This is a genomic window from Pandoraea sp. 64-18 (assembly GCF_001899225.1).
Taxonomy (GTDB): domain Bacteria; phylum Pseudomonadota; class Gammaproteobacteria; order Burkholderiales; family Burkholderiaceae; genus Pandoraea; species Pandoraea cepalis.
In genome coordinates, this window is the sequence record NZ_MKVU01000013.1 from 1 (window position 1) to 204356 (window position 204356).

The window sequence follows — 204356 nt, forward strand, 5'->3', positions numbered from 1 at the left end:
GCGAGTTGGGTTTATGTTTGAGAGGCGGAAAGGGGCCCCGGTCCGTCTAGGGGAGTGGTGTTGAGTTCAAATCACGGATGTGGTGCAAAAAAATGCATGGGGCGCACGAAAATCGTGCGAAAGGGATAAAAAACGGCACGGGCATGGATATTGCACGATCTCGACACAGCAATTTGCGGAGAAGCAAATGGTCGAGAGCTACAACGAGATGGCGAGCATCACGGGTGCGACGCGTGCGCATTACCGGCGGTTTGACGATTGGCTTAAATGTCAGTCCGAGGATGTCTTGCACCACAAGCGGGCCGAGGCCGACTTGGCGTTCCGGCGAGTGGGGATCACATTTGCTGTGTATGGCAATGAGGCGGGCACAGAGCGCTTGATCCCATTCGATTTGATTCCCAGAATTGTTCCTGCCCAGGAGTGGCAGACCTTGCAGGCGGGTTTGCGCCAGCGCGTGGACGCGTTGAACCGGTTCGTTCATGACGTCTACCATGAGCAGGACATCTTGCGTGCCGGGGTCATTCCGGCGGAGCAGGTATTACAGAACGCGCAGTATCGTCCCGAGATGCAGGGGGTGGACGTACCGGGCGACATTTACGCACATATCGCGGGTGTGGATGTCGTGCGGGCGGGGGCGGGCGACGATGGCGTGTTCTACGTGCTGGAGGACAATCTCAGAGTGCCGTCCGGCGTGTCGTACATGCTGGAAAACCGCAAAATGATGATGCGGTTATTCCCTGAACTGTTCGCGAGAAACCGGATTGCGCCGGTCGAGCATTATCCTGACCTGTTGCTAGACAGTCTGCGCGCCGTGGCGCCGGTGGGGGTCGACGATCCTACCGTCGTCGTCATGACCCCGGGCATCTACAACTCCGCGTACTTCGAGCATGCCTTTCTGGCGCAACAGATGGGTATCGAGTTAGTCGAGGGGCAAGACCTGTTCGTCGAGGACAACCTCGTCTACATGCGAACCACCAATGGTCCGAAGCGCGTCGACGTCATCTATCGCCGAATCGACGACGACTTTCTCGACCCGTTGGCCTTCCGCGCCGACTCCACCTTGGGCGTGCCTGGCTTGCTCAGCGTCTACCGGGCGGGGCGTGTCACCTTGGCCAATGCCATCGGGGCCGGCGTTGCCGACGACAAATCCATCTACCCGTTCGTGCCGGACATGATCGAGTTTTACCTCGGTGAGAAGCCCATTCTCAACAACGTTCCGACCTACCAATGTCGTCGAGCGGACGATCTCGCCTACACCCTCGACAACCTTGGCGAACTCGTCGTCAAAGAAGTGCATGGTGCCGGAGGCTACGGCATGCTCGTGGGCCCGGCGGCCACCCGAGCCGAAATCGAGGCATTCCGCCAACGGCTCATCGCCAAACCCGACGGCTACATCGCCCAACCTACGCTCGCACTGTCCGCGTGCCCCACCTTCGTCGAGGCCGGCATTGCGCCGCGACACATCGACCTGCGTCCCTTCGTGCTCTCCTCCGGCAAAGGCGTCACCATGGTGCCGGGCGGACTCACCCGCGTTGCGCTTACCGAAGGCTCACTCGTCGTCAATTCCTCCCAGGGCGGGGGGACAAAAGACACCTGGGTACTCGAAAAATAAGCCACGTTCGCCGGACACGACAAAAAATCCTATCGGGAAGCCATCATGCTCAGCCGTACCGCCGATCACCTGTTCTGGATGGCTCGCTACATGGAGCGGGCCGAAAACACCGCACGCCTGCTCGACGTCAACTTGCAGAACCTGCTCTTGCCGCAAGATGCCATCGACGACGACGACGATGCCGACGGCGCCCGTGCGCACGCCGGCACCTTCAACGACGAGGCTGGCTGGCGCGCCACCTTGCGCATCTCCGAACTCGAGCCCGCGTTCAATCGCAAACATGGGCGTGCCACGCGTGCCAATGTCCTCGACTTCGTCGTACGTGACCGCGATAACCCGTCGAGCATCGCCTGTTGTCTCGAGGCGGCACGCGAAAACGCGCGCGCCGTGCGGGGCACGCTCACCACCGAACTATGGGAAACCGTCAACAGCACCTGGCTCGAATTTCCGCGCATGCTCGACTTGCTGGAGCGCGACCCGGCCCAACTATTCGAATGGGTCAAAGTGCGCTCGCACCTCTCGCGCGGCGTCAGCTTCGGCACCTTGTTCCAGGATGATGCTTTCTACTTTACTCGGCTTGGCCTATTCCTGGAGCGCGCCGACAACACCGCGCGAATTCTCGACGTCCGCTTCCACGAAGCCGTGCGCACCGACCGCGCAGGCCCCGACGCCTCCCATCCCACCGACTTCTACTACTGGTCCGCCGTGCTGCGCAGCGTGTCCGGCTTCGAGATCTACCGCAAAGTCTACCGAGACGTGATTACCCCAGAGCGCGTCGTCGAACTGCTCATGCTCAACGCGCACATGCCACGCTCCTTGCTCGCCTCGCTCAGCGGCGTATGCGAAAACCTCGCCACCCTGTCCAATGCCCAGTCCGGGGATGTGGAACGCTACGCGGGAAAATTACAAGCCGAACTCAAGTACACCGACATCCAGCAGATCCACCAACAAGGCCTCCACCCCGTCCTGACTGCATTCCTCGAGCGCGTCTCCGTGCTCGGCAACAAGATCAGCCAGACCTTCCTGATCCCGCTCGCCGCCTGATGCCATGCGCCTGACCATCCGTCACGAGACCACCTACCGCTACGACACGCCGGTGCGTTACACCATCCAGCAGCTTCGGCTCACGCCTGCGGCGTCCGAAGTGCAGCGTATCGCGCACTGGCGGCTGAGCGCGCCCGGCAAACTCACGCCCGCGCGCGACGCGTTCGGGAACGACATGCATACCCTGGTACTTCATCAGCCGCACAGCGAAATCCATCTCATGGCCGAAGGCGAGGTCGACACCACACCGCTTATCGATGGACGGCTCGGCGAGACGACCCACGCCGTACCGGTGTTATCCTTCGCGAGCCCGACGCCGCTCACCGCGCGCAACGACGCCATCGACGCGCTTGCCGCCGCCGCCGGCGTGACCACGCCGGGCGAACTGCTGGCGCTCGCGGCCACCCTCTGCGAACAAGTCGACTACGAATCCGGAATCACCGGCGTGACCAGTACCGCCGCACAGGCACTTGCGCTTGGGCGAGGCGTCTGCCAGGATCATGCTCACCTGATGCTCGCCGTTTGCCGTGCGCGTGGCGTGCCGGCGCGATACGTCAGCGGGTATATCGATCCGGGCGACGTGCCGCACGCGGCCAGTCACGCATGGGTCGACGTGTGGCTCGACGGGGCGGGCTGGGTCAGCATCGACGTGACTCATGCCTGCTTCGCCAGCGGCAACTACTGCCGATTGGCCGTCGGACGCGATTATGAGTCTGCCGCGCCCGTCAGAGGCATGCGCAGCGGCGGTGCGACAGAAGCGCTGCACGTATCGGTCACAGTCGATACCGTGCCGCTCGATCAACAACAATAGCTTTCAGCGTGCCTGGGCCGAGGGCCCCGCACGGCAAGACAGGAACGACATGACGTATTGCGTGGCCATGAAGCTCGATGCCGGGCTCGTCTTTCTCTCCGATACCCGGACCAATGCGGGCGTCGATCACGTGAGCACCTTTCGCAAGATGCTCGTGTTCGAGCGCGCGGGCGAGCGCGTGCTCGTCCTGCTCTCGGCGGGTAATCTCGCGCTCACGCAGGCCGTGCGCCAACAACTTGTCGAAGCGCGCGACACCGAAACGCTGTGGAACGCCAAAAGCATGACCGACGTCGCGCGCGTCGTCGGCCAGGCGATTCGAGACGTCCACACACGCGATGCCAAGGCGCTCGAAGCCTTCGGTGTCGACTTCAATTGCAGCTTTCTGCTCGGCGGGCAAATCGCCGGTGCGCCGAGCCGCCTTTATCAACTGTACTCCGCAGGTAACTTTATCGAAGCGTCGTCGGTCAACCCGTACTTCCAGATCGGCGAGTCCAAATACGGCAAGCCCATCATTGATCGGCTCGTCACGCCCGCGACCTCGCTCGACGACGGCGCCAAGTGCGCGCTGATTTCCATGGATTCCACGCTTCGCTCCAACGTCTCCGTGGGGCTGCCGCTCGATCTTCTCGTGTATGAAGAAAACAGCCTGCGCGTGACGCGGTTCGCGTCGCTCGACGACGAAAACGTCTACTACAAGATGATCCACGAATCGTGGGGAGCACGCCTGCGCCAAGTGTTCGACGAACTGCCCGAACCGCAGTGGGCTGCCAGCGAAGTTAGCCGGCCCGCAGCGCTGCCGCCACGCGCCGCGCCGCCCGAAGGCGCGCCGGGCGCGGACGACGCGTCCAGCGTGCAGTCACTCGCGCAAACGTTCTCGCTAAAGATGCCGAGCTGAGCCGTCGCGGCATGACCATAAAAAACGGCGTGACCGCGAAGTCACGCCGTTTTGCCGGGTAGCCAGGGGCCAGAGCCTCAGCGCGACGCTGCGCGCGCCAAGAGCGCGTCGCCTCGGTCACTGCGCCAATATAGCCAGACGCTGATGGCAAGCGTCAGCATTTCAGTGATCAACAGCGTGTACCAGATCGCCGCGCCGCCGAACCCAACATTGAGCAGCCAAAGAATGCCCAGCAGTAACACCCAGCTTCGCAGCATGGCAATGGCCGCCGACGGTCCCGGTGACTCCACGGCCGTCAGAAAGCCCGCCACGATCAAATTGCCGGCTGCGGGCAGAAACGCCAGCGCGTACCAAAGCACCGCGTGCTCGAGAATCGACCACGCCTGAACGCCTGCCGGCAAGAACAGGAACGTCAGCGGGCGAGCCAGTGTAGCCATGGCGACAGCCACCAGCACCGAGAACCCCATCACCGCCATGACGCCGAGCCGGAACGACTCGCGCAACGCGTTCAGATCGCGCGAACCATGGTAGAAGCTGATCATCGGCTGCATGCTTTGCACGAGCGCCACCATCGTCACCGTGGCACCGAGCGTCATGTATTCCAGAATGGCGTAGGCGGCCAGCCCGGGCTCGCCAAAGTTCCACAGAATGACGCGATTGAACGCGAACACGGTCACCGCCGGGGCGATCGCCCCCAGAAACTCCGAGGCGCCGTTGTACATCATGCGCCAGATATGGACTTCGGTGTCTGCGAAAGCCCGCCATGCAGGCACGACCTTCTTGGCCAGCACGAAGTGATAGGCGAGCATCACGCTGCTGGAGACCATCATCGACAAGCCGGTGGCGAGCGACGCCCCGTACATGCCCATCTCCTTCACCACGATGAACCAATAGTCCAGCGCCACATTGGCGAGCGCGCCAAGAAACATCGCGTACAGTCCGAATCGCGCCGCCGGCGCGCCTTCCACGCGCAGGAACAGCTCCATCGCGTAAAGACCGTTCGCGAAAAGCACGAACCAGCCCCAGCCGGACAGAAAGCCCACCACGTGTTGTGTAATTTCGCCGTGTGCGCCGAGCGCGGCGGCGATTTCGTGACGGAAGGACAGCACCCCGGCGCTCATCGCGATACTGAAGGCGAGCATCACCCAGAGCACCTGCGAGAATGCGCGACGCGCCTGTGCGTCGCGTCCCTCTCCCAACAAGCGGGCAATGAGCGTGGCGCCGCCCACACCGATCATGACACTGAACGCATACGGGACATACAGCAACGGGACCACGAGATTGAGCGCTGCCAACGCCTGTTCGCCGACGTATCGACCGATGAAGATCCCGTCGATCAACGTGTAGACCGTGTATACCCAGCCGGAAAGAATGGTTGGAATCGCGAGCGACGTAAATTGTTTGAGCAGCGGCGTCCTTGTGCCCTGCGTGGATTGATGAAGAGTGGAATGAGACATGATCCCCCCGATGACATATCGCCGCGTCGTGTCGGGACGCAGCTCACCGTGGCTTGCACATCGAAACTTCGAGATGGGAGATCGATCGGGCACGCGCAAGCGACGGCGCACCCGTCCCGCCCGCAACATCACGCGCAGCAGTGGCGCGCAGACGTCGTCAGGCAGTCAGATCGGACGGCGGAAACATTGCCTGGTGCAGATGCACCCAGACAACGCCTTGCCGGGAAGCGGAGAAAAGCAGGAAATTCATGATGTCTGATTCGTGATGCGCCTGCCGCTGCCGGCATCGCACCCGTAGTTTGACGTGATGGGAAGGTTGAGCGGATGCCGCCTTCGCAAATACGTCACGCCCGGACTGCCGGACGCGTACTACAGACCTGCGTACCCGTACCGAAGTTCCCAAGCGATTGTTTTGTCGGGGAACAGTCGAAAACGTGCACGTCACTTTCACCGCTTACAACGCCGTGCAGTGCATCAGCGCAACCTAACGCGATGACGTAAAAAAACGGGGCGCCGAAGCGCCCCAACATGGGTCCAGCAAGAAAGACGTTCGTGAAGGTTACTGCTGCGCGCCGCCGTTGAACCACGCGGCGATCTTCTGGCGTTCGTCGTCGGTCATCTGGGTCACGTTGCCCAAAGGCATCGCCTTGAGCGCCACCGCCTGCTGATAGATCCGCTGGGCGTTTTGCGAAATCTCGGCCGGCGTATCGAACATCACCCCTGCCGGTGCGCTGCCCATCATCGTCGGCTTGGCCGAGTGACACGTCGCGCAGCGTTGCGTCAGGATCGGCTGGATTTCCGAGAGCTTCACGTTCGACGCCACCGCTTCGCCATGCGCACCTGCGGCGGGCGTCGGGGCAGGGCGCGGTGCGGCGAACACGGCGACCCCGGCGAGCAGGGCCGCGCCCGCGACCGGCAGCACGTACAGATTCTTCCCCGCGTGACGCAGCACGAAGAACTGACGAATCATCGCGCCCGCAGCCATGATGATCGAAAGAATCACCCAATTGTGCGGATTGCTATACGTGAACGCGTAGTGGTTGCTGATCATGATGAACACGACCGGCAATGTGAAATACGTGTTGTGAACCGAGCGCTGCTTGCCCAGCTTGCCCCAGATCGGGTTCGGCACCTCGCCTTTCGACAGCGCATCGACGCTCTTGCGCTGTCCCGGGATGATCCAGAAGAACACGTTTGCCGACATCGACGTCGCCATCATGGCGCCGACAATCAGGAAGGCCGCGCGCCCGGCAAAAATATGCGTCGTGGCATACGTCGCGGCGACCACGAACAGCGCAACCGCAATGCCCAGCACCCGTTCGTTCTTGCCCAGCATGCGGCACAGGAAATCGTAGACAAACCAGCCGCCAATCAGAAACGCCACCGCAAGACCCACCGCCTGACCCGGCTGCAGATCCATCACGGTCTTGTCGATGAGATACGTCTGCGGCTGCAGCAGATACAGCGCACAGAACAGGCCAAAGCCCGAGAGCCACGTCGTATACGACTTCCACTTCGACCAGTGCAGGTCTTCCGGCATCTGCGGAGGCGAGTTCAGGTACTTTTGCGCGTGGTAGAAACCGCCCCCGTGCACCGACCACATCTCACCGAACACGCCCTTTTGCTTGTCGTCGGCCGCCTTCGGCGGCTTCAGACCATTGTCCAGCATCACGAAATAGAACGACTCGCCAATCCAGGCGATGGCCGCTATCACATGCAGCCAGCGCAACAACAGATTGACCCAGTCGGTAATAAACGCTTCCATCTTATGTTCTCCTCAACTGCCTGACGTTCACGCTCGCGCTTATCAACTACCGCGATACGTGGAAAAGCTCCACGGCGACACCAGAAGGGGCACGTGGTAATGCTGGGAAGGCTCGGCCACGCCGAAACGCAGCACAACGCGATCCACGAAGCGCGGCGACGGGACGTCCACGCCCTGGGCGGCGAAATAGTCACCTGCATGGAACACGAGTTCATATTCGCCCGCGACGAATTCCTCGCCTTCGAGCAGCGGCTTGTCGCAACGGCCGTCGTGATTCGTCTGCACGTCGCGCAGCGAGCGGCGCTCGCCGTCCACACGCCATAGCTCGACACGGATGCCCGCGCCTGGCTTGCCGTGCGATGTATCAAGTACGTGGGTAGTCAGTCGTCCCATGATGTCTCCTGTGATGGATGGATGCATTGTAGGGAGATGGCGGCGTGGCAACGGGCGCAATACCAAAGATAAAAACGCGCACATACCACGCCACGCCGGACAAATACGTGACGGGCATCCCTGCGACATGCCGACGTGCTCAGCGTACCCCGCGTGCCCTGCGATGGGGATTTTTGGGAGCACTATTTGTTTCGTTTATCCGCCGTATAACGCCGTGCATATGATGTGTGTCCGCCACTGGACGCGCATCGCCCGGAAAGCCCAATGGCGACGTACCTGCCTCGGGAAAACCCGAGCGGCAAGATAAGCATTCAGGCATACGTTCCATGAAAAAAACACTATAGCCTCCGACGGTCTTGTCGCAAAAGGCGTCGACCTGCACCATTGAGTCACCCAAAAATAGCAATCAAACAGCCCCCCTTGGGACGGAGACGAAATGAGTGTGACAACCAACACCGTGGATCCGGTCGACGAGCGACTGCCGATCGGAAAACTGTTCATGCTGGGCCTGCAGCACGTGCTCGTGATGTATGCGGGGGCGGTCGCCGTGCCGCTCATCATCGGCGGCGCCCTTGGCTTGCCCAAGGACCAGATCGCTTTTCTCATTTCCGCCGACCTGATGTGCTGTGGCATTGCCACGCTGATCCAGAGCGTGGGCGTGGGTCGTTTCGGCATTCGCATGCCGGTCGTCATGGCCGTCACGTTCGCCGCGGTCGGTCCAATGCTCGCGATCGGCACCAATCCATCGCTCGGGTTGCCCGGCATTTTCGGGGCGACCATCGCCGCCGGTATCATCGGTACGCTGCTCGCGCCGGCCGTTGGCAAGCTGCTGCGCTTCTTTCCGCCCATTGTCACGGGCATTGTCATCACGTCGATCGGCCTGACCATCATCGGCGTGGGGATCAATTGGGCGGCGGGCGGGGTGGGCAATCCCGATTACGGCGACCCGGTCTACCTGGGGGTGTCCTTCGCGGTCCTCATCTTCATCTTGTTGATCACGCGCTTCGTGAAGGGCTTCTTCTCGAACATTGCCGTGCTGCTCGGTATTCTGTTTGGCTTCGCCATTGCGTTGATGCTTCACAAAGTCAATTTCGACGGCCTCGATCAGGTGAAGTGGTTCGACGTCGTGCTGCCGTTCCATTTCGGCATGCCGGTGTTCGATCCGTGGGCGATTGTGACGCTCACCATCGTGATGCTGATCACGTTCATCGAATCGACGGGCATGTTCCTGGCGCTTGGCGAGATCGTGGGCAAGCCGGTCGACGAGAAGGCGCTGGTGGCCGGTCTGCGTGTCGACGGCTTGGCCACCGTGATCGGCGGCCTGTTCAATACGTTCCCACATACCTCCTTTTCGCAGAATATCGGCCTCGTGGGCGTGACGGGGGTGAAAAGTCGTTGGGTGTGCGTGGCGGCGGGCGCCATCCTGCTCGTGTTCGGCTTCATTCCGAAGATGTCGGTGGTGGTGGCCTCGATTCCGCAATTCGTGCTGGGCGGCGCCGGCGTGGTCATGTTTGGCATGGTGCTCGCCACGGGCATCAAGATTCTGTCCAAGGTCGACTACTCGAACAACCGCTATAACCTGTACATTGTGGCCATCAGCATCGGCATGGCGATGATTCCGGTGGCGTCGAATAAGTTCTTCGCGAAGATGCCGGAACAACTCGCGCCGTTGCTCCACAGCGGGATTCTGCTGGCCACGCTCTCGGCAGTGATTCTGAACGCCTACTTCAATGGCTTCAAAGCGCCGGCCGCCAATGGCCACGGCGAGCAGAACGGGTCGGCGATGGGACTGGAGGCGCATTGATGAAAACGCTGCTCGTCACGAATGCCGACGTGCTGGTCACCATGGATGCGGGCCGCCGCGAAATTGCCCGAGGCGGCCTTTACATCGAGGACAACCGAATCGTGGCGGTCGGCACCCGCGATACGCTGCCGGACACGGCTGACGACGTGCTCGATCTGACCGGGCACGTCGTGATTCCCGGCCTGGTCAACACGCATCACCACATGTATCAGAGCCTCACGCGCGCCATTCCGGCGGCGCAGGACGGCGAACTGTTCAACTGGCTGACGAACCTGTATCCGGTGTGGGCGAACCTCACGCCGGAGATGATCCGCGTTTCGACCCAGACGGCCATGGCCGAGTTGCTGCTCTCGGGCTGCACCACGTCGAGCGACCACCTGTACATCTACCCGAACGGTTGCAAGCTCGACCACAGCATCGAAGCGGCCGCCGGGATCGGCATGCGCTTTCATGCCAGCCGTGGCAGCATGAGCGTCGGGCAGAGCCAGGGCGGGCTGCCGCCCGATCGTGTCGTGGAGCGCGAAGACGACATTCTCACCGACACGCAACGTCTCATCGAGACGTATCACGACGCAGGTCGCTACGCGATGCTGCGCGTGGTCGTGGCGCCGTGCTCGCCGTTTTCCGTGAGTCGTGACCTGATGCGTGAGTCGGCGACGATGGCGCGTCAGTACGGCGTATCGATGCATACCCATCTGGCGGAGAACGTCAACGATATTGCCTACAGCCGCGAGATGTTCGGCATGACGCCGGCCGAGTATGCGCAGGATCTGGGCTGGGTCGGCCACGATGTCTGGCATGCCCACTGCGTGCAACTCGACGACGCGGGCATCGCGCTGTTCGCCAAGACCGGCACCGGCGTGGCGCATTGCCCGTGTTCGAACATGCGGCTCGCATCGGGCATCGCCCCGATTCGACGCATGCGTGACGCGGGCGTGCCCGTTGGGCTGGGGGTGGACGGATCGGCGTCGAACGATGCGGCCAACATGATCGGCGAGGCGCGCCAGGCATTGCTGCTGCAACGCGTGGGCTTCGGTCCGAGCGCAATGACCGCGCGCGAGGCCCTGGAGATCGCCACGGTGGGGGGCGCGCGCGTGCTGGGGCGAGACGACATCGGCGTGCTCGCGCCCGGCATGGCGGCGGACTTCGTGGCGTTCGACACACGTGGCATCGGCATGGCGGGTGGCCTGCACGATCCGGTGGCGGCGCTGGTCTTCTGTAATCCCGGACAAGCCGCCTACAGCGTGGTGAACGGGCGGGTGGTGGTGCGCGAAGGGCGTCTGGCGACGCTTGACCTGCCGTCGCTCGTCACGCGTCACAACGCGCTGGCGCGGCAACTGGCCGAGGCATCCCGATAAGGCCCTGCCGCACCGGCCGCACCTTCACGGTGTGCGGCCCGGCGCGGCAACGGGCCGGCGGGACGTCGGGGGTGGTGTGCCTGGACTCCGGGCATGCTGCCGTGCGGTTCGGCGGAGCGGTGGGGGCCGCTCCGCCGGTAAAAACCTCGCGGGAACCCCGAGGCGAATCGATGGCGCAGGTAAGCGCGGGTAACGGCAGGTGACGACTGCGGCGACGGCCTAGGTCTGGGGGCGCATCTCAAGCAACGTCCGCGTGGCGTCGGAAATGACGCTGCGTAGCCAGCGCACCTCATCCGAATAGTGCGTGCGTTCGTGCCACAACTGGTAATACTGCATCGGCGGGAAGTCGATGGGCGCTTCGAGCACGGTGAGCGGCAGAAACTCGGCGTAATAGTCGGCGAACAGGCGCGTCGTGGTGAAGATCAGATCGGATTTGAGCAAAACGTAAGGCGCCAGATTGAAATACGGAATCGTCACGACCACATTGCGCTTCAGGCGCTCGCGCGCGAGGTGCATATCGATGGCGCCGCGTTGCGCAACGGAATAGGGCGTCGGAGCGAGATGCGGGCTGGCGAGATACTGGTCGAGTGTGAGGCCGCGTTTGGCGTAGGGGTGCGTATTGCGCACCAGGCAGACGATCTGATCGACGAACAAGTTCGAGAGGTGAAGCTGCTCCGGCGGCTCGGGCCAGTTGCCGATCACGATGTCGACCTTGCCGTCTTCGAGGGCGTGCTCATAGTCGAAGGCGGGCCCCAGCGAATGGAGTTCGAGCTGGGCGTTGGGTGCCTGCTGGCGAAAGCGCTCGACGACTGTCGGTACGAATAGCGTATTCAGATAGTCGGGCGAGCCGATGCGGAACGTGCGTACCGTCGTCGCCGGATCGAAATTCGATTGCTGAACCGTGATGCGCTCAATCTCGCGCAACGCGTTCTGTGTGGGCTCCAGCAGCGATTGACCGTACTCCGTGGGCACCATGCCCGATTTGCCGCGCACCAGCAGCGGATCGCCGGTGATGTCGCGCAACCGCCGCAGCGCCGCGCTGATCGCCGGCTGCGACTGGTTCAGCTTGACGGCCGCGCGCGTCACGCTGCGCTCGATCAACAAGGTATGAAGGACGCGCAGCAAATAAGTGTCAATCGGTTCGCGGTTCTGGCTCATAAGGAATATAACAATCCGAATATGTCGGACTGTGAATTGCATAAGGAAATCATTATGAAGCACAAGTCCCATACGCTTCTATAGCGGAAAGCCCCTACCGGCGACCGTGGCGCCTGTCGTTCGCGAGGCGACAGGCGCTACAACAACGTTAATAGCGGGCTGGCTGCACGGTCGGGTCCCAGGCGAGTTTGCCCGCGTCGGGGGCGGCGACCGACAGCGGCTGCTGTGCCGAGCCCGCGCAGACTTAAGCGCACGCATACGCGCAGGCACAGGCGCGGACGACGCACCGATTGACGTGGCTTCGGGCAGCGTAAGACAGTCGATGACCTGTCGGCCCCTGCGTACGCCACAATTCGAATGCTTCACAACCGCTGGGGGCGGCCCGGGGCGCATGACATGCATCGGTGTTAAAATACCGGGTTTCGTGGCGCAATTTCGTGCCGCCGCACCTCATCTCCCGGATACCACCTGTGCTGTCTACTGCCAATATCACGATGCAATTCGGCGCGAAGCCGCTCTTCGAGAACATCTCCGTCAAGTTCGGCGGGGGCAACCGCTACGGCCTGATCGGCGCCAACGGTTGCGGCAAATCGACGTTCATGAAGATCCTTGGCGGCGATCTGGAGCCGAGCGGGGGCAACGTCATGCTCGAGCCGAACGTTCGCCTGGGCAAGCTCAAGCAGGACCAGTTCGCGTATGAAGAGATGCGCGTGCTCGATGTCGTGATGATGGGGCACACCGAGATGTGGGCGGCCATGAGCGAGCGCGACGCCATCTACGCCAATCCGGAGGCGACGGACGACGACTACATGCACGCGGCCGAGCTCGAGGCGAAGTTCGCCGAGTACGACGGCTACACGGCCGAAGCGCGTGCCGGCGAACTGTTGCTCGGCGTGGGCATTCCGACGGACCAGCATCAGGGGCCGATGAGCAATGTTGCGCCGGGCTGGAAGCTGCGGGTGCTGCTCGCGCAGGCGCTGTTCTCGAATCCGGACGTGCTGCTGCTCGACGAACCGACCAACAACCTGGACATCAACACGATCCGCTGGCTGGAAGACGTGCTCAACGAGCGCAACTCCACCATGATCATCATCTCGCACGATCGCCACTTTTTGAATGCCGTGTGTACGCACATGGCGGATATGGACTACGGCACGCTGAAGATCTACCCGGGCAACTACGACGACTACATGCTCGCCTCGGCCCAGGCCCGTGAACGCCAGATGGCGGCAAGCACGAAGGCGAAGGAGCGTATCGCCGACCTGCAGGACTTCGTACGTCGTTTCTCGGCGAACAAGTCGAAGGCGCGTCAGGCGACAAGCCGTCTCAAGCAGATCGACAAGATCAAGGTGGAGGACATCAAGCCGTCGTCGCGTCAGAATCCGTTCATCCGCTTCGAGTTTGAGAAGAAGCTGCACAATCTGGCGTTCGAATTCGAAGGCATTTCGAAGTCGTACGATCGTCAGATCTTCAAGAACGTCTCCGGCGCCGTGCGCGCAGGCGAACGTGTGGCGATCATCGGCGAGAACGGCGCAGGCAAGACTACGCTGCTTCGCAGCCTGATGGCGGCGTTGCCGGTCGACGCGGGCGATGTGAAGTGGGCGGAGAACGCGAACATCGGTTACATGCCGCAAGACACGTCGGAAGCGTTTCCGCAAGACCTGACGCTCACCGACTGGATGACGCAGTGGGGCAAGGAGGGCGACGACGATCAGGTGATTCGTGGCTCGCTCGGCCGTCTGCTCTTCGGTGGCGACGACGTGCGCAAATCGGTGCGTGTGCTCTCCGGGGGCGAGAAGGGCCGCATGATCTGGGGCAAGCTGATGCTGGGCCGTCACAATGTGCTGATGATGGACGAGCCGACCAACCACATGGACATGGAGTCGATCGAGTCGCTGCAGATCGCGCTCGACAAGTATCCGGGCACGCTGGTGTTCGTCTCGCATGACCGGGAATTCGTGTCGGGCCTGGCCACGCGTGTCATCGAAGTGAAGAACGACGGTACGCTCATTGATTACCAAGGCACGTACGACGAATATCTGGCGAGCCAGGGCGTGGAAGTCTGAGTCGCGTTCGGCGTCCGTTGTTCAAATGAAAGAACCCGCTTCGGCGGGTTTTTTCATTGGCGCTGCGGCGTTCCAGTTCGCCGAGCGGTCTGACGGTTCAACCGTCCTTTCCGTCAACCCGCGCCGTCACCAGATAGGGCGCATAGCGCATCAGATAGACGGCAAATGCCGCTAGCCAGCACACGCCCGCTGCGTCAATCCAGACGCTTGTGGCATCACTCACCAACCAGGGCCCGAAGACGCGCAAGAGCGCCGCGGCAATGATCAATCCGTAACCGGCCATCTCGAAGCGCCCGGCGATCAGCGCGCGGCCGGTATGTCCCAGTGCCGTGCGCGTGATCATGCCCATGATGGCACACCCGATCGCGCCGACCGTCAAGGCGTGGATCGCAAGGGAGTGCGCAATCGTTCCCGCCGCCGCGAGCGCCAGAAGCGCAAAGCCGATCGGAATCCACGCATAGGCCACATGCAGGATCGCCAGTATCGGTCGAGGCCCGACACGCCAGGAACGCCATCCTGCCAGCCGGATACCGTGAATCAGCACCGTGAATCCGGCGCACACGATCGTCGCGGCGGGCACCGACAGGAATGCATCTGCGAGGAGCGTGATGACGACGCTCGGGGCGGCCAGCGTTTCAATCCATTTCCAGCGCTTCGCGGAATAGCCCGGCACCGCGTTCGTGGTGAACATCGGCACCACGCGCCCCGCGATCACCGTCACGAACATGACGACCAGTCCGATGGCGGCGTAAGCGGCCTGTAATGAGAGATCAACGCGTCCTTGCCACGCCCACCAGTGGAAGAGGGCGTTCAACGCACCGAAAGCGCCGAGGGCGACGGGGAGAAATAGGTTGCGACGATTGTTCGCCTTGATCAGCACGCGCATCAGCACGATGGCAACCACGGGAAGAAAAAGGGAATCGACGCCCGCGGCGAGCCATTCCGGCCCGTAATAAACAAGTACGCGCCCCGCTGCCCACAAGCCCAACAGCCACATAAGCGGTGCACCCCGGGGCGTATCGAGCGAGGTCCAGGCGCGGACCGCGGTGAGCAAAAATCCCACAACGATGGCGGCGAAGCCGCCAAATATCATCTCGTGAACGTGCCAGACGAGGCCGTTCATGGGCGCGGCCCGACCGGCGACCGGATAGCCGTGAAGCGCGGCCAGCCATAGCGCAATGGCCAATGCCGCAAAGCCTGCGCCGCCTAGGTAAAACGGGCGAAAGCCAAGCCGAAGCAGGGGCAGCCCGGGGACCGATTGCGACGATGGTCTCGTGGTGGGTTGGCTGATTGACATCGCGACCTCCGCTATAAGATGCATTATAAATACATCTTATCGCATCATTGGGCGATCTGGGAGAAATGTCCTTATGGGGGGCGGCGTGACGATAGCGCTATTTGGCGAATGGGGTGGCCCCAATACCCTGACGAGAATGCGTGCCTTTTGGACATCCGATGCCGTAGACGTGTCGGCCCGACGTGGGCAATCGGTGCTTGCGTCATCTGAGCGCAACTCAGGAATCTCGGAAGCTGCGTGTCGGAGTCGACTGATTTCGTCGCAGGCGTGCGAGATGCGTGGGCGCGCGGACTACAATGATCGCTCGTCGGGAACCTCCCAGCAGGAGATATCGCATGATCACGTACGACAAATTTTTCATCGACGGCCGGTGGGTGACGCCGGTCGGGCGCGCAACGCTGGACGTCTTTCATTCGGCTGACGGGACGCTCATGGGCCGCATTCCCGAGGGCGCAACGGACGACGTGCAGGCGGCCGTTGCCGCCGCGCTGAATGCGCGCGATCGCTGGGCGGCCACGCCGCCTGCCGAGCGGGCCGTCTACCTGCGCAGGATTGCTGCGGGCCTGAAGGCTCGCACGGACGCGCTCGCGCAAGTCATCACCGGTGAGACCGGCATGCCGATCAAGCTGGCTCGCGCCATTCAGGTGGGCGGACCTGTCTATCACTGGAATCAATACGCCGAATTGGCCGAAACATTCGAATTTGAAGCGCGCGTCGGCAATTCGCTGGTGGTGCGCGAGCCGGTCGGCGTGGTGGCGGCGATCACGCCGTGGAATTACCCGCTGAATCAAATCACACTGAAGGTGGCGCCGGCCCTGGCGGCCGGTTGCACGGTGGTGCTCAAGCCGTCGGAAGTGGCGCCTTTCAACGCATTTATCCTGGCCGAGGTCATCGCCGAAGCGGGGCTGCCGCCGGGGGTGTTCAATCTGGTGACCGGGCTCGGGCCGGTGGTCGGTGAGGCGTTGGCGCGGCATCCGAACGTCGACATGGTGTCCTTTACGGGATCGACGCGGGCAGGTAAGCGCGTGTCCGAAGTCGCGTCGCAGACGGTCAAACGGGTGGCACTGGAACTCGGCGGGAAATCGGCATCGGTCGTGCTCGACGATGCCGATCTCGCCGCCGCGGTCAAAGGCACGCTCAACGCCTGCTATCTGAATTCCGGCCAGACGTGTTCGGCGCACACGCGCATGCTCGTGCCTGCCTCACGTTATGAGGAAGTCAAGGCATTGGCGAAGGAGGCTGTCGCGCGCTTCACGCTGGGCGATCCGCGTGAGGAAACGACGCGTCTCGGACCGTTGGCGTCCGCCGCACAGCGCGAACGAGTTCAGACCTATATCCGCAAAGGTCTGGCGGAAGGCGCGGAGTTGATCGCGGGCGGGGATGCTGTGCCGGCCGGCTTCGAGGCGGGGTTCTTCGTACAGCCGACGGTGCTGGGCCGCGTGGCGCCTGACGCGACGGTCGCGCAGGAAGAGATTTTCGGTCCGGTGCTCTCGATCATCACGTATCAGGACGAGGCCGATGCCGTGCGTATTGCCAACGACTCGATCTACGGGCTGGGCGGTGGCGTATGGTCGGGCGACGAGGCGCGTGCGGTGCGGGTGGCGCGTCAGATTCGCACGGGACAAGTGGATATCAATGGCGGGGAATTCAACGTGAAGGCGCCGTTCGGCGGATTCAAACAGTCCGGGCACGGACGTGAGAACGGCGTGTACGGCTTCGAGGAGTTCCTCGAGTACAAGTCGCTTCAGTTCAAGGCTGCGAAGTCGTAGAGCGGCTCTCGCAAAAACGCATCGCCTTGCCCTCGCGGGTGATGCGCGCCCACACGGCGGCCTTCTCGGCGTCGGTCAAGAATACCCAGTTCGACACTTCGTCGGCGGTGCGCCCGCAACCCTTGCAGACGTCGTCGAAGAGCGTCGAGCAAACGCCAATGCAGGGGCTGTCGGGGCGGTCGTGCAATTCGGACATAGGGGGCGTGTCGGCCAAAGGCGGGATGGGCGTTCAAAGCAGGCGCCATTATCGCATTGATGGCCGGATTGCCGTTGAATCCCCTACGGCAGGGGCTTGGCGGTGGACATGCCGGTGAGTTTCAGGTTGGGGGCCGGGGCCGGCCCAAGGGATAGCCATAAGGACGATTTATGTTGCGTAGCTGGCAACTGTTTGCGCTGGGCTCGGCGTTCTTTGCCGCGCTGACGGCTGTTTTCGGAAAGCTCGGGGTGGCGCAGGTCAACTCGAACATGGCCACGCTGATACGCACGGTCATCATCTTCGCCGTGACGTTGGCGATCGTGGGCATGCGCGGCGAGTGGCAGCGGCCGGCGAGCCTGAGCGCAAACACATGGTGGTTTCTGGTGCTCTCCGGCGTGGCGACCGGTTTGTCGTGGCTTTGCTACTTCCGTGCGCTGCAGTTGGGGCCCGTGTCGGGCGTTGCGCCGCTCGACAAGCTCAGCGTGGCGATGGCGATGATCATTGGTTGGAGCGTGCTCGGTGAACCGTTCTCGCTCAAGGAAGCCCTTGGCGGTGCGCTGATCGTCGCGGGCGCCCTCGTGCTGGTGTTCTGAGCGTTTGCTGGGGATGATGTCGACGCGGGGCACCGGGCGGCCGTCCGGTGACGATCCGCCCCAGCCGGACGTTCGCTTGGCTACCAGCGGAATACGCTATACCCGATCCGCACCTGCGACCGAGAGTGGCGGTTGTAGTCGAGCATGTCTTCGCCATAACCGGTGAAGTAACCGAGCCACAGGTAGCCGCCGGTGCCCGGTATCAGCTTGCCCAGCGGATAGGTCACCTGCAGGTCCACGCTGCCATAGTTGCGTTTCATGCCCTTGCGCAAGGTCGCGCCGATCTGCCACCCATTCGGTTTTCCCCACAGCACGAGCAGATCCAGGTAGCCGCGGTAGTCCTGGATGTCGGGGTTGTCTTTCTTCTCGAGATACGCATAGAGCTTCGGCGCCACCGTCCAGTGGTACTCGGCGGGATTGCCGAACTTGAAGATCGGTTTGACGAACAGTGTGTTGATGCTGCGAGAATCCTCGCCCGCCTTGCCGTTGGACTCGTGCTCGAACCCTGCCGCGACGCCCAGAGACGAGAACCAACCCGCGCGCACGCCGGTGTCGGGGACGTAGTAGAAGAGGCTTGGCCGATAGTTCGAGTCGCGAAACGGGGCCGATTCGGCCTCCAGATCCCAGACCGATAGCTGCGTATAGCCGAAGTACAGGTTGTCGAGGAAGGCCTTCGAGGCGGGATTTTCCGGCTTGAGGATATGGAACTTGAAGCTGAGCTGGAAGCGTGCGTTGGCGTCGCCATTCTTTCCGAATGCGATGTACATCGGCTCGTTCGAGGAGATGCGCGCAAACTCGGCGTCGCTGGTCGGTGCAATCGCGTCGGGAGCGGTGCTGGCGAGGGCGTCGGAGGCGGCCGCGGTGAGCGCAGCGGCTGACGCGGACGCACCGACTGCGGTACCCGGCACGGCACCGCTGCCGCGTGGGACCGGGGTGGCGGCGACCATCGGCTGGGTCGGTGCGGCACGATCGAGCACGATCGTGGTGGTCGAGGCATCCCAATCGACCGGCTCGACGCGCACCGAGCCGCGTAGCTCCTTCGGCAGGTCGGCGGCGTATGTGATGCGCCGGAACTGGCCGCTCGAGAGGGTCACGTGCGCGGGCGCGAGTGCCGCGCGCTTGAGGGAGATCAGCGTGGGTTTAAAGTCGTCGTTCGAGATACGCACGACGATCTTGTTCGGCAACGCAAGCGTCTTGTGCCCCGGGCCGTCGTGCGTGGCCAGCAACGTCAGTTGCAACGGCGCACCGCCCGAGAGGGCGCGCGGGGGTTGCAAGAGCGATAGGTCGGCACGTGCCGCGGTGCTCAGGGTCAGGCAGAGGGTGGCGGCAACGAGTGAAATGGCGCGAAACGGTGATGGGGCGAATGCATCGGGATTCGTCTTGGGCATCGGACCTGTCTGGGTTGGCGACCCCGGGCCCGTGAGCCCGATGTCTGGGTCGACTCGCCCCGGGCGTAGCCGGGGCGGGCTTTCGGTGGACGGCGACGATTGCACCGCGCACCGACCCGGGTGGGCCGGTTGAAGGCGGCGGGCGCGCTTACAGCCGCCCGTGCCAGTCGCGGATGAACGTCTCGATGTGCCCTGGCGGTAGGGGGCGCGTGCAATGATACCCCTGCCACGCGTGGCAACCCATCGACGCGAGCGCATCGCGTTGGGCAATGGTTTCGACGCCTTCCGCCACCGTCTCGATTTCGAGCTTGCGGGCAATGGCGATGATGGCGCGAATCAACTCGGTGTCATAGCCGCCAAGCAGCACGCCGGCCACGAACTGGTAGTCGATCTTGACGGTGCCGAACGGCCAGCGCTTGAGCCGCACAAAGCTTGAATAGCCGGTGCCGAAGTCATCGAGCGAGAGGCGCACGCCCATCGCCACGAGTTCGTTCATCAGCGTTGCAGCCTCGTCGAGGTGCGAGATCAGCGACGACTCGGTGATCTCGATTTCGAGCTTGTCCGGTGGGACTCGATGGTGCTTGAGGGCGTAGCGGATCGTGTCCAGGGTGTGCACGCGCATTTGTTGCGCTGACAGGTTCACCGCCACACGCGGATACTCGTGACCGTTCGTATGCCATTGATCGAGCTGACGGCAGGCTTCGTGCAGTGTCCAGTCGCCGATCGGGCCGATCACGTCGCAACGCTCGGCAGCCGGGATAAATTCGCCCGGCATGATCAGTTCGTCGTCGCGCTGCCAGCGGATGAGCGCCTCGAGTCCGGTCAGCCGGTGCGTGCGCATGTCGATCTGTGGCTGGTAGTGCAGCCGGAATTCCGACCCCGACAGCGCGCGTTCGATGGCGTTGCGCCAGTGATGTTCGTTGCCGGCTTCGTCCGGCGGATTGACACTGTCTGTGGGCGTCGCCGGGGCTTCGGTCACGAGAAACCGCGAGGCGCTCTCGCGAATCGCCTGGTCGGCGACATCCGACGTGTGCTCAAGCAGTGTGGCGGGCCACACCGGCACCTGGGGCAGATGGGTGATCCCCGCCGAGATGATCGGGTAGAGCAGGCCGTCACCGCAGGGCACCGGCGATTCGCCGGCGCGAATGAAGCGGCGGGTGATCTGTATCGCCGCGTCGCGGCTGCCGAGATCGCGCAGCAAGATGGCGATCTGCTGATCGGACACGCGACCGATGATGTCGCGGCGACGAATGCGCGAACCGACGCGAAACGCAACAGTGGCGAGCAGATCGGCGTCCGAAATGGCCGGTTGGCGGGTCGCCATGCGCTGACCGCGGCCCACGTGCAGCACGACCAGCGCACAATGGCAGCCCGGCGGGTTTGGTGTGCGCAACTCCAGGCTAAGGGCGCGCAGGAGCCGCTGGCGATCCAGCAGTAGGTCGGCGAGCACGACTTGCCGTCGCAACGCGTTGGTATCGTTCATCTCGGCAAGCAGGCAGACGTCGCCCGTAAGGTTGAACGTTTGTCATCGCCGCAGGCAGTGCCACCCGGCAGAGGAAGCTCACGCGTCGAACAGGTCGTGCCGCCAGAAAGCCCTTGAATCATGTTCTGCATAAGACGCGAAAATGTGTCGGCCGTCGTGCGAGGAGGCGGATAAGGCTTGCCGGCCATGGCACCGCGTTCCTCGCGCTCGGGCAGACCGCGCACTAGGCGTGGCCCGACAAGAAGCTCGTGCCCGGTCGGGAAACCGGGTCCTATGTCCATTAACGGCACCCGTCTTTGAAAATTGAGTTCGGGTTTTACCTATGGCCGGGACGACTGGGTTGCGCCAGCCACTCGCGACCGCGAAGCATGACATCCCAATAAATCTTTGGCAGCACGTACTTTTTCAGCATCCACGCGATACGGTTCGCTTTCGTGCCGTCGAGGGGGAACGTGGGCATGAGCTTGCCGCCATAGCCAAATTCCGCGAGCACGATCTTGCCGTGTTCGACCGTGAGCGGACAAGCGCCATAGCCGTCGTAGTGCATGGGCTGCGGGCGGCCGTCCATGGCGGCGAGCAGGTTCTCGGCAACGACAACCGCCTGCTTGCGTGCGGCGGCCGCTGTCTTCGCGTTGGGTGCGGAGATGGCATCGCCCGCGCCGAAAATATTGGCAAAGCGCGCGTGGCGCAGTGTGGCCGGATCGACTTCGCACCAGCCGGCCGCGTCGGCCAACGGGCTTGCGCGCAACACATCCGGTGCACTTTGCGGCGGGACGACGTGCAGCAAGTCGAAGGGCTTGTCGACGAATTGCGATTGACCGTCGGCGTCGAAAATCTCGAAGCGGGCCACGCGACGTTCGCCATCAACCGCGCGCAGGTGCGAGAGATGATTGAGCGAAATCTCGTAGCGCTTGACGTATTCCATGAGCGCGGGGATGTAATCCTTCACGCCAAAAAGGGCCGGGGCCACAAGATGGAATTCAATCTTCGTCTTGTTGTGCACACCGTTCTGACGCCACGTGTGTGCCGACAGATACATGGCCTTTTGCGGTGCCCCTGCGCACTTGATCGGCATCGGCGGTTGCGTGAACAGCGCATTGCCACCCTTGAAGTCACGCACCAGCGACCACGTGTAGGGCGCGAGATCGAAGCGATAGTTGGACGTGACACCGTTACGTCCGAGCGTGTCGGTCAGGCCGTCGATGGCCTCCCAGTTCAGTTGCAGGCCCGGCGCCACGACGAGGTAGCGATAGCCGAGGCGACGACCGTCCGAGAGCAGGATTTGCTGGTGGTCCGGCGCGAAAGCGGTGACAGCCGCCTGAATCCACGTCACGCCGTTGGGAATGACGCTCGACATCGGACGCGCCGTGCGTGCCGCATCGAACTCGCCGGCACCGACGAGCGTCCAGGCCGGCTGGTAGTAATGCGTGTCGGCAGGGTCCACGATCGTGATCGAGAGCGACGGACGGCGGCGTCGCAGACTGGCCGCCACGGAAATCCCCGCCGCCCCGGCACCCATGATCACGATGTCGGCGGTGCTTTCCGTCGCGGGGGTGGGCGTAGCGGATACATCGCTGGACATAAGGTCTCCGACAAATAAGCAAAATTGAAACGGATGCCGACATATCGATGGCCATCCTGAACGCCGCGCGATGGCGGCTCACACGAATAGGTTCCTACCTGCGTGTTCGTGTGCGGGACATTGTATATAGAAACCGTGTCGGTTTGCCCTTGTTTTCAGGGGAAATTCCGCCATTCTTCATAATCGTCGCCACGTTCAGGGTGAACCGAGCCGAGGTTGGCGAGCGAGTGGCGAGCACGCGCGAGGTGCTGTCAAGGCGTGCACACTTTGTCGTGACAGGTGATGCCGATACCCGCAGGCGTCGGCAGAGGGGCGCCGCAGGACAGCGACGCCCGCGACGCTCACATGGGCGAGTGATTGTGGTCGCAGGCGACTTCGATCGGATCGGTTTCGCTGTGGCACGCGCAGGCTTCGCCATGCGCGCCTTGCATGAGGGCACGCAAGATGCCGCAATCGCTGGTTTCGTGGCGGCTATGGCATTGCGCCTGAAGGTGCAGCAACTGTTGTTCGAGCGCCTGCAACTCGTGAATGCGGGCATGCACGCGAGTAAGGTGGGCTTCGATCAACTGGTTCGCGTCTTCGCACGTCACGTTCGTGTCGTGGGCGAGTTCGCCGAGTCGTTTCGCATCGGCGAGCGGCATGTCGAGCGAGCGGCAGTGGCGGATGAAACGCAGCGCTTCAAGATGGTCGTCGCCGTAGGCGCGATACCCGGCGTCCGTGCGCGGCGGGGCCGCCAGCAGGCCTGCCCGCTCGTAATAGCGGATCGTTTCGACATCGGTGCCCGCCGCGCGGGCCAGTTCTCCGATTTTCATGCTTGACTCCGTAGTGACTACAGGGTTTTGAATGGAGGGTAACACGAATCAGTCAATCAGGAGTTCCCATGTCCCACCCCTCGGATTCGGCCCGTCTGGCCGGCTCGACGGCGACAGATCACCCCACGCATGACTCCGGTCATCGTCACGATCACGGGCATCGGCACGACCCCTCGCACGCCAACGATAGCGAACACGGCCACTCGCACGACCACTCGCACGACCACGACCGCGAACATGCACACGATCATGTCGCCCCATGCGCCCCAAGTTCCGCGCATGCGCACGACGATGCGTCGTGTTGCGCAGACGCTGCGCGTTTTGCGCCGGACGAACCGATGCCAGCGACGGGGGCGCCGCAGGCCCGTTTCCGAATCGATCAGATGGATTGCCCGACGGAAGAGCGTCTCATCCGCGATCAGCTTGAGCATCGGCCCGGCGTCGATGCGCTGTACTTCAACCTGCTCAAGCGAGAATTGACGATCGTTTTCGACGTCAACGCGTCGTCGACCGACGTTGCCCGGCATGGGGAGGCGGTCGCCGACACCTTGCGCAAGCTTGGCATGACGCCGGTGCCGCTGGCCGCCGGCGACACCAATGCACCGCCGCCCCCCGCGAGCCGAAAGGCAGACATTGCCCGTCTGGTGGCGGGCGTCTTGCTGGCTGCGGCAAGCGAGATCGCGGTCTGGTCCGGCGTGCCTGAGCACAGTCCCTGGGTCGGCGCTGTGGTCGTGGCCGCCATTCTCGCGTGCGGACTACCAACGCTCAAGAAAGGCTGGATCGCGCTGCGTCACCTCACGCTGAACATTCATTTCCTGATGTCGCTCGCTGTGATTGGCGCGATGTGCATCGGTCAATGGCCGGAAGCGGCGATGGTGATCGTGCTGTTCGCCTTGTCGGAAAAGCTCGAAGCCGCATCGCTCACGCGTGCCCGCCGCGCCGTCGAAGCGCTGATGCGCCTGGCGCCCGATCGGGCGTCGGTCGAACAGCCGGACGGTACCTGGTTGGATGTGCCCTCGGCGTCACTTGCGGTAGGCACGCGCGTGCGTGCACGGCCGGGGGAGCGCATTGCCATCGACGGCGTGATCGAGCAGGGCAGTTCGGCGCTCAATCAGGCGTCGATCACTGGGGAGAGCGTCCCCGTCGACAAGACAGTGGGCGACGAGGTCTACGCGGGCAGCATCAACGAAAGCGGTTTGATCGTGTATCGCACGCGCGTTGCGCCGGGCGATACGACGCTTGCGCGCATCGTGCGTATCGTGGAGACCGCACAGCAGCAACGTTCACCGACGCAGCGTTTCGTCGACAAGTTCTCGCGGATCTACACGCCGGTTGTCGTGCTGTGCGCGTTGCTCGTCGCGCTCCTGCCGCCGCTGGCCTTCGGTCTGGCATGGTCGCCCTGGATCTACAAGGCGCTGGTGATGCTGGTCATCGCGTGTCCGTGTGCGCTCGTGATTTCTACGCCGGTCACGGTCGTGAGCGGCCTGACGGCTGCTGCTCGTGCAGGCATTCTGATCAAAGGCGGTGCGTTTCTGGAAACCGGCCGTCTGGTCCGCGCGGTCGCGCTCGACAAGACGGGCACGCTGACGCGTGGCGAGCCGCGCCTGACCGACGTGGTGCCGTTGGGCGAAACGTCACACGACGAGGCACTCACGCTCGCCGCCGCGCTCGACGCGCAGACCACCCATCCCGTGGCGCGCGCCGTGGTCGACGGTCATACGCGAGCGGGTCTTGGCGCATTACCGTCGGTCACGGAGGTCGAAGCACTCGCGGGAATGGGCGTGAAGGGGCGTGTCGGTCAGACCCTTTACTACCTCGGCAACCATCGTCTGATCGAATCGCTCGGCGTGTGCAATGCGCACGTAGAGGCGACGTTGGCACGTCTCGAGGCGCAAGCCCGCACGGCCATCGTGCTGGCCAGCGAAACGCAGGCGATCGCCGTGTTGGCGGTGGCCGACACGCTGCGCGCGGAAAGCCGTGACGCCATCGCGCGTCTGGCTGCCATGGGTGTTCACACGATGATGCTGACCGGGGACAATCGTGCGACCGCGGAAGTGATCGGTCGGCAGGCGGGCGTGAGCGACGTGCGTGCCGAAATGCTGCCGGAAGACAAATGGCAGGCGGTGTCGGCCTTGCGAGAGACATACGGGTACGTGGGCATGGTCGGCGACGGTATTAACGACGCCCCTGCGCTCGCAGCCGCCGACGTCGGTTTCGCGATGGGGGTGGCCGGCACCGACAGCGCGCTGGAGACGGCCGACGTCACGCTGATGGACGATGACCTCCACAAGCTGCCGGCCTTCCTGGCGCTGTCGAGGCGTGCCGCAACGGTGCTCAAGCAGAATATTGCCGTGGCGCTCGCCATCAAGGCCGTGTTCTTCGCGCTGGCGGTGGTCGGGCTGGCGTCGCTGTGGATGGCGGTGTTCGCCGATGTGGGGGCCAGTCTGCTGGTGATTGCAAACGGCATGCGCCTGCTGCGCACGAAGGTGGCGTGAGCGCTCAGTGGGCGCGCATGCCGCGCTCCAGCGTGTGCGCATCCGGCAACTGGCCCAGCACGTGCGCCGCGCGGCTTGTGGTGTTGACGATGATCGTATCGAGGCGTCGGATCATGGCACTGCGCTGCGCGTCGTGCAACGGCATGGCTTCGCACATTCGCTGCGCGACGACGGCATCGTTGAGTTGCCCAAGGAGCGTCTGTGCGGCATGCAGTGTGCTCTCGTAGGGCGAGCAGACCGATTTACGTAGCCAGGGCGCCAACAGTTCGGCGCTGTAACGGGCCTTCTTGATCTTCACGCGCAACGCGTGCAACTGCTCGGTGTCGAGCATGGCCAACTGGCGACAATCCGGAAACAGCGCGATGTATTGGGCGCGCAGCATGTTGCGGGCATGCTTCGCCAACGCGCGCGACCGCTTGCCTGGCGTACGAGAGGGGCGTCGCAATGCCTTGGCCGAGCGAATCTTGCATCGGCCGTCCTCGCGCATCCCGAAGGCGCTGAGCAGCAACCCATGCAACGCCTGTTGGCGCTCGCCGGTCAATGCCGCGGCAACTTGTGCGCGGGCGACGCGGCGCAGGTGTTCCACGTGCCTGTCCACCGCAGGCCAGTCGATGTCGGGAAAGTCGGCGCGCAACGCGGGTAATGTCGTTGTCGCTAACACATCGGTATCTCGCGCAGGGCCCATCGATTGCCCCAGCCAGCGCAATTCCTCGTTCAACCGATGGTGCCAGCGAGGCTTGAGCCACGGCGAAAAGACATCGATCAACGCGCGCAGACGACGTATCGCAATTCGCAACTCGTGCACGACCTCGGCGTCGATGGACGCGATGTCGCTGTCCTCGCCCGCCTTCGGTAGCGATGGCCATTGTTGCAGGATCTGCGCGGCGAGGGTGACGAGCAGGCGTGCAGCGGACATGCGCCGCATGCGCGCGGCGCCAAGCGCCGTGCGCGTCTCCGTGGGGGCCTGGCCGGCAGCGGACGGTCCCTCGATGGCGGCGGCGATGGCCGCTGTCGTCACGCGTGTCATGTCACGCAACATAGCATAGTTGCCTGGGGCCAAGCGCCAAGGAAGACCGATGCGACAGGGTGGCGCGGGGGGCTGCGCGAGGTGCGGCGATTCGCAAAAAGCCATCGGCAACGCGCGTCAGGACGGTGGGTGTTGACGGCAGGGGATGACAACAGGAGAGTCGCTGCCGGAGTGGGGCAGGAGACGACGCTGGGAGCGTCTCGTCGCGGGCGCCCGGTGCCCGAGCTGTGGTGTGCAGGACACCCGCGAGGCACGCAGCGTCACATCAGTCGTGGACCTCGCGAGAGGATGACGTGACGCATATCCATTGCTGCACACCGCGGCGCGGCCATGCGAGCAAAAAAGATAGGCCGGCCCGAAGGCCGGCCTGCGCGCAACTGGTTTTACTTCTTGTTCACAGCGTCCTTGAACGCCTTGCCAGCCGTGAACTTCACGGTCTTGGCGGCCGGGATCTTGATCGCTTCGCCGGTCTTCGGGTTGCGGCCGGTACGTGCGGCGCGCTTGCCCGAACCGAACGAGCCGAAGCCGATCAACTGGACCGCGTCACCCTTGGCGACGGCCTTCTTGATGGTCTCGAGCAGAGTGTCGAGGGTTTCGCCAGTTTGAGCCTTGCTAGCACCCGTAACACCGGCGACGGCGTCGATCAGTTCCTGTTTGTTCATGTGTGTTTCCCTTGAGAGGTGGTGAATACCGGCGACAACTCTAACACTTTCGCCATTTGGCGAGTGTCGGTGTTGTATCCGCGCCATAAGGCACGCGGCACATGCCAGAAAGTCGCCATCGCGACACGTCACGCAAACGCGATCCTAAGATCCATCCCGTCACGCCTCGAGAGGGCGCCGACACTGGCCGGGCAGCCGCATTATAGAGCCATCGGCGGGCTGTGGGCCAGTGCTGACAACGGTTTGCGGCGATTTTGTTGTGCGATGCCGCGTACTTTCTCGTTCATGATGACAAAAACACGGTAACTACGGGCATCTCCGGTCATGCACCGGCGCAATCCCTTGCTGGGCGGGCTTTGGGGGTTTCCCTAGCCGATGGGGGCTTGCGTACTGGCGCGACTTTTGGTTGGCGTCAACTTGCCCTGCGAGCGGCTCGATGCGTCACATCGGTCGGAATACGAAGGACTTCGCGCGTGTTCGGTCGAGTCGACGCGCTGCGTTGGCGCACGATTCCGCCAAAACCCTTGCGGTCCGATGGGGACAAATGAAAGCAATTCCCGTTTGAGGTAAAATAATGGGGTTTTCCCACCCAAAACCGGAAGTGCGTCTGCTAGGCGCGCCTGGGGTCCGGGCATCGGGGCCATCAAGGACGGCTCGCGCATTCGCATGTCAGGCGATTCGGGCATTAGTTCCGTCGATGTGCCGCGCCCCGCCCGTCGTCATACGTCAAGCCAATATGAGTACTCAGAATCAACAGACCGTGCTGGAAGTCCACCACTGGACTGATACGTTGTTCAGCTTCAAGACCACTCGCGACGCTTCGTTCCGTTACGTCAATGGCCAGTTCACGATGATCGGGCTGGAAGTGGAAGGCAAACCGCTGCTGCGCGCCTACAGCATGGCGAGCGCGAATTACGAGGAAGAGCTTGAGTTCCTGAGCATCAAGGTGCAGGACGGTCCGCTGACCTCGCGTCTGCAGCACTTGAAGCCGGGCGACAAGGTCATCGTTGGACGCAAGCCGACCGGTACGCTCATCGACGACAACCTGTTGCCGGGCAAGCATCTGTACCTGCTTTCGACGGGCACGGGCCTCGCGCCGTTCATGAGTATCATCCGCGATCCGGAAGTCTACGATCGCTACGAGCACATCATTCTGGTTCACGGCTGCCGCTTCACCAGCGAATTGGCGTATCGCGATCTCATTACCCAGCATCTGCCGGCGCACGAGTATCTCGGTGAATACGTGCGCGACAAGCTGATCTATTATCCGACGGTGACGCGCGAAGAGTTCGAAAACCAGGGCCGTATCACGGAGCTGGTTGAGTCGGGCAAGATGTTCGCCGACATCGGTTTGCCGGAATTTTCGCCGGAAAACGACCGCATCATGTTGTGCGGCAGCCCGGCTATGCTCAAGGACACCCGCGAGCTGCTGGAGAAGCGTGGCTTCGTGGAAGGCCACAACCACGCCCCGGGGCACTACCTCGTCGAGCGTGCGTTCGTCGGCTAAGTCCGTCGGCCCCTATGCTCAAGGCAGCGCTTGCTTCCTTGGGACGAAAAAAAACCGCTCAATCGAGCGGTTTTTTTTGTCATCGGAACCGGTTAGAACTGGTTCATGGTGTTGTCTTTCCCCGCTGCCTTGAGGGCCGCTGCGCCGCTGAAATACTCCTTGTGGTCGTCGCCGATGTCCGAGCCGGACATATTCTGGTGCTTCACGCAGGCGATGCCCTGGCGAATTTCCTTGCGCTGCACGCCGGCCACATAGCCGAGCATGCCCTGATCGCCGAAGTATTCCTTGGCCAGGTTGTCGGTCGAGAGTGCGGCGGTGTGGTACGTCGGCAGTGTGATCAGGTGGTGGAAGACACCGGCTTCGCGCGCCGCATCGGCCTGGAACGTGCGAATTTTTTCGTCGGCGACGGCCGCCAATTCGGTGTCATCGTATTCCTCGCTCATCAACTGGCCGCGCTCGTAGGCTGAGACATCCTTGCCGGCCGCCTTCATCGCGTCATACGTCTGCTGGCGGAAGTTCAAGGTCCAGTTGAACGACGGGCTGTTGTTGTACACCAGCTTGGCGTTCGGGATCACTTTGCGAATCTCGCTGACCATGCCGGCGATCTGGGCGATATGCGGCTTTTCGGTTTCGATCCACAGCAGGTCGGCGCCGTTTTGCAGTGCGGTGATGGAATCCAGCACGCAGCGCGCTTCGCCCGTGCCAGTGCGGAACTGGAACAGGTTGCTGGGCAGGCGCTTGGGACGCAGCAGCTTGCCGTCGCGCTTGATGACGACGTCGCCATTGCCGAGGGCATCCGCCGAAATTTCGTCGCAATCAAGGAAGGAATTGTATTGGTCGCCCAAGTCGCCCGGCGTGTGGGTCACGGCGATCTGCTTGGTCAGGCCGGCGCCCAGCGAGTCGGTACGGGACACAATAATGCCGTCGTCCACGCCCAGTTCCAGGAAGGCGTAGCGAATCGCGCGAATCTTGGCGAGGAAGTCTTCGTGCGGCACGGTGACTTTGCCATCCTGGTGACCGCATTGCTTCTCGTCGGACACCTGATTCTCGATCTGAATGCAGCATGCGCCGGCTTCGATGAACTGCTTGGCCAGCAGGTAGGTGGCTTCCGCGTTACCGAAACCCGCGTCGATGTCGGCGATGATCGGCACGACGTGGGTGACGTGGTTGTCGATTTTCTCCTGGATGGCGGCCTTGGCAGCCCCGTCGGCCGCGTCCAGTTGGCGGAACAGGCCGCCGAGTTCGCGGGCGTCCGCTTGGCGCAGGAACGTGTACAGCTCGCGGATCAACGCGGTGACGGAGGTTTTTTCGTGCATCGACTGGTCCGGCAGCGGTCCGAACTCCGAGCGCAGTGCTGCAACCATCCAACCCGACAGATAAAGGTAGCTGCGGTCGGTGGTGTTGAAGTGCTTCTTGATGGAGATCATCTTCTGCTGGCCGATGAAGCCGTGCCAGCAACCCAGCGACTGGGTGTACTTGGACGGGTCCGCATCGTAGGCGGCCATGTCGGCGCGCATGATCTTGGCCGTGTACTTGGCAATGTCCAGACCCGTTTTGAATCGGTTCTGGGCACGCATGCGTGCGGCATATTCGGGATTGATGGCATCCCAGGCGCTGCCTTGTTTCTGCTTCAAACCAGCCACAGCGGTGATGTCGTCTTGATATTGGGTCATGTGCCTCTCCTGAGAGCAAAGCGCGTTTGAATAAAGGGTTCAGCGTGTCGCCCCCGTATGTCGAAGCGAACTGCATGACGAAATGGTACCGCCGTTTGGCGCGATTGGGTCAAGTCTTATATAAGACATAAGAGTTAATTTATGCTTATTTTTCAATGACATATGTTCAATATTTCGCAATTCGAAACACGTTTTCGGGTGACGGAAAAATGAGGCGAGCGAAATTTCGAGGGAATTCCGCAATGTGAAATGCGCTTTCGTTGGCTGGAGACGGGACACGCGCCGATGGCGTGAGCAACGAGCGCTGGCGGAATGATTGTGTGGACGTCTGTTGAGACGAGGCGACGTTCCGACGGGCGATGAATGGCGCGATCCAATGTGGGGGCAATCGCGCTACGCAAGCCGCCAGCCGGACCCGGCTGGGGCCTGACTCATCTTGGAAGGCGGCGCGCCTCGGATCGACCGGCAGCCGGTCAGGCGCGCGTCGACGTGGCCGTGCGTGCGACTCGCTGCTAGGGCTTGGCGCTCAGGTCAGCGCTGGCTTCTGAGGTCGGGGCAGCGGAAGTCGGCGCGGGTCGTGCCCACACGCTGTAGGGATCGCCGCGGCAGGCGCGTTTCCAGGTCGCGCACGCGAACAGTGCAAAGCCGCCCGCGAAGACGATCGCGACGAGGTCAACGCCGGCCAGCACCCAATCGCCCGCAGCCATCGAGCGCACGAGATTGTCCGGCGTGAGCACGGCGTCGGCGGCCGGGATAATGAGGCAGACGAGCGCCGTCGCTGCAAGTAGTCCCGTGGCTGCCACCGCTGGCGCCGCGAGCGCGGCGAAAAGCATCGAGGCGGTGAGCGTGGCGATGAAGATTGAGAGCGCCGTCATGTCGGGGGCGACGATCGCACCGACGAAGGCCGCGGCAATCCCCAGGCATGTGCCGAGAAACACGCCGGCGGTGGCCTTGGCCATCCCTCGCAGATGGGCGGGTTGTACGGCTGCGTTGCGCTTGCGACGCGATTCGAGCCAGAGCAGGTTGCCACTGTAGACGAGCACCGCACCCATCAGGCCCAGGACGAAGTACACCCAGCGCATGGCATCGCCCGCGAAGTTACCGAAGTGGGCGCCGTAGATCATGCTGAGCATCGCGTGGTTGGCGTCCCGTACGCCGGGGCTGTGCTGACCGACGATCGCCCCGTCGTTCAGGCGCACGGCCACGGCCGAGAACACTCCCAGCGAGTCGCTGGCCTCGCCGTAGACTTCGGCCACCGCGTCCGGCTTGCCGTAGCGGGTCCACGCCACGGCGGTCGCTTCCATGCCGGGCGCCGCGTGCTCGGCGCGGGCGAGCAGGGCCGTGAGACCAAGCGGCTTGCCGTCGACCGGTGCGATCGTTGCCGGCACTGCGCCCGTTATCTGCGGAATTTGCGACAGCAGCTTGTTATCGAACGTCACGACGTTGAACGCCATCATCAGCGGCAGGAGGAGGCACAGCAGCGCCCCTGTCAGCGCGAAGACAATATGAAACGGCAGACTCAGCACGCCGATGGCGTTATGCGCGTCCTGCCAGAAGCGCTTGACGTTGCGTCCCGGGCGCAACGCAAAGAGGTCTCGCGTGACGCGCGGCAGATGCACGATCACGCCCGAGATCAACGCCATGCCGTAGAACAGCGACACCACGCCCATCAGATATAGCCCGTAGGTCGGGATCGACAGCGAGTAGTGCAGCGCATTGATCGTGCCCGACAGGCCCGGGCGCGCCTCGCCGATCACGAGCGACGGCGCGGTACCCTCGGCGTTAGCGGGCAAGCGTGCCTGTTGCCATTCGCCGTTCGGTTCCTGCCAGTAGGCAAAGGGCGTTGGCGAGTGATTGGGCAACACCACGCCCATCTGCTCGCGCGCGGCCGGGAATTGCATGCGAACCCGCTCGGCGAGCTGTTCCGTTTGCGCGAGCGAGAGCGGTGCATGACGCGTGGCGGGCTGCTCCCAGCGTTCGATCTCATGATGGAAGACGGTCAGGGCGCCGCCGAGCATGGCGATGAACAGCGCGAAACCGGCGACGATGCCGGCCCACGTGTGGACACTCAGATATTGGCGAAGGGTTTGGGCGCGCATTGAACAATCCTTACCCGACGGCGTGCGCCAACAGCAGCGCAACCCAGGCGACGACGGTGGTGGCGCCAAGGCCAACCCACGCGTGTTTGGCGGTGCGGCTCGCGTAGGCGACGGCACACAGGCCAAGCCACAGGAGCGGGAAGAGGGCGATGACGGGAATCACCGCCGTTTGCCAACCGACCGGCGTCAGATGGGCGATAGTGCCGCACAGCGCCATCGCCGCGAAGCCGCCGAGCACCAGGCCCGCGAAGGTTCTACTCCACATGAGCGTCTCCGCGCAAAGAGCGCCAGCCGCCCACTGCATACGGCCAGAAAAGCTGGCCGAAACACAGCGACATGAACGCCGCAGCGATGCCGGCCGAAGGGCCGGCCGCCAGCCACCAGCAACCCAGGCTGGCAATGGCGGCCAACAGCGAGAGTGACCGGGCGGGCTGCGCAGCCAAACGTCGTGCGCGCACACGCTGGTGCTCAGAGGTGAGATAGCAGGCGCCGCCTGCCAGCCATGCCAGGGCAATAGCCAATCCAATCAACATGCTCGGGAATCACATGAAAATATGGCCCGCAAGCGAAGACGTCACCCTTTGGCGACGCGACGGTCGAGGCCGATCGAAAACGGTTCCGGGCAAACGCAGCGGTCACACATTTTTCGGTGATTATGCGAATGGTAACAAAAACGATTCGCATTTATAGCATGAATCGTCAGAATCCCGAAATAGCGCACCTGGAAATGGGGTGCCACGCCTGAGCACACGTCAGGCGCCAGGCGCCAGATGGCAAGCGTCGGGCGACAAACGGCAAACGGTAAACGCCAAGCGCCAAGCGTCAGGCGTGAGGCGGCAAGCGTTGCGCGTCAGGCCGCCTCGCCTCATCAGGCCGGACGGCGCTCCAGCAGCACCGGGATCGACTTCGAGGTCGGCGTCCCAGCACCCTCGGCGATAGCGTCGAGCGGCACCAGTCCGTTGGTCTCGGGGTAGTATGCCGCGATGCAGCCACGCGGAATGTCGTAGGCAACGAGCAGGAAATCATCGGCGCGACGCGCAATGCCGTCGTGCCAGACACCCACGAGGTCAACGTGCTCGCCTGCACGAAAGCCTCGCGCATCCAGATCTTCCGAGTTGGCGAAGACAACGCGGCGCTGTCCGAACACCCCACGATATCGGTCGTTCAGGCCGTAGATTGTGGTGTTGTATTGATCGTGGGAGCGAATCGTGGCGAGTTGCAGCACATCGGCGCCACGCTCACCCGCCTGGCGCCGTGCCACGTCGATCGGCATCTCGTGCGGCAGCGGGTGTGTCGTGAAGTTGGCGCGCGCGTTGGCGGTCAGCCACTGACGCGTTGACGGCGGCACGGGCAGCCGGAAGCCCCCCGGATGGCGCACGCGGCGATTGAAGTCCGCAAAGTCATCAAAGGTGGCGGCCATGGCGTCGCGAATGCGATCGTAGTCCTCCACGTACCAGTGCCAATCCTCGACACCGCCGAGCGCGCGGCCCATCGTTGCCTGCGCGATGCCCGCGACAATGGTCGGTTCGGAACGCAGATGCTCGGACGCCGGGGCGTTGATGCCATACGACAGGTGCACCATGCTCATCGAGTCTTCCACCGTGACGCCCTGCACCGCGCCTTGCTGCATGTCGATTTCGGTGCGGCCCAGACACGGCAGGATCAGTGCATCGCGCCCGTGCACGAGATGGCTGCGATTGAGCTTGGTCGCCACGTGCACAGTCAGGTCGCACTGGCGAAGCCCCTCCCAGGTGCGCGGCGTGTCGGGTGTGGCCATCGCGAAGTTGCCGCCCATGCCGATGAAGACCTTGACGCGGCCGTCGCGCATGGCCGAGATCGTATCGACGACGCTCAACCCGTCGCGTCGCGGCGGCGCAAACGCGAACGCTTGGCCAAGCCGGTCAAGGAAGGCGGCCGACGGCTTTTCGTTGATGCCGACGGTACGGTCGCCCTGCACGTTGCTGTGACCGCGCACGGGACACAGACCCGCCCCCGGGCGTCCGATGTTGCCGCGCAGGAGCATCAGGTTGACGATCATCTGAATGGTCGCGACGGCGTGCTTGTGCTGCGTAATGCCCATGCCCCACGTCGCAATGACGCGCTCGCCGCGCAGATAGACGTCGGCAATCTGGCACATCTGGGCTTGCGAGACACCGGACGCGCGCGCGAGATCGTCCCAGCGTTCGCTGCGTACGTCGGCGGCGAAATCGTCGAAACCGTGTGTGTGTTCCGCGATGAAGGCATCGTCGAGCAGCGCGGATTCGCCATTGGCGCGCGCAAGGGCGTCGCGCTCCAGCACGCGCTTGATGACGCCCTTCACGAATGCAAAGTCGCCGCCGCACGCCGGCGTGACGTAATGGCTGCTGATCGCGGTGCCGCCGAGGCTCAGCATTTCGGCCGGACTTTGCGGGTCGGCAAAGCGTTCCAATCCGCGTTCGTGCAGCAGATTGACGGACACGATGGTCGCGCCGCGCCGGGCTGCCTCGCGCAACTCACCGAGCATGCGCGGATGATTGGTGCCCGGATTCTGGCCGAACAGCAGCAGCGTATCGGCCTGTTCGAAGTTGTCGAGGGTGACGGTGCCCTTGCCGATGCCGATCGTGGGCGGCAGGCCAACGCTCGTCGGCTCGTGACACATGTTCGAGCAGTCGGGAAAATTGTTCGTGCCGTACTGGCGCACGAAGAGCTGATAAAGGAACGCGGCTTCGTTACTGGTGCGACCGGACGTATAGAACGCTGCCTGATCGGGGTCGGGCAGGGCGCGCAAGTGCTCGCCGATCAACGCGAAGGCGTCGGTCCAGGCGATCGGTGCATAGCGGTCGGTGGTGGCGTCGTAGCGCATGGGGTGCGTGAGACGGCCGTAGCCTTCGAGCGTGTAATCGTCCAGCGCGAGCAAGTCGGTCACACTGTGCTCGGCAAAAAAGTCAGGGGTGACGCGGCGCTTGGTGGCTTCGGCGGCGACCGCCTTGGCCCCGTTTTCGCAGAATTCGAACGTCGAGGCGTGTTCGCGATCCGGCCACGCGCAGCCCGGGCAATCGAAGCCGCTGGGTTGGTTTGCGCTGAGCAGTGTGCGGGCGCCTTTGAGCGGAATGCCTTGGGTGACAAGTTGAATGGCAACGTTCTTGAGGGCTCCCCAGCCGCCGGCGGGGCGATCGTAGGGGGCGATTTTCGAGGCGGGCATGGTGCGTTTTCTGGCGAGAAGAGGTGGCGCGGCGCGTCGGCATCTGGGGAATGCTTCGGCTATAGACAAACGGCTAACGTTAAATAGGCAAAATGATGCATAATTTAACGACGTCGCAACGGTATTTTGGTGCCAGTGTCGATCTGGAAAACCCTATGAATTCGACGTTTTCAGGCATCTTATCAGGATATTGCATAAATTGATTTATGCAATTAATAGCATATAAGGTGAGTCAATGAAGCAGATATCGATCGCCCCGCAGCTCCGGTTTCACCACGACGGCAACGATCTTCCGCTCGACAAGGTGCTGTCGCTACTCGCCGAGGTGCAGGCGCACGGCAACCTGCAGGCGGCCAGCCAAGCGCTCGGGCAATCGTATCGAGGTGCGTGGGGCCACGTGAAGGAAGTCGAGGCGCTCATGGGGGCGCCCTTGCTGACGATGGCGCGTGGCCGTGGCGCGGTGCTCACGCCGCTTGCTCAGCGGCTGCTGTGGGGGCAAAAGCGCCTGCAGGCTAGGCTCGGCCCCCTGCTGGAGACGATGGCGTCGGAGTTGCAGACCGAGCTTGACGATCTGCTGTTGCAGGACAGCGACCAACTGCGGCTGTTTGCCAGTCATGGGCTGGCGATCGCGGCGCTGGTCGATTTCGCGGGGCGCGCGGGCCTGCCCATCGAAGTGAGCTATCGCGGCAGCATCGAAGCGATTGCCGCGCTCGCGAAGCACGAGTGCGAGGTCGCGAGTTTTCACGTGCCGATCGGCGCGCTTGCAGAACCGGTGCTCGATCACTATGGGCCCTTGCTCAAGGGCAAGTCGTATCGGGTGGCCGACGTCGCTTCGCGCCGTCTCGGGTTGCTCGTTGCACGCGGCAATCCGCTCGGCATTCATACGCTGGCCGACCTGCCGCGCACGGGGGCGCGCTTCGCGAACCGGGAGCGCGGATCCGGCACCCGAATCATCTTCGATCTGCTGCTCGCGCGTGAGGGGATCGATCCGGCTGCCATTGCGGGAGCGGAGAACATCGAGTTTACGCACGCCGCCGTGGCGGCGTACATCGCCAGCGGACGCGCCGACGCGGGTCTCGCCATCGAGGCAGCGGCAAGCCAGTTCGGGCTCGATTTCCTGCCAATCCTGACGGAGCGCTATTGCCTGATGTTTCCCGAGACCGGCAGCGAGTCCGCGCATTTGCGGGCGCTGCTGGAAATTCTGCAAAGCGACGCGTATCGGCAGGCGGTGCATGCCATCCCCGGCTACAGCGAGGCGGCGACCGGTAGCATCGCCCCGCTGTCTGAGGCGTTTCCCTCGTTGGGTTGAAAAATAATATGCAATGATATGCATATGTTGCGCCCGAGCATCGGTCGCGTCGAACGGCCAGCCGGCGCGGTTTATGCGGCTTTGGCATGCTGCTGTGCAGCGAGCGTGGGAAAAGCGAGCAACGCAAGCTATCGGTGTTTCCACGAGGCTTGTTGGGAGGGGACGTTTGGACTAATGTCCTAACTGTCGAGCCCCCAGAAACGCGCCGCCATCATATGCAACGTAGAACATATGAGGCGCCGTTTCGCCCCAGGAGACATACGAGATGGTGTCCACCCCTCACGCGACGCTCGCGCCGCTGCTGGCTCGCCACGCCGGCCGTGCGCACGAGTTGTTGCCGCTGTTGCATGCCCTGCAGGACAGCGACGGTTACGTCGACCCCGCCCATGTGCCGGCGATCGCCGCCGCGCTGGATCTTTCTCGCGCCGAAGTGCATGGCGTTATTACCTTCTATCATCACTTCCGCAGCGCGCCGCCGCCCCCGATCGTGGTGCAGGTCTGCCGCGCGGAGGCCTGTCGCAGTCGGGGTGGCGAAGCGCTCGTGGCCCATATCGAGGCGTCTACCGGCGCACCCGTGGACGGCGCGCCGTGTCGCGGCGTCGGCGTCGAATCGGTGTATTGCCTCGGGCAATGTGCGTTGTCCCCGGCCGTGATGATCAACGGCGAACTGCACGCGCGCGTGAGTCCGGCGCGCTTCGATGCGCTGCTGCCGGCGCGCAAGGCAGGTGACCATGTCTGAGTCTTCGAAGCGCGGTCCGTACCGCGTGTATATCCCGCGCGACTCCGCTGCGCTCGCCTTGGGCGCGGACCGGGTCGCCGCCGCTGTGGCAACGGAAGCCACCCAGCGAGGCATTGCCGTCGATATCGTGCGCAATGGCTCTCGTGGGCTGTTTTGGCTCGAACCCCTCGTCGAAGTGGAGACCCCCGCCGGGCGCATCGGGTACAGCAACGTGCAGGCCGCTCAGGTCGCCGCCTTGTTCGATAGCGGCTGGCCCGCATGTGCTGCTCAGGACGCCGAGCGCGAGGTTCCCGCGGACAATCCCGACGGGAGTTGGGACGCCCCAATGCCTGCCTGCGTCGGTCGGGTCGATGCGATTCCGTATCTGGCGCGGCAACAGCGCCTGACGTTCGCGCGCATTGGCGTGACCGACCCGCTCAACCCGGTGGACTATGAAGCGCACGGTGGCCTGGTCGGACTGCGCGCATGCCTGGCGCTCGACGCGGCCGCAGGGTGCCAGACCGTGCTCGACTCGGGCCTGCGTGGACGCGGCGGCGCGGCGTTTCCGGCGGGCATCAAGTGGCAAACCGTCAGCCGCGCCCAGGCGGCAACCAAATACGTCGTCTGCAATGCCGACGAAGGCGACTCGGGCACATTTGCCGATCGGCTCATCATGGAGAGCGATCCGTTCGTTCTCATCGAAGGGATGGCCATCGCAGCGCTCTGCGTGGGGGCGAGCGAGGGCATCATCTACGTGCGCAGCGAGTATCCGCATGCCATTGCGGCACTCGAGTCGGCAATTGCCGTCGCGCGCCGGGAAGGCTGGCTCGGCCCGGACGTGCTGGGCTCGGGACGCGCTTGCGAGTTGCGCGTCGCCAAGGCGGCGGGCGCTTATATCTGCGGCGAGGAAACGGCGTTGCTCGAAAGCCTGGAAGGCAAGCGCGGCGTGGTCCGGGCGAAACCGCCGATTCCAGCGGTGGCCGGACTCTTCGGGCAGCCGACACTCGTCAACAACGTCGTTACCCTCGCGAGCGTGCCGTTCATCTTCGCGCATGGCGCCGACGCCTATCGCGAGTTCGGCATGGGCCGCTCGCAAGGCACACTGGCGGTGCAACTCGCGGGCAACGTGCGTCGCGGCGGACTGGTGGAGCTGGCGTTCGGCGTGACGCTGCGCACACTGCTCGACGAGTTCGGCGGCGGGACAGCCAGCGGGCGCCCTGCCAAGGCCATTCAGGTCGGGGGCCCGCTCGGGGCGTATCTGCCAAGCGCGCAGTGGGACGTGCCGATGGATTACGAGGCGTATGCCTCGCTCGGCGCGGTCGTCGGTCACGGCGGGGTGGTCGTCCACGACGACACGGCCGACCTCGCGGCGTTGGCGAGCTACGCGATGCAGTTCTGTGCACACGAATCGTGCGGCAAATGTACGCCGTGCCGCATTGGTGCGACGCGCGGAGTCGAGGTGATCGACCAGATCCGACGCGGAGACACCTCCGTGCGTCAGGTAACACTGCTGCGTGATCTGTGCGACACGATGGTGGCGGGGTCGCTGTGCGCGATGGGCGGCATGACGCCGTTCCCGGTGCGCTCGGCGCTCGAACATTTCCCGGCAGACTTCGGTCTGCCCGATGGCGCCGGGCGCGCCGAAGCCGCCTGACGCGCATGCGTCAGACAGGGAGGAGAACACATGATTCATCCGAGCACCTCAGTGACCCCGGGCCACGACCTGGACATGGGCACGCCGCTGCGTGAGAGCGATGTCGGCATTACCCTCGAAATCGACGGCGAGCGCGTAACCGTGCCGGCCGGCACGTCGATCATGCGGGCGGCGGCGGGCCGCGACGTCAACATCCCCAAGCTCTGTGCGACGGATTCGCTCGAACCGTTCGGGTCTTGCCGCTTGTGTCTGGTCGAGATCGAGGGGCGGCGCGGATTTCCCGCCTCGTGTACGACACCCGTCGAGCCGGGCATGAAGGTACGCACGCAGTCGCCGGCGCTGCAGGATCTGCGTCGCAACGTGATGGAGCTTTACATCTCCGATCACCCGCTCGACTGCCTGACCTGCGCGGCCAACGGCGATTGCGAATTGCAGGACATGGCGGGCGTCACGGGGCTGCGCGAGGTGCGCTACGGCTTCGAGGGCGAAAACCATATTCACAGCGCGAAGGACGAGTCGAATCCGTATTTCACGTATGACCCGTCGAAATGCATCGTCTGCAATCGTTGTGTGCGGGCGTGCGAGGAGACGCAGGGCACGTTTGCGCTGACGATTTCCGGCCGTGGCTTCGAGGCGCGGGTTTCGGCCGGGCAGGATCAGCCGTTCATGGATTCGGAGTGCGTGTCGTGCGGCGCGTGCGTATCGGCCTGCCCGACGGCGACGCTGCAGGAAAAAAGCGTCATCGAGATGGGGCAGCCCGAGCACGCGGTGGTTACCACGTGTGCGTACTGCGGCGTGGGCTGCGCGTTCAAGGCGGAAATGAAGGGCGGGGAAGTCGTTCGCATGACCCCGTACAAGGATGGCGGGGCGAATGAGGGCCACGCCTGCGTGAAGGGGCGCTTTGCGTGGGGATACGCCACGCACAAGGAGCGCATCACCAAGCCGATGATCCGCAGCAAGATTACCGATCCGTGGCGCGAGGTGTCGTGGGACGAGGCGCTGGACTACGCGGCGTCGGAGTTCCGGCGCATTCAGGCGACGTATGGGCGCGATGCCATTGGCGGCATCACGTCGTCGCGTTGCACGAACGAAGAGACGTATCTCGTGCAGAAGCTGGTGCGTGCCGCGTTCGGTAACAACAACGTCGACACCTGTGCGCGCGTGTGTCATTCACCGACCGGTTACGGGCTCAAGCAGACGCTCGGCGAGTCGGCGGGCACGCAGACGTTCAAGTCGATCGAGCACTCGGACGTGATTCTCGTGATGGGCGCCAATCCGACCGATGGGCATCCGGTGTTCGCCTCGCGACTCAAGCGTCGTGTGCGCGAGGGGGCGAACCTGATCGTGATCGATCCGCGGCGCATCGACATCGTCGACGGGCCGCACGTGAAGGCCGCATTCCACTTGCCGCTGCGCCCCGGAACGAACGTGGCAATGGTCAATGCCCTCGCGCACGTGATCGTCACCGAAGGGCTGCTGGCCGAGGACTTCATCGCCGAGCGCTGTGAAGACCGGGCCTTCGCGCAATGGCGCGACTTTGTGGCGCTGCCGGAGAATTCTCCCGAAGCCGTGTCGGTCGTCACCGGCGTGGACGCCGAGCAGATCCGCGGCGCGGCGCGTTTGTACGCCACGGGCGGCAACGCGGCAATCTATTACGGACTGGGGGTGACCGAGCACGTTCAGGGGTCGACCGCGGTCATGGGCATTGCCAACCTGGCGATGGCCACCGGGAATGTCGGGCGCGAGGGCGTTGGCGTGAACCCGTTGCGCGGCCAGAACAATGTTCAAGGGTCGTGCGACATGGGGTCGTTCCCCCATGAACTGCCCGGTTATCGCCACGTCTCCGATACGTTGGTACGCGAGTCGTTCGAGGCCGCTTGGGGCGTCACGCTGCAGGCCGAGCCGGGGCTGCGGATTCCGAACATGTTCGACGCGGCGGTGCAGGGCAGCTTCAAGGGGCTTTACTGCCAGGGCGAGGACATCGTGCAGTCCGACCCGAACACGCAGCACGTGGCGGCGGCGATGGAGGCGATGGAGTGCCTCGTCGTGCAGGATATCTTCCTGAACGAAACGGCCAAGTACGCGCATGTGCTGCTGCCGGGCACGACGTTCCTCGAAAAGGACGGCACATTCACGAATGCGGAGCGGCGCATCTCACGTGTGCGTCGGGTGATGGCGCCGCTGCCGGGCATGGCGGACTGGGAGGTGACGATCGCGCTGGCGAAGCGACTGGGGTACGACATGCCTTATACACATCCGTCGCAGATCATGGACGAGATCGCCCGATTGACCCCGACGTTCAGCGGCGTGAGCTACGCGCGTCTCGATGAAGCCGGCAGTCTGCAATGGCCGTGTAACGACGAGGCGCCCGACGGCACGCCGATCATGCACGTGCATGCGTTCGTGCGCGGCAAGGGACGCTTCATCATCACCCGATATGTGCCGACGGACGAGAAGGTTACGCCGCGCTACCCGCTGCTGCTCACCACGGGACGCATTCTCTCGCAATACAATGTCGGCGCGCAGACACGTCGCACGCACAACGTGGCCTGGCACGATGAAGACCGGCTCGAAATTCACCCGGTCGATGCGGAGGATCGCGGCATCAAGGACAACGATTGGGTCGGCATCCGCAGCCGCGCGGGCGAAACAGTGCTGCGTGCTGTCATCAGCGAGCGCATGCAGCCGGGCGTGGTGTACACGACCTTCCATTTCCCGGAGTCGGGCGCAAACGTCATCACGACCGACAACTCGGACTGGGCGACCAACTGTCCCGAGTACAAGGTGACGGCCGTGCAAGTGCTGCCGGTGGTACAGCCCTCCGCATGGCAGTCGGAATACTCAACCTTCAACCGCACGCAGCTCGCGCTGCTCGATGCGGCCCATGTGCCCTCCGAGCCGGTGCCGGCGAAGTAGGGCGCGTTCGGTGAATTGACGTGGAGTCAGCGTTTGACGATGTTCAACCCATTAGGTGACCGGGACAACCGGCAGCCTGCAGGCGAACCGCAGGGCGAGCGTGCGGGGCCGGGCGATGCCGACGTGATCGACGAGACGGTTGGCGGACGTGTCGCGCCGGTGTGCGACGCGGCGCCCGCCGTGCTCGACCCGGACAGTCTCGCGCCGAGTGCGACGGTTGTCGTGCGGCGCTTCCGTCATGGGACGTGGCAGTCGGCGAGCGACGAACTGGCCGAAGAAGTGCCCGTAGCGCTGGAGTTCAATGGCATCTCCCACGTGGTGATGCTCGCCACGCCTGCAGACGTCGACGACTTTGCCTTGGGGTTCGCGTTGTCCGAGGGCATTCTCAACGACCGGCGCGAGTGCTACGGCATTGACGTGACGGCAACGACACAGGGCGTGACGGCGCATCTCGACGTCTCGTCGCGCGCGTTTGCCGGACTCAAGGAACGGCGCCGCAATCTCACGGGACGCACCGGCTGCGGACTGTGCGGCACGGAAAGTCTCGATCAGGTTCTGCGGCCGTTGCCGGCCGCCGGTGCGCCGCTGCGTGTGTCGCACGCGGCGCTGGCCGCCGCGTATGCCGGGCTGGCGCGCCATCAGCCGCTGAACGGCGTGACGGGCGCCGTGCACGGCGCGGCCTGGTGCTCGCCGCAGGGCGAGATACTTTGCTTGCGTGAAGACGTCGGCCGGCACAACGCGCTCGACAAGCTGATCGGCGCGCTCGCGCGCAGCGAACAGCCGTTCGATCGTGGCTTTGTGCTGATGACGAGTCGTGCGAGCGTCGAAATCGTGCAAAAGGCCGCGCAGGTCGGCATTCCGATGGTCGCGGCCGTTTCGGCGGCGACGGCCCTCGCGGTGCAAACGGCAGCGTCGGCGGGCGTGACGCTGGTCGGCTTCGTGCGCGGGGAGCAGTGCGTGATCTACACCGGCGGGGCGGCGCTCGACGCCAGCGCCTGACGCCAACAAACGAGCAGGAGCTTCCTGATGGACGGTAATAACCTCGTGCGCATGGCCAATCGCATCGCGGACTTCTTTGAATCGTTACCTGATCGCGACGAAGCGCTGGATGAAGTCGCCGCGCATCTGCACAAGTTCTGGGATCCACGCATGCGCGCCGAGATCCTCGCATTGGCCGACACGCCGGTCTCCGCCGAGATGCACGTGCTGGTGCGTGAAGCGCTCGTCCGCCATCGTGAGCGGCTGACGCCGGCTGGGTGAGGCCGGTTCCAGGCGAAGACACGTCGCTCGCAGTATAGTGGGAGCTGCCGTCGCGCTTCGGCGCGGCTTTACCCGAGGAGGACTTGATGAGCGATACCCAGACGCGCAAGCCGGTCCAACAGAAGTCTGAGCCGGAGGACGTCGTGGAACGCGACCTTGATGAAGCCCTTGAGGAGACGTTTCCGGCAAGTGACCCGGTTTCCATCGAAATCGACAAGCCAAAACGGGCGCCCAAGTCGACATCGGGTGACTCGACAGGTCCCGCGGGCGGGGCTGGCGGCCGAAAATAAATCTCGGCCCGGTGGTGGTTTGCCGCCCGGCCGGGGCGAATTCGTGGCAAAATTCCGCGCCTGACTCTCTCAGGCTGGGACTGTAGGAATTCAATGGCGGCAGGTACGGTAAAAAAAGTTCGACGCTACGCGCTGGAAACCATCGATGTGATGGGGCAGAGCGGACTGGGTGTCGTCGAGCGCCCCGACGGGCGTTTCGTCATGTATCCGGAGTACTGGACGCAGACGCAGGCGCTTAGCCAGAAGATGCGCACGTTGTACCGCCGAAATTGTCAGCTCGAGTACCAGTTGGCGAAGCTCACGCGCGAACTCGATCGACTTCGCACTGTAGTCGATACGCCGCGCCCTGTCGGAAATCCGCAAGCATCGCTGCCCGGCACCGACGTGCCGCAGCCTGAACTCGCCCTTGAGCGCAAGCCCGCCGCCGAACTACCGCCGCGACGACGCAAACGCGCCGCCTGAGTCCGCCGTCTCGCAAAGCCTGCCGAGCCAGTTCTCCCGATCGACTTCGTTAAGCCACCGAATTTCCCTCAACGTACAGTTACTTGCCCGCTTCGCCGACCATCATGGCGCTTACCGCATCGCAACTCGAAACCTTCCGTAACGACGGTTATCTGATTCTCCCGCGCTATGTGGCGCAGGCCGACTGCGAGGCGATGCTGGCGGACGCGCGCGCGCAACTGGCATCGGCCACGTTGCCGCTCGAGTTCGAAGCCGATGTGGGCTATGCAGGAGCACCGGCATCGCGTGACGCGCAGGGGGGCCAGACCGTTCGTCGTCTGCTCAAGGCCTACGATCGTGGCGATGCGCTGCGTCGCTGGGCAACGCGTCCGGATCTGGTCGAGTCGCTTGCGCAAATCTTTGGCGAGGATGTAGTGCTCACGCTGGCGCATCACAATTGCGTGATGACCAAACATCCCCATTTCGGCACGGCGACCGGTTGGCATCGCGATATTCGGTATTGGTCATTCCCGCAGAATTCGCTGATCTCCGTGTGGCTGGCGTTGGGGCCGGAAACGCGTGAGAACGGTGCGCTACGCTTCATCCCCGGGTCGCATCGCGAACAACTCCAGCCGCACCAGCTCGATTCGCTGGACTTCCTGCGTCCCGACGAGCCCGACAATCAGCCGCTCGTCGCACGGGGTCGGCAGGTGGCCCTGGCGCAGGGTGATGTCGTGTTGTTTCACAGCGGTCTGTTCCACGCGGCCGGGCGCAACGAGGGCGATACCACGAAATTCTCCGTCGTGTTTGCGTATCGCGGCGAGAGTAATCCGCCAACGCCGGGCACACGCTCCGCGTCGGCCGGCGAAGTCGCACTGGGCCACTGACGTGCCTTGCGCCGGGAAGGCCCGTTCTCCGGCGTCGCCAATCATTTTGGGCGCTTTCCTAATTCGGTCGGCACCTTTTCCCGCGTAGACTCTCCGGCCACCCTGATGGTGTTGTGCGCTGGCACTTCTGGGTCGCATCGTCCCGACGTCGATGCCGTGCCACGCCGGTAATCTGCCTGACGCCATTCCATACAAGTGTCGTGATGCGCTGAGGTCGACCCCGGTTGACACGGCGTGCACGGCCGTTTCCGGAGGAGCCCCGTGTCCCATTTGCCTGATACGCCCGTAGTACCGCCCGTCGCCTCGGCGTGTGCCACGCCCGACGCGCTCGCCGTCGCCGGCCGCGCCACCTGGGGATCGCGGCTGGGCTTTATTCTCGCGGCGGCCGGTTCTGCCGTGGGACTTGGCGCGGTATGGAAATTCCCCTACGTGGTGGGCAAGCACGGCGGTGGCGCGTTCCTTGCGGTATATCTGGGCTGCGTGCTGACGCTTGGCGTCGGGCTGCTGCTTGCCGAAATGGCGATCGGCCGGTTGACGGGCAAGTCGATCACGACGGCGCTGCGTGAATTGGGCGGGCGCCGCTGGGCCTGGGTCGGACGTATTGCGACATTCAACGCGTTCGCGATTCTGTCGTTTTACGTCGTCGTGGGTGGCTGGACGGTGGCGTATCTCGTCCGGGCCATGACCGGCACGGTGCTGGCCAACGACACCGAGCGTCTGGTTGGCGAATTCGCGGCGTTCATCGCGGATCCGGTCGCGTCGCTGACCAGCATGGGGGTCTTTCTCGGGCTGACGACCGTCATTGTTGCCGCGGGTGTGCAAAAGGGCATCGAACGGGCAGGCAAGTGGCTCATGCCCGCGCTGTTCCTGCTGATGCTGCTGGTCATCGCGCGCGCCCTCACCCTGCCGGGCGCGATGGCCGGTGTTGCCTGGTTCCTGACGCCGGACTTTTCCGTCATATCCGGTGCCACGCTGCTCGAAGCGCTGGGTTTGGCGTTCTTCTCGTTGTCGCTCGGCGCGGGCATGATCGTGGTCTACGGCTCCTATCTGCCCAAAGACGCACGCCTGGCCGGTTCGGCCGTTTGGGTGGCGACGCTTGCGACGCTGGCCTGCTGCCTCGCCGGGCTGATGATTCTGCCAGCGGTGTTCGCGTTCGGCGTGGCGCCCAACGCAGGGCCTGGTCTGACCTTCATCACGATGCCCGCCATTTTCGCGCAGATGCCATTCGGCCATCTCGTGGCGATCGCATTCTTCCTGCTGCTCCTGTTTGCAGCGCTCACGTCCGCCGTTTCGCTGTTCGAGCCGGTCGTCGCATTTCTCATCGACGAATACCAATGGCGCCGCGGACCGGCCGTGGCGGCGGTGCTGGTGGCCACGTTCGCCTTCGGTGCGCCCGCCGCATTGTCGTTCGGTGTGTGGTCGGACATACGTATTTTCGACCGTACGATTTTCGAGCTGATGGACTACGCGACTGTCAATCTGCTGATGCCCGCGGGCGGGTTGTGCGTAGCATGCTTCGTCGGCGTACGGATTTGGCCAACGGCGCGCACCGTACTCGATGGCACGCGAGCGCAATGGTTCGTGCCTGTGTGGCGAGCGCTATTACTCGTGCTCACGCCGATTGCCATCGTTGGCGTGTGGTATCAGAGCCTCTGATGCGCACGACGGACCGTCGCGCGCATCCGCGATTTGGACAACCTACGCGACGCGCCAGCGAATCACGCGACCGGCGTTCGCATGGTCACCCATTCTTCGGCGGCGGTCGGATGTACCGCCAGCGTGCGGTCGAAGTCGGCCTTCGTGGCGCCCATCGTCAGGGCCACGCCGAGCAACTGCACCTGTTCGCCGGCGTGATCGCCTACCATGTGGGCGCCGACGATCTTGTCGGTGGCGCCGTCAACGAGCAGTTTCATCAGCACCCTTTCCTGACGGCCTGACAGCGTTGCCTTGAGGGGCCGGAACGACGCTTTGTACACCTGAAGCTGTGCATAATCGGCGCGCGCTTCGCTCTCGGTGAGACCCACCACACCGATCTCGGGCGTGCTGAACACGGCCGTCGGAATCCGCTTGTGATCGACGCGTGTCGTGCGTTCCCCGAACACCGTGTCGGCGAATGCCTGTCCTTCGCGAATCGCCATCGGCGTGAGGTTGACGCGGTCGGTGACGTCGCCCACGGCGAAGATCGACGGCACGTTGGTGCGCGAGAACTCATCGACGATCACCGCGCCCTTTTCATTGAGCGCCACACCGCTCGCGGCCAGGCCGAGACCTTGCGTGTAAGGCACGCGTCCTGCGGCGCTGAGCAGCACATCGGTGTCGTGCGTGCTGCCGTCGGACATCGTCACACGCAATTGGCCTGGCGCTTTGTCGACGCGTGCCACCGTGCGCTCGAGGAGGATTTCGATACCGCGGTCGCGGTACGCGGCTTCGAGCGAGGTGCGAACGTCGTCGTCGAAGCCGCGCAGCAGGTGCGGGCCGCGATGCACGAGTGTGACCTTCGAGCCGAGTCCGGCAAACACGCCCGCGAACTCCAGCGCGATGTAGCCGCCGCCGATGATCGTGATGCGCTCGGGCAGCGATTCAAGATGGAACACTTCATTCGACGAAATCGCATGTTCGCGGCCAATGAAGTGCGGCTGGTCCGCCGGTTTTCCCCCGGTGGCGATCAGGATGTGCCGCGCCGTGATGCGCTCGCCCGTGGCGGGCAGCACGATCGTGTTCGGACCTTCGACCACAGCCCGCGCCTCGACGAGTTCGGCGCCCGCGCGTTCGAGGTTGGCTCGATAGATGCCTTCGAGCCGCGCGATTTCGCTGTCCTTGCGTGCAATGAGCGTTTTCCAGTCGAACGTGGGGGAGGGCACTTGCCAGCCGAAACCGGCGGCATCTTCGAACTCGTCGGCGAAACGGCTCGCATAGACGAGCAACTTCTTCGGCACACAACCGCGAATGACGCAGGTGCCGCCGACGCGGAACTCCTCCGCGACTTTCACACGGGCGCCGTATTGCGCCGCGACGCGTGCTGCGCGCACACCGCCCGAACCGGCACCGATCACGAAAAGGTCCACATCGAACTGGGGCATTGCTGACTCCTGTTGGTCGTGCCGCGCGTCGAACCGTGGCAGCGCAAGTGCGCGCAGTGTGTCGACGACCACGGCTTCTGGCGATGAGCGATTGTGCCAGAGACCGGCTCGGGACGTCGGCGGGCCACCACGATTTCAGAGCCATCCGAGGCCCGAGTCGGCGATTGCCGCATCGCCGGCGCCGATTGCACGCGGACGTGTCACGCCTAGCCGTCCGATGTTTCTGAAATGAAACAATTCGTGGGTATCGCCGCGGCAGCGCGCATGTCACGGAAATGGAAGTGTCTAAGAATCAATGGGTTGTGGCTCGTGGTCCGAAAGTTGCTCTGAATCGCTCGGGACAGGCGGGATTGACCGCAGACAGAAGACGATGTGGACGAGGATGTCATGATGAAGTCGCTCTTTCGCCTCATGGGCGCCATGCTAGCGCTGGCGTGGCTGTGTTGCTTCTGGATACCGGCATCGGCACATGCCGCGAATCCGTCGGGCACCCTGCGACATGCAGGAGCATCGGCGAGCAAGAAGACCACGGCCGCACACACCCGGCATGGCGTCCGGCTGTCGCGGGCCGCACGCATGAAGCGTGCGGCCCGAGCGCCCGAATTCGCACCGCCGGGCGCCCCGCCGCCGGCGCTCGTCGGTGTCGCGCCGGCCCCGTGGCACGATGTGTTCACGGATGCAGGCGTCTGGGCGTCGGATCCGATTGTCGTGAGCGGCGGCACACTCGGCGGCATGCTGGGGAATGCCGGGGTGACGCGATCCGACGACGGCATGGTCACCGGACCTCACGCCGGGCTGACGGGCCTGTACCAAACCGTCTGGCATCGCGCGCTGTCCAATCCTGCATCGAGCACACAACTCTTCGCCGGCGCACCTGAATATTTCGGGCTGCATTTCTAACCCCATCGGGTGCTTGTGCTCCATCTGCCCCATCGCGGCCGACCGGCCGCGTCGCGGGACACCCATGCATTTCCGGTGCGATACGGGCAATGCGCATGCCGCATTCCCTGCCGAGTTGATCGGTATCCGATGCGTTATGCGCGCCGAGTCGCGCGTCGCGCGCTGCGCATTGCACCCGCGCCGGCCCTGCACCCCCAGCCTTTCAGGCACATTGGCGCGCCTTGCGCTCAAGCTTGCCTCGCCAAGCGCAATGCGGTTAGCATGAATCCGCAGCCAACGTGTGGCATTCCCTCAGCACATGCCGACGGCGGGCATGCCATTCCGTCCCCCAGCCCCCTTATGAGCCTGCCTGATGCGTCCGTAAAACATCATCCCCAGAGGAAAGCGATACCCATGCGTGGCAACCCATATCTTGGCGCGACGCAACGCAACGTGAACAGCGAATCGATTTAAGCGATGTCCGCGGCATCGCAGGGAGAAGTGAAAGGCATGGCATTACTCAAGGTCGACGTGGTGAGCACCGAGCGGGCGATATTTTCGGGCGAGGCCCGTTTCATCGCGGTGCCCGGCACAGCGGGCGAATTGGGTGTGCTCCCCGGGCACACGCCGCTGCTCACGGGCGTGCGTCCCGGCACGGTGAGGATCGAGGCGAGTGACGGCACCGATACGTTTCTTTACATCGCAGGCGGTTTCGTCGAGATTCAGCCGAATCGGGTGACGATTCTGGCCGACACCGCCATCCGCGCCGAGAGTCTTGATGAAGCCCGCGCCGAGCGCGCGCGCGAGGAGGCCAAGGCGGTGCTCGAAACCCAGGCGAGCAATATCGATTACGCCAAGGCGCAAGCGGAGCTGACGGAAGCTGTGGCGCAATTGCAGGCCATCCGACGCATTCGCAAGCAAAAGGGGTCTCGCTGAGCCAGTGACACGGCGCATCGGCGCCAACGCCAACGCCAGCAAGACGGGCAGTCCTCACGGGCTGCCCGTTTTTTTTCGCCCCTCGCTCCCGAGGTGCAACCCCCTGAGGTAAACCCCGAAGCGATTCGACTTGCGCCATCTTTTTGAAATAACTATATTTCTCTCAGATAACAGTTATTGCACTGAGATAACTGTTTAGTGAGAAATGCGTTCATCGCATGATCGTCATCCCAATGCCCGCGTGATGCCACGCGTGGCGTGCCTTTGGAGTTCAAATGAGCGAGACAGCAAAGCAATCGGAGCAGGAAGTTCTTTTCACGCAGGTCGGTCGTGTCGCGGTGATTACGTTGAACCGCCCGCAGGCGCTCAACGCCTGGACCATCGCCATGCGCGAACTGATCATCGATGCGCTCGAGCGGTTCAATACCGACGACAGCGTGGCCGCCGTGATCATGACCGGGGCGGGGCGCGCCTTCTCCGCGGGGCAGGATCTGGCCGAGGCAAAGCATTTCGACGGTGACACCGCCATCGAATGGATCAAGGGCTGGGAGCACTATTACGACGTGATTCGCAGTCTGAAGAAACCGCTTGTCATGGCGCTGAACGGTACGGCAGCGGGTTCGGCCTTCCAGGTGTCGCTGCTTGGCGACATTCGCGTCGGCCATCCAGGCGTGCGCATGGGGCAGCCGGAGATCAACGCCGGGATCGCCAGTACGACCGGCCCGTGGATCATGAATCACATGCTCGGCCTGTCGCGCACCATCGAACTCACGCTCACCGGCCGTCTGATGGAAGCTGACGAGTGCCACCGCCTCGGCTTGATTCATCACCTCGTACCGGAGGAGAAGGTGTTCGAGAAGGCCCTGGAGATCGCCTCCGAGCTGGCCGAAAAGCCGCCGGTGGCCATGCGCCTGGACAAGCAGCGCTTTCGCGAGATGACCGAAGGGACGTTCCAGGATGCCATCGCCGCCGGTATGCGCATTCAACGCGAGTCGTATGAATCGGGCGAGCCGGCACGCATGATGGCGGCGTTCTTTGCCAAGCGCGCGGCCAAGGCCGAGACAGCGAAGGCCTGAGCGCTTCCGTCCACTGTTCAATCACGTCGCGCCGCTCGGCATTGGGCTCAGCATTGCCGGGCGGCAACCATGACAGGGCATGCGCACCGCGTCTGTCCACACGCTAGCGGAGTTTCTAATGTCACATTCGCACGACCCGCAAAACCCGTCCCGTCGCCGCCTGCTGCAGCTGGCCGGCACCGCCGCGCTGGCAGGCGCTTTGCCGTTGGCCGCATCGCGCACGGCGTATGCCCAGGCACGCCAATTGATCGTCTCCGATCCGGGCGGCCCGTACACGACGGCGTACCGGCGCGCGTTCTACGATCCGTTCGAGAAAGCCACCGGCATCAAGGTGGTGAGCGTGGCGCGCGATTCGCAGCCGGTGGCGCAGTTCGCCGCGATGGTGCAGACGAAGAACTTCGTGTGGGATGTGACGACGCTCACGCTCTCAGCCGACATTCCGTATCTGGAGTCGAAGGGCTTTCTCGAGCCCATCGGCATGAAGGTCGCCGACTTCCCGGGCATCATGCCCGAGGCGGTGACGCCCGACTGGCTGGGGGTCGACGTGTATTCGACCGTACTGGCCTACCGCACCGACAAATTCCCGAAAGACGCGCCGCAGACGTGGGCGGACTTCTGGGACGTGAAGCGCTTCCCGGGACGCCGCTCGCTGCGCCGCAGCCCGCTTGACACGCTCGAGCAGGCGCTCATGGCCGACGGCGTGTCGATCGACAAGCTCTATCCGCTCGATCTCGACCGCGCCTTCAAGTCGCTCGACAAGATCAAGCCGCACATCGATCTTTGGTGGACGTCCGGCGCGCAGGCCATGCAAGCGATCCAGAACGGCGACGTCGACATGATGTCGACGTGGAACGGTCGCGCACAGGCCGCCATCGACAACAAGGCGCCGGTGAAGATCGTCTGGAACCAGGGGCTGTATTCCATTGAAGGGTGGGGCATTCCGAAGGGCACACCGCGTGCCGAATTTGCACGGCAGTTCGTTCGGTTCTGCGGCGACCCGGCGCGCCAGGCGTTGATTACCCAGGATCTTGCGTACGGTCCGACGAACCTCAAGGCGTTCGACGCGATCCCGAAGGATCGCGCCCCGTTGATGCCCACGGCCCCGGCCAATTTGAAGGGCATGCGTTTGCCAAGCCCGCAGTGGTGGGCCGAGAACCGCACGAAGGCGACGGAGCGTTTCAACGCATGGCTGTTGTCGTAAGCCGTCAAGTACCGCGAAGCAGGAAGAGACGACTATGAGTACCAAACTGGAAACCATCGGTCTTGCCAAGACGTATCGCGAGACCCCCGCGCTCCTGCCGACCGACCTGCGGGTCGCGGCGGGAGAATTTCTGACCTTGCTCGGCCCGTCGGGCTCGGGCAAGACCACGCTGTTGCAGATGATTTCGGGGCTGGTCGAGCCGAGCGCCGGGCAACTGCTCATTGACGGGCGCGACGCCACGCACGAAGCGCCCGGCAAGCGCGGCATCGGGATGGTGTTCCAGAGCTACGCGCTCTTTCCGCACATGACGGTCTGGGACAACGTGGCGTACGGCTTGCGCATGCGCAAGCTGCCGCGCGCCGAACTGGCGCCGGCCGTCGACGCCGCGCTCGCGATGGTCAAAATGCAAGCATTCGCGCAGCGACTGCCGTCGGAGTTGTCGGGTGGGCAGCAGCAGCGCATTGCGCTTGCCCGTTGCTTCGCGTTCCGTCCCTCGATCATCTTGCTCGACGAACCGCTCGGCGCGCTCGACAAGAAATTGCGCGAGCACATGCAACTGGAAATCCGGCGTCTGCACCAGGAGTTGGGCGCGACGTTCATCTACGTCACGCACGATCAGGATGAGGCGCTCACGCTGTCCGACCGCATTTGTCTGATGAATCAGGCGCGCATCGAGCAGATCGGTACGCCGACACAGTTGTACGACCGCCCGGCAACGCGCTTCGCGGCGGATTTCCTCGGCCATTCCAATTTGCTCGACGGCGTGGTCGAGCGCACGGACGATGGCCGTGTTGCGCTACGGGTGGGCGAGCGTTGGGTGCCGATCGGCCCGAGTCCCGACTTGCCCGCGGCGGGAGAGGCCAGTCTGCTGGTGCGCCCGGAGGCGGCGCGTCTGACGTCGCCCGAAGACGGCGCGCTTGCCGGCACGATTCGCCAGGTCGTTTTCGTGGGCTCGGATACGCGCGCCATTGTCTCGCTGGGACAGGGGGACGATGGGGCGCAGGGGGCCGACTTCACCGTGCGCTGCCCGCGCGACCTGACGCCGCGCGTCGGTGAGCGCGTTGGACTGGCGTGGGATCACGGCCGTGCGACGCTGCTCACGCGCTGAGCAAATTTCGTCAACGCCCTCGTCATCCGCTTCAGGAGTTTTTGTCATGTGGCTTGTTCAGCGCCTACCTCAGGCGGGGCCTCGTATTGCCTGGCCGCGACAGGTGGCCCGGTGGTTGCCGGCCTTGCCCGCGTTGCTGTTCCTCGTGGTGTTCTTCATCGTGCCGGTCGTCGAGATTCTGCAGGGCGGCCTCTACGATGCCGACGGCGTGCTGTCCGTCGCTCAGTTTGCCCGCATGACGCACTCGGCTGTGTACATCAAAGTGCTGGCTTCGACGTTCTGGATTGCGTTTCTCACCGCCGGGCTTTCTGTCCTGCTCGGTTATCCGGTGGCGTATCTGCTCGCGCGGTTGTCGGCGCGCTCGCGTGAGCGCTGGTTGCTATGGATCGTGCTGCCGTTCTGGACCAGTTATCTCGTCAAGACGTATGCGTGGATGCTGCTGCTCTCGAAGACCGGCCTGCTCACGGTCGTGGCCACGCATCTCGGGCTGATCGATAGCGCGGGCACGCTTGCGCCGTCGCTCACCGGTGTGCTGATCGGCATGGTGCACGCGATGCTGCCACTCGCCGTCATGACGATGTTGCCGATCATGCGCGGCATCAACATGCAACTGGTGCAAGCGGCGCAAACGCTCGGGGCCGACCGCGCGACGGGCTTCTTCACCGTTTTCCTGCCGCTGTCCGGGGCGGGCGCGGCGGCGGCCGGGTTGCTGGTCTTCATCACGAGCCTGGGCTTCTTTATCGTGCCCGCACTGCTTGGCTCGCCGCGCGAATCGATGGTGGCGCAGCTCGTCATCTCGTCGGTACTCGATCTGTTCGACCTGCGCTTTGCCGGCGCGCTCTCGAGCGTGCTGCTGCTGTGCTCGATTGTCGTGTTCTTCGTGTACGACCGCGTCGTGGGGTTATCGTCGCTCGCCGGCGAAGCGCCGGAACGCCGTGCGGGGACCGGTGGGCGCATGTTGCCCATGCTCATCGCCATTGGGCGGCTCGCGGGCAAGGTGTCGCTCTCGGGCGGACGCGCGCGGGCCGGGGGCGGCTTCGGTCTCAAGGCGTACACGGGGGCGGTCGTGTTCGCCCTGGTGTTGCCAATTGCGTTCGTGGTGCCGCTGGCCTTTACCAAGCAGTCGTTCGTGGCGTTTCCCCCGCAACTCTTCACAGTGAAATGGTTTGTGGCGTTCATCGAGTCGAGCGTGTGGCAGGCGGCGTTGCTGCGCTCGCTCGGCGTGGGCTTCGCCACGGCGACGCTTGCCCTCATCCTCGGTTTCGGCGCCAGCCTGGCGCTCGTGCGGCTGCCGTCGCGGTGGCGCAAGCCGCTGTTCGCCATGTTCATCGCACCGTTGATCGTGCCGCGCATCGTGGTCGCCGTCGGCTTGCTGTATTTGTTTGCGCGCTGGGGGCTCGCCGGCACCAATGCCGGTCTGGTCATCGGCCACACGGTGCTTGCGATTCCCTATGTCGTGGTCACGCTTTCGGCGAGCTTCAAGCGCTTCGACTGGCGGCTCGACGATGCCGCCAAGATGCTCGGTGCATCGGCCTTTACCCGCGTGCGCACCGTGTTGCTGCCGTTGCTCGCGGCGAGCCTGGGATCGGCATTCCTGTTCGCCTTCATCGTGTCGTTCGACGACCTGACCATCGCCATCTTCGTGTCTGGCGGCATCAACACCACGCTACCCAAGCAGATGTGGGACGACATCCAGTTGGCCGTCACGCCGACGCTGGCTGCCGTGGCGACCTCGCTGGTGTTTCTGATGGTGTTCATCGTCTGGCTGTCGTCGATCTTTAAACGCAAGCGCTATTGATATCTGCGGAACTCTGTATGTCCATGTCCAACGTTGCCCGAGTCGCGCCGGTGAATGCGCAGACGTTTTCTTCCGTGCATCCTTATACGAAGTACTTTCCCCAGCGGGCCGAGGGCGACCGGCTCGATGTCGTACCGCTGCTCTTGGCAGGACTCCACGGCACGTCGGCCAAGCCGGTCGTCGTGTTCGAGGGTGAAGCCATCGACCGGGCCCAGATGGCCGCGCGCGTGGGCGCCATGCAGGGCTGGCTTGCCGCGCAAGGCCTCGTGCCGGGCGACCGCGTGGCGGTGATGCTGGGCAACAGTGCGGCGCAGGTGGCGTTGATCTATGCGCTCATGCTTTCCGGTCTGGTGTGGGTGCCCGTCAACACGCGCCTGAAGGGCGACGGTATCGAATACCTGCTCGGCCACGCCAAGCCGACGCTGCTCATTGCCGAACCGACCTTCGCCGACGTGCTCGACGCGGGTGCCACCCTCGCGGCACAGCAGCCGGGGCACCACGGGACACGCGTCGTGCGTCACTGGCTCGCGGACGTCATGACCCAGGCCGCGGCGTACATGGGTAGCGCGCCGGCGGCGGCGGAGCTTACGCCCGCGTCGGTGCTGTGCATCATCTACACGTCGGGCACCACCGGCGCGCCCAAGGGGGTGCTGTTCACGCACCGCATGATGCGCATCGCCAGTGAGGCGGCGCTGCGCGTGGCCGACGCGCACGACGGCGACCGGCTGTTTCTGTGGGAGCCGCTGTGCCATATCGGCGGTGCCCAGATGCTGCTGCTGCCCTTTCTCGCCGATCTCGAGATGCACGTGGTGGAGCGTTTCTCGGCCAGCCGCTTCTGGCAGCAATGCGCCGCTGCGCAGGCCACGCATCTGCACTATCTCGGCGGCATCCTCGACATCCTCATGCAACTGCCGCGCGAGGCCCAGCCGGCGCAGAACTCATTGCGCGTGGCGTGGGGCGCGGGCGTGTCGGCGAGCGCCTGGCAAGCCACACGAGAGCGGCTGCAATGCGCGTTGCGCGAATGCTATGGGATGACGGAGTGCTCGAGCTTCGCCACCCTCAACGACGCGGATGTGCCGGGTGCCATCGGCCACGCCCTGCCGTGGCTGACGCTGGCGTTGCTCGACGACGCGGGACAGCCCGTGCCCGACGGCGAACCCGGTGAGATCGTGCTGTCGAGCGACGTGGAAGGCGTCTTCCTGCCAGGCTATCTCGATAATCCGGAAGCCACGTCGAAGGCGTTGCGCGACGGCAAGCTTTTCACGGGCGACAGTGCGCGGCGTGGCCCCGACGGCAGCCTGGTCTTCATCGGCCGGCGCACGGACAGCATGCGGGTGCGCGGCGAGAACGTGTCGGCCTGGGAAATCGAGCGTGTGTTTGCGCGACACCCGGCGGTGGTGGCCTGTGCCGCCATCGGCGTGGCAAGCGACATCGGGGAGCAGGATGTGATGCTTTACGTCCAGTTCCGCGACGGCCAGACACTGGACTGGACGGTACTCGCGCGATGGGCCGCCGACAAACTCGCCAGCTACCAGCGCCCGCGTTACTATCGCGCCACCGAAGGTTTCGAAACGACGCCTTCGGAGCGCATTCGCAAGCATCTTCTCTCGCGCGATACCTCGCAGGCGTGGGAGGTGACGGTGGCATCGTAACCCGTGAGGGCAGGGCGCTCGTCACCGGCGCGGCGACGATGACGGTAATTCTGGTGTTATCGGTATAAGATAGACTGTTATTTTCATGAGATAATTCGTCCCTGCCTGCCCCATTTCCTCGATATCGTGGCCACCACCAAGACACCCCGCACCCGCGCCAAAGCGGCAATCGCCAGCGAGATAGCTGCTGCTCCCGCCCCATCGACCGAATCCACGCTTTACGTGCAGTCCGTGGAGAAGGCGATGAAGGTACTGACGGCGTTCGACGGGTCGAAGCGCCATCTCTCGCTTTCGGAAATCGCCGCGGCCACGGGGCTGGACATCAGCGCGGCGCAGCGCTTCACCTTTACGCTCTCGGCGTTGGGCTATCTGCTCAAGGACGCGCAGAGCAAGAAGTACGAACTCTCGCCGAAGCTGCTGGACTTCACCTATCACTACCTCGTCTCGAACGAACTCGTGAGCCGCGCCGCTCCGTATCTTCAGCAACTCGCTGCGGAAACCGAGGAGGCGACGAACCTGACGGTGCGGCTCGACACGGACATTGTGTTCGTGCTGCGTATTGTGAGCCGCAGCGTGTTCAATGCGAACGTCATCGTCGGCTCGCGCCTGCCGGCCTATTGCACGGCACCGGGGCTGGCGTTGCTGGCTACGCTCGACGATGCCGAGGTCGACGACATTCTCGCGCGCACGAATCTCGTGCAGTTCACGCCGGCGACCGTGGCGCAGCCGCGCAAGATCAAGGAACGGCTCGCGCGCATTCGCAAGCAGGGATATGCGCACACGGAAGACGAATTCTTCATGGGCGACATTTCGACGGCGGCGGCCGTGGTGAACCAGGACGGCCGGGCCATCGGGGCGATCAACATTGCCGTGCCGCGCGTGCGGTGGAACGCCGAACGCGACGAACGGCGCTTCGCCGACCTCGTGATCCAGACGGCCGGCGCGTTGTCGGCGCGGCGGCGCCAGGAGAGCTGACGCCGCGTCAGTCGGCCGCCACGTGCACGATCTCGTCGTGCTTGTCGATCTCGCCGGGGGCGCGTTTTTTCAGCCGAATGAAGAGCAGCAGCGGCATGACGGCGATCGTGAGTGCCATCATGAGCCGGAAGTCGTCCAGGTAAGCGATCATCGCCGCCTGTCGCGTGACTTCCGCATTCAGGGCGGCCATCGCCGCGGCACCGTACGTCTGCACGTAAGCCTCCACCCCTTGTGTAAACGGCGTAATGCGCTCCGAGAGCACCGCGTGGTTGACCTGCGTGTTCTGGGTGAGCAGCGTCTGCACGACCGAGATACCGATACTGCTGCCGATGTTGCGCGACAGGCTGTAGATGGCGGCGCCGTCCGCGCGTAGCGTGCCGGCGAGCGTGGCAAACGTGACCGTGGTGAGCGGCACGAAGACGAAGCCCAGACCGAAGCCCTGAATGACCCCCGGCCAGACGATGTCCGACGGCCGCAGCGTGAGCGAGTAACCGGCCATCAGATACAGCGAATAGGCGGTCAGTGCGAAGCCGAAACCCAGCAGGTAGCGAACGTCGACCTTGCCGACCAGGCGTCCGACGATCAGCATGGCGGCCATGGTCCCCGCGCCGGAGGGCGCCGTCACCAGCCCGGTGAGAATCGCAGGGTAGCCGAACAGACTTTGCAGCATCGGCGGGAGCAGGGCGCGCGTGGCGTAAAGAATGATGCCGACGACGAAGATGTAGACGACGCCCGTGTTGAAGTTTCGGTCACGCAGCAACGCGCGGTCGAAGAACGAATGCTCGCCGGCCGTCCACGTGTGGACGACGAAGTACGCAAAGCAGATGATGGCGCCGAGCATCTCCAGCCAGATCTCGGTGGCGTTCAGCCAATCCTGCTGTTCCCCGCGATCGAGCAGCAGTTGCAGCAGGCCGATGGCCAGACTGAGGGTGACGAAACCGAGCACATCGAATTTCCCGGCCTTCTGCTCCGGCGGCTCTCTGAGATAAGCGGCAATACCGAGGAACGCGATCAACCCGATGGGCAGGTTGATGTAGAACACCCAGCGCCAGTTGTAGCTGTCGGTAAGCCAGCCGCCGAGTGACGGGCCGAGAATTGGCCCGACCATCACGCCCATGCCGAACACCGCCATCGCCGAGCCGTGCTTGTGCGGCGGGTTGATGTCGAGCATGGTCGCCTGCGACAGCGGCACGAGCGCCGCGCCGCAAATCCCCTGGAACAGCCGTGCGGCCACGATTTCCGTGAGCGAATGCGCCATGCCGCACAAGGCCGAGGCGATCGTGAAGCCGGCGACGGACCACAGGAAGACGCGCCGGCGACCGAAGCGCGCGCAGAGCGTGCCGGTGAGCGGCGTGGCGATGGCGGCCGCCACGATATAGGACGTCAATACCCAGGTGATGGAGTCCTGCGAGGCGGAAAGACTGCCCTGCATGTGGGGGAGTGCCACGTTGGCGATGGTGCTGTCGAGTGTCTGCAACACCGTCGCGAGCATGACGGACAGGCTGACGAGCGCGCGATGCTTGCCCGGATCGTCAGCTGTTTGGGGGGATGCCACGGTCATTCTTTTATTGGATCGTGAGGGTTATCGCGACGCGCCGGTGACGGGCATTCGGCTTCGGCGCGCGTCAGGTTCGTCAGCACCTTGCCCAGTAAGCGCGACAGTTCGGTCCGTTCAGCCGGGGTGAGGTCGGCCAGCGCTTCGCGTTCGGTCGCGTTGGCGAATGCGACGATCATGTCGATCTTGGCCTCCGAGGCCTCCGTCAGATAGAGCAGGTGCGCGCGTTTGTCGTTCGGATCCCGTTCGCGCCGCACGAGTCCCTTGTCCCTGAGCCGGTCCAGCAGTCTCACCAGCGCCATCGGCGTCAACTCCATGCGTTCGGCCAATTCGGCCTGTGTCTGGACCCCATAGCGATGCAACATGACCAGCACGCGGCATTGCGCGCGCGTGAGGTCGAAGTTGCCGCGGGCACGCCGGTCGAACAGGCGCGAATGAACGCGCGCGACGTCATGTACCAGCGTGCCGAAACGGGAAGACCAATCGATTTTCGGCATATCGGAAGGTGCGCCGGGGTCGCCTTCGGGGAGTCCCGGCAAGGTCAATTAGTAAACAGGTTTATTATTTTGCCAGACACTTTCTTCGGACTGCAACTGTCGCAAATAGGTGACACCCATACTCGACGGCCGAAGGCGCCGAAATGGGGTCGGCCGGTTTCGCTCGGTGTGACGCGGGTTCGCGGGCGGTGGGCACAATCCCCGGACAGACGCTGTTGCGCCGCCCGTGAAAATCTGAAAAAGCCAAGAAAAATAAGCACTTGACACTTCGCCTTGGCGGATCAAGAAAGGATATGTGCGATGTATCGGCGAGCACGCCAGTGCATGGCACTCATCCTCTATTGACCTTAAGGAGTATCAATCATGTTTGACCTCGCCCAAGCCTCGGATGTCCTGTCCATCACCCCGACCGACCTGTCGTCCGGTCAGCGCCGTCCCACGTCGTTGCCGGCTGCGGTGCGCGCGCCGGCGGCCGATCTCGATACGATGCGAGAAGAGCGTCTGCCCTTCATCGTCACCATCGCGAGCGACGACGCAGCGTTGCGCGACGCCGTCGCCATGCGTCAGGCCGCCTACGGCCGCCACCTTCCCGATCTGGCCGCCACGTTGAGCGAGCCGGAGCCCAGCGACCGCGAGCCGGGGGCCATCGTGCTCGTGGCGCGCGCGCGGCTCGACGGCGCGGTCCTTGGCACAATGCGTATCCAGACCAACCGTTACCAGCCGTTGCATCTCGAGGATTCGGCGCCGTTGCCCCAGTGGCTGGACAGCGCCGCGTTGGCCGAGGCGACGCGTCTGGGCGTGGTAGCCGGGCCCGCCGGACGTGTCGTCAAGACGGCGCTGTTCAAGGCCTTCTATCAGTATTGCCTGCTGTCCGCGGTCGACTGGATGGTGATTACGGCGCGTCCGCCGCTGCATCGGCAGTATGAAGCCCTGATGTTTATCGACGTGTTCCCGTCGCAAGCCCTGATCCCGATGGCACACGTCGGCGGCATCGGACACCGCGTGCTGGCGCTGGACGTGGCGCAGGCACGCACGCGTTGGCAGGCGGCGGAGCATCCTTTGTTCGCCTATATGTGCCTCACCCATCATCCCGACCTGCGGCTGGGGGTGCCGGGAATGCAGGACGTTGTGCGGGCGTCATCGGGCGAAGCCAGTGTTGGCGCGCATTTGCGGGATTTATCTTTTGGCGGCGACGCGGTACGATGCGGTGCATCAGGCTTCAGCTTGTCGGTGTAATGCCGTTATTCGAACTAACGTTATCCCGTCGCCTGCCGCATTCGGTCTTTTGGGCGATGGCGATAACGCGCAAGGCGGGCAAAAGAGACCTGCCCGTGTCGGCCTGCATCGGGGTCGCACGGGCCAGGGCCGGCCCGGCCGGCAGGGCGTGCCGAGGGGTACGCCCTGCCCGGCGAAGCTCGCGGGGGCGACCAATAAGATAAGGGCTTAAGATTTCTATGGCGGGGGAACTCGGCAACGAGCGTGACGATTACAGCCGCAATTCGACCGATTTCGCCGACGAGTGGGCGGAACGCTCCGGTTCGCGGCGCCGTTGGCGCGTGAGCGCGCGGCTCGACGAGCTTTTTCGTACGATTTCGCTGTACGCCGTTCCCGCGGCCATCATGCTGCTCTCGGGCCTGGTGCTGATGTTCCAGGAGAGCCAGTACGCCGTGCGGGGAGAAACATCGTTGACCTTTCAGGCGAAAGGCGATGTACCCGCGACGTTCGGCCCGCCGATGGTGCAGGGCGTCCTCGAGCGCGCGCCCGCCGTTCGGCAGTTCAGCACGCATCTGTCCGAGGCGCCGGTGTGGTTCCGGGTCACCGTGCCGCCCGTGGGCGCTGCCCAACATACGGTCATCGAATTTCCCTCGCGCCATGCGCAAACGCTGATCTGCTGGCGCAACCCCGACGCCCCGGCCATCGGACGCGCGGACCGCAGCGCCGTGCGCGGGGCGATCCGAATGTCGAAAGCGGGCTTTGCGATCGATCTCGGGCAACTCGTCGCGCCGGTGACACTCCTGTGCGAGGGCACATTCTCCGGGCCGGCGCATCTCACGCTGGTCGCCTGGCCGGCGTCCGAACTGAATGTCTCCGAACGCGAGTTCCATCGCAGCAACGGCTTGCTCGAAGGCGGTCTGTTGACGCTTTCGGCATTCGTGCTCGTCACCGCCATCATCAACAAGGAATGGCTCTACGTCCTGTTCGCGGCGTGGCTGATCGGCAACTTGCGGCTCGCGGCGAACTCGCTCGGGGCCGACACGCAATGGCTGGAACGCGCCATTCCGACCGACCTTGACGCTCTGGTGCGCAAGGCGACATTCGCCATCTACTACGTGCTGACGTATTCACTGTTCACGCAGCTCTTCAAGCGGGAGTTGCGCCGCATCGGCTGGCGGTGGATGGTGATGGTGCTGCAATGGGCCGGCGTGGTGCTCTGCTGCGCGGCCATCGCATTGCCGTATGCGCATTTCATCCCCGTGCTGTGGGTTGTGGCCGCCCTGGGCATCGCCATCGTCCTGGTGCTGCTGACCCGCATTCTCGTGCTGACGCGCTCGCGGGTCGCGATGTGGTACAGCGCGTCGCTGTCGATCGTCCTGTTTGCCACGTTTTCCGAAGTGATCGCCGCCGCGTTCAATGCGCGCGCGTTGGCGACGGCGTTCAACAGCGTGACCGCGGCGCTGTTCTCGAGCCTCATGGCGGCGCTGGCCATTGCCGAGCAGATGCGGGCCGAGCACCAGGGCAAGCTCGAAGCCCAGACCGAACTGCGCAACGCCTACGACGTGACGCCTGTCGGCCTGTTCACCCTCGACGATCAGGGTGTTTTCGTTCGTGGCAACGCGGCGTTGCACACCATGCTGGGCATTCCCAATACCGAAGGGCGAACGTTCCGCTGGGACCAGTACTTCGGCCAGAGCACCTGGCGCATGCTGCTCGATGTCGCGCAGCACAGCGAGGAATCGGAACTCGAAATTCTCTCGCTGCCCCGCGACGACGGCCGCACCAGCCGCTATCTCGTCAAGGCGATTTTCTCCGCAGGACGCATCGAAGGCTCGTTGCAGGACATCACCGAACGGGCTCGCACGATGGAGCAATTGCGCTATCTGGCGGAGAACGACCCGCTCACCGGCGTCTCGAACCGGCGCGGCATCGAAAAGGCGCTGGCCGAGGCCATCCGTACCTTATCCGACGCCAGGCCGGCGGCATTGGCCTATCTGGATCTGGATCGGTTCAAGCTAGTCAACGATCTCTTCGGCCATGCGGCGGGCGATGAGGTGTTGCGCCAGGCATGCGATCGGATGCGAGCACGCTTGTCGACGGATCAGAGCGTGGGGCGCACCGGCGGCGACGAGTTCATCGTGGTGTTTCGCGATGCGACGATCAAGGAGGCGGCCGCCGTGGCGCGCCGTCTGGTCGACGCGATTTGCGGCGAGCCTTATCAGATTGGGGAGCGCGCCTTTCAGGTGCGCGCGTCGGCCGGGGTCATCGAGCTGACCGCCGATATGCGGGTGCCCGACGCGATTTCATCGGCCGACCGCGCCTGTCGCGAGGCCAAGAAGAGTCGCCGGGAGTTGGTGGTCTATGAGCGCGGGGCGGCGGCATTTCGTGAGCGCCTCGCCGAATTGCGGTTGATCGATGCGCTCGACGCCGGACTCACGCCCAACACGCTGTTTCTCGAAATGCAGCCGATCATGGAGATGGCGTCGCCCGGCGAGTCGCTCAACTTCGAGGTGTTGCTGCGCATGCGCGATTCCGACGGCAACATCGTACCGGCCTCGCGTGTCATCAGCGCGGCCGAGGAGAACGGCAGCATCGGCATGATCGATAAATGGGTACTGACGAACACGCTCGCCTGGATCGACCTGAACCGCGACCGTCTCGCAAAAACACGGTTTGTGTGTGTCAATCTGTCGGGGGCGTCGCTCAACGACGAACATTTCATTCGGGACATCTTCACCACGCTGGCGGCCCATGAGCGTGCCGTCGGGTTGCTGTGCATCGAGATCACGGAAACCGTGGCGCTGCACGATCTCGACAATACGCGTCGCTTTGTCGATCGGATTCACCAACTGGGCGGACGCATCGCGCTGGACGACTTCGGTGCGGGCTTCAGTTCTTTCTCATACCTGAAGGATCTGGCGGTCGACGCCATCAAGATCGACGGCGCGTTCGTGAAAAGCATGGCGGCGCATCCGGCCAATCTGGCGATCGTCGAAGCGATTGTGGCGCTGGCGAAGAATCTCGGGATTCGCAGCGTCGCGGAGTGGGTGGAAGACACCGCAACGCTCGAAGCCTTGTCGGAACTGGGGGTCGACTATGTTCAGGGCTTTCTGATTGCGCGCCCGCAAACGCCCGAGGCTATCCTGGCCGCCGACTCGGCCGTCAGTTTCGTTCGCGATCCCCAACTGGCATCTTTGCTGCTCGAGTTGGGGGATGCGTTCTACCCGCGTCATCGCAGCAACTCGGCATTGCACTGATTCGATTCTCCCGACGCGACGCTTCGACAGTCCGTCGGCGAGGTGCGTCCGTTAGCCGATAAAAGTCGCATCAGTCGACGATTTGTCGTGCGAATTATCCGTATTTTTCGCAATACTGTATTGCCCGCGCGATTCCCGCCCGGCACTCGATCCGCAGTGCCCAATATGCCGGAAACCCCCATGAATCGGGCGTTTCCGCGTCAAGTCATTTTTTTCGGGGCGTCATCAAAACGTAACCCGAAGTAAGAATTCCAATTGGAATAAATCTTGTCCCCGGTAAAGGCCGGGTGGCAGAATCAACGCATCGACGTGGTGGAGCGCATCCTCCATGCGCCGGTGAGCCGTATCCGTGGGTGGGGCATGACGCGGAATGCAATGCGGCGCATCGGCGTCCGGCAAATGACAGGCACGCGATATGCAACGGGGTTAGGAACGCGCACATTCACGAGATGCGCGCGGCGCAACCGTAGGACCTAGCCAGAACAACGACAATGATCTCGACGCTTCTCAAACTCGTCTACCGCTACAGCCATACAGCGAAGTGGCGGCACAACGAACGCCTCTGGCCGCACGCGCGCATCGAGCGCGATGCCATGGGAGCCATCGAGCGCTTTACGTGGCGCTCGCGCCGGGTGCCACTCGTTCGGCGCGCCGAATTGCAGCGCCTGCGCCGCTTGCCGTGCCACATCATCGCCAGCGGCCCATCGGTTGCCGATATCGATTATGAAGCGCTGCCGATGCATCACGTCATGGGCGTGAATGGGGCCATCGCGCTGACCGACCACGCGCCGGTCAAATTCAATTTCTACTGCATTCTCGACGCCGGTTTCGTGCGTCAGCGTCCGGACCTGGCGCGCCGCGTCGTGGCGCGCGATCTGGTGTTGTTCGTCACGCCGGTCGTGCTCGCCCGTTTGCTGGACACGTTCCCGGCGTCGGCGTTCGGGTGCCGTTTCTATCTTGTAGACGATATTTTCAAGCGCGGGATGGAGGCGGCTAGGACGCCCGAAGCGCTGCGCGCGAACCCGCAGGTTGGGGCAAGCGCGGCGTTCCAGGGCGAGCAGGGCCGCCTCGGGTACAGCTTCGATCTCGACCATGGCTTCTTCCACGGTGGCACCGTCGCGTATTTTGCACTCCAGGTGGCGACGTGGCTGGGCTTCACCGAGGTGTACCTGCATGGGGTCGACTTGCGCGACGCCGCGCAGACGCCACGGTTCTACGAGACCCTGCAAACGCGTGCGCCGACGCGGTTGGACGTGGAGTTCTCCAGCCTGATCGAGCCGTCGTTCCGCCACGCGTCGGCGGTCTTGCGCGCACGCGGTGTGCGCGTCGAGAACCTGTCGCAAGCGAGCGCGCTGGGGGACGACATCTTCGCCAAAGTCGACTGGCGCGCGCTGCGTCGCCGGAACCTGAGTCTGGTCGTACCGGACGCGAGCGGCGAGAGCGCCGGTCTCGGCAGCATGCCGACGTGGCGCTCGACCGGCACGCACGGTCGGCCGTAACGTCTGCCACGCGCGGCACCCAGGTCAGCCGATGCGCGAAAGTCCTTGCCGAGAGGGCCTCCGCACGGTGGTCTACCTGCTACAATCGCACTCCGGGTTTTCCTGAAGCACGAGCGATTATGGGGTTTGGCTGGTTCGGACTGTCGACGTTTTGGTTGCTGGCGTTGTGCTGGCCTGGCGTGCGGGGTCTGCTTGGCGGTGAGATACGAATCTTCGGCCCCGGCACGCTGCGCATGCTGCTCGGTATACCGCTCGCGATCGGATCGAGTGCCACGCTCGCCGCGCTGACGGGCGGGGAGGGCAACACCGCGGGTGGCAGCGTCGGCCAATCCCTGTCTCACGGCTTGCATGTCGCGTTGGGCGGTACGCTCGCGATGGGCGTGGCCAGCTTCGTCCTGCTCTTTTCCCTTCCGCTGGTCTTCGGCACCACTTGGTGGGGCATGTTCGCGCGCGGCAAATCGTCCGACGACGATATCGAGGCGCCCGGCTACGAATCGCGTTTCGATGGCGCCGCCCGCGAGCCGGCGCGGGGTCTCTCGCACATGTCGTTCGACACGAGTGAGCGTGGTGAGCGTGGTGAGCGTTTCACGCCCACGCTCGGACAAGGGCATCACGATGTCGGTAGCCTGAGGGAAGACCCGGTGCCGCGCCGCCGTGGTCTGGCGGCACAGCCGCGCTGGAAGTTGTCCGACGAGGAGCGCGCGCGGCTCGACGCCATGCGACCGCCGCCGTTGAGGGTGCCGGGTGCGCCGCGCACCGAGCCGTCGTTTGCGAATGGCGCGCGACTTCGTCCGACAGGCAAGGGCGCCTCGGTGGGACGTGCAGGGACCGCCGTGGCTGCCACCGTCGCCTCCGCAGCGACCACGAGGGCGAGCGGGGCTTCCTTATCTGCGGCTTCGGTCAGGACCGCGACATCGGTTGCGTCGACCGCTCCCTCTAGTGTTGCTGCGCCGCTCACGGCAACCAAGGCAGGCATGCCCGCGAAGCCGCCGATGCCCGCCGATCCGCTGAATTCGACGTCGATTTCTGGGGCGACGGGATATCGCCGCCCCGTGGGCGTCGCGCCCGCCCATCTGCGCGGCACGATCGTGCATAGCCCGTTCCGCAAGCCGCAGCTCGGGCTTGAAGAAATGCCGCCACGGGGGGCGCCGCCTGTCCCGTCGTCCCCGGCGGATGCCGGGATGCCGGCGATCGTCGACACGTCGGCCAACGTTGCGGCGTCGGGCGCTGTCGCGCCTCGCCCGGCGGCGCCTGCGATGCGGGGGGCCGCGTCCTGGTCCGCGACCGATGCCGCCTCACCGCTTTGCGCGGCCGTCTCCGCATTTTCGCCCGTCGATTTGTCGGCGAAGGACGTTGACGCACCCGTCTTCGAAGCCTTGCCGCCTGCCCCCACCTCGGAGGTGCTGGCCCAACAAGCGGCCGCGCGTGCCGCCGAACAGGCGCGCGTGCAGGCCTTGGCCGTGCTGCGCGACGAGGCGCAAGCGTTGCTTCGCGACTTGCGTCAATGGACAGCATCCGACACGGCGCAGGCAACTGATGCACCCGCGTTGGCATCGGCGTATCCGGCGACCACCGTCGATCGCCGGGAAAGCGTCGCGGTAGACGAGGAACGCTTGAGCATGGAAGTGGCGAACGTTATCGAACCCGTCGCCATTGCGAAAGCCATGCCGGTGTCGGCCGCGTCCGACCCATCGCCACCGGCCGCCGGGCGCGTCGACATGACCGCTGCGGCGCCGTTCGCACCCGATTCGCCTTCTGCCCCTGCGGCTTCGACGCCACATCGTCCGTTCGTCTTTGCGGATGTGTTGGCCAACGTCGAAGCTTTCGATGTGCCGAAGGACGTGCCGATCGACGTACCTTTCGATGTGTCACACAACGCCACGCGCGACGAACCGGGCTACCGGGCAGAGGACGCTGCATCCGTAGACGTACCCGACGCGCTGGAGGCCGAAGCGTTAGCGTCGAAGCCGCATTATGTCTTGCGTGCCGACGGCACCTGGGCACGCGCTGAAGCGTCTCCCCATCCCGGCCATCCGGCCTACGCACCGTTGACGCACGACGACGCCATCTCGTCATCGACGCCCACCATGCCGTCGCCCGCGGCCGCCGTGCCTGCCATTCCGGCGTTCGCCGCGTCACCGCCGTTCGGCATGGCGACGACGGCTGAGCCGCGCGCCGCCAGCTTCTCGGGGAACACCCCCTACGAACTTGCGCCGCCCCGCGTCGTCATCGATTACGACTTGCCGTCGCTCGACCTGCTGTCGCCTGTGACGTCGCTGGATGTCGCCAATGTCGTTTCGGACGAAGCGCTCGCGGCCGTGAGCCAGTTGATCGAGCAGCGTCTGGCCGAATTCAAGGTGCCGGTCACGGTGGTGGGCGCGTCGGCCGGCCCGGTCATCACGCGTTTCGAAGTCGAGCCGGCGGTGGGGGTGCGCGGGGCGCAGGTCGTCGGACTCGTACGGGATCTGGCGCGAGCGCTGGGCGTGACGTCGATCCGCGTGGTCGAGACGATTCCCGGCAAGACCTGCATGGGACTGGAACTGCCCAACGCGCAGCGGCAAATGATTCGCCTGTCTGAAATCCTGACCGCCCCCGTGTTCGACACCCATCGCTCGCACCTTGCGCTCGCCATGGGCAAGGACATCACGGGTGAGCCCGTCGTGGCCGATCTGGCGCGTGCACCGCACCTGCTGGTGGCGGGCACGACCGGCTCGGGCAAGTCGGTGGCCGTCAACGCGATGATCCTGTCGTTGCTCTACAAGGCAACCCCGGACGACGTGCGCCTCATCATGATCGATCCGAAGATGTTGGAGCTATCCGTCTACGGTGGCATTCCGCATTTGCTCGCTCCGGTCGTGACCGACATGAAGCAGGCGGCGCATGCCCTGAACTGGTGCGTGGGCGAGATGGAAAAGCGTTACCGGCTGATGTCCGCGCTTGGCGTGCGCAATCTGGCCGGATACAACGAGAAGATCGATGCCGCACGCGCGGCGGGCGACAAGGTGCGCAACCCGTTCTCGCTCACCCCGGACGCACCGGAGCCGCTGGACCGTCTGCCATTCATCGTCGTGGTCATCGACGAGTTGGCGGATCTCATGATGGTGGCGGGCAAGAAGATCGAAGAACTGATCGCACGGCTGGCGCAGAAAGCGCGCGCGGCGGGCATTCACCTGATTCTCGCGACGCAGCGGCCTTCGGTTGACGTCATTACCGGCCTCATCAAGGCGAACATCCCGACGCGGGTGGCCTTTCAGGTGTCGTCGAAGATCGATTCGCGCACGATTCTCGACCAGATGGGCGCGGAATCGTTGCTGGGGCAGGGCGACATGCTGTTCCTGCCGCCGGGCACGGGGTATCCGCAACGTGTGCATGGGGCGTTCGTTGCCGACGACGAGGTGCATCGCGTCGTCCAGCACTGGCAGCAATATGGCGAACCGGACTACGATGAAGCGATCCTCGCGGGCGACCCGAGCGAGGCCGCTTCCGCCGATCTGTTCGGCGAATCGTCGGGCGATGCCGAGGCCGATCCGCTCTACGACGACGCGGCGGCATTCGTGCTGAATTCCCGTCGCGCCTCGATCTCCGCGGTGCAGCGGCAATTGCGTATCGGCTACAACCGCGCCGCCCGTCTCATCGAGCAGATGGAAACGGCTGGACTCGTCAGCCCGATGGGGCGAAACGGCGCGCGCGAAGTGATTGCACCGGGCGAGTAATCGCCATCCCTTACACCTGCCTTACGACCCGCCCTCCGAGTCGAACTCTTTGGCACTCCGTGCCGATCTCAAGACACGCGCCACCCGTGGCGCGTGCCGTCAAACCCCTTGGAAACCCGCGCCAATCGGCGATAGCAGCGCGTATACCCTCGCGAGCGTAGGGGTATTCCCGCCTTTGCGGGCAAAACTCAGCGAACACATAATCGGCGCGCTAGCTTGGTCGTTCAACGCGTGCGGTACGGCATCGCCCTGACACGAATTACAACATCGGGGGGATGCGGCGGGGGGAAGTCGACTCGCGCGTCGCGCATTCTACGGCAGGGCCTGCGACATCAGGAAATCGCAGCAGAAAAGCGTCATATCGAAACGCATCGCACCGAAGGAGACCCTTATGCAATTCCGATTCAAGGTCATGGCTGGCGCCGTGGCATTTGCCCTGTCCGCCTCGATGGCTGTGGCGGCCGATCCGATCAAGATTGGCGTATCCGGCCCGTTCACCGGCGGCTCGTCGTCGATGGGCGTTTCCATGCGCGACGGCGTGCGTCTCGCCGCATCGGAAATCAACAAGTCGGGTGGCGTGCTGGGCCGCCAGATCGTGCTGGTCGAGCGCGACGAAGAAGCGAAGAACGAGCGCGGCGTGCAGGTCGCGCAGGAACTGATCAACAAGGAAAAGGTGGTCGCGACCGTCGGCTTCATCAATACCGGCGTGGCGCTTGCCTCGCAGCGTTTCTATCAAGACGCCAAGATTCCGGTGTTCAACAACGTGGCGACGGGTACGGTCATCACCCAGCAATTCAAACCGCCTCAGTACGCCGATAACTATGTCTTCCGCAACTCGGCCAAGGACAGCATCCAGGCGCCGATGATCGTGGAAGAGGCGATTACGCGCCGTGGCTTCAAGAAGCCGGCGATTCTCGCGGACTCGACCAACTACGGCCAGCTCGGCCGCGAGGATCTGGAAAAGGCGCTCGCCGCCAAGGGCATCAAGCCGGTGGCCGAAGAGAAGTTCAACATCAAGGACGTCGACATGACGGCCCAGTTGCTCAAGGCCAAGCAGGCCGGCGCTGACGTCATCCTCACGTACGGCATTGGCCCGGAACTGGCGCAGATCGCCAATGGCATGGCCAAGCTCGGCTGGAAGCTGCCGCTGGTCGGTAGCTGGACGCTCGCGATGTCGAACTACATCGACAACTCGGGGGCGAACGGCGAAGGTGCCCGCATGCCGCAAACGTTCATTCAGGAACCCAACACGCCGAAGCGCAAGGCCTTCATCGACGCGTACCTGGCCATGTTCAAGCCGAAGAACAATCGCATTGACTCGGCGGTGTCGGCGGCGCAGGGCTACGACTCGATCTACTTGCTGGCTGCGGCCATCAAGCAGGCCGGCAGCACCGATGGCCCGAAGGTACGTGCAGCGCTCGAAGATCTGAAGGCACCGGTCGACGGCGTGGTCACGACCTACGATCACCCGTTCACGCATGACGATCACGACGCCATCACCGCCAATATTCCGGTGATGGGCGAAGTGAAGGGCGGCCGTGTCGTGTATGCCTACGACAGCGATCTGAAGGCGGGCAGCAAGGTCCGCGAGAAGGCTGCGAAGTAACTCGCCCTCCCACCCCCTTGCATTTCGGTTGCGCTTTGCAGCCATGACGGATGAACAACGGCGCGCGTTGCTTGCGATCCGGGCCCCTGGCAACGGGGTGTCCGGGGGCAGCGCGCGCGCCGTCTGCTCAACCGGGCCATGCACCGGCACTCGGGACCGGCGCGCGGCACACGTCTCGAATACCTCCCGTGCATCGCTCGTAGGCTCGCACTCGCGAGAGAGGACCGCATGACCATCCTGATTCAACTCATCTACAGCGGTATCGCGCTGGGGATGATCTACGCCGTGATCGCCTTCGGTTACCAACTGACGTTCGCGACGTCCGGCACGCTGAACTTCGGCCAGGGCGAATCGCTGATGCTCGGCGCACTGGTCGGCCTGACACTGGTCGATACCCTGGGTCTGAATTACTGGCTGATGATCCCCATCGTCTGCCTGTTCGGTCTCGTGCAAGGGGCGCTGGTCGAGCGCATCGGCGTGAAGCCTGCCTTGCGGATCAAGTCGGAGTTCGGCTGGATCATGTCGACGATCGCGTTGGGCATCATCTTTCGTAACGTCGCGGAAAACGTTTGGGGACGCGACGATCTCAAGTTTCCTTCGCCGCTGCCCGAGTCGCCCATCCACCTGTTCGGCGCAAACGTGTTGCCGATGGAGCTGCTCGTCGTGGTCGGCGCGCTGCTCATGATGGCCGCCGTCGAGTTCTTCAACCGGCGCTCGATTTATGGCAAGGCGGTGGTGGCCACGTCCAACGACCGCGACGCCGCCGGTCTCATGGGCATCAACACCAGTCTGGTCATCACGTTCTCGTATGCGCTGTCGTCCATGGCGGCCGCGTTTGCGGGCGTGCTCGTCGCCCCGCTCACGCTCACCGGCGCCACGATGGGCGCGGTGCTCGGGCTCAAGGCGTTCGCCGTGGCGATTATCGGCGGACTGTCGAGCGGGATGGGCATGCTCGTGGGTGGCGTGATTCTCGGCATCGCCGAGACGACGACCGCGTTCTACATTTCGACCGGCTACAAAGACGTGCCGGGTCTCGTACTGCTGCTGCTCGTGCTGGCCGTGAAGCCGGCGGGCCTGTTCGGCAAGACCGCCATCAAGAAGGTGTAACCATGACCGCTCAGACCTCCACCGCACGCGGGGCCCGCGATCTCGGCGGCCTGCGCGTGACCACGACGCTGGCTGCCATCGTGGGCATCGTTGCGCTGTTCGGTTTTCCGATGGCCATCGGCAATCCTTATTACATCCACATGATCGAGACGATCATGATCTACGCGATCCTGCTGTTCGGGCTGGATATCGTCGTGGGTTACACCGGGCAGGTGTCGCTGGGCCATGCGGGCCTGTTCGGCATCGGCGCCTACGTGGCGGGGGTGTTCTTCACCAAGCTCGGACTCACGCTCTGGCTCGCGCTTCCGGCCTCGATCCTGATTACGGCCGCGTTCGGCGCCGTGCTCGCTTTGCCCGCGCTACGGGTCATCGGCCCGTATCTGGCGATGGTGACGCTCGCGTTCGGCACCATCATCCAGATTCTCATCAACGAGATGGATTTCCTGACCGACGGGCCCATGGGCATCACGCTCACGAAGCCACTCGTCGGGGGGCATCCGATCAATGAGACCGAGTACTACTGGCTGGTGGCCGCGTTGCTGCTGGCGAGCATGCTCGTGGCGCACCGGATTCTCAAGTCGCATCTCGGGCGGGCCTTCGAGGCGTTGCGGGATTCACCGGTGGCGTCGGACTGCATGGGCGTGTCGGTGTATCGCTACAAGGTGTATGCGTTCGTGATCAGCGCCGGATTCGCCGGCCTGGCGGGCAGTCTGTACGCCTACTCGGAGCAGTACATCTCGCCGAACACGTATAACTTCGAGCTGACGATCCTGTTCCTGCTCGCCGTCATCATGGGCGGGCGCAAGACGCGCAGCGGCGCGTTGTTAGGCGCGGCGATCGTCGTCTTGTTGCCGCAATTGCTCGACGACATCGGCACCTTCCGAATCGTCGCGACAGCCATCGCCGCGGTGACCGCCGTCGTGGCGGTGACCGCCATCGCCCGCGGGCGCACCTCGCTCGCCAAGGCGGCGGTGCCGATCGTGGGGACGGCGGCCCTGGCCGGCGTAACCTGGTGGCGCGACAGCATCACCGACTGGCGCCTGACGATCTTCGGGCTGATGATTCTATTTGTCGTGTACTACCTGCCGGACGGCATCATCGGCTTCGTGCGCTCGCGCATTCTGCATCGCCGTCGCACGTTGACCGTCTCGGCCACGCAAATCGACGAGTCGGTCGACGGCGAGCGCGACCCGGTCCTGACAGCGGCGGCGGGCGGTCCCGACGAACTGCTCAACGTGCGCCAGTTGCTCATGCAGTTCGACGGCCTGAAAGCGCTCAATCAAGTGGATCTGAGTGTGAAGCGCGGCACCATTCACGGGTTGATCGGCCCGAACGGCTCGGGCAAGAGCACGATGATGAACGTGCTCACGGGCATTTACGTGCCGACGGCGGGCAGCATCGAGTTCGCGGGTCAGTCGCTTGCGGGGCGCTCGTCGTCGGATATTGCGCTCTCGGGCGTGGCCCGTACGTTCCAGAACGTGCAGTTGTTCGGCGAAATGACGGCGCTGGAAAACGTGCTCGTCGGCTTGCATCACACGTTCGGCGCGACGCTGATCGATGTATCGCTGCGTCTGCCGCGTTACAAGCGCGAGGAAGGGGCGGCACGGGCCCGGGCGATGCGACTGCTCGACTTCGTGGGGCTGGCGTCGCTCGCCGACGAGGAGGCGCGCAACCTGCCGTATGGCAAGCAGCGTCTGCTCGAAATCGCGCGCGCACTGGCACTCGATCCGCGTCTGCTGTTGCTTGACGAGCCGGCCGCCGGTCTGACGGCCCCCGACATTCGTGAATTGCTCACGATCATCCGCAAGATTCGCGACCACGGTATTACGGTCATCCTGATCGAGCACCACATGGACGTGGTGATGAGCACGTGCCAGACGGTCTCCGTGCTCGACTTCGGACAGAAGATCGCCGAGGGCCTGCCGGCGCAGATCCAGGCCGATCCGAAGGTGATCGAAGCGTATCTGGGCGGCGCATCGACGGCGCACTGACGACATTCGCGCATGCGGCGCACGGCGGGGACGATGCCCTGCGCCGCAGCCACGACGGACAAACGGAACCACTATGCTTTCCATTCGTAATCTGCAAGCCGGCTACGGCAAGGTGCAGGTGCTGCACGGCATCGACATCAATGTGCCGAGCGGCCAGGTCGTCACACTCATCGGATCGAACGGCGCGGGCAAGACGACGACCATGCGTGCCGTGTCCGGCATGATCAAGCCGACGGCAGGCGAGATCACGCTGGGTGACAAGCGTATCGACGGACTCGACTCGCATCGCATCGCCAAGCTTGGCCTGGCGCACTCCCCCGAAGGCCGACGCGTGTTCTCGACCATGTCGGTGATGGACAACCTGCGCCTGGGTGCCTTTCCGCGTCTGACCGGTAGCCGCCCACGCGGCGATGTGGCGGCCGATCTGGAGCGCGCGATGGACCTGTTCCCGCGTCTGAAAGAGCGGCGTAATCAGTTATCCGGCACGCTGTCGGGCGGCGAGCAGCAAATGCTCGCCATGGCCCGCGCGGTGATGCTGCGCCCCGATATCGTACTGCTCGACGAGCCGTCGATGGGGCTGGCGCCGATCCTGGTCGACGAGGTCTTCCGCATTATCAGCAACCTGAAGTCGGAGGGCGTGACGATGCTGCTCGTGGAGCAGTTCGCCGCGGCCGCGCTGGCCGTGGCCGACTATGGCTACGTGCTGGAGAACGGCCAGATTTCCGTGCACGGCCCGGCGGAAAACCTGCGCAACGACGACAAGGTGCGCGCCGCCTATCTCGGCGGCAGTCACTGACCTTTGCCGGCGTACCTCGCTCAGTAGGTGGCGGAAAGCTCGCGTAGCGTGTTGAACGTCTCGCGCAGTTCGGTCCGTAGCGTGGCCACGAGGTCGGCGGCGGGCATGGCGCGAGCCAGCGGTGCCGCCTGACCGGCCCACTGGGCCGCGTAATCGCTGTTGCCCTTGGCCTTGGCGGCGGCGTTGATCGCCTTGCCTGCGTCATACGTCACCGGATAGGCGGGCAGGTCGGGGCGGTCGGCTGCTTGCTCCAGCGCATAGAGGCGGTTCACGAAGCCGCGGGCCGGACGCCCGGAGATCGCACGAATCAAGGCGGTTCGCGGCGCAGCGCCGCCGGTCAGCCGTTCGCGGTAGGCCGCATCGGCCGACGATTCGGGGCATGGGACAAAGGCAGTCCCGAGTTGAGCGGCCTGCGCACCCAGCGCGAGGGCCGCAGCGATGCCCGCGCCGTCCATGATGCCGCCGGCGGCAATCACCGGCACCGACGTGTGTGTGACGATCAGCCGCACCAGCGCCAGCGTGCCCAGTTGCTCGTCATCGGTCGGCACACGGTCGCCGAGATCTTCAAAGCGGCCACGATGACCGCCTGCCTCATACCCTTGCGCAACGATAGCGTCGACCCCCGCAGCCTCGATCGTCTTGGCTTCCGCCAGGTTCGTCGCCGAGGCGAACAGCACGATGCCCGCGGCGTGCAGTGCATCGATTCTCTCCTGCGACGGCAGTCCGAAATGGAAGCTGACCACGGCCGGGCGTTCTTCCAGAAGCATGGCAAACATGGCGTCGTCGGCCGCAAAGGTCTTGTAGATCTCGCCGAGCGTGGTCGGCGGCGCGGCGTCGAAACGCGCGAACTCCGGGGCGAGATACGCCAACCAGGCGGCGTCGCGCGACGCGTCGAGCGTGGCGGGCGCATGGCAGAACACGTTGACGTTGAACGGCTTGCGCGTCAGGGTGCGCGTATCGTGAATGGCCTTGCGAGCGGCGTCGGCATTCATCGCGGCGACACCGATTGAGCCGAGCCCGCCCGCGTTGGAGACGGCCGCCGCGAGGGCGGGGGTGGACGTGCCGGCCATCGGGGCCTGAACGATCGGCGTCGACAGGCCGAGTCGTTCTATGAGTGCGCGGTGGCGGGATTGCGAGACGGTGGAGCTTGACATGACGATCTGCACCTTTGAGTGTTCGGTAGGGGGAAACCGGACCCGTCGCAGCAGGGAGTAGATTCACTATGGCATACACACGGGGCGACAAAAGATATCACTAAAATGTATCTTTATGTCGACCACCCGCAGCATCGGCGGGGGCATTGGCTCGCGATATCGGGGTCACGCTTTGGGGCCCGCACGTTCGCCGGGGCCTTCGTGGGTTCCGCCCGTATCTTCGGCGCCCATCAGATCGGCGGCGCGCGAGCGCTGCATATCGGCCCGCCTGAAGTAGCCGATGACGGTCGCCACGCTCGTATGTCCCGTCATCGACATGGTTTCGGCCAGTGGCACCTGCTGAAGCGCGGCCTCGGTGACGAAGCCGGCGCGCAGCGAGTGGGCGGAGAAGTCGCCCTCGAGACCGGCGAGTGCGCATCGCTCGCGCACGATGTCGCGCACGGCGGCCTCGGAGAGCGGTTCGCCCACGTGACCGCCGCGTCGAACGCGCCGAAAGATCGCCCCTTCCGTGATGTCCGCCGCCGTCAGCCAATCCGTGAGCGCCACGGCCGCCGCACCCGTGACCGGTTTTTCGTTCTCGGGCAGGTCCGCGCCCTGCTGATTCGTCTTCGACCAAGCGAGCGTGTAGACGTAATGGTCGGGTCCGCTGCGCCGCACGTTCTCGCATGTCGCCCGTACGACTTCCGAGCGCCTGCGGCCGCCGCTCGCCCATGCGAACAGCAATAGCGCGCGATCGCGTTTGCCTCGCAGGGTGTCGTCGCAGGTAGCCAATAGCGCACGCAAAGGCTCGCGCGTCAGTGCCTCTTTTTTTGCCGTGCGAACGCCCCGTTTTGCATAGGCGCGACGCGTCTTTGCCAGCAGTTCGCGCACCGCCGGTTCCGCGCACGGGTTCGGCAGGTGGTGCGACGTGTGCAGCTTGGCGATGACGCTCAACCGGTGGAGCAGTGTGGCGAGCGCCGGTGGCCCCACACGGGCCTTGAGGCCTTGAGCGACGAGTGCGGCGTCGAGTGCGTCTGGCATCTCGGTCCTGAGGCCGTGCTTGCCTTGATGCAGTGCATGGTCGACCACGAACTGCACGATCACGGCGACCGGCAGCGGCGCGACGAGCGCCTGCCCGTACCTCAGGCGATACCAGCCCATCCAGTAGCGCATGGCCGATTGATAGCTCTGACGCGTGTTCTGCGAGTCGCCTTCTCGGGCGAGCGCTTGTGCCGCGTTGAGCGCGTCGTCATGGAGCGTCTCCGGATTTCGCGGTGGGGGCAGACCGAGGGCCGACGCGCCTCCCATTGCTGCGCTGGGCGCCGATTCGACCGGCCACGGGCGTGCGGGTGTTATTTTTTTACCAGACATATGATTTCATATGTAATATGTACGAAATATAATCAACTCAACAAATAGCTAACGATAATCTTCCATTATCGTGGGTTATTTGGCAATGCCCTCGATATTCAGGAGCGCTACGTGATGACTACGCCTCAAACCCCGACGTCCGCCATGTCCACGCCGTTGCCGCGGCAAGGCGGGCGAGGTATTTCGGCGCACGACGTCTGGACGGCGGCCGATACGTTGTTGATGGCGGGGCAGCGCCCGACCATCGAGCGAATTCGTCAGCAGTTGGGGCGCGGCTCGCCCAATACCGTGAGCCCTTATCTGGATGCGTGGTTCGCGGGACTGGGGGCGCGCTTGCAAGGCGCGACGGCCGCCGCGCCCGGGTTACCGGATGGCGTGACGATGCCGGAATCGGTGGCGCGTGCCGCGCTCGATCTGTGGGCGCTGGCGTTGAACGAGGGGCGTGCTGCCCTGGCGGAAGACGAAGCGGCGCGGCGCGCAGTGTTGGACGCGCGCGAAGCCGAGCTGGCAGCGGATCGCGAGGCGCTGGAGCAGGCGCGGGCCGTGCTCCACGAGCGCATTGCCGCTGCCGAGACGACGGCGGCGGATGCGCGCCAGGCGAGGGAGGAAGCACAGGCGCAGGCGCGGCGCGCCGAGGCGTTGTTGATTGAGGCGCAAGCCGATGCGGTGGCATCGCGGCAGGCACTGTCGGTGGCGCGTGAGCGTACGCATGCGCTTCAGGAGGAACACGCGGCGCAACGGTCCCATTGGGATGTCGAGCGCACCCGGCTTGGCGAGCGGGCCGAAGCCAATGAACGCCGCTTGATGCTTGAACTGGACGCCGCACGCGAGTCGATCAAGTCGCTGCAGCAGGAGCGCAAACAGGTGCAGCGTCAACTGCAGGATGCCGAAACCGGGCTTGCTGCGATGACCGAGGCACAGCACGCGATGCGGGCCGCGAAGGCACTGCAGGATGCAGTCGTGGCGAGGCTGCGCGAGCAGGTCAGCGCGCAGGAGGCATTGGCGGCAACGTATCAGTCGATGCTGGCCGCGCCGATGACGTTATCGTCCGGGCGCGGCAACCTGTCGGGAAAAAAGCGTCGCGTGAGCCATGCGGGCGTGCCGACAACGTCAGTGTTGCGTCGCGTGCGCCGGCCATGAGACAGGTAGCGCGGGGTGTCTGATATTTGTCGGCATTGGCGAACCGTCGGTCAGCAAGTCAGTCGTCCAGGCATGCGCGCAACGTCTGCGCGAGACGAGTGGCTTCCCCGGCATCGGCGACGTTCGCGAAGCCAAGCACGAGGCCGCGCGGCGTGTGCGGTGTATGCCCGTTCGCATACCAGCTCGAGAGGGGCAACACGGCAAGTCCCGCCTCGCTGGCCCGGGCGGCAACGGCAACGTCGTCGACTGGGCCGTGCGGGCCTTCTGGGAATTGCACCGCGAACTGAATGCCACCGTGCGGCAAATCCAGACGCATTCGCTCGCCGAACGCTTGCGTCAGCGCTTGTGTGATCCAGACGCGCCGCTGTCCGTACAACGTGCGCATTCGCTTCACATGTCGCGCAAAATGGCCTTGCGCCATGAAATCTGCCACGGCGGCCTGAAATAGCGCTGGAGAGCCGGTGTTCATGCTGCACGCCACCCGCGCGACGCGCTCCACGGCACGCTCCGGCACCACCGCGTAAGCGAGCCGCAGGCCGGGGAACATCAGCTTGCTGAGCGTGCCGCAATAGATCACGCGATCGTGCCGATCGAGGCTCTTCAGCGCAGGCAACGGCCTGCCCGAATATCGGAATTCACTGTCGTAATCGTCCTCGATGATCCAGCGAGACGCTTTCTCGGCCCAATTCAGCAGTGCGAGGCGTCTTGCGAGCGACAACGTATGACCCAGCGGGCTCTGGTGCGATGGCGTGACCAGGGCGAAGCGCGCTTCTGGGTCCAGTTGTATGCCGCGCTCCACATCGATCCCCTCATCGTCGACCGGTACGGGGACGAACTGCATGCCGGACTCGGACAGAAAATCGCGCGCGAGCAGATAGCCGGGCTCTTCGAACCACACGCGATCGTTCGGTTTCGCGAGACTGCGCAACACGAGTTCAAGCGTCGCGCGGTAGCCGCCGGTCACGAACACTTGCTCGGGCAGACACGTGACACCGCGAGACAGACCCAGATAGGTGGCAATGCGTTCTCGAAGCGGCCGGTAGCCCATCGGATCCGGGCAGGAGAGCATCGCGCGATCGCCGCTGCGCACACGAAGCGAAACCAGTCGACTCCATATCTTGCGGGGAAACGCGTCGAGCGCCGGTTGCCCGGCCTGCAACGGTCGTGGCTCGCCGCTCATTGCGACAGTGATGGCCACGTGGGGCGGTGCCGGTCGACTCGGTGACGCGGTTGACGATTTCGCTGGGTCGGCGCGTTCCACGTTCGTTCGTCCCGTGTGCGGCACACCTTGCGGTGTTTGGTGACCTGTTCCGTATGTCGAATGCACGATTGACGGCGGCAGCGACGGGGAAACAAACGTGCCGGCCGCGCCGCGCATCTGCAGATAACCCTCGTCGACAAGGATCGTATAGGCCAGTTCGACGGTGCCGCGGGCGGTGTTCAACTGCGCGCAGAGGCTGCGAAGTGCCGGCACGCGATCTCCAGGACGCAGATGCCCCGCGGCAATCGCCGTCCTGAAACGCTCGCAAATCTGCAGATAGATCGGCTGCGGTCGCTGGCGATCTATCTGAATGTCCAGGGCGGGCGTTCGTGCGGGCATGAGTATCTCGTGGATGAGGGCGGGCCAAGTTGATTTGGACTAGTCATATCGATGATTTTTGGCCCTTATTGTTACGACATGATTGTTACATACTGCCCTTAAGCAATGCCATGGCGAGGACACTTCCACGCGATGCCACGCTCAGTACGCGTCTCGCGCGTTCAGTTGCCCCTTGGAGAATCTGTCATGAAAATCGTGGTAATCGGTGGTTCGGGCCTGATCGGCTCACGTCTCGTCACCCGGCTCGGCCAGGCAGGCCATCAGGCGCTCGCCGCGTCCCCGCGTACCGGCGTCAACTCCGTGACTGGCGAAGGTCTGGATGCCGCGCTCGTCGGCGCGGATGTCGTGGTGGATGTCACGAACGCACCGTCCTGGGAGCCTCAGGCCGTGCTGGACTTCTTCCGCACCTCGGCTCGCAATCTCGGCAAGGCTGAGGTGGCCGCGGGGGTGCGTCATCATGTTGCGTTGTCGATCGTCGGTACCGACCGCATGCCGGAGAACGCGTATTTCACGGCCAAGGTCGCGCAGGAGGCTGCGATCGAAGCCGCTGGCGTGCCATACACGATTGTGCGCGCCACGCAGTTCATGGAGTTCATCGGCGGCATCGCGGATTTCAGCACGGATGGCGACAGTGTGCGCGTCGGCGACGGGCTGTTCCAGCCGATCGCTGTGGACGACATCGTCGAGATCCTCGCACAGGTGGCGCTCGCGGCGCCGCGTAACGCCACGATGGACATTGCCGGCCCGGACCGCGCGTCGCTGGCGCAGATCATTGCGCGCTATCTGAGCGCGAAGGGCGATGCGCGCCCGGTCGTGACGGATCGTAACGCGCGGTACTACGGCGGCATCGTTGAGGAACTGTCGCTTGTTCCGCTCGGCGACGCGACGATCGGCCGTATCGGTCTCGACCAGTGGCTCGCCCAAACGCGCGAAGGCTGATTTTTCGGGCCGACGAAGGCCCCCGATGGAGTGAAGTCATGAAACGAATGGTTTTGTTCGGCGCAACGCTGATGTGCCTGTGCCTGATGGGGGTGCGCCCGGTCACGGCCGCGCCCGAGGCGCAGGTGGTGCCGCTGCGTTCGACGCCGTTGCCGGAGTACCCGGGCAAGGAAGTCAAGATGATCGTTGTGGAGTATCCGCCGGGCGCAGTCGACCCCGTGCACCGTCACGACGCGCAAGCGTTTGTGTATGTGCTCGAGGGAAGCATTGTCATGGGCGTCAAGGGGGGCAAAACGGTGACGCTGAAGGCGGGGGATACGTTCCACGAAGGCCCCAACGACATTCATACGGTGGGGCGGAATGCGAGTACCACGCGGCCGGCCAAGTTTGTCGTGTTCCTGATCAAGAAACAGGGCGCGCCGATCCTGACCCCGGTGAAGTAACACGGTCGTTCCAGCCGGTGCCGGCAACCCCGGCGCCACCCCTGCGGCGCCCTTCTTCGGCGCCCCCGACCGGGCGAGCGCGGATGGCCGCTGCTCAGGCCATCGCCGCCGCACCGGAGGCGCCCGGCAGTGCCGATAAGATCCGGGCGAAGGCGTCGCCCGTGACGGGTTTGCCGAGCAGGAAGCCTTGCAGTTCGTCGCAATCGAGGGTCTTGAGCGCCTCGCGCTGCGACGGCGTCTCGACGCCTTCGGCCACCACATCCATATCGAGCGAGTGCGCCAGCGCAATGATGGCGGAGACCACGGCGCTGCCCTCGCGGCCGCAGGTGTCCAGCCCGCTCGTGAAGAAGCGGTCCATCTTCAATTGCTTGACGCGGAAGCGCTGCAAGTACGCCAGACTCGAATAGCCCGTGCCGAAATCGTCGATCGCCACTTCAAAACCCTGCTCGTGGAAGGCTTGGATCACGTCGATCGTGTGCTGGGCGTCGAACATGGCCACCGTCTCGGTGATTTCGAACATGAGCCGGTCGGCGGCGATGCCCGCCTCGCGAACGATCTCCACGATGTTTTCCACCAGTTGCGACTGGGCCATCTGGCGCGGCGAGAGGTTGATCGCGACCTTGACGGGCGGCAGACCCGCGGCGTCCCATTCCTTGATCTGTCGGCAGGTGGCCCGCACGACCCAATAGCCGATCGGCACGATCTGTCCGGTGCGCTCGGCGACGGGGATGAAGTCGGCCGGCTGCAGTTCGCCGAAGGTGGGATGCGACAACCGCAGCAATGCCTCGGCACCCGCCAGCGCCTCGGTGTCGCCCCGGTACTTCGGCTGGAAGTGAAGCGAAAAATACTGCTCGTGTTCCGCGTCGTGCAGCGCCTGCTGGATCTCCCACGTGCGTTGAGCGGCGGCATTCATGCGCGGCTCGAAGTAGCGGAAGATGCCGCGTCCGGCGCGCTTGGCTTCGTACATGGCCGTGTCGGCGTGCTTGAGCAGCATGTCGATGGTATCGCCATCGTCCGGAAACACGGCGATGCCGATGCTGGGCATGACGTGCAGCGATTGATTGCCCACGCGAAGTCCGTCGCGCATATCGTCGAGCAGGCGTTGCGCCACGCGCCCCGCGACCGCAGGTGACGACAGGGAGCCCAGCAGCACCACGAACTCGTCGCCGCCGAGTCGGGCGACCACATCGTCGCCATTGACGTTTTTGCGAAGCCGTTTGGCGAACGCGCGCAATACGTCGTCGCCCACGTTGTGGCCAAGCGAGTCGTTGATGGTCTTGAAGCCGTCCAGATCCATGAACAGCACCGCGAAACGGCGCTCGTCGCGACGCGAGTTCACGAGCATGCGCGCAGCGGAGTCATGCAGGGCGCGACGATTGGGCAGATCGGTCAGCGCATCGTAGGTCGCCATTCTCGCGATCTGCGAGTTCAGCTGCAGAACGGAGTTCGCCAGGAAACTCGTGCGGGCGTCCAGGCGCGAGACGAGCAGGGTGGTGACGAGCATCAGGAAGGTGAACAGGCTGACGGTCGTGACCAGCCACGGGGAGCTAACCCCGCCCGCCGCGCCACAGATGGCGCCCGGCATAAAGTTGGCCGCCGACATGCCGGTGTAGTGCATGGCGGTGATCGCCAGTCCCATGACCCCAGCGGCGCCGATGCGTTTGGCCATAACGTAACGCAGACTGCCGTCGCGCAGCGTGCGCGCAATCCACAGTGCCGCCGTGGCCGCCGCCATCGCGATCAGGATCGAGGCGGCAAAGCGTGCTGGATCGTACTCGATGCTCGGATACATCTTCATGGCCGCCATGCCGGTGTAGTGCATGGCCGCGATCCCGAGGCCGAGCGTGACACCTGCGGTGACCAGCCGGCGCTTGGTGAAGCGCTCGCGGGCGACCAGCCAGAGCGCCGCCCACGAGATAACGACGGCAATGCCGAGCGAGGCCGCGGTAATGACGGGGTCGTATCCTAGCGCGAGGTTGGCGTGCGAACCCAGCGGCGCCCCGAACGGCGCGAGCGACAGCGCGAGCATGCCGATGAAATGCATCGACCAGATACCGATGCCCATCGCGGCCGCGCCCACGGCGAGCCACGCGTGACGCATGCCGCGGTGCGTCAGGAGATAGATGCGACCCGAAAGGTCGAGTGCGGTGTACGACGCAAGCACGGCAACCGCGAGCGATAGTGCGACGAGCCAACCACTGTACGAACTGGACATATGAGAACCGACCGAAAAGTCCTGCTTAACTGGTTATCGGCAAGGACGGCCGATAGTTGAGGGGCACGTAGGAATGTTTCCGACAGCGCTCGGCCGATTGGGTCGGGTGGCGCGTGAGCGGGGGACTTCGCCGACGTCCGGGCGCGTCGTGCCGACGCTCGACACTGCCGATATCATGGGGAATAATCCGTCCATGCCCGTCTTGAGCCGTGTCGTGGGTGGAGACCCGGCACGCGGCGTCGCGTGCATCAGCTGCATCACCTGCGCCCCTCTTGGGCGGCCAACCGCCAGAATCACGAAGTCTCGGACATGACACGCGTATGACATCGGGTGCCGGCGGGCGGTAGATTACGGCAGCCCTCAATTTTGCCTGATTTCCGCGGGATTTCCTCGCGCCGCGTCAATTTTGATAGTTAAATGCCCCGCTGGCACCGTGAAAAGTGCCGGCTTGCGGCGCGCTCACCCGTGCCGGTGGCGTGTGTGGAATGGTTGCGGCATTGCACGAACAGGGAGCCAGTCATGCCCGCTAAATTGTCGTCTGCCTCGCGCTCGGCCACGGCCAGCCCCGCCGCATCTTCCGCCGCGTTTCCGGTCGCAACATCGCCCACCGTTCCCGTCGTGCCGTTCGAAGCCCGCATTGCTGCCGGGCGCAAGCTGCGCGACACCACACCGCGTGGTAGCCACGCGCATGTCGGTAACGTCGACCGAGACGTTGTGGAACTGCTGCGAACCAGCAGCGAGGGACGCGTCGATGCGCTCGTGCCGTTGCGCTACGGACGCATGCTCGCGTCGCCCTTCGCTTTCTATCGGGGCAGCGCCATTGTCCAGGCCCACGATCTGGCGGGTACCCCGCACACCGGTCTCACGCTCCAGATCTGCGGCGATTGCCATCTGGCCAACTTCGGCGGCTTTGCCACACCGGAGCGCACCCTGATCTTCGATCTGAACGATTTCGACGAGACCGCGCTTGGACCTTGGGAGTGGGATCTAAAGCGCTTGTGCGCCAGCCTGGTACTGGCCGCCCGCCAATTCGGCTTCGGCGATACGCTGGGCGTCGAGATGGTGCGCACGGCGGTACAGACGTACGCGCGGCGCCTGAATGAATACGCCCACATGCCGACGATTGCGTTATGGCATGAGCAGGTGACGTTCGAGCGCATGCTCGACCTCGCTCAAAGCGAGCGCGTGCGCGAGGGCGTGAAACGCGGCATTGCGCGCGCCACCGGGCGCACGCATGAAAACGTGCTTCCCAAGTTTGCCCAGCAGGTGGGCGATCATTGGCAGATTCGTGATGCACCACCGAGCATTTTCCATGTGCACGGCGCCACCACGCTGTTCGGCACGGAAGACGACTGGCTCGGCCTGGGCGATTGGCGCACGCTGTTCGCCCCCGTCTACAAGAGCTATCTGAACTCGCTCTCGCCCGATCGTGCGCTCATGTTGTCGAGCTACACGCAGGAGGATCTGGCGTTCAAGGTCGTGGGTGTCGGTAGCGTCGGCACCCGGTGTCTGGTGTTGCTGATGATGGATACCCACGAGCAACCGCTCTTCCTGCAGTTCAAGGAGGCGTCGAAGTCGGTCGTCTCGCGCTTCTTCAAAAGCGCCTCGTCGAAGCACGACGGGCGTCGCGTCGTGGAGGGGCAGCGACTGATGCAGGCGGCCTCCGACGCCTTTCTGGGCTGGGGCAGCGGCCCGTTCGGGCGCAGCGTGTATGGACGTCAACTGCGCGACATGAAGGTGTCGGCGCAATTCGAGCTGTTTCGCGCCGACGGCTTCCGTGAGTACGCCGGGCTTTGCGGATGGGTGCTGGCGCGCGCGCACGCCAAAGCGGGCGGTTGTGCGGCTGAGCTGGTTGGGTATGTGGGCAAAGGCAACCGGCTCGCGCAAGCGTTGGTCCATTACGCGACCGATTACGCCGACCAGATCGAACGCGACTACGATGTGTTCAGAAAGGCGTGTCGTGACGGTCAGCTAGAGGCGCGCACCGATGCCGACATGGCCGCCGATTTCATTGCGTGAGCCGAACGGGGGCGATGCAGGCTTCCCCCAATGCATCGGCGATCGGGCGTGACTAAACTACTATTGACAAGCGCGAATTCACAAGCGCGACACTAGGTACGCTGGACGTCCACCGCCACGCATGCTTGCATGCGGGCGTCCTCCGGAACTGACATGAACCGCCCGCCCGCCAATTCGACGTTGCGCGCAGTAGCGACAAAGCCGTTTGGCATACGTCTGAAATGGCTTCTCTTGCTTGCGGCCGCGTCACTGTGCGCCATCGGGGTCTATTTCGTGGCACGCGAGATGCAGACTTCGCGCCTCCAGGCGAAGTACTTTGCGGCACTTGACCGCCAAGTTTCCTTCAGGGTTGCGCAAGGCCCGAGCGACACCATCCGCTTCCCTTCCCACGGCGGTCCCTACGACCTGCGCATGGGCTATGAGCGACTACCCGAGTTTGCCGCTCGCCTCACCGCACGTGGCTTCGTCGTCACCGCTCAGGCGCGCGACTCGGCCACGATGGCCCGCATCGCAGACCAGGGACTCTTCGTTCCCTACGAGGAAAAGGCTCAAGCCGGTCTTCGGCTCTTCGACGCGAGCGGCGCGCCGCTTTACGGGGCGCGCTACCCGTTGCGCACCTACGCCAATTTCGACGCCGTACCACCGGTTGTTGCCGATGCGCTGACCTTCATCGAAGACCGATCACTGCTCGATGCTGCTGAACCGTACCTCAATCCCGCGATCAACTGGAAGCGCTTCTCGCTCGCCGTCATTGATCTGGCACTCAAACACGTGCTCCATCACCATGCAATGCCCGGCGGCAGCACGCTCGCAACCCAGATCGAGAAATATCGTCACTCGCCGGGGGGGCGTACCGTCAACCCGTCCGAGAAGCTCCGGCAGATGGTCTCGGCGGCGTTGCGCGCCTATCTCGGCGGTGAGCGGACGCTCCCGGCACGCCGCAGGATCGTCGTCGCCTACCTGAATACGGAGCCGCTTGGTGCGCAGCCAGGCATCGGCGAGATCGAAGGCATTGGCGACGGGCTCGTGGCCTGGTACGGCCGCGACTTCGACGAGGCGAACCATCTGCTCGCAGCGCTCGACACGGACGCTCGAGGTCAAACCGGGGCGCCTGTCACCGGCGGACTCACCAACGAAGCGCTCGCATTCAAGCAGGTGCTCTCACTCCTGATCGCGCAACGCGCACCGTCGTATTTCCTTACACGGAACAATGCAGCGCTCGAGACGCTGACGAACAGTTACCTGCGGCTGCTTGCCGACAACCACGTCATCTCGGCGCGGCTGCGCGACGCCGCGCTCGGTCAGCCCCTGCAGGTACGGCACGGTTTGGCTACCGCGCAGGCAATCCCGTTTGCCAAACGTAAGGCGATTTCGGTATTGCGCGCGCATTTGCTCGAGACACTCGGCCTCAAAAATACCTACGCGCTCGATCGCCTCGACCTCACTGCCAGCTCGACACTCGCCGATGCGCTCGAGCAAGCTGTCAGCAAGCAGCTTGCGCGTGCACAAACGGTGGCTGGCGCGCAGCAGGCCGGCCTCTATGGCTTCGAGATGCTTCGCCCCGGCGACGATCCTGCGAAGATCGCCTTCAGCTTCTCGCTCTATGAGCGCCGCCGCGGTGAGAATGTGCTGCGCGTGCAAACCGACACCGTGAACGAGCCGTTCGACATCAACCAGGGTGCCCGCCTCAATCTCGGGTCAACCGCGAAGCTTCGCACCCTCGTCCTGTATCTGCAGATCGTCTCCGATCTCCACGCACACTATGCTTCGCTCACCCCCCCCGAACTCGCGCGCGTGAAGCCCGATGCGCTCGACGCACTGACATCGTGGGCGCTCAACTATCTTGCGCACACGACCGACCACTCGTTGCCGGCGATGCTGGCGGCCGCCGTCGAACGCAAGTACTCGGCCAATCCCGGGGAAGTCTTCCACACCGGCAGCGGCGAACAGGCGTTCTCGAACTTCGAGCCCGCCGACAATGGCCGCATCCTGACCGTGCACGAAGCGTTCCAGCGCTCGGTCAACCTCGTATTCGTGAGGCTCATGCGCGACATTGTCCACTACGAGATGGTCAGGCAGGCGGGGCCGTCGGCGCACTGGCTCACGGATCCGGTGCTGCGGCAGCAGTATCTGACGCGCTTTGCCGACGAAGAGAGCCTGACCTTTCTCGACCGCTTCAATAAAAGGTATGCGGGGCTTGCGGCTGACCAGGCGGTGGCGAAGCTTGTCGCGGGGATGCCAAAGTCGCCCGTCAGGCTCGCGGCAGCCCTGCGTAGCGTGGCGCCTGACGGCTCGCCGGCCTGGTTCGAGGGCCAGATGCGCGCGGCGCTGAAGGGCACGCCGGCGGCCTCAATGAGCGCCGAAGAGATGGCGGGGCTATATGCAAAGTACGGACCAGACAAGTTCGACCTGAACGACCGCGCTTATCTTGCGCGCGTGCATCCGGTCGAGCTTTGGCTGCTCGCCTACCTTCGTGCCCATCCGCAAGCCACCGAGAGCGACTTGCGCGACGCGAGCCGCGACGTGCGTCTCGAATCGTACTCGTGGCTCTTCAAGACGCGTTTTCACGCCACCCAAGACCGCCGAATCCGGGAAACGATCGAGCTTCAGGCGTACGCCCCCATCGTGCGCGCGTGGCGCTCGCTCGGCTATCCATTCAAGCGCATCACGCCGTCCTATGGGTGCGCCATCGGCGCCGCGGGTGACCGGCCAGCCGCGCTTGCGACACTAATGGGCATCATCGCCAATGACGGCCGAAAGGTGCAACAGGAAAGCCTGAGTTCGCTCACGTTCGCGGCCGCCACGCCATATGAGACGCATTTTTCCCACGCATTTGACGTGGGGCAGGTCGTGATTTCACCCGCCATCGTCGACGTCGTCCGGGGTCTGCTGCGTGACGTCGTGACGGGCGGCACGGGCAAGCGCCTCGCGGACGGCCTGCCGCTAGGCTCGGGCCGCACGCTCGAGGTTTACGGCAAGACCGGCACCGGCGACCAGCGTTTCAACGTCTATGCACGCGGCGCCAAGCTCATCGAATCGCGCAAGGTCAACCGCACGGCGACATTCGTGTTCATGATCGGAAACCGCTTCTACGGTGTGTTGAGCGCCTATGTGCATGAGCCCTACGCGACACACTATACCTACACTAGCGCGATGGCCGTCCAGCTCCTGAAGTCCCTCGGACCGACACTCGGGCCGCTCGTCGGCAAGACAAGCGTCGATCAACCGCTGCCATGACGAACGAACGCATCGCTACGTTTCAACAATGCCCCACTTGATACGCGCCCAAAGACGCTCGTGAGCCAGGTAACCGACGGACGTGTAGATGTTGCTGATGATCATGAAACCGACCGCGGTGTGAATGGTGCCGGTAAGCAGGTAGAGCGTCCCGAAGTCGAGGCACATGACCAGGCTCCGATACGTAAGCGCCTTGGTTACTGAGCGACGGCTGCTTACGGTTCTCATGATCCATCCCCTTACCGGACGTACGGCTGTGGTTCGTTGACCCTGTGGAGCATCATCGCGATGGTCACGTGGTGGCAGGTCCTGCTATCAGATCGATTTCGCCTCGTACGGAAGGCCTTGTCCAGTGGGAAGCGATGGGTTGCGTGACCATTCATGCCATGAGCCACAACGCCGGGCGTAATGAAGATGGGTTTGTGCATGGCGTTCTGCTGCGGATCAGGAAAATCACGTAAGAAGCATAAGTCGACCAATGAAACGCTTGTTGATACCGGTCAATGCCAATTCGCGTTGCCACGCATTCGATATCGGTGCGCCGTGCAACGCGGCACGCCGTCGGTCGACGTAGGGTCCGGTGGAGGACTGCTTCGCAGGAATCGTCCGATGAAGTGATGGAATTGGGACGCGATATTGTCCGAATGCCGCCACTTTTTTCTCTAAATTACATGAGATGTGCGTTTTAAGTAATTGATTATAATAAAAATTAATGAAATGCATTTCAATGCGGCCTCGGTGCTGCATCGTTTGACGGTGTCCGCCTACACATCTTTCGGACTCCGCCGATTCGCCAAACGAGACGGGCTCTCTACAATCGGTTTCAACAGGTCGGGTGCCATTCACCAAAGCACGGACGGCCGTACAGGAGGTTGTCATGGCGAAGCGCATTCCCCCATCACCGATTGCGTCCGTACCGCATGGGACATCCCGCCCAAGGACGGCGGACGAGGAGCACGCGTTGACGCACGAGGACGGTGACGCCGAGACAACCGGCGCGTCGACGCCCGCAGGCGAGCGTCCGACACCCGCGCAACCGCATGAGGCGCAGCAGTCGAGCGATGCGGCAATACGAGACGACATTCATCGGCGGCTAGCCGTCGTGGCCGACCTCGATATTTCGCACATCGATGTCACGGTGACCTCGGGGCTGGCGCTGCTTACCGGCGATGTACCGGAGCGCTGGATGCAACATGAGGTACAGGCGATCGTCTCGAAAGTGCCCGGCGTGAGCGGCGTCGACAACCGATTGCACGAGCGGCGCACGCAGCCGATGAGCCGTCCCGGAGAAAGTCAGGAGGGTCACAAGATCTGACTCGGGCGACATCGCTTTACGGAGCAAGCGGACATTCGGGCAAACCCTTTACGCAAAAGGTTGCCGGGTGCCGAAGGCAGCGAAAGACTCCCCCGCATTTCAATGCCAGGGAAGGGATCACCTAAGACTCGGTCGCCGCAGGGGTGCGGCACGTCAAACGTGCCGGAGGTGACGCCCGAGGCAGCGATGCCATGGGTGCGACGACTCAATTTCGGGAGGTTAATCATGAAACAAGCCAATCTACTCAAACTCGTCATGGCCGGTGCACTTGCTACGACTGGTATCGCCGCGCATGCCCTCGATCAGGGCGGCATCATCAAGATTGCCGATCAGTCGGGCGCCAGCGGCGTGATGAGCGATACCGGCCGCAAGATTGACGATTCGGCACTCACTGCCAAGGTCAAGGCCGAATTGCTCGCCAAGAAGGACGTGCCTTCGACCAAGGTGCACGTCACGACGCGTCATGGCGTGGTGCATCTGACCGGTTCAGTGCCGCAATCCGCTCAGAAGACCCTCGTCGTCGACACGGTCAAGGGCGTTGAAGGCGTCGTCGATGTGAAGGACGACATCAAGGTAATGGGCAAGTAACCGCAACGGAAATCGCAACAGTAACCGCATTCTCTCCCCGTCGGCGGCGCGTGCCGCGCGCCTCGACATTACTGGAAGAAGGAGAAGATCATGACCCTGCAAACCGGTCGGGGCGAAACGCCCCAGTCAGGCGCCCGCATCGTAGGCGATTCGCACAAGTTGCCCGAGGGGCCAGGCCCGTCGGTGATGGCCGCCGACACGCTCGATGCTGAAGACGTTGTGAACCGCGCGGGCGAAAGCCTTGGGAAGGTCAAGCACATCATGCTCGATGTGCAACGGGGCACAGTCGCCTACGCGGTGCTGTCGTTCGGCGGGTTTCTCGGCATGGGCGACAAGCTGTTTGCCATTCCTTGGCACGCCTTGCAGCTCGACGTCGGAAACAAGCGTTTCATTCTGGATATCGACAAGGAAGCGCTCAAGAAGGCGCCAGGCTTCGACAAGGATCATTGGCCAAGCATGGCTGACATGCAATGGGCCGAACAGGTGCATACGTATTACACCGTCGACCCCTATTGGCATTAAGCTCGGTGAGGTCTTGCTCATGTCGAGTCAATCCGAGATTTGCTGGATGACGAAAGCGCCACGACGGTACGCACATCTGCCTGAGCCGTACGACCCAGGCAGGCCGCCCGGGACACCGCCGCCGAAAACGCCGCCCGACGAGGACGAGCCGTCGCCGACGCCTCCCCCCGACAGACCGCTGGATCCCCCGGTTGAGGAGCCGCCGCTGCGGCCGCCGGGCAAATATGTCTGCTTTGAGCGATCCACTTGACGGGCAGCGGCGGCACACGGAGCGACTCCTGTCCGTCAGGGCCGGATCGCCAACGGAGGAAAGTCATGCCTTATCGTCAGACCGAGGAGCTGCCGGCAAGCGTCAAGGATCACTTGCCCGCGCACGCGAAGGAGATTTACCTCAAGGCGTTCAACGCCGCCTGGGAAGAATACCGGGATCCCGGCGAGCGGCGCGGTCATGAATCGCGTGAAGCAACGGCACACAAAGTGGCTTGGGCCGCAGTGAAGAAGACCTACGAAAAGGACGAAGGATCCGGTCAGTGGCGCGCGAAAACACGTCACCAGTGATCGCCTGCTCCGGGCAGCGGCGTCGCGGCGTGCTGTCTGCAGAATTTGTCGCGTTGGCGTAGAATCGGCCTCCTTTATGGGGCGGCTGCGACGCGCGCCAGGTTGGACATCCACCGCCTGCCGCGCCCGATATCGTTCGCTTGTCGTTGCCGACAACCTCGCCAGTCCCGGACTGGCTGTCATGACCCAATCCCAATGAGTGCCTCCCAAATCCTGCCCGCCCAGGCGGCCGAAGCGTTGCCTCCGTCGTCCATTCCCGTCTGGCTCTCGTTCGTGGCGCTTGCCATGGGCGGCTTCGGCATCGGTACCGGCGAATTCGTCATCATGGGGCTGTTGCCCGACGTCGCCCAAGGCCTGAACATCACCATTCCACAAGCCGGCCATGCGATCAGCACGTATGCACTGGGCGTCGTGATCGGCGCACCGCTGCTCGCCGTGCTGGGAGTGCGCCTGCCGCGCCGTGCGTTCCTGATCGCGCTCATGGCGATGTTCGCCATCGGCAATCTGGCCAGCGCTCTCGCGCCGAGTTACCTCGCGCTGATCGTGTTGCGTTTTCTCAGCGGCCTGCCGCACGGCACTTACTTCGGTGTCGCCGCGTTGGTCGGGGCATCGCTCGTTGCGCCACATCGTCGTGTGCACGCGGTGGGGCAGATCATGCTGGGGCTGACGCTCGCCACGCTCTTTGGTGTGCCCCTGGCCGCCGGTCTCGGGCAGTGGCTCGGCTGGCGTGCTGCGTTCGTCCTTGTCGGCCTCATCGGCGCGTTGACAGCGGTGATGGTCTGGCGCTGGGTACCGAATGTGCCGGCCCCTCATGGCGCGAGTCCGATGCGCGAGCTGAGCGCGTTGCGTAACGCCCAGGTGTGGCTCACGTTGGGCATCGGCGCGATCGGCTTCGGGGGCATGTTCGCGGTGTTCAGCTACATCAAGCCGACGCTCATGCAAGTCGCCGGCGTTCCGGAAGCGTGGGTGCCGTTCTACCTGGCATTGTTCGGTGTCGGCATGGTCGCGGGTACCGTCGTCGGGCCGCGCCTGGTCGCGGCCGCGTCGCTCATGCGCGCCATCGGCGGCACGCTGATCTGGTCGGCGCTGCTCCTGGGTGCCTTCACCTTCACGGCATCGAGTCCCTGGCTGGCCGGTGTCAACGTGCTTGGCATCGGCACGATCATCATCATCGGCCCGGCGTTGCAAATTCGCCTGATGGATGTGGCTGGTGAGGCGCAGACACTTGCGGCGGCGCTCAACCATTCGGCGTTCAACATGGCCAACGCCGCCGGTGCATGGCTCGGTGGTGTGGCAATTTCCGCAGGTTACGGCTGGACGTCGACCGGGTGGGTCGGTGTCTTGCTGTCGTGCGCCGGCATGTTGATGTTCCTCTGGGCGCGCCACGACGCTCGTCGAAAGGCGCGGTAAGCCGACGGGTGCCCGCTAAGGTCGCTGCGGTCTCAGGTCGTGAGCGCCACGCCGCCGTTCAGGCGTTCGAGCACGGTGGCGCGCACGGCGGCCGGGGCGTCCGCGAGCAGTGCCGGCCATTGGGCCTGAGCGTCTCGGACGGTCTCCCGCGCGATGGCGCTCAGGCGGCTCACGCGAAGCAGCCCAGCGCCCTTGAGCAGCGCGTCGAGGGCAGCCCAGTCGAATGCCCGCAACGTCTTGTCGATCGCCCGGTTCACGCCATAATGCGATGCCGGCACGTCGTGAAAAAAGGCGGCGACGCACACCGGGTCATACACCGGCGCCAACTGCGGCGTATGGGCGTCGGGGTAGATCAATGCCCAGTTCTTGAGGTGGGCGTCGGTATTGCCTAGCAGGATAAAGGCGATCAGACGGCGCAAGAACTCGCGTACGTCGCGCACCGGTTGCGCGGATAGCTGATCCAGCACCCGCAGCATCGTCGTGTAGTCGATGTCCAGCCCGCGCCCGTACTTGCTGCGTGGTGGATATTGCAACACCTGCGCGAATTCCTCCATATGCACGCGCCGTCCGTCGGGCAGCCGGTCGAAGCGCGGCACGGCGAGGATATGTTCGAACGGTACCTGCTCGGGCAAGTCGGCATCGCGTCGCGAGATGATTTCGGCTTTGGCGCAATCGAGGCCGAGCGCCTCGCACAGTCGGTAGCCGGTGAATTCATTCTCGACGAGATCCGGGTGGCGCGTCGTCGGCAACTTCAGAATGACCGAGCCCGCGCGCCCCTGGCGCTTGACGACGTAGCGCCGTCCATCGCGAACGGCTGAGAACTTGGTCACCACGCCGGGTAGCGATGCGGCGTCTTCCACCGGCGTATCAACGAAACCGGGTTCCACCATTTCCAGACCAAGCGCCGTGTGCCAGCGATGCACGATGTCGGGCACGCCCTCGCGCAAGGGCACGGGCTCGACCTCGAGTGCCCCCATCAGGTCGTGTCCGGCGGCGGCGAGCAGTTCGAACTCGTCGTCGGGGCTGCAGCGGCGCTCGGCGGCGAGTCGTTCGCGGTTATGGCCCTCGGGCAGCAGGTTCTCGAAATACATCGGCCAACGGCCGTCGGTGCGCACGAGACGCGCATCGTGGGGCGACGCGAGAATGGCTCGCGTGGCCGTCTCGTTGGCGCCGCGGTAGGCCAGGGAGAGCGCCGGCCGCTGGGCGTCGGCGATGTAGTCTTCATCGAACGACATGCGCAGGATGTCACCGTACTGCGACAGATAGCCGATGGGGCGGCGTGTTCCATCGGGCATGTGCAGGTACGCGCGCAGGTATTTGATGTTCATGAGCAGTGGCGTGATCCCATGGCTGGTTAGCCGGCAAGCGTCTCGACGATGGAGGGCGGGGCGGCGATGCCGCTGGGTTGCGCGAGGTATTTGCCGCCGGAGCGAAGAAAGGCTTCGACCTCCTGTCGCAGACCCGCCGGTACCAGCATCGGTTCGAGGCCGAGGGCGCGCGCGGCCTCAAGCACGGTCGACAGGCGCGGATCGAACGCGCCAGACTCCACTTTTTGTACGGTCATGCGTGACAACCCCGCCTGATCGGCGAGTTCCGCCTGCGTCAGGCCGGCTGCCTTGCGTGCCGCGATCAGCGGTGCAATGAAGCTCATCATGATGTGCTTTTGCATGGAAAAGATGCTTTATCTTAGCATTTTCTCAAGAGAATTTCCATGAAAGCTAATAATGATGATCTTTTATTGTTAAAAGATTGTTATTGTTATCATCAATCCTCGCGACCCGCATGCACCTTGCCACGCGTTGCCTTGACGCGGGCGCGACCTTGTTTGGCGTCTCGTCGGCGGACTTGACTGCCGAGCGTGGGCCGGGTCGGAACCCGCCGACGCGGCGCTACGGCTGCCGCATCGACCAGCGCCTGCAGACGCGCAAGGGCATCGGCCCGGTTGAGTTCCTGCGAGCGATGCTGCTGTGCCTTGATGACGATCACGCCGTCCTGAGTGATGCGCTGGTCGAGCCGGGAGAGCAAACGCGATTTGACATCGTCGGGCAAGGACGAACGCATCACGTCGAAGCGCAGATGGATGGCGCTGGAGACTTTATTGACGTTTTGGCCGCCGGCGCCCTGGGCGCGCATGGCAGTGAGTTCGACGTCTTCGGGAGCAATGAGAATGCGACGGTTCATGGGGCAAGGATACCGTTCTCACCGTCTCGCTCACAAGCGCGCCGAACGACGGCGCCGTGCCAAGGTGAGCGTGGGGTGAGCGTGGGGCGAGACTAGGGCAGCGCGCCGGAGGCGCCGATCAAACGGTGCCTTGACCGACGGGCTGGAGGTTTCGGCCGTGACCGCGCTTCGATGCCTCCGCGTCTGTATCCCCGCCGGTCGCCGCGTCGGCGCGCACCGAGAACCCGAACGTATTGAGACCGTTGGCGCTATGGGCCCAGACCGTGCCGCCATGCATGTCGGCAATCGCCTTGACGATGGCCAGCCCCAGGCCATGATTCTCGCGGCTGTTGGTGCGCGACGCCTCCGCCCGGTAGAAGCGGTCGAACAGGTGCCGCAGCACATCGGGCGAAATCGACGGGCCGGGATTCACGACATCGATGCACACGGTGCGGGCGTCATCGGCCTGGATACGCAGGTGAACATCAATGTTCGCGCCCGGGGCGCAATGCTCGATGGCGTTCATCACCAAGTTGGCCAACGCCCGACCGAACAGCGCCTTGTTCACTTGAGCGACGGCGCTCCCTTGCAAGCGGGCCGTGACCTGTGCCTCTTCCAGCAAAATCTCCAGAAACTCCAGGGTGTGCGCCGCCTCGCTCGCGAGCGACGCCGTGCTCAGCCCCGTGGCCCGTTCGCCCTGATCGGCACGCGAGAGGAACAGCATGTCGTTGATGATCGTGCGCATGCGCCCCAGCTCTTCCAGATTCGATTGCAGCAACGCTCGCAAATCCTCGACCGGTCGCTCTCGCGTAAGCGCCACTTCCGTCTGCCCGATCAGAATCGTCACTGGCGTACGCAGTTCATGCGCAACGTCGGCATTGAACGATTCCAGGCGTTCGTACGCGCTATCGAGTCGCGCCAGGGCGCCGTTGAAAGAATGTGCCAGATCGTCGAGTTCGACGGGCAATGAACGCGTGTCGAGCCGTTGCGAACGGTTGTCAGGGCGGATCTCGGACGCTTCGCGCGTCAGGCGTGTGAGCGGCGCCAGGCCCAGTCGTGTCGCGCAATAGCTGAGCAGCAGCACGCTCAGGCAGCCTAGCGCGGAGAGCACCGCGAGTCCCAGGCCGAAGGCGCGCAACGTGCGCTCGTTGCGCGAGTAGCTGGCGGCCACCTGCAGGGTGACGGCCGGACGCGTGCCATAGGGCGGCAGGATCTCGCGCGTGCTCAGCATGTCGTCGCCCCCGCCATCGGGGCGTAACCGAACGTAGCCGTTGGCCAGGCGTTTGACGAACATGCCGGTCAAGGGCTTGCCGAACGTGTAATTCGGGTCGTCGCTCGTCACCGCATAGGTCGTGGCACCGTCGCGCGGCGTCATGTCGCTGAGCTTTTCGCGCACGATCTGCCACTTCTGCGGCGTGGCGCCGTGATAGACGATGATGTGGGCGATCTGGGCCCGATCGTCGAGCGATTCGCGCAGATGCCGCTCCAACTGGATGCGCAGCATCAGGAAGAGGCCGGCCCCGACCATGGCGAACACCGACAGTGCCACGATCGCGAACATGGCGGCGAGGCGGCGGGAGATCGAATGGCTCACGATGACAATGACATGGCAACGACGCGCGGCACTCAGGCCTCGCGGACCTCCAGCACGTAGCCCATGCCACGCACGGTGTGCAGCAACTTGGACTGGAACGGCCCGTCGAGCTTGGCACGCAATCGCTTGATCGCGGTCTCGACCACGTTCGTGTGGCTGTCGAAATTGACGTCCCAGACGAGTTCGGTGATGGCCGTCTTCGACAGGATGTCGCCTTGCCGGCGCGCGAGCACCGACAGCAACTGGAATTCCTTGGCCGTCAGATCGAGCCGCTGGCCATCGCGCGTGGCGCGGCGACCGATCAGGTCGACGTAGAGGTCGCCGACCGAGACCAGCGTTGATTCCTGCACTCGCGTGCGACGGGCGAGGGCGTGCAGGCGCTCCACCAGCTCGATGAACGAGAAGGGCTTGGTCAGATAGTCGTCCGCACCTTCGCGAAGGCCGCGCACGCGGTCGTTTACGTGATCGCGGGCCGTGAGCATGATGACGGGCGTGGACTTGCGCTCGCGCAGCGCGCCGAGCACGGCAAAGCCGTCGCGCTTGGGCAGCATGACGTCGAGCACGATCACGTCGTAGTCGAATTCCAGCGCCAGATGCATGCCTTCCTCGCCATCGAGCGCGACATCGACCACCCAGCCTTGCTCGGTCAGCCCGGCGCGCAGGTAGTCCACGACCTTGTGTTCGTCTTCAACGATCAATACTTTCATCTCGCCACCTCATCTTTGCGCATTATACGAGTCGGCGCCGGGCTCCGACGGTTGCCAGCCGCCGCCCAGCGCCTTGACCAGCGCCACCGACAGGACCCATTGCTGAGACCGGATCTGAACATCCTGGCGCTCGCTCGCCAGGCGCCCCTGCTGCGCCGTGATCACACTCAGATAGGCCGTGAGCCCGCCCGAGTAGCGGTCGTTGGCCAGACTCAGGAGTCGTTGCGCGTCGACGACAGCCGCGTGCGATTCGCGCGCGGCGGCGTCGAGCACCGACAGGCCGGTCACGCCGTCCTGCACCTGCTGGAACGCGGAGAGCACGGTCTGTCGGTAATTCGCCTCGACGGCACGGTATCCCGCACTCGCAAAGTCCACATTTGCCTGACGCCGACCGCCGTCGAAGACCGCTTGCGTGGCGAGCGTGCCCAGCGTCCAGAGCAGACTCGGCGCCGAGAGCAGATTGGCGAATTCCGTGCTCTGCCAACCGATGCCTGGGTTGAGCGTGAGGCTGGGGAAGAACGCCGCCTTCGCCACGCCGATCTGGGCGTTTGCCGCCGCCATGGCGCGCTCGGCCGATGCCACGTCCGGGCGGCGCTGCAGAATGTCGCTTGGCACCCCGACCGGAATCACCGGCAGCGTGGCGGGCAGCGTCCCCGCCGGCACCGAAAACGCCGGGGCGGGCACGCCGACGAGCGCGGCGATCGCATGCTCGTATTGGTCGCGTTGCTGATGCAGCAGACGCGCTTGTACCCGCGTGGTGTCGAGTTCCGATTGTTGTTGAAGGACATCCAGACCCGACACGGCGCCAAGATCGTGCTGCGCGCTCACGTAGTCGAGCGCCTTGCGTTGCAGCGCGACGGATTCGTCGAGCACCTTGATTTCGTCGTCGGCGGCCCGTAGCTGGACGTAGGCGGTGGCCAGCTGTGTCGTGAGCACCAGACGCGCGTTGGCCAGATCGTCCCCCGCCTGTTCGGCGGAGGCGCGCGCCCCTTCGACCTGACGACGGAGGCGGCCGAACAGATCGGTGTCGTAGCTCACACCCAGACCCGCCTGCACATTGTTCTGAACAGTCGACATGCTGGTCGACGTATAGCTCGTGACCGGCCGGTTTGCCGAGACGCGCTGGCGGGCCAGACCGACCGACGCGTCGACTTCCGGCAGCCGTTGTGCCGAGGTGCCGGAGAGCGTCGCCTGGGCCTGGTCGTAATGCGCCACGGCGGCGGCGAGCGTCTGGTTCTGCGCGAGCGCCTGCATTTCGAGCGCTTCCAGCACCGGGTCGCGGAAGGCCTTCCACCAATCCGGCTGAAGCGCCGCGTGCGACGGCTGGGCGAGCTGCCACCCGGTGTCCGTCTTCCAGTCGGGCGGCACCGCGACGTCAGGCCGACGATAATCGGGGCCGACCGCACACCCACCGAGCAATGTGGCGACGGCGAGCAGCGCCATGCCAGAGCGCGCGCCGCGCATTGGGGCGTTCACGACTGGCCCCCTGGCGCCTTGCCTTCGGGTTTGGCCGCCGGGGCGGTCTTGACCGCCAGCGCTTTGGCCTGCACCTGATCGCCGTCGTCGATCGAATCGCTCGGATTGACGATGACACGGTCGGTCGGGGAGACCCCGGCAGACAATTCCAGCGACTGTCCCAGATCGCGCGCGATCGCAATCTTGTGGAGATGCACGACACCCTGGTCGTCCACGACCGCCACGCGCGGCCCCTCGGCGCGGAACAGCAGGGCGTTGGCCGGCACGCTCAGATGGGCTTGCACGGCGCTTGGCAGCGCAAGCTGCACATAAGCGCCTGGGCGCAGCCTTCCGTCGGGATTGGGGAGGGCGGCGTCGATTTGCAGCGAGCGGGTCGCCACGTCGATGGCGCCGGACACATGCGTGATCTTGCCTTGAAAGTGCATGCCGGGCAGTTCGGCTTGCGTCACGACCACGGGCTGACCGACGCTCACGCTCTGTGCATAGGCCTGCGGCACCTGCACGGTGACGCGCAGCGGATCCGTCTGCGCCAGCGAGAATAGTGCGCGGCTGTTGCCGCTGCCCGCATCGATGAGATCGCCGATGTCGACGTTGCGCTGGGTGATCACGCCGTCGAACGGCGCGACGATTCGCTTGAAAGACTCGAGTTGCTGGAGCCGTTTGACATTGGCGTCGGCCGCCGCCAGGTTGGCGATACCCTGCGTGTACGTGCTCTGGCGCTCGTCGAGTTCCTGCTGCGAGACGGCGTCGCGCTGACGTAGTTGCTGCCAGCGCGCGAGCGAAGATTTCGCAAGTCCAAGGCTGGCATCGATCTGGTTGCGCTGGGCGATCGCCTGAGCGAGTTCCTGATCGATTTCGGGGGTATCGAGTTCGGCCAGCAACTGACCCTGCTTGACGCGGGCACCGATGTCCACGTATCGCCGCCGCAAATAACCGGTCGCTCGGGCATAGATGGGCGACTCGACCGCGCCGCGCAACGTGGCGGGCAACAGCGTTTCGCTTGCCGGCGTCGGTTGTGGCGTGACGACGCTGACATATTGCAAGGCGTTCTCGGCTGTGGCCTTGGCGACGTCGCGACGTTGCAGCGCATTGGAGATCGTCGTGCGTGCCGCACCGGCCGCGAGCAACACGGCCACAACGATCAACACGCGCCTGGCGCGCCGGAATTCGCCCTGTCGCGGGGGCAACTGCCGGCCGTCGGCGGAATTGTGTTCGGGAATGGCCAGTTCGGCGTGATGTTTTTCGGTCATGGGGGGCCCCCGTCAGGATGGGGTATTGGGTTCGGCACGGCGTGCCTTGCGTCGCGCGAGTCGCGTATGCACGCCGGCGAAGACCAGCGGCACGAAGAAGAGCGTCGAGACCGTGGCAAACAGCAGGCCGCCGATCACCGCGCGGCCCAACGGCGCGTTCTGCTCGGCACCTTCGCCGAGACCGAGGGCCATCGGCACCATGCCGATCATCATGGCGAGCGCCGTCATCAACACCGGACGGATTCGGCTCGCCCCGGCTTCGAGCGCCGCTTTGAGTGGCGCCATGCCCGCTTCCATGCGCTGGCGTGCGAAGGCCACCACGAGAATGCTGTTGGCCGTGGCCACGCCCATCGTCATGATGGCCCCCGTGAGCGCGGGCACCGAGAGCCGTGTGCCGGTCAGGAACAGCATCCAGACGATGCCCGCGAGGGCGGCGGGCAGGGCACTCACGATGATGAGCGGATCGACCCACGACTGGAAATTCACCACGATCAGTAAATAGACGAGCACGATGGCCATCGCCACGCCCAGGCCCAGCCCAAGGTACGAGCTTTGCATCGTGCTGACCTGGCCGCGTACCGTGATCTGGCTGCCGCGCGGCAAGTCCGTGCGCGCCTGGGCCACGAGCCGGTCGATATCGCGCGCGACGCTTCCCAGGTCCCGGCCTTCCACGCTCACGAAGATGTCGATCACCGGCCGGATGTTGTAGTGGCTGACCACCGCGAAGCGCTGCGTCGGCTCGACCGTGACGAAGTTGGCGAGCAGTTGCGGCTGGCCGTTGTTGGTCGTGCCCGCCACCGGCAGACGCAGCAAGTCGTCGAGGGAGCTGATACGGTACTGCGGCGATTGCACCGACAGGCTGTACTCCACGCCGTTCTGCGGATTGAACCAGAAGCCCGGCGACGTCTGCGAGCTGCCGGAGAGCGAGATCAGCACGTTCTGGGCGACGGCGTTGGCGTTCAGGTTCAGCTGCTGCAAGCGCGTGCGGTCCATGTTCAGGTGGATCGTCGGCGCGTTGATCCGTTGCTGGATATGCGTGTCGACGGTGCCGGGCACCTGTCGCACCTGCTTGAGGAGCTTCGTCGCGGCGTCGAAATTCGCCAGTTGTCGAGCGCCGCTGATCTGAATGTCGATGGCCGCGGGCAGCCCGAAGTTGAGAATCTGCGTGACGATGTCGGCCGGTTGAAAAAAGAACTCGACGCCGGGGAAGCGCTGCGGCAGCACCGCACGAAGCTTGTCGATATAGCCTGTGCTCGGGTGATGGTCGGGGGTGAGCGCGATCTGAATTTCGCCGTCGAGCGTGCCAATGGTGCCCGCGTTGCTGTACGAGAGATTGATACCGCTGTAGGGCAGGCCCAGGTTGTCGAGAATCGTTTCGAGTTCGTTGGCGGGCACGATCTCGCGCACGACCTTTTCGACTTCATCGGCCAGACGCGCCGTTTCCTCGATGCGCGTGCCGGTGGGCGCGCGCATGTGCAACCGGATGTTGCCCGCGTCCACGCTCGGGAAGAAATCCGCCCCCAACGCGAACACCAGCCCCATCGACAGCACGCAGAACGCCAGGAAACCCGTGGCGAATACGCGCCGGCGTACCAGCAGCATCGAGAGCACGGCGATGTAGGCGGCGCGCATGCGCTCGAAGGCGGCGTCGAAGCGCAGATAGACGCGCCGGAACGCCCCGGGCGCCGCGTTCGGATCGGCCGCGCGGGCGTGTCCCATGAGCAGCATCGCGAGCGTGGGCACCAGCGTGCGCGACAACAGGTATGAGGCCAGCATCGCAAACACGACCGCCTCGGCGAGCGGCACGAACAGGTAGCGAGCCACCCCCGTCAGGAAGAACATCGGTACGAACACGATACAGATGCATAGCGTCGAGACCAGGGCAGGCACGGCAATTTCGCCCGCACCGTGGAGAATCGCCTGGTGCAGCGGCGTGCCCATATGCAGATGGCGCTCGATGTTCTCGATGGTCACCGTCGCGTCGTCGACCAGGATCCCCACGGCCAGCGCCAATCCGCCCAGCGTCATGATGTTGATCGTTTGACCGAGCGCATGCAGCGCGAGCAGCGACGACAGAATCGAGAGCGGGATCGAGATGGCAATGATGCAGGTGCTGCGCCAGTTGCCGAGGAACAGCAGGATCATGGCGGCCGTGAGCGCGGCGGCGATCAGCGCTTCGCGAATCACCCCTTGCACCGCTGCCTTCACGAACACCGACTGATCGAACAGCGCGGAGATGTGCAGATCCGGCGGCAGCGCGGCGCGCGCTTCGGGCAGCAGGGCCTTGAGCGAGTCGACCACCGACAGCGTGGACGCATCGCCCGTCTTCATGACCGACATCAGCACGCCGCGCTGGCCGTTCTGGCGCACGATGTTCGTCTGCGGCGAGAAGCCGGTGCGCACGTGCGCGACTTCGCGCAGATAGGTCGTGGCGCCGTTTACCGTACGCACCGGGATGTTGTTCAGGCCCTCGACCGTGGCCGGCGACCCGTTCATGTCGACGCTGTACTCACGCGGGCCGATCTTCGTTGTGCCGGTCGGCAGGATCAGGTTCTGGGCGTTGACCGCAGCCACCACGTCCTGCGCCGTCAATCCCTTGGCGAGCAAGGCGCGCGTGTCGATGTCCACGGAGATCAGCCGCGTCTTGCCCCCATACGGATAGGGCACGGCGGCCCCCGGGATCGTCACCAACTGCGGCCGCAGGAAATTGAGCGCCGTGTCGTTGAGCGCGGGTTCCGACAGGCTGGGGCTCGACAAGCCGAGCTGCATTACCGGAATCGATGAGGCCGAGTAGCTGATGATGAGCGGCGGCGTGGCGCCCGGCGGCATCTGCTTGACCTGCGCCTGCTCGATCGCCACGACCTGGGCGATGGCCGTTTGGAGGTTCGCCGTCGGCTGGAGGAAGATCTTGATGATGCCGATGCCGGGCAGCGATTGCGACTCGATGTGCTCGATATTGTTGACGGTGGTCGTCAGTCCGCGTTCGTTGCCGGAGATGATCCGGTTGGCGACATCCTGTGCTGCCAGGCCGTTATAGGTCCAGATGACGCTGATGACGGGAATGTTGATCTCCGGCAGCACGTCGACCGGTGTGCGCATGAGCGCGAGCGGCGTAGCGAGCAGGATCAGGATGGCCATCACGATGAACGTGTAGGGCCGCTTGAGCGCAACGTTGACAATCCACATGGTTCAGACGCGCTCGGGCGCAGTCGCAGACTTACGGGGCAAGGGCCGTCCGGAGCGCGTGCGCCATGGCGCGGCACCGGTCCCGGAAGGAATGTCGCCATGGTAGGGGCGCACCCCCAACGCCAAAATGGCGCGAAAGTGGCGAAATTGACAGAAATCTCGGCACCGGCCGCACAGCCTTGTCCAACAAGGCGCTGTGCGTGGTCACGACGAGGGGCGTGGCATATTACGGTGTGTTGCGCTTTGAACGAGACGCGCAAAAAAAATGGCTGGGGGCAACGCGTCCCCCAGCCATTCCTGCCTCGGCGCGGCCGCGCTCAGTTGGCGGCCGGCGGTGTGTCGGTCGTCGGCTTCTCGATGATGACGCGACGGTTGTCGCGCGCGATGACCTTCATCGGCAGACCGAGCGTCTCGAGCACGGTGAACTTTTGCGGGTCGACCAGCGCAAGCGCCTTGGGCGCCGCCATCCAGACGTCGGCAAACTTGTTGAGCGTCGGGATCCAGCTATCCGGCGCTTGCGAGATGCCGAATTCGAGTTCGTCCTGCACCGCGACCATGATCATGGTGTGACGCAGGTAGAACGGCATCGTGTGGTCGAGCGTGCCGACGGAGTAGAACGGCGTGTCCGGTCCCAGGCGATCCATTTCCGCACGCACGGCCGGCACCAGATCGATCCCGGAGCTGCTGCGCCCGAAGGCTTCATGCCCGGAACCGCCGATCATCGCAAACGCCAGCCACGCGCCGGCAAAGGCGACGAGCGCCTGCTTCGTGCTGCGCGTGCTCAGCCAGCGCGCGATGGCGAGGCCGATCAGTCCGGCGACGCTGGCGGCGTAAAGGTAGTACGAGAAGGTGCGGTAGGCTTCGACCGGGTTGCGACTATCGGAGTGATGGGAGAGAAAGACCAGGCACGTCACGATCGTCGCCACGAACAGCACGGCGGACACGACGAGGTGCTTGCGCAGCGACTCGCGCGAGATGCCCGCGAGCCCCAGCCCGATCAGCAGTGCCAGGGCCGGCGCGACCGGCAGCACGTACGACAGCAGTTTCGAGTGCGACACCGAGAAGAAGCAGAAGATGAACACGGCCCAGACCGTGAGCATCAGTACCGGACGGAACCCATTGGCCTGACGCGGTGCAGCGCGCGACGCCGACACGACGCGCGGAATCATCGACAGCCATGGCAGGAAGCCGATGATCAGCACCGGCACGAAGTACCACAGCGCGCCGGGACGATGGTGATCGGGCTTCAGGAAGCGGTTGAAGTGCTCGTTGATGAAGAAGAATTCGAAGAACGACGGGTTGCGCGCCATGACCGCGGCGAACCACGGCACGGTGACGGCGAGCATCACGATCAGGCCGCTCGCAAGGTGCAGACGCTTCCACAGGGCCCAGTCGCGTGAAATCAGCGTGTAGATGATGAGGACCGCACCGGGCAACACCACGCCGATCAGCCCCTTGCTCAGGATCGACAGGCCCATCGCCGCCCAGCACAGCCACATCCAGTTGCGGACCTGCGTGTCGGTGAGCCCGGGGCGTTGCGCCAGCAGCAGCGAGCACAGCGCCAGCCCCATCATGAACGACACGCCCATATCGAGCACGTTGAAGTGGCCGAGCAGGCTCCACAGCGGGGCACTTGCCAGCGCCAGCGCGGCAAAGAAGCCCGCGCGCGCGCCGAACACCCGACGGCCGGTATAACCGACGAGCAGCACGCCGCCGAAACCGGTCAATGCGGTCCACAGACGGGCCTGCCAGTCGCCCAGTCCGAAGATCATGAACGTCAGCGCGTTCATCCAGGTCTGGAGCGGTGGTTTCTCGAAGTACAGATAGCCGTTGTAGCGCGGGGTGACCCAATCGCCGGTCGCCAGCATTTCGCGCGCCATCTCGGCGTAGCGGCCTTCGTCGCTGGGCACCAGATGGCGCAGGTTCAATACGCCGAACCAGACCAGCGCGAATGTGGCCAGCAGCCAGAGCAGGGCGGCGGGAGAGATCGGCCAGGGTTCCAGCCCGGCGTCACGTTGAGGGCGTATGGACATGAATGGGAGGTTTCCGGTCTTGTTGAATGAGGTAAGTGTCGTGAATAAGGCGCATGACGTTCAGGCGCCGGTGTTGTCGGCGGCATCGGGGTTAGGCAGCGTCACACGCACATGCAAGCCGTGCGGCGGAGTCGGACTGGCATCCGCCAGCGTCACCCGACCGCCGAGGCGGTCGACGATCGCGCGCACGATGGCGAGGCCCAGGCCCGTGCCTTCGCCGCCGTGATCGCGGGCTTCGCGTTGGTCGCTCGCGCGGTAGAACGCATCGAATACGCGCTCGCGCTTGTCGGCGTCGATGCCTGGCCCCGAGTCGATCACGTCGATGACCACCTCGGCCGCCGTGGCCGACAGGCGCACGCCGACACTGCCGCCCGCCGGCGTATAGCGCACGGCATTGCCGACAAGATTGCTCAGCAGCGTGACAATATCGCGTTTCGATCCCGTCACGCGCAGATTGGGGCGCCCGGGCGCCGCCTGAGACGTATCGACCAGGTCGAGCACGATCTGCTTGCGGTCCGCCAGCACGAAGACGTCTTCGAGCGCTTCGTGCACGGCGGGCAGCAGCGTGAGCGGCGTGGCGGCAACCGTCGGGGCGCTCTGGGCGCGCGCGAGGGTCAGCAATTGTTCGAGCAGCGCGCGTGTGCGGCGCAGCCCGCTCTTGAGCTTGGTCAGGCGATTGCGCGTCTCGGTATCGAGGGGCACCGGGTCGAGTGCCCGGTCGAGGTTCTCGGACTGAATCACCAAAGCGGTCACCGGCGAGCGCAATTCGTGCGCGGCGTCGGCCACAAACCGGCGCTGCTCGTCGAGCGCCTTGGCGAGTCGCGCCAGCAGACGATTGATCGACACGATGAACGGCTCGATTTCCGTGGGCGCGTCTTGCGCGTCGAGGCCGCGCAGATCGGTATCGCGCCGGGTGTCGACATCGTCGGCCAAGCGCTGCACCGGTCGCCACGCGCGGCGCACCGTCACGACGATGGCGCCGATGAGCAACGGCACGAACCCCACGAAGGGCAGCGCGGTGCGCAGGCCGCTGTTACGCGCAATCTCGTTGCGTCCTTCCGTTGGCTGGGCGACAACGATACGCAGCTCCGGCTCGATAGTGCGCACGAAGGCGCGCCAGGTGTGGTCGCCCGTATTGACCGTGTGAAAGCCGTCGGCCAGCGTGACCGGGAAGCTGCCGCCGAGCCGCTGTACCGTGAGACGGTAGTCGTGATCCTCGACCGGCAGGCCATGCATGGCGCTGTCGGCCTCGGCGAGATTGCGGGTGTCGACGAGCGCGGCGAGTTGCAGCAGTTGATCGTCCTGGAAACGGTAGGCCTCGCGAAAGGCCGCCGCGTAGGAGACGAAGCCCGCGACGATGGCCAGTCCCAGCGCACAGGCCGAGAGCGTGACCACCAGTCGTGACTGCAGCGAACGCATCATGATCATGGCTTGGGCACCAGCCAGCCCGCACCACGGATGTTGCGGATGACGTCCGCCCCGAGCTTCTTGCGAATGGAATGGATCAGGAAGTCGATCATGTTGCTTTCGATCTCTTCGCCCCACCCGTAGAGGCGGTGCTCCAGCGCGTCGCGCGAGAGGATCGTGCCCGGGCGCAGCATCAGCGCGTGCAGCAGGGCGTATTCGCGTGCCGAGAGCACACACTGGTTCTCGCCGTAACTGGCCTGGTGGGTGGCGGGGTCGAGGACCAGCGCGCCGTTCGTGAGCACCGGTGCGGCAACGCCCGCCTGCCGGCGGATCACGGCGCGCATGCGCGCAAGCAACTCGCCCACTTCGAACGGCTTCACGACGAAGTCGTCGGCGCCCAGATCAAGCCCGTGGATGATGTCGTCGGCACCGTCGCGGGCCGTCACCACGATGATGGGCGTGCGTCCTCCCGCCGCGCGGTGCGCCCGCAGCACCTCCCAGCCGTCTCGCCCGGGCAGGCCGAGGTCGAGCAGCATGAGGTCGTAGCTGTGCGCGGCCAGCGCCGCCAGGGCGGCGTCGCCGTCACGACACCAGTCGGCCGCATAAGAGGCGTCCTTGAGCGCCTGCATCATGGCCTCACCGATCATGGTGTCGTCTTCTACGAGCAATATCCGCATGGTTTTCCGAACGCTTCCCGACGTCGCCACGCAGACGAACGCCTGATATCCCGCTCGTCACGCAGGACGGCACGGGCGCACGATAGCGCGCGAGAATTAGGAGAAACTTAGTCCGCGGCGAGGTGCGTCCGCGCGACTATGCCATGCAAACCAATAGCTAATCAATGACTTAGCAAGGTTTTTTCACGTAACCTCGCCATGACGGGACCGCATCGGCTTAGTCGTGAGGCATCGCTGAGGCCGGTTGGCGTCGTTTCACAGCGGATCGGGAGACAAATACGGCGACGCAACGCCAGCGGGCCGGCGAGTGCCGGCCCATGCGTTCGAAATGGTTGTCGGCCGGCAGATCGGACCCTCTCGAACCCTTTCGCCGGGAGGCCGCTTACTGCGCGCGCAGCGTCTTCGCCGCGGCCACCATGTTTTGCAGTGCCGGAATCACTTCCGCCCACTGGCGCGTCTTCAGACCGCAGTCCGGGTTGACCCACAGGCGCGAGGCCGGAATGCGTTCGGCCGCCTTGCGCATGAGCGACACGATGTGCGCCTGCGTCGGGATATTCGGCGAGTGGATGTCGTAGACGCCCGGTCCGATTTCGTTCGGGTATTGGAACGAATCGAAGGCATCCAGCAGTTCCATGTCGGAGCGCGATGTCTCGATGGTGATGACATCGGCATCCATGTCGGCGATGGCGGCGATGATGTCGTTGAACTCCGAATAGCACATATGCGTGTGGATCTGGGTGTCGTCCTGCACGCCGTTCGCGGTGATGCGGAACGACTCGACGGCCCAGTCCAGATACGTTTGCCATTGCGCACGGCGCAGCGGCAGGCCTTCGCGCAGGGCTGCCTCGTCGATCTGGATCACGCGCACGCCCGCTCGCTCCAGATCCAGCACTTCCTCGCGAATCGCCAGCGCCAGTTGGTAGCACGACACCGAGCGGGGCTGATCGTCGCGCACGAAAGACCAGTTCAGGATCGTGACCGGCCCGGTCAGCATGCCCTTCATCGGTTTGCGGGTCAGCGATTGCGCGTACCGGATCCACTCGACGGTCATGGCCTTCGGGCGGCGGATATCCCCGAACATGATGGGCGGCTTCACGCAACGCGACCCGTATGACTGCACCCAGCCGAACTGACTGAAGGCGTAGCCGTCAAGCTGCTCGCCGAAATACTCGACCATGTCGTTACGCTCCGCTTCCCCGTGCACGAGCACGTCGAGACCAAGGGCCTCCTGTTCGCGCACGCTGCGGGCGATTTCGGCCTGCATCGCGGCGACATAACCGGACTGATCCAGTTCGCCGGCCTTGAACTGGCGGCGCGCAGCACGGATTTCGGACGTTTGCGGGAACGAGCCGATCGTCGTGGTCGGATAACTCGGCAGGTTCAGCGCGGCGGCTTGCTTCTCGGCGCGCACGGCGTACGGGTGTTGGCGGCGGCCCAACGCGGCTTCGATCTTCGCCACCGCTTCCTTGACGGCCGGGTGGTGCACGCGCGGCGAGGCGCGGCGGCTTGCGATGGCGCGGGCATTGGCGTCCAGTTCGGCACGCACGGCGTCGCGGCCTTCGTTGATGGCGCGCGCCACGACCGTCACTTCGGCGAGCTTCTGCTTGGCGAACGCCAGCCATGATCGGATTTCGGCATCGAGGTTCTGCTCGCTGTCCAAATCCACCGGCACATGCAGTAGCGAGCACGACGGTGCGACCCACAAGCGATCGCCTAATGCCTGGGCGACCGGCTCCAGCCAGTCGAGCACGGCGGTCAGGTCGGTCTTCCAGATGTTGCGGCCGCTGACCACACCAAGCGACACGACTGCATCCGGGGGCAGGGCGTCGATAACCTTGGCGACTTCGCTTTGGGCATTCACCGCATCCAGATGCAGGCCGTCGACGGGCAATCCGCAGGCCAGCGGCAGGTTCTCCTGCAGTTCGCCAAAGTACGTGGCGAGCAGGCGCTTGACCGGCGCGGCGGCGAGCGCGGCGTAGGCCGTCTCGAAGGCCTGCTGCCATTCGGCGCTCAGTTCGGTGACCAGGATCGGCTCGTCGATCTGCACCCATGCCACGCCCTGCGCGGCGAGCGTCTCGAGCAGCTTCACGTAGACCGGCAGCAGGCGCGGGAGCAGGGCCAGCTTGTCGCTGTCGTCCTTGGCTTTGCCGAGCCACAGGTACGTGACCGGGCCGAGAATGACGGGCTTGGTCTTCACCCCGGCCGAGCGGGCCTGCGTGAGTTGTTCGACCAGACGCGATGCGTCGAGCGCAAAGGTTGTGGCCGCGGAGAATTCCGGGACGATGTAGTGATAGTTCGTGTCGAACCACTTGGTCATTTCACCGGCGGCGACGCCGCCGCAGCAGGCGTCGTGCGCCTCGGCGCTGTGGGCGGATCGTCCACGGGCGACGCGGAAGTAGTTGTCGAGCGCGTCGCCGTGGAAGCCTTGGACACGCTCAGGCAGGTTGCCCAGCGTGAAGCTCATGTCGAGGACTTGATCGTAGTAGGAGAAATCCCCGACGGGGGCCAGATCCAGGGCGGCCTGGTCCTGCCAGTGACGCCGGCGCAGCGACGCGCCGAGCGCGGTCAGGTCGTCGCGCGTCGATTGCCCCTTCCAATACGCTTCCAGACCGAACTTCAGTTCACGCTTCGCGCCGATGCGCGGAAATCCCAGGTTGTGTGTCGTTGCCATGTTCTCTTGTGACGCTAGCCGCCAGATGAAGGAAATCGTGACGACGATCATAGAGGTTTCGTTTCATGAATGAAAATGGTCTTATTTTAGATTGACGTTAATTTTATTCATGTTGATCGGGCAGCGCCTGATGTCGCGTGCGTCGCCCCGCACGTCGCATATCAGTTCGCGTGTGATTGATTCGCATCAATGCCCCCGCCGACGATACCGATAGGCTTTTAGGGGGATGGAAGCGCGCGAACGAGGTGACACCGCTGCGACGGCTGCCAAGGCGTGGGGCAACGTCACGATCTGGCGCGTGGGTGGCGCTTGCCCTGGACTGTCCGAATTCACTGCGCTGCGCGCTGGAGACATGCTTATGAACACCGCGACCAAGCCACATGTGCTTGTCCTCGGCGGCAATTTCGCCGGACTTTCCAGCGCGCAGAAAATCCGTGAATACGCGGGTGAGAGCGTGGACATCACGGTGATCGACCGCAAGGACTATCTCCTATTCGTGCCCAATATCCCCACCGACGTGTTCGAAAATCGCGATCCGTCGCTGCACCAGCGCATGCAATTGCGGCCAGCGCTGGCGGGAGACGACATCCACTTCATCCAGGCGCTGGTGCAACGCGTGGATATCGACGCCAGAATGGTCCACTTTCTTCCGTTCGAGCGCCCGGGCGAAGCCTCCGAGTCGTTGCACTACGACTACCTCGTGGTTGCCTTGGGTGCCCATCTGGCCTATGACCGCCTGCCCGGCTTTGCCGAGCACGGGCATACCGTCTCGGACCTGTTTCACGGTGAGCGCCTTCGTCGGTATCTGTTCGAGGGCGGCTACCGCGGTGGGCCTATCGTGATTGGTGCGGCGCACTTTCACCAGGGCGATGGCGCCGAGGGCCTGCAACCCTATCCGGGCGGCAGCATTCCCTATCTGAAGGCGGCGTGCGAGGGGCCTATCCTGGAGATGACGACAGCGATGGCGAGTTGGCTCACGCGCACCGGCAGGGGAACCCCGGAAAAGATCACCGTCTTCACGCCTGATGAGGTGATCGCGGCGGACGCAGGTGTCAAGAACGTCGAGGCCTTCCTGCGGATGACCCACGCGATGGGCATCCACTACCGCAACAACATGCCCGACATTGCCCGGCTTACCGCTGAGGGCATCGAGTTCAACACAGGGGAGACGCTTGCGGCGGAAATCAAGTTAATCCTGCCCGACTGGGTGTCGCATGAGTGTCTGCGGGATCTGCCGATCTGCGACAGTCGGGGTTTCGTGCGGACTAATCTGCTGATGCGCAATCCAGAACACCCCGAAATTCTTGCCGCTGGCGACTGCGCATCGGTAACCGTGCCCAAGATCGGCGGCATCGGGCACCAGCAAGCCGAAATCGTCGGACGACAGATCGCGCTCGACATGGGCCGCATGGACGCCGAGGAGGCCAACCAGGCACTTCGTCCGGTCACCTTTTGCATTGGCGACATGGGCGAGGGCCGGGCGTTCTACGTGCGCTCCAACAGCTGGTTTGGTGGCCACGACGATGTGCTGAAAATGGGGCGAGTTCCGTATCGGCTGAAGATGAGCTACCGGGACTTGTTTTTCCTGACGCACGGGAAGATGCCGGGGTTTGGTCTGAACATCGCGCAGTTCGCAGCCGAAAGGGTATTTTGACGAGCGGCGCGAAGGGCTGCCGACAGTTTGACAGTTGCAGGACACATTGCGGAGACAAATGGATGGTCGATTCCACCGCGTTCCCACAGGCACAAGAATTCCACGTGAGCCTGCGCGTCGCCGATCTGGCTGCGAGCACGGCCTTCTACACTGCGTTATTCACTGCCTCGCCCAAAGACACCACGCCGCGATAAAGCACATTCCTTTTGCCGCATTTGCATCTGAACCTGGTACTACTGGTCAACGATGGCCAGAACCCGTTGGATACCTATAGCCTCTATCACCTGGGGCTCGGGGTGGCGGGGAAGACGCAAGTGATCGCCGCGTATCATGCCGCGCTGGCCGCTGGGGCGCCCATTGTCAAGCCTCCGCGCACAACGTGGCGCGGCACCCCGCTGCACGAATTGTGGCTGCGCGATCCCAGTGGCTATCTGATCGAGGTCTATGCGCGGCTCACTGTCGAAGAGCTGGCGCAGATGCCGACCGATCAGGAGCCGACCCTTCTCGTACCGAGCACCGAGACGTCACAGAGCGCACCGTAATTGAAGACGATCATGTCGCTCCCAGCGAGGGTGCTTGCGTCTTTATCGTGACGGGCGATGGAAGTTCATGATCGAGTGCACGAAGCAGCAGGCGACGTGCCACCGGGCTGTTCGCTCGTGATACGCTCGTGCAATGCTTCGGCGCACCTGCCGGCATTCGCCATCGCTTTCGTCAACTTCCATGAAGAAAAGAGAGTTTCTTGCCGGTGCCGCGGCAGTCGGCGCGTCTGCGCCGTTGTTCGCCAAGACGGCTGCAATGCCGGGATCAGCGGCTACGACATCGCTGGTCACCATCAGCGGCGCTATCGGGCATCACAACCGTGGGCCTGTCGATCCAGCGCTCGATCAGCTCTTTCACAAGCAACTGGTGAAATTCGACGCCGCGTATGCGTTCGACTTCGGCATGTTGACGCGCCTGCCCGCGCAGACCATCCGTCCGACGCTGGAATACGATGCCCGGCCGCACACCCTGCGCGGACCACGTCTGACCGACGTTCTGGCGCAGGCGGGCGTGCCCGCCAATCCGGCGACGCAGGTGTTGTTGCGCGCGATCGACGGGTACATCGTCGCGACCACGCTGGCGCAGTTGCGCGAGTATCGCTTCCTGCTCGCCACGCATCTTGACGACAAGCCGCTTGCGCTCGGTGGTTTGGGGCCGCTGTGGGCCGTCTACGAGCCGGCCGCGATCCCCATGCTGGCGGGCAAACCCCTCAGGGAGCAGTTCGCGCTTTGCCCGTGGGGCATTTATCACATCCAGATCAACGCTGTCTCCTGAACCGTGCCCGCGCTGAGGCGGGCGCGTCCGGTCAGGAAGCGTCGGCGCGCAAGGCGGGGCGACGCAGGGTAAGGCGTCTCGCGATACGTCCGAAGGCGCGCAGTTGTTGCGCTATCACGCCCATCCCATACCGGCGCGAACGGCCTTCGGGGGCGGGGAGTTGGTCGCGAATGCCGGTCGGCTCCGCGGCGCGTTCCCAGGAGGCGGTACGGAATACCACGTCCCACCAGGGAACCAGCACGCCGAAGTTGCAGCCGTACCGAGTGCCTTCGTGCCCGTAGCCGATGGCGTGATGACGACGGTGAAACGTCGGGCTCACGATCAGACGTTCGAGCACCGGGCCGTACGGTAGCCGTGCATTCACGTGCTGAACACTCTGCAAGAAATTCCCCACAGCCACGAGCACGACGTATTGCGCGGGTTGCACGCCGATGAACAGCGCAATCGACGCAAAGAAGGCGGCTTGCAGCATGTTGTCGAGGAAGTGGTTGCGGTCGTCCGTCCACATCGACATCTGTTGCTGGCTGTGGTGCACCGCGTGCAGTTCCCACCAGACGCCGAAGCGATGCTGCCAGCGGTGGTACCAGTAGCCCGCGAAGTCGAGCACGATCAGGTAGAGCAGGAACGTCACGAGCGGTTGATCCGTCACGCCCGGGTACAAGCCGTCCAACTGGACGTTCGGCAGCCCGTGGATCACCATCTGGCTCTGCAGCGCGTTAAAGACCGGTTGCAGCACCATGAAGAAGAGCAGATTGAGAATGCCGAGCTTGGCGATCCACGTGTAGATCACGTCGGCGCGCACCTGGCGGCGATCCTGCCACTGCTCGACCGGACGCAACGCCTCGAGCGGACGCAGCAGGGCATACGTTACGCCGATCTGGAAGACTCCGACGAGCACCCAATACAAGGCGTCATAGATATCGTCGGCGTAGCCCATCAGGTTGAAGTGGAACAGCAGCGGCTGCACCCCATCGACGTAGACGAGCGTCTGCGCAGCGGCGATGCCGCTGTCTACGAAGTTGATGGCTTCCTGAATCATCTGGGGTCTCGTCAGTCCGGATTCGGCGAAAGTACGGGCGCGCGATCAGCAAAGAAAATACCATGCGGCGATCGATTGACGGCAATTCGGTCGATGAGTTTGCGCGTCGTCAAGTCGATCACCCCCACATGACGCGCAAACCGGAATGTCACCCAAAGATAACGCTTGTCGGCGGACAATTCCATATCGTCCGGCCCTGGCATCAGGCCGGTGATATCGCCCACCTTGGTCAGCGACTCGTAATCGAGAATGCTGATCGTGCTCTCGACACGGTTGCTCACGGCGATGTGACGGCCATCGGCGAGCGAGCGGAAGTTGTGGGCGCCGCGTCCCGTCGGAATGCGTTTGACGATCTTCTGCGTGCGCCAGTCGACCACGGCCACATCGTCTTCCCCCGTCATGCCGACGAGCAGGTACTTGTCGCCCGGTGTCATCCAGAGCCCCGCAGGCGTCTTGCCAAGCGCCATGCGCCACTTCACCGTTTGCGTCGCAAGGTCGATGGCGGCCAGCTCGCCCGTGTCCTGCACCGTCACGAACACGGTCTTGCTGTCCGATGTGAAGGTCATATGGCTGGGTGTCTTGGCCAGCGGAATGCGCTTGGCGATCGAGAAGTTCTGGCCGTCATAGTGGTACACGTCGAGACGGTCAAGGCGCAGTGCCGTCGTGACGAACCATTTGCGGTCAGGCGAGAACGCGAGCTGATACGGGTCTTCGATGTCCGCGATCTGACGTTGCAGCTTGCCGGTGTTCGGATCGAGGAACATCAGGCTGTTCGAGACCGAATTCGCGACGATCAACGAACGCTTGTCGGGGGTGATCATCAGGTGATGCGGCTCCTTGCCCGTCGGCATGGTGCCGACGACTTTGTGCGACGCCTGATCGATGAGGGAAAGCTGGGCTGCGCCGGAATCGAGCACGATGACTGTGCCGGCATGCGCGGGCGAGAGCGGGAGCATCGCGGCGACCACGACCGAAAGCGTCGCCAGGGTGTGGGCACGGCCGCTCAGCCGGGAAAACTTGAAAGAGAACGCCATGAGAGCCTGAGGTGGGGCATAGGACAGTAACGCAGGGCCGGTAAGCCATGCGTCGATTCCTTCGTTAAACGCGCCACGTGCCCGGCGCGTTGACAGAAAAATGGGACGAGACGGGACGAAACACGGCAAGACGGGATATCGGCGGACGAAGTGGGGAGACAGGGTGCGACATTGGCCGAAACGTGGCGCGAAGCGGCGGGATGCCGCAGTCCGATAAAACTTATCCGCTCCCCAAGCGCGTAGGCTCACGCCGCGTCTTGTCAGGCGGAAGGCGCATCGGCGGGTGCCACGCCATCCCATTTTTCCAGCAGGGCCAGCGCCTCGCGCGTCCAGTCGAGCCAGCCTTGCTCATACCGCACGCCAAGTAACAGAATGTGCCGTTGCAGTGTGGCGGCGCGCGTTAGCGCCTCGTCCGGGGGAAAGTCGCGCGCTTCGATGGCCTGGTAGGCAGCGAGCTTTTGGGCGTGGAGTGCCGCGCGCCGCTGCAATTCCGGCTGCAGGCCGAGCGGCCCGATGGCGGCATCGGCACGCAGTCGCACCATCAGATCGTCGCGCAGATCGGCGGGGGACGTGGGGGTGGCGGCCCAGTTGAGCAATTCATCGCGCCCGGCGTCGAGCACGCGGTAGACGCGCTTGCGCGTGCGCCCGCCATCCGGCGCAGCCATCGAATCGATCCAGCCGGACGCCTCCATACGCGCCAGTTCGCGGTAGATTTGTTGATGGCTGGCATGCCAGAAAAAGCCGATCGACTTGTCGAAACGGCGAGCAAGGTCGTATCCGGAGGACGATTTCTCCAGCAACGAGGTCATCAGGGCGTGGGCAAGCGGCATGTCCGGCAGTGTAGGGACTCTATTTAGACTATGCAACCAGTTGCATAGTGGGCAACGCCCCCTTAAAATCGCCCTCGAACTATGCAACCGGTTGCATAAACCAAAGACGCGCGAACGACGCGTCATGTGCTTGCCGGGTAGTCCCTGCCAAAACCTGCGGCCCGCGCCGAATGAAAAGTGAGACAACGATGAGCGGCTATCCCCACCTGATGCAACCCCTGGATCTGGGCTTTACGACGTTGCGCAACCGCGTGCTGATGGGCTCGATGCATGTCGGGCTCGAAGAGGCGCGCAATGGCTTTGCCCGCATGGCCGAGTTTTACGCGGAGCGGGCGCGTGGCGGCGTGGCGTTGATGGTGACGGGTGGCATCGCGCCGAACGACGCCGGTCGGCCCTATGCGGGCGGCGCCAAGCTCAGCACCGAGGAAGAGGCCGAGAAGCACCGTGTCGTAACGCAGGCCGTGCATGCCGCCGGGGGCAAGATCGCCTTGCAGATTCTTCATTTCGGGCGCTATGCGTACCATCCCGATCTGGTCGCGCCCAGCGCATTGCAGGCGCCCATCACGCCCGCCAAGCCGCGCGAACTGACGAGCGACGAGGTCGAGGCGACCATCGGCGACTTCGTCAACTGCGCCGCGCTCGCGCAGCAGGCCGGATACGACGGGGTCGAAATCATGGGGTCCGAGGGGTACCTCATCAACGAATTCATTGCGGCCCGCACCAACCATCGCACCGACGCCTGGGGCGGCAGCTATGAGAACCGGATCCGCTTCCCCGTCGAGATCGTGCGCCGCGTGCGCGAGCGCGTGGGGCGCGAGTTCATCATCATCTACCGCCTCTCGATGCTCGACCTGGTCGAAGGCGGGTCCACCTTCGAGGAGGTGGCGCAACTGGCCCGCGCGGTCGAGGCGGCCGGGGCGACGCTGATCAATACGGGGATCGGCTGGCACGAAGCCCGCATCCCGACGATTGCCACGAGCGTGCCGCGCGCCGCATTCGCGTGGGTCACCGGCAAGCTCAAGGGGCACGTCGGCATTCCGCTCGTCACGACCAACCGCATCAACATGCCGGACGTGGCCGAACGCATTCTTGCCGACGGCGAAGCGGACATGGTGTCGATGGCGCGCCCGCTGCTGGCTGATCCCGAGTTCGTGAACAAGGCGGCGGCCGGCCGCGCCGAGACGATCAACACGTGCATCGGCTGCAATCAGGCGTGTCTCGATCACACGTTCAGCGGCAAGATCACCTCATGCCTGGTCAATCCGCGCGCGTGCCATGAGACGGAACTGCGCATCGAGACGGCCGGGCGCACGCGTCGTGTGGCCGTCGTCGGCGCGGGCCCCGCAGGTCTGGCGGCGGCAACCGTCGCGGCGCGGCGGGGACACGACGTCACGCTCATCGAAGCCGATGCCGAGATCGGCGGGCAATTCAACATGGCCAAGCGGATTCCCGGCAAGGAGGAGTTTTTCGAGACCCTGCGCTACTTCCGTCATGAACTGGATGCCGCGGGCGTCAACGTGCAATTGCACACGCGTGCGACGGTGGCGTCGCTGGTCGACGGCGGGTACGACGACATCGTGCTGGCCACCGGGGTCGTGCCGCGTCGGCCTGCTATCGAGGGACTGGATCACCCCAAGGTGCTCAGTTACATCGATGTGCTGCGTGGCGGGGCATCGGTCGGCAAGACCGTCGCCGTGATCGGGGCAGGTGGCATCGGCTTCGACGTGGCCGAGTTCCTCACGCAAGCCGGAGAGAGTGCCACGCTCGTGCCGGCGAAGTTCTACGCGGAGTGGGGCATCGACCCGGCCTACGCGCATGCCGGCGGCCTGCGCTCGCCAGTGCCGCAGACGTCGCCTCGCAAGGTCTACCTGATGCAGCGCAAGACCTCGAAGGTGGGCGACGGACTGGGCAAGACCACGGGATGGATTCACCGCACCGCGCTCAAGCATCGCGGCGTGGAAATGATCCCCGGGGTGACCTATCGCCGGATCGACGACGAAGGTTTGCACGTCACCATCGACGACACGCCGCACGTTCTGCCCGTCGATAACGTAGTGCTGTGCACCGGACAGGAGCCGTTGCGCGAGCTCGCCGAGGGCCTTCGGGCGGCGGGTGCACGCGTGCATGTCATTGGTGGGGCCGATGTGGCGGCCGAACTCGACGCCAAGCGCGCGATCCAGCAGGGCACCGAGGTGGCGATCGACCTGTGACGGTGCCGGGCGAGCGCGGGCGGCGCCAGATCGTTGTGCGACAATGGCGCCTCGTCGATTTCGGCTGCTCGTTTATCGTCCGCCGGCGTTGTCGCAATGCCAAAGCGTGGGCGCCAAGTGCCGGGCGTCACGTGTCCGAGGCACGCTGTGGATTGTCGCCGTCACGGCGGTGTCCGACGCGGCCCGCGTGGGAGCCTGAACCGTGTGGCCGACGGTGTCATCGTCCATGAAGCGCACGTTTCTCTCTACCGTCTCGCTCACCGGCCGCCTGCGGTGGCTGAATCTCGCTGTCGTCTGCGTTGTCGTCGTCCTTTGCAGTAGTTTGCTCGCCTGGACTTGGGGAACGTACCAGCGCGCGAGCGACGCGTCCCTTGCGCTTGAGGCCTTGCGTGCCACGCTGCTCGCGATGGAGAAGGCGTCGGCGGAGCGCGGGCCGGCCAATGCCGTGCTGGGCGCCGATCTCCCGCTTCCCGACGCATCGGTCGTTGCGCTGCGCAATGCCCGCGAGGCCACCAACGCGCGTCTTCAGGAACTGCTGTCTGCGCTCTCGGCCGATCGGTGCGACGCCTGCGGCAGCAGCTTGCGGATCGTCGAGCGCGCGCGCCTGGATCTCGCGGCGGCCAGCGCGAACGTCGACCTGTTGGTGCAACGTCCACGCGACATGCGCGGCGACGCGGCCGTGCGCGATGCCGTCGATCGCATGATCCGTGTCATCCCCGAGTTCACCTCTGTGGCATCGTCGCGCATCGACGTGATTTCGCGAGGCGCGCCCGACGCGCTTCACTACGTCGTCCTGGCGCGACTGGCGGCGGATCTGCGCGAGTTTGCCGGACAACTCGGCTCACGCTTCACCGCGGCGCTCACCACCGGGAAGCCGCTCGCCGAGGTCGATCAGCGCGCGATTGAACGCACGCTCGGGCGCGTCGAGCAATTGCACGACATGATCGCCGCGCGCATGATCGATCCCCCTGAACTCAGCCCCGAGACGCTCGACGCCCTGAACACCCAGTACTTTGGCGCGGGGCTGCATTATGTGGCGACGGTACGCACGCTAGCCAGTCAGCCCCAACCGGTCGCGCCAACGACGGCCGAGTTTGCGCGCCAGTACGTGCCGACGATGCGCGCGATCACCGACTTCCGCGACAACATGCTGACGCTGGCCCAGCGCAAGGTCGACGCCCGCGCCGCGCTCGCGCTCAAGTGGCTGATCGTCACGGCGATCGCTGCGATTACGCTGGTGCTCGGGATGATCGTTGCGTTGCGGAATTTCCGGCGCAGTGTGGTGCAACCGTTCGAGGCGGCAACGCGTTTCGTCGAGGCGCTGGCGCAGGACAATCTCGATGAGGCGGTGCCGGTTGACGACATGCCGACGCAACGTCCGCAGGTGCGGGCCGTGTTCGATGCGCTGCGCGTACTCAGGCTCAACGCCCTTGAATTAAGGCAATTGCGGCGCGATCGCATCCGGTTGCAGAGTGAGCTGGAAATGAGCGGGGACACGGACCCGCTGACGCAACTGATGAACTGGCGGGCGTTCGAGCGGCAGGCCCAGGCGCTGTGTGCGATGCCGTCGCCGGGGTTGGTGGCGTTGATCAAGCTGGATATCGACAACTTCACGCAGATCAACGCGACCTGGGGACACGGGGTCGGCGACGATGTGTTGCGCCGTGTCGGCGCGGTGTGTCTCAACACGTGTCAGCCGGGGGATGTGGTGGCGCGGCTGGGTGCGGACGCGTTCGCGATCGTGGCCCGTGTGCTTGCCCCATCTCGCGCGCAGCAATTCGCGGAACTGATGTGCGGGCGTATCGAAGCCACCGCATTGACGTTGCCGAACGGCGAAGTCGTGCCGCTGACAGCGAGCGTCGGCATCGCCATCGGCGATCCGGCGACGTTGGGCCCGACGCCGGTGTCCAGCGGCGGGCCGGCCAATGTGTCGGCACTCTTGAGTCAGGCAGAGCGCCAGCTCGACGCCGCGCGCCGCGCCCGGCGGCGAGCCATCGAGTAGGGCGCGTCGCATCGCGTCAAGGCAAGGTCCGCGGGCCACCGCGCGCAAACGCGCAAGGGCCCATCAACGCCCATGCGCCACAACGAAGTGCCGCACATCGATACGCTGTTCAGCGAACGCCGCCTCGCAATATTGGAGATACAGCCGCCACGACCGAATGAACGTGTCGTCGAAGCCTTGCGCACGCACCGCGTCGATCTGCGCTTCGAAGGCGGTACGCCAGTGCTGCAACGTTCTGGCGTAATCGAGACCGAAGCGTAGTGTCTCGACGGCGGTCATCCCGCATGCCTCCGAGGCGCCGACAAATCGCTCCGCGCTTGGCAGCATGCCGCCCGGAAAGATGAACTCGCGGATGAAGTCGCTCGACGAGCGATAGGCGTCGAAGGCGCTGTCGTCGATGGTGATCGATTGAATGAGCGCACGGCCTCCGGGGCGCAAGCGCGACTTGAGCATGCTGAAGTACGCCGGCCAAAACGCTTCGCCCACGGCTTCGAACATCTCGATCGAGACGATGGCGGCGAACTGGCCTTGCACGTCACGGTAATCCGTGAGCGAGACGTCCGCCAGGTGGCTCAGTCCCTCGGCGTCGATGCGGGCTTTGGCGAGCGTCAGTTGCGCTGGCGAGAGGGTGATGCCATGCACTGCGATGCCTTGCCGGGCCGCGTGCAGCGCAAATCCGCCCCATCCGCATCCCACTTCCAGCACCCGCTCGCCCGGACGCAGCGCCAGCGTATCGATGATCCGCTGATACTTGGCGGCCTGGGCGTCGGCAAGCGAACGGTGGGGGTCGCCCTCGAACCAGGCGCTGGAATAGGTCCACGTGGCGTCGAGCCACAGTTCGTAGAAGCGATTGCCGAGATCGTAATGCGCGTGAATGTTGCGACGGCTGCCCGACTTGGTGTTGCCGCGCAGGCGATGGCGCAGGTGATACCAGATTCGTGCGATCCGCGAGCCCGTGACGGTGTTGGAGATCGACGCGAGGTTGCGTATCGCGAGCCGGAGCAGCGCCACCATATCGGGCGAGTCGACCCAGCCGGCGCGATAGGCGTCTGCAAAGCCGATGTCCCCGGCGTGCATGATGCGGCGGCAGGCACGCCAGTCGCGCAGGTGAAGCGTTGCGCCTGGCGAACTGTGGGGATCTCCGAACACATGCAGGGTGCCGTCGGGACAGATCAGCGTCAGGTGTCCGGCGTGAATCCGGCGCAGCAATGCGATAAACAGGCGCGCGGAAATCGGTGCGATCGGACGCACGGAAAGCAGGCGGAGCGGAATCATGGACGAATCTCCCGGTCGGCGGAAGCGGCGCGCTCCGGCGCCGTTGCACGTAGCGTTGGCGGCGTCTTGCCGAAGAACGGCACGCGCTTGAGCCAGAGCCTCAGCGCTTGCCAGTGAATTCTGATGACGACGTTCAGCGCATTGAGGGGCTGCGAAAGCACGGCGAACAGAACGCGCCGCCCCGTGAACGGTTCGGCCCGCATGGCGATCGCCGTGCGCAGCAGCAGCGCATCGCCGACGCGGTAGTCGATAGCGACTGACCATATCGCGCCCTTGCGGCGTACGCGAAACTCGTATTGCCCCTGCACGTCGCAAAACGGGGAGACATGAAAGACTTTGCGGCAGACGAGCCGCGTATCGCCACGAATGGGCGCATGATCGTCGGCACTGAGCAGATACCCGTGGTGTTGACCAAAGGTGTTGCGCACATCCGCATACAAGGCGCGCAAATTCCCCTGACGGTCATGGCAGTACCAGAAGCTCACCGGATTGAACGCGTAGCCGGCCATGCGTGGAATCGTCTGCAGCCAGACGGAGCCGTCGGCGGGAATTCCCGCCTCCGCCAGACGTGCGCGCATCCAGGGCAGGAGCGCACTGCCGTCGCGGGGACCGTAGTCGGCCGATTTCAAGGCGAGTGGGCGTCGCCGGTCCAGCGCGAACCATCGGCTGCGCAGGGCGTCGAGACGCCCGACATCGCAGGCGATCTGAAACATCGAGTAAGTGAACGCATGCCGGACCGGATGCAGCCGTTCGTGGGTCACGAGGCCGCGCAGCAGCCAGGCAGGCGGTGTCGAGGGGTTGCCCGTGACCTCCTTCGTGCTCATGGTTGCGCCCACGTCGGCATCGCGCCAAAGTCGCCGGCCACCCGCAGCGCGGATTTCAGGCCGTCCTCGTGAAAGCCATAGCCGGTCCAGGCGCCCGCGAACCATGTCCGTTGGCGGCCTTGAATATCGGGCAAGCGCGATTGCGCGTCCACGGCCGCCAGATCGAGCAGGGGGTGTTCATAGGCATAGCGTCCCAACACCTTGTCGGGCGCTGGCTCATGGCTCGGGTTGAGCGTGACAATCACGGGGGACGTGAAGGGCAGGGCCTGGAGCTGGTTGATCAGATAGCTCACGCACACGGGACGGTGCGCGTCGGCGGCCGCGTTTGCCTGACTGACGTAATTCCACGCGGACCAGACGCGACGGCGGCGCGGCAGCAGCTTCGGATCCGTGTGCAGGACCGCGGCGTTCGGTTGATAACGCACCGCACCGAGAATCTGATGCTCGGACGCGTTGGCGTCGCCCAGCAACCGCAGGCTGTCCGGGGCGTGCCCGGCGAGCACGACGGCGTCGAAGCGCTGCGATTCGCCGTTGCCGAAGGCGATTGTCACGCCATCGCGCTCGCGCGTCACCCGCCGTACGGGCGTTCGCAACCGGACATCGTCAAGTGTTGCCAACATGCGGCGCACGTAGGCGCGTCCACCACCGGCGACGGTTTTCCATTGCGGACGATGCCGAATCTGCAGCAGCGCGTGATTCAGGCAGAAGCGCAGAAAGGTCGCCGCCGGAAAGTGCAGAATGTCGGCCGCCCGGCTCGACCAGATCGCGGCGGCCATGGGCAAGAGATAGTGGTGCTGGAACGGTTGTCCGTAACCGTTCGCCACCAGCAGGTCGCCGACGGACTGGCGCTCGCGCACCGCGCTTTGCAGGTGTTGCTCCGCCGTCGCGTTAAAGCGCAGTACGTCGCGGAGCATCCCCAGAAAGCGCGGGGAATAGAGGTTGCGACGTTGGGCAAATACGGTGTTCAGGTTCGTGCCCGCCCATTCGAGCGCACCGCCGTCGACCGACACCGAGAACGACATATCGCTCGCGATGGCGCTCACGCCGAGTTCGTCGAACAACGCGATCAGGTTGGGATAGGTGCGATCGTTGAAGACCAGGAAGCCCGTGTCGACCGGGGCACAATGCCCGTCGAGCGTGACATCGACCGTGTTCGTATGTCCTCCGGCATAGTCGCCCGCCTCGAACACTGTCACGTGATGCTTGCGCGCGAGGAAATAGGCGCTGGCCAGTCCGGCGATGCCCGCGCCCACGACGGCGACACGTTGTCCGGGAGGCAGGGTGGCGGTCGATGCATTCATTGGCTTGTCTCGTCGAAGTTTTTTGCTTATACGAAACGTAAGCGCGCGCGGATGCATGCGCGTTTGAAAAAGCGGTGAGCCACCCACGAATGCGCCCGCCGCGGCCGGATACGCAGGGCGCGCCACGTCATGGCGGCGGCGGGGCGGCGGCTCATACCTGTTGGCGCCGCTTTTCGAACAGATAGTGGCCCACGCCCCACTCGCGGCCCTGGGCGTAGCCGAACAGTTCGGCAACGGCCATATAGAACATGCGCCAGCGCTGGAACTGAACGCCGGCCTGCGGGCCATAACCGGCCTCGAGCATCGGCAGGGTCGTCGCACGCGACGCGTCCAGGGCCGCCAGCCAGTCGTTGGCTGTGCGCTCGTAATGGCGACCATCGACCCACCAGCGGTTCACGATGCGCAGGTCGTCCTGGAAGTGCAGCAACAGATCCGCGCTGGGCATGGTGCCGCCGGTGAAGAAGTGTCGCGACATCCAGTCGCTGCCATCCTTGTTGTGGAAAGGGTAGGCCACATGACGATGCGCGAAGAGATGGACGAACAGGGTGCCATCGTCGTTCAGCCAGCGGGCGATCTTCCCGAGCAATGCGCCGTAGTTCTTCATGTGCTCGAACATTTCGATGGACAGGATGCGATCGAATCCTCCGCGAACGCCGTCATCGAACTCAAATTCCGCCACATTGCCGGTCACGATCTGCAGATTCCGAAGCCCGCGTCGCGCCGCCGTCGACTCGATGAAACGGCGTTGACCATGAGAATTCGACAGCCCAACGACCTGCGTACCGGGGTATTGCGCGGCGAGCCAGAGCGAGAGCGAGCCCCAGCCGCAGCCAAGATCCAGAATCCGCTGACCGTCGGCGATATCGGCGCGCTGCGCGTAGAGGGCCAGCATCGCCTGCTCGGCCTGGGCCAGTGTCTCGTCGCCATTCGGGTAATAGCAGCACGAGTACTTGACGGCGGGCCCCAGGTGCTCGGCAAAGAAGTCGCTTGGCACCTCGTAGTGCTGCGTGTTGGCGGCCTGCGTATCCACGGCAATCGGACTCGCGCGCAGTTCACTGACGAACGCGGCAAGCGATTCGACGCTTTTCTCTGGATCGTGCGCATGCGCTTCGCGCAGGCGCTGGCGCATCAGCATGCGCATGCCCGCGCGCAAAACGATATCCGGCACAAGGCCCCGCTCGCAAAGCCGGATCAATCCGGTTTCGTCGGGCGCTTCGGCTCGGGCGGCGGGGGGTTGCGTAAGGGAGGCGGTCATCGCGATGGGCTCCTGACTTCAATGCGCGGATTCATGGCAGCGGCGTTTCCGCGGACTTCCTGGGTGGCCAGGGAATGAGCACGCTGGTGGTTTGCATGTACGTCTTGTAGGCGGGGCGAGAGCGCATCAGATGCGCTTCAAGCAGCGGAATGCCCGACACTTTGAGCAGTAGCCACGCCATGAGCAGCGGCGCGAGCAACGTCGTCCATGCCCAGGGCGCGCCAAATGCGATCACCGGGTAGGCACACCAGTGCAGGCACTCGAAGAAGTAATTGGGATGCCGCGAGTACCGCCACCAGCCGACCTGGCAGACTTGGCCACGGTGGCTGGTGACGGCGGTGAAGCGTCGCAGTTGACGGTCGGCCGACGCCTCGCCCGCGACGGCGGCCAGCCAGACGAGTGCGGCGACGGCCAGCGCCCACGGCGCCGGCGCGTGGGCGTTGAATGCCGGCACGAAGAACGCTGCCGCGAGCAGCATGGCGATCACGCCCTGCAACTGGAAGAACCAGAACATGTTGCGTCCGGCATGCTCGCCCCACTGTTCGCGAAACTGCCGGTAACGCGCATCTTCCGGATGCCCGTAGTTGCGACGCCAGAGATGCATTGCGAGGCGCAGGCCCCATACGCCTCCGGCCACGCCGACGAAGGCGCGATTGATCGCGTGGCCGGTGCCGAGCCCTGCCGCCGCGATCGCCACACTGCCGAGTGCGGCGGCCCAAACCGGGTCGACCATGCCGGCGTTGTGCGAGCGCCATTGGTAGCACCAGGCGAGCGTCAACGCAGCACACATTCCAGCGAACGATACGACGACAGCAAACAGCATGCTGGCTCCAGATAGGGATTCGGGGCTCGATGCTGCTGTATACGAACGTCACGCGTTGCCGGATGCACGCGCCGGAGACATCTTGGAATCGAAGCGGGGAGCGGGCTTGCGGGAAAGCGACGAAGGGGTTGTCCAACGTACGGACAACCCCTTCAGATGACACGATGGCGGAGGCGCGCCAGGGCGCTCAGGCGGGTCGGATGGCGCCGGTCGCGACCACGGGGCCGGTCGGTTGGCCGGTGGGAGAGCCGCCCGGCGGTTCGACGGACACCGCGAGTACGGCGTTGCTGTCCATCTGCGCGAGGATTTGCGGCGACAGGGACATCGACGCGGGTTGATCCGAAGCAAATACGCCTAGCGGAATGGGTTTGGCGTTCCGCGGGATCAGCCACAGCTCGGTGGCGCGGCCGGCGGCAATGACGGGCTTCACGACCGGTACCACGACCATGCTCGACCGGCGCCTGTCGACCGTTGCGGTCCAGTGAGCGACGCCATCCTGGCGGGCGATCGTCGACACCATATAGGCATTGGCCGTCACGGCGGGCGGACTGCGCGAGGGCATCAGCGTCACGACGTTCACGGCAAGCAGCGCCAGCGCCGCGAGGCTTGCGCCGAGCCCCACCCATCGCCAGAGGCGCAAGTTGTCCCACCAGGTGGCCGGTCGCGGGCGGGCCGTGCGCGGGGCGTCCGGCACGGCGCCAAGATCGCGCTGGATGCGTTGCCACACGCGCGGCGGGGGGGCGATGGGCTCGACGTCTTCGGCCAGTCGCGCGATGCGCGATTGCCACTGGTGCAGGGTTGCCTGAATCAGCGGATTCGCGTCGGCGGCCTGCTCGAGTTCGCGCCGTTCGGCGGCACTCAGCACGCCGAGGGCATATTCGGCGCAACGCAGCTCGTCGTCTTGGTTGGCGGGCGTATTCATTGCTCGAGGCACACTTTCAGTTGCATTAGGCTGCGGCGAATCCAGCTTTTCATCGTGCCAAGCGGCACGCTAAGGCGCGCCGCGAGTTCGCTGTACGAGGCGCCAGTAAAGAACGCCTCGCGCACCACGCCACGTTGTTGCGGCTCGAGGCGTTGCAGGCATTGCTCCAGGCGTTGCCGTTCCTCGGACGCTTCGGCAAGTGCGGCGGGCGACGGGTCATCCGATGGGATGGCAAGGGCATCGGCATCGTCGAGGGCGGCCTCACGGTGCTCGCGCAGTCGGTCGATGGTTCGGTTGCGGGCCAACGTGATCAGCCATGTCATGGCGTTGCCGCGCTCGGGATCGAAGCCGCCGGCGCGTCGCCAGACGCTGACGAACACCTCCTGAAGCAGGTCCTCGGCTTCCGCCTTGTCGCGCACCATTCGCAGGATCACGCCGAACAAACGTGCCGATGTCATCTGATAGACGGCGGCAAAAGCTTCGCGGTCTTCCTGCCCCACGGCCGATAGTGCTCGGTTCAATGCGTCGCGCCATGCCATGTCGGCACTGGGGTCGTGCTGGCGCTGCGAGGGGGATGGACGTGCTCGATTGGCACTTCTGGGCATGTCGTTCATGCGGACGTAGCCTTCGTGTGGGCCATAGCATTGACGTTCCGCGCAATATAGCACCTTCGGTGCGAAATGGCGCGTTGTGTCCGGCATGAGAAGGCGAGGATTCGGCATGGCGTGCTGACTGACGATGAGCGTGTTGAGTCATACGTATCAGGCACGCGTCCGGATGCGCGGCATCGGTGTATTCTCGGTTCCCCTTTGGCTCGCGTTCAGGGAGTGAGCAGTGCTACAAGTCCAAACAGTCGTGCCAGGGGCGGTACGGACATCAGCAGTATTAGCGCGCCCCCGGTCAGGCCCAACACCCGCCAGAGATAGGGGTTTCGGGGCTGTCCGCGATCGGGACGCTTCGTACGCAGTACCCGCTGGACCACGAAGATCAGCGCGACATTGACCACGACCAGCAGTTCGAATGCCAATGTGCGGGCCAAGGGGATCGGGTCGGCGTCGGCGCTGACATAGCGCAGCAGTCCCGCGTAGACCCCGAGGACCAGCACGCCGGCCAGTGCGCCCACGGAGGCCACTCGCAGGAAGGCGCGGGACGATAGGAGTCGTGCCCCGGCGCACCGGGGAGGGGTCGTCATCAGGTGAGCGGCTTCCGGTTCGTTCTCGAATACGATCGAGCAGACCGGATCGATCACGAGTTGCAGGAAGACGATGTGGACCGGCGCGAGCATGGGCGGCAAGCCGACCAGAATCGGCACCACGGCTGCCGCGACCATGGGAACATGCACCGCGATGGTATAGCTGATCGCGAGAACGAGATTGGCGTAGATGCGTCGCCCGAGTCGGATGGCCGACACGATCGGGGCGAAGTTGTCGCGCAGCAGGACCAGCGCGGAGACTTCGCGAGCGACTTCCGCGCCGCGCAATCCCATCGCAATGCCAATGTGGGCCGCCTTCAGGGCCGGTGCGTCGTTCACCCCGTCGCCCGTCATCGCCACCACTTCGCCGTTGTCTCGCAGCGCATTCACCAGGCGAAGCTTTTGCTCGGGGCGGATGCGGGCGAAGGTCTCGACGTCCTTGACCGCGTCGTGCACTTGCGCGTCGGTCATGGCCGCCAGGGCCTGCCCAGTCACGATCCGTCGGCAGTCGATACCGACCTCGGTCGCGATCGCTTGCGCCGTCGACGGATAGTCGCCGGTCACCATGACCACGCGAATGCCTGCGGCATGGCATTGCGCGATCGCCTGTGCGACTTCCGGCCGGACCGGGTCGGACAGACCGACCAGCCCCAGGAACTCGAACGCGAAGTCGTGCTGATCCTTCGGCCACTCGGGGTGCGAATGCGAGGCCTTCGCCACCCCCAGCACCCGCAATCCGCCCGACGCCATGGCCGCCGCCTGATCCAGGACCGCCTGGGTTGCCGTCTCGTCCAGATGGCAGAGCGCACAGACGGCTTCCGGTGCCCCCTTGCAGGCCACCGAATGATGGGTGGGTTCCGGGGTGCGCCACGCGTGGGACATTGCTGGCACCTCGGGCGTCAGCGCGTACTCGTGCACCAACGACCAATCCGTGTGCAAACGTCCGGTGCCCGCGAGGCCCAGGCGTCCGGTCTCGTGGAACGCCCGCTCCATCGGGTCGATGGGTTCGATTTCGCTGGCGAGCACGAGGTATTCGATCAACTCGTGAAAGGCGGTGTCGATCCGTGGCGTCGAGGGATCCACGTCAAATCGTCTGCCATGGGCGACGAGCGCGCTCACCGACATGCGATTCTGGGTCAGCGTGCCCGTCTTGTCGACGCACAGCACCGACGTTTGACCGAGTGTCTCGATCGCGCTCATCCGGCGCGTGAGCACGCCCTCTTTGGCGATGCGGCGTGCGCCCAAGGCGAAGAACACCGTGAGGATGACCGGAATCTCTTCGGGCAGGAGGCCCATCGCCAGCGTAATCCCGGCGAGTATGCCGGGAAGCCATTCGCCAACGCGCCAACGGTACGTGAGCGTGAGGAGAACGACCGTGGCGATGGCGACGGCGGCAAAGCGATTGACGAAGGTTCTCGTCTCGATTTGCAGCGGGGAGAGCGCTTCCGAGATGCCGCTCAGCGACTTGCCGATGCGACCGAGCGTCGTATTCGGTCCGGTGGCGGTCACGACCATGCGGGCTTGCCCTTGTACCACCATGGACCCGAAAAATAGCTGGCTGTCGGCGGCCTCGCCCTGTTCGATCGATTGGCGGGAGCGGGCATCGAGCGGGGTGACGGCCTTGCTGACGGCAACGGATTCCCCCGTCAGCAATGACTCGTCCACACTGAGTTCGTGGAGTTCAACGGCAAGGCCGTCTGCGGGCACGCGGTTGCCTTCATCGACGAAAACGATGTCGCCGGGGACCAGTTCCGAGGCGGAGACCAGTTGACGGCTGCCGTCGCGAAGCACCTTGGCGCGCGGTGCCGACAGTTCGCGAAGCGAGTCGAGCACCTGGGCGGTGCGATGGCTCTGATAGACGGTGAGAAGGACAATCGCCGTAACGAAGGCAAGCAGCGTCAGCGCTTCGGCGCGATCTCCGAGAATGAGATAGACGGCGCTTGCCGCGAGCAACAGCAGGAACATCGGCTCGCGCAGCACTTCCCATAACGTGATCCACCAGGTGCGGCGTGCCGCGTAGTCCACGACGTTCCAGCCGAACCGAGCGCGCTGGGCCAGCACCTCGGCGCTCGATAGGCCGTGTTCGGCGTCGGGCGGCCGGATCGGGGCGGCCTCGGGTGCGCTGGCGATGTCACAGGATCCACTGGAAGCGGATGTGGATGTGGATGGCGTTGCGCACATGCGTGTCGGCGCTTGGACGTCTCGCGGCGTGGCAATGCGGCTCACCGGCGATGGGGTCTTGGGCACTGCTTGCAGAGATGCAGCACGGCTGGCGCGTCCGGATCGTCCCAGGAGAAATGGAGGTCGACGGCGCCGCGCTTGGGGACACGGATATTCCTGGATTCCGATCTGGCGGGGGTGTGCACAGAGACGCGATAGTCGCCCGCCGGCATCCGGACAAAGAGGAACGGTCCCTCGGTTCGCACCGCCAGGACGTGTCGCCCGGCCCCTGCGGTGATAGTGACATCGACGTCGGAGAGATAGCTTCCCGACGTCGACGTGAACGTCATCCGGAGGTTGTACTGGGGCGCTGCGGCGCGAAACACCTGGACTTCGTCCTCGCCAATGCCGCCCGTGATGTACGAGACGCCACTTTCCGATTCCGGTTGTGGTGTCGATGCTGCCAGCGCGACGCCAATCATGCATAGCCATGCGAAAAGTGGCACAAACAGCGAAACGCGGGCGCTTCTCGACATCACAATTCTCCCCATATCGGTCTCGTTTCCAGAATGGCCGGTGGCGCTCGTTTGCGTGTTGATCGATGTCAAGGAGCCGCTTGCGATGTCATCGCATTGGGCGCACCGTTTGCCGTGCGTCCATCGACACGCGCGCGTGCCGCGCTGCCGGCCGGCGGCAACGCTTGATGCGCACCGACGTCGTTGGCGCGGCACGGCCGACGCGATCAAAGGTTTGACCTGCCTCAAGGCACGCCTTGGGGCGTCGCCTACCCTGAACATGCACGATTGGCCCGGCATTCGCGCGGTTTGTACACGCGTTGGTGCTGTCAGGATTTAGGTTCAGGAGATTGATGAGATGGAAAAGAGAACCATGAAGCGCGCGTTATCGATCGCGTCGTCAGCGGTTTTGATAATCACTGCGATCCCGGCGCTTGCGCAACCGAAGGATGACGACTGGGGGTGCGGGCGGGGATATGGGCCGGGCATGATGGGCGGCGGTTATGGCTACGGGCCGGGCATGATGGGCGGCGGTTATGGCTACGGGCCGGGCATGATGGAGGGCCCTGGCGGCTGCGGGCCGTGCTGGGGGCCTGGCGCCGCGGGCGGGGGCGGGCCGGGGGCCCAGCGTGAAGATCTCAAGTTGAGCGTTGATCAGGTCCGAAAGAACATGGACGGGTGGCTCAAGCGCATGGGCAACGCGCGCCTCAAACTCGGCAAGGTGGTCGAGCGAGATGCCGACACCATCACTGCCGATGTGGTGACGGCGGAGAAGGATGTCGTCGTTCAGCGCTACGAAGTCAACCGGCACTCCGGGTTCGTTCGACCGGCGCGTTGAGAGGAGGGCGCGTGGCGCGTTGTTGTTCGCGCTTCGCGCACCTCAGATCGTAGGGACTACTCCGCTGACACTGGTGCTGGCGAGGTAAAGAAACGTTCGCGCATTTCTTCCAGCCCGAGCGAAGCGAGCACCTCGTCCAGGCGTTCGGCGGGGCGGCGGCGCGGCAGGTTCTTGTATTGCGCGATGATCAGCTCGTTTTTCATTGAGTGTTCCCAGCCCACCAGTTCGGTCACGCTGACGTGGTAGCCGTGGGCCTCCAGCTGCAGGCAGCGCAGCACGTTCGTGATCTGGCTTCCGAATTCACGCGTATGCAGCGGGTGGCGCCAGATTTCCGTGAGTGGATTGCCCGCCAGTTGTTTGCCTTTGTTTTTGCGCAGCACGCCCGCGATTTCGGCCTGGCAACAGGGCACGAGCACAATATGACGCGCTTGCTTGGCCAGCGCGAAGCGAATCGCGTCGTCGGTGGCGGTATTGCAGGCATGCAGCGCGGTGACGACATCTACCGTCGGCGGCAGTGCCGGCGAGGTGATGGAGTCCGCCACGGACAGGTTCAGGAACGACATTCCCGTAAAACCCAACCGCTCGGCGAGCGCTTGCGAGGTTTTGACCAGTTCCTCACGGGTTTCGATGCCGTAGATATGCGAGTCGTCCGCGAGTGCCTTGAAGAACAGGTCATAGAGGATGAAACCCAGGTACGACTTGCCGGCTCCGTGATCGACGAGCGTTACGCGCCCGCGCTCGGTCTTGATTTCCTGGAGCAGCGGCTCGATGAACTGGAACAGATGATAGACCTGCTTGAGCTTGCGCCGGCTGTCCTGGTTCATCTTGCCGTCGCGCGTGAGGATGTGGAGTTCCTTGAGCAGCTCGATAGACTGGCCGGGGCGGACTTCGTGGGTATTTGACATGAGCAGGCTAGGTAAACATCGGGCGGTGGTCCGTCCCGTCAATACCGGCAGTTTACCGAAAAGACTCGCTGACGCGCGGAATCGCCCTGCTGAACATGATCGGCGGCCGTGCTCACGTCTGGTCGGGTGGAGCGACCGTATCCATCGCGCGCATACGCCCAGCCACGGCGGCCGATGGCATTGCACAGGCGCTGCGGCCAGTCTCCCCCACATCGAAATCGAGCAGAGCCCTTCATGCAGGAACACGATCAGCCTGGCGTTCGTTCCGGCGCGATCCATGGTGTTCCCAACTGATGATCAGGTCCGTGCAGGGCGACGGTGACCATTTGCGAGTGAGACACCGTCATGCGCACCGCTGGAATTTCAAACTATGCTTGACCTTGCTCAAGCTGCACATCCCTCAGGCGAGGCGAGACGATGCGCGTGCCGCGTCTCATGGGTTTGCAGCACTGGCACGCCATTGCGTATGGCGGTCATCTCCGCAAGGATTGCGATCGCGATTTCAGGTGGCGTGCGCGCACCGAGGTGCATGCCGACCGGGCCATGCAGTCGCGCGATTTCCGCCTCGCTGATATCGAACAGTGCCAGTCGCTCGCGCCGCTTCTCGTTATTCGCCCGTGAGCCGATAGCGCCGACATAGAAGGCCGGTGATATCAGTGCCTCGAGCAATGCCATGTCGTCCAGCTTGGGATCGTGGGTTAGCGTCAGGACTGCGCTTCGGGCATCGAGCTGCAGTCGGAGAAGCAGATCGTCCGGCATCTCGCGCGACAACTCGACGCCTTCCACATCCCATTCATCCAGGTACTCTTCGCGCGGATCGCACACGACGACCTGATAGTCCAGGCTCTTCGCCATCGCGGCCACATAGCGCGACACCTGTGCGGCGCCTACGATGATCAGGCGGTAGCGCGGGCCATGCACTGCCGTGAGGCAATGCTCGTCGAATCGGAGGGCGGGGACTTGCGCACCCGGCGTGAGTGATACAACGCCGGTGTCCAGGTTCAGCTTGCGCGTCACCAGCTCTTGCCTTTGCAGCACCTGAAGCAGTTCCGGCAGCCGCGACTGAGCGCAAACCGGTTCCAGTACGAACTGCAGGGTTCCACCACATGGCAATCCAAAGCGATGGGCTTCGTCGGCACTCAGGCCGTATGTGAGTACACGTGGTTTCCGGTCGCGGTACTCGCCGGTGCTTATCTTCTGTATCAGGTCGTCTTCGATGCAGCCGCCCGAGATCGACCCTTTAACATGCCCGTCCTCGCGGATGGTCATCAAGGAGCCTACGCGCCGCGGTGCCGAGCCCCACGTGCGAACAACGGTGGCAAGCAGCGTGTAGGCCCCTGACTCAGACCACTGCACTGCGGTCTTCAAGACTTCCAGATCAATGTTGTCCATGATTTTCGTGTATGCCAGATGGTTCAGTCCCATCGAATGATGGAGAGGATGGGCATTGAAGGGCAAAGGGATCGATTCGTCGGAATGAATGCATGGGCGCCTTCAGTGGCTTTGCGTCGCGACCTGCATTTCTTTGTATCAGTCATAATGATAGTTTAAATCAGTAAACATTATTTGAAGCGATGACGTGATCAGTCTAATCTTTGCCAAACGTAAGGACAAGATGTGCCGTGAATGCCCAAAAAGCGCTGCAGCAGGAAGAACGCAGTCCGGTTCCAGGCAAAAGGCACACGTCGAAGAACAAGTTGTACCTGGCCGGAAGGCAAGTCGCTGCATGTCGCCGCGAATTGCGGCACCCGTTGGCGATAGTCGAGATGCGGCAATGCCCCGAGGCCATGCGCATCGACGAATCAGGAGACATTCTGTGCAAAACGTGCGTGAGCGATTCGATTACGTGATCATCGGCGGTGGATCGGCGGGCTGTGTACTCGCGCATCGACTGTCCGCGAATCGCGAGCTGCGAGTCGCCCTCATCGAGGCGGGTTCCGACACGCCGCCTGGTGCCATACCGGCGGAAATCCTCGACAGTTACCCAATGCCCGTATTCTGCGGGGACCGCTATATCTGGCCGGAGCTTAAAGCCAAGGCGACCGCAGCCTCACCGCTCAAGGTCTATGAACAGGGCAAGGTGATGGGCGGCGGATCGAGCATCAATGTCCAGGCTGCCAACCGCGGCTTGCCCCGCGATTACGATGACTGGGCCGAGCAGGGCGCCTCCGGCTGGGCATGGAAGGATGTCCTGCCTTACTTTCGCAAGCTCGAGCGTGATGCGGATTACGGTGGCTCTGCGCTGCACGGTGCCGATGGGCCGGTTGCCATCCGCCGCATCAAGCCGGATGCCTGGCCGCGCTTCTGTCACGCGTTTGCGGAAGGCTTGCAGCGCAACGGTCTACCAATGCTTGAGGACCAGAACGCGGAATTCGGCGATGGCATGTTTCCCGCTGCGTTTTCCAATCTCGACGACAAGCGTGTTTCAACCGCGGTTGCCTACCTCGATGCGGCGACGCGCGCGCGGACCAATCTCCGTATTTACTCGAATACGACAGTCGAACGCCTCATCGTCACCGGCCAGCGCGCGCATGGCGTGGTGGCGATGAGCGCGGGCGGCGAGCGCCTGCAGATCGATGCCGCGGAGGTCATCGTGTCGGCCGGCGCCCTGCAATCGCCGGCCTTGTTGTTACGCGCCGGTATCGGCGCCGGCAGCGAGTTGCAAGCGCTGGGCATTCCGGTTGTCGCCGACCGGCCGGGCGTGGGCCGCAACCTGCAGGACCATCCCTCGCTGACCTTCTGCCACTTCCTGGACCCTGAATTTCGCATGCCGCTCTCGCGACGCCGCGCGAGCATGACCGCAGCGCGCTTTTCCTCCGGCCTGGACGGGTGTGATAACGCCGACATGTATCTGTCGAGTGCCACGCGCGCAGCATGGCATGCGCTGGGCAATCGGCTTGGCCTGTTCTTCCTGTGGTGCAACCGGCCATTCTCGCGCGGGCGAGTGCAGCTCACTTCCGCTGACCCTTTTACGCCACCGCGCGTCGATTTGAATCTGCTGGACGACGAGCGCGACGCAAGGCGCATGGCCATCGGCGTGCGCAGGGTCGCGCAGATCGTGCAGCAGACGGCATTGCACCGCCATCCCGACGATTTCTTCCCTGCAGCGTTTTCGCCGCGGGTCAAGGCACTTAGCCGCTTTAGTGCCGGCAATGCCGCGTTGACCAAGGTGTTGGGCCTGGCTCTCGACACACCGGCGCCGCTGCGCCGATGGATCATCGACACATTCGTCACCGGCGGCATTCGCATGTCGGCGCTGCTGGCGGACGACAAGGAGCTCGATGCTTTCATCCGCAAGTATGTATTCGGCGTCTGGCATGCCAGCGGCACTTGCCGCATGGGGCCGGCCAGCGATCGCATGGCGGTAACCAATCAGGAAGGGCTGGTGCACGACGTGGCGAACCTGCGCGTGGTCGATGCTTCCCTGATGCCCAAGCTGCCGTCGGCGAATACCAATATCCCGACCATCATGATGGCGGAAAAAATTGCCGACGCGATCTTGGCGCGGCGCAAGGCGCCTCCCGGCGTCCTCGTTAGCAGTGAGGCGTAGGTCGACAACGCGAATTGCACACGTCTTCCCAGGAACGATTCATTTGGTTTGATTTGATTTGACCACATGCGCCGCATTTGCCACGCGCGCTTACAAAAACACAAGGAGACAATCATGGCTGTAGCAACAAACGATGCGGCACTCGCTCAACCGGTCAGCAACAAACAGGTATTAGGCGCCGTACTGGCCTCCTGCGTCGGCTGGTCGCTCGACCTCTTCGACCTTTTTATCCTGCTCTTCGTGGCACCGATCATCGGCCGCCTTTTCTTTCCGTCGGAACATGCGATGCTGTCGCTGGCCGCGGTCTATGCCTCATTCGGCGTCACCCTTCTGATGCGCCCGCTGGGTTCCGCGCTGTTCGGTTCGTACGCTGACCAGCATGGCCGCAAGCGTGCCATGATTTTTGCGATGGTCGGCGTTGGCGTTTCAACCGCATTGTTCGGGGCGCTGCCAACCGTACATCAAGTCGGCTTCATTGCGCCGGTCATCTTCCTGGCTCTGCGCTTGGTGCAAGGGATATTCGTCGGTGGCGTGGTCGCTTCGACGCACACGATCGGTACGGAATCGGTGGCGCCAAAGTGGCGCGGTGCCTGCTCCGGACTTATCGGTGGTGGCGGTGCCGGCTTGGGGGCGTTGCTCGCGTCGGGAGTGTATTACCTTCTGTCGTGGATCTTCCCTGGCGCGGCCTTCGATGAATGGGGCTGGCGCTGCATGTTCTTCTCCGGCCTGATCAGCGCCATCCTGGGCATCTTCGTCTTCAACAACCTGGAAGAATCCCCGCTCTTCAAGAAGCTGCAGGCAGCCAAAGCGACCAAGGCGGCGCAGGCCAAGTCGTCCCGCTCGCCGGTGCGCGCGCTGTTCTCGGCAGACTACCGTTCCATTCTGTTCGTCAACCTGCTGCTGACGATCGGCGGCGGCAGTGGTTACTACCTGACCTCCGGCTTCCTGCCGACCTACCTGAAGGTCGTGAACCATACGCCCGGCGAAACCGCTGGGGCCATTCTGATGCTGGCAAGCGTAAGCGTGATCGTTGCCTCGGTCCTGACCGGACACCTCAGCAACTTGATCGGCCGCAAGAAGACCTTCCTCGTCGTCGGCGTTGCCCGTCTGATTCTGTTGCCGATGCTCGCATTGAAGATGCCCGGCATCTCCGATATCACCACGCTGACCTGCTATGTCGTCCTGTTCAGCATGCTGGGCAGCAGCGGTTATGCGCCGGTCCTGATCTTCCTGAACGAACGCTTCCCGACGGCCATCCGCGCCACGGGTACCGGTCTGTCCTGGAACATCGGCTTCGCCATCGGCGGCATCATGCCGACCTTCGTGTCGCTGGCTTCGCCGGCACCGACGAGCCTGCCGACGACCCTCGCATTCTTCCTCGCGGGCATCAGCGTGATCTACCTGATTGGGGCGCTGATCGTTCCGGAGACACAGGGCAATCTCGACAAGCCGTCCAATGACGCAGTTTAAGTAGTGGCTAGTGGTAGTGGTTAGTGGCGCGGCCCTGCGGACAAGCGGGACCGCCGCTTCCCAACCTTGTTATGAAAATGCGCAGGACGTGCGCAAAGTCATCCGTCATCCGATGGCGATGCCGACCGCACTCGCCGCAATGCATCGAAAATCAACATGACCGAGCTCGCAGCACTGAATCTGATCAATGGCCAATGGCAGGGCGCGCTGAGCGGCGCCACTGGAGAAAGCCGCAATCCGGCGAACGGCAGCCTTTTGGGCACCTTCGCGCAGAGCAATCGCGAAGATGCCAGGATCGCGATTGCCGCAGCGAAGCAAGCGTTCGAGACCTCGCTGTGGCCGCATGATGCGCGCCTGCGCCAGAACGTCCTGCTGCAATGGGCTGATCGTCTGGAACGGCACCCTGAGCTGGCCGGTCTGCTGACGCAGGAAAACGGGAAGATCGTGGCCCAGTCACGAGGAGAATTGGCGGGCGCGATTTCCGAGATCCGCTACTACGCCGGCCTGACCCGGCACATTCCTGGTCACTTCATGGAAGTCGAGCCGGGCGCCTACACCGCCACACTACGTGAACCCGCCGGCGTCGCCGGCCTGATCATTCCGTGGAACGCGCCTATCGTGCTGTTGATCCGCTCGCTCGCTCCGGCCCTGGCCGCAGGTTGCACGGTAGTCATCAAGCCGGCGGCACAGACCACGCAGATCACCGCGCAGGTGCTGCGGCAGCTGGCGGCGGTCGAGGCCTTGCCGCGTGGCGTGGTGAATCTCGTCTCCGAAGGCGGCAGTGAAGTGGCGCAGGAGCTGGTGGCATCGGAAGACGTCGACGTACTCAGCTTCACCGGTTCGAATGCGACCGGCCAGCGCATCATGGCTGCCGCCGCGCCGACCATGAAGAAACTCTCTCTGGAGCTCGGCGGCAAGTCCTGCTGTCTGGTGTTTCCGGACACTACCGAAAACTTCGCCACGGTCGCCACGCGCATCGCGGCAGCAGCGACGGTGATCTCCGGCCAGCAATGCACCGCCGCGCGCCGCGTGCTGGTGCATGCCTCTTGCTACGACGAGATGAAGCGCGAGCTGAAGATGGCGCTCGAAGCCATCGTGGTGGCGCCGGGAGATACGCCAGGCGCCGGCATGGGGCCGTTGATCGACGCGAGTGCCGCCGCAGCGGTAGACCGCGCGGCCCAGCAGGCCATGGATACCTGTGATGAAGTGGTCCTGCGCGGCGGTCGTCCCGGCGGCAAGCTGGCCAACGGCCACTTCCTGACGCCGACCCTGGTCGCGCACGCCGACACCAGCGCCTCCTTCGTGCAGGAAGAGATCTTTGGCCCCTTCCTGGTGCTGGAGAAGTTCGAGGACGAGAAGGAAGCGGTGGCGCGCGCCAATCACACGGTGTACGGCCTCTCGGCCAGCGTCTGGACCGCCGACGGCGACCGCGGCATGCGCCTGGCGCGTGCACTGCGCAACGGCACGGTCTGGATCAACGACCACAACCGGCTGTTCGCGGAAGCTGAGACAGGCGGTTATCGCCGCAGCGGCATCGGCCGCCTGCATGGCTACGAGGGCCTGTTCGACTTCCTCGAGACCAAGCACATCTTCCGCCGTTCGGGCGTGATGTAAGCGGATGTAGGGCGCGCCTCCGCCCTCGAGGTTCTACTTGCCAGAAACGGCCAGGTCGCGCGGCTCGACCTGGCCGATTTTCATGCGCTGTCGCGCTCGTCCAGCAGTTCCAGCGTCGATGCCGAGGGCGTGCATTCCAGCATGGCCTGGAAAGTGTCGATGATGTTGTCGAGCGTGTAGGGCACGCTCCAGAAGCGGCTCGACGTCCGTCCCTCGTCGCGTGCCGCTTCCTTGGCGGCAAAGATGGCCGTGGCATAGGTAGCGACCAGCGACATTCGCTGCTCCACCAGTGCCGGCGGGATGTGGCCGAGCAGCGCGCGGAAGTGCTCCAGGCATTGCCGGTAGCCAGCGTTCCAGCGGTTACCGATGTGGGTCTTGATCAGCGCACGGTGCGTCATCTGTACGTTGGACAGGAAGCGCAGATAAGTGCTGCCCTCGGCACTCTCCGCCATCTGATCCACTGGACGGATGAAGGCTTGCAGCACATCGCGCACGTTGCGCGGTCCGCCGGCAGCCGCCATTTCGTTAAGCATGGCTTGCCGAAAGGCATCGATCTGCTTGGCGCCGTCCACCAGCAATTCGCCGATCAGGCCTTCCGTCGAACCGAAGTGATATTGCACCGAGGCCTTGTTCCGTTGCTCGGCGGCCTCGACGATGTCCTTGATCGCAACACCGTGAATGCCATGCAGCGCAAACAGCCGTTGCGCTACCGCCTTTATCCGGGTGCGGGTCTCGTTGCCATCCGATCTTTGTGTTTTTGGAGTTGACATCTGAATTTAAGTATGTAGACTTAACTAAGTCAATTGACTTAATTGTGCCATCGTCATTCTATGGCACAAGTTGCCCGACAAAAATTTCGGGCTGGACCAGCGCTTGGAGACAGGAAGGTATTGATGATGAACCGCGAAGAAGAAATCGTCGCGCGCTCGCGCGCATTCCGGCAGGATTATGTGCAAAACACGCCGAGCTGGTACCGGGGCGAAATGCACCTTGGTTTCACCCTTGTGTTCACCCTCTCGGTGATCGTATATTGCGCGACCCACCTGCACAACGTGAGCTGGCAGGAATGGGCGTACGTCGTCGTGCCCATGTTCTTGTTCGGCAATTGGGCGGAGTGGGCCGCCCACCGCTACCTGCTGCACAGCCCGAAGAGCGTGCTCAAGTCCGCCTACAAGCGCCATGTCGCTACCCATCATCAGTTCTTCTCGCACAAGACCTTGGAATATAACGGCCAGAAAGAGTGGCGCGCGCTGCTGTTCCCGCCGTTCGCGCCAATCCTGTTCGTTTTCGCCGCGCTGCCTCCTGCGCTGCTGGTCGGCAATCTCTGGACGGCCAACGCCGGCTATATTGCCATGCTGGCCATGGCTTCGTACTTCCTGATGTATGAAGGGCTGCATACCGCGTCTCACCTGGATCATCCGATCCTTGACCACATTCCGCTGATTAACACCGTGCGCCGCATGCATGTTCTGCATCACAATCCGGACTTCATGCATGACCGCAACTTCAACCTGACGTTTCCGATCTGTGACGCGTTGTTCGGCACCAGCGACCTGAACAAGGGGGTAGTCGCTACCTTGTTCAATGGCATGTCCGACGACGCCCGCAAGCCGGAAGACAAGGAAAAGCTCGCCGCCCAGCAATTGGACCGCGAGGCGAGGGCGCAGGCCAAGCGCCGGGCTGCCTGAGCACGGGTCGCGGCATGTCAATCGGAGATACTGACTCAATATCCCTTGCAATGAAAAGATAACGAAAAGCGCCCGCCCGGCTTAGCCGGGCGGGCGCTTTTTTACGTGGTTCCGTCCTATTTCGCCCCCTCTTGCGGAAACGTCAGGAAAGAAATCCTGAAAAGCCCGATGCGTGAATCTTGTCATCATAAATACTGATGAATTGAATCATTAAAGATTATTTGATGTGATGATATTCGGTGCTTATACTCGGAACGATTAAATCGAATACGCCGGCCCGCATGCCGATATCAGGCAGTGCGCGAGCGCTGCACAGCGTTCAGCGCCCGCGTGCGGAGTACGAATGGAGACGCCGATGACCCAATTATTTCGCCACGCCATCTATGGCTGGCGCGCTTGCGCGGTCCCGTCGCGCACCGCCGTTACGAGGCTAGCACCATGGAAATGAAAGTCGCTCAACCTCGGGTAGCGTCGCCACAGGCCGAGCCGCATGTCGGCCGCCCGCAGCGCCGGATCGAAGACGCGTCACTTCTGATCGGCCGCGGTCAGTATGGCGACGATGTCGGTGTGAAACCTGGCACCTTGTTCGCCGCCATCGTGCGCTCACCGCATGCGCATGCCGTCCTGAAGCACGTCGACACCAGCCACGCCGAGCGCGCCCCGGGCGTGCGTGCCGTGCTGACCGGCAACGATATCCGCGATTGGTCAAAGCCTTTTGTCGTCGGCGTGAAGGCGCCGATGGAGATGTGGGCGCTGGCGACGGATCGCGTGCGCTATGTCGGCGATCCCGTTGCCGTAGTGATCGCGGAGTCGCGCTACCTTGCCGAGGACGGCGCCGATCTGGTTGCCGTGGACTACGAGCCATTGCCGCCGATGGTCAGTGTCGAAGACGCCATCGGCCCAAATGCGACGATTCTGCACGAAGGCGTGGGTTCGAACGTGGTGAGCGATCGCAGTTTCCGTTACGGCGATCCCGAAACCGCGTTCGCCAACGCCGCGCACTGCATTGAAATCGCTACCGAATACCCGCGCAACTCCTGCACGCCGATTGAGGGGGCTGTTGTGGTTGCGGAATATCTTTCCGCCGAAGAAGGCTTCGACGTCAGTTCCAATTTCATGGGGCCGTTCTCGCTGCACACCGTGATGGCCATGGCGCTGCGGGTGCCCGGCACCAAGCTACGCCATCGCACCTTCCGCGATTCGGGCGGAAGTTTCGGCGTCAAGCATGCTGTGTTCCAGTACGTGGTCCTGATGTGCCTCGCCGCCCGCAAGGCCGGTGCTCCGGTGAAATGGGTGGAAGACCGCCTTGAACACTTGGTGGGTCTCACATCCGCCACCGGCCGCGTGTCCAATCTCAAGGCGGCGGTAGAAGCCGATGGCCGCATTACCGCGCTCGCGTACGACCAGTTCGACGACTGCGGGGGCTATCTGCGTGCGCCGGAACCGGCAACTTTCTACCGTATGCACGGCTGCCTCACCGGCGCTTATGCGATCCCCAACCTGCTCGTGCGCAACCGCGTGGTGCTGACTAACAAGACGCCCGCCGGCCTGGTGCGCGGCTTCGGTGGCCCGCAGGTCTACTTTCAGCTCGAACGCCTGATGCAGCGCATTTCGCGCACGCTCGGCATTGACGAACCCGAACTCTATCGTCGCAATTTCATCCCCGCCGACGCCTTTCCGTACCGTGCCGCTGCCGGCGCGCTGATCGACTCCGGCAACTACCAGTTGGCGCTCGAACTTGCCTCGCGCGAGGGCGGGCTGGAAGCGCTTTATGCCAAGCGTGCGGCAGCGCGCGCCGAAGGTCGGCTCTACGGCATTGGCTTCGCTGCCATCGTGGAACCTTCCATCTCCAACATGGGCTACATCTCCACCGTGCTGCCCAAGGAAGCACGGGCGAAAGCCGGTCCGAAGAATGGTGCCATCGCCGCCGCAAGTGTCAGCATCGATCCGCTTGGCGGTATCAACGTGGTGATCGCCTCGGCACCGGCAGGGCAGGGCCATCGCACCGTCTGCACGCAGGTTGCGGCTGATGTGTTCGGCATCCATCCCGATGAAGTCGCCGTCAACGTCGAATTCGATACGCAAAAGGATGCCTGGTCGGTCGCGGCGGGTAACTATTCCAGCCGCTTTGCCGGTGCCGTCGCTGGAACCGTGCACCTCGCCTGCTGCAAGCTGCGGGACAAGCTGGCCCAGATCGCCGCGCCGCAGCTCGGATGCACGCCGCAAGATGTCGTGTTTGCCGGCGGCAAGGTCTACGCGACGCAGAATCCCGAGAAACAACTTGTGTTCTCGCGCATGGCTGCCAGCCCGCACTGGGCGCCCGGCCTACTGCCCGAAGGCGTCGAGCCGGGTCTGCGGGAAACCGCGTTCTGGACTGGCGAATCGCTACAGGCACCCGACGAACAGGATCGCATCAATACCTCGGCCGCGTACGGCTTTGCCTTGGACATCTGCGCCGTGGAAGTAGACCGCCACACCGGCCGGGTGCGTATCGACAAGTACATCACGACCCACGACGCCGGCAAGATCCTGAATCCGGCGCTGGCCGACGGCCAGATTCGCGGCGCGTTCGCCCAAGGGGTGGGCGCGGCGCTAATGGAGGAGTTCCGCTATGGCGAGGACGGCAGCTTCCAATCTGGCACCTTTGCGGACTACCTGGTGCCGACCACCTGCGAGATCCCCGAACCGACCATCATTCACATCGAGACGCCGTCGCCCTTCACGCCGCTCGGTGCCAAAGGCCTGGGCGAGGGCAACAACATGAGTACGCCGGCATGCATCGGCAATGCCGTCGCGGATGCGCTCGGCGTGGACGATGTCACGCTGCCACTCACGCCCGCAAAGATCATGGAGCTGATCGGCATTGACGAACCGCCGCCGAGCAAACAGGTGCAGCAGCAGATCCAGCAAGAGCAGGGCGCACTCGCCGACACAGGCGCTGAGGCGAAGCGCGGCAAGGGCGGCAAGTCGCTCGCCGCCAAGGGCGAAGTTGTGCTGTCCGCCCCGCCCGAAGCCGTGTTCCGCGTGTTGCTCGATCCGGTGGCGCTGGCCAAAGTCATCCCGGGCTGCAATGCGCTCGAACCTGTGGGCGAGAACCGCTATCGCGCCGACGTCACGCTTGGCATCGGCATGATCAAGGCGCGCTATACCGCCGAGGTCGCGCTGTCCGAACTGCAGCCGCCGCACAGCCTGCGCCTGGCCGGCTCCGGTCTGTCGTCGGTCGGCAGCGCGCGCGGCAGCGGCCTCGTGATGCTCGAGCCCAAGGATGGCGGCACGCGGGTGCGTTACGACTACGCCGCCGAAGTCTCGGGCAAGGTCGCTGCGGTCGGCAGCCGCATGCTTGAAGGCGCGGCCAAGATGGTCCTCAACCAGTTGTTCGAACAACTCGGGCGTGAAGCTGGCGGCACTGGGGCGCAGGCTGCAACGACAACCAAGCCCTCGTTCCTCGCCCGTCTGCTCGCTTTCTTCGGAATCGGTAAATGAAGCCTCAAGCATTTGACTATGTTCGCGCCGACGGCGTCGCCGAAGCTGTCGAACTGCTCGGCAGCAGCGGCGAAGATGCGCGCATCCTCGCCGGCGGCCAGTCGCTGATGGCGGTGCTCAACCTGCGTCTGGCCCAGCCCAGCGTGCTGATCGACGTATCGCACACGGTAGACCTGAACTATGTGCGTCCTGACAACGGCTATCTGGCGATCGGTGCGGCCGCAACGCAGGGCAGCGTGGAATGGCGCAAGACGCTGACGCAGGAAGTGCCGCTGCTGGCGCAGGCCTTTCCCCATATCTCGCATTTTCAGATCCGTAATCGCGGCACGGTCTGCGGTTCGGTGGCACATGCCGACCCGAGCGCGGAACTGCCGCTGGCTCTGGTGGCGCTCGGCGGTCAGGTGGTGTTGCGTAATCGCAAGGGCCGTCGCGTGTTGGCGGCGGAGGACTTCTTCCTAGGCATGCTGATGACCGCACGCGCACCTGACGAGTTGGTGGAGGAGGTGCGCTATCCGCTGGCTGATGGACGCTTTCGCTATGCCTTCGACGAATTCTCTCTGCGTCACGGCGACTTTGCCATCGTCTCGGTGGCGTCCGTGGTCGGTCCGAACAGCATCCGCCTCGCCGTCGGTGGTGTGTCCGACCGTCCTCGCGCGAAGACCTGGGAGCGGTTGCAGGGTGCGGATCTCGAAAGCGCGATCAACGATTTCGCGTGGGAACTCGGCGCACGTGACGATCATCACGCTTCGGCGAAATTCCGGCGCCAGCTCGTGCGCCACCTGGGTAACGCCGTCATCCAAAAGGCACTGTCATGAAAAAGCATGAAAAGGGCAGTACCGTGAAAATCTGCCTCACCTTGAATGGCCGCGAACGCACCGGAAGTTGCGAGCCGCGCATGCTGCTGTCCGACTTCCTGCGCGAAGCACTCGGCGCAACGGGCACCCACGTCGGCTGCGAACATGGCGTCTGCGGCGCCTGCACCGTGCAGCTCGACGGCGTCGCGGCGCGTTCCTGCCTCACGCTCGCCGTCCAGGCCGACGGCCGCCGCGTCGATACGGTCGAAGGACTCAACGGCGGTGGTGATGGGCTGTCGGACCTGCAGGAGGCCTTCCGTCGCAATCACGCGCTGCAATGCGGCTTCTGCACCGCCGGCATCATGATGTCGTGCCAGGACTATCTGCAGCGCAAGCCCGACCCGACGGAAGCCGAAGTGCGCGACATGCTTTCCGGACACCTGTGCCGCTGCACCGGCTACACCAATATCGTCAAGGCTGTGCTCGAGACGGCTGCATCCCGCCGTGCCCGCGCCGCAGACCAAAAATAAAGGGGACATCAATGCTGGATCTTGGACGCACATTTTTGCAAAGTGTCGAACGCAGTCCGAATGCGCTGGCCATCGTCGACGGGCAGCAGCGACTGACGTATGCACAGTGGTATGAGGTCATACAGCGCACTGCCGCGGGCCTGCGCGAGCTTGGCTTCCAGCGCGGCGATCATCTCCTGGTGGTACTGCAAAACCGTATCGAGATGGCGACCCTGCACTGGGCCTGCCAGTTCCTGGGCGTGGTCGCCACGCCGCTGAACTGGCGCGCGAAGCCGGAGGAGGTGGACTATTGCGCGACCGACGCCGACGCGAAGGCCGTGGTTTTCGAAGCCGTGAGCGCGGCCGCCGTTGCCGAGAGTCCGGTGGCCCAGAAGCTGACGCGCATCGCCGTCAACGGCGCCGAAGGCGGCACCATGGCATTCGGCAAGCTACAGGAGCGCGCTCCCGAGCAGCCCATCCTGCAGGCCGAGAGCGACGACATCTCGCTGATGCTCTACACCTCCGGCACGACCGGCAGGCCCAAGGGGGTACCGCGCCGACACCGGCATGAGCGCGCCGCGGCCCTGGCCCATGTGGCACAAAACTTGTATCGCCGTGGTGAGCGCACCCTGGGCGTGATGCCGCTGTACCACACCATGGGCGTACGCTCGCTGTTGGCCATGGCGCTCATCGACGGCCTGTTCGTCTGCGTGCCGAAGTTCGACCCTGTCGCCGCATTGCGCTACATCGCCGAGGAACGCATCACCTGCCTTTATCTCGTGCCGACGCTGTATCACGACATGCTGGCCCAGCGCGAGAAGCATCCGTCGGACGTTTCGTCCGTCACCAAGCTGGGCTTTGCCGGTGCGCCCATGCATGATGCCTTGCTGCAGCGACTGAACGACACTTTCAAGCCGGAGCTGTTCGTCAACCACTACGGCTCCTCAGAGGTCTATACCTTCGCCATTGACCAGGAGGCCATGCGCAAACCCGGAAGCGCTGGCCGTGCTGGCATCAATACCCGCATCCGCGTCGTCAAGCTCAATGCCACGTCGCCCGACGATGTCGCTGCACCGAACGAAGAAGGGGAGGTCATTGCAGACCTCGCCGGCGACGAGGCCTTCGAGCGGTACTGGAACCGTCCGGATGCCAACGCGAAAGCGATTCGTCAGGGCTGGTATTTCACCGGTGACACCGGCTACATCGACAACGACGGCGACCTGTTTGTCAGCGGCCGCGTGGACGACATGATCATCAGCGGCGGCGAGAACATTTCACCGGTGGATATCGAATCGGTGCTGTCGCTGCATCCGAAGGTCGATGAAGTCGTTGTGGCTGGCCTCAAGGACGAGCGTTGGGGCCAGCGCGTGGTGGCCTTCATCAAGTGCAAGGAAGTTATCGACCCGACCGAGCTGGATGCGCACTGCAAGCAATCCGACCTGCTGAACTTCAAGCGCCCGCGCGAATACGTCTTCGTGCGCGAGATTCCGAAGTCGCCGGTCGGCAAGGTGCTGCGCCGCAAACTCGTCGCCGGCGAATATGAAGGCGTCGTACCGCCGGCCGACGCAACAACGAACACCAAGTAAGAGAAGAGGAGGCATTGAAAATGGAGGCAGCAAAACGCCCGGCCGTCGCCGGCGACCTGCGCCAATGGCTGGAGCATCTGAGCAACACGGGCCGCCTGGCAGTTCTGCGCGAGAACGTGCCGCTCAAGCATCGCCTGGCCGCCATCGCCAAGCGCCTGGACGGCAAGCAGGCCGCGTTTTTCCCCCTGCCTGACGGTCACGCGATCCCAGTCATTTCCGGTTTCATGGCGAGCCGCGGCTGGATCGCCGAGGCAATGGGCGTGCCATCGTCGGAACTGCTCGGAACCTTCCGCCGCGCGGCCGAGAATCCGCTGCCGTGGCGCGAAGTGCCGCAAGCGCAAGCCACCTGCCAGCAAGTCGTGCATCGCGAGATCGACCTGCATGCACTGCTGCCGATCCCGACGCATAGCGAGCATGACAACGGTCCCTATATCACGGCCGGCATGGTAATCGCCCGCAATCCGGTCACTGGCATTCAGAACGTCTCGATCAACCGCATCCAGGTCCACGCCAAGGATCGCATGGCGATCCTGATGCTGCCGCGCCACCTGCACGCGTTCTATCAGGAGGCGGAACGGCGCAATCAGGCGTTAGACGTCGCCGTCGTGATTGGCGCCGACCCGCTCACGCTGCTGGCTTCGCAGGCGATCACACCGATCGACCATGACGAGCTGGAAATCGCCGGCGCCCTGCAAGGCGCGCCGCTGCCGGTGGTCAAGTGCTTGACCAACGATGTGCGCGTGCCGGCCAATGCCGAGATCGTCATCGAAGGCAAGATTCTGCCCAAGGTGCGCGAACTGGAAGGTCCTTTCGGTGAATTTCCGAAGTACTACAGCGAGCAGGAAAACCGCGAAGTGATCGCCGTGGATGCGGTCACACACCGCAACTCGCCCGTGTATCACACCATCATTCCGGCCGAGATGGAGCACCTGCTGCTGGGCTCGATCCCGCGCGAGGCCACGTTGCTCGCTCATCTGCAGCGCAGTCATCCCAACGTGCTCGATGTGCATCTGTCCATCGGCGGCGTCGGCCGCTACCACTTGTTCGTCAAGATGAAAAAGCGTCGCGAGGGTGAGGCGAAGAACGTCATCCTGGCCGCGTTCGGCGCGCACTACGACATCAAGCAGGTCACGGTGGTCGATGATGACGTCGACGTGCATGATCCGCAGCAGGTTGAGTGGGCAGTTGCCACGCGGTTCCAGGCCGATCGCGACCTGATCGTGATCTCGGGCGCGCTCGGTTCGGTGCTCGATCCTTCCACCACGGTGGGCACCGAAGGGCCCAATGGCGAGCCGGCCCCAACCCATATGCAAGGTGTCAGCGCCAAGATGGGCCTGGATGCCACCAAGCCGGTGGTTTACCACGGCCACGTCTTCACCAAGGTCCGCATCCCCGGCGAGAACGAGGTTGATCTGAACGAAGAAGTGCTAAGCGGCGTTGCGGTGAACTGGAACACCCTGAGCCTCGTACGCAAATGAACTCCGCCCCGCCAAAGCGCAAGCTCATCGTCGCCATCACCGGCGCCAGCGGCGCGATCTACGGCGTGCGCATGCTGGAAATGCTGCGCGCCGCCGGCACCTGCGAAACGCATCTCGTGATGTCGTCGTCCGGTGTCATGACCGCGCAGCAGGAGCTGAACATGAGGCGTGCCGAGATCGAAGCTCTGGCCGACGTCGTGCACAACGTCAAGGACATCGGCGCCACCATCGCCAGCGGCTCCTTCCAGTCGGCGGGGATGGTGATCGCACCGTGCTCGATGAAGACGCTGGCGAGCATTGCGCAGGGTTTCGCCGATAACCTTGTCAGCCGCGCGGCGGACGTGATTCTGAAAGAGCGGCGCCGCCTCGTGCTGCTCGCGCGGGAAACGCCGCTCAACCTCGCCCACCTGCGCAACATGACGAGCGTCACCGAAATGGGCGGCATCGTCTTTCCGCCGGTACCGGCCTTCTATACGCAGCCGGAAACGCTGGACGACATCGTCAACCATACGATCGGCCGGCTGCTCGACCTGTTCGACATTCCACATGAAGGTCTGGTCAAGCGCTGGGCCGGCATGGAAAAGCGAAACAGTCACGACGAATAAGCCGGAAATGAAAATTCCAGCGGACAGCCGCCCCATCGGGCAGCGCCGCTTCAACAAGCCACCAAGGAGAACGCAATGACACAAATCAGCCATCCCGCTCAAAACCTGTTGGAGAACCTCGACGGCTTCCGCGTTGAAATCGACGCCACTCGCCAACGCGCCGACATCATCCTGCAGCGTCCGCCATTCAACATCATCTCCATGCCGGAACGTGACCAGTTGCGCCTGGTGTTCGAAGCGCTGGATGCCGACGACCGTGTCCGCGTTATCGTGCTGCGCGCCGAGGGCGAGCACTTCTCCAGCGGCGGGGACATCAAGGGCTTCCTTGAGGCCAGCCCCGAGCATGTGTCGAAACTGGCATGGAACATTGCCGCCCCGGCTCGCTGCAGCAAGCCGGTGATTGCTGCAAATCGCGGCTACTGCTTTGGTGTGGGGTTTGAAATCTCGCTGGCTTGCGACTTCCGCATCGTCACCGAAACCACGCAATATGCATTGCCCGAGCAGAAGCTGGGCCAGATTCCGGGCTCCGGTGGTTCGGCCCGTCTGCAGAAGATGGTCGGCATCACCCGCACCAAGGACATCGTGATGCGTTCGCGCCGCATCCCCGGCAAGCAGGCCTACGACTGGGGCGTCGCTACCGAGATCGTGCCGGATGCCGAACTCGAATCGGCCACCGATCGACTTGTGGACGAACTGCGTGCGTTCTCGCCGATCGCCCAGCGCACCGCGAAGAAACTGCTCAACGACACCGAGGATTCCCCGTTGTCCATTGCCATCGAACTGGAAGGGCACTGCTACAGCCGGCTGCGTTCTTCCGACGACTTCCGGGAGGGCGTGGAAGCATTCCACAGCAAGCGAGCGCCGAAGTTCATCGGTTCCTGATCAGGGCCACCGACGGAACGGTCAGTGATTTGATCCGCAATGCCGCCGCAAGCCGGCGGCGTTCCGTCATTCTGCATCTGCCGATGAGCGCTCCCCGGTCGTGCCATGCACAGACCCCTCGGCTTGTTGCTGCAGACGCAGGATCATGTTCTTGGCCAGCATTGCCAGGAAGAGCTTGGTTGCCGGATTCAACGGTCGGCGCGGATGCGAGACGGCGACCACCTGCCTGATCAGGCGCGGCGAGACGATGTTGTGAGAACGCAGGCGGCCAGCAGCCAACGCCTGATGCACGGCGATACGCGGCACGATGGTTGCCAACTGGGTTTGCTCCACGAGTTTGATGGTCGCGACCAGGGAGTCAATCTCGAACTTCGGTACAAGCTCGATGGCCTCGTTCTGCGCGAAGCTGTCGATGTTGCTCCGCAGGCCATGCCCGCGGGTGGGTAGCACGAGTTGCAGGCCGAGCGAGGCGACTTGGCGCAGCGTCAGCTGGCGTGGCAGCGTCGACGCATTGCCCGCGCTGGTAATCAGCACCATTTCCTCGTCGACGATGTGCTCGACGTTGAGCGCCAGCGGCCGGCGCGGCTTGTTGACAATGGCAGCGTCGAGATGACCCGCGGTTACCGCATCGATCAACGTGGTACTGTAACCGTCCGCGACTTTCACGCTCACGTCCGGGTATTTCTGCGAGAACGCGCTGAGCGTTTCCACCAGCACGCCTTCAGTGATGGAGGCGATCAAGCCGATGTCGACGTGACCGAGAATTTCACCATCGCTGCATATCAATTGTGCGCGAGCATTTGCGAAGTCGCGCATGATCGGCAGAAAAAGACGGTACATTTCGCGAGCCGCCGCAGTCGGCACCATACCTTGCTTGGTGCGCTCGAACAACTGCTGACCAAGCTGATCTTCCAGCTTCGCAATCTGCATGCTGAGAGCGGGCTGCACAATGTTTAGACGGTGCGCCGCCTTCGTTACGGTGCCTTCCTCAAAAAGACAGAGAAAATATTGAACCTGACGAAATTCCATGACTCGTGCCAAATAATAGCGCTGCTTGCGATGATCTGATGAGGGACAAGGAGCAATGACGGGCGCTGGTTGCTAGCACAGTGATCGTGCTTCAGATAAATTCCCGACGAACGTTAAAGATTATCAACAGTGTTGATTGTAGCGGCTAGGCTACATTATTTGGCATGATGCGCGGCCACTCTGATAACTTTCTACGCTTAGAGGGATTGCTGGCGGACGCGACGCTGGACAATGTGGGATTGAAGGATGTTGCGGAGCGAAAGTGGTAAACCCGCAAGCCCAGAATGCGGATTCTATTCGCATAATGTACATGCCGTTCAGTGCTAACTAAAGCTGATGTCACACTCGCAGGAGCAAGCTCCGGCGGGCGTTAGCGGGTGACACCAGCGTGCGAAAACCCTCGGAAATCTTTTCCCAAATGCCATGCCACACATCACGCATGTGGGCATCGGTCGCGCCTTCGACCTTGCATGCAGAAATCACGGCAAGCGGGTTAATGCCAAGAATTTCAGCAACGCGAACGGCCGTTGCCTCATCAAACACTGACTTCCCATTGCGGTAGTTGCTCACGGCGGAGCGCGTCACGCCAAGTACCTTGGCGGCGGCGTAGTCGGACGGCAGGTCAAGGCGCACCTTGACCGCGTCGAGAAATTCGACGGTCGTTTCCATACCAATCCCCATAAAAATCAATCCGATGTCAAGGTTAGTTTGCCGTCAAGGCAAATGCAACGTACAAATTGATTTGACACGTACAAGTGAGTTTGACTATATTCGGCCTCAGCGCACCGCCACCGGGCAATCCAATCCAATCCCCCCGGCGCGAGGAGGCCACCAAGCAAGGCGGTGCGCTGTTTTACCCGGCAGGAAACAGGGATTGGAAGGCGTAAAGGGGATTCGGCATGAACAACACTTCGTTACAAAATCCGAGTGAATGGGAACTGCGGGGGCGGGCGTTTTTGCGCTCCATCACGCTTGATCGACTTCGGGAATACCGCGAGTGTGAGCGGCAAGGCGCGGTGAAGCTCGTGTATGCGCGCTTGGCGCTTGGCGACCTGATTGCCGACCGTCTGCAAATGCTCGGCGGCCTGATGGGGGAGTGGTGAAGATGGCCTACACCGAGGACATTCATTTCGTGCCCGGTAGCGAGCGCGGCGCGGCGCACCTGTCGCACGCGCCAGCCGTCTTTCCCGATATGTCGGGCACGCGCACGGCGGCGGTCGCAGATGCGGCGCTGGCCTACCTGTACAAGATAACCAAGCGGGCAGGGCGTCGGCCGGGGCGGGGCAGTGGAACCGCTACCGGCGACGTGGCGGCGGCACGTGCGGCGTTATTCGCAGGGGCGTAACGGAATGCGCCTGCTACACAAACTTCTTGGTTGGCTGACCCCAGCGTATGTCCATAAACAGGGCCATGGCGTCATCCAACAGCGCCTCATCTACTGGTTGCTGCGCCTCAATTTCCTTAACCGCGCTCGCGACAACTTGATGAACGCGCTCCGCGACTTTTTGCAGCGGGCGCACTTTGCCTGCGGCAATAGCGGCGTTGAACTCAGTGGCAGCTTCGTGAAGTCGCTCGCGGATTTCCATGGATTTCGCCTCAGATTGATGTGTGGCGCGCAATGGTGAACATTGAATCATTGAATGCGCGTGAAGTGGATCCCCGGCAAAAGCAGGGAACATGGCGCGCGGCCATGCTCGACGGCTTGCCGAAGCGCTGGAAGGGGATTGTATCGCGCCGAATGGAGTTCCAAGATACGGCGTCCGGGCGCTGGCGCGAGGGCAACATCATGCTGCGCGAGGCGGTGGAGGATCTGCGCAAAGAGGGCACGATTCTCCCGCTCGATGCGCCGGACTGGAAGGTGCGTGAGTTCGCCGCGGAGCGTGCTATTGAGGCATTCGACATCGCGGGGCGCATCGGCGTGCCGGAGGTGGCGGTGAATGCGCTGCGCGAATACTTGCAATTCTGGTGCGTGCCGGAGCCGCAGCGCGTGGAGCACGGCGGCTATATCGCGCGGGTGTGCGATCCGGGATGGTGGGCGAGTCGCCTGCGCAAAATGCACGGCATGGCAATCGAGCGTAATGCGATTCGCCTGGGCATCGTGCACAGTCGCCAAGACTGCTATGTCACCGAAGAAAACTTGCAACGCCGAGTGCGCCAGAATGAGCGCAACCGGGCGATGCTCGAGCGCACGATGGCGACCAATGAGAACGGGCAAACCTTTTCTCTCTGGGATCTCGCTGAGCGCTCGATCAGCAATCGCGCGTACAAGCGCGGCGAACTGATGTTGCGCATGCGCGGCATGGAAGAGGTCGCGGAGGCCGTGGGGCATATCGCAGAGTGGGCCGTAGTGACGGCACCCAGCCGATTCCACTGTGTGCGCAAGAACGGCACCATGAACGAAGTGTATGAGGGCGTCACGCCCAAAGACACGATGGCCTATTTCAATAGGCAGTGGAGCCTTTGCCGCACATGGCTGCATAACCACGGCGTCGAGTACTACGGCATGCGCACGGTCGAGGCGCACCATGACGGCACGCCGCACTGGAATATTCTCGTTTTCCTGACCAAGGAAAGTGATCGCAAGGTATGGCGCAAAGCCATCGTCAAGTACTTCCTCTTGGCTGACTCGCCCGACGAACCGGGCGCAGCAAAGCGCCGATTGAAACTGGATTCGATCACGAAGGCCAAGGGCGGCGCGGCGGCGTACATCGCCAAATACATCACCAAGAACACGGACGGCTACGGCATCGAGAAAGACCTGCTCGGCAACGACATCATCGTCGCCGCACGCCGCATCGAGGCGTGGTCGAGTGTTTGGCGCATCAAACAGTTTTGTCCAATCGGTGGCCCGCCCGTGGGTCTGTGGCGCGAGATTCGACGCATCGACGCGGAGGCCGTCGAGCACGCGCCGGAGAACCTGCGGCGCGCATGGCACGCCGCGCAGCGCGTTGCCAATGACGACGGCGAGGTCGAGCAACGCGCCGACTATGCCGAGTTCATCAATGCGTACGGTGGGCCGCTCGTCAAGCGCAAGAACGCGTGCCTGTGGCTCAAGAAAGAGGCCGTCGAGGGCGTCGGCAAGTACAGCGAACCGTTGGGCGTGCGCCCGGTGGGTGTCGTCGCAAAGGGCGTGGCGATGGTCGATAAGGGCGGCATCGTGGGCGAAATCCCGATGACGATTCAACGCCTTGTGCGCAGCGTGCGCCGGGTGTGGACGATCGTTCGCGCACGTCAGGGCGATGTTCGTGCTCGGGCGGCAGGCGGCGCGACCTCTCGGACTCGTGTCAATAACTGTACGCGGCCGTCCGGCCACGACGTGGCGAGCTTTCCGCAATGTGAAAAGCCCGTGCCGTGGCTTTCGGATCGTGAAATGGCGGTGATTTGGGAGCGGGAACAGGCGGAAAGATCGCCACCGCGAACGTAAAAACCGATCGATTTTTTCAGCCACCGGGGAGCGCGCGCCGTCCCCGGTGGCTTCTCTCAACCTAGGCGCGCGCAGGGGATAGCAATGAACGTTTGGGCCTCGGTAATGGTGATCAACGCAGACGACGCACGTCACGGGCAGGCGGGCTGCGTGCAAGACATCGATCTGAAGAACGATGTCGTGAAGGTGAAGATGGACGCGGACGGCGCAATCGTGCCGTACAAGGCCGAAGAACTGCGGGTGCTGTGATGCTCGGCGCGCTGTGTGGGTTCCGGCTCGGTGATCGCGTGATCGTCACGGCGCGCGACGAATTTTGCGCCTTCATCGACGGATGGGTCGGCAAGGTCTCGGGGGCCGAAGCCGGATGCATCCGTATCGAGGTGCCGGACGAAGGCATCACGAAGGTGTTTCTTGTCCCGCCTGACCAGTTGCGTTTGACGGTCTGAGGGCGGGGGTAACTATGAACGGGGGAGTTATGGGGCTGCGCGATCCGTGGGAGATCCGCCTGGACGAAAGCATCGGGGAACTTGAGGACGAGTTTCAGCGGCTACCGATGGTCGTGCGGATGCAGGGGAAGGACTATTTCGACAAGCTGCACGAAGTGCTGCGGCAGATTCAAGACCGGGGGGAATCATGAAAGTGCGGCAAAAAAGCTTGATCGGCACGGCGGAATGCCTGTGCTGTGGTAAGGAAATCCCGGCGCGCGAGTCGGACAATGGCACGTTGAATCTGTCGTGCCACTGGTGCGACTTCCCCGCGTATGCCAGAAAGGGCACCGAGGCGCACAAGCGGCTTATGGGGCGGGTGACGCGCTACGCGGCACCGGAGCCGGAAAAGGCACCGGAAAAAGTGCCAGAAGTGGCACCAACGCCGAAAGCGCCGGCCGCTGGCCGGAGTGTGTTTGATCTGATGCGGGGGGCATGATGGGCGTGGCAAAGAAAGGGGACGGCTTGCCCGTCGAGAAGCCGACGCTCGATGCGGGCGGGCAGTTCGCGGGGCTTGAGGGCGTGGCAATGCAGGTCGACGCGGCGGCAGATGCGGCGATAAACCCAGCGGCGGCAGATGCGGTGGTGGCACCGGCAGGGCCGGACTATGGCGTCGAGGCGGCGGGGGCCGTCGATATGCTCAACGCCATGATCGAAGGCTATGCGCCGGGGGCCGGGTGGGACGAGAAAACCGGCAAGCGCATGGCGGAAAGTCTGTCGCCGGTGTTTGAGAAGTACGGTTTTAGCTTCGCGGCCGCACCGTGCGAACTGGTCGCGGCCATCGTTTGCGGGCCGGTGCTGTACCAGTCGGCGCGCGTCGTGGCGGCGAAGATCCAGAGCGACCGATTGCAGCAGGAAGCGGCGAGGGTACGAGCCATGCGCGGCCTGAGTGATCCGAACACCATCAAGGGCGGGCAGGAAGCGACGCAGGCGGGATTGTCGGGCATCGGTGATGCGATGGCACCGGAAAACCTGTCGGCGGCTGTGGCGGGCGCTCCTGTGCATCCGGTGATGTGACGATGGCGACCGGTTACGGGGTGACGGCTACGGCGCATGTCGAGGCCGTGCTCGGGTCGACCGGCTCGGGCAAATCGTCGTATGTGAAGTCCATTCTTGAGAAGAAGCCACCGAAGCGGCTCATCGTATTCGACCCGGAAGGGGAGTGGGGCGCGTTCGGGCAAGTCACGCGCAGCGTAAGCGCGCTGCTGGTGGCGTTCGCAGAGGCCGGGGAGACCGGGGCATGCCGCGTGGTGTTCGAGCCGTCGCCAGACCCGGCCACGGCCGTGAAACAGTTCGACGCCGTGTGTCGCATCGCCTTCGCGGCGGAGCGGCTCACGTTCGTGGTGGACGAACTGAAATCTGTGACGTCGCCGTCTCGCTCGCCGGTCGGGTGGGGCATGCTGACCGGGCGAGGGCGTAAGCGCGGCATCGTGATTTATGGCCTGTCGCAGCGTCCGGCATCGATCGACAAGGATTTTTTGGGCAACGCCTCGGCGGTGCGCTCGGGGCGGCTGAGTTACCCGAAGGATCAAAAGGCGGTGGCAGACGTGCTAGGCGTGCCGGTGGCGGAGATTGGCGCGCTGCCAAACTTCGCATGGATCCGGCGCGATGGCGCGACCGGCAAGGTCACGCGAGGGTAATTAGACACCTGCCTATAGGCACCCCACGCAAACCCGCTTCGGCGGGTTTTTTTGCGCCCGCGCGCCGGGTGGCTATGGTGCGACAACGCGAAAAATATTTTCGGGGAAGGGGGCCATAGGCACCCCCCGGCCATAGCGCTATAGCTATGGGCACCTAAATGGATTGGAAGGCGGAAAAACACGATTCTGGCGGCTCAACAAGGGGCCGCAATGGGGCGGCTGTCACCCGACCGGAGATACCAAACCATGAACCAGTACGTGAAGGCCTATCTGATGTTTCTCGCGTTCAACGCGATCACCAAGGTTGTCGTTCGACCGGTCGCCACGTCGCTGAACGTGCCGCTGCTCACGACCATCGTTTCGTAAGGGGCCGCTCATGCTGCTGGTACACAACCTGCCCTTTACCAACGTCGTCGCCTCGGGCATCGCCACCATCTCGCTGCCGGTCGGTATGTCCTACAACCGCATCCTGTTGCAGTTGGGCGGCACGACGTTCACCAAATCGATGATCACGAACATCAATGTTCGCCTGAACGGCAAGATCATCCAGCAAACGACCGGCTCGCGCCTGGACACCGTGAACACCTATCGCGGAATGGGCGTGAATGCGTCCTTCCTCGTGATCGATTTCACGGAACCGAAGGCGAAGTCGATGGCGGAGCAGTACGTCGGCAACGTCAACACCGCACAGGGCGTGTCGTCGTTCACGCTGGAAATCACCATCGCAGGCGCTACCGCGCCGACGCTCGATAGCTGGTCGGAACTCGGCCCGCCCGCGAAGCTTGGCATCCTGAGCAAGAAAATCCCGTTCACGGCGTCCTTCGCAAGCTCGGGCAAGTTCCCGTTCAAGCTGATCGACCTGACCAACCGGGGCGGCGTCATCAAGCGCACTCACTTCTTCCACGGCGGCAACCTGACGCAGTTGGAAGTGAAGAAGAACGGCATCGTGATCCACGACAACATTCCGACGGCCGTCAACACCATGTGGCAGTTGGACTACGGCAAGACGGCGCAGGCGAACGTCTACAGCTACGACCCGACGGCGGATAACAACTACGCCAACGCCATCAGGACGCAGGACGCGACCGCGCTGGAATTCAATCCGACGTTCTCGGCGGCGGACACGGTGACGGCGGAGGTCGAAGTGCTCGACGTGCTCGGCAACATGTAAAGCCGGGGGAGCGGGGCGCGCGCCGCGCGTCCCGTTGTATCGACTCTCAACAGGTGGAGCATGGATCCGACACTTCAAATCAACCCGGCAGATTACGGGGTTCCGGCCGGAACCGGAATGTTCAGTATCGGGCCGCAAAACGACGGCACCTATACCTATCCGGACGCTGCACAACCGGTGAACCAACCGGCCGACGTGGGTGCGGCGGCGACGCTGCCGAACTACTCGCCGGACGTGTTCAAACTGCTCTCGCAAGGCCTCGGCATTCTGAACAGCGATTATCAGATGAGTCAGATGATCGACTACAAGAAGTACGAGGCGACGCAGGGCGGATTGTTCGCGCAGGGGCAGGCGGCGGCGACCGTCGCCAGTGCGCAAATCGGCGCGGTCAACAGTAACAAGATGCTCATGATTCTCGGCCTCTTTGCCGTGATGGCGCTCGCCATCCATAAGGGGTGATATGGATCCGGCAACCGCAAGCGCATTGATCGGTGGGGCGTCGAATGTGCTCGGCAGGGCGTTGCAGACGCCACCGGCCGGGCCGTCGACGGCGCTCGGCACCGCGTCAATGGGCGGAAGTATCGACTTCTCGGGAATGACCGTGGCAACCGGTGGGGCCACGGCCAACGGAGCACCGCATAACCAGTCCTCGGGGCTGGATCTGACGACGATCATGGTCATTGGTGCCATCGCCGTCGTGGTGCTGCGCGTGGTGGGCAAGTAATGTCGATCATCGTCACTCACGCCACCGCAAGCGAAGTGCGCGCGCTGCTCTCACGGGCGGCGAAATACGACACGACGGGCGGCGCATGGACGGTCGATGACGCCATGAACGGCGCGAACCTGTACGCGGCGCGAGACGCCGACGGGCGGCTGCTGTTCGCCTGGGCGATGACGGTACATGCGCACCGCGCGGGCTGTGAGGCGTTCGTGACGGCGGCGGCAGGGGAGTACACCGGGGCGAATCTGCTGGCGGTGATGCTGCCGTACGTCGAGCGTGTCGCACGGCGTGCGGGCGCCACGTCGCTCGCGTTCATGACGGCACGCCCGGGCATGGTCAAGAAAACGGAGGCGCTCGGCTTTGCAGTCGCGGCCACCACAATGAGGAAAACACTGTGATTCTGCGCCCGGAGCAAATCAAGCTGATGCGGCTGGGACTGCCGGCCACGCCGTGTAATTTCGGCGGAAGCTCGGAGTCCAAGAGCGCATCGACCAATACGACCACGACGACGACGCAGGATCGGCGTGTGGTGACGGACGGCGGCTCCACGTCGGTGAGTGCCGACAACTCGAATGTCACGGTGACGGACAACGGGGCCGTCAATAGCGCGCTGTCGCTCGCCTCGCACCTGTCGGACTTGGGCGCGGGCATGCAACAGGCCAACGCGAGTCTCACGCAGGCGCTCGCCAAGGACAACAACCAAACGGCGCTCACGATGTTCTCGCACGGGATCGACCTTGAAAAAGCGATTGCGCAGCAAGGGCAAAGCGTCGTGAACGCGGCCACGCAACTCGCCACGGCACCGATGAACGCGCAAAACCCGGATCGCTATTTGCTGATCGCCGGAATGGCGATTATCGGCGTGGTGGCGTTCGCGGGCCTCAAGGGGAAAGTCTGATGCAACAGTTCGATATCACTGTCCCGGCCAATAAGCCGTTCGTCGTGAACGCGCCGGGGCGATTCATCAAGTATGTCGCCGGATCGAACGGCGGCGGCGATGCAACGCTGCTGGTAACGCCGGGACTCGCGGGCGGGCAAGTGCTCGCGCTCGTACCGGGGCAGGCGTACCGGGTAGCGGCGAATCAGCCGGTTCCGTCCTCGTGGACGGTGGCGAACAAGGCGGGCGGCGCCGCGATCATCGGTCAAGTGGTGGTAGGTGATGGCGACTTCATGGACGCGACCGTCGCGGGCATCGTGAGCGTGATCGATGCGGGCGTTGCGCGTGCGCTCGGCAATCAGGCGTTCATCGGGCAGACCTATGTCGGGCCGGTCGCGGCGCAGTATTCCAAGGCGCAAATCTGGAACCCGGTGGGAAGCGGAAAAACCATCTATATCGAGGGTGTTGCAATTGGACTCGGCGCGGCGGGGTCGGTGGGGATGATCGCCTCGGCGGTGGCCATCGGCGCGAACACGGGGACGATCAGCCCGAAGGTGCTCGGCGGCGTGGCAGGGGTGGCGGTAATCAACTCGCTCACGGAAGCGGCGGCACCGGCACAAGGATTCGGGAACGCTTACGGGCAAGCACAGACGACGTTCCAATACCCGTACCGGGAGCCGATTGTGCTCAAGCCGGGTAACGGTCTCATCGTGCCGTGTCAGAACGTGAACACCGCGATTACGGCCATGTTTGAGTGGTACGAGCAGTGACGCGCGCGCCGGGGCCGCTCTATGTGATCGCTGCGGCGACGCTCGGCGCGGCGGCGTGGGTCTGGTGGCAGAACAGCCAGGCGAGCGCGAGCACCAACACGGGCGACACCACGGCGAGCACCGACACCACGGCAACGACCTTCGACTTTACGGGGACACTGGAAGACATGACTTCTCAGGTAAGCAACATTTTTACGTCGGTGACGAGTGCCATTGCTGACCCGAACGTGCAAGCGTTCTTGACGCTGGTTCGCACCGGCGAGGGCACGCTCGGGCCGAACGGATACCGCACGCTATTCGGCGGTGGCACCTTCGATTCGTTCGCAGACCATCCGAATATCCGAGTCACGCGCGGCGCACTGACGTCGACGGCGGCAGGGGCCTATCAGATCCTTTATGGGACGTGGCTGGAAATGCAAGCGGCCTACGGATTGCCGGACTTCTCGCCCGCATCGCAGGACATCGCAGCCGTGGGCCTCATCAAGCGGCGCGGCGCGCTGTCCGATGTGCTCGCGGGAAGGTTCGACGCGGCCATCACGAAATGCAACAAGGAATGGGCGAGCCTGCCGGGGTCGCCGTATGGACAACCAACGCTTACGCTCGCCCGCGCACACAATGTGCTCGCCTCGGCCGGTGGCGTGCAAACCGATGGGGTGCTCGCATGAAAGACGAAGGCTTGATTTTGGTCGCGGCGGCGGCGGCGGTGCTGTTCATGGTCATCAAGAAGACCACGCCGACGAGCACGCAAACCAATCCGTTGAGTGGGGTGGGGTCATCGGTCGCGCCATTCTGGTCGCAATTCGGATCGTCACAAAGCTATTTCGGGTTTGCCCCTTACTCGGTGGACGGCTCCTATATCGATCCGGGGCAAGTCACGGTCGCGGCAAGCGGTCAGGTGACGGAAAGCCCGTTCGGTGGCGTGCTCGGCGTGCTGCCGTCCCCGACCTATGGCTTCGGGGGGCGCGCATGAAACTGGAATATTGGGTGATCGGCCTGATCGGGCTTGCGTATGTCGACGCACGTCGGCGCGCGCAGCAGGCAAACGCCACACCGCTCGCGTTCAACAACAGCGTCACGGACTCGATCTATGCCGGGTCGAATTTCACCAATTCGATTTGGGACGCGGCCAGCGGCCAGCCGGGCTACCAGTGGGGCAGTATCAGCGCGCCGAGCACGAACGGCACCTATGAAGACCTGTTCGGAATGAGCGTGATGGGCTTCCCGATGCAACCGTCGATTGGGCACCTGTCATGAACCTGAAGACAGAAATCGTAATCGCGGGGGCACTGCTGCTGGCGGCGGTGTACATGGCAAAAAAAGCTGTCGCGGCAGTCAGCGACCCGGCCAGTCAACAGGCTGCGGGTGCGGCTGTCGCTGACACGGTGTTCTCGGGCGCGATGAACTTCGGATCGGGCGTGGTGGTCGGCATCGGAGAAGCGGTGGGCATCCCGCCGACGAACCAGACCGAATGCGAGAAGGCGCTCGCGGAGGGGCGCACGTGGGACGCGTCTTTCGCGTGTCCGGCAGGCACATTTATCAAGTCGTTTTTCAACTGAGGGGGTGGGGTATGAACTGGAAATTTCTGTTGCAGCGTTTGAGCGAGCCGTCGACGTGGGCGGGTTTTGCGGCCGTTATCCCGGCCGTGGCGCCGTCGCTGGCTATCGCGCCGGGGGTGGCAACGGCGGCGGGCGTGGTCGCGGCGGTGCTCGCGGTGCTCGGCAAGGAAGGCGGCGGCACGCCTCCGGCCGCTGGCGGCGCGGCCTGATGGATCCGGGCGCGCTCCTGCAAGCCGGGGTCGCGCTCGTTTCGGCGGGCGTCGTCTACGGGGCCATCCGGGCCGATCTGAAGGCCATGCACGAGCGCGTGGGCAAGATCGAAGACCGATTCAATTCACACATCGACAAGGGGCTGACTCATGGCAACACGTAAGCGTGCGCACAAGCGCAAGACGCACCACAAAACCCCGGCGCGCAGCAAGCGTACCGGTCGCTTCATCAAACGGTGAACAACATGAAAATCGAATGGAAATCGGCGGCAATTGGCGCTGCGGCGTTGTACGGCTACCTGTGGTGGAAAAGCAAGCACGCCACGACGGCCACGACCACGACGGCGTGAGAAAAAAGGCCGGGAAACCGGCCTTTTTGCTATGCCTCGGCCATGAATAGGCCAAGTTGGATGATCGGCGTAAAGAGGTCATCGTTGGCGGCGTGCTGCGCGGCCAGGATGATGAACCCGACGGCGGGTCGCATTGTGCGCGTAATGCCCATTTGGCGCATGCGCTCGGCGTGCTCGAACGCCTTGAGGCGCAGGATTTCAGGCACCCACCATGGCAGGCGCTCGCGGTAGTTGAGCCAGTTCGATAGCGTGCGCGTCGTCCGCTTGAGGTAGCGGGCGGTGCCCGTGATGCCGCCAAAGTGGAGCATCCAATGCCGGAGAGATTCCGGGTTCCCGTAGCGCTGGTTCGGATAGTTCATTGTTTTTCTTGGGGACAAAAAAACCGGGATTGTGAGCCCGGTTGTAAGTGTCTGCTTAGTCAGCACTGAACTCGCATAATGTACATTATGTTAAATTACGAAAATTAGCGAACACAAAGTGGGCTAGCGAAACCCGTTTGTGGACAGCAATAATCAAGGGGCTGGTAGCGCGCGATCGGCCTTGCAGCGTTTCAGCGAAAGCGGCTTGGCTGCAAAGATCCGCACGACCTTGCCGGTTCCTCTTTCGACTTCCATATCCACGCACGCGCAGCCGTATCCGTGACTTCCCGCGTTAGTGACAACCCAGCCCTTTGTCGACATGTCGGGAATCTCGTCGAACCCCGGAACCGGCGGCTCGCCCATCACGGAAAGCGTCCAACTGCCGTCCTTGTCGTCGAGCCACCAGTTGCCAGGCGTCGGGTTCTGCAACCAACCACAGCGATTTTCCCGGTTGCCCGAAACCGCATGGGCACTGAGTGCCATCAAAAGGCAAACGGCAAGCGCGGGCGCCACGCGGCGAGAGCGAACGATTTTCATGGGAAAGACCTTCTGATCCAGGTACCACCTGTGCAAGGCGGTGGCCGAAACCTTCAGCAACGCAAACGCTATCAATATAGCCACTCCGGCGATATCCCTGGCAAATTTACCCGCTCGCAAGCGTTCGTGTTCCCGAACGAGGCCCATGTCCACGCCCGGAAGCGGCAACGTACAACCCGAAGACCCCCCTACTTCGCCTGCTGCAACGCGCCCACTCGGTATGGGATCATCAACTGATCGGCGTAGGACGAGTGCGAGCGTCCCTTGGTCTTCGTCTGATAGGCCAGTGAGGCCTCCTTGCCACACCATGGCAAGAAGACAGAAGGATCCGAAGGATGCTGGGGCACGTAGCGGGTAAAGTCATACACCTGCCCACGAATCGCCATCCAGCAGTCGTTGCGGGTGGCATGCCGCGCGACTTCCGATAATGTGTAATTTGTCTCGCGCGCGGTCGTTGCCGGGGTATCCGGTGCAGGGGACGCCGCAGGCGCGTCGGGCAGCCAAACGCTGGCCGCCCAGAATCCTCCCAGAGCGAGGAAGAAAAGCATCGTGGAGACAATGAAAAGTCGGCGCATCATCGGAAGTCGAAGCTCTCAAACTGGATGGATTGTGCAGGCTGACCGAGTTCGCGCAGCCTCGCCGTAACTGCCGTTACCAACCCTTTCGGGCCACAGATCTCCACTTGTCGTTGCCCGATGCAGCTTACCCGGGACAACATGGCTGACACATCAGGAAACGACTCGCCGCTGGCTTCGGCGATCAGCTCGAAATCCGGGTCGACGTCGGCGCGGGACTTCAACTCGTCGAGGAAGGCCGCATCGCGCGCTTCACGGTACAGGTAGATCAATGTCGTTGTTCGGGCAAGCTTCCCGCTCCGGATTGCCGCCATGAAGGGCGTGATGCCAATGCCGCCAGCAATCCAGAGCTGAGGCTTTTCGGCGTTGTCCGCCAAAAAACGCCCGAAGGGGCCTTGCAGCCGCACCAGCGTGCCTGGCTCCAGAGACTGGATGCGTCGGGTGCACGGCCCGAGGGCTTTGACGCCGACAGTGAGCACGCCACCTCGACCGATCCCACTGACTGAGAAGGGATGGAATTCCCCACAGCCGCGGTAGACGGGGCCATCGCCAAAGGCCGCAAGCACAAATTGTCCAGGCTTGACCGGTAACGCACCGCCGCACGGAGCGAGCGACGCCTCGATCGTATCCAATGCCTTCGACGTAACGTGTGTGACCCGATAGGGATGTGCACTCAAGCCGCGATCCGTTGCCAACAGTCGCCAAGCGAGCGCTACCGTCGCCAGTCCAATGAATGCGAGAAAGGCTCCAGCGTCGCCAACGATCACAACGACGTGCGCCAGTCCGCTGATCGCACCCAGCGCAGCGAGGTAATGCAACGCGCGCCAGCGCCGGTAGCCCATGCGTCGACTGAACGTCGTTGCAAGGCCCCCCATGAGAAACAGCAGCCCGAACCATCCGAGCCACTCAGGCCAACTCAGATACCAAGGCGCAATGGCCAGCCATGCGGCACGGGCCGACTCCCCTAGCCCAGACATTCCCAACGCCAACGGATGGCACAGCAGCAGCACGTAGCCGATGACGCCGGCGCGGTGATGCCAGAGGTACATGGTGTCCAGGCCGCCCAGCATGCCAGACCAGCGGGGCTCGCGCACCATCAGGGCGAGGCTACCCACCAACAGACCGGTTCCGGCCCAGGCCGCGATGATCGAGATGGAACGCCAGAGCGACAAATTTTCCCGGAAGGCCCACCCTATGCCGGCGAGGCTTAGCGTGACGAGGAAGATCGGCGCGCCCAGGTCACGCGCCCGGAGACGCCGGTGCCGTGCGCTCATTGCAAGCGTCCCCGTGTCGGCAATCGCTCGTGCGTAAGGCGCTGGTGCCCGATAGCGACGGAATCCATGTGCGCAGGCATACGTCGAAACCGCAACGCGTTTTCGCTTCGCGCGAAGGTCACAGCCGATTCGTTTTTACGCCGACCGGAACTACGTTGCCCATGACGACCTCGATGTTTTTCATTGACTTGCTCCTGACAGAGGTGGCACGCAAGTCGTATCGCGCGCTCGTACTACGCGGGGGCGCCAATCGACGCGTTACCCGGCGCAACTTGGTGATATTCAAGAGATGGGGGTGAGCCTGAGGTTCGCCGCCGTCTACACGTTAATGCAGATGCTGTGACCCGTGCGAACGGCGCGGTACATGCCTTGATGCAAGTCAAGGCATGCACCGCGCACGCGCCGACCGATCGCGTAACGGCTGCTTCCGGCTGCTTCCGACGGGCAGGCGCCCTACCCCACTGCGTCCAGCGCCCCAGAAACAACAGACGGATTCCGGCAGCATATTTCGGAGGACGACCGCCCCAAACAAAACGGCGACCAGTCGTCTTGCACCGGCCGCCGACATCATTGCGCTGGGTCAGGCTGACGTGGCGGCCGCCGCCGTGTGCCCTCGCCCGCGCCGGTACAGCCCGAGCGTGGCAACCAGCCCGCAGAACGCGGCGAAACTCAACCAGTACCCGGGTGAAGCCTTGTCGTGCGTGACCTGGATCAGGTACGTCGAGATGGCGGGAGTAAAGCCACCGAACACCGCGGTCGCGAGACTGAACGCCAGCGAGAAGCCCGCCACCCGCACTTCCACGGGCATCACTTCCGTCAGCGCAGCGACCATCGCGCCGTTGTACATCCCGAAGAAGAACGAGAACCACAGCAGCACGGTCAGCATGCGTGCAAAGCTCGGCGCGCCGGCGAGCCACGAAAGCGCAGGATAGGCCGTGAAGATCGCCAACACGGAGATGGCGAGCAAAACCGGCTTGCGCCCCACACGGTCAGAGATCGCGCCGCCGATCGGCAGCCAGATGAAATTCGACGTGGCCGCGAGCAATGTCACCATCAGACTGTCTGACGTCGAGAGTTTGAGCACAGACTTGCCAAACGTGGGCGTATAGACCGTGATGAGATAGAACGTGGTGGTCGTCATCGCCGTGAGCAGCATGCCGCCAATGACGATACGCCAGTTGACACACAGCATCGCAAAGATTTCACGCACCTGCGGACGATGCCGCCGCGCTTCGAATGCCGCGGTTTCCTGCAGCGAACGGCGCAGCACGAAGAGGAACGGCACGATTGCGCAGCCGATGAAAAACGGCACGCGCCAACCCCACGCGACAATCTGATGCTCGGAAAGCCAATGATTCAGGCCGTAGCCGATCGCCGCCGCCATCACGATCGCGACTTGCTGACTGGCCGACTGCCAACTCGTGTAGAAGCCCTTGTTGCCAGGTGTGGCCATTTCGGCCAGATAGACGGATACGCCCCCCAGTTCCGCGCCCGCCGAGAAACCCTGTAACAGGCGTCCCAGCAGCACCAGTGCGGGCGCGAGCAGCCCGATCGTCGCATACCCTGGCACGCACGCGATCAGGATGGTGCCGCTCGCCATGATCGACAGCGTGACGATCAGTCCGGTGCGCCGCCCCACCCTGTCGATGTATGCGCCGAGAAAAATTGCGCCCAGCGGACGCATCAGAAAGCCCGCGCCAAATACCGCGAAGGTGAGCATCAACGACGCGAAGTCGCTGGTCGACGGGAAGAAAATCTTCGAGATCGATGTCGCGTAGAAGCCGAACAGAAAAAAATCGAACTGTTCGATAAAGTTGCCGCTTGTAACCCGTAGCACGGCAGCGGCCCGGTTCGCGCGCGAGCTGCCGCCACTGACGGAGATGGGTTCTGTGGGGGTCATGGTGTCTCCTGATTATGGGTACGTGTACTTAGTGGGTAGCGACGGGACCCTGCGGGACCTAATCCGCGCCCAGACTTAACGTCTTGCCTTGGCGCTTCTCGATCGATGATTTAAGTAACGCCGCCGAGCGAAAAATGCCGTGCGCGAACTTTCCGTAAGGCAGCGTCGCGAACAGCGCCATGACAATGCCCAGATGGATGGCGAGCAGCGGCGGCATCGCGAGGGTTGCACGGAACCCGAGCAACGCGAGTCCGGATACGCTCGTCAACATCAGAAGCGCGATGAAGCCGCGGTCCATCGGACGTTGACGGGCATCAGTGCGTTCGGGATTGCGCCTGAGGTTCAGCCACCACAACCCCGCCGGCCCGACGAACAGTCCAATGCCGCCCACCGTGCCCAGCAACACCGGGATACTCAGGTAGGGATATGGCGCCTCCAGACTGAACGCATAGTGATACAACGTTGCAACCGCGGTTGCCGCGAAACACAACATGAACCCGTAGAACGTGAGGTGATGGAAGCGGCGTCGCGCAAGCGTGAATGCATCGTCCGATTCGTTGCAGCCGTCGCCGTGTCCACCGTCGAGATACTTGAGCGTCAGCGCGTGCTTTGCGGCTTCGACGGCGGCAGGCATGCTTGCGCTCGCGGTTCCCGCCGAGACGTCGCGCCAGAAGCGCGTAACGCCCACGCTCAACGCCAGCATCGCGAACAGAAAGACCGTGCCGAACATTGCCGCGAGCAGGTTGTGCGGAAAGATCGCGTAGAAGTTTGCCGGCGTGGCGTCTGCGGAAAGACCACCGCGCAATGCCGTCCCGAGCATCAGAAAGAGCGCGAGACCTGCCGCCAGCGCGACCGACAAGGTCACGCCGTTACGCTTGTACAGCGCGCCGAACGCCCTGGGAAACGCATATTCGGTATACGTTTCGAGGCGGACCTGCGCCATCGATTTGGGCACGTTAACCGCGAATTCATGCGGCGGCGCGTACTGGCAAGCGTGATAGCACGCGCCACAGTTGTGGCAAAGGTTCGCCAGATAGTTGACGTCCGCCTTGCCGAAGTCGAGACGGCGCGTCATGGCCGGAAATACGGCGCAAAATCCCTCGCAATAGCGGCACGCGTTGCAAATCTGCATCTGCCTCGCCACTTCGGCTTCGCTGTTGCTCAACGGCACAATGGGAATCACGCGCGCCGCGCTGCCCGATGCGCCGTGTTGGGTTGCCTTGGTATCGAACGGCGACGCGGTCCGCGTGCGTTCGGGCGTGAGCACGTCAGACTGCTGCACTGTGAGCCTCCGTTGTCTTGTGTGCGGCGCGCGCGGCCTGCGTGCCGGCAATGCGTCCGAACGCTGTGCCGATCGACATGCCAACGCCGGCCGTATAGCCCTGACCAAGCACGTTGCCGGCCATCATTTCCCCCGCGACGAACAGGTTCTCGCTCGCCTCGCCGCCGAAGTGAACCTGCGCCCGGTCGTTGGTTTTCAGACCGAGGTAGGTGAACGTGATGCCTGGGCGCAACGCATAGCCGTAGAACGGCGGCGTGTCGATCCGGCGTGCCCAGTGCGTCTTGGCTGGCGTGAGGCCCTCGGTGTGGCAGTCGTCGAGCGCGGTGTGGTCGAAGGTGCCGATCCGACAGGCGTCGTTGTAGCGGGTGATCGTTTTCATGAACGGCGTCTCCGGCAGCCCCAACTGACGCGCAAGTTCTGGCAGCGTGTCGGCCTTCACGCCCGGAAACACCGGCGGCATGAATCGGCCGATCGCCTTCGAGTCGATGATCGAATAGCCGATCTGTCCCGGCTGATGGGCGACGAGCCGTCCCCAGATCGCATAGCGCTTGGGCCAGAAATCCTCGCCCTCGTCGTAAAATCGCTTGCCATCGCGATTCACCACGACACCCAGCGACACACAGTCAATACGTGTGCAGATGCCGCCGTCGTAGAGCGGCGCACGCGCATCGATGGCAACGCAATGCGATTGCGACGGATCGCCGATCAAATCGGCGCCGGCTTGCGTCATATGTTTGATCAGCACGCCCGTGTTAAAGCGCGTACCACGAATCAGGAAGTTGTCGGCAGGCCATTCGCCGCGTTCGTTCTGCCCCCAAGCGTCGCGCAGCCAGGCGCGATTCGATTCGAAGCCCCCCGCGGCGAGCACGCAAGCGCGCGCCTCGAACCGCTCGGCACCGCTGTGTGCCGCGACGAAGCGAGCGCCATCGAGTTCAAGTGATTCGACGGGGGTGTTGTAGCGGATGTCCACGCCGAGCGCTTCCGCGCTTCGGTAATACGCGTTGACAAGCGCTTTGCCGCCCCCCATGAAGAACGCGTTCGTGCGTGCCACGTGTAGCGCGCCGGAGAGTGGTGGCTGGAAACGCACGCCATGTCGCTGCATCCACGGCCGGCACGACGACGATGCGCGGATCGTCAGACGTGCAAGCGCCTCGTTGGTGATGCCGCCCGTGACCTTGAGCAGGTCCTGCCAGAATTCTTCTTCCGTATAGGCATCCACGAGCACGTCCTGCGGCGCATCGTGCATGCAACGCAGATTTCGCGTGTGTTGCGAGTTGCCGCCGCGCCATTCGCGCGGTGCCGATTCGAGAAGCAGGACCGACGCGCCGGCTTCACGCGCCATCAACGCAGCGCATAGCGCCGCATTGCCTCCTCCAATTACCAATACATCGACCATTTGACTTGGCTCCTTTCGGACGCATCATAGGGATGCCAAGTCGGTTCTGCCAGTCGTGTCCCCTCAAGGGGTCTTCACTGTTTGTGAAGACTGCGGCAGGCGCAGACGTGCGCCGGGCCAGCGGCTTTCGTGCACGAGTTGCCGCGCGACATCGGCGAGGACGACGCGCGCGGCGAGACCCGCGGGCGACAGTTCGTCATCGGAGACACTGGCGATCATGTTGGGCCGCGTGGCGTAGCGCTCTGCGACGGGCACGCTCGCCAGCATTCCGTTCGCGGATCTGGCAAGCGCGGCGCCGGGCTGTATCGTCGCGCCCATCCCCGTTTGTACCAGGTCCATGAGCAGCGCGAGACCGTCCACTTCGGCGACCACGTTGGGTTCGTAAGCGGCGCGTCGAAACGCCGACGACAGCAGCGAGCGCAGCCCATGCGTGCCGCTGGGAAGGATGAGTGCCAGCCTGCCGAGGTGCTTGAGTCGCACGGATGTGCCTGTCGGCATGCCATCGAGACCCTTGGCGCCGATCAGGAACAGCTGCTCGTCGAGCAGTGGCATTACGCTCCACCGCTGCGCGGGTTCCTCGCGAAAGAGCACCGCGAGATCGATCTGACGCGCGCTAAGCATGGGGGCGAGATAGCCGGAGAGGCTTTCGACGATGCGCAGCCGAACATCGGGGTATCGTGCACGCATGGCTTGCGCGAATGCGACGCCGAGCACGCTCGCCGTGCTTGGCGCCATCCCAACGCTCACGTGTCCAGACAGACGGGCGGAACGCGCGGCAACCGCGGCGTCGTCGATATGGCGCAGCGCGAGTTGTGCCTGACGCCAAAAGGCGATGCCGGCGTCAGTCGGCACCACGCCGGCGGACGTGCGCTGCAACAGGCGGGTCGAGAGTTCCCCTTCGAGACGGCTGATCTGCTGGCTCAATGCGGAGGTGACCACACCGAGGTCCAAGGCGGCCCGCCCCATGCTTCCGTGTTCCACCACACTGACAAAATACCGGAGTTGTCTCAATTCCATTTCGCGATCGACCGAGAAGTTTTGGCTAGCATGCGTCGAAGGCGACGGTATTGGCAAGTCCCAACGTCGCCGTCGGCAGTGACAATCCTCGCCCGCCCGTTGGCGAATTGACGGCACAACCTCGGCCTCATGGAATTCGGTTCCGCAGAATGGCTTGAAGGATGTCCTGAGCTGCCCTACATCATCTCCGGACGAAGCAACTGCCCTCCTTTCTTGAATCGATTCAGACTGAAGGGGGTGATATCGGCGTAAGGCGTTTTATTCTGCGCCATTTCGGACACGAGCAACCCGGCCCCCGGGCCTAGGCCAAACCCGTGTCCGCTGAACCCTGACGCGACGATCAGGCCCGGGATTTCATCGACGGTCGAAATCACCGGCACGAGATCCGGCGTGGTATCGATGAGGCCCGCCCACGCCTGCAATATCCGCACCCCTTTCATTTCAGGAAAGCAGGTCGTCAGGTTGCTGACCGCCTGCGCCAACCATTCTTCGTCAATGGCCGGCTCCAGCACGCGAATACGCTCGAACGGCGAGATGTCGTCAAGCGCCCAGCTTGCCGACGCCTCGGGTCCATTAAAGAAACTCTTCCCTATGCGGATCTTCAACTTCTTCGTCAGCTCGGAGCGATACGTCTGATAGAACTTCAAGGCGTACCGAATCCCTTGCGGGGCCAGCTCGACACGACCATAGCCGGGTACGGCAAGCGTGTAGCCCCCATCGAGACGACGACGCAACGCAAACCCGGGACCGTTGAATGTGCCGCCGGGCAACGCCGGCACTTGCGACGTGCGCATCGCGGTGCCCACCACATTGGCGACCGGCAACTCAACGCCATGGCGTTTCAACAAGCGCGAACTCCACGCGCCTCCGGCACACACGACCGTCGTCGCGCGAATGAGACCGCGCTCCGTCCACACGCCGGCGATACGGCCAGCGCTGATGTCGAATCCTCGCGCGGCACATGTCTGCAACACATAGGCGCCCAGTCCTTTTGCCCCCTCGGCGATGGCTGGCGCGGCCTTGCTCGGTTCGGCCAGCCCGTCCGTCGGCGACCAGAGGCCGCCCACCCACCGCGCCGTCCCCGTCGGAATGCGGGATTTAAGCTCCGCTGCCGAGAGAAGATCGAACGAATAGCCCATCGCCTTTGCGCCGACCGCCCACTTTTCCCATTTCGCAATGTCTGCCTCCGCCGTCGTCCCATACAGACTGCCCTGACGGCGGAAACCGAGGTCGCGACCGATCTCGTTTCCGATCTCCGACCACCGCGTCAAGCTGCGCATTGCCATGACCAATTCGTCATGCCTGCGATTTTGCTGACGCACCCATCCCCAGTTGCGCCCAGACTGCTCGGCGCCGATGAAGCCCTTTTCCACCAGGGCGACCGACACCCCCTGACGCGCCAACTCGTACGCGGCAGTGGTTCCAATGATGCCGCCGCCGACGATCACAACGTCCACATCGGTGGGCATGACGGGACTATCGCTGACTCTGTCGATTTGCAACATGGATATCTTGTTTGAAGTTCCGTTGTCCGCCGCCCTTTGCCTCAGGGCGACCCGTGTGCCGCATTCCCTTCCCTACGTTGCGCGATTCGGAATGGCATGCGACGCGCTCGGCGATCGCCATCAGGCGTAACCCAGGATCGCTTTCGTCTCGAGGTACTCCTCGAACCCATGGATGCCGTATTCGCGACCGTTCCCCGAGCGCTTGTAGCCGCCAAACGGGGCATGGGCGTCCCACGCCGGATGGTTGATATGCACTTGCCCCGACCGGATACGCGAGGCAACCGCGCGCGCCTGCATCAGGTCCTCGCTCTGGACGTGCGCACCCAGGCCGTACTTCGTATCGTTCGCGATCGCAACCGCCTCATCGACGGTGTCGTACGCCATGAGGCTCAGGACCGGCCCGAAAATCTCCTCCTGCGCGATGCGCATGTCGGCCGTCACGTCGGAGAAAATCGTCGGCCGAACAAAGTAACCGTGGCTCAAACCTGGCGGGAATCCGGGACCACCGCAGACGAGCCTAGCACCCTGCGCGATACCCACATCGATCATGGCCCGTACGCGGTGAAATTGTGCTTCGTTTGCAATCGGCCCGAGCGTTGTCTGCGCCGAACCAGGATCCCCCACGACCATCGACTCAACGGTGGCGCAGGCCATGCGTTCGACTTCGGCGAGACGATCGCGAGGGACAATCATTCGCGTGGGCGCACTGCACGACTGCCCTACGTTGCGAAACGCGGCCATGACGCCCAAGGCCACTACCCGCCCAAAATCGGCATCCGGTAGCAGAACGTTCGGTGACTTCCCTCCCAGCTCCAGTGTGACCCGCTTGACCGAGTCTGCCGCCGCCCTCGCCACGAGCGCGCCGGCCCGGTTGGAGCCGGTGATCGAGATCATGTCGACCTGCTCATGCGCCGCAAGGGCTTCGCCCACTTCCGGGCCACTGCCTTGCACAAGGTTGAATACCCCCGCCGGCACCCCGGCATCGTGAGCGATCTGCGCGAATATCTCGGCGTTCAGGGGTGATAACTCGCTGGGCTTGAGAATCACCGTGCATCCTGCGGCAAGCGCGGGGCCCACCTTTGCCGTAATTTGATACAGCGGCCAGTTCCAGGGGGTGATCAGCGCACATACCCCGATGGGTTCACGTGCAATGGCGGTGTGACCGTCAACCTTGAGAAAAGCATAGCCAGCCGCGATTTCGCTTGCCACACGAATGTGCTCCGCGGCAAATGGAACGTGCGAGGCACGGGCGAACGATATTGCTGCGCCCATTTCCGACATGATCGTCTGTGCGAGCAGTTCCTTACGATCCAGAATGAGGCGATACATTCTGTCCAGGATCTCGACGCGCTTCGCCACCGGCGTATCTGACCACGGGACGAACGCCCTTCGGGCCGCAGCAACTGCCTTTTCGACATCTTCGCGCGACCCGACCGCCAGCTGGCGAATCGCGTTGCCAGTCGCCGGGTTGACGACGGGCACCGTGCGGGGATTCGCCGGCGCCAACCACTCGCCATTGATGTACAGCGTGCGCGTGTTGTCCATTGCAACGTTGTCCATCGTCGTAGCGGTGCGAGTCATGATTCCGACCTCTCAAAAGCGGAAAGTGATTCAGATGGGCTCAAGATAAAGAAGCAAACGGGTGCGGTGTGTAACACGCGGTAAATTCGACATTAAATCTATATTAATGGACGCACCATCCAGCCAGGACCTCGCGCCGTCGGCCGCCGCCGATTCGCATCGCGAGCGCCGCCAGGATTTTGTCCTGTGTAATATCGAGGGAACATGACATTAATGGTGACTTAATGATCGATCTGGACGATCTGCGTCTGTTCCGTGCCTTGGGCGCGTCGCGATCGCTCGCCGCCGCCGCGCGTTTGCTGAACCTGACGCCCCCCGCGGTCACAGTCCGCCTACAGCGCGTGGAGGAGCGGCTGGGCGTTCGCCTTGCGGTACGCGGCGCGAAAGGTATCTCGCTGACCGATGAAGGTCAGCGTTTTTTGCATGAGGCGTCTGAACTCCTTGAACGGATAGATGCGATTCCGTCCCGAGTGTCGGGCGAACCCGGCAGCCTCACCGGCAATCTGCGCATCGTTGCGCCGCTTGGCTTTGGTCGCGCGCACATTGCGCCCTTGGTTCGCGAGCTTCATCGGGCTCACCAAGGCCTTTCGATTTCACTGGTGCTCGCCGACAGTCCGCTCACCGCAGCGTCAGGCGCGGATGTCGTCATTTCCATTGGCAACGTCAAAGCGTCTTCCTGGGTGGGGCATTACCTGGCGCCCAATGAACGATATCTCTGCGCGTCTCCCGCGTTTGCGCGCCGCCTGCCGGCCGTCGTGCATCCGTCCGAGCTCGATCGGTATGAATGTCTATGCTTGCGCGAGAACGACGAAGACGCCACGCATTTGCGATTCATGCGTAACAACGATCGCGGAACGGGGGCAAGCAAGGCCGCCACCATTCGAATGACCGGCGCATTGTCGTCAAACGACGGCACGGTCATCAGCGATTGGGCGGTCGCCGGACTTGGCATGATGGAGCGGTCCGAGTGGGATGCCGCACGACTGATTGCCGCTGGAAAACTGGTTCGCCTACTGCCGGAATGGCGCTTGGCGCCCGCCCCCATCATGGCGCTGGTGCCAACGCGTCACGGACTTTCGAGCCGTCAGCGGGTGTTTCTCGAAACGGCAAAGCGTGCCTTCGACCCACCGCCGTGGCGTCGGTGACGCTCTGACAGCGACCCTACATCCCGTGGTTCAGCGCACCTTGCACCAAAGTGGACCGCGGGTGCCCCCAGGAAGGCCAGGCAAGTCCGGCAGGACAGCGAATTGCGACCCGCCGGGACTGGAAAATCAACGGCGAACGCAAGAATGACATCCCCCTCTTGCTTGGACATCCGGCATGGAGTAAAACGTCGATCCATCCATGTCAACCTAGCCTAGAACCCCACGCTTATGGACCAACCCGCCAAGCTCAACGCCGATTCGCTGGGCATCGTCGAATCGGTGATTATGGGCATCGCCGGCACTGCACCGGCCTACAGCGTCGAGATCACGACGTCGACCATCATCGGGACGGCCGGCACGCTCTCCCCGGCGAGCATCCTGGTGTGCGGGCTGATCATGTTTGGCATCGCATACGCGTTCATCAACATGAATCGTGCGCTGGCCAGTGCCGGGACCTCCTATTCATGGGTGAGCATGGTCTTCGGGCGCACGCTGGGCTTTTTTGCCGGCTGGGCGCTGCTGGTGCTGTGCTGCGTGTTCATGGTGTCGGCCATGATTCCAGCGGCCAATGCCACGCTGCTCATCTTCGATCGACCCATGATGAACAACGTGCACTACGTGACGCTGATCGCAGCCGCGTGGCTCACGGTCGTCAGTGCAATCGTCGTCAAGGGCGTCAAGCTGACCAGCTACGTGCAGGTGGTGATGACCATCATCGAGGGCATCATCCTGCTGGTGATCATCGTCGCGAGCTTCTTCGTGTTCCCTCACGCGCAGCAGCACGCGTTCTCGTGGCATTGGTTTTCGCCCCTCGCGTTCACGCCCGCGCAGTTCGCCAGCGGTGCCCTGGTGGCAATCTTCTTCTTCTACGGCTGGGACGTGACCATGAACCTCAGCGAGGAGACGCGCGACTCGAACCGCATTCCCGGCCGGGCGGCGTTCTGGTCGATGGTGTTCCTGATGGTGTTCTTCCTTGTCTTCATCGTCATCGCCCTGCTGGGGCTGTCGGACGCCGAGATCCAGCACTTCAACACCAATATCATCTTCGCCATTGCCGAGAAGCTGTTTGGACCGACCTGGGGCTACGTCGCGATCATCGCGGTCTTGCTGAGCACGGTGGGAACGGTCGAGACGCAGATGCTGCAGTTCACCCGCACGCTCTTCGCCAAGAGCCGCGACGGCGCCCTCCACCATCGCTATGCGCGGCTGCATCCGCGTTGGCAAACGCCCCACGTTGCGATCTTCTTTATCTGGATCATCGGGCTGGCGCTGCTGTTCATGTCGTCTTATCTGCCGACGATCAACGTCATTCTGCAGGATTCGATTACCGCGATCGGCTTCCAGATCTGCTTCTACCTTGGGCTGACCGGACTCGCCTGCGGCTGGTACTACCGCAAGGTGTTGACGCAGGGCCCGTGGGCCGCCGTGACGCATGTCATCTGGCCGGTGGCAAGCGGGCTTTTCCTATTCTTCATCGCGGTCTACAGCATCCCGACCTTCGATTGGGCCACCAATGTCGTCGGCATGGGGGGCATTGTCATCGGTATCGTTCCGCTGCTGCTGAACCGCAAAAAGATCTGGGTGGCCCGGCAAGGTTGATCCGGCGGGCGCTCTGACATTGGCCGCGCGGGGCTCAGGCTTCCCCGTGCGGACGGTGGAATTCGCGCATCCCCTCCGCGCGGAGCCGTCCATCATGACAAATTCGTCATTTTGCCGTCATGGGATCGATGGCGACGTCCGGATAATCTTGCCCCATACCACAAGGTACCGACCGGGCGAAGACCGCGGTACCGACTGAGGGACATTGCGCCGTATGGCGTTGTCGAGACATTCGGATACGGATACATGCAAACCCATTTCGGCAGACGAACCTTCGTAAAGGGATTGGGGGCCGCCGGTCTTGCTGGCGGGCTTGGACTGTGGCGTCCCCCCGTCTGGGCGATTTCGAGCCCGGGCCAGCCCAATGTGCTCGCGGGCACCCAGTTCGATCTCGATATTGGTCAGGCCCCCATCAACATTACCGGCCAGGCACGAACCGCCACGCTGATCAACGGCACCCTGCCCGGCCCGATTCTGCGCTGGCGCGAAGGCGATGACGTCACCCTGCGCGTCACGAACAAGCTTCAGGCGCAGACGTCCATTCACTGGCATGGCATCCTGCTGCCGAGCAACATGGATGGGGTGCCGGGGCTGAGCTTCAACGGTATCGACGCAGGCGAAACGTTCACCTATCGCTTCACGGTGAAGCAACACGGCACCTATTGGTACCACAGTCATTCGGCCATGCAGGAGCAGACGGGCGTGTACGGCCCTTTGGTCATCGACGCGAAGGACCCCGAGCCGTTCAAGTACGAGCGGGATTACGTGGTCATGCTCTCCGACTGGACGGATGAGGACCCGCGGCGAGTCAAGGCAAAGCTCAAGAAGCAGTCCAACTACTACAACTTTCACCAGCGCACGATCGTGGACTTCTTTCACGACGTCAAATCCCAAGGCTGGAGCGCGACGATCGCCGACAGAAAGATGTGGGCCGAGATGCGCATGAGCCCGACCGATCTGGCAGACGTCAGCGCCTACACGTACACGTATTTGATGAACGGCCAGGCGCCCAACGGGAACTGGACGGGCATCTTTCGCCCGGGCGAGCGCATTCGCCTGCGCTTTATCAATGGGTCGGCCATGACCTATTTCGACGTGCGAATCCCCGGCTTGAAGATGACTGTCGTGGCTGCCGATGGTCAATACGTCAATCCGGTCAGCGTGGACGAGTTCCGGATTGCGGTCGCCGAAACGTACGACGTAATCGTCGAACCGGCAAACGCATCGGCTTATACGATCTTCGCCCAGTCGATGGATCGAACGGGCTTTGCCCGCGGCACGCTGGCCGTGCGCGAAGGCATGGCGGCCGAGGTGCCCTCCCCTGACCCACGCCCGCTGCTCACGATGGACGACATGGGCATGGGTGGCATGGATCACGGCGCAATGCCCGGCATGGACATGTCGAGCACGGGCGACGGGGCGATACAGACCATGGACGGCACGCCTGCCACGGATCACAACGCCATGCCGGGCATGGATATGTCGAGCATGAGCGGTGAAACCCTGCAGACCATGGACGGCACGCCTGCCACGGATCCAGCGGCAATGCCGGGCATGGACAGCATGTCGGGATCGACCACCAGCGCAGCGGCAAGCATGTCCGGCATGGATCACGGCGCCATGTCCGGAATGGGGGCGATGCAATCGCATCCCGCAACGGAGAACGGAAATCCACTGGTCGATGCGCAAGCCATGAGCCCCACGCCACGACTCTCGGATCCAGGGATCGGACTGCGCAACAACGGACGACGCGTGCTGACCTATGCGGACCTCAAGAGCGCATTTCCCGATCCCGACGGACGCGAACCGACGCGTACGATCGAACTGCACCTGACCGGCCACATGGAGAAGTTTGCCTGGTCGTTCGATGGCGTGAAGTTCGCGGACGCGAAGCCGATTCACCTCAAGTACGGCGAGCGGGTCAGGTTGGTGCTGGTCAACGACACCATGATGTCGCACCCGATTCATCTCCATGGCATGTGGAGCGATCTGGAGGACGAGGACGGAAAGTTCATGGTGCGCAAGCACACGATCGACATCGCCCCCGGGTCGAAGCGAAGCTATCGCGTCACGGCCGACGCCCTTGGACGATGGGCCTACCACTGCCACCTGCTTTTCCATATGGAGACGGGAATGTTTCGCGAAGTGCGCGTGGAAGAATGATGCGAATGGATAAGCCGATGACATCGACGATCCCGCGGACCCTCAAGCGAACCGCCGTGGTCTTCGGCCTGGCGGCCGCCTTCGGACATGCCGTTCCTGCCCTTGCGCAGTCGGTGGCCTCGCCGGCGCACACGCACGATGAGGCCGCCTCGGGAGACGTGGAGATTCAACCCATGCAACCCACCGCATCGACCCCGACCGCATCTCCGGTGCCGCCGCTCACGGACGCGGATCGCAACGCCGTATTCCATGGCGGACACATGCACGACATGGGCGACACGGAGATCAACTACCTGGTGCTGTTCGACAAACTGGAGTGGCAACACGCCGGCGGTGGCAACGCGCTGAATTGGGAAGGGACCGCCTGGGTGGGCGGCGATATCGACCGCTTATGGATCCGTTCGGAAGGCAAGCGGACGGAGCATGGATTGGAGGACGCGGAGATCCAGGCACTTTGGGGCCATGCGATCAGTCCGTGGTGGGATGTGGTCGGTGGCGTTCGCCACGATTTCAAGCCGGGACGTTCCCAGACGTGGGCCGCGTTAGGCCTGCAGGGACTCGCGCTGTACAACTTCGATGTGGAGGCAACCGCCTATGTCGGGCAGGCCGGGCAGACCGCCGCCAGGCTGGAGGGCAAGTACGAGTTGCTCATTACCAATCGCCTGGTGCTTCAGCCGACTGCGGAAATCAATATCTACGGCAAGAACGATGCGCGCCGGGGTATCGGTGCGGGCCTGTCGTCCACCTCGCTCGGCTTGCGCCTGCGATATGAACTCGATCGCCAGTTCGCCCCTTATATCGGCGTCAACTGGGACCGAAGCTACGGAAATACGGCGCGTTTCGCAGAACAAGAGGGCCAGCGACGCAGCGAAGTGTCCTTTGTCGCAGGCGTTCGCGCCTGGTTCTGATGTCGACGTTCGTGCGCCCGACGCACGACGTTCGTCCCCCTAATTCTCACCCCCAAATTACCCACGGAGTTACCGATGAATCTTCGACACGTTGCCTCTCGTCTCGCGGTGATCGCCACCACGGCGGCCCTTGCCTCGGTCGCCTATGCGCATCCCAAGCTGTTGTCCTCGACGCCGCAGGACAACGCCGAAGGCGCTTCCCCCGAAAAGATCGAGCTGCATTTTTCCGAGAACCTGATGACGCAATTTTCCGGCGCGGCGCTCGTCATGACGGGCATGCCGGGCATGTCCAGCCATGCGCCGATGCGCGTTGCCGCGAAAGTGTCGGGCAGCGACGATCCCAAGGTCATGGTCATCGCGCCGTCGCAACCCCTGCCGGCCGGCACCTATCGCGTCGATTGGCGCGCCATTTCTTCCGACACGCATCCGGTGACCGGCAAGCTCATGTTCACGGTGAAGTGATCGGCATGGATGGTTGGATCAACATCGCCGTCCGGTTCGCGCTCTACCTGGATCTCATGCTGCTTTTTGGATTGCCGCTCTTCGGTCTTTACGCATTGCGGCGCCATGAACGACGTTCCACGTATTTCGCGAGGCCGCTGCGCGCGCTGCTCGCGATGCTGGTTGCCGTCGGCATGGCGTTGTCTGTCGGCAGCATGATCGTGATGGGCAAAGCCATGACCGGGGCGTCCGATTACGCTTCGATCGGGGCGCACGCGATTTCGATGCTGATTTCCGGTACAGCCTTCGGGGCGGCGTGGCTGGTTCGCATCGCTGCCCTGGGGGCATGTTTTGCTGCCTTGCTCGCCCTCGCACGCCGCCCTACGACCGCGCTTGCTGTGGCAACCGTCTCGGGTGGGATTGCGCTGATTACGCTTGCCTGGGGCGGCCACGGGGTGATGGACGAGGGAGATAAAGGCATCCTCCACCTCACGTCCGACGTTTTCCACCTCATTGCCGCCGCCGGATGGGTCGGCGCATTGACGGCCTTTGGGCTGCTACTGCGCGTCAGTCATTCCACACCGAAAGCGCGCATCGCGCTGTTGAGCCGAACGCTGAACAGTTTTGCGGTCGTCGGCGCCATGATCGTCGTGACGCTCGTCGCCACCGGCCTGATCAACTACGGCATGATCGTCGGTCCCACGTTGAGCGGTCTGTTCACCACCTCCTATGGGCAGTTGCTCGTCGTGAAGTTGGCGCTCTTTGGCCTGATGCTTGGCCTCGCGGCAGCGAATCGCTATCATCTGGCGCCTTTGCTCGAGATCCGGGTACAAAGCGGGGATTACCAGGGGGCGATATCCGCGCTGCGCCGAAGTCTCTTTATCGAAGCCAACGCTGCCACGGCAATTCTCGCTGTGGTCGCGGCGCTCGGCACGTTGAGCCCCGAATGAACGGGACGAAGGTCAGGCATGAGCGCCGGATGCCCAAGTCCGGCATGGGATAATGCCTCGCTTGCGGCTGACGCTCACCCACTGCCTGTGCGGGATCGGCCGCGTGTCCGCCCATTTTTGATATGCGCATACTTATAGTCGAAGACGAGCCCAAAATGGCCGCCTACCTCAGGAAGGGCCTGACGGAGGCAAGCTATACGGTCGACACAGCGAACAACGGCAAAGAAGCCCTGTTCCTCGCGCTGCACGAAGATTTCGACCTGATCGTCCTTGACGTCATGCTCCCCGAACTGGATGGCTTCGAAGTTCTCAAGCGCCTGCGGATGCAAAAGCCCACGCCGGTGCTTCTGCTGACCGCGCGAGACACCGTGGATGACAAGGTGACCGGTCTGGAGCTGGGCGCCGACGACTACCTGTCAAAACCGTTCGCCTATGCCGAATTCCTGGCGCGGATCCGATCGCTCCTGAGACGTGCGCCGCGTAGCGTGCGAGACACACTGCTCATTGCAGATCTGGAGATCGACCTTATCAAGCGCCGGGTCCGCAGGGGGCAGTTCCGGGTCGAGCTCACGGCGCAGGAATTTTCTCTACTCCAGTTGCTCGCTGAGCGCCAGGGCGAGGTGCTGACGCGAACGTTCATTACCTCGCAGATATGGGACATGAACTTCGACAGCGACACGAACGTCGTTGATGTCGCCGTCAAGCGGCTGCGAGCCAAGATCGACAGCACATTCGAGAACAAGCTGCTGCACACGGTTCGTGGTATGGGCTACGTACTCGAGGATCGTTCGTGAGCGTGGCCGGCAGACCCTACTCCCTGCTGCGTCGTCTCACGGTGGCGTTTTCGACGGTCGCCATTACCGTATTCGCCCTGGTGGGCACGTTCCTCTATGATTCGTTGGCAACGGAGCTGCAGCGGCGCGACGACATCGAAATTACCGGCAAGCTGAACCAGTTCCTCCAGCTCATTCGCGATCAGGGGTCGATGGCTGCGATTCGGTCCAATCCCACGCTCTTCCACGAGGTGCTGCTGTCTCACCCCGGGGTTTATCTCGGCATCTTTGACGAGAAGAACACGCCGCTGGTGGAACACTCAGACGCGGACGCGGTGGACCTGTTGCCGGTTGCGACGTCGCACCGCGCGTTTGGCGTGGCCTATACGTGCGAGCCCGCGGGGATCGGCCTGTCGCGATGTATCACCGGGCAGGAGGTGTTGCCGGGGGGCGACACGGTTCGTGTCTCGCTCGTGCGCGCCGCGTCCGATCGCCGATCGCTCCTCGACAGATACCGCATTGACGTACTTCTCGCGATGGCCGCCGGGGCGGTGCTGGTCGGCATACTGGGGTATGCCGTTACCCGACGCGGGTTCCGGCCGATCAGGAGCATCGGTCGCCAGACCTCTCGCATCGAAGCGCATAACCTCGGCGAGCGACTCGACATTCGGGGCGCACCGCTGGAACTTCAGGACATCGCACTGTCTGTCAATCGGATGCTGGACCGGCTGGAGCGCGCGTTTGTGAGACTTTCGCAATTCTCGTCCGATCTCGCGCACGACATGCGCACGCCACTTGCCAATGTCATCAGCTCGTCGCAAATCACGCTATCGCGCACGCGCACGATCGAAGAATACGAGGCGCTGATCGACTCCAACATCGAAGAATGCGAGCGGCTCCAACGCATGACCGAGAATATGCTGTTCCTCGCTCGCACCGACAATGCCACACAGCACTTGGCGCTCGGCATGCTCGATGCGCAAAGCGAACTGCGCAGGCTCGCGTCTTACTTTCAGGGGTTGGCGGAGGAGGCTGGCGTGGACATCGCAGTCGAGGCAGACGCCCGCATCTGGGCGGACGCGGGCATGTTTCGCCGTGCCGTGAGCAACCTTGTGTCAAACGCACTGACGCATGCCGCTGCCGGCACTGCGATTACGCTTTGTGCACGTGAATCCACGCGCCAGACCGTCGTCAGCGTGACGAACCACGGGGAGTGTATTGCCCCCGAGCATATCGAGAAAATCTTCGAGCGCTTCTATCGCGTCGATCCGTCTCGCCACGGATCCGCGAAAAACACGGGGCTCGGCCTGGCGATCGTCAAATCCATCGTGGAACTTCACCGCGGCAAGGTCGAGGTCGTGAGCGCGGAGGGCAAAACCACCTTCAGCTTGCTATTTCCGCGTCAACCGAGCGCATAACGCCGCTCCCTCGCCCCGTTACAACACCACCGGCTTGTCGCTCAGCTCGTTCGTGCCGACGTCCCGTGCCGGGAAGTGCTGCCGCAGATGCTGACCAATGGACTCGACGCCGGCGATGCCCCCGGCTTCGTATTCGCCTTTCCGAAAAGCGGCTTCCATCTGCCGGCACACGGCGTTCCACTCTCTCGCCCCGACTTTTTGATGGATGCCGCGATCTGCCACGATCTCGACGCTGCGGTCTGCCAGTAGCAGGTAAATCAGAACGCCATTGTTGTGTTCGGTATCCCATAGGCGTTGCTGGGAGAACACTTCGATGGCACGTTCGCGGGCGGTGAGCCCCTTGAGCAATCCGGCCCAGCTCAGCGCCCCCTCCACGACAAAGCAGAGCTGACCGATATGGCTGGCTTCGCCCGCCGAGATGGCCCGCTCGATCGCCTGCAGCGCCTTGCGCGGGAAGGCTTGCCCGACTTTCCAATGCGTCATCAGCAGGTGTCGCCCCATGCGCCGGAAGTTTGGCATCACCATTTCCCCGAGGCGCCGCCGCCGCCGAATCCACCGCCGCCGCCACCGAATCCACCTCGCCCTGACCCGCCGAAGCCCCCCATGCCACCGATCCCCCTGAAACCGAGATGGGAGCCGCCAAACATCGTAAAGAAAAGTGCGATCGCGCCGGCGAGCACACCCAGGACGACGGTGCCCGACAGAATCCAGCCGATGACGCCGACAACACCGCCCGTGGCGACGGCGCCGGGGCCACGACCGAGGATCGATCGAAGCACGCCGCCGAGGACGAGCGTGAGCACCAGAAGGACGGGCAGGAAGGCGCGCACCGAGCCGCTTCCCTCATCGCTGGCGCGCTTCGGCGGCGGTAGCGGCTCGCCGTTGACAACACTCATGATGCGTTCGACGCCAGCGGTCACGCCGCCATAGAAGTCGGCTTGCTGGAAGCGTGGAACGATGTCCTCGTTGATGATCCGGTTGCTGATGGCGTCGGTGAGCACGCCCTCGAGACCGTAGCCGACCTCGATGCGCACTCGCCGGTCATCCTTGGCGACAATCAGCAGCACACCGTCATCCGTGCCCTTGCGCCCGAGCTTCCATTGTTCGACGACGCGGATGGAGTACTGCGCAATGTCTTCGGATTGCGTGGTCGGTACCATCAACACCCCGATCTGACTGCCCTTTGCGGCCTCGAAGGCTTGCAGCTTTTGCTCCAGGGCGGCCGTCTGTTCGCGGGTCAATGTACCGGTCAGGTCGGTGACTCGGGCTGTCAATGGGGGGATGCCCACCTCGGCACTTGCCCCAAGGCACAGGCAAAGCAGCAGCGCCGGAAACAAGCCTTTGACGGCCAGATGCCATTTCACGTTGACCTCCCGGGGCGAACCTATTCACTATCGCCGCTTCCCACCCGCTCACATTGACGCGTGTCAAACGTCGGCATCTCCATGACGGAGACGGCGAGTGCCCCAGGTGAGCCACGCCAGGCGACATGCGCCGCGACAGGCGAGATCGGGGCTTGACCTCCGTCAAGCGGTGCGCTTGGCGCGCTGACTATGATGAATCTGACCGCAAGATGGAAGGATTCCATGGAAACACGCCAACAGTTTTCCCTTTGGTACCTGCTCGCGGCCGTCACGGCGATGCTGATCCTTCAGAGTTTCATTTCCCCTTCGGACGTCGAGACGCTGCCGTACAGCGATTTCAAGGTGCTTTTGAAAGCGGGTAAGCTCAAGAACATTACGCTCGGCGAAGGCGCCATCACGGGGACGCTCAATACCGACGGCATCGAGAATTTGCTCCCCAAACCCCAGGCTGACGCGATGCAGCATCAGGGAAAGGGCGAGCATGCCTTTTCGACGATCCGCGTCAATGACCCCGCCTTGGTCCAGGAACTCGAAGCCGCAAAGGTGCGCTTCGTCGGCCAGGCCGACAACAAGTGGATCGGCGCAGTGCTGTCCTGGATTGTCCCCGCTGCGCTGTTCTTTGCCTTCTGGAGCTTCCTCATCAAGCGCGTCGGCGGCGCCGCGGGGGGCATGATGGAGATCGGAAAGAGCAAGGCCAAGGTCTACATGCAGCAAGAGACTGGCGTGACTTTCGCCGATGTCGCCGGCATCGACGAAGCGAAGGACGAACTCGCCGAAATCGTCAACTTCCTGAAAGATCCCGACCGCTACCGGCGCCTCGGAGGCAAGATTCCCAAGGGGGTGTTGCTGCTTGGCGCCCCCGGCACCGGCAAGACACTTCTGGCCAAGGCGGTCGCGGGCGAGGCGGCGGTCCCGTTCTTCAGCATCAGTGGCTCGGAGTTCGTGGAGATGTTTGTCGGCGTCGGGGCGGCGCGAGTTCGTGACCTCTTCAACCAGGCCGAAACCAAGGCCCCCTGCATCATCTTCATCGATGAACTCGACGCGCTCGGCAAGACCCGTGCCCTTGGCACTTTTACGGGCAACGACGAACGCGAACAGACGCTGAACCAGTTGTTGGTCGAGATGGATGGCTTCGATACCAACAAGGGCGTCATCATCATGGCGGCAACCAACCGGCCCGAGATTCTGGACCCGGCGCTGTTGCGCCCCGGGCGCTTTGACCGCCATGTTGCGCTGGACCGCCCCGACCTCAAGGGTCGCGAGCAAATTCTCAAGGTTCACGTCAGGCACGTCGTCCTGGCGCCCACCGTCGAGTTGTCCGTGCTCGCGGCGCGCACCCCCGGCTTCGCGGGTGCCGAACTCGCCAACCTCGTCAATGAGGCTGCGCTGCTGGCCGCCCGCAAGGGTAAGGATGCGGTGGAAATGGTCGATTTCGACGAGGCGCTGGACCGCATCGTCGGTGGCCTGGAAAAGAAAAATCGCGTGATGAACGCCCAGGAGAAGGAGACCATCGCTTACCACGAAGCCGGTCACGCCATTGTGGCGGAAATGCGCCCCCATGCCGACCGCGTGTCGAAGGTGTCCATCATTCCACGTGGCGTGTCGGCGCTCGGCTATACCCAGCAGACACCTACCGAGGATCGCTATCTGCTCAAGCAAAGTGAGCTGCTCGACCGGCTCGACGTGCTGCTCGGCGGGCGCATGGCTGAGCAGATTGTTTTCGGCGACGTGTCCACCGGGGCCCAGAACGATCTACAGCGCGCGACGGATATTGCGCGCCAGATGATTACCCAGTTCGGCATGAGCGAGCCGCTTGGGCTGGCCACTTACGAGGATATGCCGAATCCGCTCTTCAACGGCATCGGCATGATGCCGCACGAGCGCAGGGCGTGCAGCGAGGAAACCGCGCGACTGATCGACGCGGAGGTTCGGACGATTCTGGCGCAGGCCAGCGCCCGGGTGCGACAAACGCTTCAGGCCTGTCGCCCCAAGCTCGACGCGTTGGCTAAACGCCTCCTTGTCCAGGAAGTCGTAGGCCGCAGCGAGCTTGAGCTCCTGCTGTCCGAAAAGGTGACTCAGTTATCGCCCACGAGGCCGTCGGGGCCCGTGGTGTCCGTGCAGCGCGAATCGGGGCACCCGCATGAAGACGAAGACACGCGATCATCCTGACGAGGCGGAGGTCAGTTCCGTCACGGCGGACGACTACGAGCGGGAGCTGCGTTTGCTGCAAATTGAACTGGTCAAGCTGCAGCGGCACTTCCTCAGTCATGTGAACGAAAGAATTCTGGTGATCTTTGAGGGGCGCGACGCCTCCGGGAAGGACGGCACCATCAAACGGATCGTCGAACATCTGAGCCCGCGGGAGACACGCGTGGTCGCGCTTGGAAAGCCCTCCGACCGCGAACGTGGCTCGTGGTACTTCCAGCGGTACGTTGCCGAACTCCCCGCCCCCGGCGAATTCACGCTGTTCAATCGCAGTTGGTACAACCGCGCAGGCGTCGAGCACGTCATGGGGTTTTGCACCAAGACGGAGCATGAAGAATTCATGTCGAGCGTCGGGGCATTTGAAGGCATGCTGGTGCGCTCGGGAATACGCCTTATCAAGTATTACCTCGACATCACCAAGGACGAGCAGCAGCGGCGCATTGCGTCGCGGCGTCGGGACCCCCTCAAGCAGTGGAAGGTCAGCCCCATCGATGAACAAGCGGTAGCGCTGTGGAAGAAATACAGCAAGGCGAGAAACGAGATGTTCTCCCGTACGAACGACAGCGTGCCGTGGAATGTGGTCAGCGCCGACGACAAGCGGGTCGCGCGCCTCAATGTCATCAAGGACCTGCTCACGCGCCTGCACTACGCCGGCAAGGACACGAAGCTGATTCGTCCGAATCCGGACATCGTGTTTCCTTATGCCCAGGCGCATCTGCTGAGCGGCGCGATCGCGAAGTAATGCGGTAGCCCTCGCCGACTCAGCCTGCCCACGGCGGAATGCCCGTCGGCGTAATTCGTGACGCCTTCGGGAACCTCGTGTTGAACGCATTCGACGCCAACGCCTCGTGCGGCACAATCAGGGGGAGCGTCGAAGCACTCGCCCCCAGACTATTCGCTATTTCAACCAGCCTTTGATTCGAGCGCTCAATGTCTCCACACTGATGCCGTAACGGTCGTGCAAGGTCGGTAGCGCTCCGGCGTCCAGAAATGCGTCGGGAAGACCGGCCAACTGGAATCCGGGCGGGTGCGCCCCCTTGCGTAAAAGCGTCCCGGCCACCGCTTCACCCAACCCACCTACCACGGAGTGATTTTCCGCTACGACGACCAAGCGATTCTTCCTCGTGACCTCTGCGACAATGCTGGCTTCGTCAAGTGGCTTGATGGTCGGGCAGTGCAAGACCGCAACGCCGATATTGTCGGCTTCCAACGCCTTCGCGACTTCGAGCGCTCTCATGGTCATGAACCCGCTCGAAATGACAAGAACGTCGTTACCGTCACGAAGCCGCTTTGCCTTGCCCAACTCGAATATGTAGTCGTATTCATCGAGGACGAGCGGCACGTTGCCGCGCGACAATCGCATGTAGACTGGCCCCGGATGTTCTGCAATTTGTGGAACAGCCTGCTCGAGATCCAAGGCATCGCACGGGTCGACGATGGTCAGCCCGGGGACTGCGCGCATCATGGCAATATCGTCCGTGGCCTGGTGGCTTGGCCCGTAGCCGGTCGTCAAGCCGGGAAGCGCACAGCAGATTTTTACGTTGAGATTTTCCTCGGCAATCACTTGATGGATGAAGTCGTATGCGCGTCGCGTCGCAAATACCGCATATGTGGTGGCGAACGGGATCAACCCTTCCTTGGCCATGCCCCCTGCGGCGGCCATGAGCAGTTGCTCCGCCATGCCCATTTGAAAGAATCGCTCGGGATAGGCAGCTTGAAATAAGTGCAGGTCCGTGTATTTCCCCAGATCGGCCGTCAGGCCTACGATGTTGGGGCGATCGGCGGCGTATTCCACCAACGCCTTACCAAACGGCGCAGCCTTCACGCGCTGGCCTTCTGCTGCAATCGATGCGATCATCGCCGACGTCGTCAGACGCGGCTTCTTCTCGGCGACGGTATTCATGCTTGGTTTCCTTGACTGAATGACTGGTCCAGAACGTTCAGGGCTTGTTGCCATTCCGGTGCGTCCACACGAATGAAGTGGTTCTTCTCGCGCTGCTCCAGAAACGGTACCCCTCGCCCCATCAGCGTGTCGAATAGGATCACGCGAGGCTTCGGCTCCGTGACCTGACGCGCGGCATCGAATGCGCGTGTCACGGCGGCCAGGTCGTTGCCGTCGACGCGTTGCACATGCCATCCGAACGAGGCCCATTTGTCCGCCAACGGCTCAAACCCCATCACCTTGCCCGAGGGGCCGTCGGCTTGCTGATTGTTGATGTCTACGAGGCAAATCAGATTGGCGAGATGCTGATGGGCCGCACCCATCGCGGCTTCCCACGTTGCACCCTCGTCCAGTTCGCCATCCGACATCGAGTTGTATACAAACGCCGAGTTGCCTTTGTGCCGCAGTGCCAACGCCATGCCGACGGCGATCGCCAGCCCTTGGCCCAAGGACCCGCCAGAGATTTCCATGCCGGGCGTATAGGTCGCCATGCCCGACATCGGCAGACGGCTGTCATCGCTCCCGTAAGTTTCGAGCTCACTTTCGGGCAGGATGCCGGCCTCGATCAGGGCAGCGTATTGTGCAATCGCGTAATGCCCGTGGGATAACAGAAAGCGGTCTCGGCCCTCCCACTCCGGCTCAGCCGGGCGCAGGTTCATGGCATGTCGGTAGGCGACTGCCAATACGTCTGCCCAGCCCAGAGCCTGACCGATATAGCCTTGCCCCTGCACTTCGCCCATGCGTAACGCGAAGCGACGGATTCGATATGCGCTCTCGCGCAGGTTCGCCAAAGTTTCAGACATACGTATTCCTTGAGTACTGAGATTGCAGTTTCGGTCGTCGATTACAGGAAGCCCGTGGAGAACCAAGGCACAAACGCCACGACAAGTAGTCCGAGTAATAGCGCGCCCAAATACGGCCAGATCCGTTTGACGGCAACATCCGGATGAACGCGCCCGATCGTGCATGCGGCGTAGTAGCCGAGGCCGAACGGCGGAGCAAACAAGCCAATGCCCATGGATAGGATCACGACCATCGCGTAGTGGACCTCGTGGACGCCGACGGCTCTGGCGACCGGGAAGAGGAGCGGCGCAAAGAGCACCATCGCGGGAATGCCCTCCAACACACTTCCCAAAACCACGAACGCAGCAATAGAAACGAGGAGGAAACCGTATTTCCCGCCGGGCACGCTCGTCATGGCTTCGGCCAAGCTGTGCGAGAACCCTGACTGCGTCAATGCCCAGGACATCCCCGTCGCGGTGCCAATGATGAACAGAATGGCGCCCGCCAACGCCGCAGTGTCGACCAACATCGGATACAGGCGTCGCCAATCGAACTTGCGATAGACGAGCAATCCCGCGACAACCGCGTAAGCGATGCCGATCGTTGAAACTTCGGTGGCGGTAGCGACGCCCTCGACAACCGCGGTACGGATAAGTATCGGTAGAACAAGCGCTGGAAGCGCAACGACCAACGAGCGAAGGACCACTTTCGCCGGCGCTCGTTTGAATCCCTCCGTGACCTCTGCGCTCCGATAACGTGTGATCAGTGCCAGCAAGAGAGCGAGCACGACACCCGGCAGGATGCCACCGGTGAATAGCGCAGAAATCGAGACGCCGGCAACCGAGCCAATCGTGATGAGGACCAGTGAAGGCGGAATCGTCTCGGCCATCGCGCCCGAAGCGGCCAGCAGCGAGATGAGCTCACCTTCGTCATTCCCTCGGCGCTTCATTTCAGGGAGAAGCACGGGAGCGACTGCGGCCATGTCCGCGGTCTTCGCCCCGGAAATTCCCGAGACGAGCAGCATCGCGCCAAGAAGCACATAGTTCAAACCACCGCGCACGTGCCCGAGCAAAGAGGCGAGGAAATCGACCATCGCTTTGGCCATCCCCGTCATTTCCACCAGATGGCCGAGCAAGATGAATAGCGGCACGGCGAGAAGAATCAACGAACTCATGCCTTCGTCCACTCGCCCGGCCACCACAGCCAGCGGGCTGTCAGTCACAGTGAGCAGGAATGCGACCGTCGCCAGTCCGAAGCAGAAAGCGATCGGTACCCCAAGCAGCACCGACACCGCGAGCACTAGACCGAAGAAGATAAGAAGATTCCAGTTCCCGATGCTCATCAGCCAGTCCGAACTGAAGTAAAGCGCGGCCGAAAATGCAGCGATACACAGCGTGACCCCAACGAAGTCGATCAATCGCTGGCGCGCGAGACGAAGCAGGCAGATGCCGATCATGAGCACCGCACCCGCCGGCACGGCCGCCGCACGTATCGTGTTGGGCCATCCCAGTGCAGGCGTCTGCACGAACCATTCGCCTTGCGCGTACTCGATCATCGGTCCGATCAGCAGAAGCAACATGACGCAGGGCGCCGCGATGGCCAATGCCTCCGCCCATGCCCTTGCCCGGCCGCCCAGCCGACCCACGATCACCGTCGTGCGCATGTGCGTGCCTCGGCGCAATGCCACGGCGGCCCCCAGATTGGCCAGCCAAAGAAAGAGGATCGATGCGAACTCGTCGGTCCACGGGATCGGGTTGTCGAAGACGAAGCGTGAAATGACGCCGACAAAAAGCACCACCACTTCACCCACGACCAGTGCCGCAGCGGGAATCTCGACGGCATACCCTAGCCACTTCTCTAGCCTCAGCGAGAGAGATTGTCTCCCGGCGATAGGCGGCCCCATGGAGATCGTGCTCATCCCAAACCCCCAACGCTGTTCTGCAGCAACTTCCATGCGTCATCACCGAACTTGGCGCGCAGATCCTTGTAGAAGTTCGCTTTTATCAAGGCCTCTTTGAACGCCTGCTTGTCCGGCTCGATGATTTGAATCCCTTTCGACGAAAGGTCGGTGCGTGCAGACACACTGAGTGAAGCGATATCCGCCCGCTCGTCGGTCGCGGCTTTGTCAAGTTCGCGCCGCACGATCTCCTGAATATTCTTCGGTAGCCGTTCGAACGCGCGACGATTCCCCAAGATCCAATAGGCATCCCACACGTGGTTCGACATGGTGCAGTACTTCTGAACTTCGTAGAGTCGCGCCGTCGTGATAATGGCCAGTGGGTTCTCCTGGCCTTCAACGAGTTTCGTTTGCAGCGCCGAATACACTTCGTTGAAGTTGATCGGGGTAGGGCTTGCGCCCAATGCGGAGAAGAGCGATGTCAGCATGGGCGCGGCCGGCACGCGAAGCTTCAGGCCCTTCAGGTCCACGGGGGTCTTGACGGCTCGGGTGGAGGTCGTGATTTGACGGAATCCGTTGTCCCACGGTTTTGACACCGCGACCAAGCCGACCTTTTCGATTTGCGCACGAACATAGGCACCGAGCGGGCCGTCCATCGCCTTCCAGACCTCGTTATAGTCATGGAAGGCGAAGCCTGCGTTCACAATGCCCGCCGCCGGTACCAGAGTCGACAGAACCACACTGGCTTGATTAAAGAATTCGACGCCGCCATTGCGAATCTGTGACATCAGATCGGTATCGGATCCCAATTGGTTGGAGGGAAACAGCTTGATTTCCAGGCGCCCGTCCGTCGCGTTCCGAATTCGGTCGATCGCTTCCTGGGCCCGCTTATTGACGGGGTGCGTCGGATCTTGGCCAGTCGCAAACTTGTACGTAAATTCGGCGGCATTGGCCGGCCGCGTGGCAATGGAAAACAGGGGGAGCGCCGCTCCCATCGCCAGGACTTGACGTCGCGAATAGCCCTTCTTGGTGTTCTCCGGTTTGTTCATGGCAGTCTCCTTGATAGATATAGTCAGCGCCGGATCGTCCCGGTTTAGTGAATCAACATGCCTCCGTTCACGTCGAGCGTGATGCCGGTGCAGTACAACGAGAGGTCGCTCGCGAGGAAGATGCACGCGCCGCCGATATCCTCCGCGCGCCCGAGGCGAGCCAGCGGAATCGTCTCCGCGATTTCCGACTTCTTCTCCTCGGTCAACTTGCCTTTGATGATGTCGGTCCCGATCAGACCGGGCGTAACACTGTTGACGCGAATACCGTCGGGACCCAGCTCGCGCGCCATTGCGCGTGCCAAGCCGAGAACTCCCGCCTTGGCCGCGGAATAGTGAGGCCCCCCCAGGATCCCGCCGCCGCGCTGCGCTGACACGGACGAGATGCAAATGATGGAGCCGCTTTTCTGCGCTTTCATTGTGGGGATGACGGCTTGGGACATATACAGCGTGCCCCGAAGGCTGACGTCGAGAATGCGGTCGTAGTCGCTTCCGGTGATATCGACGGTTCGCGCCGGCTGGGTGATACCCGCGTTGTTCACCAGAATGTCAATGCGGCCAAATCGTTCACGGGCGGCCAAGATGGCGGCGTCGCACGAGGCTTTGTCGGTCACATCCACCGCCATTCCGAGATGCTCGTCGCCAAGGCGGGATGCGGCGGCTTCAGGCTCGGCCTGCGCCAGATCGAGTAAAACCACTTTTGCGCCGTGGGACGCCATCAAGCGTGCCGTGGCAAACCCCAGGCCATTGATGCCCGCTGCGCCGGTGATGACGGCGACTTTGTCTTTCAGCAGCATAAAACACGTCTCCAGTAAAGTTCGTGCCTGAAAAAGCGCGCTGGAGACAATGCGAACATGCTGCGCTTGCTGCACGGGCCATGACTGCCCTGCCGCATGTCTCCAACTCTTTTTCTTGATTTGTGCTGGAATATTCGTTCCATCGTGAGCTGACGACAAGCGAAGTATCATCATGCTAAAGTGACGTTTCATCATCTTAGAGGTGACCTTCGACATGACCGCCCTTCCCCCGGTCACCAACCTTCAGGCATTCGAGGCTGTCGCCCGACGCAAGAGCTTTGCCCTGGCGGCAGCGGAACTACACCTCACGGCGTCTGCCGTGAGCCACCAGGTGGCGCGGCTGGAAGCGTATTTGGGCGTTCGGTTGTTTGAAAGGAGCGCGCACGGCGTTCATATCAGCACGGCAGGCGAAAGCTATCTGGCGCGGATTCAAGGGGCGCTATCGGCCATCACCGCAGCGTCGATGGATGTAAGGCAGGGTGTGAGCAACAGTCTCTATATTCACTCGGCACCGAGCATCGCCAGCCTATGGCTGATGTCGAGGCTGAATGGATTTGCAAAGGCCTACCCCGAGATTTCCTTCAATCTGTCCGCGGCGCATACGCCAAGCAACTTTGAACTCGGCGAAGTCGACATCGACATACGATATGGCGTGCCGAATTGGCCTGGGTTACAGGTCGAACCGCTGTTTACCGAGCGAGTCGTTCCGCTCGCCAGTCCGCAATTCATTCGGGAATACCGACTTCGAAAGCCGGAGGATCTGTTGGGCACCAGACTCATTCGAAGCAATGTAAGCATTGTTCAATGGTCGGACTGGTTCGGGGCGTTCTCGTCCGCGCGAGCACCGGATCAATTTCCCGTGCGTTTTGACAGAGCTCAAATGTCGTTGGACGCGGCGACCCAGGGTCTCGGTGTCGCGTTGGAGAGCACGACTATCGCGGGGCGGCATATCAAGGAACGAAAGCTCAAACCCGTTTTCGGTATCGACATGTGCATCAGCGTCCACGCGCATTTTGCCGTCTATCCTGTGCGCCATGCGAAGCGACCGGCGGTTGCTGCATTTCTCGAATGGTTGCGGAACCAGGCAACGCAGGCGTGACGCCGAACCAAGATCGCCGACGAACGCAGGCGCCGAACGCGTTTGCTCTTCTCCTACGCCTAACGGCGATGAAGATCGACCTGAGTGTAGAAAGCAGCGATAGCGCGCCGACGTCAGCCTATCCCCCCAAAAGTCCGCAGACGGTTGACTGACCTATCCAGTCCATGCGTCGTCTTGCCAATCTGGCGTGTTCGTGAACGGACATCGCCACGCGTTTAGGCGATGTCCGCGCCCCCGGCAATTCAGTCTATGAGCGAAAACACCCGCAGACGTTTGCGTCACCTGTCGATAGAGTGTCGGCCAACTGACTTGCAAAGCGTCCGCCATTCGTGGCGCGCCATCGCGATGCCGCGCTCCCAAAGTCAACCTCTTGTCCCCCACTGCCAGTCCTGGAGGTAGTCGTGCACCGTTTTACCCTGAACACCAAACTGTTGTTGGCCTTGGGCCTGATGTGGATCAGCCTCCTGGTCATTTGCGCCTGGGGCTCGATCAACACGCGTCAGACCATGTTCGCGGAGCGCGAACTCGGCCTCAAGAACGTCGTGGATTCCGCGACCAGCGTGATCAAAAGATATGCAGATGCTGCCGACAAAGGCACGCTCACCAAAGCCGAAGCGCAGCGCGATGCGATCGCCGAAGTGCGCGCCATGCGCTTTGGCGACAGTGGCTACCTCTCCATTTCCGACACCCACGCCAACGTGGTGATGCATCCCATCAAGCCGGAATTGGATGGCAAGAACCTCTCCGACTTCAAAGATTCGTCGGGCCAATACGTGTTCCGGGAGATCTCCAACGTCGGCCGGGCCGGAGGGGGGTACTTTACTTACCAATGGCCCAAGCCTGGTCACGATAAGCCGGTTGGCAAGATCAGCCGTGTCGGATACTTCGCGCCGTGGGACTGGTGCATTACAGGCGGGGTCTACACCGACGACATCAACGACGCCTTTTACCGCTCTCTCGCCGAATGGGCCGGACTGCTGGTCGTGCTCGGCGCCATTGTTTCGGCGGCGATGTTGTTGATCATTCGCAACATCAAGAAGAGCCTGGGCGGAGAGCCGCACTACGCCGTCGAGATTGCCGGGCGCATTGCCCAGGGCGATCTTGCCATGACGATCGAAACGCAGCCCGGCGATACCACCAGCCTGCTTGCCGCCATGCGCGCCATGCAGGAAAGCCTCTCGTCCACGGTCGACCGTATTCGCGGCGGTACCGAATCGATCACGTCGGCCGCACGCCAGATCGCCGCCGGCAACACCGATCTGTCGGCGCGTACCGAAGAACAGGCGGCGTCGTTGGAGGAAACGGCATCGTCCATGGAGCAACTCACCGCCACGGTCAAGCAGAATGCCGACAATGCGCGGCAGGCCAGCGCGCTGGCGGTGAATGCCTCGGAAATCGCAGAGCGCGGCGGAAATGTCGTCGGACAGGTCGTCGGCACGATGCACGGCATCTCGGACAGTTCGGGCAAGGTCGTCGACATCATCAGCGTGATCGACGGCATCGCGTTCCAGACGAACATTCTTGCCCTGAATGCCGCCGTGGAAGCGGCGCGCGCCGGCGAGCAAGGCCGCGGCTTCGCCGTGGTGGCCGGCGAAGTCCGAACCCTCGCCCAGCGCAGCGCTGCCGCCGCCAAGGAAATCAAGGCGTTGATCGAGAGTTCCGCTCAGCAAGTCCGCGAAGGCTCGGTGCTGGTCGGGCAAGCGGGCCAGACCATGACGGACATCGTCCAGGCAGTGAAGCGAGTCACCGACATCATGGGCGAGATCTCCGCCGCCTCCAGCGAGCAAAGCCGGGGCATCGAACAGGTCAACCGTGCCGTTACGCAGATGGATGAGGTGACGCAACAGAATGCCGCCCTGGTCGAAGAGGCTGCCGCCGCCGCCTCGTCCATGGAGGAGCAGGCAACGCGCCTGCAAGAGGCCGTAACCGAGTTCCAGATCGCGCCCGCGCCCGCCTCCGCAGCGCAGCGAATCACCGAGCGCCCCTATCTGGTTGGGGATAAAAGGCTGGCAGCGTGAGGCCGGAGGTCGTCCAGGCAAGCTCGCCCTGCCACTACTCGAGTTTGAAACTCAGCTTTGCGGTGATTCGATAGTTGACGATCTTGCCGTCGGCCACCTCGGCCGAAAAGTCCTCGATGTAGATGGATTTGACATCGCGAAGGGACTTTTGGGCCGCGGCGACGGCTTTCGTCGCCGCATCCTCCCAACTCTTGGGGGATTCGGCGAGCACTTCGATAACTTTGACGATGTTTTTTGACATGACGGCTCTCGCAAAGGTGCATGGCAGCTCGTGGGATGTCTCCCGGCCAAGGTGTGCGACTGCCATGAGCCAAGCATGGTCGCTGGCGCATGCGCCGTGTTGACCGATGTCAAACGCATCCGCTCGCCGCTTCCCCGCCCAGCAACGCCAGCGACACGGATTTGCGTTATCCCGTCACCCTCGGATGGCCCACCGTCTGGGCCAGCACCGGTATCTCGTCTTCGTTGAGCGACATGGCGTTGGCCAGCATTCGATGATTCAACCAACCGCGCACGACGCACGCCAGTCCGGCTGACGCACAGTACAGCGACACGTTCTGCGCAATCGCGCCCACGGCGATGCCGGCGAACGAATCCCGTTGTGACTGAGGAAACGCGTCGGCGCGGGCGTGATTGACTACGTACACCAGATCGAGCGGCGCCTGACCGACAAAGTCCTGGTAGCCGGTGAGATTGCGCGCATCGACGGCATGCTTGAGGTGCAGTTGGTGCGACGCCGGGTCATAGCGATACACGCCTTCGGGCAGGGCGACGTACACGTCGATCTCGTTCACGCCGCGCGCCGACGGCGCAGTGCGCCCGCCGGTATCAGCGCGATTGACGCCGTCCGCCGCCCACAGCAGATCGCCGAGTTGCTGGCGGGAAAGCGCGGTCGGCGCAAAGTCTCGCACGCTCTTGCGACGTGCCAGTGACATCATCAAGCTGGCGCCGCCTTCGAGACTCGGCGGCGGCAGCGTTATGAGCGGCAGTGACTCACTGGCGAGCGGGACAGGAGATGCATTGCGCACGACGGCGTACGCAGGAAGCTTGGCCTCATTCATCGTGGGAACCCTCGAAAGACCGATGGCGGGCTGTCATGCCCGGCTGCTTCGAGCATAGGCAGTCGATCTCGGTCGGCCTTGATACGGGTCAACGAGCGGCGAAGCCGCAGCGGGCTCCGGGCCGCGGATTGCACCGTTAGCGCATTCGGTTCATTCAGTGTCGCTCAGCAAAAGCATGCCGGGCGCCCTGCCGACGCCGGCAACACCGAAAGCACCTCGTCCGCACCAGGCTCAGGCCGGAAAATCGTCACGCCTTTGAGTCCGAATTGCCACGCACGATAGAGCAGATCTCCGACGCGCTCGCGTGACACCCCGCTGGCGACCAGCACCGTCTTCGAGATGCCGGCATCGATGAACGGTTGTATTGCCGCCACCATGCGCAGGTGATCGTCGCCGCTCACCTGACTGGCCGTGACGAAGTAGTCCGGCAATGCCGCCGACTCGCCACACAAGGCACGGAAGCGTCGGTAGGCGTGATTCTCGATACGGTATGCGCGCGGTGCCTGATGCCGCAAGCGCAACTGACGCTGGTACGCCAAGGCGAAGGCCGGCTCGATACCGCTTGAGCAGTTTCCGCCGAACGCCAGACTGACGCTGCCTGTGGGGGCTATCGACAGCAGATGGCTATTGCGCAGCCCATAACGCGCAATCTCGGCGCGCACGGCATCCGGCAACGCCGACGCAAAGCTTCCCGTCGACAGGCTGCGCTCGCCGCTGAACAGCGGATACGCCCCGCGCTCGCGCGCCAATGCCGCCGACGCCGCATAAGCGTTGTCGCGCAGGCATCGCCCGATGGCGCTGGCGAGGTCCCTACCCTGCGGCGCGTCGTAACGCACACGCATCATCGTCAGCGCATCGGCCAGCCCCGTGACGCCCACGCCGATCCTTCGCTTGCTTCGGGCTTCGTGTCCATGTTCCGGTAACGGCCATCGCGTGACGTCGATTGCGTTATCGAGCATTCTGACCTGGACATGGACGAGCCGTGCCAGACCCGCAAAGTCGAACGCCGGCATTCCCCCCACGCCGAACGGATGCTTCACTCGCCGCGACAGATCGATCGGACCGAGCACGCAACTCCCCCACGCCGGGAGCGGTTGTTCACCGCATGGATTCGTCGCGGCAATCGATTCGATGTCGGCGAGGTCATTGGATTCACGGATCGTGTCGATGAACAGCAAGCCCGGCTCGGCGCTTCCGTGGGCTGCGTCGACGATCCGCGCCCACAATTGCCGTGCGGGGACCCTGGCATAGCACCAGTTGCCGTTATCGAGCAAATGCGCGCCCGCCGCCAGTCGTTGCCGATTGGGGGCCGCACGATGCTGAAGCCGCCATTCGGTATCGCGGGCAACGGCGTGCATGAACTCGGCGGTCGCCGCCACCGACACATTCAATGTCGCCCAGCGCCGGCGTCCGCGCTTGGCATTGATGAATTCGTCCAGATCGGGGTGATCGCAGCGCAACACCGCCATCTGCGCACCGCCGCGCGTATCGGTCAAGGCCAACGACTGGCAGGCCAGATCGAACCGATCGATAACGTCGCAAACATCGCCTGTGCCATGATCCGACGCACACACCAGTGCGTCGGCGGGCGCCACTGACGAGAAGTCGTACCCGACACCACCGCCCATGCGCAGGGTCGTCGTGGCCTGCGCGAGCGCGCGCGCGATGTCGCTCTGACGCGCCACGGGCACGTCCGGACCGACGATCGGGTGCACGAAGCAGTTCACCATCGTGGCGTTTTTGCCGGTGCCCGCGTTGGCCATGATCCGGCCCGCGCCGATCGCGCCCCGCAGCATGTTGCCGTAGAAGTGCCGTGCCGCATCGCGACGTCGATCCGGTGGCTCGGCCTGGGCCAGCGCGCGCGCTACCCGTCGGAAGACGTCGTCGCGCGCCGCCTCCCCCGGCGCAAGATAGCGATCCGCCAGCACCGCATCGCAGACCGTCGACGCCGAATCGTGAATGACCGGCATGGGGATGGCGCCTGCGTCAGGATCTATGCCAGCGCACGTGAAGTTCCGATTCCGCGTGCCCGTAGTCGAGATCCAGCTTCCCGCCATACGCATGGTGAATGGCATTGCCGATATCGCGCGCAATGTGCATTCCGGTGGTCGTGATCGCCGTACCGTCCTCGTCCGACGTGATCGCCATCACGCGCTCCATCGGATGTTCGCGGTGCAGCCGCTGCGCGCGGTGATTCACCAGACCGAGAATTTCCTGTCGATGCGCGGCCTCGAAGGTGCCATCCAGTACCAGACGGGCCGCGGGCACGCCGTCGGCGCTGCGATGACAGGCCGAGCAAGTGACGGTGACCGCATCGGGCGGGACGGCGCGCCATTGCCAATGCCCGCGCAGGTAGACGGCGTGACACACCGGGCAAGCCGCGAGTGCGGGGGACGCTGAGGGTTGCTTGTAACTGTCGGGGACGTGCTCGTCCGGAAAACGATCCCACCTTGTGGGCCGGACCATGGCAGACCTAGCTCTGACTTTCATGTTGTGACTCCTTGAAACGCTGGCGCAGGCTCGTGTCGAATGTGCGTCCGCCGCAGACGCCACCGGGACATGCCAGGCGGTCGACATCAACGCGACTCGCCATGAGTGCCCGCCAGATATAGATACAGTAAGCGGTTGCGCGCGCGAGAACTTGGCCTGGATCAAATGGCGCGACATCTCTCGCGACGCCTCGTCATGCGAGCGCCTAGGTCCCTCTCGCATGGACCATCGGCACACGCGGCGCCTTCAGCGCGGCAAGGTCATCGGGTCGTATCGATTGCGCGGATTCCACAACATCCACCCGTCGGTCCCCGCCGCCTCGGCCGCATCGATTTGGGCACGAATCTCGGCCGCGCCGAAATTACGACGATCGAAAGCATAGTCCCGAAACGCTTGCAGCCAGGGGCGGAAACGCACGCCGGGCAATCCGGTGCGGCGCATCGCCTGCGCGAGAGAGCGCGACACGATCTCACCCGGATGGTCGGTCGGCGGGTCGGATCCCGGAAGTCCCCGGGTGAATCCCGACGGGTAGAGCATGGGGGACACGTAATCGACCTGCTCGGCGAGGGTTTCGAGCTGCTGCCCAATCGCCGTGTCGTTGAGGTTCCAGCAGACGTAGCCGAAGATATCGACCGACAGGTAGACGTTATAGCGCAGCAAACGCTCGCGCGCAGCGCTCAGGAAGCCGGTGATGGCGCCGACCCGATGTTCGGCGGTGTTGGTCTCATGAAATTGCAACCCGGGTGCGTCCGGGAATCGCAGGTAGTCGAATTGGATCTCGTCGAACCCCATGCGCGCCGCCTCCTCGGCGACGTCAAGATTGTGCGTCCATGCGGCGGAAATCGTCGGATCGATCCATCGGAGCTGTTCGCGGTCACGCCACACGTTGCCCTCGGCATCGCGCACCGCCCACTCCGGATGGGCCCGCGCCAAAGGATCGTCCTTGAAGACCACGATGCGGGCAATGAGGTACAGGCCGCGATCGTGCAGCGATTTCACCAGTGCCGGCAGATCCTTGACCCGTGGCGTATTCGCGGGCACATGCGCCTGCGCACCGATGCCTTCCCGCGCAGGACTGCGATACGGCGTCATGCCGCGATCGCCTTTGACATCGATGACAAGCGCGTTAATGGTGCTACGTTCGGGCAACGCCAGCACGGCATCGAGCAATGCACGGCTCGCGATGCCGTACACGGAGAGATAGACGGCTTTGGGGTGGATGCGCGTCATGGCAACGCTCGCGCGACCTCCCCCGCGCAGCGAGGCTTGCACTCTCGCATACCCCGGCGCGCGCACCGAGACGGCCATCGGCGCCCCCGGCGCCATATCGGGGAGCACGATCTCGCCTTTGCGGTCGCTTATCCAGGCGCGGTCCCCGCTCACGAGCGTCGCGCCCGCAATCGGCTCGCGGGTCGCCACATCGACGACCGTCGCTGCGACGGTGTCGGCCGTGGCCGGCGGCACGGGTTGCAGGCACAGGAGCGAAAGGCTCCAGACGATCCATCGGCTAATCATGATGCGTTTGTGCATTGCGCAACATGCCGCGCAGGCACGTCATGCCGCAGTGCTGCGTCATGAGGTATCGCGGCAACGCCATGGCATTCGACTGCGGCGTGACGGGTTTGGCATCGAGAGAGAACCCATTCGTGTAGCCCTCGTCGCGCGCCATGGCCGCTAATTCAGTATCGTAAATGCCAAACGGCCACGCCAGTAGACGAACGGACCGATGCAGTTCGGCCTCGATCCGATCGCGGGAACGGCGAAGCTGATCGTGCACGAAGCGCCGGTAAGCCGCAGGCGCCAGCCGCGCGCGCTCTGTCTTGAAATTGGGATGCCATTCGGTGTGAGACTCGATGTCGAAAGTCCCCGATTGCGCAAGCGCGCGCAACTGATCCCACGTCATGGCATAGGACGCATTGGAGATGGCCGACGGGTAGACGAAGAGTGTGACGGGTACCGAGCGCCCCTTCAACATCGGCCACAGCACCTCGTAGACGGACCGGTGGCCATCATCCACGCTCAGGACGAGTGCGCGCGGCGGCAGGTTGTCCTGCCCGCCGGCATGCCAGGCGATGACGTCGGCCAGCGGTACCACCCGATAGCCGTTCTCTTCGAAAAAGCGCAGTTGCGACTCGAAGGTCTCCGTGCGCACCGTGGTCGAATCGGTGACGCGCTCCGCGAAGCGGTGATAGACGAGAATCAGGACGTCATGTTGCGCGGGGGCGGCATTCGTGATGCCAGCACACATCAAGCCCATCAGCCCGCCGGCCAGGAGGGCAAGCGCGCGGCGGCGAGCGCCCCTGCGCACGCCGGTCACCTCGCGTGATCGATCGCGAAAAGTCGCTCGTGGCGATGCTGACAAGCGGCACATCGCTTCGCCGTCGGATACGCCTTCAGCCGGGCATACGGAATACTCTGGCGGCAATCGATGCAGATGCCGTATTCGCCACGGCGTATGCGATCCCGCGCCGCTTCAATATCCGAGAGCTGTTGGCGAAAGCGATCGAGCATGGCATCTTGCACGCGTTCGGCGGTTTCCTCGTTCGCGAGGTCGGCGTCGTCGTGGGGCTCCGATGCCGAGCGTTCGCCGAGCGGCGATTCGGTGGTGGCCATCACGCTTTGAATGCGTTTTTCCTCCGTATCCATCAGCGTCTCCAACGCGCCAAGTCCCGGGTTTTTGCGGCTTTCCATCGTGGGTCTCCCATCAAAGGCGCAGGTCGGCATCCGACGGCGTACGCCGGCCTCGAGCGATCATGGGGGCCACCACCGCGCCCGCGACGGCCGCCAACGCGGCGATGGATGCCGCGGCCGCTACGCTCTGCCAGGGATGGTCGTGCACGTAATGGTCCGTGGTTCGCGCCCATCCCGACACGCGCTGCCGGCTCGTTGTGCGCAGCGTATCGAGCTGTGCGGTCAGTTGCTGAAGCCTGGCAGTGAGTGCGGGACGCGCTTCGTCGGACGCCGGATTGGCTTCGTCGGCAATATCACGCAGCAACGCCTTGATATCGGCAAGGAGGGCCTCAGCGTCGTTGACCAAGGTCTGACGGTGATTCATGAATTCAGTCCGAATGTCGTTCATCTCTCGCTCCCATCGAATTCGACAATGCGCCGCCGTTGTCGGCGCGGGCCAGGTTCACTATAGCCATCTGCGCACGGCGTGCCATGACATGGCGCAAATCGGCGTGATCTTCGTGTATGGGGCTCAGGGCAGACGACCGCCCGCCACGGCTACATTGTCTTTTTGAGCATGGCGCGCAGCCGGGACAGCGGGCGGGTGTTGAGGACGTCGGCGGCCTCGAGCCAGCCGCGTCTGGCCTGCATGAGGCCCAACGCCAGATGGTTGAAGTCGGCCGTGCGGTGCGCGTCCGAGGCAATGCTCACCCGCACACCCATCGACTTCGCCAGCCGGCAGCCGGTGTCCCACAGGTCCAGCCGGCGCGGCTGTGCGTTGGCTTCCACGAAAGCACCGCGCTCGGCAAGCGCCTGGAAAACGCGGGCGGCGTCGAACCGGCAAGCGTCGCGCTCGCCGATCAAACGAGCAAAGGGATGTGCGAGGATGCTGAAGTGCGGGTGGTCAATCGCCCGTAACAGCCGCGCGGTCTGCTTGTCGGCGGGTAAATCGAAATGGCTGTGAACCGCGCCAACGACCA

The 204356-nt window shown here is 63.5% G+C and carries 179 protein-coding genes and 1 pseudogene; 98 read left to right on the plus strand and 82 right to left on the minus strand.

Annotated features, from left to right (window positions below; genetic code table 11):
* The first annotated feature begins 187 nt into the window (after window positions 1–187).
* The 4 genes from BGP02_RS11020 to BGP02_RS11035 are packed head-to-tail and all read left to right on the plus strand — an operon-like array spanning window position 188 to window position 4362.
* Entirely contained in the window at window positions 188–1612 is a 1425-nt protein-coding gene (locus BGP02_RS11020; protein ID WP_268567672.1) for a circularly permuted type 2 ATP-grasp protein, read from the plus strand.
* A gap of 45 nt (window positions 1613–1657) precedes the next feature.
* Window positions 1658–2656, plus strand: a complete 999-nt coding sequence (locus BGP02_RS11025) for an alpha-E domain-containing protein (RefSeq protein ID WP_017234285.1) — start codon at window positions 1658–1660, stop codon at window positions 2654–2656.
* A gap of 4 nt (window positions 2657–2660) precedes the next feature.
* Window positions 2661–3467, plus strand: coding sequence for a transglutaminase family protein (locus BGP02_RS11030; protein WP_017234286.1), 807 nt, complete (start codon window positions 2661–2663; stop codon window positions 3465–3467).
* Between the two features lie 49 nt (window positions 3468–3516).
* Window positions 3517–4362 carry a proteasome-type protease gene (locus BGP02_RS11035; protein ID WP_268567673.1) on the plus strand — a complete coding sequence of 282 codons (846 nt, stop codon included), beginning with the start codon at window positions 3517–3519 and terminating at the stop codon, window positions 4360–4362.
* 77 nt (window positions 4363–4439) lie between these two features.
* Here BGP02_RS11035 and BGP02_RS11040 read toward each other — a convergent pair whose 3' ends face one another.
* The 3 genes from BGP02_RS11040 to uraH all read right to left on the minus strand — a co-directional run bounded on the left by BGP02_RS11040 (window position 4440) and on the right by uraH (window position 7977).
* Entirely contained in the window at window positions 4440–5819 is a 1380-nt protein-coding gene (locus BGP02_RS11040) for an MATE family efflux transporter (protein WP_261938672.1), read from the minus strand.
* A 559-nt stretch (window positions 5820–6378) separates the two neighbouring features.
* Window positions 6379–7584 (minus strand): urate hydroxylase PuuD, encoded by a 1206-nt coding sequence (locus BGP02_RS11045; protein ID WP_150563839.1) that lies wholly within the window; start codon window positions 7582–7584, stop codon window positions 6379–6381.
* A 42-nt stretch (window positions 7585–7626) separates the two neighbouring features.
* Window positions 7627–7977 carry a hydroxyisourate hydrolase gene (gene uraH / locus BGP02_RS11050; RefSeq protein ID WP_017234290.1) on the minus strand — a complete coding sequence of 117 codons (351 nt, stop codon included), beginning with the start codon at window positions 7975–7977 and terminating at the stop codon, window positions 7627–7629.
* Between the two features lie 442 nt (window positions 7978–8419).
* Between uraH and BGP02_RS11055 the strand changes: the two genes are divergently transcribed.
* A complete protein-coding gene (locus BGP02_RS11055; RefSeq protein ID WP_286798664.1) occupies window positions 8420–9781 on the plus strand; it encodes a nucleobase:cation symporter-2 family protein in 1362 nt (453 codons plus the stop codon).
* Window positions 9781–11139, plus strand: a complete 1359-nt coding sequence (locus BGP02_RS11060) for an 8-oxoguanine deaminase (RefSeq protein WP_286798501.1) — start codon at window positions 9781–9783, stop codon at window positions 11137–11139. The genes BGP02_RS11055 and BGP02_RS11060 overlap by 1 nt, the downstream gene beginning before the upstream one ends.
* A gap of 219 nt (window positions 11140–11358) precedes the next feature.
* On the opposite strand, the gene BGP02_RS11065 is transcribed toward BGP02_RS11060, so the two are convergent.
* Entirely contained in the window at window positions 11359–12297 is a 939-nt protein-coding gene (locus tag BGP02_RS11065; protein ID WP_017234293.1) for a LysR substrate-binding domain-containing protein, read from the minus strand.
* A gap of 470 nt (window positions 12298–12767) precedes the next feature.
* Here BGP02_RS11065 and BGP02_RS11070 point away from each other — a divergent pair, with 470 nt between their 5' ends.
* Complete coding sequence (locus BGP02_RS11070; protein ID WP_026132012.1) at window positions 12768–14363, plus strand: ABC-F family ATPase; 1596 nt, start codon at window positions 12768–12770, stop codon at window positions 14361–14363.
* Between the two features lie 97 nt (window positions 14364–14460).
* On the opposite strand, the gene BGP02_RS11075 is transcribed toward BGP02_RS11070, so the two are convergent.
* Complete coding sequence (locus tag BGP02_RS11075; protein ID WP_286798502.1) at window positions 14461–15660, minus strand: NnrS family protein; 1200 nt, start codon at window positions 15658–15660, stop codon at window positions 14461–14463.
* Window positions 15661–15995: 335 nt separating this feature from the next.
* Between BGP02_RS11075 and BGP02_RS11080 the strand changes: the two genes are divergently transcribed.
* Window positions 15996–17429 (plus strand): aldehyde dehydrogenase family protein, encoded by a 1434-nt coding sequence (locus BGP02_RS11080; protein WP_286798503.1) that lies wholly within the window; start codon window positions 15996–15998, stop codon window positions 17427–17429.
* On the opposite strand, the gene BGP02_RS11085 is transcribed toward BGP02_RS11080, so the two are convergent.
* Window positions 17410–17625 (minus strand): DUF1289 domain-containing protein, encoded by a 216-nt coding sequence (locus tag BGP02_RS11085; RefSeq protein ID WP_150563845.1) that lies wholly within the window; start codon window positions 17623–17625, stop codon window positions 17410–17412. The genes BGP02_RS11080 and BGP02_RS11085 overlap by 20 nt on opposite strands.
* A 170-nt stretch (window positions 17626–17795) precedes the next feature.
* Between BGP02_RS11085 and BGP02_RS11090 the strand changes: the two genes are divergently transcribed.
* Entirely contained in the window at window positions 17796–18218 is a 423-nt protein-coding gene (locus BGP02_RS11090) for an EamA family transporter (protein WP_017234298.1), read from the plus strand.
* 80 nt (window positions 18219–18298) lie between these two features.
* Here BGP02_RS11090 and BGP02_RS11095 read toward each other — a convergent pair whose 3' ends face one another.
* The 4 genes and pseudogenes from BGP02_RS11095 to BGP02_RS11110 all read right to left on the minus strand — a co-directional run bounded on the left by BGP02_RS11095 (window position 18299) and on the right by BGP02_RS11110 (window position 23483).
* Window positions 18299–19606, minus strand: a complete 1308-nt coding sequence (locus tag BGP02_RS11095; RefSeq protein ID WP_286798504.1) for a phospholipase A — start codon at window positions 19604–19606, stop codon at window positions 18299–18301.
* Between the two features lie 148 nt (window positions 19607–19754).
* Window positions 19755–21089 carry a putative bifunctional diguanylate cyclase/phosphodiesterase gene (locus tag BGP02_RS11100; protein WP_150563847.1) on the minus strand — a complete coding sequence of 445 codons (1335 nt, stop codon included), beginning with the start codon at window positions 21087–21089 and terminating at the stop codon, window positions 19755–19757.
* Between the two features lie 316 nt (window positions 21090–21405).
* Window positions 21406–22641: pseudogene (locus BGP02_RS11105) on the minus strand (NAD(P)/FAD-dependent oxidoreductase); the annotation flags it as partial.
* A gap of 371 nt (window positions 22642–23012) precedes the next feature.
* The gene (locus BGP02_RS11110; RefSeq protein ID WP_150563849.1) at window positions 23013–23483 is read right to left on the minus strand and encodes a Cd(II)/Pb(II)-responsive transcriptional regulator; all 471 of its coding nucleotides are present in this window, start codon (window positions 23481–23483) and stop codon (window positions 23013–23015) included.
* A 68-nt stretch (window positions 23484–23551) separates the two neighbouring features.
* Between BGP02_RS11110 and BGP02_RS11115 the strand changes: the two genes are divergently transcribed.
* Window positions 23552–25978, plus strand: a complete 2427-nt coding sequence (locus BGP02_RS11115; RefSeq protein ID WP_286798505.1) for a heavy metal translocating P-type ATPase — start codon at window positions 23552–23554, stop codon at window positions 25976–25978.
* A 4-nt stretch (window positions 25979–25982) separates the two neighbouring features.
* Here the strand turns inward: BGP02_RS11115 and BGP02_RS11120 are convergent, their stop codons facing one another.
* The gene (locus BGP02_RS11120; RefSeq protein ID WP_286798506.1) at window positions 25983–27017 is read right to left on the minus strand and encodes a CHAD domain-containing protein; all 1035 of its coding nucleotides are present in this window, start codon (window positions 27015–27017) and stop codon (window positions 25983–25985) included.
* A gap of 371 nt (window positions 27018–27388) precedes the next feature.
* The gene (locus BGP02_RS11125) at window positions 27389–27667 is read right to left on the minus strand and encodes an HU family DNA-binding protein (RefSeq protein WP_017234305.1); all 279 of its coding nucleotides are present in this window, start codon (window positions 27665–27667) and stop codon (window positions 27389–27391) included.
* 736 nt (window positions 27668–28403) lie between these two features.
* On the opposite strand from BGP02_RS11125, the gene BGP02_RS11130 reads away from it, so the two are divergent.
* Window positions 28404–29174 carry a ferredoxin--NADP reductase gene (locus BGP02_RS11130; protein WP_026132014.1) on the plus strand — a complete coding sequence of 257 codons (771 nt, stop codon included), beginning with the start codon at window positions 28404–28406 and terminating at the stop codon, window positions 29172–29174.
* Between the two features lie 92 nt (window positions 29175–29266).
* On the opposite strand, the gene BGP02_RS11135 is transcribed toward BGP02_RS11130, so the two are convergent.
* The 5 genes from BGP02_RS11135 to BGP02_RS11155 form a co-directional block, all read right to left on the minus strand.
* A complete protein-coding gene (locus tag BGP02_RS11135) occupies window positions 29267–30847 on the minus strand; it encodes an isocitrate lyase (RefSeq protein WP_150563852.1) in 1581 nt (526 codons plus the stop codon).
* 512 nt (window positions 30848–31359) lie between these two features.
* Window positions 31360–32946 (minus strand): PepSY-associated TM helix domain-containing protein, encoded by a 1587-nt coding sequence (locus tag BGP02_RS11140; protein WP_286798507.1) that lies wholly within the window; start codon window positions 32944–32946, stop codon window positions 31360–31362.
* Between the two features lie 10 nt (window positions 32947–32956).
* On the minus strand, window positions 32957–33211 hold the full coding sequence (locus tag BGP02_RS11145; protein ID WP_017234309.1) for a hypothetical protein: 255 nt from the start codon (window positions 33209–33211) through the stop codon (window positions 32957–32959).
* Window positions 33201–33479: a hypothetical protein gene (locus BGP02_RS11150; protein ID WP_261938666.1), complete on the minus strand. Its 279-nt coding sequence runs from the start codon at window positions 33477–33479 to the stop codon at window positions 33201–33203. The genes BGP02_RS11145 and BGP02_RS11150 overlap by 11 nt, the downstream gene beginning before the upstream one ends.
* A 335-nt stretch (window positions 33480–33814) precedes the next feature.
* The gene (locus BGP02_RS11155; RefSeq protein ID WP_286798508.1) at window positions 33815–36127 is read right to left on the minus strand and encodes an FdhF/YdeP family oxidoreductase; all 2313 of its coding nucleotides are present in this window, start codon (window positions 36125–36127) and stop codon (window positions 33815–33817) included.
* Between the two features lie 235 nt (window positions 36128–36362).
* Here BGP02_RS11155 and BGP02_RS11160 point away from each other — a divergent pair, with 235 nt between their 5' ends.
* The 10 genes from BGP02_RS11160 to BGP02_RS11205 all read left to right on the plus strand — a co-directional run bounded on the left by BGP02_RS11160 (window position 36363) and on the right by BGP02_RS11205 (window position 47258).
* Window positions 36363–37436, plus strand: a complete 1074-nt coding sequence (locus BGP02_RS11160; RefSeq protein ID WP_286798509.1) for a substrate-binding domain-containing protein — start codon at window positions 36363–36365, stop codon at window positions 37434–37436.
* A gap of 265 nt (window positions 37437–37701) precedes the next feature.
* On the plus strand, window positions 37702–38175 hold the full coding sequence (locus BGP02_RS11165) for an NAD(P)H-dependent oxidoreductase subunit E (RefSeq protein WP_286798510.1): 474 nt from the start codon (window positions 37702–37704) through the stop codon (window positions 38173–38175).
* Entirely contained in the window at window positions 38168–39808 is a 1641-nt protein-coding gene (locus BGP02_RS11170; protein ID WP_017234314.1) for a formate dehydrogenase beta subunit, read from the plus strand. The genes BGP02_RS11165 and BGP02_RS11170 overlap by 8 nt, the downstream gene beginning before the upstream one ends.
* Window positions 39809–39838: 30 nt before the next feature.
* The gene (fdhF, locus tag BGP02_RS11175) at window positions 39839–42724 is read left to right on the plus strand and encodes a formate dehydrogenase subunit alpha (RefSeq protein WP_017234315.1); all 2886 of its coding nucleotides are present in this window, start codon (window positions 39839–39841) and stop codon (window positions 42722–42724) included.
* 33 nt (window positions 42725–42757) lie between these two features.
* Window positions 42758–43723 (plus strand): formate dehydrogenase accessory sulfurtransferase FdhD, encoded by a 966-nt coding sequence (fdhD, locus tag BGP02_RS11180; protein ID WP_353744104.1) that lies wholly within the window; start codon window positions 42758–42760, stop codon window positions 43721–43723.
* 27 nt (window positions 43724–43750) lie between these two features.
* Window positions 43751–43984: a formate dehydrogenase subunit delta gene (locus BGP02_RS11185; protein ID WP_017234317.1), complete on the plus strand. Its 234-nt coding sequence runs from the start codon at window positions 43751–43753 to the stop codon at window positions 43982–43984.
* An 86-nt stretch (window positions 43985–44070) separates the two neighbouring features.
* Entirely contained in the window at window positions 44071–44274 is a 204-nt protein-coding gene (locus BGP02_RS11190) for a hypothetical protein (RefSeq protein WP_017234318.1), read from the plus strand.
* Between the two features lie 93 nt (window positions 44275–44367).
* Window positions 44368–44736, plus strand: a complete 369-nt coding sequence (locus tag BGP02_RS11195; protein WP_017234319.1) for a hypothetical protein — start codon at window positions 44368–44370, stop codon at window positions 44734–44736.
* 104 nt (window positions 44737–44840) lie between these two features.
* Complete coding sequence (locus BGP02_RS11200; RefSeq protein WP_039830415.1) at window positions 44841–45602, plus strand: phytanoyl-CoA dioxygenase family protein; 762 nt, start codon at window positions 44841–44843, stop codon at window positions 45600–45602.
* Between the two features lie 261 nt (window positions 45603–45863).
* Window positions 45864–47258 (plus strand): sodium-dependent transporter, encoded by a 1395-nt coding sequence (locus BGP02_RS11205; RefSeq protein WP_254441081.1) that lies wholly within the window; start codon window positions 45864–45866, stop codon window positions 47256–47258.
* Between the two features lie 62 nt (window positions 47259–47320).
* Here BGP02_RS11205 and gor read toward each other — a convergent pair whose 3' ends face one another.
* A complete protein-coding gene (gene gor, locus BGP02_RS11210) occupies window positions 47321–48682 on the minus strand; it encodes a glutathione-disulfide reductase (protein WP_286798512.1) in 1362 nt (453 codons plus the stop codon).
* Window positions 48683–49069: 387 nt separating this feature from the next.
* Between gor and BGP02_RS11215 the strand changes: the two genes are divergently transcribed.
* The 8 genes from BGP02_RS11215 (at window position 49070) to BGP02_RS11250 (ending at window position 58307) form a co-directional block, all read left to right on the plus strand.
* On the plus strand, window positions 49070–49582 hold the full coding sequence (locus BGP02_RS11215) for a hypothetical protein (RefSeq protein ID WP_286798513.1): 513 nt from the start codon (window positions 49070–49072) through the stop codon (window positions 49580–49582).
* Window positions 49583–50071: 489 nt separating this feature from the next.
* Window positions 50072–50497, plus strand: a complete 426-nt coding sequence (locus BGP02_RS11220; protein WP_026132016.1) for a F0F1 ATP synthase subunit epsilon — start codon at window positions 50072–50074, stop codon at window positions 50495–50497.
* A gap of 275 nt (window positions 50498–50772) precedes the next feature.
* The gene (locus BGP02_RS11225; protein ID WP_150563861.1) at window positions 50773–51573 is read left to right on the plus strand and encodes an enoyl-CoA hydratase/isomerase family protein; all 801 of its coding nucleotides are present in this window, start codon (window positions 50773–50775) and stop codon (window positions 51571–51573) included.
* A gap of 118 nt (window positions 51574–51691) precedes the next feature.
* The gene (locus BGP02_RS11230; protein WP_150563862.1) at window positions 51692–52774 is read left to right on the plus strand and encodes an ABC transporter substrate-binding protein; all 1083 of its coding nucleotides are present in this window, start codon (window positions 51692–51694) and stop codon (window positions 52772–52774) included.
* A gap of 34 nt (window positions 52775–52808) precedes the next feature.
* Window positions 52809–53882: an ABC transporter ATP-binding protein gene (locus tag BGP02_RS11235; RefSeq protein ID WP_286798514.1), complete on the plus strand. Its 1074-nt coding sequence runs from the start codon at window positions 52809–52811 to the stop codon at window positions 53880–53882.
* A 46-nt stretch (window positions 53883–53928) separates the two neighbouring features.
* A complete protein-coding gene (locus BGP02_RS11240; protein WP_017234328.1) occupies window positions 53929–55680 on the plus strand; it encodes an ABC transporter permease subunit in 1752 nt (583 codons plus the stop codon).
* A 17-nt stretch (window positions 55681–55697) separates the two neighbouring features.
* The gene (locus BGP02_RS11245; RefSeq protein ID WP_286798515.1) at window positions 55698–57332 is read left to right on the plus strand and encodes an AMP-binding protein; all 1635 of its coding nucleotides are present in this window, start codon (window positions 55698–55700) and stop codon (window positions 57330–57332) included.
* A 168-nt stretch (window positions 57333–57500) separates the two neighbouring features.
* Entirely contained in the window at window positions 57501–58307 is an 807-nt protein-coding gene (locus tag BGP02_RS11250) for an IclR family transcriptional regulator (protein WP_240756298.1), read from the plus strand.
* 7 nt (window positions 58308–58314) lie between these two features.
* On the opposite strand, the gene BGP02_RS11255 is transcribed toward BGP02_RS11250, so the two are convergent.
* Window positions 58315–59868 carry an MDR family MFS transporter gene (locus BGP02_RS11255; protein WP_017234331.1) on the minus strand — a complete coding sequence of 518 codons (1554 nt, stop codon included), beginning with the start codon at window positions 59866–59868 and terminating at the stop codon, window positions 58315–58317.
* A complete protein-coding gene (locus tag BGP02_RS11260) occupies window positions 59865–60359 on the minus strand; it encodes a MarR family winged helix-turn-helix transcriptional regulator (protein WP_017234332.1) in 495 nt (164 codons plus the stop codon). Before BGP02_RS11260 ends, BGP02_RS11255 begins: the two co-directional genes overlap by 4 nt.
* Before the next feature lie 363 nt (window positions 60360–60722).
* Between BGP02_RS11260 and BGP02_RS11265 the strand changes: the two genes are divergently transcribed.
* The 8 genes from BGP02_RS11265 (at window position 60723) to BGP02_RS11300 (ending at window position 75543) form a co-directional block, all read left to right on the plus strand.
* Window positions 60723–61595, plus strand: coding sequence for an N-acyl amino acid synthase FeeM domain-containing protein (locus BGP02_RS11265; protein ID WP_150563866.1), 873 nt, complete (start codon window positions 60723–60725; stop codon window positions 61593–61595).
* 218 nt (window positions 61596–61813) lie between these two features.
* Complete coding sequence (locus BGP02_RS11270; RefSeq protein WP_017234333.1) at window positions 61814–64831, plus strand: putative bifunctional diguanylate cyclase/phosphodiesterase; 3018 nt, start codon at window positions 61814–61816, stop codon at window positions 64829–64831.
* Between the two features lie 491 nt (window positions 64832–65322).
* On the plus strand, window positions 65323–66330 hold the full coding sequence (locus tag BGP02_RS11275; protein ID WP_017234334.1) for a hypothetical protein: 1008 nt from the start codon (window positions 65323–65325) through the stop codon (window positions 66328–66330).
* A 119-nt stretch (window positions 66331–66449) separates the two neighbouring features.
* On the plus strand, window positions 66450–70043 hold the full coding sequence (locus BGP02_RS11280) for a DNA translocase FtsK (RefSeq protein ID WP_286798516.1): 3594 nt from the start codon (window positions 66450–66452) through the stop codon (window positions 70041–70043).
* 391 nt (window positions 70044–70434) lie between these two features.
* Window positions 70435–71649, plus strand: coding sequence for an ABC transporter substrate-binding protein (locus BGP02_RS11285; protein ID WP_268567692.1), 1215 nt, complete (start codon window positions 70435–70437; stop codon window positions 71647–71649).
* 228 nt (window positions 71650–71877) lie between these two features.
* Complete coding sequence (locus BGP02_RS11290; RefSeq protein ID WP_017234336.1) at window positions 71878–72756, plus strand: branched-chain amino acid ABC transporter permease; 879 nt, start codon at window positions 71878–71880, stop codon at window positions 72754–72756.
* Between the two features lie 110 nt (window positions 72757–72866).
* Window positions 72867–74747: a branched-chain amino acid ABC transporter ATP-binding protein/permease gene (locus tag BGP02_RS11295; RefSeq protein WP_051060217.1), complete on the plus strand. Its 1881-nt coding sequence runs from the start codon at window positions 72867–72869 to the stop codon at window positions 74745–74747.
* 73 nt (window positions 74748–74820) lie between these two features.
* Complete coding sequence (locus BGP02_RS11300; protein WP_017234338.1) at window positions 74821–75543, plus strand: ABC transporter ATP-binding protein; 723 nt, start codon at window positions 74821–74823, stop codon at window positions 75541–75543.
* Window positions 75544–75563: 20 nt separating this feature from the next.
* Here BGP02_RS11300 and BGP02_RS11305 read toward each other — a convergent pair whose 3' ends face one another.
* Window positions 75564–76697 carry an NAD(P)H-dependent flavin oxidoreductase gene (locus BGP02_RS11305; protein WP_261938654.1) on the minus strand — a complete coding sequence of 378 codons (1134 nt, stop codon included), beginning with the start codon at window positions 76695–76697 and terminating at the stop codon, window positions 75564–75566.
* A 165-nt stretch (window positions 76698–76862) separates the two neighbouring features.
* Window positions 76863–77984, minus strand: coding sequence for a site-specific integrase (locus BGP02_RS11310; protein ID WP_286798665.1), 1122 nt, complete (start codon window positions 77982–77984; stop codon window positions 76863–76865).
* 177 nt (window positions 77985–78161) lie between these two features.
* On the opposite strand from BGP02_RS11310, the gene BGP02_RS11315 reads away from it, so the two are divergent.
* The gene (locus BGP02_RS11315; RefSeq protein ID WP_286798517.1) at window positions 78162–79187 is read left to right on the plus strand and encodes a DNA-binding protein; all 1026 of its coding nucleotides are present in this window, start codon (window positions 78162–78164) and stop codon (window positions 79185–79187) included.
* A 58-nt stretch (window positions 79188–79245) separates the two neighbouring features.
* Here the strand turns inward: BGP02_RS11315 and pdxR are convergent, their stop codons facing one another.
* Window positions 79246–80787: a MocR-like pyridoxine biosynthesis transcription factor PdxR gene (gene pdxR / locus BGP02_RS11320; RefSeq protein WP_286798518.1), complete on the minus strand. Its 1542-nt coding sequence runs from the start codon at window positions 80785–80787 to the stop codon at window positions 79246–79248.
* Window positions 80788–80973: 186 nt separating this feature from the next.
* On the opposite strand from pdxR, the gene BGP02_RS11325 reads away from it, so the two are divergent.
* Together BGP02_RS11325 and BGP02_RS11330 are read left to right on the plus strand one after the other, a co-directional pair.
* Complete coding sequence (locus BGP02_RS11325; RefSeq protein ID WP_017234343.1) at window positions 80974–81726, plus strand: SDR family oxidoreductase; 753 nt, start codon at window positions 80974–80976, stop codon at window positions 81724–81726.
* A gap of 38 nt (window positions 81727–81764) precedes the next feature.
* A complete protein-coding gene (locus tag BGP02_RS11330; protein WP_017234344.1) occupies window positions 81765–82169 on the plus strand; it encodes a cupin domain-containing protein in 405 nt (134 codons plus the stop codon).
* 94 nt (window positions 82170–82263) lie between these two features.
* On the opposite strand, the gene BGP02_RS11335 is transcribed toward BGP02_RS11330, so the two are convergent.
* Window positions 82264–84384, minus strand: a complete 2121-nt coding sequence (locus BGP02_RS11335; RefSeq protein ID WP_261938651.1) for a putative bifunctional diguanylate cyclase/phosphodiesterase — start codon at window positions 84382–84384, stop codon at window positions 82264–82266.
* A 519-nt stretch (window positions 84385–84903) separates the two neighbouring features.
* On the opposite strand from BGP02_RS11335, the gene BGP02_RS11340 reads away from it, so the two are divergent.
* Complete coding sequence (locus tag BGP02_RS11340; protein WP_286798519.1) at window positions 84904–86403, plus strand: DUF2252 domain-containing protein; 1500 nt, start codon at window positions 84904–84906, stop codon at window positions 86401–86403.
* 153 nt (window positions 86404–86556) lie between these two features.
* Window positions 86557–89640, plus strand: a complete 3084-nt coding sequence (locus tag BGP02_RS11345; protein ID WP_261938649.1) for a transglycosylase domain-containing protein — start codon at window positions 86557–86559, stop codon at window positions 89638–89640.
* A gap of 15 nt (window positions 89641–89655) precedes the next feature.
* Here the strand turns inward: BGP02_RS11345 and BGP02_RS11350 are convergent, their stop codons facing one another.
* Window positions 89656–89868 (minus strand): DUF2061 domain-containing protein, encoded by a 213-nt coding sequence (locus tag BGP02_RS11350; protein WP_083902323.1) that lies wholly within the window; start codon window positions 89866–89868, stop codon window positions 89656–89658.
* Between the two features lie 733 nt (window positions 89869–90601).
* On the opposite strand from BGP02_RS11350, the gene BGP02_RS11355 reads away from it, so the two are divergent.
* The 5 genes from BGP02_RS11355 (at window position 90602) to BGP02_RS11375 (ending at window position 94033) form a co-directional block, all read left to right on the plus strand.
* Window positions 90602–90955, plus strand: a complete 354-nt coding sequence (locus BGP02_RS11355; RefSeq protein WP_268567698.1) for a BON domain-containing protein — start codon at window positions 90602–90604, stop codon at window positions 90953–90955.
* Between the two features lie 225 nt (window positions 90956–91180).
* Window positions 91181–91543, plus strand: a complete 363-nt coding sequence (locus tag BGP02_RS11360) for a BON domain-containing protein (RefSeq protein WP_017234351.1) — start codon at window positions 91181–91183, stop codon at window positions 91541–91543.
* A gap of 90 nt (window positions 91544–91633) precedes the next feature.
* Window positions 91634–92065: a PRC-barrel domain-containing protein gene (locus tag BGP02_RS11365; RefSeq protein WP_017234352.1), complete on the plus strand. Its 432-nt coding sequence runs from the start codon at window positions 91634–91636 to the stop codon at window positions 92063–92065.
* Window positions 92066–92380: 315 nt separating this feature from the next.
* Window positions 92381–92623: a ChaB family protein gene (locus tag BGP02_RS11370; protein WP_017234353.1), complete on the plus strand. Its 243-nt coding sequence runs from the start codon at window positions 92381–92383 to the stop codon at window positions 92621–92623.
* A gap of 195 nt (window positions 92624–92818) precedes the next feature.
* Window positions 92819–94033: an MFS transporter gene (locus BGP02_RS11375; protein WP_286798520.1), complete on the plus strand. Its 1215-nt coding sequence runs from the start codon at window positions 92819–92821 to the stop codon at window positions 94031–94033.
* Window positions 94034–94065: 32 nt separating this feature from the next.
* On the opposite strand, the gene BGP02_RS11380 is transcribed toward BGP02_RS11375, so the two are convergent.
* From BGP02_RS11380 to metE, 12 genes are all read right to left on the minus strand, one after another.
* Entirely contained in the window at window positions 94066–95361 is a 1296-nt protein-coding gene (locus BGP02_RS11380; protein ID WP_410007545.1) for a type II toxin-antitoxin system HipA family toxin, read from the minus strand.
* A gap of 26 nt (window positions 95362–95387) precedes the next feature.
* Window positions 95388–95702, minus strand: coding sequence for a helix-turn-helix transcriptional regulator (locus BGP02_RS11385; protein ID WP_017234356.1), 315 nt, complete (start codon window positions 95700–95702; stop codon window positions 95388–95390).
* Between the two features lie 95 nt (window positions 95703–95797).
* Window positions 95798–96214: an alternative ribosome rescue aminoacyl-tRNA hydrolase ArfB gene (gene arfB / locus BGP02_RS11390; RefSeq protein WP_017234357.1), complete on the minus strand. Its 417-nt coding sequence runs from the start codon at window positions 96212–96214 to the stop codon at window positions 95798–95800.
* Between the two features lie 118 nt (window positions 96215–96332).
* Entirely contained in the window at window positions 96333–97787 is a 1455-nt protein-coding gene (locus BGP02_RS11395) for a heavy metal sensor histidine kinase (RefSeq protein ID WP_261938646.1), read from the minus strand.
* Window positions 97788–97819: 32 nt separating this feature from the next.
* Window positions 97820–98494 (minus strand): heavy metal response regulator transcription factor, encoded by a 675-nt coding sequence (locus BGP02_RS11400; RefSeq protein ID WP_017234359.1) that lies wholly within the window; start codon window positions 98492–98494, stop codon window positions 97820–97822.
* A 9-nt stretch (window positions 98495–98503) separates the two neighbouring features.
* On the minus strand, window positions 98504–99958 hold the full coding sequence (locus BGP02_RS11405; protein WP_286798666.1) for an efflux transporter outer membrane subunit: 1455 nt from the start codon (window positions 99956–99958) through the stop codon (window positions 98504–98506).
* Between the two features lie 8 nt (window positions 99959–99966).
* A complete protein-coding gene (locus tag BGP02_RS11410; protein ID WP_017234361.1) occupies window positions 99967–101220 on the minus strand; it encodes an efflux RND transporter periplasmic adaptor subunit in 1254 nt (417 codons plus the stop codon).
* Window positions 101221–101232: 12 nt separating this feature from the next.
* Window positions 101233–104406: an efflux RND transporter permease subunit gene (locus tag BGP02_RS11415; protein WP_017234362.1), complete on the minus strand. Its 3174-nt coding sequence runs from the start codon at window positions 104404–104406 to the stop codon at window positions 101233–101235.
* A gap of 317 nt (window positions 104407–104723) precedes the next feature.
* Complete coding sequence (locus tag BGP02_RS11420; protein WP_286798521.1) at window positions 104724–106439, minus strand: glycosyltransferase family 39 protein; 1716 nt, start codon at window positions 106437–106439, stop codon at window positions 104724–104726.
* Window positions 106440–106499: 60 nt separating this feature from the next.
* Entirely contained in the window at window positions 106500–107867 is a 1368-nt protein-coding gene (locus tag BGP02_RS11425) for a sensor histidine kinase (RefSeq protein ID WP_286798522.1), read from the minus strand.
* A complete protein-coding gene (locus BGP02_RS11430; protein ID WP_017234365.1) occupies window positions 107864–108523 on the minus strand; it encodes a response regulator transcription factor in 660 nt (219 codons plus the stop codon). Before BGP02_RS11430 ends, BGP02_RS11425 begins: the two co-directional genes overlap by 4 nt.
* A 382-nt stretch (window positions 108524–108905) precedes the next feature.
* Entirely contained in the window at window positions 108906–111194 is a 2289-nt protein-coding gene (gene metE, locus BGP02_RS11435) for a 5-methyltetrahydropteroyltriglutamate--homocysteine S-methyltransferase (protein WP_286798523.1), read from the minus strand.
* 226 nt (window positions 111195–111420) lie between these two features.
* Here metE and BGP02_RS11440 point away from each other — a divergent pair, with 226 nt between their 5' ends.
* The 4 genes from BGP02_RS11440 to BGP02_RS11455 all read left to right on the plus strand — a co-directional run bounded on the left by BGP02_RS11440 (window position 111421) and on the right by BGP02_RS11455 (window position 114165).
* On the plus strand, window positions 111421–112848 hold the full coding sequence (locus BGP02_RS11440; protein ID WP_261938643.1) for an NAD(P)/FAD-dependent oxidoreductase: 1428 nt from the start codon (window positions 111421–111423) through the stop codon (window positions 112846–112848).
* A 62-nt stretch (window positions 112849–112910) separates the two neighbouring features.
* Window positions 112911–113042, plus strand: a complete 132-nt coding sequence (locus BGP02_RS11445; protein ID WP_286798524.1) for a VOC family protein — start codon at window positions 112911–112913, stop codon at window positions 113040–113042.
* A gap of 12 nt (window positions 113043–113054) precedes the next feature.
* Complete coding sequence (locus tag BGP02_RS11450) at window positions 113055–113390, plus strand: VOC family protein (RefSeq protein ID WP_286798525.1); 336 nt, start codon at window positions 113055–113057, stop codon at window positions 113388–113390.
* Between the two features lie 181 nt (window positions 113391–113571).
* A complete protein-coding gene (locus tag BGP02_RS11455; protein ID WP_261938641.1) occupies window positions 113572–114165 on the plus strand; it encodes a putative pterin-binding protein in 594 nt (197 codons plus the stop codon).
* Between the two features lie 31 nt (window positions 114166–114196).
* Here the strand turns inward: BGP02_RS11455 and BGP02_RS11460 are convergent, their stop codons facing one another.
* From BGP02_RS11460 to BGP02_RS11470, 3 genes are all read right to left on the minus strand, one after another.
* On the minus strand, window positions 114197–115204 hold the full coding sequence (locus BGP02_RS11460) for a sterol desaturase family protein (RefSeq protein WP_261938640.1): 1008 nt from the start codon (window positions 115202–115204) through the stop codon (window positions 114197–114199).
* Between the two features lie 11 nt (window positions 115205–115215).
* A complete protein-coding gene (locus tag BGP02_RS11465) occupies window positions 115216–116160 on the minus strand; it encodes a YVTN family beta-propeller repeat protein (RefSeq protein WP_232424646.1) in 945 nt (314 codons plus the stop codon).
* A gap of 338 nt (window positions 116161–116498) precedes the next feature.
* Window positions 116499–117068: a PadR family transcriptional regulator gene (locus BGP02_RS11470; RefSeq protein ID WP_286798526.1), complete on the minus strand. Its 570-nt coding sequence runs from the start codon at window positions 117066–117068 to the stop codon at window positions 116499–116501.
* 188 nt (window positions 117069–117256) lie between these two features.
* Between BGP02_RS11470 and BGP02_RS11475 the strand changes: the two genes are divergently transcribed.
* Complete coding sequence (locus BGP02_RS11475; protein ID WP_286798527.1) at window positions 117257–119278, plus strand: NADPH-dependent 2,4-dienoyl-CoA reductase; 2022 nt, start codon at window positions 117257–117259, stop codon at window positions 119276–119278.
* A gap of 226 nt (window positions 119279–119504) precedes the next feature.
* Window positions 119505–121280: a GGDEF domain-containing protein gene (locus BGP02_RS11480; RefSeq protein ID WP_017234371.1), complete on the plus strand. Its 1776-nt coding sequence runs from the start codon at window positions 119505–119507 to the stop codon at window positions 121278–121280.
* Window positions 121281–121343: 63 nt separating this feature from the next.
* Here BGP02_RS11480 and BGP02_RS11485 read toward each other — a convergent pair whose 3' ends face one another.
* From BGP02_RS11485 to BGP02_RS11525, 9 genes are all read right to left on the minus strand, one after another.
* Window positions 121344–122555: an SAM-dependent methyltransferase gene (locus tag BGP02_RS11485; RefSeq protein WP_286798528.1), complete on the minus strand. Its 1212-nt coding sequence runs from the start codon at window positions 122553–122555 to the stop codon at window positions 121344–121346.
* The gene (locus tag BGP02_RS11490) at window positions 122552–123379 is read right to left on the minus strand and encodes a DUF1365 domain-containing protein (RefSeq protein ID WP_286798529.1); all 828 of its coding nucleotides are present in this window, start codon (window positions 123377–123379) and stop codon (window positions 122552–122554) included. The genes BGP02_RS11485 and BGP02_RS11490 overlap by 4 nt, the downstream gene beginning before the upstream one ends.
* A complete protein-coding gene (locus tag BGP02_RS11495; protein ID WP_286798530.1) occupies window positions 123376–124680 on the minus strand; it encodes an NAD(P)/FAD-dependent oxidoreductase in 1305 nt (434 codons plus the stop codon). The genes BGP02_RS11490 and BGP02_RS11495 overlap by 4 nt, the downstream gene beginning before the upstream one ends.
* A 151-nt stretch (window positions 124681–124831) precedes the next feature.
* Window positions 124832–125935 carry an SAM-dependent methyltransferase gene (locus BGP02_RS11500; protein ID WP_261938635.1) on the minus strand — a complete coding sequence of 368 codons (1104 nt, stop codon included), beginning with the start codon at window positions 125933–125935 and terminating at the stop codon, window positions 124832–124834.
* A 31-nt stretch (window positions 125936–125966) separates the two neighbouring features.
* On the minus strand, window positions 125967–126758 hold the full coding sequence (locus BGP02_RS11505; protein WP_017234376.1) for a DUF1295 domain-containing protein: 792 nt from the start codon (window positions 126756–126758) through the stop codon (window positions 125967–125969).
* 187 nt (window positions 126759–126945) lie between these two features.
* A complete protein-coding gene (locus BGP02_RS11510) occupies window positions 126946–127680 on the minus strand; it encodes an anti-sigma factor (protein WP_017234377.1) in 735 nt (244 codons plus the stop codon).
* Complete coding sequence (locus BGP02_RS11515) at window positions 127677–128294, minus strand: sigma-70 family RNA polymerase sigma factor (RefSeq protein WP_026132027.1); 618 nt, start codon at window positions 128292–128294, stop codon at window positions 127677–127679. Before BGP02_RS11515 ends, BGP02_RS11510 begins: the two co-directional genes overlap by 4 nt.
* Window positions 128295–128500: 206 nt before the next feature.
* The gene (locus BGP02_RS11520) at window positions 128501–131053 is read right to left on the minus strand and encodes a cation-translocating P-type ATPase (protein ID WP_502688478.1); all 2553 of its coding nucleotides are present in this window, start codon (window positions 131051–131053) and stop codon (window positions 128501–128503) included.
* A gap of 41 nt (window positions 131054–131094) precedes the next feature.
* Window positions 131095–131640, minus strand: a complete 546-nt coding sequence (locus tag BGP02_RS11525; RefSeq protein ID WP_232424638.1) for a carboxypeptidase-like regulatory domain-containing protein — start codon at window positions 131638–131640, stop codon at window positions 131095–131097.
* 265 nt (window positions 131641–131905) lie between these two features.
* Here BGP02_RS11525 and BGP02_RS11530 point away from each other — a divergent pair, with 265 nt between their 5' ends.
* A complete protein-coding gene (locus tag BGP02_RS11530; protein ID WP_286798531.1) occupies window positions 131906–132385 on the plus strand; it encodes a hypothetical protein in 480 nt (159 codons plus the stop codon).
* A 56-nt stretch (window positions 132386–132441) separates the two neighbouring features.
* Here BGP02_RS11530 and BGP02_RS11535 read toward each other — a convergent pair whose 3' ends face one another.
* Window positions 132442–133290, minus strand: coding sequence for a class I SAM-dependent methyltransferase (locus tag BGP02_RS11535; protein WP_017234382.1), 849 nt, complete (start codon window positions 133288–133290; stop codon window positions 132442–132444).
* A gap of 384 nt (window positions 133291–133674) precedes the next feature.
* Window positions 133675–134682 carry an XdhC family protein gene (locus BGP02_RS11545; protein WP_286798532.1) on the minus strand — a complete coding sequence of 336 codons (1008 nt, stop codon included), beginning with the start codon at window positions 134680–134682 and terminating at the stop codon, window positions 133675–133677.
* A 382-nt stretch (window positions 134683–135064) separates the two neighbouring features.
* Between BGP02_RS11545 and BGP02_RS11550 the strand changes: the two genes are divergently transcribed.
* The 3 genes from BGP02_RS11550 to BGP02_RS11560 all read left to right on the plus strand — a co-directional run bounded on the left by BGP02_RS11550 (window position 135065) and on the right by BGP02_RS11560 (window position 139924).
* Window positions 135065–136840 carry a GMC family oxidoreductase N-terminal domain-containing protein gene (locus BGP02_RS11550; RefSeq protein WP_051060215.1) on the plus strand — a complete coding sequence of 592 codons (1776 nt, stop codon included), beginning with the start codon at window positions 135065–135067 and terminating at the stop codon, window positions 136838–136840.
* 114 nt (window positions 136841–136954) lie between these two features.
* Window positions 136955–138310 (plus strand): MFS transporter, encoded by a 1356-nt coding sequence (locus tag BGP02_RS11555; RefSeq protein ID WP_017234385.1) that lies wholly within the window; start codon window positions 136955–136957, stop codon window positions 138308–138310.
* A 156-nt stretch (window positions 138311–138466) separates the two neighbouring features.
* On the plus strand, window positions 138467–139924 hold the full coding sequence (locus BGP02_RS11560) for an aldehyde dehydrogenase family protein (RefSeq protein ID WP_017234386.1): 1458 nt from the start codon (window positions 138467–138469) through the stop codon (window positions 139922–139924).
* Between the two features lie 80 nt (window positions 139925–140004).
* Here the strand turns inward: BGP02_RS11560 and BGP02_RS11565 are convergent, their stop codons facing one another.
* Complete coding sequence (locus BGP02_RS11565; RefSeq protein WP_017234387.1) at window positions 140005–140694, minus strand: TetR/AcrR family transcriptional regulator; 690 nt, start codon at window positions 140692–140694, stop codon at window positions 140005–140007.
* Between the two features lie 126 nt (window positions 140695–140820).
* On the opposite strand from BGP02_RS11565, the gene BGP02_RS11570 reads away from it, so the two are divergent.
* The 8 genes from BGP02_RS11570 to BGP02_RS11605 all read left to right on the plus strand — a co-directional run bounded on the left by BGP02_RS11570 (window position 140821) and on the right by BGP02_RS11605 (window position 150949).
* Window positions 140821–141612: a sterol desaturase family protein gene (locus tag BGP02_RS11570; protein WP_039830428.1), complete on the plus strand. Its 792-nt coding sequence runs from the start codon at window positions 140821–140823 to the stop codon at window positions 141610–141612.
* 438 nt (window positions 141613–142050) lie between these two features.
* Window positions 142051–145095, plus strand: a complete 3045-nt coding sequence (locus BGP02_RS11575; protein WP_286798533.1) for a xanthine dehydrogenase family protein molybdopterin-binding subunit — start codon at window positions 142051–142053, stop codon at window positions 145093–145095.
* A complete protein-coding gene (locus BGP02_RS11580) occupies window positions 145092–145910 on the plus strand; it encodes an FAD binding domain-containing protein (protein ID WP_017234390.1) in 819 nt (272 codons plus the stop codon). The genes BGP02_RS11575 and BGP02_RS11580 overlap by 4 nt, the downstream gene beginning before the upstream one ends.
* The gene (locus BGP02_RS11585; RefSeq protein WP_017234391.1) at window positions 145907–146419 is read left to right on the plus strand and encodes a (2Fe-2S)-binding protein; all 513 of its coding nucleotides are present in this window, start codon (window positions 145907–145909) and stop codon (window positions 146417–146419) included. The genes BGP02_RS11580 and BGP02_RS11585 overlap by 4 nt, the downstream gene beginning before the upstream one ends.
* 11 nt (window positions 146420–146430) lie before the next feature.
* A complete protein-coding gene (locus BGP02_RS11590; RefSeq protein ID WP_017234392.1) occupies window positions 146431–147984 on the plus strand; it encodes an AMP-binding protein in 1554 nt (517 codons plus the stop codon).
* A 20-nt stretch (window positions 147985–148004) separates the two neighbouring features.
* Entirely contained in the window at window positions 148005–149462 is a 1458-nt protein-coding gene (locus tag BGP02_RS11595; RefSeq protein WP_286798535.1) for a UbiD family decarboxylase, read from the plus strand.
* Window positions 149459–150067 (plus strand): UbiX family flavin prenyltransferase, encoded by a 609-nt coding sequence (locus BGP02_RS11600; protein WP_017234394.1) that lies wholly within the window; start codon window positions 149459–149461, stop codon window positions 150065–150067. The genes BGP02_RS11595 and BGP02_RS11600 overlap by 4 nt, the downstream gene beginning before the upstream one ends.
* A 75-nt stretch (window positions 150068–150142) precedes the next feature.
* Window positions 150143–150949 (plus strand): enoyl-CoA hydratase/isomerase family protein, encoded by an 807-nt coding sequence (locus tag BGP02_RS11605; protein ID WP_017234395.1) that lies wholly within the window; start codon window positions 150143–150145, stop codon window positions 150947–150949.
* 66 nt (window positions 150950–151015) lie between these two features.
* Here the strand turns inward: BGP02_RS11605 and BGP02_RS11610 are convergent, their stop codons facing one another.
* Both BGP02_RS11610 and BGP02_RS11615 read right to left on the minus strand, forming a co-directional pair.
* Window positions 151016–151978, minus strand: coding sequence for a LysR family transcriptional regulator (locus tag BGP02_RS11610; RefSeq protein ID WP_017234396.1), 963 nt, complete (start codon window positions 151976–151978; stop codon window positions 151016–151018).
* 339 nt (window positions 151979–152317) lie between these two features.
* A complete protein-coding gene (locus BGP02_RS11615) occupies window positions 152318–152647 on the minus strand; it encodes a helix-turn-helix domain-containing protein (RefSeq protein ID WP_286798537.1) in 330 nt (109 codons plus the stop codon).
* Window positions 152648–152877: 230 nt separating this feature from the next.
* Here BGP02_RS11615 and BGP02_RS11620 point away from each other — a divergent pair, with 230 nt between their 5' ends.
* Together BGP02_RS11620 and BGP02_RS11625 are read left to right on the plus strand one after the other, a co-directional pair.
* On the plus strand, window positions 152878–153081 hold the full coding sequence (locus tag BGP02_RS11620) for a hypothetical protein (protein ID WP_286798538.1): 204 nt from the start codon (window positions 152878–152880) through the stop codon (window positions 153079–153081).
* 2 nt (window positions 153082–153083) lie between these two features.
* Window positions 153084–153323 carry a hypothetical protein gene (locus tag BGP02_RS11625; RefSeq protein WP_286798539.1) on the plus strand — a complete coding sequence of 80 codons (240 nt, stop codon included), beginning with the start codon at window positions 153084–153086 and terminating at the stop codon, window positions 153321–153323.
* A 13-nt stretch (window positions 153324–153336) separates the two neighbouring features.
* Here the strand turns inward: BGP02_RS11625 and BGP02_RS11630 are convergent, their stop codons facing one another.
* On the minus strand, window positions 153337–153564 hold the full coding sequence (locus BGP02_RS11630) for a hypothetical protein (protein WP_286798540.1): 228 nt from the start codon (window positions 153562–153564) through the stop codon (window positions 153337–153339).
* A 152-nt stretch (window positions 153565–153716) separates the two neighbouring features.
* On the opposite strand from BGP02_RS11630, the gene BGP02_RS11635 reads away from it, so the two are divergent.
* The 13 genes from BGP02_RS11635 (at window position 153717) to BGP02_RS11695 (ending at window position 161066) form a co-directional block, all read left to right on the plus strand.
* Window positions 153717–155402, plus strand: coding sequence for a replication endonuclease (locus tag BGP02_RS11635; RefSeq protein ID WP_286798541.1), 1686 nt, complete (start codon window positions 153717–153719; stop codon window positions 155400–155402).
* Between the two features lie 84 nt (window positions 155403–155486).
* The gene (locus tag BGP02_RS11640) at window positions 155487–155651 is read left to right on the plus strand and encodes a hypothetical protein (protein ID WP_286798542.1); all 165 of its coding nucleotides are present in this window, start codon (window positions 155487–155489) and stop codon (window positions 155649–155651) included.
* Window positions 155651–155848 carry a hypothetical protein gene (locus BGP02_RS11645; RefSeq protein ID WP_286798543.1) on the plus strand — a complete coding sequence of 66 codons (198 nt, stop codon included), beginning with the start codon at window positions 155651–155653 and terminating at the stop codon, window positions 155846–155848. Before BGP02_RS11640 ends, BGP02_RS11645 begins: the two co-directional genes overlap by 1 nt.
* 14 nt (window positions 155849–155862) lie before the next feature.
* Window positions 155863–156039: a hypothetical protein gene (locus BGP02_RS11650; RefSeq protein ID WP_286798544.1), complete on the plus strand. Its 177-nt coding sequence runs from the start codon at window positions 155863–155865 to the stop codon at window positions 156037–156039.
* Entirely contained in the window at window positions 156036–156326 is a 291-nt protein-coding gene (locus tag BGP02_RS11655; RefSeq protein WP_286798546.1) for a hypothetical protein, read from the plus strand. Before BGP02_RS11650 ends, BGP02_RS11655 begins: the two co-directional genes overlap by 4 nt.
* Complete coding sequence (locus BGP02_RS11660) at window positions 156326–156904, plus strand: hypothetical protein (RefSeq protein ID WP_286798668.1); 579 nt, start codon at window positions 156326–156328, stop codon at window positions 156902–156904. Before BGP02_RS11655 ends, BGP02_RS11660 begins: the two co-directional genes overlap by 1 nt.
* Before the next feature lie 2 nt (window positions 156905–156906).
* The gene (locus tag BGP02_RS11665) at window positions 156907–157527 is read left to right on the plus strand and encodes a helicase HerA domain-containing protein (protein ID WP_286798548.1); all 621 of its coding nucleotides are present in this window, start codon (window positions 156907–156909) and stop codon (window positions 157525–157527) included.
* A gap of 376 nt (window positions 157528–157903) precedes the next feature.
* Window positions 157904–158698 (plus strand): major capsid protein P2, encoded by a 795-nt coding sequence (locus BGP02_RS11670; RefSeq protein ID WP_286798549.1) that lies wholly within the window; start codon window positions 157904–157906, stop codon window positions 158696–158698.
* 117 nt (window positions 158699–158815) lie between these two features.
* Window positions 158816–159157, plus strand: coding sequence for a hypothetical protein (locus BGP02_RS11675; RefSeq protein ID WP_286798550.1), 342 nt, complete (start codon window positions 158816–158818; stop codon window positions 159155–159157).
* A gap of 1 nt (window position 159158) precedes the next feature.
* A complete protein-coding gene (locus tag BGP02_RS11680; RefSeq protein ID WP_286798551.1) occupies window positions 159159–159422 on the plus strand; it encodes a hypothetical protein in 264 nt (87 codons plus the stop codon).
* Window positions 159422–159817: a hypothetical protein gene (locus BGP02_RS11685; protein ID WP_286798553.1), complete on the plus strand. Its 396-nt coding sequence runs from the start codon at window positions 159422–159424 to the stop codon at window positions 159815–159817. The genes BGP02_RS11680 and BGP02_RS11685 overlap by 1 nt, the downstream gene beginning before the upstream one ends.
* Window positions 159814–160317 carry a hypothetical protein gene (locus BGP02_RS11690; RefSeq protein ID WP_286798554.1) on the plus strand — a complete coding sequence of 168 codons (504 nt, stop codon included), beginning with the start codon at window positions 159814–159816 and terminating at the stop codon, window positions 160315–160317. Before BGP02_RS11685 ends, BGP02_RS11690 begins: the two co-directional genes overlap by 4 nt.
* Complete coding sequence (locus tag BGP02_RS11695; RefSeq protein WP_286798556.1) at window positions 160317–161066, plus strand: hypothetical protein; 750 nt, start codon at window positions 160317–160319, stop codon at window positions 161064–161066. Before BGP02_RS11690 ends, BGP02_RS11695 begins: the two co-directional genes overlap by 1 nt.
* Before the next feature lie 19 nt (window positions 161067–161085).
* Here BGP02_RS11695 and BGP02_RS11700 read toward each other — a convergent pair whose 3' ends face one another.
* Window positions 161086–161235 carry a hypothetical protein gene (locus tag BGP02_RS11700; RefSeq protein WP_286798557.1) on the minus strand — a complete coding sequence of 50 codons (150 nt, stop codon included), beginning with the start codon at window positions 161233–161235 and terminating at the stop codon, window positions 161086–161088.
* Between BGP02_RS11700 and BGP02_RS11705 the strand changes: the two genes are divergently transcribed.
* From BGP02_RS11705 to BGP02_RS11730, 6 genes are read left to right on the plus strand one after another with little or no spacing between them, the layout of a single operon-like run.
* Window positions 161234–161731: a glycoside hydrolase family 24 protein gene (locus BGP02_RS11705; RefSeq protein ID WP_286798558.1), complete on the plus strand. Its 498-nt coding sequence runs from the start codon at window positions 161234–161236 to the stop codon at window positions 161729–161731. The two genes, BGP02_RS11700 and BGP02_RS11705, sit on opposite strands and share 2 nt — an antisense overlap.
* Window positions 161728–162036: a hypothetical protein gene (locus BGP02_RS11710; RefSeq protein ID WP_286798560.1), complete on the plus strand. Its 309-nt coding sequence runs from the start codon at window positions 161728–161730 to the stop codon at window positions 162034–162036. The genes BGP02_RS11705 and BGP02_RS11710 overlap by 4 nt, the downstream gene beginning before the upstream one ends.
* A complete protein-coding gene (locus BGP02_RS11715) occupies window positions 162033–162320 on the plus strand; it encodes a hypothetical protein (protein ID WP_286798562.1) in 288 nt (95 codons plus the stop codon). Before BGP02_RS11710 ends, BGP02_RS11715 begins: the two co-directional genes overlap by 4 nt.
* Window positions 162317–162622, plus strand: coding sequence for a hypothetical protein (locus tag BGP02_RS11720; RefSeq protein ID WP_286798563.1), 306 nt, complete (start codon window positions 162317–162319; stop codon window positions 162620–162622). Before BGP02_RS11715 ends, BGP02_RS11720 begins: the two co-directional genes overlap by 4 nt.
* A gap of 11 nt (window positions 162623–162633) precedes the next feature.
* Complete coding sequence (locus tag BGP02_RS11725) at window positions 162634–162831, plus strand: hypothetical protein (RefSeq protein WP_286798564.1); 198 nt, start codon at window positions 162634–162636, stop codon at window positions 162829–162831.
* Window positions 162831–162995 carry a hypothetical protein gene (locus tag BGP02_RS11730; RefSeq protein ID WP_286798565.1) on the plus strand — a complete coding sequence of 55 codons (165 nt, stop codon included), beginning with the start codon at window positions 162831–162833 and terminating at the stop codon, window positions 162993–162995. Before BGP02_RS11725 ends, BGP02_RS11730 begins: the two co-directional genes overlap by 1 nt.
* A 215-nt stretch (window positions 162996–163210) precedes the next feature.
* Here the strand turns inward: BGP02_RS11730 and BGP02_RS11735 are convergent, their stop codons facing one another.
* The 10 genes from BGP02_RS11735 to BGP02_RS11780 form a co-directional block, all read right to left on the minus strand.
* Complete coding sequence (locus BGP02_RS11735) at window positions 163211–163540, minus strand: hypothetical protein (protein WP_286798566.1); 330 nt, start codon at window positions 163538–163540, stop codon at window positions 163211–163213.
* A gap of 153 nt (window positions 163541–163693) precedes the next feature.
* Entirely contained in the window at window positions 163694–164224 is a 531-nt protein-coding gene (locus BGP02_RS11740; RefSeq protein WP_286798669.1) for a DUF4087 domain-containing protein, read from the minus strand.
* 41 nt (window positions 164225–164265) lie between these two features.
* Window positions 164266–164655, minus strand: coding sequence for a cytochrome b5 domain-containing protein (locus tag BGP02_RS11745; RefSeq protein ID WP_017234488.1), 390 nt, complete (start codon window positions 164653–164655; stop codon window positions 164266–164268).
* Complete coding sequence (locus BGP02_RS11750; protein WP_261938602.1) at window positions 164652–165926, minus strand: ferredoxin reductase family protein; 1275 nt, start codon at window positions 165924–165926, stop codon at window positions 164652–164654. The genes BGP02_RS11745 and BGP02_RS11750 overlap by 4 nt, the downstream gene beginning before the upstream one ends.
* A 580-nt stretch (window positions 165927–166506) precedes the next feature.
* Window positions 166507–167826, minus strand: coding sequence for an MFS transporter (locus BGP02_RS11755; RefSeq protein WP_017234486.1), 1320 nt, complete (start codon window positions 167824–167826; stop codon window positions 166507–166509).
* Window positions 167827–167884: 58 nt separating this feature from the next.
* The gene (gene tcuB, locus BGP02_RS11760; protein WP_017234485.1) at window positions 167885–169108 is read right to left on the minus strand and encodes a tricarballylate utilization 4Fe-4S protein TcuB; all 1224 of its coding nucleotides are present in this window, start codon (window positions 169106–169108) and stop codon (window positions 167885–167887) included.
* Window positions 169095–170504 (minus strand): FAD-dependent tricarballylate dehydrogenase TcuA, encoded by a 1410-nt coding sequence (gene tcuA / locus BGP02_RS11765; RefSeq protein ID WP_261938601.1) that lies wholly within the window; start codon window positions 170502–170504, stop codon window positions 169095–169097. Before tcuA ends, tcuB begins: the two co-directional genes overlap by 14 nt.
* Window positions 170505–170567: 63 nt before the next feature.
* Complete coding sequence (locus BGP02_RS11770; RefSeq protein ID WP_286798568.1) at window positions 170568–171521, minus strand: LysR family transcriptional regulator; 954 nt, start codon at window positions 171519–171521, stop codon at window positions 170568–170570.
* A 176-nt stretch (window positions 171522–171697) separates the two neighbouring features.
* Window positions 171698–173026 carry an NAD(P)/FAD-dependent oxidoreductase gene (locus tag BGP02_RS11775; RefSeq protein WP_017234482.1) on the minus strand — a complete coding sequence of 443 codons (1329 nt, stop codon included), beginning with the start codon at window positions 173024–173026 and terminating at the stop codon, window positions 171698–171700.
* Window positions 173027–173146: 120 nt separating this feature from the next.
* Complete coding sequence (locus BGP02_RS11780) at window positions 173147–174607, minus strand: aldehyde dehydrogenase family protein (RefSeq protein ID WP_286798569.1); 1461 nt, start codon at window positions 174605–174607, stop codon at window positions 173147–173149.
* A gap of 224 nt (window positions 174608–174831) precedes the next feature.
* Here BGP02_RS11780 and BGP02_RS11785 point away from each other — a divergent pair, with 224 nt between their 5' ends.
* The 8 genes from BGP02_RS11785 (at window position 174832) to BGP02_RS11820 (ending at window position 184004) form a co-directional block, all read left to right on the plus strand.
* Window positions 174832–175752 (plus strand): LysR family transcriptional regulator, encoded by a 921-nt coding sequence (locus BGP02_RS11785; RefSeq protein ID WP_150608255.1) that lies wholly within the window; start codon window positions 174832–174834, stop codon window positions 175750–175752.
* A 228-nt stretch (window positions 175753–175980) separates the two neighbouring features.
* Window positions 175981–177351: an APC family permease gene (locus BGP02_RS11790; protein ID WP_261938599.1), complete on the plus strand. Its 1371-nt coding sequence runs from the start codon at window positions 175981–175983 to the stop codon at window positions 177349–177351.
* 246 nt (window positions 177352–177597) lie between these two features.
* Window positions 177598–179514: a copper resistance system multicopper oxidase gene (locus BGP02_RS11795; protein ID WP_268567802.1), complete on the plus strand. Its 1917-nt coding sequence runs from the start codon at window positions 177598–177600 to the stop codon at window positions 179512–179514.
* Between the two features lie 17 nt (window positions 179515–179531).
* On the plus strand, window positions 179532–180422 hold the full coding sequence (locus BGP02_RS11800; RefSeq protein WP_286798570.1) for a copper resistance protein B: 891 nt from the start codon (window positions 179532–179534) through the stop codon (window positions 180420–180422).
* A gap of 75 nt (window positions 180423–180497) precedes the next feature.
* Complete coding sequence (copC, locus tag BGP02_RS11805; protein WP_150549852.1) at window positions 180498–180884, plus strand: copper homeostasis periplasmic binding protein CopC; 387 nt, start codon at window positions 180498–180500, stop codon at window positions 180882–180884.
* A 5-nt stretch (window positions 180885–180889) separates the two neighbouring features.
* Entirely contained in the window at window positions 180890–181813 is a 924-nt protein-coding gene (gene copD, locus BGP02_RS11810; RefSeq protein WP_286798571.1) for a copper homeostasis membrane protein CopD, read from the plus strand.
* 122 nt (window positions 181814–181935) lie between these two features.
* On the plus strand, window positions 181936–182607 hold the full coding sequence (locus BGP02_RS11815; RefSeq protein WP_286798573.1) for a heavy metal response regulator transcription factor: 672 nt from the start codon (window positions 181936–181938) through the stop codon (window positions 182605–182607).
* 2 nt (window positions 182608–182609) lie between these two features.
* Entirely contained in the window at window positions 182610–184004 is a 1395-nt protein-coding gene (locus BGP02_RS11820) for a heavy metal sensor histidine kinase (RefSeq protein ID WP_286798574.1), read from the plus strand.
* A gap of 18 nt (window positions 184005–184022) precedes the next feature.
* Here the strand turns inward: BGP02_RS11820 and BGP02_RS11825 are convergent, their stop codons facing one another.
* Both BGP02_RS11825 and BGP02_RS11830 read right to left on the minus strand, forming a co-directional pair.
* Window positions 184023–184529 (minus strand): TPM domain-containing protein, encoded by a 507-nt coding sequence (locus tag BGP02_RS11825; RefSeq protein ID WP_268567805.1) that lies wholly within the window; start codon window positions 184527–184529, stop codon window positions 184023–184025.
* Window positions 184523–185368: a TPM domain-containing protein gene (locus BGP02_RS11830; protein WP_286798575.1), complete on the minus strand. Its 846-nt coding sequence runs from the start codon at window positions 185366–185368 to the stop codon at window positions 184523–184525. Before BGP02_RS11830 ends, BGP02_RS11825 begins: the two co-directional genes overlap by 7 nt.
* A gap of 222 nt (window positions 185369–185590) precedes the next feature.
* Here BGP02_RS11830 and ftsH point away from each other — a divergent pair, with 222 nt between their 5' ends.
* Together ftsH and ppk2 are read left to right on the plus strand one after the other, a co-directional pair.
* Window positions 185591–187537, plus strand: a complete 1947-nt coding sequence (ftsH, locus tag BGP02_RS11835) for an ATP-dependent zinc metalloprotease FtsH (protein ID WP_268567807.1) — start codon at window positions 185591–185593, stop codon at window positions 187535–187537.
* Entirely contained in the window at window positions 187509–188315 is an 807-nt protein-coding gene (gene ppk2, locus BGP02_RS11840; protein WP_261938592.1) for a polyphosphate kinase 2, read from the plus strand. The genes ftsH and ppk2 overlap by 29 nt, the downstream gene beginning before the upstream one ends.
* Before the next feature lie 156 nt (window positions 188316–188471).
* On the opposite strand, the gene BGP02_RS11845 is transcribed toward ppk2, so the two are convergent.
* Genes BGP02_RS11845 through BGP02_RS11865 form a run of 5 tightly spaced genes read right to left on the minus strand, consistent with a single transcriptional unit; the run spans window position 188472 to window position 194038 of the window.
* The gene (locus tag BGP02_RS11845; protein WP_261938591.1) at window positions 188472–189476 is read right to left on the minus strand and encodes a transketolase family protein; all 1005 of its coding nucleotides are present in this window, start codon (window positions 189474–189476) and stop codon (window positions 188472–188474) included.
* Window positions 189473–190318 carry a transketolase gene (locus BGP02_RS11850; protein WP_261938590.1) on the minus strand — a complete coding sequence of 282 codons (846 nt, stop codon included), beginning with the start codon at window positions 190316–190318 and terminating at the stop codon, window positions 189473–189475. Before BGP02_RS11850 ends, BGP02_RS11845 begins: the two co-directional genes overlap by 4 nt.
* Before the next feature lie 41 nt (window positions 190319–190359).
* Window positions 190360–192216 (minus strand): TRAP transporter large permease, encoded by a 1857-nt coding sequence (locus tag BGP02_RS11855; protein ID WP_261939869.1) that lies wholly within the window; start codon window positions 192214–192216, stop codon window positions 190360–190362.
* Window positions 192213–193244: a TRAP transporter substrate-binding protein gene (locus BGP02_RS11860; protein WP_261938589.1), complete on the minus strand. Its 1032-nt coding sequence runs from the start codon at window positions 193242–193244 to the stop codon at window positions 192213–192215. Before BGP02_RS11860 ends, BGP02_RS11855 begins: the two co-directional genes overlap by 4 nt.
* Window positions 193245–193288: 44 nt before the next feature.
* The gene (locus BGP02_RS11865; RefSeq protein ID WP_286798576.1) at window positions 193289–194038 is read right to left on the minus strand and encodes an SDR family NAD(P)-dependent oxidoreductase; all 750 of its coding nucleotides are present in this window, start codon (window positions 194036–194038) and stop codon (window positions 193289–193291) included.
* Between the two features lie 214 nt (window positions 194039–194252).
* Between BGP02_RS11865 and BGP02_RS11870 the strand changes: the two genes are divergently transcribed.
* A complete protein-coding gene (locus BGP02_RS11870) occupies window positions 194253–195137 on the plus strand; it encodes a LysR substrate-binding domain-containing protein (RefSeq protein WP_261938588.1) in 885 nt (294 codons plus the stop codon).
* A 401-nt stretch (window positions 195138–195538) separates the two neighbouring features.
* Window positions 195539–197155 (plus strand): methyl-accepting chemotaxis protein, encoded by a 1617-nt coding sequence (locus BGP02_RS11875; protein WP_017234468.1) that lies wholly within the window; start codon window positions 195539–195541, stop codon window positions 197153–197155.
* A 34-nt stretch (window positions 197156–197189) separates the two neighbouring features.
* Here BGP02_RS11875 and BGP02_RS11880 read toward each other — a convergent pair whose 3' ends face one another.
* From BGP02_RS11880 to BGP02_RS11920, 9 genes are all read right to left on the minus strand, one after another.
* Window positions 197190–197396 (minus strand): dodecin family protein, encoded by a 207-nt coding sequence (locus BGP02_RS11880; RefSeq protein ID WP_017234467.1) that lies wholly within the window; start codon window positions 197394–197396, stop codon window positions 197190–197192.
* 166 nt (window positions 197397–197562) lie between these two features.
* Window positions 197563–198216, minus strand: a complete 654-nt coding sequence (locus BGP02_RS11885) for a nitroreductase family protein (protein ID WP_261938587.1) — start codon at window positions 198214–198216, stop codon at window positions 197563–197565.
* Window positions 198217–198380: 164 nt separating this feature from the next.
* Complete coding sequence (locus BGP02_RS11890) at window positions 198381–200186, minus strand: adenosylcobalamin-dependent ribonucleoside-diphosphate reductase (protein ID WP_286798577.1); 1806 nt, start codon at window positions 200184–200186, stop codon at window positions 198381–198383.
* 16 nt (window positions 200187–200202) lie between these two features.
* The gene (locus tag BGP02_RS11895; RefSeq protein ID WP_268567809.1) at window positions 200203–200706 is read right to left on the minus strand and encodes a BCAM0308 family protein; all 504 of its coding nucleotides are present in this window, start codon (window positions 200704–200706) and stop codon (window positions 200203–200205) included.
* A gap of 246 nt (window positions 200707–200952) precedes the next feature.
* Window positions 200953–202221: a putative glycoside hydrolase gene (locus BGP02_RS11900; protein WP_026132037.1), complete on the minus strand. Its 1269-nt coding sequence runs from the start codon at window positions 202219–202221 to the stop codon at window positions 200953–200955.
* A complete protein-coding gene (locus BGP02_RS11905) occupies window positions 202214–203023 on the minus strand; it encodes a polysaccharide deacetylase family protein (RefSeq protein WP_286798578.1) in 810 nt (269 codons plus the stop codon). Before BGP02_RS11905 ends, BGP02_RS11900 begins: the two co-directional genes overlap by 8 nt.
* The gene (locus tag BGP02_RS11910; RefSeq protein ID WP_286798579.1) at window positions 203020–203397 is read right to left on the minus strand and encodes a TraR/DksA family transcriptional regulator; all 378 of its coding nucleotides are present in this window, start codon (window positions 203395–203397) and stop codon (window positions 203020–203022) included. Before BGP02_RS11910 ends, BGP02_RS11905 begins: the two co-directional genes overlap by 4 nt.
* A gap of 13 nt (window positions 203398–203410) precedes the next feature.
* Window positions 203411–203761, minus strand: coding sequence for an ElaB/YgaM/YqjD family protein (locus BGP02_RS11915; protein WP_232424650.1), 351 nt, complete (start codon window positions 203759–203761; stop codon window positions 203411–203413).
* A 173-nt stretch (window positions 203762–203934) separates the two neighbouring features.
* The coding region (locus BGP02_RS11920) for a PHP domain-containing protein (protein WP_502688479.1) at window positions 203935–204356 on the minus strand (422 nt) is incomplete at its 5' end.

Bases quoted from the DNA above. Each gene is read 5' to 3' on its own strand.
- BGP02_RS11020 (WP_268567672.1), top strand. From the start codon at position 188: ATGGTCGAGAGCTACAACGAGATGGCGAGCATCACGGGTGCGACGCGT.
- BGP02_RS11025 (WP_017234285.1), top strand. From the start codon at position 1,658: ATGCTCAGCCGTACCGCCGATCACCTGTTCTGGATGGCTCGCTACATG.
- BGP02_RS11030 (WP_017234286.1), top strand. From the start codon at position 2,661: ATGCGCCTGACCATCCGTCACGAGACCACCTACCGCTACGACACGCCG.
- BGP02_RS11035 (WP_268567673.1), top strand. From the start codon at position 3,517: ATGACGTATTGCGTGGCCATGAAGCTCGATGCCGGGCTCGTCTTTCTC.
- BGP02_RS11040 (WP_261938672.1), bottom strand. From the start codon at position 5,819: ATGTCTCATTCCACTCTTCATCAATCCACGCAGGGCACAAGGACGCCG.
- BGP02_RS11045 (WP_150563839.1), bottom strand. From the start codon at position 7,584: ATGGAAGCGTTTATTACCGACTGGGTCAATCTGTTGTTGCGCTGGCTG.
- uraH (WP_017234290.1), bottom strand. From the start codon at position 7,977: ATGGGACGACTGACTACCCACGTACTTGATACATCGCACGGCAAGCCA.
- BGP02_RS11060 (WP_286798501.1), top strand. From the start codon at position 9,781: ATGAAAACGCTGCTCGTCACGAATGCCGACGTGCTGGTCACCATGGAT.
- BGP02_RS11065 (WP_017234293.1), bottom strand. From the start codon at position 12,297: ATGAGCCAGAACCGCGAACCGATTGACACTTATTTGCTGCGCGTCCTT.
- BGP02_RS11075 (WP_286798502.1), bottom strand. From the start codon at position 15,660: ATGTCAATCAGCCAACCCACCACGAGACCATCGTCGCAATCGGTCCCC.
- BGP02_RS11080 (WP_286798503.1), top strand. From the start codon at position 15,996: ATGATCACGTACGACAAATTTTTCATCGACGGCCGGTGGGTGACGCCG.
- BGP02_RS11085 (WP_150563845.1), bottom strand. From the start codon at position 17,625: ATGTCCGAATTGCACGACCGCCCCGACAGCCCCTGCATTGGCGTTTGC.
- BGP02_RS11090 (WP_017234298.1), top strand. From the start codon at position 17,796: ATGTTGCGTAGCTGGCAACTGTTTGCGCTGGGCTCGGCGTTCTTTGCC.
- BGP02_RS11095 (WP_286798504.1), bottom strand. From the start codon at position 19,606: ATGCCCAAGACGAATCCCGATGCATTCGCCCCATCACCGTTTCGCGCC.
- BGP02_RS11100 (WP_150563847.1), bottom strand. From the start codon at position 21,089: ATGAACGATACCAACGCGTTGCGACGGCAAGTCGTGCTCGCCGACCTA.
- BGP02_RS11110 (WP_150563849.1), bottom strand. From the start codon at position 23,483: ATGAAAATCGGAGAACTGGCCCGCGCGGCGGGCACCGATGTCGAAACG.
- BGP02_RS11115 (WP_286798505.1), top strand. From the start codon at position 23,552: ATGTCCCACCCCTCGGATTCGGCCCGTCTGGCCGGCTCGACGGCGACA.
- BGP02_RS11120 (WP_286798506.1), bottom strand. From the start codon at position 27,017: ATGTTGCGTGACATGACACGCGTGACGACAGCGGCCATCGCCGCCGCC.
- BGP02_RS11125 (WP_017234305.1), bottom strand. From the start codon at position 27,667: ATGAACAAACAGGAACTGATCGACGCCGTCGCCGGTGTTACGGGTGCT.
- BGP02_RS11130 (WP_026132014.1), top strand. From the start codon at position 28,404: ATGAGTACTCAGAATCAACAGACCGTGCTGGAAGTCCACCACTGGACT.
- BGP02_RS11135 (WP_150563852.1), bottom strand. From the start codon at position 30,847: ATGACCCAATATCAAGACGACATCACCGCTGTGGCTGGTTTGAAGCAG.
- BGP02_RS11140 (WP_286798507.1), bottom strand. From the start codon at position 32,946: ATGCGCGCCCAAACCCTTCGCCAATATCTGAGTGTCCACACGTGGGCC.
- BGP02_RS11145 (WP_017234309.1), bottom strand. From the start codon at position 33,211: ATGTGGAGTAGAACCTTCGCGGGCCTGGTGCTCGGCGGCTTCGCGGCG.
- BGP02_RS11150 (WP_261938666.1), bottom strand. From the start codon at position 33,479: ATGTTGATTGGATTGGCTATTGCCCTGGCATGGCTGGCAGGCGGCGCC.
- BGP02_RS11155 (WP_286798508.1), bottom strand. From the start codon at position 36,127: ATGCCCGCCTCGAAAATCGCCCCCTACGATCGCCCCGCCGGCGGCTGG.
- BGP02_RS11160 (WP_286798509.1), top strand. From the start codon at position 36,363: ATGAAGCAGATATCGATCGCCCCGCAGCTCCGGTTTCACCACGACGGC.
- BGP02_RS11165 (WP_286798510.1), top strand. From the start codon at position 37,702: ATGGTGTCCACCCCTCACGCGACGCTCGCGCCGCTGCTGGCTCGCCAC.
- BGP02_RS11170 (WP_017234314.1), top strand. From the start codon at position 38,168: ATGTCTGAGTCTTCGAAGCGCGGTCCGTACCGCGTGTATATCCCGCGC.
- fdhF (WP_017234315.1), top strand. From the start codon at position 39,839: ATGATTCATCCGAGCACCTCAGTGACCCCGGGCCACGACCTGGACATG.
- BGP02_RS11185 (WP_017234317.1), top strand. From the start codon at position 43,751: ATGGACGGTAATAACCTCGTGCGCATGGCCAATCGCATCGCGGACTTC.
- BGP02_RS11190 (WP_017234318.1), top strand. From the start codon at position 44,071: ATGAGCGATACCCAGACGCGCAAGCCGGTCCAACAGAAGTCTGAGCCG.
- BGP02_RS11195 (WP_017234319.1), top strand. From the start codon at position 44,368: ATGGCGGCAGGTACGGTAAAAAAAGTTCGACGCTACGCGCTGGAAACC.
- BGP02_RS11200 (WP_039830415.1), top strand. From the start codon at position 44,841: ATGGCGCTTACCGCATCGCAACTCGAAACCTTCCGTAACGACGGTTAT.
- gor (WP_286798512.1), bottom strand. From the start codon at position 48,682: ATGCCCCAGTTCGATGTGGACCTTTTCGTGATCGGTGCCGGTTCGGGC.
- BGP02_RS11215 (WP_286798513.1), top strand. From the start codon at position 49,070: ATGATGAAGTCGCTCTTTCGCCTCATGGGCGCCATGCTAGCGCTGGCG.
- BGP02_RS11220 (WP_026132016.1), top strand. From the start codon at position 50,072: ATGGCATTACTCAAGGTCGACGTGGTGAGCACCGAGCGGGCGATATTT.
- BGP02_RS11225 (WP_150563861.1), top strand. From the start codon at position 50,773: ATGAGCGAGACAGCAAAGCAATCGGAGCAGGAAGTTCTTTTCACGCAG.
- BGP02_RS11230 (WP_150563862.1), top strand. From the start codon at position 51,692: ATGTCACATTCGCACGACCCGCAAAACCCGTCCCGTCGCCGCCTGCTG.
- BGP02_RS11235 (WP_286798514.1), top strand. From the start codon at position 52,809: ATGAGTACCAAACTGGAAACCATCGGTCTTGCCAAGACGTATCGCGAG.
- BGP02_RS11240 (WP_017234328.1), top strand. From the start codon at position 53,929: ATGTGGCTTGTTCAGCGCCTACCTCAGGCGGGGCCTCGTATTGCCTGG.
- BGP02_RS11245 (WP_286798515.1), top strand. From the start codon at position 55,698: ATGTCCATGTCCAACGTTGCCCGAGTCGCGCCGGTGAATGCGCAGACG.
- BGP02_RS11255 (WP_017234331.1), bottom strand. From the start codon at position 59,868: ATGACCGTGGCATCCCCCCAAACAGCTGACGATCCGGGCAAGCATCGC.
- BGP02_RS11260 (WP_017234332.1), bottom strand. From the start codon at position 60,359: ATGCCGAAAATCGATTGGTCTTCCCGTTTCGGCACGCTGGTACATGAC.
- BGP02_RS11265 (WP_150563866.1), top strand. From the start codon at position 60,723: ATGTTTGACCTCGCCCAAGCCTCGGATGTCCTGTCCATCACCCCGACC.
- BGP02_RS11270 (WP_017234333.1), top strand. From the start codon at position 61,814: ATGGCGGGGGAACTCGGCAACGAGCGTGACGATTACAGCCGCAATTCG.
- BGP02_RS11275 (WP_017234334.1), top strand. From the start codon at position 65,323: ATGATCTCGACGCTTCTCAAACTCGTCTACCGCTACAGCCATACAGCG.
- BGP02_RS11280 (WP_286798516.1), top strand. From the start codon at position 66,450: ATGGGGTTTGGCTGGTTCGGACTGTCGACGTTTTGGTTGCTGGCGTTG.
- BGP02_RS11285 (WP_268567692.1), top strand. From the start codon at position 70,435: ATGCAATTCCGATTCAAGGTCATGGCTGGCGCCGTGGCATTTGCCCTG.
- BGP02_RS11290 (WP_017234336.1), top strand. From the start codon at position 71,878: ATGACCATCCTGATTCAACTCATCTACAGCGGTATCGCGCTGGGGATG.
- BGP02_RS11295 (WP_051060217.1), top strand. From the start codon at position 72,867: ATGGCCATCGGCAATCCTTATTACATCCACATGATCGAGACGATCATG.
- BGP02_RS11300 (WP_017234338.1), top strand. From the start codon at position 74,821: ATGCTTTCCATTCGTAATCTGCAAGCCGGCTACGGCAAGGTGCAGGTG.
- BGP02_RS11305 (WP_261938654.1), bottom strand. From the start codon at position 76,697: ATGTCAAGCTCCACCGTCTCGCAATCCCGCCACCGCGCACTCATAGAA.
- BGP02_RS11310 (WP_286798665.1), bottom strand. From the start codon at position 77,984: ATGGGAGGCGCGTCGGCCCTCGGTCTGCCCCCACCGCGAAATCCGGAG.
- BGP02_RS11315 (WP_286798517.1), top strand. From the start codon at position 78,162: ATGACTACGCCTCAAACCCCGACGTCCGCCATGTCCACGCCGTTGCCG.
- pdxR (WP_286798518.1), bottom strand. From the start codon at position 80,787: ATGCCCGCACGAACGCCCGCCCTGGACATTCAGATAGATCGCCAGCGA.
- BGP02_RS11325 (WP_017234343.1), top strand. From the start codon at position 80,974: ATGAAAATCGTGGTAATCGGTGGTTCGGGCCTGATCGGCTCACGTCTC.
- BGP02_RS11330 (WP_017234344.1), top strand. From the start codon at position 81,765: ATGAAACGAATGGTTTTGTTCGGCGCAACGCTGATGTGCCTGTGCCTG.
- BGP02_RS11335 (WP_261938651.1), bottom strand. From the start codon at position 84,384: ATGTCCAGTTCGTACAGTGGTTGGCTCGTCGCACTATCGCTCGCGGTT.
- BGP02_RS11340 (WP_286798519.1), top strand. From the start codon at position 84,904: ATGCCCGCTAAATTGTCGTCTGCCTCGCGCTCGGCCACGGCCAGCCCC.
- BGP02_RS11345 (WP_261938649.1), top strand. From the start codon at position 86,557: ATGAACCGCCCGCCCGCCAATTCGACGTTGCGCGCAGTAGCGACAAAG.
- BGP02_RS11350 (WP_083902323.1), bottom strand. From the start codon at position 89,868: ATGAGAACCGTAAGCAGCCGTCGCTCAGTAACCAAGGCGCTTACGTAT.
- BGP02_RS11360 (WP_017234351.1), top strand. From the start codon at position 91,181: ATGAAACAAGCCAATCTACTCAAACTCGTCATGGCCGGTGCACTTGCT.
- BGP02_RS11365 (WP_017234352.1), top strand. From the start codon at position 91,634: ATGACCCTGCAAACCGGTCGGGGCGAAACGCCCCAGTCAGGCGCCCGC.
- BGP02_RS11370 (WP_017234353.1), top strand. From the start codon at position 92,381: ATGCCTTATCGTCAGACCGAGGAGCTGCCGGCAAGCGTCAAGGATCAC.
- BGP02_RS11375 (WP_286798520.1), top strand. From the start codon at position 92,819: ATGAGTGCCTCCCAAATCCTGCCCGCCCAGGCGGCCGAAGCGTTGCCT.
- BGP02_RS11380 (WP_410007545.1), bottom strand. From the start codon at position 95,361: ATGAACATCAAATACCTGCGCGCGTACCTGCACATGCCCGATGGAACA.
- BGP02_RS11385 (WP_017234356.1), bottom strand. From the start codon at position 95,702: ATGCAAAAGCACATCATGATGAGCTTCATTGCACCGCTGATCGCGGCA.
- arfB (WP_017234357.1), bottom strand. From the start codon at position 96,214: ATGAACCGTCGCATTCTCATTGCTCCCGAAGACGTCGAACTCACTGCC.
- BGP02_RS11400 (WP_017234359.1), bottom strand. From the start codon at position 98,494: ATGAAAGTATTGATCGTTGAAGACGAACACAAGGTCGTGGACTACCTG.
- BGP02_RS11405 (WP_286798666.1), bottom strand. From the start codon at position 99,958: ATGCGCGGCGCGCGCTCTGGCATGGCGCTGCTCGCCGTCGCCACATTG.
- BGP02_RS11410 (WP_017234361.1), bottom strand. From the start codon at position 101,220: ATGACCGAAAAACATCACGCCGAACTGGCCATTCCCGAACACAATTCC.
- BGP02_RS11415 (WP_017234362.1), bottom strand. From the start codon at position 104,406: ATGTGGATTGTCAACGTTGCGCTCAAGCGGCCCTACACGTTCATCGTG.
- BGP02_RS11420 (WP_286798521.1), bottom strand. From the start codon at position 106,439: ATGTCCATACGCCCTCAACGTGACGCCGGGCTGGAACCCTGGCCGATC.
- BGP02_RS11425 (WP_286798522.1), bottom strand. From the start codon at position 107,867: ATGATCATGATGCGTTCGCTGCAGTCACGACTGGTGGTCACGCTCTCG.
- BGP02_RS11430 (WP_017234365.1), bottom strand. From the start codon at position 108,523: ATGCGGATATTGCTCGTAGAAGACGACACCATGATCGGTGAGGCCATG.
- metE (WP_286798523.1), bottom strand. From the start codon at position 111,194: ATGGCAACGACACACAACCTGGGATTTCCGCGCATCGGCGCGAAGCGT.
- BGP02_RS11440 (WP_261938643.1), top strand. From the start codon at position 111,421: ATGGAAGCGCGCGAACGAGGTGACACCGCTGCGACGGCTGCCAAGGCG.
- BGP02_RS11445 (WP_286798524.1), top strand. From the start codon at position 112,911: ATGGTCGATTCCACCGCGTTCCCACAGGCACAAGAATTCCACGTGAGC.
- BGP02_RS11455 (WP_261938641.1), top strand. From the start codon at position 113,572: ATGAAGAAAAGAGAGTTTCTTGCCGGTGCCGCGGCAGTCGGCGCGTCT.
- BGP02_RS11460 (WP_261938640.1), bottom strand. From the start codon at position 115,204: ATGATTCAGGAAGCCATCAACTTCGTAGACAGCGGCATCGCCGCTGCG.
- BGP02_RS11465 (WP_232424646.1), bottom strand. From the start codon at position 116,160: ATGCTCCCGCTCTCGCCCGCGCATGCCGGCACAGTCATCGTGCTCGAT.
- BGP02_RS11470 (WP_286798526.1), bottom strand. From the start codon at position 117,068: ATGCCGCTTGCCCACGCCCTGATGACCTCGTTGCTGGAGAAATCGTCC.
- BGP02_RS11475 (WP_286798527.1), top strand. From the start codon at position 117,257: ATGAGCGGCTATCCCCACCTGATGCAACCCCTGGATCTGGGCTTTACG.
- BGP02_RS11480 (WP_017234371.1), top strand. From the start codon at position 119,505: ATGAAGCGCACGTTTCTCTCTACCGTCTCGCTCACCGGCCGCCTGCGG.
- BGP02_RS11485 (WP_286798528.1), bottom strand. From the start codon at position 122,555: ATGATTCCGCTCCGCCTGCTTTCCGTGCGTCCGATCGCACCGATTTCC.
- BGP02_RS11490 (WP_286798529.1), bottom strand. From the start codon at position 123,379: ATGAGCACGAAGGAGGTCACGGGCAACCCCTCGACACCGCCTGCCTGG.
- BGP02_RS11495 (WP_286798530.1), bottom strand. From the start codon at position 124,680: ATGAATGCATCGACCGCCACCCTGCCTCCCGGACAACGTGTCGCCGTC.
- BGP02_RS11500 (WP_261938635.1), bottom strand. From the start codon at position 125,935: ATGACCGCCTCCCTTACGCAACCCCCCGCCGCCCGAGCCGAAGCGCCC.
- BGP02_RS11505 (WP_017234376.1), bottom strand. From the start codon at position 126,758: ATGCTGTTTGCTGTCGTCGTATCGTTCGCTGGAATGTGTGCTGCGTTG.
- BGP02_RS11510 (WP_017234377.1), bottom strand. From the start codon at position 127,680: ATGAATACGCCCGCCAACCAAGACGACGAGCTGCGTTGCGCCGAATAT.
- BGP02_RS11515 (WP_026132027.1), bottom strand. From the start codon at position 128,294: ATGAACGACATGCCCAGAAGTGCCAATCGAGCACGTCCATCCCCCTCG.
- BGP02_RS11520 (WP_502688478.1), bottom strand. From the start codon at position 131,053: ATGTGCGCAACGCCATCCACATCCACATCCGCTTCCAGTGGATCCTGT.
- BGP02_RS11530 (WP_286798531.1), top strand. From the start codon at position 131,906: ATGGAAAAGAGAACCATGAAGCGCGCGTTATCGATCGCGTCGTCAGCG.
- BGP02_RS11535 (WP_017234382.1), bottom strand. From the start codon at position 133,290: ATGTCAAATACCCACGAAGTCCGCCCCGGCCAGTCTATCGAGCTGCTC.
- BGP02_RS11545 (WP_286798532.1), bottom strand. From the start codon at position 134,682: ATGGACAACATTGATCTGGAAGTCTTGAAGACCGCAGTGCAGTGGTCT.
- BGP02_RS11550 (WP_051060215.1), top strand. From the start codon at position 135,065: ATGCCCCGAGGCCATGCGCATCGACGAATCAGGAGACATTCTGTGCAA.
- BGP02_RS11555 (WP_017234385.1), top strand. From the start codon at position 136,955: ATGGCTGTAGCAACAAACGATGCGGCACTCGCTCAACCGGTCAGCAAC.
- BGP02_RS11560 (WP_017234386.1), top strand. From the start codon at position 138,467: ATGACCGAGCTCGCAGCACTGAATCTGATCAATGGCCAATGGCAGGGC.
- BGP02_RS11565 (WP_017234387.1), bottom strand. From the start codon at position 140,694: ATGTCAACTCCAAAAACACAAAGATCGGATGGCAACGAGACCCGCACC.
- BGP02_RS11570 (WP_039830428.1), top strand. From the start codon at position 140,821: ATGAACCGCGAAGAAGAAATCGTCGCGCGCTCGCGCGCATTCCGGCAG.
- BGP02_RS11575 (WP_286798533.1), top strand. From the start codon at position 142,051: ATGGAAATGAAAGTCGCTCAACCTCGGGTAGCGTCGCCACAGGCCGAG.
- BGP02_RS11580 (WP_017234390.1), top strand. From the start codon at position 145,092: ATGAAGCCTCAAGCATTTGACTATGTTCGCGCCGACGGCGTCGCCGAA.
- BGP02_RS11585 (WP_017234391.1), top strand. From the start codon at position 145,907: ATGAAAAAGCATGAAAAGGGCAGTACCGTGAAAATCTGCCTCACCTTG.
- BGP02_RS11590 (WP_017234392.1), top strand. From the start codon at position 146,431: ATGCTGGATCTTGGACGCACATTTTTGCAAAGTGTCGAACGCAGTCCG.
- BGP02_RS11595 (WP_286798535.1), top strand. From the start codon at position 148,005: ATGGAGGCAGCAAAACGCCCGGCCGTCGCCGGCGACCTGCGCCAATGG.
- BGP02_RS11600 (WP_017234394.1), top strand. From the start codon at position 149,459: ATGAACTCCGCCCCGCCAAAGCGCAAGCTCATCGTCGCCATCACCGGC.
- BGP02_RS11605 (WP_017234395.1), top strand. From the start codon at position 150,143: ATGACACAAATCAGCCATCCCGCTCAAAACCTGTTGGAGAACCTCGAC.
- BGP02_RS11610 (WP_017234396.1), bottom strand. From the start codon at position 151,978: ATGGAATTTCGTCAGGTTCAATATTTTCTCTGTCTTTTTGAGGAAGGC.
- BGP02_RS11615 (WP_286798537.1), bottom strand. From the start codon at position 152,647: ATGGAAACGACCGTCGAATTTCTCGACGCGGTCAAGGTGCGCCTTGAC.
- BGP02_RS11620 (WP_286798538.1), top strand. From the start codon at position 152,878: ATGAACAACACTTCGTTACAAAATCCGAGTGAATGGGAACTGCGGGGG.
- BGP02_RS11625 (WP_286798539.1), top strand. From the start codon at position 153,084: ATGGCCTACACCGAGGACATTCATTTCGTGCCCGGTAGCGAGCGCGGC.
- BGP02_RS11630 (WP_286798540.1), bottom strand. From the start codon at position 153,564: ATGGAAATCCGCGAGCGACTTCACGAAGCTGCCACTGAGTTCAACGCC.
- BGP02_RS11635 (WP_286798541.1), top strand. From the start codon at position 153,717: ATGGAGTTCCAAGATACGGCGTCCGGGCGCTGGCGCGAGGGCAACATC.
- BGP02_RS11640 (WP_286798542.1), top strand. From the start codon at position 155,487: ATGAACGTTTGGGCCTCGGTAATGGTGATCAACGCAGACGACGCACGT.
- BGP02_RS11645 (WP_286798543.1), top strand. From the start codon at position 155,651: ATGCTCGGCGCGCTGTGTGGGTTCCGGCTCGGTGATCGCGTGATCGTC.
- BGP02_RS11650 (WP_286798544.1), top strand. From the start codon at position 155,863: ATGAACGGGGGAGTTATGGGGCTGCGCGATCCGTGGGAGATCCGCCTG.
- BGP02_RS11655 (WP_286798546.1), top strand. From the start codon at position 156,036: ATGAAAGTGCGGCAAAAAAGCTTGATCGGCACGGCGGAATGCCTGTGC.
- BGP02_RS11660 (WP_286798668.1), top strand. From the start codon at position 156,326: ATGGGCGTGGCAAAGAAAGGGGACGGCTTGCCCGTCGAGAAGCCGACG.
- BGP02_RS11665 (WP_286798548.1), top strand. From the start codon at position 156,907: ATGGCGACCGGTTACGGGGTGACGGCTACGGCGCATGTCGAGGCCGTG.
- BGP02_RS11670 (WP_286798549.1), top strand. From the start codon at position 157,904: ATGCTGCTGGTACACAACCTGCCCTTTACCAACGTCGTCGCCTCGGGC.
- BGP02_RS11675 (WP_286798550.1), top strand. From the start codon at position 158,816: ATGTTCAGTATCGGGCCGCAAAACGACGGCACCTATACCTATCCGGAC.
- BGP02_RS11680 (WP_286798551.1), top strand. From the start codon at position 159,159: ATGGATCCGGCAACCGCAAGCGCATTGATCGGTGGGGCGTCGAATGTG.
- BGP02_RS11685 (WP_286798553.1), top strand. From the start codon at position 159,422: ATGTCGATCATCGTCACTCACGCCACCGCAAGCGAAGTGCGCGCGCTG.
- BGP02_RS11695 (WP_286798556.1), top strand. From the start codon at position 160,317: ATGCAACAGTTCGATATCACTGTCCCGGCCAATAAGCCGTTCGTCGTG.
- BGP02_RS11705 (WP_286798558.1), top strand. From the start codon at position 161,234: ATGACTTCTCAGGTAAGCAACATTTTTACGTCGGTGACGAGTGCCATT.
- BGP02_RS11700 (WP_286798557.1), bottom strand. From the start codon at position 161,235: ATGTCTTCCAGTGTCCCCGTAAAGTCGAAGGTCGTTGCCGTGGTGTCG.
- BGP02_RS11710 (WP_286798560.1), top strand. From the start codon at position 161,728: ATGAAAGACGAAGGCTTGATTTTGGTCGCGGCGGCGGCGGCGGTGCTG.
- BGP02_RS11715 (WP_286798562.1), top strand. From the start codon at position 162,033: ATGAAACTGGAATATTGGGTGATCGGCCTGATCGGGCTTGCGTATGTC.
- BGP02_RS11720 (WP_286798563.1), top strand. From the start codon at position 162,317: ATGAACCTGAAGACAGAAATCGTAATCGCGGGGGCACTGCTGCTGGCG.
- BGP02_RS11725 (WP_286798564.1), top strand. From the start codon at position 162,634: ATGAACTGGAAATTTCTGTTGCAGCGTTTGAGCGAGCCGTCGACGTGG.
- BGP02_RS11730 (WP_286798565.1), top strand. From the start codon at position 162,831: ATGGATCCGGGCGCGCTCCTGCAAGCCGGGGTCGCGCTCGTTTCGGCG.
- BGP02_RS11735 (WP_286798566.1), bottom strand. From the start codon at position 163,540: ATGAACTATCCGAACCAGCGCTACGGGAACCCGGAATCTCTCCGGCAT.
- BGP02_RS11740 (WP_286798669.1), bottom strand. From the start codon at position 164,224: ATGGGCCTCGTTCGGGAACACGAACGCTTGCGAGCGGGTAAATTTGCC.
- BGP02_RS11745 (WP_017234488.1), bottom strand. From the start codon at position 164,655: ATGATGCGCCGACTTTTCATTGTCTCCACGATGCTTTTCTTCCTCGCT.
- BGP02_RS11750 (WP_261938602.1), bottom strand. From the start codon at position 165,926: ATGAGCGCACGGCACCGGCGTCTCCGGGCGCGTGACCTGGGCGCGCCG.
- BGP02_RS11755 (WP_017234486.1), bottom strand. From the start codon at position 167,826: ATGACCCCCACAGAACCCATCTCCGTCAGTGGCGGCAGCTCGCGCGCG.
- tcuA (WP_261938601.1), bottom strand. From the start codon at position 170,504: ATGGTCGATGTATTGGTAATTGGAGGAGGCAATGCGGCGCTATGCGCT.
- BGP02_RS11770 (WP_286798568.1), bottom strand. From the start codon at position 171,521: ATGGAATTGAGACAACTCCGGTATTTTGTCAGTGTGGTGGAACACGGA.
- BGP02_RS11775 (WP_017234482.1), bottom strand. From the start codon at position 173,026: ATGTTGCAAATCGACAGAGTCAGCGATAGTCCCGTCATGCCCACCGAT.
- BGP02_RS11780 (WP_286798569.1), bottom strand. From the start codon at position 174,607: ATGACTCGCACCGCTACGACGATGGACAACGTTGCAATGGACAACACG.
- BGP02_RS11785 (WP_150608255.1), top strand. From the start codon at position 174,832: ATGATCGATCTGGACGATCTGCGTCTGTTCCGTGCCTTGGGCGCGTCG.
- BGP02_RS11790 (WP_261938599.1), top strand. From the start codon at position 175,981: ATGGACCAACCCGCCAAGCTCAACGCCGATTCGCTGGGCATCGTCGAA.
- BGP02_RS11795 (WP_268567802.1), top strand. From the start codon at position 177,598: ATGCAAACCCATTTCGGCAGACGAACCTTCGTAAAGGGATTGGGGGCC.
- BGP02_RS11800 (WP_286798570.1), top strand. From the start codon at position 179,532: ATGACATCGACGATCCCGCGGACCCTCAAGCGAACCGCCGTGGTCTTC.
- copC (WP_150549852.1), top strand. From the start codon at position 180,498: ATGAATCTTCGACACGTTGCCTCTCGTCTCGCGGTGATCGCCACCACG.
- copD (WP_286798571.1), top strand. From the start codon at position 180,890: ATGGATGGTTGGATCAACATCGCCGTCCGGTTCGCGCTCTACCTGGAT.
- BGP02_RS11815 (WP_286798573.1), top strand. From the start codon at position 181,936: ATGCGCATACTTATAGTCGAAGACGAGCCCAAAATGGCCGCCTACCTC.
- BGP02_RS11825 (WP_268567805.1), bottom strand. From the start codon at position 184,529: ATGGTGATGCCAAACTTCCGGCGCATGGGGCGACACCTGCTGATGACG.
- ftsH (WP_268567807.1), top strand. From the start codon at position 185,591: ATGGAAACACGCCAACAGTTTTCCCTTTGGTACCTGCTCGCGGCCGTC.
- ppk2 (WP_261938592.1), top strand. From the start codon at position 187,509: ATGAAGACGAAGACACGCGATCATCCTGACGAGGCGGAGGTCAGTTCC.
- BGP02_RS11845 (WP_261938591.1), bottom strand. From the start codon at position 189,476: ATGAATACCGTCGCCGAGAAGAAGCCGCGTCTGACGACGTCGGCGATG.
- BGP02_RS11850 (WP_261938590.1), bottom strand. From the start codon at position 190,318: ATGTCTGAAACTTTGGCGAACCTGCGCGAGAGCGCATATCGAATCCGT.
- BGP02_RS11855 (WP_261939869.1), bottom strand. From the start codon at position 192,216: ATGAGCACGATCTCCATGGGGCCGCCTATCGCCGGGAGACAATCTCTC.
- BGP02_RS11860 (WP_261938589.1), bottom strand. From the start codon at position 193,244: ATGAACAAACCGGAGAACACCAAGAAGGGCTATTCGCGACGTCAAGTC.
- BGP02_RS11865 (WP_286798576.1), bottom strand. From the start codon at position 194,038: ATGCTGCTGAAAGACAAAGTCGCCGTCATCACCGGCGCAGCGGGCATC.
- BGP02_RS11870 (WP_261938588.1), top strand. From the start codon at position 194,253: ATGACCGCCCTTCCCCCGGTCACCAACCTTCAGGCATTCGAGGCTGTC.
- BGP02_RS11880 (WP_017234467.1), bottom strand. From the start codon at position 197,396: ATGTCAAAAAACATCGTCAAAGTTATCGAAGTGCTCGCCGAATCCCCC.
- BGP02_RS11885 (WP_261938587.1), bottom strand. From the start codon at position 198,216: ATGAATGAGGCCAAGCTTCCTGCGTACGCCGTCGTGCGCAATGCATCT.
- BGP02_RS11890 (WP_286798577.1), bottom strand. From the start codon at position 200,186: ATGCCGGTCATTCACGATTCGGCGTCGACGGTCTGCGATGCGGTGCTG.
- BGP02_RS11895 (WP_268567809.1), bottom strand. From the start codon at position 200,706: ATGAAAGTCAGAGCTAGGTCTGCCATGGTCCGGCCCACAAGGTGGGAT.
- BGP02_RS11900 (WP_026132037.1), bottom strand. From the start codon at position 202,221: ATGATTAGCCGATGGATCGTCTGGAGCCTTTCGCTCCTGTGCCTGCAA.
- BGP02_RS11910 (WP_286798579.1), bottom strand. From the start codon at position 203,397: ATGGAAAGCCGCAAAAACCCGGGACTTGGCGCGTTGGAGACGCTGATG.
- BGP02_RS11915 (WP_232424650.1), bottom strand. From the start codon at position 203,761: ATGAATCACCGTCAGACCTTGGTCAACGACGCTGAGGCCCTCCTTGCC.